Raw genomic sequence first — 230,686 nt, 5'->3', positions numbered from 1 at the left:
TATCTTTGAATTTAAACCTTACGGTAGCCAACTCATGTCTATTATAGCATACCCTTTCGCAAAGATTGGTATTAGCTATTTAAACGTATCTATACTTTTCAGCACCATTAGTTTTTTAGGCTACTGCAATTACTTATATTTTTTTAAGCGTAACAATATCCAGAGCACCTATGCCAATTATATAATGCTATTTGTTTTACTATTGCCCTCGCTTCATTTCTGGACGGCGGGTTTTACTAAAGAGGCTATTATATTTTATGCAATGAGTGTTATATTTCTTGATGTGTTCAAAAATCAAAAGGCGTCGTTAATAAGTTTATTTTTGGTGTGTATAATATTCTTTGTCAGACCCTACTTGTTTGTTATCTTGATAGGGGCTTATTTTATTCATTATTTTTTAAACTATAATACATCCAGTAAACAAAAAGTTAAAACCCTAATATGGGGTTTAATAATTGTTCTAGTAGCCACACCAATTTTGTTGGATTTTTTAAAGCTTAATAATTTGAATCTTCAACAATTTAAAACAAACTTCAATAAATTGGTACAATACAGTCAAAATGCTGGTAATTCATCAATAGATTTACAAGGGTCTAATTATTTTGAGAGATTCTTTTTGGTGTTGTTTAGGCCCATGTTTGTTGATGCTAAAAGTATTTATCAACATTATATTTCTTTTGAAAATTTAATTGTAATGATTGTCTTCATCCGATTTATATATCATGCATTTACAAAGAGTAGGACAATTAACTTTATAAAGAAACATATTTATATATTGGCTACAGTAGTTTTTTGTGTTCTTTTTTATAGTATTTATATGTACAATCTAGGATTAGCATCAAGAATGCGTGTAATGTTTATACCTTATATGTTTATATTTATATTTTTGTTTTATATTCAAAAAACAGAAAAACAGCTTGAATAAAAGAAAACTAGTTAGGATAACTACGGTTCCATTATCTTTAGATAAGCTACTGGAAGATCAATTAAGATTTATGAATAACCATTATGAGGTTACGGCAATATCCTCAGATATTGATTACTTAAAAAAGGTTGGAGAAAAAGAAGGAGTAAATGTTTTCAATGTAGAATTAACTAGAAAAATCACACCTATAAAGGACTTACGAGCTTTATTTAAGCTCATAAGGTATTTAATAAAAACAAAACCTTTTATAGTTCATACTCATACGCCAAAGGCAGGTTTAATAGGTATGTTGGCAGCTAGAATTGCTAATGTTCCCATAAGGTTGCATACTGTAGCAGGGTTACCGTTGTTAGAGACCATGGGTTTTAAGAGAAGGTTATTGGTTTATATTGAAAAGCTTACTTATTCTTGTGCCAAAAGGGTTTATCCAAATTCGTTTGGTTTGAAGAAAATCATAGAAGACCAAATTCTATCTTCAGGGCTCAAATTAAAGGTCATTGGAAATGGCAGTTCTAATGGTATCAATACAGATTATTTTAATATAGATTCAATACAAAACAGGGTTTTAGATGATTTAAGAAAAAGATTAAACATTACACCTAAAGACTTCGTATATATTTTTGTAGGAAGAATAGTGAGGGATAAGGGCATAAATGAAATTCTTGAGTCTTTTAAGGTTTTATATGAGAAATACAGTAATATAAAGTTATTGCTAGTTGGTCCTTTTGAAGACGAACTTGATCCAATTGAAATAGAATCAAGACAAATAATTAAGGATAATAAAAACATTATCACTACTGGTTATAAAAGAGATGTGCGCCCATATTTTGCTATCTCTAATGTATTAGTGTTTCCAAGCTATAGAGAAGGTTTTCCTAATGTTGTTATGCAAGCTGGGGCAATGAGTTTACCTAGTATTGTTTCAGACATTAATGGGTGTAATGAAATTATAACTCATAATGTTAATGGAAGTGTAGTAAAAGTTAAAAATATAGAAGAATTGCTTGCTGAAATGGAATCATATTTTCTAGATAAACAGAAGTATGATAGAATTAAAGCTAATTCAAGGCAAGCCATTGTAGATAAATATAATCGCCCTTATTATCTTAATAGTTTGTTAAAAGAGTATAAAGAAGTACAGAGTGTATAAGTTTTTTTTAAAGAATATAATTGATAGTGTGTCTGCATTCATTATGTTGTGTTTGTTTAGTCCTATTATTTTCCTATTAATAGTTATCTTGTATTTCAATAATTCTGGCTCGGTTTTTTTCTTTCAAAGTAGGCCAGGAAAAAAAGAACGAATTTTTAAGGTAATAAAGTTTAAAACCATGAACGATAAAAAAGATATAAATGGAAATTTATTGCCAGATGCAAAGCGATTAACAAATTTGGGAAGATTAATTAGAAAAACATCATTAGATGAATTGCCTCAACTCATAAATGTACTTAAAGGAGATATGAGTTTGGTTGGGCCAAGGCCTTTACTTCCTGAGTATCTATCCCTTTATAATAACCAACAGAAAAAAAGACACATCGTAAAACCTGGTATCACAGGTTGGGCGCAAGTTAATGGAAGAAATGCGATAAGCTGGACAAAAAAATTTGAATATGATACGTGGTATGTTGAGAATATTTCATTTTTATTGGATGTTAAAATCATTTTACAAACCATTATTAAGGTTTTTAAATCAGAAGGTATTAATACAAATAATCAAGCAACTACAATAAAATTTAACGGAAGTAACTAATGAAATATTTATTTGGTGCAAGTGGTCATGCTAAAGTTGTTTTAGATGTAATCAATTCCAATAATGACACGTTAGGAGGTATTTTTGATGATGATACCAACAAGAATTCTTTTTTGGATATTCCGTACTTGGGACAATACGAGAAGCATAATGAGTTTTCTAATGATTCAAAGTTTTTGGTGTCAATTGGGGATAATAGCTTAAGGAAGCTGGTAGTACAAAGAATTAAGCAAGATTTTTTTAAATCTTGTCACAATTTAAGTATTGTTTCTAAATATAGTGAAATTGGTTTAGGGACTGTTGTAATGGCTAATGCTGTTATTAATGCAGAAGCGAGCATTGGTAATCACTGTATCATAAATACCGCAGCAGTTGTTGAGCATGACTGCTACATAGAAGATTTTGTGCATATTTCGCCAAACGCGACGATTACAGGTAACGTTACAATTGGAGAAGGAAGTATGATAGGTGCTAATACTGTTGTTAAACAAGGAACTAAAATAGGTAAGTGGAGTATAATTGGAGCAGGAGCGGTAATAATTGAAGATGTTCCTGATTTTGCAACGGTAGTAGGAAACCCAGGTAAAATAATTAAATATAATGAACAATAAAATATGGTTATCCTCTCCTCATATGGGAGGAGAAGAACAAAAATATATACATGAGGCATTTAATACTAATTGGGTAGCACCATTAGGCCCCAATGTTAATGGCTTTGAACAAGATTTAGAATCGTATTTAGAACTAAACACAAAAGTCGCTTGTTTATCATCTGGAACAGCAGCCTTACATTTAGCACTAATTATGTCTGGGGTTTCTGCTGGAGATCAGGTGATTTGCCAAAGCATGACCTTTTCGGCTTCTGCCAATCCGATAGTGTACCAAGGAGCAACACCTATTTTTGTAGATAGTGAGCCAGATACTTGGAACATGTCTCCAGAGTTTTTAGAGGAAGCTATAAAAGATAGAATGTCCAAAGGCAAAAAACCAAAGGCTATTATTGTTGTGCATTTGTATGGTATGCCTACTAAAATGGATGAAATCATCGCTGTTGCTCAAAAATATGGAATCACTTTAATAGAAGATGCAGCCGAAGCTTTAGGGTCAGTTTATAATGACCAAAAGTGTGGTACGTTCGGAGATTTTGGAATTTTATCTTTTAATGGCAATAAAATCATTACGACTTCAGGAGGTGGTGCTTTAGTCTGTAAGACTGAAAAAGATAAGGCCAAAACAGTTTTTTTGGCTACTCAGGCAAGGGATGAAGGGCCCCATTATCAGCATAGTGAAATAGGCTATAATTATAGAATGAGCAATGTGCTGGCTGGTATTGGAAGGGGTCAAATGGAGGTATTGGATAAGTATGTAGCATTAAGAAGGCAAAACAATCAGTTTTATAAGGAACTTTTTAAAGACATCAAAGGTATTACAGTATTTAAAGAACCAACCGAAGATTATTTTTCAAACCATTGGTTAACTTGTATATTAGTAAACAAAGAAAAAGCAGGTTTTGATAGAGAGGATTTGAGATTAGAGTTGTTAAAAAATAATATTGAATCTAGACCTTTATGGAAACCAATGCATTTACAGCCCGTTTTTGAAAGTTATCCTTATTATGGAGATAAGGTAAGTGAAAATCTTTTTAAAAAGGGCCTATGTTTACCTTCTGGTTCCAATCTCTCTTCAAAAGATAAAGCATTTATAAGAAAAACGATTTTAGATTTTATAAATCATTAAATTTGTAAAAGTTATTAATTAATTGATTGGGTTTAGATGAATAGATTGAAGGAACTAATAAAACTTGTATTAAAAAACACACTTTTTAAGCTTGGAATTGAGGATGTAGGGTACTTATCTAGGTGGATTGTTTTATGGTGGGATGCTCAAGTTGTTCTTGTCGTTTTATTTCTGACCTCTTTTATTGAATCTAATTTTACTTCTTCTTTTGCTAATAAGGAGTTTTTATATCTACTAATTTTAGTTGAAGTTGTAACTGCCTTATTCTTTGTAATATTCAAGACATATGTTGGAATTATTAGGCATTCCAGCTATGTAGATGCAGCCAAATTGTTTTTTTCTTCTTTATTTTCTGCAATCACGCTTCTAATTATTAATGCTGTTAGCAGTAAGCTTACTGGTAAGGTGTTCTTTTCCCCTGTCTTTTTAATTATTTTTTCTTTAGGTCTTTTTTGTGGTCTTTTGCTTTATAGGTTATTGATAAAACAGATTTATGCTCTTTTTATAATTGAAGAACACCCTAATTTTGAAAAGGTTTTTATTTTAGGAGTTTCTCAAGGTGCGATTTCTCTTGCTGTAGCAATTGAAAATGAATTACCTAAACGTTTTAAAGTTGTTGGCTTCCTTGATTATGATGAATTGAATAGTAAAAAACAGGTTTTAGGAATTCCTATTTTACATATTACTAAAAAGGTACATGTTTTAGTTAGAGCTAATAATGCTACTGGGATTATTGTACTCGAAGATGATTTAAAGAATAATATATATACTAAAAGTATAGAAGAATGTCTTGATTATAATATTAAGATTTATAGAGCTCCTTCGATATCTGAAATTGATTTGAATAGTGGAGTTAATGATACAATTAGAAACATTCAGATTGAAGATCTCTTAGGGCGTAAACCTATTGAAATAAATAATATAAATATTTTAAATATTATAAAAGGAAGAACTATTCTTGTTACTGGAGGAGCTGGTTCGATTGGAGCTGAAATTGTTAACCAATTAGGGCGTTTCAAGCCAAAATGCTTGTTGGTTGTAGAACAAGCCGAATCAGCATTACATAATTTAACATTACAGTTTACAAAGAAATTTGATAATATTGAATTCGTTCCTTTGGTTTCCGATATTAGGAATAAGAAAGCTTTAGAGTTTATTTTTAAAGAATACCATCCTGAGATTATTTATCATTGTGCTGCATATAAACATGTCCCTTTAATGGAAAATAATCCTACCGAGGCCGTAAGCACAAACATACAAGGGTCTAAAAATTTGGCTGATTTATCAGTTAAGTATAATGTTGATAGGTTTATTATGATCTCTACTGATAAAGCAGTTAATCCTAGCAATGTTATGGGTGCTACTAAAAGAGCAGCAGAAATGTATGTTCAATCATTATATAATTCGTTAAAGAGTAAAGAGAATTGTACTAAATTCATAACTACAAGATTTGGCAATGTTTTAGGTTCTAACGGGTCCGTAGTTCCATTATTTAAAGAACAGATAGCTTCTGGAGGCCCTGTAACAATAACGCATCCTGATATTATAAGATATTTTATGACTATTCCTGAGGCTTGTCAATTAGTAATGGAAGCAAGTAGTATGGGCTCTGGTGGAGAGATATTTATTTTTGATATGGGAAAAGCAGTTAAAATATTGGATTTGGCTCACAAAATGATAAGGTTAGCAGGGTTTATTCCTAATAAGACAATGGAAATAAAGTCGATTGGCCTGCGACCTGGGGAAAAGTTATATGAAGAACTGCTCAATGATAAGTCAATAACCTTACCTACATATCACGAAAAAATTATGATTGTTAAAGAGAATAGTGATGATTATAAATTTGTTAATGAAAGTATTAAAAAAATTGTTAGTTCATCTAACAAGAATGAGATTACTGAAATCATAAAAAAGTTAAAAGAACTTGTTCCAGAATATATAAGTCTAAATTCCGAATATGAAATTTTGGATTCCAAAGAACAAGTTTAAAATCATATACTGATATACATAATAAATGAAAATAAAAAATATTTGCTGTATAGGTGCAGGCTACGTAGGTGGCCCTACCATGGCTGTTATAGCGAAGCAATGCCCACAAATCATCATAACAGTTGTCGATATTAATCCAGAGAGAATTAATGCATGGAACGATAAAAATTTAGAAAACCTGCCTGTTTTTGAGCCAAGTCTAGCAGAAATAGTTAATAAAACAAGAGGAGAAAATCTTTTCTTCTCAACGGACATTGAAAGGGCTATAGATGAAGCTGAGATGATTTTTATATCTGTAAATACGCCCACTAAAACTTATGGTAAAGGAAAAGGTATGGCGGCAGATTTAAAATATATTGAATTATGTGCACGCCAAATAGCTAAAGTGGCCAAACAAGATAAAATTATTGTTGAAAAATCTACACTTCCAGTGAGAACCGCTGAGGCATTAAAGAGTATTTTAGATAATACAGGTAATGGGGTAAACTTCCAAATACTATCAAATCCTGAGTTTTTGGCAGAAGGAACCGCTGTTCAAGATTTATTAAATCCAGACCGTGTGTTGATTGGGGGTGATGTAGGGTCTAATGATGGTAATGAAGCAATAGATGCTTTAGTAGATATATATGCCAATTGGGTTCCAAAGGAAAGAATTTTAACTACCAAAGTTTGGTCTTCAGAATTGTCTAAATTAACGGCTAATGCTTTTTTAGCGCAACGAGTATCATCAATAAATTCAATTTCAGAGCTTTGTGAAAAAACAGGAGCAGATGTAAATGAAGTCGCAAAAGCCATTGGTATGGATAGTAGAATAGGCCCTAAATTTTTGAATGCCTCAGTTGGTTTTGGCGGTTCTTGTTTTCAAAAAGATATTTTAAACCTTGTGTATATAGCCAAGAGTTATGGTTTAAATGAAGTAGCTGATTATTGGGAGCAGGTCATTTTAATTAATGAACATCAAAAAAACAGATTTTCTAATAAAATAGTAAGTACACTATACAATACGGTTTCTGGTAAAAAAATAACGTTTTTAGGATGGGCATTTAAGAAAGACACCAATGATACCAGAGAATCGGCGGCAATCAAGGTAGCCAACAATTTGTTAAATGAACAAGCACTTATATCGGTATATGATCCTAAAGTAACAGAAGAGCGTATTTATGCCGATTTAGATTATTTGAATTCACGTTCAGAAGAAGAAAATAGAGCTTTATTGAAAGTTGATAATAATCCTTATGAAGTTTGTGAAAATGCCCATGCTATTGCTGTACTGACCGAATGGGATGAGTTTAAAACATATAATTGGCAACAGATTTACGATGATATGCAAAAACCGGCCTTTATCTTTGATGGTCGTGGTATTCTGGATATGGAGTATTTGAAGACCATAGGTTTTGAATGTTATACAATTGGTAAAGGATAAATGTTATTGAGATCCTGAGGCTTAGGTAGAAGCATTTTTTTTGTTAGAAATTTCTTTTCATGGGATTGCTGTGTTTCCAGATAACTGGGGATCTTTACAATGATAGAAAGTGTGATTCTGAAGAATCTCAAAAAATGACTAAAAAACTGTGTGCTAAAATGAATTAGACATTGGTAACACACATAAATAAGTACAATTTCTGAATTTAATTCCGAAATTGTACTTATTTTTAAACCTGAGTTTCTATTATTATTTAAATACTTAAAACAACCGCAAATCCCTGTTCTCTAAATGTTTGTCATTTCGACACCTGCCGGCCGGTAGGCGGGGAGTGAAGAACGAATGACGAGAAATCTCATAATTATGAGATTCCTCCTCGTACCTCGTTCGGAATGACAGCTTTTTCTTGACATTGCATTTTAACTATTTCAAAATCAGTATTTTTAAAATGGAACTCAGGTTTTAAGGTCATTTATGGTGGTGAAGATTATCAAAAGAGAAGCAATGATTTTGAAGTTATTCCCTTAAATTTGTTAACTGAAAAAATTAATAATTAAAAAGTTAAGATTGAAGCGTGTTTTAATTACTGGTGCTGCTGGATTTTTAGGATCACATTTATGTGATAGGTTTGTTGCAGAAGGTTTTTATGTTATTGGGATGGATAACTTCATAACAGGCGATAAAAAAAATATCAATCATCTACTTGAAAATGCGAATTTTCAGTTTATAGAACATGATGTAACTGATTTTATAGAGGTAGCTAATGATTTAGATTACATTCTTCATTTTGCGTCACCCGCTAGCCCCATAGATTATTTAAAAATCCCTATCCAAACTTTAAAAGTCGGTTCTTTGGGTACTCACAACTTACTAGGATTAGCTATGGCTAAAAAGGCGAGAATTCTAATAGCATCTACTTCTGAGGTTTATGGAGATCCCTTGGTACATCCGCAATCTGAAGATTATTATGGAAATGTAAACGCAATTGGTCCTAGAGGAGTTTACGATGAAGCAAAACGATTTATGGAATCTATTACTATGGCTTATCATAGATTTCATGGTTTAGAAACCAGAATAGTAAGAATTTTCAATACTTATGGCCCAAGGATGCGTCTAAATGATGGTAGGGTAGTTCCGGCATTTATGGGTCAAGCACTTAGAGGTGAAGATTTAACCGTGTTTGGAGACGGTTTGCAAACACGCTCATTTTGCTATGTAGATGATCAAGTTGAGGGAATTTATAGATTACTATTAAGTGACTACTCTTATCCAGTAAACATTGGTAATCCTCATGAAACGACTATTAAGGATTTTGCCAATGAGATTATTGGACTTACAGGGACATCTCAAAAAGTAGTTTTCAAAGATTTACCGGTTGATGATCCTATGCAAAGACAACCTAATATAGAATTAGCAAGTAAGTTATTAAAATGGGAGCCAAAGGTAAATAGAGCTGAAGGAATGAAGAGAACTTTTGAATACTTTAAAGGTTTGACTAAAGAAGAGTTGTATAGAAGTGAACATAAAGACTTTTCTGATTATATAAACAAGTAGTTGTATTATGGGCCATGTTCGAGGTAGGTATTCTTGGTTGTTAAGACCTGCACTAATTATTTATGACATTTTCATTATTAATGTTTTAGCATTTTATATGCTTGATTTTAATGATGGGAGTTTATACTTTTTTTCTTCAGATTTTTTAAATAACAAAAATCTTCTATATTGTATATATTCCGTTTTACTTTGGTTGATTTCGACATTTTTTATAAACTTTTATAAAGTTTATAGGTATACTTCAGTTTTAAAAATTTTCTCTTTATTAGTAAAACAATTTTTAATTTATGGGGTAATAGTTTATGCCTTTCTAGGTGTTTTTAGAAGTATAAACTTGTCAGCTTTTACTACCCTAAATTATTTATTGTATTCTTTTTTAGCCATTGCGTTCTTAAAATTGTCAAGTTATTATGCTTTAAAAGCTGTTCGTGCATATTTAAAAGGGAATCAAAGAAATATTGTTATTGTAGGTGGAGGAGAAAGTGTAAAGGAAATTCTAAAAATTTTTAATCAAAAAAAGGAATTAGGCTACAATATAAAAGGTTTATTTAATGCTGATAAAAGTATTAAAAGCGATGGAACAATAGAGGAAAGTTTTTCTTTTTTAAGAAACAATACTCAAATTGATGAGATATATTGCGCTATAGATCAACTTAGTGAAAAACAAGTGAATGAATTTGTGAAATGTTCAAATATGAATAATTTCAATATTAAGTTTGTACCAAGTAATTTTAAGTTTTTCACAAAAAGATTACATGTAGATTATTATAATTATCTTCCCGTTTTATCTATTCAGGAAGTCTCCTTAAATAATGAATTTAACAAGTTGATTAAAAGGAACTTTGATATTTTATTTTCTTTAATTGTTGTTGTTTTAGTTTTATCATGGCTTTCTATAATTTTATTTATTTTAATAAAAATAGAATCTAAAGGGCCTCTATTCTACAAGCATAGAAGAAATGGAATTAATTATAAAGAATTTAATTGCTATAAATACAGGTCACTATATATCACTGAAGAAGTGAGCGGAACTTATGTTAAACAAAATGATTCTCGGGTCACAAAAATTGGTAGATTTTTACGTAAAACAAGTATTGATGAACTCCCACAGTTTATTAATGTTCTTATAGGAGATATGAGTTTAGTTGGCCCTCGTCCCCATATGTTATCATTTACAGAGGAGTACTCGAAGAAAATAGATAAGTATGATTTTATTTTCAGACATCATGTTAAACCGGGTATAACTGGATTAGCTCAAATCAAAGGATATAGGGGTGAAATTGAAAACGATGTTGATATCATTAACAGAATTAAATATGATATATTCTATATTGAGAATTGGTCGTTGTTATTGGACTTTAAAATCATTTTTCAAACTATAATAAATATTTTTAAAGGAGATAAAAATGCTTATTAATTAAACCATCAAACTGTAAATCAAAATCAAATTTAGTGTCTGCAGTTTTTTTAATCAAATGTTTTAAAGAGCTCAATTCGGTTTTATCAATGCTTGATATAACATGATTCAAGTTTGCATAATCTCCTACTTTAACAACCCACCCCAATTTATTTTCTGTTACAATATTTTCTCCCTCTCCCCCTCCAAAATAAATAATAGGGATTCCTAATTTAGCATATTCAAAGATTTTAGAAGGAACAGAACCATAAATTCTATTTAATAAAGGAATGATGGTAATATCATATGTTGGAATCTCTTTATGTAATTCATTTCTAGATAGTTCACCGTGATAATATATTGGAATCTCTTTATTAATTTTAATAAAATTTTCAATTTGAGCACGTTCAGCCCCATCACCATAAATATGAAATTCAATGTTAGAGACATCCAATTCTTGACATAATTTATGAATACCTTGAGCAACACCCAATAAACCTGCATAGACTAATTTTATTTTATTATTTGAAGAGGATTTTGAGTTAATTTCAGGTGTTATAATCTTAGGATAATTTCTGTATAGAAAAGTATTTTTATTTGGTAGGATGGATTTTATATGATTCAAAATTTCTTCACTTTGTCCTAAAACCAAATCAGCTTTTTCATAATTAAACTTTTCAATTTTCTCGAGTAACCTATAAGCAAAGTTCTTTTTGAAGGCACCTAACTCTAAACCTGCCAAAGGCCAAAGATCGCTTACGTTTAAAATGAGTTTTCTGTTTTTAAATTTTAAAAACAAGGTTGAGGTGAATGCTACTACAAGAGGAGGAGATTGAATAATAACGGTTTTAGGAATTTTATTGGTTATAAAAAACCAAATTAAACTTAAGCTGTACGATAACATTGAAAATAATCTGAGGAACTTATTTTTTGAGTTGCTAGCGTAAACCCACAAACGGTGTATTTGTATATTATTTTCAGTTGATGAAAACCTAAATACATCTTTGTAGTCATCAAATATTTTTCCTTTAGGATAATTGGGTAATGGCGTTATGACCGAAACATTAAAATATCTTTTTTGTAAGCCTTCAGCTAAATGTGATATTCTATTAGATGCTGCACCAGTCTCAGGGGGAAAATAATTTGTTACAATTAAAATATCTTTCATTATAATTTATAAATCTCAATAAGATGATTAATTATACGCTCAGCTGATTTACCATCCCAAAGTTCTGGAATTGTGCCTTTGTTCCATTGTCTAGAAAACAGTTTGGAGAAAGCATTAGAAAGCTTGTTAAAGTCTTTTCCAATTAAAACATTGGTGCCAATATTACAAGTTTCGGGTCGTTCTGTTGTATCTCTCAGCGTAAAACAAGGAATATTCAAAACAGTAGTTTCTTCGGTAATACCACCAGAATCAGTTAAAACAGCTAAAGAATGTTTCACCAAAAAATTAAACTCTAAATATCCTAAAGGATTTGTGTAGTGAAGATTTTTAAAATTTAGGTTTAAGCCATTTAGTAGTTTTTTGGTTCTTGGATGAACCGGAAAAATTATAGGGTAATCTTTGGCTTCCATTTTAATTTGGCTAATCAAAGCTTTTAATTGATTTTCCTCATCTACATTACTGGGCCTATGAAGTGTGAGAACTAAATATTTTTTTTCTTCAAGATTTAATGTGTTCCAAATTTCAGGTTTTTTAAATCGATGCTCATTTTTGAGCAAGGTGTCTATCATGACATTGCCCACAAAAAAAATATTGTTTGTTTGTACACCTTGGTTCGTCAAGTTTTTATTGGCATATTCTGAAGTTGTAAAAAAATAATCGGTTAAACTATCAGTGAGGATTCTATTAATTTCTTCAGGCATATTCATGTCTCCAGACCGTATACCTGCTTCAACATGGGCTACTTTTATACCGGCCTTTTTAGCAACAATAGTACAAGCCATAGTAGAGTTAACATCGCCAACCACCATTACCAAGTCACAAGGGTGTTTTTGAAGTTCTTTTTCAAACCCCACCATTATAGCAGCGGTTTGTTGTGCTTGAGATCCACTTTTAACCTCTAGGTTAATATCTGGAAAGGGAATATTTAACTCTTTAAAAAAAGTGTCACTTAAGTTTTTATCATAGTGTTGTCCTGTATGCACTAACCTATAATTAATATCAAAACCTAAAGATTTTTTATTTTCAATAGCATCAATAATTGGAGCTATTTTCATGAAATTAGGTCTGGCACCAGCAACAAGGGTAATAGTCATTAATTTTAATTTAAGTAGGATGAAAACTGTTTTAATTTACCACTTTTAGATCGAACTAATCGTTCCTGTCTTTCAAAGCTTATATTCAACCCTTTTTCAAGATACTTTTCCATTTCAGAGCTAATATTATTCATTTGACTTTTAGATAAATTTTCTGAGCTAACATATAAAACTTTAAAGGAATCTTTTTTATGCTGTTCAATTATAAATTCTTTCACTTGAGTGTCTTCTTCAATAATACTTTTAGTGACGTAATAAAAAGTTAACCCTGGTGCTTTTTTCCCGCTAGGAAGCAAAGCTATATCATTTGTTCTACCAACTAACTTTTCAAGAAGAGGTTTTTTAACAGTACTCTTTTTTGAAAGTACACCAGTATCTCCAATGTCATAACGAATAAAAGGTTGTGATTTATTATATAGTGATGTAATAACCAATCTACCTTCTTTACCTAAAGGTAATATATTGTTGTTTTTATCAAGTATTTCTACAAAAAGAGTCTCACTGTTAACAATCCACTCTTTTTTGAGGTTTTCAAAAGCAATTAAATCTAATTCAGAGGCACCGTACTCATTGACTACTGGTACTCCAAATTGTTTTTCCATAAGCAACCTATCCTCAAAAAAAAGCATTTCAGAGGTAACCATGCAAACTTTTAATGATGGGCAGATATTTTTAAGAATAATATTTTGTCTTTTCAGAAATTTAGCAAACTGTACAATAGAACTGGTATAGCCATTTATATAATCAAATTCGTTAGACTTAAAAGTTTTTAACCAATTCTTTAGAGCTTTATCACTTAGGTCAAACACATTAAATCGAATTCGGTTCCCTACAAAGTCTTTTGCTTTTTCTTTGAAGTATCCTTTTTTGTCCAATGGAATACCATAGAAACGTGCTTGTTTAGAATTGTTGAAATTAACGTTATGCCAACCAAACCTATCTTGAATGATAGCCCATGTTAAGGCGTGACAGAATTTATCTTTTGAAAAGATAAAAGGGTGACCTGAAGCTCCTGAGGTTTTATCGATGTAAACATTTTTTTTAGTGAAACCATTTGAAAAGAGAGACTCTAAAGGGTGTTGTAAATCTGTTTTGGTCATTACTGGAATACTACTCCAATCCTTAGGATTAGCATCGTTAGCAAAACTATTATAAAAATTATTATGTTTTAAATGATAAGAAACAATTTCCTTTTTCTTCTTTTCTACATAAGCTAAATAGTGGTTTTCATCAATATTTTGAATATCAATTAATAGCTGTTTTGCTCTTTTTAAAGGAAAGCCTTTAAGTTTAAATGAAAAATCAAATAAGTTCACCATAAGACAAATATTTGTAAAGTAACTAAAAAATATTCGTGTATTAGAGGCATTAATTCTATTTTTGCACAACAAAAAATCAACACAATGAACATCTTAGTTTTAGGCTCTGGAGGAAGAGAACATACATTTGCTTGGAAAATAGCTCAAAGTCCATTATGTAAAGCGTTATATGTAGCTCCGGGTAATTCAGGAACTGCTGAAATTGCAACTAATGTGAATATAGGAGTAACCGATTTTGAGGGCATTAAAAACCTAGTCTTAGAGAAGCAAATTGAGTTAGTTGTTGTTGGGCCAGAAGACCCACTAGTTAAAGGTATTCATGATTTTTTCTTGAATGATGAAACTATCAAACATGTTCCTGTAATTGGACCACAGAAAAAAGCAGCTGAATTAGAAGGGAGTAAAGAGTTTGCTAAAGAGTTTATGATTCGTCATAATATACCCACGGCTGCCTATGAAAGTTTTACAAAAGAAACGGTTGAACAAGGTTATGCTTTTTTAGAAACCTTAAAGCCGCCTTATGTTTTAAAGGCAGATGGGTTAGCAGCAGGAAAAGGGGTTGTTATTTTAAATAATTTGGATAAGGCTAAAGCCGAATTAAAAAGCATGCTGGTTGATGCTAAATTTGGAGCAGCAAGTACCAAAGTAGTTATTGAAGAGTTTTTAGATGGTATTGAACTAAGCTGTTTTGTATTAACAGATGGGAGTAACTACAAAATACTTCCAACAGCAAAAGATTATAAACGTATTGGAGAAGGCGACACCGGATTAAATACCGGAGGTATGGGAGCGGTTTCGCCAGTACCATTTGCTACCAACGAGTTTTTAAGTAAAATTGAGGAACGCATTGTAAAACCAACAATAGAAGGTTTTAAAAAAGACAAATTGCCTTATGTAGGATTTGTATTTATTGGACTAATTAAAGTTGGAGATGACCCTAAAGTGATAGAATACAATGTGAGAATGGGAGATCCAGAAACTGAAGTGGTATTTCCAAGACTTAAAAATGATTTAGTTGAAGTGCTTCAAGCAATGGCAAAAGGCACTTTAAATACCATTGATATTGAAATTGATAATCGAGCTGCTACAACTATCATGGTAGTTTCTGGTGGTTACCCTGAAGCTTACGAAAAGGGTAAAGAAATAACAGGAATAGACACTATTAAAGAATCCATTCCATTTCATGCGGGAGCCCAATTAAAAGACGGGAAGGTAGTAACCTCTGGTGGGCGTGTTATCTCTATTACCTCTTATGGTAATACTTACCAAGAGGCCATAAAAAAATCTTACCAAAGTATAGAAAAACTACATTTTGATAAGATGTATTATCGTAAAGATATCGGTTTCGACCTATAAAAAAGAATGCGAAGAAACCGTTTTATCTTCTTCGTTATTGTCATTAAATATTTTTAGTTGCTTCATCCAAAAAATAATAGCAACTAAACATACAATAGTAAAAATCCAAGAAATAGTGTTGGCTAACCACCAGTTGTCTAATTCTAGTGCTCTTAATGCATCAAAAGGTGCAAATAGAACATTAACAAATAAATCTTGTATTGCGTAAAAGAAGTCTTTCATGATTAGTATATTTACGAGGCAAAAATACAAAAACAGTTAATGATTACAAGTATTTTTAGTAAATCTAAGCCAGTAAATTTTATTATTGTTTTTTTTATCATGTTTTTAGCATTTATAATTGCTAGAGTTGAATTGATAAAAGAATCTCTATCGGTACTTTATGTAGCTAAACAACTAGGTTTACTTCTTACCTGTTATTTCACAATACTTCTTTTAAATTTTATAGTAAGTAAGAATAGTTTAACCAAGTTGAACAATTACGAAATTTTACTATTTAGTTTATTCTTGTTGCTAATTCCAAGCACAACAATTAATGCAAATATTCTTTTTGCTAATTTTTTTATGATTTTAGGATTAAGAAGAATTATGAGCCTACGCTCTCAAAGAAATGAAAAAAGAAAACTTTTTGATGCTGCTTTTTGGATAGCCGTAGCATCATTGTTTTTCTTTTGGGCCATTTTGTTTTTTGTGTTGATTCTTTTGGCATTAATGCTTTACACAGATAATAATATAAGACATTGGATAATTCCGTTTATAGGAGTTGTTACAGTTATTGTTATTTCAATAGGAGTTTCGGTAGTTTGTTATGATAGTTTTTTTGAAGTATTGAATATTTCACCAACTTCAAGCTATGATTTTAGTAGATATAATTCCATTATGTATTTGGTTTCCATAACCACTTTGTTATCGTTTGGAGCATGGTCTTCAGTGTTTTATTTACAGAATATCAAAAAGCAGAAAAGGGCCTATAGGGCATCATTTAAAATTATAATTTTGGCTGGGGTGATTTCTTTTATTATTGTATTACAGGCACCAGATAAAAGCGGGAGTGAGTTCTTATTTTTATTTGCACCTTTATCAATAATAATCACTAATTACATTGAAACAATTAAAGAAAAATGGTTTAAAGAAGTATTTTTATCTCTTCTAGCGGTATTGCCTTTAGTATTGTTAGTGTTGCAATTTTTTACCAAAAGCTAAATCTCCAGCATCACCTAACCCTGGAACAATATATCCTTTACTATTTAGTGTTTTATCAATAGCCGCAATCCATAAATGGGCATTGTTATTAAATTGATTTTTAACAAATGCAACGCCATCACTTGAGCCAATAACACTAACTAAATGAATGTCATTGGGTTCTCCAAAAGGTTTAAGAGCTTTATACGTAGCAACCATAGATTGTCCTGTAGCTAACATAGGATCTGCTAAAATGAGCGTTTTACCTTCCAGATTTGGACAAGATAAATATTCAACAATAATTTCAAAACTTTCAGGGTTGTCCTTATGGTGTCTGTAAGCCGAAATAAAGGCATTTTCACTTTTATCAAAATAGTTTAGTAAACCATTATGTAAAGGTACCCCCGCTCGTAAAACAGAACATAAAACAATATCATTTTCTAATGAATTAATGTTACAACTCCCTAAAGGAGTTTCAATAGTAGAGGTTTTGTATTGTAAAGATTTACTCAGCTCATAACCTAGAATTTCACCTATGCGCTCTATGTTTCTTCTAAAACGCATAGCATCTTTTTGAATACCAATATCCCTAATTTCTGAAAGGAATGTATTGAGCACTGAATTTTGTTTAGAAATGTTGTGAACTTGCATAAAAAGTGAGTATTGTTTCACAAGTAAAGTTATTAAATTAAAGTATATTTGCTCTTTAAAATACCATATTATGTTTACTAGTAAAGCCAATAAAATTTTTCAACAAGTTATTGAAGAATATCACAAAATAGACACTGTGGATCAACCGTTTAAAAACCCTTATGGAAAAGACAACTTAATTGAACATTTGTTGTACAGAAAGTGCTGGATTGATACCGTACAATGGCATTACGAAGATATTATTAGAGACCCTCAAATAGACCCGGTAGCAGCTTTAACTTTGAAGCGACAAATTGATGCGTCTAATCAGGATAGAACAGATATGGTTGAGTATATAGACAGTTATTTTTTGGAAAAATTTAAAGATGTTACCGTAAAAGATGATGCTACCATTAATACCGAAAGTCCGGCTTGGGGTATTGATAGATTATCAATCTTAGCATTAAAAGTTTATCACATGAATGAAGAAGCTACCCGTACAGATGCTTCTGATGCCCACAGAGAAGCTTGCCAAAAAAAACTTGGTGTTTTATTGGAGCAACGTGTAGATTTATCAACAGCTATTGACACACTTTTAAGTGATATTGAAAAAGGCGACAAGTATATGAAAGTGTATAAGCAAATGAAAATGTACAATGATGATGAGCTAAATCCTGTATTACGTTCACAGAAATGATAATTTGTCATTCTAAACGAGGTGAAATTCTTAACTTAAAAATATCACTACTACACTCAATATGGCATAATACACTTTATGTCTAAAACAAAAAAACATATTCTAGTAATTCGTCTTTCTGCTATGGGAGATGTGGCTATGACTGTTCCTGTTTTAAGGGCATTTACAGAGCAATATCCTAACGTAAAGATTACTGTTCTAACAAAATCTATTTTTAGTCCTTTTTTTAGAGCATTACCTAATGTTTCGGTTTTTCCTGCTGAGGTTAAAGGAAAACACAAAGGCATTGTTGGTTTATACAAGCTATCTAAGGAATTAAAAAGGTTAAAAGTTGATGCTGTAGTAGATTTACATAATGTTTTGAGGAGTAAAACGTTAAAAATTTTTCTATCAGGAACGCCATTTGTTCAAATTGATAAAGGGCGGAAGGAAAAGAAAGCTCTCGTTTCTGGTAAAATTTTTGAGCCATTAAAAACCACACATCAACGTTATGTTGATGTTTTCGAAAGACTTGGTTATACAATAGTTTTATCAAACCCAAGTTTTCCTGAAAAAGTTAGCCTGAATGATAAAACTCTAAAGCTTTTAGGAGGGAACACAAAAAAATGTATTGGTATAGCACCTTTTGCGGCCCATGAAAGTAAAATGTATCCGTTAGATTTAATGGAACAGGTTATTGAAATATTATCAAAAACACATCGTGTTGTTCTTTTTGGAGGAGGAAAACAAGAGATTGAAATTCTAAACGGTTTTGAAAGTAAATTTGAAAACGTTATAAACGTTGCGGGTAAACTTTCGTTGGACCAAGAATTAGATATAATTTCTAATTTGAATGTGATGCTATCTATGGATTCTGGAAATGGCCATATAGCAGCTATGTTAGGTGTAAAAACTATTACTATTTGGGGGGTAACGCATCCTTATGCTGGTTTTACACCGTTTAATCAACCTGAAGATTATATGCTTTTAGCAGACAAGAGCCAATATCCAGAAATCCCCACCTCTATTTATGGGAACAAATATCCTGAAGGTTATGAGAGAGCTTCAGGAAGCATTCCTCCTAATGCTGTTGTAGAAAAAATAAAATCTATACTTTAATTTTCAATCTTTGCAGAATTATACATCATCATAATCAACTACCAAAACAGATGATGTTGGAATGGCTTGACAGGTAAGTATTAAACCTTCGGCAACTTCATTGTCGGTTAAAATATTGTTTTGTCGCATAGAAGCATTACCTTCTTTAATTCTAGCTAAGCAGCTACTACAAATACCTCCTTGACATGAATAAGGAGCATCTAGGTCTTCATCAAGAGCAGCTTCCAGAACGGTTTGTTTTTGAGACATTTCAAAGGTGGTTTCTTCATCATCTACAATTACGGTAATTTTGGTTTTACCATCTGCTGTAGCAACTTCATCACTTATCTCGTCGGGTTTTGCAGCTTTAAAAAGTTCAAAATAAATGCGATCTTCTGCTATTTCATTGTCTGTAAGTACGTCTTTTACAGCATGAATCATAGCTTCGGGCCCACAAAGGTAATAAGCATCAACCTCAACATCTTTGTGTTTATTTTTCATTACGTAGTTAACGGTGCTTTTCTCTATACGTCCAAAAAGTGCATTGTCTTCATCTTTTTGACTAAATATAAATTGAATAGAAAAGCGGTCTTTAAACTCATGTTGAAGTTCTAAAAGTTCATTTAAGAACATAGTATCATTAGTAGTTTTATTTCCATAAACCAGAATGACTTTGCTGAGAATTTCTTCTTCTAGAGCGCATTTAATAATGCTTAAAATGGGCGTAATCCCACTTCCAGCAGCAAAAAGGGCAATGTTTTTGGTTTTTTTATCATTAGGTTCAAAAATAAATCGTCCTTTAGGGGGAGCAACTTCTAAGGTGTCGCCTACTTGTAACGCTTTGTTGGCATAAGCTGAAAACGTGCCATCCTCTACTTCTTTTACTGCTACTTTTAGCTCATTACTTTTAGGAGAAACACACAGAGAGTAATCACGCCGTACCTCATTTCCATTTATAGTTGTTTTTAGCGTAATATATTGACCTGCTTTAAAGGTAAATTGTTCTTTTAAATTTTCAGGAACATTAAAACTAATACTAACAGCTTTATTAGTTTCTCTTTTTATATTTTTAACGCTAAGTTTATGGAATGAAGACATACAAATGTTTTTGACAAAAATAATGAAGTATGTTTGTTATTTTAATTTTTATTGTAACATTTACACAAAAAGCTTTACAAACGTTTGTGCCATATAAATTATTAACCAAAATCCTATTTAATCATGAAAAATACATTTTTAGTATTTGCTCTAATATTTACACTAGTTCTTCAAGCTCAAGACAGTGAAGAGTTTAAAAATGAAACTATTGAATTCATAAAGCTTACGGGATCTGGAGCTGCGTTTGAAAATGCTATAGACCAACTGGGTATGATGGTTTCTGAAGCCAACAAAGAAGCTTATTTAAAAGAAGCAGAAGCAACATTAGGGGGTATTTATAATAAAATAGCAGAACTTTATATGGAGGAGTTTACCCAAGATGAAATAAAAGAACTAACAGCCTTTTACAATACTGATTTAGGAAAGAAATTAGCTAAAAAACAATTAGGGTTGGCTCAAAAATCTATGATGGCAGGACAAACATGGGGAATGGAAGTACAGGCCATAGCACAAAAATATAAATAGAGATTGCTATGGTAAAGCACTTTATAAGCTTAGAATGGAAATCATTTTTTAGGTCTGCTTCTTTTGGAAAAAGTTTAGCCATAAAAATATTTATGGGCTTTTTTGCATTGTATTTGGCAATGATTTTTGCGGGCTCTGGTTTTTTGCTAATGCTCTATTTAGAAAAGGAACAACCTGAAACCGACCCGTTTTTATTTTTTAATGGTTTAATCTTCTTTTGGTTTTTAGGAGATTTATTAATTAGATTTTTCTTTCAAAAGCTCCCTGTAATGACTGTGAAACCCTTTTTAACACTGCCAGTAAATAGGAGTCAGATTGTTAACTATGTACTTAGAAAGTCAATGGTTTCATTTGTTAATTTCTTACCACTACTTACTATAATACCTTTTGGTATTCTCTTAATAGTTAAAGGTTACACCAACACATCAGTTGTTATTGCGTGGTGGGTTATGTTAATATTGCTTATTCTCATTAATAACTTCTTAAACTTTATTATTGAAAGTCTTTCAGCAGAAAGAGAATTATCATTTTTACCAATAATTCTTTTAACAAGTATTCTTTATGGACTTAATCATTTTGATGTTATTGATTTAGCCAGTTTAATGTCTAAAGCTGTAACAGGAATTTCTGAAAACCCTTATTATTTAATAACTCCTGTTGCTATTTTGGGTGTTTTATACGGATTCAACTTTAACATACTCATTAAGAAACTCTATTTAGATAGCGGTTTAAAAGAAAAAGTAAAAGAGGTTAATGCGGCAAATCTAGAATGGACTAAAAGTTTTGGGGATATTGCACCTTTTCTTCAGTTAGATTTAAAAATGATTTGGAGAAATAAACGTACCAAGTCGTCGGTTTGGATTTTATTAATGGGCTTGTTTTATGGCTTATTTTTTTACCCACAACCTACCTATCAAGATTTACCGTGGTTTTTTATGCTTATAGGGGTTTTTTCAACAGGGATTTTCCTTATTAGTTTTGGCCAATTTATACCGGCTTGGGATAGTGGCTACTATAAACTTTTAATGAGTCAAAATATTAAGTATGAACAATATTTAAAATCTAAATTTACACTAATGGCATTTAGTGTAGTAGTTCTTTTTGTTCTGGGAATTCCTTACGTGTATTTTGGTTGGAAGGTTTTAATAGCACATTTTGTAGCGGCTATTTATAATATTGGAGTGAATACACATGTGATTTTGTATGGTGGCTCATTTAACCGAAAAAAGATAAATTTAGATCAAAAAGCAGCTTTTAACTATCAAGGCACTGGTGCTGTTCAGTGGCTTATAGGTATTCCTTTATTGTTACTTCCAATGGGGCTATTTGCTCTTCTTTATTTTATAACAAATTTTGAAATTGCCTGTGCTATTTTAGCATTATTTGGTGTAATAGGTATTGTATTTCATCAAAAGTTAATGAGATCCATTACATTAAAATACACAAAATCAAAATATAAAATGATTGATGCTTTCAATCAAGAAAATTAATATCAAGAAATCATGATAACTACATCAAATCTTTCAAAAAAATATAAAAATAACGAGGTTTTAAATATTGAATCGTTAAACATCCCGAAAGGACAAAGCTTTGGACTGGTAGGAAACAACGGTGCTGGAAAGACAACATATTTTAGTTTGTTACTCGATTTAATTCAACCAACAACGGGCCATATAGTGAACAATGATATTCAGGTTAATGAGAGCGAAGCGTGGAAACCATTTACGTCTGCATTTATAGATGAAAGTTTTTTAATAGGTTACCTCACTCCAGAAGAATATTTTTACTTTATTGGTGAGTTACGCGGACAGAATAAAGCTGACATAGATACTTTAGTAGCTCAGTTTGAAGACTTTTTTCATGGCGAAATTTTAGGGCAAAAAAAATACTTAAGAGACCTTAGTAAAGGGAATCAAAAAAAAGTGGGTATAGTGGCCGCTTTAATTGGAAATCCTGAGGTAATTATTCTTGATGAGCCTTTTGCTAATCTTGATCCAACAACTCAGATTAGGCTGAAAGGAATTATTAAAGATTTAGCCGAAAAAAAAGGGGTCACCATCTTAATTTCAAGTCATGATTTAATGCATGTTACTGATGTTTGTGACCGCATTGTAGTACTTGAAAAAGGGAGGATAGTTAAAGATTTAGTAACCAGCGAAGCTACTTTAAAAGAATTAGAAGCTCACTTTGCCAGTTAAAAGCTATTTTAATTTATTAGGTTTATAAGAAAAGATGTTTATTTTTACGTTTGTGTATAATAATAACTGGACTTTTCAGTTATTTAAATGACTAAAACCACCAACTTTGAACACATCTTTTAGAAGTATATCTGTCTTTGTTTTTGCTGCTTTTACTATATTAAGTTGTTCTAGGAAAAAGGATAAATTCATTAGTAGAAATTATCATGCTATTACTGCTGAGTTCAATGCGCTTTACAACGGATATAACGCGTTAGAACAAGGAAGAAATAATCTCAATGAAAATTATTTTGATAATTATTGGGATATTCTTCCCATAGAGCGCATGGAAGTAACAGATGAAATCATGCTTCCCGGACAATCTAAAAATGAAGATTTTACTATTGCTGAAGAAAAAGCGGTAAAAGCCATTCAAAAGCACAGTATGACAATTGGTGGTAAGGAAAGAAACCCTCAAATAGATGAAGCTTATCTCCTTTTAGGAAAAGCTAGGTACTTTGACCAACGTTTTATACCAGCATTAGAAGCATTTAATCATATATTGTACAAGTACCCTGCTAGTGATAAAATTAATCAAGCTAAAATTTGGAGAGAAAAAGCTAATATTCGTTTAGAAAACAATGAACAGGCTATTAAAAATTTAAAACGACTGCTTTACCAAGAAACATTGAAAGGTCAGGATTTAGCCGATGCTGCCTCTATATTAGCTCAGGCGTATTTAAATACCAAAGCAACAGATAGTGCTATTACTCAGTTAGAAATTGCTTCAAAGGCTACAAAAAGTGATGAAGAACGCGGTCGTTACAGGTTTATTCAAGGGCAGTTATATAATGAATTAGGTTACAAAGACAGTGCTAATATAGCATTTGATAAAGTGATTGAACTTAATAGAAAAACGCCAAGAATCTATATGATTAGTGCTCATCTCGAAAAAATTAAAAACTTCGATTATGATAAGGGTAATAAGTTAGAAGTTTCTGAATTACTTGCAGAGCTAGAGGAAAACAGAGAGAATAGACCATTCTTAGACAAGATTTATCATCAGGTAGGAGCTTATCATCTTAAAAATCAATCGGATTCTTTAGCGGTTTCTTATTTCAATAAATCTTTAAGAACTAGATCAAAAGACAAGATTCTAAATGCCAAAAACTATGAAATTTTAGGTGATATAAATTTTGATGAATCATTATATAGAGATGCTGGTTTGTATTATGATAGCACCATGACAAGTTTAGAGTTAAATTCTAAACCTTACAGAATTATAAAACGTAAAAGGGATAACTTAGAAGATGTTATTTATTATGAAGACCTTGCTCAGGTTAACGATAGTATTTTAAATCTAGTAAACTTACCAGAAACAAAGAGAGTTGCTTTTTTTGAAGCCTTTATTGAAAAACTAAAACAAAAGGCAGAAGAAGAACAAAAGGCACAAGAAAGACAAGAAGCTATAGACCGAAACAAAGGTATAGTAACAGTTAATAATAAATTTGGAGGCCCACCATCCTCGCAAATTGGTTTACCAGGCCAAGAAGCTTTATTTTATTTTTATAACCCAACAACGGTTGCTTATGGTAAAAATGAATTTGTTAAAATTTGGGGAGATAGACCTTTAGAAGATAATTGGCGTTGGTCTAATAAAAGTAGTACTGGAGGTACTTCTTCTATTTCAACTGCTGATGTTTTGGCTATAGCTACTGAAGAAGAGCTGTACGATCCGCAATTTTATATTTCTAAAATACCTACTGATGAAAAGGTAATTGATAGCATTTCAAAAGAAAGAAACTATGCTTACTACCAGTTGGGGCTTATTTATAAAGAAAAATTTAAAGAACTTAATTTAGCAAAGGATAAGTTTCAGGATTTATTAAAGAGTAATCCAGAAGAACGATTAATACTACCTTCGAAATATAATCTATATAAAATATACGAAGCTTTAGGGGAAAATGATGAGGCTTCTATAGCTAAAAACGATATTATAAAAAATTACTCAAACTCACGATATGCTATCATTTTGAGTAATCCAGAATTGGTTTCGCAATATGATAAGGATAGCCCCGAGAGTTTGTATGAAGCGCTTTATGAAAAGTTTGAAAATCAAGAGTTTACTACAGTTATATCTAAAAGTGAAGAATATATCAATTTTTTTGACGGAGAACCTATTGTACCAAAATTCGAACTTTTAAAAGCCACGGCTGCTGGTAGACTATACGGTTATGATGCATATCAAAAAGCTATAAATTATTTAGCAATTACTTATGCTAATACAGAAGAAGGTCAACAAGCTCAAAACATTGAATTGAATGTGTTACCAAAATTGGTTAATAATGAGTTTGTTGAAGAGAATGGGGAGGTTTCAAGGCATTATAAAGTGATTTTTAGATTTGATAAACCCAAAAAAGAAGATATTACAGAATTTAAAGAAGTACTAGATGAGGTTCTTAAAAATGTTAAATATTATGAGTTGACGTCCTCAGTTGATGTATATAATGAAAATACTATTTTTGTAGTGGTTCATGGTTTAAAAAATGCTCAAGTAGCTAAAACATTTAATCAACTTTTAAACAAAGAAGATAAAAGAAAAATTAAAAAACCCTATTTTGCTATAGCTTCTGAAAATTATCAAATTATCCAAATTCATAAAAACTTGGATGCTTATTTGAGTGTTGATAATAATTAAATTTTAATTTGGACTATGTTTTCTGATAATAAAAAAGATAAAATGGTAGAAAATACATCTAGCCAAAATATTGTTGCAAAAGGTACCAAACTAACAGGTGATCTAAATAGTGAAGGCGATTTCAGAGTTGATGGTATGATTGAAGGTAATGTTAAAACTACAGGTAAAGTAGTAGTTGGTAAGTCAGGACTTATAAAAGGTACATTGCAAGGTACCGATGCTTATTTTGAAGGTAAGTTTTCAGGTAAACTAGCATTATCTGGTACATTGACTTTAAAATCTTCAGCTCATATTGAAGGAGAAGTTGTAGTTGGAAAACTAGCTGTTGAACCGGGAGCAAACTTTAACGTAACCTGTGTTATGAAAGGAACGGTTAAAGAAATGAATAATGGAGGACAAAGAAAACCGGAAACCGAAAAAACAGCTTAAAAACGCCGCCATTTTAACAGGTGTTGCTATTCAAATGGGTGTTACCATATACTTATTTGTGCTTTTGGGTAGGTGGTTAGATACTAAATACAACCACGGCGATAAACTATTCATAATAATCACAACACTATCAGGTGTTGCCATTTCTCTTTATGCTGTAGTTAAACAGCTTAACAGATTAAACAATGACTAATACATTTATTCGTTTTGTAATCAAATCGGTTATACTTTTTGCAATAGCCTTTTTGTTTCACCTAGGGATACTTTATTTGTTAAAACTACCCTTGTTTGAAAATTATGTTACTCTCTCTTATTCCATAAACTTGATACTAGTAATTGTGGTTTTTGGGGTATTATATCTACTCAGAAGAAAATACAAAAGTCAGTTAGGGTTTTTATTTTTGGCTGGAAGTCTTATAAAATTTGCTATATTCTTTATTGTATTTCAGCCACTTTTCAAACAAGACGGAGATATATCTACCCTAGAATTTGCCTCGTTCTTTATACCCTATTTATTAGGTCTCGTTATTGAAACTATTAGTCTTGGTAAATGGTTAAATAAATTAGACGAAACCACTTCGTAACCCCTTGAAACACATCTGTTGAAATTAAAAGCAAAATTATTTTTGTTTTTGAGATAAAAGCATACCTTTGCAGCGATTTTTAAGCCACTATTATCTAAAGTGATATGCGAAAAAAAATAGCTTTTAAGCCCGTTACATTATTACTACTTCTAATTACCTTCATCTCTTTTGCTAAAGAAGATGTAAAACATGAAGAATCGGGGTCTGATTTAAAGACTGAAATTAAAGAATATATTCAACATCATTTATTGGATTCTTATGATTTTAACCTGTTTTCTTACGATAACGGCGAAAAACATTTTGGATTTCCATTACCAGTAATCCTCTGGGATAATGGATTGAAAGTGTTTTCATCATCCAAGTTTCATCATGGAGAGACTGTTGCAGAAGCAGGCGGAAGTTATTACAAGCTACACCACGGAAAAATTTATAAAGTTGATGGTCCTAATGGAGAGATTATTGAAGACGACCATCATCATGCTACAAACCAAAAGCCTTTGGATTTTTCAATAACTAAAAACGTGGTTTTAATTGCTATGGTTTTTGCTATCATGTTCTTTATGTTTAGTAGAATGGCTAAATCCTATAAAAAGAACAACGGTATGCCAAAAGGTACAGGGCGATTCTTAGAGCCCATTGTTCTTTATGTTCGTGATGAGATTGCTATTCCAAACATTGGAGAAAAGAAATATAAGAAATATATGAGTTACTTGTTAACGGTGTTTTTCTTTGTTTGGATTGTAAACCTTTTTGGGTTAACACCCATAGGGATGAATGTAACAAATAACATTGCTGTAACGTTATGCTTAGCGCTTATAACCTATTTAATTACCACATTTTCTGGTAACAAGAATTATTGGAAACACATTTTCTGGATGCCAGGTGTGCCAGTTCCAATGAAAATTATTTTAGCACCTATTGAATTATTAGGAACTATTATTAAACCGTTTGCATTAATGATTCGTTTATACGCAAACATTACTGCTGGTCACGTAGTACTCATGAGCATTATTGGAATGATGTTTATTTTTAATAATTGGTTAGGTAGTTCGTTATCATTTTTATTAGCATTTGTTTTAGGTATTTTAGAGTTGTTAGTAGCAGCTTTACAAGCCTATATTTTTACAGTATTATCGGCACTTTATTTTGGAATGGCAGTAGAAGACCATGATCATCACTAAGTGTTTTAAAAGTTGAACGTTTAATTTTTAAATATATTTATTATGGAAATTCCAGCTATCGTAGGAGCAGGTTTAGTAGTAATTGGAGCAGGTATCGGAATCGGTAAGATTGGTGGTTCTGCAATGGAAGCAATTGCTCGTCAACCAGAAGCTACAGGTAAAATTCAAACAGCAATGCTTATTGCAGCGGCGCTTATTGAAGGTATTGGATTTGCTGCTTTATTTGCAGTATAACAAACAAAGAAACAGCTATAACGGTTGGTTATAGCTGTTCTTTTTAGAATTAAACAGAAATTTTTTTAGAAATATATATTAAGTAATTATGGAAGAATTATTTGGAGGGTTTTCTTTAGGGTTATTTTTTTGGCAAGCAGTACTATTTTTAGCTTTAGTATTCTTACTAAGAAAATTTGCATGGAAGCCAATTTTAGATTCTGTAAACAATAGAGAGGAAGGTATTAAAAATGCTTTGGAGGCTGCAGAAAACGCAAAGAAAGAGATGGAGAACCTTCAAGCAGATAATCAAAAGCTATTAAAAGAAGCTAGAGCAGAACGTGAGGAAATGCTTAAAGAAGCGCGTGATATCAAAAACAAAATGATTGAAGATGCTAAGGGAGAAGCTCAAGATCAAGCTAATAAAATGATTAAGCAAGCGCAAGATGCTATTGAAAGTGAAAAGAAAGCGGCTATGGCAGAACTTAAAAGTCAAGTAGCTGGAATTTCTTTAGATATAGCAGAAAAAGTGGTGCGTCAAGAATTATCTAACAAAGACAAACAATTAAAATTAGTTGAGTCTATGTTAGGTGAAGCTAAATTAAACTAATAGGACTATGTCAGGAACAAGAGCAGCCATACGTTACGCCAAAGCAATTTTAAGTTTAGCTTTAGATCAAAAAGCAGCCGACACTGTTAATAGTGATATGAAGTTAATTGCTGCTACTATTGCAGAAAGTCAAGATTTAAACGAGATGCTTCAAAGTCCTATAATAAGTTCATCAATTAAGAAATCTGTTTTGTTAGAGGTTTTCAAAAAGTCTAATAAAGCAACTTTAAGCTTAATTGAAACTTTAATCAATAACAATAGAGTAGATCTTTTAGGTGATGTTGCTGTTAAATACAATCAATTATTCGATCAATCTAAAGGAATTGAGTTGGCAACTGTTACAACTGCAGTAGCAATAACAGATGCCTTAAAGAAAAAAGTTTTAGCAAAAGCTAAAGAACTTACAGGAAAAGATATAGAAGTAGAAAATATTTTAGATGAAAGCATTATAGGTGGTTTCATTTTACGCATAGGTGATATACAATACAATGCAAGTATTGCTAATCAGCTTAATAAATTGAAAAGAGAATTTACATTAAACTAAGATATTTATATCTAAATAAATAATAAGATGGCAGAAGTAAAACCAGCTGAAATATCAGCAATCTTAAAACAACAACTTTCAGGTTTTGAAGCTAGTGCTTCATTAGATGAAGTAGGAACAGTATTAACAGTAGGTGATGGTATTGTACGTGCTTACGGATTAGCTAATGCACAATATGGTGAGTTAGTAGAATTTGATGGCAGTTTAGAAGGTATTGTACTGAACTTGGAAGAAGATAACGTAGGTATCGTGTTGTTAGGCCCTTCAGTAGGAGTGAGAGAAGGATCTACGGTAAAACGTACCGGTAGAATTGCTTCTATTAATGTAGGAGAAGGGATTGTTGGTCGAGTTGTTGATACATTAGGTAACCCTATTGATGGTAAAGGTCCAATTTCTGGAGATACTTACGAAATGCCTTTAGAGCGTAAAGCACCAGGGGTAATTTTCCGTGAGCCTGTAACAGAACCACTACAAACTGGTATCAAATCTATTGATGCTATGATTCCTGTTGGTAGAGGTCAGCGTGAGTTGGTTATTGGTGACCGTCAAACTGGTAAAACCACAGTTTGTATTGATACCATCTTAAATCAAAAAGAATTTTATGATGCAGGTGAGCCTGTATATTGTATCTATGTTGCTGTAGGTCAAAAAGCATCTACAGTTGCAAATATTGCAAAAGTATTAGAAGAAAGAGGAGCTCTTGCTTATACAACTATTGTAGCAGCAAATGCATCAGACCCTGCACCAATGCAAGTATACGCGCCAATGGCGGGTGCTGCAATTGGTGAGTATTTTAGAGATACGGGTCGTCCAGCTTTAATTATTTATGATGATTTATCTAAACAAGCAGTAGCGTATCGTGAGGTGTCATTATTATTACGTCGTCCACCAGGACGTGAGGCGTATCCTGGAGACGTTTTCTACTTACACTCAAGACTATTAGAGCGTTCTGCAAAAGTGATTAATGATGATTCTATAGCTAAAGACATGAATGACCTTCCAGAATCATTGAAACCAATGGTAAAAGGAGGCGGTTCTTTAACAGCTTTACCAATTATTGAAACACAAGCAGGAGACGTATCAGCATACATCCCAACAAACGTAATTTCTATTACAGACGGACAAATTTTCTTAGAATCAGATTTATTTAACTCTGGTGTGCGTCCTGCAATTAACGTAGGTATTTCTGTATCTCGTGTAGGTGGTAATGCCCAGATTAAATCTATGAAAAAAGTAGCTGGTACATTAAAATTAGATCAAGCACAGTTTCGTGAGTTAGAAGCTTTTGCGAAGTTTGGTTCAGACCTTGATGCAGCTACATTAAATGTAATTGAAAAAGGTAAACGTAATGTTGAAATCTTAAAGCAAGCTCAAAACGATCCATTTACGGTTGAAGATCAAATTGCAATCATTTATGCTGGATCTAAAAACTTATTAAGAGATGTTCCTGTAGAGAAAGTAAAAGAATTTGAAAGAGATTTTATTGAATTCCTAAATGCTAAACATAGAGATATTTTAGATACTTTAAAAGCAGGTAAATTAACTGATGAGGTTACAGATACTTTAACAAGTGTATGTAAAGACTTAGCAGGAAAGTATAGAGCTTAAAAAGTTCAAAATTTAAAATTAATGTCACTCTGAGCGCAGTCGAAGAGTCTTTATAAAAATAAAGAATGGCAAACTTAAAAGAAATACGTAACAGAATATCATCGGTGTCTTCAACTATGCAGATTACCAGTGCCATGAAAATGGTATCGGCTGCAAAGTTAAAGAAAGCACAAGATGCCATTACTGCAATGCGTCCTTATGCAGATAAGTTAACCGAACTTTTACAAAGTTTAAGTGCTACTTTAGATGCAGATTCTGGAAGCAAATTTTCAACTCAAAGAGAGGTTAAAAAAGTACTTATTGTTGCTATTACTTCAAATAGAGGTTTGTGTGGTGCTTTCAACTCTAATATAATTAAAGAAGTTATCAGATTAACAAAAGAGACTTATACTAATCAGGAGGTTTCTTATCTAGCTATTGGTAAAAAGACCAATGATGCTTTTAAGAAAACAGGTAAAATTACTGCAAATCACAGTACTGTTTTTGATGATTTAACCTTTGATAATGTTGCTGAAATTGCGCAATCTATTATGGATAAGTTTGTTGAAGGTGAGTTTGATAAAGTTGAATTGGTTTACAACAGATTTAAAAATGCAGCTACCCAAATAGTAACTACAGAACAGTTTTTACCTATTGTACCAGTTGAAGGAGCATCAAATACTAATGCCGACTATATTTTTGAACCTTCAAAAGTAGAGATTGTTGAGCAATTGATACCTAAGTCTTTAAAAACACAACTATACAAAGCGGTAAGAGACTCGTTTGCTAGTGAACATGGTGCCCGTATGACTGCAATGCACAAAGCAACTGATAATGCAACAGAGTTAAGAGACCAGTTGAAATTAACCTATAACAAAGCACGTCAAGCTGCTATTACCAATGAAATTTTAGAAATTGTTGGTGGTGCCGAAGCATTAAATAACTAAGTGTCTGCTGTCCCGATAGCTATTGGGATTGTTTCAGCATCTTAAAATTAACTTTAGCCTTACTTGAAAAGTAAGGCTTTTTTTTAAAACATCTTATACTTTAAACTGTTTGTTTTACGTTAGCTAAAAACGTATTTTTAGCTGATAAACAATCGTTAGTTGAGCGGGTTAAAAACATTATTCAAACAAACATTTATTTATGGTTTAGCCACAGTGCTACCAAGAATGTTGAGTTTTTTACTAGTGCCTTTATATACCGCTGTTTTACCCTCAGTTGCAGAGTATGGAGAGGTCTCAGTTATTTTTTCCTATTTCGTTTTATTCAATGTTGTTCTAGCCTATGGCATGGAAACGGCCTTTTTCAGATTTTTTAATAAGGAAAATGATAAAAACAGTGTAGTTGGTACGTCGGCTATTTCCTTAGTAATTTCATCTATTGGGTTTTTTATTATCGCTTTACTATGTCAGGAGCAAATAGCTTCTTTCATTAATATTGATGTAAAATACATCAATCTGGTCATATGGATTTTATTGCTAGATGCTTTGGTAATTATACCGTTTGCATGGTTAAGAGCCACCCAGAAACCTGTCAAATATGCTATCATCAAAATTTTGAATGTGGCTATAAATCTTGGGTTGAATTTATTCTTTCTTTTAGCCTTGAAAGATTTAGCTTTTAATAGTTCGTTTTTTGAAAGTATTTACCAACCTAACTTTGAAATTAGTTACATTTTTATAGCCAATTTAGTAGCTAGTGCAGTCACACTATTATTAATGTTACCTTTATATTTGAAAGTTAAATATAGTTTCAATGCTGCTTTATGGAAACGTATGATGAAATATGCATTACCTGTTTTAATTGCAGGCATTGCTTTTTCCATCAATGAAACTTTTGATAGAATTCTATTAGACTATTTGTTACCAGAAGATATAGCAAAAACACAAATAGGCATGTATTCTGCCTGTTACAAATTGGCATTGTTCATGACCTTGTTTGCAACCGCTTATAGATTAGGAATTGAACCATTCTTTTTTAGTCATGCAAATTCAGAGAACCCACAAAAGAACTATGCTAGAATTCTTGAGTTTTTCGTTGCTTTAGGTGCGGTTATTTTTTTAAGTGTGGTTGTATTTGCAGATATTTTGAAACCCATTATCGTAAGAAAAGAAGAGTATTGGGAAGCTATGTGGGTAGTTCCAATCATTCTGTTGGCTAATTTCTGCTTGGGTATTTATCACAATCTATCTGTTTGGTACAAAATAACCGATAGAACTAAATTTGGAGCTTATATTTCCATTGTAGGGGCTATTGTCACGCTTTTTATCAATTTCATGTTTATTGAGGCTCATAAATACAAAGCATCAGCTATTGCAACTTTGATGGCTTATGGCACTATGATGCTTTTATCATATTACTACGGAAGGAAGTATTACCCTATTCCTTATAATCTCAAAAAAATAGGCTTGTATCTTATTTTATCAATTCTTTTCTCAGGACTCTCGTTCTACCAATTTAGAGGAGATTATATTATTGGAATTTCCTTGTTAATTGTATTTTTGGGTGTTATTTCGTTTTCAGAAAGACATCAGCTTAAACAAATATTAAAAAGATAACATGCAGATTAAAATAATTAATAAGTCAAGTCATAATTTACCACATTATGAAACTATAGCTTCGGCAGGTATGGATTTACGAGCCAACATATCAGAAGATATAGTTTTAAAACCATTAGAGCGAAGTATTGTGGGTACAGGTCTATTTATAGAGCTTCCAGTAGGATTAGAAGCGCAAGTACGTCCAAGAAGTGGTTTGGCAGCTAAAAAGGGAATTACGGTACTCAACGCCCCAGGAACTATAGATGCAGATTACAGAGGAGAAATAGGTGTTATTTTAGTAAATCTATCTCATGAAGAGTTTACAATTAGAAGCGGAGAGCGTATTGCACAGTTGGTAATTGCTAATCATGAACGTGCGGAATGGGAAGAGGTGGAAGAATTATCTTCAACTAAGAGAGGAGAAGGTGGATTTGGAAGCACTGGAACAAAATAATTAGAAAAGAAAAATTTGTGAATTTGTTATAAAACGAATAAACAATTAAATATATCAACTTTATAAAATGAAAATAATAGTCCCAATGGCAGGTCGAGGTTCTCGACTACGTCCACACAGCTTAACAGTACCAAAACCATTAATTCCAGTAGCTGGACAACCTATTGTGCACCGTTTAGTAAAAGATATTGCCAAAGTATTAAAACAACCCATTGATGAAGTCGCTTTTGTATTAGGTGACCCTGCCTGGTTTGGAGATGACGTTGTTGAGAGTTTAAAAGCATTAGCCAAAAGCTTAGGAGCTAAAGCATCTATTTATCGTCAAGACCAACCTCTAGGCACAGGTCACGCCATCATGTGTGCAAAGCCATCATTATCAGGGTCTGCCGTAATTGCTTATGCAGACACCTTAATACGAGCGAAATTTGATTTAGATCCAGTTGCAGATAGTGTCATTTGGACCAAACAAGTAAAAAATCCAGAAGCTTATGGCGTAGTTAAGTTAAATACAAATAATGAAATAATAGAGTTGGTTGAAAAGCCTGAGACTTTTGTGAGTGATCAAGCTGTTATAGGTATATATTATTTTAAAGAGGTTTCGGTTTTAAAAGATAAACTTCAAGAGATTCTAGATGAGAACATCACAAATGGAGGAGAATACCAAATAAATGATGGCATTAAGCGTATGATGGCCGATGGGAAAGTGTTTAAAACTGGCACGGTAGACGAATGGATGGATTGTGGAAATAAAGCCATTACTTTGGAAACTAATGGCAAAATGCTTGATTTCCTTCAGGCTGATGGTGAAGAGCAACTGGTGGCTTCCTCAATAATCTTAGAAAATTCTAAAATCATAGAACCTTGTTTTGTTGGAGAAAATGTGGTCCTCAAAAACACAACCATTGGCCCTCATGTGTCTGTCGGGAATGGCACTGTTATTGAGAATTCAACGGTTAAAAACAGCTTAATTCAAACCAATACATCAATTAAAAATGCTAATTTAGATAATGCAATGATTGGTAATAACGTTATTTATAATGGCAATTTTACAAGTATTAGTATTGGAGATTACTCTGTTTTAGAATAAAAAATTTTGTCATTCTAAACTATTACACAGAGCGTATTCGAAGCGTTGTTTCAGAATCATGTAAAGTTTTGAAAGGTATAGATGTCAAATAGAATTATGAAAAAGAAAGTTTACATATACTTTTTTTTAATAGGAATCCTTAGTCTTTCCCAGATAGCCTATGCCCAAGTAGATTTTAATAAAACTCCTGATGATGATTTAGGCAATGTTGAAGACCAATTTCAAGAGCACTTTTATGAAGCGATGAAACAAAAGGGTATTGAAAACTATGATAGAGCAGTAGAATCACTTTTAAAATGTATTGAATTAGACGCATCAGTACCTGTTTTATATTTTGAACTAGGAAAAAGCTATAACAAATTAAAAAACTTTGGAGCAGCAGAGGATGCTCTTAAAAAAGCAATAAGTAAGGATCCTGATAATGAATGGTTTTTAGACGAATTATATGGGTTTTACATTTTGCAAAATGAATATGATAAAGCCTTAAAGGTTGTTAAACAATTAGTAGAGTATCATCCAGACTATAAAGAGGATTTAGCATCGCTTTACATGAGAATGGAAAAGTATAATGATGCTTTAAAGATTTTAGACGATTTAGATGCCGTTCATGGTATTTCTTTCTCTAGAGATATAAAGCGAAATAGGATTTACGAACTTACAGGAAGGAAAAAAGATCAAATTAAAAACCTAGAGCAACGAATTGATGACAACCCAGAAAAGGAATCTAATTATTTAGCTCTTATTTATCGTTACAGCCAAAACAATCAAGAAGAAAAAGCATTTGAAACAGCTAAAGAACTTCTAAAAATTAATCCAAACTCTCAAAAAGTTCATTTAGCACTTTATAAGTTTTATTTAGAAGATGAACCTGAAAAGGCTATAGAGTCTATGAAAATAGTGGTTAAAAGTACCCAAATAAAACCAGAAGCTAAATTAAAAGTGTTGACAGATTTTGTGAATTTTGTTGGAGAAAACCCAGAATATGAGTCAGATTTAATAGAAGCTACTGCTTTAGTAGAAGGAACAAATAACAGTAATACTTTATCAGAGTTGGGACAATATTATTTGGCCAAAGGCAATAAAGCTAAAGCATTAGAAAATTTTGAAGCGGCTTTAAAATTAGAACCTAATAATTTTGGGATATCTAAAAATATCATGCTTCTATATTTAGATTTAAAGAAGTTTAATTTGGCTAATAAAAAGAGTAGTGAAGCGCTTGAAAATTACCCATCACAACCCTTATTATATTTAATTAATGGGGTGTCTTATAACCAATTAAATAAACCTGCTGAAGCTATAGAGGTTTTAGAAATTGGTTTAGATTATATAATTGATGACACTAAAATGGAGTCTGATTTTTATACTCAATTAAGTAAAGCATATACGCTCTTAGGCAATACCACAAAGGCTAAAACGTTTATTGATAAGGCAAAACAATTACAAAACACTAATTAATGACATTTAGAACCCCAATCTATATCATTTTATTTTCGGTCTTACTTTTTAATTGTAAATCTACTAAAACAGTTGCAGTAGGTGAGGCTAACTATAACTTGTCTTCGCGCCAATTAATAAAGGAAAATGCAAGAAAAAGTCCTAATTACAAAACCTTAAAATCAACGCTTAAAATAACCTATGATGATGGTAAGAATACCCAAAGCCATTCTGTAAGTTTTAGAGCAAAAAAGGATGAGGCTTTGTGGATGAGCGCCACATTTTCGGTTGTAAAAGCATTAGTAACACCAGAAAAAGTTAGTTTTTATAATAAACTAGATAACACTTATTTTGAAGGAGATTACACATATTTAAGCAAATTACTGGGTACAGAGCTTGATTTTAATAAAGTTCAAAATTTATTAATAGGAGATGCTATTTTTGATTTAAAGGAAGATAATTATAAGGTTTATGTGGATGAGGGTTCCTATATACTTCAACCTAAAAGGCAACAGGAATTATTCGAAATTTTCTTTTTGTTAGATCCTTTCCTTTTTAAGGTAAAATCTCAGCAGATTTCGCAACCAAAAGAACTAAGGCATTTGCAAATAGATTATTTAAGTCATCAGGAAGTGGACAAACAAATTTTACCAGAAAAAGTAAAAGTAATAGCAGTTGAAGCTAATGAAGAACTTATTATTGGTCTTGAATTTAAAAATGTTTCCTTGAATGAAGATTTAAGATTTCCGTTTAAAATTCCATCAGGTTTTAAAGAGATTAAACTTTAATGATTAAAAGAATCATCTCATATAAAATTATAATCTTAACAGTGTTGTTATGTAACTCACTGGCTTTTTCACAAACTAGTAATAAAAGGAAAGAGTTAGAAACTAGGAGACAAGAGTTACGAAGGGAGATACAAAAAATAAGTCAGTTAAGAGCCGAGGATAGATCTAAAGAGCGTTCTGAACTTTCACAAATAGAAGAATACAATTATAAGATTAGTGTATTAGGTAATTTGATTAAGGTAACTAATCAGCAAGCTAATTATATCAATAGGGAAATTAATTTGAATCAAAATAAAATTTCCAATTTACGAGATGAATTAAAACAGTTAAAAGAAGATTATGCAGCCATGGTGGTTAAGTCTTATAAAAGTAAAAACCAGCATAGTAGAATCATGTTTTTATTGTCTTCAAAAGACTTTAAACAAGCCTACAAACGCTTACAATACATTAAGCAATATTCAAATCATCAAAGACAACAGGGAGAAATCATAAAAGCTAAGACGGTTGAGTTACAAGAATTGAATAATGATTTATTTAAACAGCAGGAAGAAAAAAAGAAACTTATTGCCGAAAATAGAGTAACACAAAAAGCATTAGAATCAGAACGAAGATTACATGAAGATTTAATGAAATCTATAAGAAAGAATCTAACAAAATATACATTACAAATAAGGCAAAAACAAAGTGAAGCAGCGCGAATAGATAGAGAAATTGATAAGATTATTAAGGAAGCTATTGCAAGTTCTAATAAGGCAGCAGGTAAATCTGGAACTTCAACAAGTTTTGCGTTAACACCTGCTGAAAAAGTTTTAGCATCTAATTTTGTAGCAAATAAAGGCAGATTACCTTGGCCTGTAGAACGTGGAAGAGTAAGTAGAAGGTATGGAAGTCAGCCATCTCAAATTGATAGATCTCTAACTATTAACAGTAGCGGTGTTGGTATATCTACTAATAAAGGTGCTAAAGTATTTGCTGTGTTTAATGGAGAAGTGAGCAGTATTATTAAAATTAAAAACGCCAATCCTATGGTAATGATTCGTCACGGAAATTATCTTACCATTTACCAAAACCTTTCTAAGATTTACGTTAAAAAAGGAGATAAAGTAACAACAAGGCAAGTTATTGGCGAGGTTTATACCAATCCTTCAAATGGAGAAACTGTTTTAACCTTTGTAATTTCTAAGGGGTTGAATAAAGAAAACCCAGCAAACTGGATTGACAAAATGTGACAATTAGTGTCAACCTAAACCAATTTCAAGTTTTTACAGTACTTTAAACAATTATAAGGAATAGTTTTTGATAAAAACATTGGTTATAAATTTAAACATTATGAAAAATTTACTGTTTGTTTTGATTTCTTTAATTCTATTTAGTTGCGGAAATAAAACGAACAAAAAAAATCATTCTATAATAGGGATGGAGTTTCAAAAGTTTAAGGAAATAGAAAGATTTTCAAATTATTCTAAAATAAGTGATACAGTTGTTTACGGAAATTATTCTGAACCAAAACATGGAATTCTTCATTTACGAAACAAAAAAATTAATCTGATAATTTTTAAAAGCATAAATTTTGACTCAGAAAATGAAAATAGGATTTTTAGAATTCTGGATACATTAGTGATACCAAAATTGAATAAACATGAAGTTATCACAATAGGATATTGCCAACGAAATGATAATAACAACGAAAATCTTATCGCGATTGTTGAAAAAACCGATAGCTTAAAAATTCGGAATATTAGAAAAGTATGGACCGCAAATACAAATACCAATAAAATTGAAATTGTAAATAACCTAAACAGAATTAACTGTTTTAATGAATGGTTTTCAAAATAATAACTGTTTAGGCAGTGGTAGTAATTCTGTATGATCTATGTCCAATCTCGAAGAATACGTAAATTTAAAAAGCTGATAAGATTCTACGCAAAAATTATGACCAAACCACTTTACAAAGGTCTAAATAAGTACAATTAGGTTGTGTAAGATTCTGCAACTGCTTTAACAATAAGCGGCTTAGTTAGGGGGAATAGTTTACTCAAACAAAGCTTTTAATTCAGTAGCTTCATTTGGTTTTATTTTTCCTGCAAGTAATAAACTTAATTGCTTGCGTCTTAAGGCAGCATCAAACCGTTCTTTTTCAAGACTAGTCTCTGGAATAACTTCGGGGATACTTATGGGACGCCCAGTTTCATCAACTGCTACAAATGTATAAATAGCTTCATTTGCCTTGGTTTTTTCGCCAGATTCGCGGTCTTCAATCCAAACATCTATAAATACTTCCATAGAAGTTTTAAAAGCTCTAGATACTTTAGCTTCTACCGTTACAACACTACCCAAGGGAACAGCTCTTGTAAACGCTACATGATTAACAGAAGCGGTAACCACAATACGCCTGCTATGGCGTCTTGCAGCAATACTTGCGGCTCTATCCATTCTTGCTAAAAGTTCGCCGCCAAATAAATTGTTAAGCGGATTGGTTTCACCGGGTAAAACCATATCAGTGAGTATGGTTTTGGATTGTTCAGGAGTATATGCGTCCATTACTGTTGATTTAACAAAAGCAAAGGTATATGCTTTTAAGGATATAAGAAAGAAAATGACCTATAATGTAAGTGCCTTAGTTTTCTACTTTTACAACTGCAATTTTACCGTTAAATACAGTATTCTTTTCTGATGATAGAGCCGCTTTGGCAGTGCCAAGATCACTAAAAATTTCGTTGTATATAAGGTAGTTTTGACTTTTTTTATCAAAGAAGAAACCAAGATTTTCATGACCAGTTTCAGAAAGATTATTGATAAACTCTTCACTATCTGAAATATTAGAAAAAACACCAATTACAGTGTAAAAACCACTCTTTAAATTATCTACTTCTTTGATTATAGGTGTAATGTTGGGACTTTGATTAAAAAAAGTGTCTTTTGAAATTAATTGCCCTTTACCAGGGTTAGTTAGTAGGCTAGATTGCTCAAATTGGAATGTACTTTCTTGAGGAACTTTTTTAGGAACGTTTTTACCAATAGTTTTATTTGCAACATTTTTAACTTTTAACCAAGCGTCTTTATTGTGAGTCTTTTTAATAGTTCTTAGAGCTTGCAAAGCTTCTAGTCTATCTTCGTAGCTACCATAAACAACTTCGTGTAAACCGTATTTGTTAACACCTAATTTTCTGGCTTTAAATCCTTCAGCTTTAAGTTGCTTTATTTTTTTAACACTATTTTCTTCAACTCTAAATGCTCCAGCTACAATATGATAGTTACCTGTTTGTTTACTAACATTTAAAGTAACTGTAGGTAAAGTACTTAAACTAAAGGTGGCTTGTTGAATTTGATAATCTAGTTTCTGTTCAGCTTCTTCTTGAGCTAATTGATTGTGCGCTTCAATGTTATTAATATAGTAATTAGAAGCTGCAAACCCTCCTAATGTTAATGCTATTAAAGCAACAGCGGCATACCTTAAATAAGGTCTGGCTTTACGTTGTTTTGTAGTAATGGCAATAGGGACAACTTTTTCAATATTTTCAACATCTTGTTTATAAACCTCTCTGTTAACAAGGGGTGATACAAACCGTGATAGCCCAAAAGAATCAGTTAAATAATTAAGATTATAAGTAGGTTCAAATAAAATTTTACTTTCATTATTTAAGCTTATGTCTCCTATATTCTTAAAAGTAAGCGTTTCACCCTGTGTTAAATAAGATTTTAAAATTTTTACACGCTTTGCTATTTTTTTATTTGCAACTTCAAAGGGGATTTTTTCAACATCAGCAATGTAGTGAGCGAGTAAACCATCATTTGTTTGAATTTGTTCATTAAATGATATACTCTTACTAGGAGGATAAAATGTATTAGTTGAATCATTAATTGAAACCGATACACGTTGGGTTAAAAAGGCTCCAAACTCAGGAATAGTAACACATTCGTATCGATATAGTAAATCGCTAATATAGGTTTCAAGTTGCATGAAAACAAAGTTAAAAAAATAAGTTTCTAATGAAAATCTGGGGATAACTATTTATTAACAAACAAGAATAATGTGTCAAGTAATAAAAAAGCATTGCGTTAAATTTATTGGTAATTATTGGTTAAAAATGTGTTTCTTGTAGGGTCTAATTTTTTTTTGAAAAGTAAATAATGACCGAAAAGGACTTGCTATACACATTGGCTTTACAGCATGTATCAAACATTGGTGATATTACAGCTAAAAGACTCATTTCTTTCTGTGGTTCTGCTGAAGCTGTTTTAAAAGAGAAAAAGCAAAATCTTGCTAAGATTGATGGTATTGGACAAGCCATTTTATCAGATATTCACAATGCTGAACATTTAAAGGCAGCAGAACAAGAAATTGTTTTTATAAGAGAAAATAAAATTAAGGTTTCCTATTTTACAGGTGATACCTATCCAGAAAGATTAAAACATTGTATAGATGGTCCAATTCTTTTGTTTCAAACAGGTAATATCAATTTAAAAAATCAAAGAATTATAAGTATTGTAGGAACAAGAAAAATTACTACAAACGGCATTGCGTTTTGTAAAAATTTGATAGAGGAACTCACACCTTATAATCCAGTAATAGTTTCGGGTTTTGCCTATGGAACAGATATCACAGCTCATAAAGAAGCATTGAAAAACAATTTGCAAACTATAGGTTGTTTGGCTCATGGATTGAATCAAATATATCCTAAGGTTCACAAAAAATATATGGTTAATGTTGAAAAGAACGGTGGGTTTTTCTCTGATTTTTGGAGTTCTGATGCTTTTGATAGAAACAATTTTTTAAAAAGAAATAGAATTATTGCTGGTTTAAGTGAAGCCACCATTGTGATTGAGTCTGCTGAAAAAGGAGGTAGTTTGGTAACTGCTGACATTGCCAATTCTTACAATAGAGATGTTTTTGCAGTTCCCGGTAGGGTAACAGATTTGTTAAGTATAGGTTGTAATAATTTAATTAAACACCAAAAAGCCATGATGCTTTCTAACCCATTAGATATACCCTATATTTTAAATTGGGAATTAGAAAATGCAAATAAACCAGCAGTTCAAAAGCAATTGTTTGTTGAGCTAAATACCCAAGAAAAACAGATATATAATTATTTACTAGAAAACAACAAACAGCAATTAGATACTATTGCCATTACCTGTAATATACCCATTTTTAAAGTTTCTAGTATTCTTTTAAATATGGAGCTAAAAGGAGTTATCAGACCACTTCCTGGTAAATTGTTTGAGCTTGTTTAATACCCAATTTTTCTTCTAACCCTGTCTAAAACATTATTAGCAACTAATTTTGCTTTTTCTGCACCTACTAAAAGTGCTTTATCAAGTTCAGCCAGATTGTCCATGTAGTAATTATATTTTTCGCGTTCTACCGCAAACCTTTCTGTAATTAACTCAAACAAAGCTTGTTTTGCATGCCCATAACCATAACCACCTTTTTCGTAATTGGCTTTCATGGTTTCTTTTTGTTCATCTGTAGCTAGTAAACTGTAAATAGCAAAACAGTTGCAAGTTTTCCAGTCTTTTGGATCATCAAGTGGAGTACTGTCTGTTTTAATAGACATGATTTGTTTACGCAGCTTTTTATCTGGCAAAAATATGTTGATTATGTTTCCTTTGCTTTTGCTCATCTTCTCACCATCGGTACCGGGAATAAGCATGGTTTCTTTTTGAATCTCGGCTGTAGGCAACACAAAGGTTTCGCCAACCTTTGAGTGAAAACGAGAAGCCACATCACGAGTCATTTCAATATGCTGCTCTTGATCTTTTCCAACGGGAATAATTTCAGCATCATACATTAAAATGTCTGCAGCCATAAGCATTGGATACGTAAATAAACCAGAATTAACATCCTCTAATCTATCCGCTTTATCTTTGAAACTATGTGCAAGAGTTAATCTTTGATAAGGAAAGAAGCAATTTAAATACCAAGTCAATTCGGTAACTTGTGGCACATCACTTTGCCTGTAAAATACACTTTTTTCAATATCTAAACCAAATGCCAACCAAGTAGCAGCTGTAGAATAGGTGTTTTCTCTTAATGTATCAGCATCTTTAATCTGAGTTAAGGAGTGTAAGTTAGCAATAAACAAATAAGAATCGTTCTCAGGTTTTTTAGCCATTTTTATTGCTGGAATGATAGCGCCTAAAATGTTTCCTAAGTGGGGGGTGCCTGTACTTTGTATACCCGTTAGTATTCTTGCCATAATATAATTTTATGAAGCGACAAAGGTAATTTTTTTAATAGAATTGCTCAATACAATTGTGTATTTTTGGTATTAATGAAGTTATTTAAATATCCTTTTTGGGTTTTATATCGCATTTGGTTTTATGTTCTTGTAACTATCCCTATTGTTTTACTATTCCCAGTACTTTTATTATCTATCTCTAAAGAATCATGGTATCCTTTCTTTTTTAAATTAGCTAGGTTATGGGCTAAATTCATTTTAAGTGGCATGGGATTTAGATGTGTTTTTCAAAAAGAACAAGAACCAGAACAGAGTAAAAGTTACATGTTTATTGCTAATCATACATCAATGATTGATATTATGCTCATGTTGGTATCTGTAAAAAATCCATTTGTTTTTGTAGGAAAGAAAGAATTGGCTAAGATTCCGTTATTTGGCTTTTTTTATAAGCGCACTTGTATTTTAGTTGATAGAAGTTCTGCTAAAAGTAGGCAAGCCGTTTTTATAAGAGCTCAAAAAAGATTACAATCAGGATTGAGTATTTGTATTTTTCCTGAAGGTGGCGTTCCTGAACCGCAAATAGATTTAGACGAGTTTAAAGATGGCGCTTTCAGGTTAGCTATTAAGCATCAAATACCTATTGTACCAATTACGTTTGCCGATAATAAAAAACGATTTTCTTATACTTTTTTTAGCGGAGGACCTGGAAAAATACGTGTTAAAATTCATAAGTTTCTTTTAACTGAAGGCTTAACAATTGAAGATACTAAAACTTTGAATGAGAGGGCTAGGAACATTATTTTTAAACAGTTAAAAACATTTAATAAATAAAAAACTGCTCTGGGGAAGAGCAGTTTTTTTGATAATGGTTTCCGAGCTTAATGAAAACCATTATCCAGATCTAACCAAAAACCTAGAATTTAATAGCAAATCCGGTATAAACTCCAATTATAATTGGGGTAAAATTTCCGGAAGTATTGTTAAATGTATTGATTTGATATTTGAACATAGGTTCTAAATTCAAATCTATTTTTTCTGAAAATTTATAACTGAATCCAAAACCAAAATTAGCACTGTAACTAATTTTATTTAGGTTATTGGCTTCTCCTAAAAAAGTTCTGGAGCCATTTTCGGCTTCAGAAAATATTTTATTATTATTTAAAAAGAAAGAACTAAAACCACCAATAACATTAACTCCCAGTTTGTTGTTTAATAAGGCGTATTGAATTTCTAAAGGAACTTCAATGAAACCAAATGATTGGTTAATGGAACTATTAGTTAAATCAAAAGATTCTGGAATAGAACTTTTATTTAAATTTTCACCACTAACAATAGATATATTTTCTGATGACGCAAAGTCGTTAGATTTATTTTTCGGGGTAATATTTTGTAAAGAATTATTAATAGAACTACTTAAACCAGTGGTTTGAAAAATTACCACATTATTGGTATTGTATCCTAAATTAACTTTATTAATACCAGAACGAATCTTAATTTTATCGTTAAACGCATAACTAGCTGAAATGCCATAGCTCATATTAAATTCACCGCTTTTAGGATTACCATTAAACTGCTGGTCTATAGAGGACCCTTCTCCTAATGTGTTAAAATAAACAGGCGCTGCATTAGGAACTACTGCCCATCGGTTTCTTTTCTCGGTGTCTTCTAAAATGTCATTTTTTTCTTCTAAAGCTTCTTCAATAGTTAAGTTTTCTTTGTTATTGTTTTCGGCTATAGCTTGATGGTTGTCTTTCTTACTTAACTCTCTTTTATTATGGGCAACCAAATTTTTACCATCAACTGAATTGATGTGAGTTGTTTTATTTTGGATAATTTTTTCCTCGCTATTTACGTCATTATTAGTTTTGTTCTCTTCTAATTTAGTTGAAACAACCGAATTATTAAAGTTGCCGTCAAGCTTGTTAGAACTGTCAGTTTCTGTTTTATTATTGGCGGCTATATTATTATTTTGCTTTTTATTGACATTCAGATTTTTATCTATTTGACTTTCATTTAAATTTTTTGAAGTTGAAGTTTTAGCAATGGTTGTTTCGCTTTGTGGAATAATATTATTTAATGGTGATTCAGATACTTTAGTTTTCTCTTCGGGGATTATTAAGTCATCTTCGTTTGAATTTGAAATAACCTTATTAACGTTACTCTTATAGATATCTAAGTTTTTATTATTTGAACTGTTAGTATCAATATCTTCGTTAACTATTTCAGTAGGATTATTGTTGTTAGAATCTTTTTTAAAGACAATGCCAAGGGTAAGCAATAGTATGAGTAATGCTGCCACGCCTGCATATCGCCACCAGATAGGAATAACACGCCTTTTCTTTTTCTTAATTAGATTAGCTTCAATACGTTCCCACACTGTATCGCTAGGAGTTGCTTCAAAATCTTTAAAGCCTTCTTGGAATAACCTATCTATATGTTTTTTATCACTCATTTATAATGATTGTAAACTTTGGGACAATTTATAATCTTCAATGTTCTGCTTCAAAATCTGTCTTGCCCTTGCTAAGTTAGATTTTGAGGTTCCTACATTGATATTTAGCATATCTGCTATATCTTTATGTGAAAAACCATCTAGTACATAAAGGTTAAAAACCAATCGGTACCTATCTGGCAACTCTTGAATGATTTGTAAAAGAAAATCTAGAGAGAAACCATCTTCATGAATCTCAATTTCTTCATCTTCAATAGTATTTTCATTTACAATATCAAATACTTTTTCGTTTCTATAACGTTGCAAAACCGTGTTAATGGTAATGCGTTTTAACCAACCCTCAAAAGAACCTTTATGTTTAAATTGTTCAATTTTGTTGAAAATTGTAAGAAATGAATCTTGTAAATTATCTTCTGCTTCAGCATAGTTGCGCGAATACTTCAAGCAAATAGAGAATAGCTTATTTGAAAAAAGCCTATATAATTCTCCTTGTGCTTTGGTATCATTAACCTTACAATTTTCTATGAGTTGGTTTAAACTCAAACTTAAACATGTATTAATTAATTTCTTACTTTTTACTCAACTACAGGTACCTCTATAGTTAAGAATAGGCTTTCACCATTGCTGTCTTCACCCTGCCAAAATTTAAAAATATAAGAACCATTACTGGTTACTATAAAATTAAAGGTGGCTTCAACCAGTTCGTCTGTTAGGTTTTCACAGTCATTTCTATCAAACACATAGTTGATAGGAGCCACAGTACGCTCATTAAGTTCTTTTAAATAATAAAATTCGTTAAAAGCGTAACAAGTTGAGGGTCTAAAATAAGAAATAGTAATAGGATAAACTTCTCCTAAGACAAATTCTGAGGGTATATCTACACTCTCAACTGGTAAAATTTCAAAACTATAGTTTATACCATCATCGTCAACACTACAAGAAGCAAAAAGCGTTAGTGTTAAACATAGCATAATAACTCTTTTCATAGCAAACTTTTTAGGGTTAAATACATGTTTATAACCTTTAGATGTTATAACTATTGAAAGGTTGCGTGTAAAAACAAAAAATCCCGATAATTTCGGGACTTTATTTAATTATTATGAGGTTACAATTTCTCTAACCTTGGCTTCGAGTTCATCCATGAGTTCTGGGTTATCTTTTATAAGAGCTTTTACAGCATCCCTTCCCTGCCCCAGCTTGGTATCTTGGTAGCTAAACCACGAACCACTTTTTTTGATGATTTCATTATCAACGGCAATATCCAAAATTTCACCTACTTTTGAAACGCCTTCACCATACATAATATCAAACTCTGCTGTTTTAAAAGGTGGTGCCACTTTATTTTTAACCACTTTAACCCTTGTTTTATTACCAGACACTTCGCCATTGGTGTCTTTAATTTGAGTAGAACGTCTAATGTCTAATCTAACGGAAGCATAGAACTTTAAAGCATTTCCACCAGTTGTGGTCTCTGGGTTACCAAACATAACACCAATTTTTTCACGTAATTGATTAATAAATATAACAGTGCAATGGGTTTTACTAATAGAAGCTGTTAATTTTCTTAAAGCCTGTGACATTAAACGCGCATGAAGTCCCATTTTAGAATCACCCATTTCTCCTTCAATCTCACTCTTAGGAGTTAAAGCAGCTACGGAATCTATAACAACAATATCGATAGCGCCAGAGCGAATTAAATTATCGGCAATTTCTAAAGCTTGTTCTCCATTATCGGGCTGTGAGATAATGAGATTATCTATATCAACACCTAATTTTTCGGCATAAAATCTATCAAATGCGTGTTCAGCATCTATAAAAGCAGCAATACCACCAGATTTTTGGGCTTCGGCTATTGCGTGTAAGGTCAACGTAGTCTTACCCGACGATTCTGGACCGTAAATTTCTATAACCCTTCCTCTAGGATATCCACCAACACCTAAGGCAATATCTAAGCCTAAGGACCCCGATGAAATAGCATCAATATCTTCAACAGCGGCATCACTCATTTTCATTACCGTACCCTTTCCGTAGGCTTTATCTAGTTTGTCTAATGTAAGTTTTAGCGCTTTTAATTTTGCCTCTTGTTCTTTACTCATTTATCTTTTTTTCTGAAGTTATACATGCTAAAATAATACATCTTTTTTCACAATACAATTTTATCACGCAACCTTTTTCCACAATTTGCATCTAATATTAAAGTGGGAAAAACTTTGCTATGAAATATGCCTACTTGGTAAAACTAAAACTAACTCAATTCTGACTGAAAAGCACTTTATGTCCCTAAAGTGCTTTTTTATTGTGTAAATAGTTGGTTCTGTGTAAAAAATGTACTTTTGCAACCTGAAATATTTCTTAACCTTATAAATTAGTATAGCATGCAACTGTACAATAAATTAAGTGCTAAAGAAAGAGCAGCATTAATTGAGCAAGCGGGAAAAGACCGCTTAACGCTTTCTTTCTATCAATACGCCAAGATTAGTAATCCACAAGAATTTCGTGACCAACTTTTTGTAGTTTGGGATAGATTAGATGTTTTGGGTAGAATTTATGTTGCCTCCGAAGGTATTAATGGACAATTATCGCTACCAGCAGATAGATTCAATGAATTTAAAGAACATCTAGATACTATTAACTTCTTAAAAGATATTAGACTGAATATCGCAATTGAGCAGGACAACATGTCTTTTTTAAAATTGAAGGTGAAGGTTCGTAATAAAATTGTAGCCGATGGTTTAAATGACAACACCTTTGATGTTACTAACAAAGGTATTCATGTAGGTGCAGAGAAATTTAATGAGTTAATCGAGAATAAAAAAACCGTTCTTGTTGATATGCGTAATCACTACGAAAGTGAGATTGGACATTTTAAAAATGCTATAACTCCCGATGTTGATACATTTAGAGAATCTTTAGATATCATTGAAGAGGATTTAAAGGCGCACAAAGAAGATAAAAACTTGGTAATGTATTGCACTGGTGGAATTCGATGCGAAAAAGCCAGCGCCTATTTTAAGCATAAAGGCTTTAAAAATGTATTCCAGTTAGAAGGAGGTATTATTGAGTACACACGCCAGATAAAGGAACAAGGGTTGGAAAATAAATTCATTGGTAAAAACTTTGTATTTGATGAGCGACGCGCTGAAAAAATAAGTGATGAGGTTATTGCACAATGTCACCAATGCGGAAAACCGGCCGATGTGCATACAAACTGTGCCAATGATGCTTGTCACTTGTTATTCATTCAATGTGACGATTGTAAAAATGAAATGGATAATTGTTGTTCAACCACTTGTCAGGAAATAAATGCTTTGCCATACGAAGCGCAGAAAGCGTTGCGAAAAGGGCAAGGTAATAGCAATGATATTTTTAAGAAAGGGCGTGCAGACCATTTGCCATTTAAAAAAGACCTAAGAAACATTTACGAAACCCTTAAGGTTGATAAAAAATAGCGTTATGCAAAAGATTGAATTAATGGCGCCTGCTGGAAATTTTGAATCACTTCAAGCGGCTTTAGATAACGGTGCAGATTCCGTTTACTTTGGAGTTGAGCAATTAAACATGCGAGCGAGGGCCTCTATTAACTTTACAATTGATGATTTGGAAGAGATTTCAAAAAGATGCAAGGCTAAAAATGTTCGCACATATCTTACGCTCAATACTATTATATATGACCATGATTTATCTATTGTAAAAACATTGATTAAAAGAGCAAAGGAAGCTGATATTACGGCAGTAATAGCCATGGATCAAGCTGTAATTGGTATGGCTCGTGAGCAGCAAATGGAAGTGCATATTTCTACTCAAATTAATATTACCAACATTGAAACGGTAAGGTTTTATGCTATGTTTGCAGATACAATGGTATTGAGTAGAGAGTTAAGTTTACGCCAAGTAAAAAAGATAACCGAGCAAATAGAAAAGGAAGAAATAAAAGGACCATCAGGACGATTGGTAGAAATTGAAATTTTTGGTCATGGGGCTCTTTGTATGGCGGTTTCAGGCAAGTGTTATATGAGTTTGCATTCTTATAATTCATCGGCAAATAGAGGTGCCTGTAAGCAAAATTGCAGAAAGAAATATACGGTTATTGACCAAGAGTCTGGTTTTGAGATGGAATTGGATAATGAGTATATCATGTCACCAAAAGACTTATGTACTATTGATTTTCTTGATCAGGTTGCAGATGCAGGCATTAAAGTTTTGAAAATTGAAGGTCGCGGTAGAGCTCCAGAATATGTAGCTAAAGTAATTGGATGCTATAGAGAAGCCATTGATGCTGTTGAGGCTGGTACGTATAGCAAAGAAGAAGTCATTGCTTGGATGCAAACTTTAGAGACTGTTTACAATCGAGGTTTTTGGAGTGGTTATTATTTGGGGCAAAAACTGGGGGAATGGAGTAAAGGTTCAGGGTCTCATGCTACACAGAAGAAAGTATATATTGGTAAGGGGATGCATTATTTTCCTAAACCAGAAATTGGAGAGTTTAAAATAGAAGCCTTCGACCTTAAAATAGGCGATACTATTTTAATTACGGGTCCAACAACCGGCGTTAAAGAATTGAATGTTGCGGAAATGCTTGTTAATGATAAAAAGCAGTCTTCCGCTTCAAAAGGAGACTCTGTTACTATTCCGTTAGGTTTTAGAATCAGACCATCAGACAAGCTTTATAAAATTGTTGAAAACAAAGTAGAAGCTTAATGGTAGTAGTAACCTTGCAACGTGAAAAGTGCATTGGCTGTAACTATTGTGTAGAACTAGCACCAAATCAGTTTCAAATGTCTAAAAAAGATGGGAAAAGTGTATTGCTGCAGTCCAAAGAAAAAAAAGGTTTTCACACAATAAAATCTCCAAATGACTTTATTTATGATGAATGTGATAAAGCTGCTAAGGCATGTCCTGTAAAAATTATTAGTGTAAAAAATGTTTAGTTTACTATTTTAACTTCCCTAACTTTTAAGTAAGTATAATAATCTTATCTTTACAAATCGAATTTAATATAAACCGTCATTCGTAATAATTTAATTATTAGCGAACTCAATATATAGATCTATGGCTTGTGCAAGCTGTTCAACAAAAGACGGCCAACCAAAAGGCTGTAAAAATAATGGTACGTGCGGAACGGATAGTTGTAACAAACTTACCGTTTTTGATTGGTTATCAAATATGTCACTTCCTAATGGCGAAAAGCCTTTTAACTGGGTTGAAGTTCGTTTTAAAAACGGCAGAAAAGACTACTATTACAATTCAGATAATTTAACACTCAGTATTGGAGATATTGTAGCTACGCAAGCTAAAACAGGTCATGATATAGGTATGATTACCCTCACTGGCGAATTAGTGCGTATTCAAATGAAGCGTAAGAGTATTGCAGACAATATTGAAGAAGGGCTTAAAATTTACAGAAAAGCCACTCAAAAAGATATTGATATTTGGCAAGAAGCACGAGATAGAGAAGATCCAATGAAGGTTAAAGCACGCCAATTTGCTATAGATTTAAAGTTGCAAATGAAAATTTCTGATATTGAGTTTCAAGGTGATGCCAGTAAAGCAACGTTTTATTATACTGCTGAAGAGCGTGTAGATTTTAGAGAGCTTATTAAGGTATTTGCCCGAGAGTTTAGAACGCGTATTGAAATGAAGCAAGTTGGTTTCCGTCAAGAAGCCTCCAGATTGGGTGGTATAGGTTCATGTGGTAGAGAATTATGTTGTTCTACATGGTTAACAGATTTTAGATCGGTTAGTACTTCTGCGGCTCGTTATCAGCAATTATCATTAAACCCTCAGAAATTGGCAGGTCAGTGTGGTAAACTTAAGTGTTGTTTGAATTATGAGTTAGATACCTATCTTGATGCGCTTAAAGATTTTCCAAAAGCCGATGTAAAACTTCAAACTGAAAAAGGAGTGGCGGTATGCCAAAAAACTGATATTTTCAAAAGGCATTTGTGGTTTGCTTATGAGGGAGAATGGACTAATTGGCATAAATTAACAACAGATCAGGTTAAAGAAATTATTGATCTAAATAAGAAAAACGAAAAAGTTACAAGTCTTGAAGAATATGCCTCAGACCTTATTGAGGATACTAAAGCAGATTTTGAAAACGTTGTAGGTCAAGATAGTTTAACTCGCTTTGATAATCCAAAACCTAAAAAGCGTCGTAAAAATAATAGAAACCGAAAGAATAATAGAAATAGAAACCAAAGAAAACCTCAAAACAGTAAAAATGCAACAAAATAATAGTTGGCTATTTTTTTTAATACTTTTTTTTGTTGTGGTTTCTTGTGATTCAAACCGGGTGTTTGATACCTATAAATCTATTCCTAATACATGGCATAAAGATTCTATTGTAAGTTTTAAAGTTACGCCACCAGATTCAATAAACGCCTATAATCTATTTATTAATTTAAGAAACACAAGTGCTTACAAATACAATAATTTACATGTAATAGTTGAAATGGTTTTTCCGCATGGAAAAACTATTAAAGACACATTAGAATATAGAATGGCAGACCCTAACGGAAAGCTATTAGGAACAGGATATACTGATGTAAAAGAAAATAAACTTTGGTATAAAGAGCTTGTTATTTTTCAAGAAAAAGGTGAATATACGGTAAATATTCAACAAGCTATGAGAGAAAACGGAAAGGTTAATGGTGTGGTGGAACTTGAGGGTATAACTGATGTTGGTTTTAGAATAGAAAAACCAGAAATCTCCAAATAAAAATGTCAATAGTCACACTTAGCGTAGTCAAAGTATCTTTAATAGTAAAAAAGGAATGGCAAAAACAAAAGCAAAAAATAAAAAAACCGCTACCCCAAATTTTTCAAAATACATTCGTTGGTTTTGGATTTTATTTTCTGTGGGTGTTTTATCTGTAGTATTTATTTTTCTAATGGCATCTTGGGGTGTTTTCGGCAAGCTTCCAGACCATACCCAATTGGAAAACTTAAAAACGCACTTGGCAGCCGAAATTATTTCTTCGGATAGAAAAACCATTGGTAAATTTTATTTAAATGATAATAGAACCCCAGTAAGTTATAATCAACTTCCAAAACATTTGGTGGAAGCTTTGATTGCTACAGAAGACGCTCGTTATCATGAGCATTCTGGAATTGACGCTAGAGGGACTTTAAGAGCTATTGTTAAATTAGGACGAGGAGGTGGAGCCAGTACTATTTCACAACAATTGGCAAAACAATTATTCACAAAACAAGTATCAGACAGTAAGTTTGAGCGAGGCTTTCAAAAAGTAAAAGAATGGATTATCGCTACGCGCTTGGAACGCCAATATACTAAAGAGGAAATCATTGCCCAATATTTTAATATTTATGATTTTTTAAACAATGCCGATGGTATCAGAAGTGCATCAAGTATATATTTTGATAAAGAGCCAGAAGAGTTAGACTTGAAGGAATCGGCTATGTTGGTGGGAATGTTTAAGAACTCTTCTCTTTTTAATCCGAGAAGGCGCCCAGAAATGGTACGAGATAGACGGAATGTGGTTTTGGCTCAAATGGCAAAATATGGTTATATAGACGAAAAATTAAAAGATTCACTTCAAAAAACAGAACTCGATTTAAAATACACACCTCAGTCACATCGTGATGGATTAGCGACGTATTTTAGAGGCTATTTAGATGGCTTTATGAAAGATTGGATTAAAGAGAATCCAAAACCAGACGGCTCAAAATGGAACTTGTATAATGATGGTTTAAAAATTTATACAACTATAGATTCTCGCATGCAACAATATGCTGAAGACGCTGTTCAGCAGCATATGCCAAGGTTACAAGCAGAGTTTTTCCATCAAAACACACCAAAACGTAATCCTACAGCGCCATTTTTAGAATTAACACGTGGGGCTATTGATACTTTGATGCGAAAATCAATGAAGCAATCTGAACGCTGGAGACACATGAAATATGATTTAAAAAAATCAGACGAAGAGATAAAAGCCTCGTTTCAAAAACCTGTTGAAATGAAAGTTTTTGAGTGGAAAGATGGCGTTGCAAGTGAGATAGATACCATTATGAAACCATGGGATTCTATGAGATATTACAAATCTTTTTTAAGAACAGGAATGATGTCCATGGATCCGCACACAGGTCATGTAAAGGCATGGGTTGGAGGGATTAATTACAGACATTTCCAGTATGACATGGTTAAGCAAGGAAAAAGACAAATAGGGTCTACATTTAAGCCGTTTGTTTATACAGCAGCCATAGATCAATTACATTACTCGCCATGTCAGGTATTTCCAGATACCCCATTTTGTATTGAGGCCAATAAATATGGGAATCCTGAAGAATGGTGTCCAAGAAACTCAGGAGGAGAAAATGACTATGGAGGAACTAGAACACTACAAAACGCTCTAGCTAACTCAGTTAATACCATTACAGCACGCCTAATTGATAAAGTAGGACCGCAACCGGTGGTAGATTTAGCTAATAAGTTAGGTGTGGAGTCTAATATACTTCCAGTACCTTCTATTGCTTTAGGAACACCAGATTTAAGTGTTTATGAAATGGTAGGTGCTTATGCTACCTTCGCTAATAAAGGAGTATATACAAAGCCTGTAATGGTAACCACTATTGAAGATAAAAACGGAACCGTACTGTATCAATTCAAACCAGAAACTCGTGATGTTTTAAGTGAAGAAACTGCTTATGTAACTGTAAAACTTTTAGAAGGAGTAACTGAAGGTGGGTCTGGTACTAGATTAAGACATTCTGGTGCTACTAGTCCAGAGTATAAAGAAATAATTACTGGTTATCCTTACAAGTTTGATAATCCTATTGCAGGAAAAACTGGAACTACTCAAAACCAAAGTGATGGTTGGTTTATGGGTATGGTACCTAATCTAGTGACGGGTGTTTGGGTTGGTGCCGAAGATAGAGCTGCACATTTTGCAAGCATAACCTATGGACAAGGGGCTTCTATGGCTTTGCCTATTTGGGGGTTATATATGAAGAGTTGTTATAATGATGAAACCCTTAACATATCAAAGGAAGAATTTGAAGAGCCTGAAGAATTATCAATTATAGTTGATTGCTCTAAAATAGTTAAAGATGATATTGTTAATGATAACTTAGACAACACCATTCCTGAAGAATTAGAATTTTAGATTCTAAAGATTTCTGGCAAACTCAACATAAAACGCTATAGATTCAGGATTGCGCATGGCATCAATATTAATAGATTTTTCAATGGGCATTTTAAGTAATATCTTTTTTACCGGAGCCTCCATTTTTTTTCCACTAATGGTATAAGGAATGTCTGTAACTTCAATGATTTCATCTGGTACATGACGTGGAGAATAATCACTTCTCAGTTGATAATTTATAGCTTGTTTAATATTATCTGTTAATGGGATTCCTGCTTTTAACTTTACAAATAGAGGCATGTAGTGTTTACCTCCTTCTAATTCTAGATTTATAATTAAAGAATCTTCAACATCATTGATTTTGTTTACAGCACTGTAAATTTCACTCGTGCCAATTCTAATGCCGTGTCTGTTCAATGTAGCATCAGAGCGTCCAAAAATTATCAAACCTTTGGTTTTGGAGTTAATCTTAATAAAATCGCCGTGGCGCCACTTACCAGGATAGTCTTCAAAATAACTTGCCAGATATCGGGTATTGTTCTTGTCATTCCAAAAGTAAATAGGCATAGAGGGCATAGGTTTATCAATAACCATTTCACCTAAATCATCTTCAATAGGGTTGCCTAAATCATCTAAGGCATACAGAGAAACTCCCAAAGCTCTACACTGAATTTCACCAGAGTGTAGAGCATACAATGGCATACCACCTACAAATGCTGTACAAACATCTGTTCCTCCTGCCATGGAACATAACCAAACATCGGTTTTTATGTTTTTATATACATAATCAAAAGCTTCAGTAGGTAAAGGAGCTCCTGTAGAGCTTATAGATTTTATAGATTGCAGGCTATGTGCTTTTTTAATATCAAGTTGCTTTTTCATATTGGCAACCAAATAAGGGGCACTAGTTCCAAAATGATCAATGGTTAAATTGTCTGAAAACCTCCAAAGTGAATCAAATTTTGGATAGGTTGGGCTTCCATCATAAAGCACTATGGAAGCTCCCATAAGTAAAGCAGATTGTAAAAAATTCCACATCATCCAACCAGTGGTAGTGAACCAAAAATAACGTTCACCTTCACGGACATTGTTATGAAATGCCATATACTTGTAATGTTCAAGTAAAATACCACCATGTGAGTGTACAATAGCTTTTGGTAACCCTGTGGTTCCAGATGAGTATAGTACCCAAATTGGATGATTAAAGTCTACAGGTTGAAACTGCAATTCATATCCATTAATACTATAAATAGTATTAATATCTAAATATTCATTAGGTAAATTGTCTAGGGCTTTTTTGTTTAAATAGGGTAGAACAATTACTTTTTTTAAAGTAGGCAAAGACGAAACAATGTCTATAACTGTTTCAGTTTTATCAAAAGGTTTTCCGTTATAGGTGTAACCATCAACAGCAAATAAAACTTTAGGTTCTATTTGAGCAAAGCGATTTACAACACTTTCAGTACCAAAATCTGGGGAGGTACTAGACCAAATAGCACCAAGAGCATTAGTTGCCAAAAAAGCAATAGTTGCTTCAGGAACATTGGGTAAATAGGCTACAACTCTATCTCCTTTAGTGACTCCTAGAGATTTTAAATAGCTTACCATGGAAGCTACTTTTCTTTCCAATTCATCCCAAGTAATTTCTATGTTTATTCCAGATTCATTACTGAAAAATATAGCTATTTTATTTGGTTTAGATTGCCTAAAAATGTGTTCGGAATAATTTAGAGAAGCACCTTCAAACCATTTACAATGAGGCATATTGTATGATGACAACACTTGGGTGTAAGGCGAATGAGATTTTATCTGAAAGTACTTCCAGACACTTTCCCAAAAATCTTCAATATTTTCAACAGACCATTGCCATACATCATGATAATTTTCAAATGACAAATTGTATTGCTCTTTCAGCCAGTTGCAATATTTGTTTAGTAGGCTGTTTTGTTTAAAATTATTAGAACCTTCCCAAAGCTTTTTCATGAATTAAACCGTCTAAGTTCTTTCAAAGATAAAAATTTAACTGCAGTTTTAACTTTTTAGGAAAAGGGTACTTCAAGTAAAATTTATAGTAATATCGACAAAAATGTTAAAATAAAATGCATTTCATCGAAATTATATGTTTTTAATCTGATTAATTGAAAAATAATTTGATATTAGCAGTCCCCAAATTTACCAAATTACATTTATAGATTATTCCAAATCTACCATGAACTTAACCTACAGAAATATGGAACCAAATCTACCTGAACTACCTACGTTCGAACCAAACCTACCTGAGGAACTTCCATTAAATGAATGGAAGTTTAAAGAAACCCTTCAGGATAATTTACGTTTTTTTAAAAGTTTAATATATCTAACAAAACGTGTATTCATGCTATAACCCTTTAGGGATAGCATGAATTAACTTTTTAGTGTAATCTTTCTTTGGGGAGTTATAGATTACATCAGCATCATCAAGTTCTTCAACCTTACCTTGATTCATAACCAAAAGTTGGTCAGACATATATTTTACCACTGCTAAATCATGTGAAATGAAAATATAGGTAAATCCAAACGTTTCTTTAAGTTTATTAAGCAAGTTTAAAACCTGTGCTTGAACTGATATATCCAATGCTGAAACTGATTCATCGCAAACAATGAGTTTAGGCTGTAATGCTATAGTTCTAGCAATGCCAATACGTTGCCTTTGTCCTCCTGAAAATTCATGCGGATATCGGTTAAAATAATCTTCAGATAATCCAACACTTCTTAATATTTCAAGCGCTTTTACTTTTCGTTCTTTATCAGAATTAAAAAGCTTATGAATTCTCATAGGTTCCATAATAGCTTCTCCAACAGGAATTCTTGGATTTAATGATGAATACGGATCTTGAAAAATGATTTGAATGTCTTTCCGAAGTTTTTTCAACTCGTATTTAGAAAGTTTGGTTATGTCAACACCTTTGTACATAATTTGTCCTGCTGTTGCTTTATCTAATTGAAGAATAGCATTCCCAAGAGTAGATTTACCACAACCCGATTCGCCAACTAAACCTAGTGTTTCGCCTTCATACAATTTAAAACTGATGTTATTGACTGCCTTAAAGACGGTTGGTTTTTTTAACCAACCAGATTTTGAAAAGTATGTCTTTTCAACATTTATAACTTCCAATAAGGGTGGTTTATTATAAAGCTTTTTATGTTGAAGTTTGCGTTGTTCTTCTGTTACTATTTCTCCCGAAATGGAATCATCTAAATAATCTTGAATGGTAGGCAAGACTTTTAATCTAGTATCTAACGAAGGACGGGAATTAATGAGTGCTTTGGTATAATTGTGCTTAGGGTTATTAAAAGTGCTGTAAACATCACCTTCTTCAACAATATTACCTTGGTACATAACTAGAACCCTATCAGCAATTTCAGATATCAACGCTAAATCATGCGTAATGAATATAACACTCATTTTAGTTTCCTTTTGGAGTGTTTTTAGCAATTTGATAATCTCTTTTTGCACAGTTACATCTAAAGCGGTTGTGGGCTCATCTGCTATTAAAATATCTGGCTTACAAGCAATTGCCATAGCTATAATAACACGTTGCTTTTGTCCGCCAGAAATTTCATGAGGATAAGATTTAAACACCCTGTTTGGATCAGGTAATTTTACTTTTTCAAACAGGGAAATGACTTCCGATTTAGTTTCAGATTTAGATAAGTTGGTATGTTGAAATAAAATTTCTTGAACCTGTTTACCACAGGAAATTGAGGGGTTCAAGGAACTCATGGGTTCTTGAAATATCATGGCTGTTTTATTACCTCTGATTGTTTGAAATGCTTTTGAAGAAAGCCTTGTTAAATCTGTATTATTAAACATAATACTTCCAGAGGTGATTTTAGAAACACCTTTTGGGAGCAGGCCTAAAATGGATAATGATGATACCGATTTACCAGAACCAGACTCACCAACAATCCCTAAAATTTCATTTTTAAAGAGGTTATAGGAAATGTTATGAATTACTTCATTGTTACCAAATGAAATGGAAAGGTTTTTAACTGATAAAATAGGTTTTGGATTCATTAAATATGGATAATTTCATCGTCATCTAAAATGTCTTCACCTTGAAATCTTAAAAAGATTTGAGCCACAGCAATCGTATCCTTTTCACAGTACTGTATGATTCTATCAATATTATTTTCTCCATAATACACACTATACACCTCACTACCATCTATATCATCTTTTGGAGATGGAATACCTAAAACATTGGTTAATAATTTTAAAGATGTATAGGTTTTATAATCGCCAAACTTCCATAATTCTAGAGTATCCAAATGAGGGACTTCCCATGGTTTTTTCCCAAAAAGGTTAAGCTTGTATGGTAATTCAATATTATTAATAATCATTCGGCGTGCAATGTAAGGAAAGTCGAATTCTTTTCCATTGTGGGCACAAAGTAAGTGTTTGGTTTGACTAAAATGTGTAATTAAAAGATTTTTAAATTCTTTTAAAATAGTAATCTCATCACCATAAAAAGAAGTCACTCTAAATTTTCTTGTATCACCATGAAAGTTAAAATACCCTACAGAAATACAGATGATTTTTCCAAATTCTGCCCAAATACCAGCACGATCATAAAATTCTTCTGCAGTAAAGTCGTCCTTACGTTGATATTGTGATTTGTTTTCCCAAAGGATTTGTTTTTCCTTGTCTAAATCTGAGAAATATTGCTGTTCTGGGACCGTTTCAATATCTAGGAATAGTATGTTTTCTAGGTTTACTTTTGAAATCATTCTCTAAGCATTTTATAAGCTTCATCAATATATGTAATTATATCTTCGGTAAAAGGGTTCGGTTTTTTCCTTGAAGCATCGCTAGATTTTTCATGCCCTAAACGTATAATAATTAAGTTGTCGTTAGGTTCAACAATGACGTATTGTCCCAAATGCCCCCGCATCATAAAAAAGTTCTTATCATTTTTTTTGTATAGCCACCATCCGTAACCATACTCTGGACTTTCAGGAAAACGAGGTGTAATAGACTTTACAACAAATGCAGAATCTAAAAGTTGCTTACCATTCCATTTTCCATAATCTTTGTATAATTTTCCGAAACGAGCAAAATCTCTAGCACTGCTAGAAATACAGCAAAACGCCTTTGCTAATCTATTTTTATCATCATCTAGTTGCCATAAAGCATCATTGGTTGCTCCCATAGGTTTCCAAAAGCTTTCGGATAAATAATTTGCCAGGGGTTTTTGGGTTGCTTTTTGAATTATCATACCTAAAAGTTGTGTGCTGCCACTAAGGTATTCAAACTCAACACCTGGAGTTTTTATCACCTTTTGATTTAAAATGGTCTCAGCTAAATCATCATCATAATTAGCTCTAGCTGTTACGGAAAACGGACTTGTATAATGTTCTATCCAATCTAAACCTGAAGCCATAGATGCTAAATCACCTACTGTTGTTTTGGCATAATCATATTGCGGATAAAAATCGCTTATGGGTTGGTTTAAATTTTCAATGTAGCCATCCATTATAGCTTTACCCAATAAAGTGGTTGTAATACTTTTAGCCATAGAAAATGAATTTGTTTTCGAGTTTTCATCAAAGCCATCGTAATATTTCTCAAACCAAACACTATCATTTTTAATAATTAAATAGGCAATAGTACCCCAATCTTGGTTAACTTTAGAAAGCTTCTCGGTTTCTTGTACTTTATTATAACTTGTATGATTTGGCCAAGGTTCGGGCGTATCTCCTTTTTCTATAACATCATTTTCAAAATAGGAATAATCATCAATAAAGGCAGTATTATGTCCTGTAAAATAAACAATGCGAGCACCTCTTAAGATGTAGCCATAATCAAAAATATAGAGTAAAACAACTATTAGCCCAATGGTAATTAATAACCATTTAAAGAATTTTTTTAAAAACTTCATTTATGAATTTTATTATTAAATATAGGAATAAATTCATTGAATAATGAATTAAAATAAAGATTGCTGTTTAAATGGGCTTTCATGATTTAGTAACCATTGCTTACGGTGTAAGCCTCCAGCATATCCTGTTAAACGACTATCAGACCCAATAACGCGGTGACATGGTACAATTATCCATAATGGATTTTTACCATTGGCATTAGCAACAGCTCTTATGGCCTTTGCATTTCCCAATTGTTTTGATAATTCTAAATACGATATCGTTTTTCCGTAAGGAATTTGTTCCAATTGTTTCCAAACTTTATTTTGAAAATCCGTTCCTTGTGGGTTGAGTTTTAAACTGAATTGCTTACGTGACCCTTCAAAATATTCTTTAAGCTGTATCACACAATCTTCCAAAATTTCAGGAATGATATCTGTAGTTTTTTCTTCTGTGTTTAAAATAGTGACGGAATTAACACCATCATCATCACCCGTAATTTTGGTAAAACCTAAAGGCGTATTGATGATACATTCTTCCATTAGTCTTCATCTTTAAGAAGTCCTAATTTTTTGGCTCGGGCTTCCCAGTTTTTTCTGGCTTGTACTTGTAGGTCAGATACATTATCACTTTCATCCATAATTTCCAGACCAAGTAGTGTTTCAATCACATCTTCCATAGTAACTAAGCCACTAACCGAACCGTATTCATCAACCACTAAAGCCATGTGGTTTTTGCTTTCAACCAGCTTTTCAAATAATGTTGGGATGGGTAAATTTCTATGAACTACAATAATATTTCGTTTTAAATCTGAAAGGGTTTTAGAACCGTTGTCCAAAGCCATTTCTTTAAAAATTTCATCCTTTAAAACTAGCCCTGTAATATTATCTGTATTGCCGGTATATATGGGGATTCTGGAAAAACGTAAATTTAAGTTTCTTTTAAAAAAATCTTCAACGGTAGTAGTAGCATTTTCAATTTGCATGATAGTTCTTGGGGTCATAACATCTTTAGCAGATACCTCCTTAAACGTTAGTAGATTTTTTATAATAATACTTTCGTTTTCTTGAAAAACCCCTTCTTCATGAGCCATATCGGTCATAGCCATAAAACCTTCTCTACTCAGAATACTACCGTGACCTTTACCTCCAATGAGTTTTGTGGTTAATTGCAGTAACCAAAGCATACCTGTCCATTTTAACGGGAAAATAAGCACATTTAAGGCTTTTGCTGTAAAGTTTGAGAGTCCTTTCCAATAGGTAGCACCTATCGTTTTTGGAATTATTTCAGAGGCAATTAATATTAAAATGGTCATGATGGTAGACACTACGCCCACCATGACATCCTCAGTATATCTTATTCCAAGGATGGTTTTCGTTTCAGAACCATACATTTCTGCATAGGCTACTTTTGCTTGTACACCAACTAATATAGCACCAACTGTATGGGCGATTGTATTTAAAGTGAGAATTGCAATTAAAGGGCGGTCTACATCCTTTTTAAGTGCTTCGAGTTCTAAGGCATAGGCTTTACCTTCCTTCTTTTTAAGATTAATAAAAGTTGGGGTTACACTCAATAAAACAGCTTCTAGAATGGAGCATAAAAAGGAGAAGAAAATTGAAATAACACCGTAGAATATCAGTAAGGCCATTTAAATGGGTTTTATAGAGGCTAATTTACAAAAGTTAATTAATACTAAATATTTCTAAAAGCAGTAGATTTTAGTTATTTTTAAAGAAAGAAAATGCATGAAAATGAAGAAATTTGCTATGCGTTACTGGGTTAAAGTAATCTTTATTTTAACTTTTTTTAATGGGTATTCTCAAAACACGAATTCTCAGAAGAGCATTAACAGAAATGCTTTTTCCGAAAAGATATACCTTCAGCTTAGCAATACTATTTTCGCTACCGGAGAAACCATTTGGTTCAAAGCCATTGTGACCAATACCTTAAATGTTCCATCGAAATTAAGTGGTATTTTGCATGTAGAGCTTATCGATTACGATGAGAACATTGTAACCACAAAAAAGCTCAAGTTAGAAAATGGTCTGGCCTATAGTTTTTTCGAGTTAAGTGATAAGCTTTCTCCAGGACGTTATTTGGTAAGGGCCTATACGACGTGGAATAGTAATTTTGGGTCGGATTTTGTTTTTAAACAGTATATCGATGTATTCAAGTTAAATTTTAAAAGAAAGCAAGACGTTGTATCAGATTTAGTGTTAACTGAGATAGGAGCAAATGAGCTAAAAATAACTGCAAAAATACACCCTGAAACCCTAAAACGAGATTACAAAAAGGACTTAAGAATATATCTTGCTTCAGAAGCATTACAGGATTCCATAGAGGTTAAACCTGTTAATGGACAATATGCAATTGAGTACGTTGTTCCTAAAGACCTATTTAAGATAGAACTTAAGGTAAAGCTAGAGGATACCAAATTAAAAAACCGAAAACGTAAGGTAGAAAGCACCTATTCTAAAACTATTGTACTTAATAACGACTTTATAGACCTGCAATTTTTCCCAGAGGGCGGAAAGATGGTAGATGGTTTTACAAATAAAGTGGCCTATAAATCTATTAATGGTGAAGGTTTAGGAGCCGAAGTTAGCGGTTACATTGTTGATGAAATCGATAGTATAGTTACATCCTTTTCAACCAACAAAATAGGTATGGGTTTTGTGTTCTTTATGCCCGATAAAAATAAGACCTATTATGGAAAGATAATGGGGGCTGATAAACTAGCTTATAAATACCCTTTGCCAAAAGTGATGGAAACCGGATATCTCTTGAGAGTAGGAGAAACGAGTGAATTTATGGGCTTGAGCATAAAGAGCAATATAGAAACCAAAGACAGTCTTTATGTTGAAGTTAAAAGCCGCGGGGTATTAATCCAAAAGCATCCTTTTATTTTAGAGCATGGAAAACATGAAGCCCTAGTAAAGAAAACCGAACTCCCCAATGGTATTGTTGGCATAACACTTTTTAATAGTGATAACCTCCCTGTTTGCGAACGTTTGTTTTTTAATTTTGATGAAAGTAGTTTACTCAATATAACAGCAAGCACAGATAAAGAGGCTTACACCAAGCGTGATAAAACGGTTTTAAACCTTAATATTACAAATAAGGATGGTAAATCCGTCCCAGCAAACTTCTCTACTCTGGTAATGGATAAGGACAAATTAGCTGCAAACCGAAATTATCAACCCGACATATTATCTTATTTTTTGTTACATTCAGAATTAAAGGGTTTTATAGAAACCCCAAGCATATATTTTGATAAAAAGAATATTTACAGAAAACGTGATTTAGATGCGCTTATGCTCACACAGGGTTGGCGAAATTATGTGTTTAATAACAACGATACCAATTTTAGTTTCGATATAAAGCCAGAGGTGGCTATGCAAATCTCAGGAAATATACGCTCTGTTTTCAACAAGAATAAAGCGCCTAAAAAACGCGTAGATTTAACCATGCTCACTTCAGGTAAACCGCCAGGGATATATACGCAAACCGTAGACAGTATTGGGAATTTTGTATTTAACTTAAGAGACCATTATACAGACGAGCTCGAAATATTAATACAATCGGCAAATAAAAAAGGAAAGGCCAAAGATTTTGATATTAACATAGATAAACCTTTACCAGCTCCAAAGATTTTTTTCGAAAGGGCAGAAGCAGTGGCATTACCAGATACGGTTATTTCTGAAATTTTAAAGTTAAAAACAGAGGAAAAAAGAGCGGCGGGAGGTTTTAACCTCTCTGATGATACTGTAGAGCTCGATGCCGTGCAACTCACGGGGTACAACGTTACCCCAGAACGCGAGAAGCTTTTTAAACTGCACGGAGCACCCGATACGGTTATTGAGAATGAAGAACTGATTCAAGAGGAAGAACAATGGATGTCTGGGCTTTATGACCTACTCCGGGTAAAATTTCCTGATGATATTTATTTCGAAAATGTACGTTATCCTTCCGAAGCTTTTGGAGTTAAACAAGATCCTTCTTTTACTCCAGTAGATACTATTGTTCCATCTCTTGAAGTTCCTAAAATTGCAGAAACTAATGTTGCTTTTGTATTTATTGATGGGGAAATAGTAGAAGGAATAGACTACCCATTGTTGCCGTTCCTCTCCGTAGAAAACATTAAAAGTGTTGAAATATTAAGAAAACCAAGTGGAGCTGTTTTACACTATTTTCAAGAGGCTTTCCCAAGAAATGATCTTTTTGATAGACCCGCTATACCTTTAGTTGGGATTATAAGTATTTATACTTATGGAGGTGTTGGCATGTCTGCTCTGTCATCACCAAAAGGGATATACAAAGGAAAAATTTTGGGTTTCTCAACCAAACGGGAGTTTTATGTGCCTAAATATGATGTTTTAAAACCAGAAGATTGGGATATACCAGATTTGCGGCCGGTGATTCATTGGGAGCCTTCAATGACGTCCAATAAGAAAGGCGAGGCGCAACTGGAGTTTTATAATGACGACAGCACAGGCGATAAACTTATTCTCATTGAAGCCATTACCCAAAATGGGAAATTGGGCTATTTTGAAACTTCCTATACTGTAGAAAAACGATTGGAAAATAATTAAGAGATCAATTTCACAACGTCCTTAGCAAAGTAAGATGCTATAATATCGGCACCAGCACGCTTAAACGCCGTAGTAGTTTCTAGCATAATCTGGTCATGGTCTAGCCAACCTTTTTCGGCTGCAGCTTTTATCATGGCATATTCCCCAGATACTTGGTACACGGCTACAGGAACATACACTTCATTTTTAATTTCTCTAACAATATCTAAATAAGAAATCCCTGGTTTTACCATCACAATGTCGGCGCCTTCATCAATATCCATTTCGGTTTCTCTAATAGCTTCAAACCTGTTGGCGTAATCCATTTGATAGGTTTTTTTATCTTTTGGAATATCTTGGATATCCACAGGGGCAGAATCTAAGGCATCTCTAAAAGGCCCATAAAATGCCGAAGCATATTTTGCCGAATAACTCATAATCCCTGTATTGGTAAATCCTTCGTCTTCCAAAGCCTCGCGAATGGTTAAAATACGGCCATCCATCATATCACTTGGGGCTACAAAATCAGCTCCAGCTTGCGCATGAGATATACTTATTTCTGCCAAAACTTCGGCAGTTTCATCGTTTATAATTTGTCCGTTTTCAATAATACCATCATGTCCGTAAACTGAATATGGATCTAATGCCACATCTGTCATTACTAACATATCCGGACACACATTTTTAACAGTTTTGATGGCACGTTGCATGAGTCCGTTGGGGTTTAGGGCTTCTTTTCCTGCATTGTCTTTTAAGTTGTCTGGTACTTTTACAAAAAGTAACACCGATTTTAAACCTAGTTTCCAAAGTTCTTTTACTTCACCCTCCAACAAATCTAAACTATAACGAAAGTAATTTGGCATCGATGGAATTTCATCTTTAATGCCTTTACCTTCCACTACAAAAAGAGGTACTAAAAAATCGTTTGGTGTTATAATGGTTTCACGAACTAATGAGCGAATGGCTTCGTTGGTTCTTAGTCTTCGGTTTCTTCTAAGAGGGAACATATTACTTTTTTTAAAATCCAAATTTACGATTAAAATCGTCTGCTAATTTCATTATTTTTTTCGAAGCCTTAAAACGATATCCAATATAAAACTCCAAATAAGGGATAGTATCATCCTGCCTTGTATATCGGTCAACATTGTGTTCTAATATTAACAAGCTATAATTAATGCCGCCAAAAAAAGTTTCAGAATTATAACCTATAACAGCTCTGCCAGAAAACTCATAAAGCGCTGAGGTTAGACTACCATCGCCAATAATCGAACTATGATTTATGCCTATTCCAGCAGAGGCTCCAACCGAGAATAGAAAGTTCTTATGGATGCTTAAATTATAGTAGTAAGATGGACCGATAGCAACATCATAAGAACGGGTGTCTTCATTAAAACCATTGTCATTTAGGGTATATTTAGTGTAGTAGTAATAAAGTCTGGGAATAAAACTTCCTGCGCTTTTGGTTTGCCACTCATTTTGAAAACCAATGGCTCTGAAAGAAAATTTTTTGTTAAGTATATATGAAGTTGAACCTCCAATTTTAAACGTTTTAATTCCTGATATGCGTACTCTTTCGTTATTAAGAATAAGATCAAACCCTTTTTGGTTATACAAATCTATAGTTTGCATCCATTGACTTTGAAACATTCTGAGGTTTAGGTTAAAGAGTTTTGAGTTTGCGTTGTCTCTATTTGACTTTAGAAATTTTGGTGAAAAACCATAATCAATCTCTACGCTCCTAAAAAGTATAGATGCACCAAAATAATCCCTGACATTTGGTTTTAACTGGTATTTTAGGCCTAAGTCAGAATCATTAATGTAAAAGCTATTTGAAGTGTTAATGATAGATAATCGCGTACTTATTTTATCTTGAAACTGCGTTATATATTGATTTTTAACAATACTATCATTTTGTGAAAAAGATAGTGAAGCACAGAATAATATTACATTTAATATGTAAGCCTTTATATCCAATCCACAGGATTTTTTAGAACTTCAATCAATTTTTCTTCTTCACTACCAGGTTCTGGCTGATGGTCATAAACCCATTGTACATGTGGTGGTAAACTCATTAAAATACTTTCAATACGTCCGTTGGTTTTCAATCCAAACAAGGTACCTTTATCGTGCACTAAATTAAACTCTACATAGCGGCCACGACGGATTTCTTGCCAGTTGCGTTGTGCATCTGTATATGGTAAATTTTTTCGTTTTTCAACAATAGGTACATAAGCATCAAGAAAACTATCCCCAACTTGGGTGACAAAGTTATACCAATTTTCCATGGTCATGTTATCTGAGGTTTTGCAATAATCAAAAAACAAACCGCCAATACCTCGTCCTTCATTTCTATGAGTGTTGTAAAAGTACTCGTCGCAACGTTTTTTATATGTTGGATAAAACTCAAGATTGTGTTTATCGCAAGCTGTTTTACAAGTTTTATGGAAGTGTTTTGCGTCTTCTTCAAATAAGTAATATGGTGTTAAGTCTTGTCCACCACCAAACCAGCTATCAATAATCTCTCTTTTTTCACCTGTGCTTAGCGGAGTTGAAGGGTACATTTCAAAATAGCGCCAATTGGCATGTACGGTTGGTACCATGGGGCTTTTAGGATGGATTACTAAACTAAGCCCACAAGCAAAAAAATTGACATCACCTACTTTAAAATACGCTTGCATGCTTTTTGGTAATTTACCATGTACCCCCGAAATATTTACGCCACCTTTTTCAAAAACATCACCATTTTGTATAACTCGGGTTCTTCCACCACCACCCTCGGGGCGTTTCCAAATATCTTCTTGAAATTTGGCTTTACCATCTATTTCTTCCAATTTAGAAGTAATGGTGTCTTGTAAATCTTGTATGTATTGATAGAATTTGTCTTTCATTAGGATTCTTTTGGGTTGAGTAATTCAACTGTTTTTACTGATGCCGCTGTAACCGATAGGGGTAAAACCAATACAACACCTACAACCGGAATGAATAATAGTAGTAAAAAAATAATACCATTGCCAATGCTAATGCCTTTATGCCTTCTAACAAATTGTATACTTTCTTTATAAGTAAAATGGCGTTCAAGCGTGTAATCCATGTTACCAAAACCAGCATAATAGGCCTGCATTAAAAAGAGCAAAATAGTAGAGAATATGTTAACTATTGGGATGAATTTTAAAATCAAAATAGGAATTGTTAAAACTAGTTCCATAATCAGGTTTCTAACATTAATCCTAATACCTCTCCACAATTGTTGCGCAAATGTTGTGTCTCTATGAGAATGTAAAGGGTTTCCAGTTAAGTGCGCTTCAATTTTTTCGGATACGGGACTCATAAATGGTGCCGACAATGCCATTATGACGTGTTTATAAAGAATAAGACCAATAACAATAATTATTAGTCCAGAAATAATTCTGTAAGTTATTTTCAACCAGTTAGCACCTCCCCAACTTGGTAAAATACTAGCAATCCAATTGCTAATATTATCTGAAAGATTATATGCTGAAAAGAAAATGACAAGAGCAGTAACAAAGCTTATAAACATAGGAATTGCAAAATATTTCCATAGTTTTAGTTTTGATATTAAACCAAAGGCTCCAAAATATGCTTTAATTCCTGAAATGATACTCTTCATCATATTTTAAACTGCAATATCTTCCTTTATAGCTTCAGCCGCTTTTTCGTTTTTGGTTCTTGACCAAATAGCCAACCCAAACGTTAAAACACCTAGTCGGCCAATAAACATAAGTATGATAATTACTAGTTTGCCAAAACTATTAATATCACCTGTAATACCTGTACTTATACCAACAGTACCAAGTGCCGAAGCTACTTCAAAAAGAATATTTTCAAATTTTAAATGGTTAGTAATAGTAATTAAAAATGTGCCTATCAAGATAATTATAGTATAAAAAATAAAGGCTGAAGTGGCAATATATAATCGTTCATAGGGAATAATTCTACCCAAAAACGTAATGTTTTTACTGCCTTTAAGTTGACTTTTTAAAATGGCAAAAACAGCAGTTAATGTTGTGATTTTTATACCCCCAGCAGTACCTGAAGGTGACGCTCCAATATACATTAAAAAGATACAAATAAGCATCATGGCTTGGGTAAAAATGCCAAAGTCTACGGTATTAAAACCAACGGTTGTCATGGCTGTCATGGTTTGAAAAAAAGAGGCTAAAAAACGTGAACTGCCCGACAATTGAGATATACTAGGTTCAAAAAAATAGAAAAATAAAGTTCCTGATGTTAGTAAGATTAAAAACCCCCAGAGTACAATTTTAGTTGTAAAACTAAGTTTGTGCGACTTCTGTTTTATCCATAAACCAAAATCTGTTATTACAATAAACCCCATAGACCCACAAATAGCTAACATGGATATGATAAAGTTTATAAAATGGTCATCTGCATAATCCATGAAGCTATTGTTAAACAAACTAAATCCTGCAGTACAAAAGGTGCTTATACTATGAAAAATTGAAGACCAAATAGCTTCAACAATAGGCATACCTTTACCCTTAAAGGCAATAAAGAAAAGTACAGCACCTATAAGTTCCATAATTAATGTGAATAGAATTACAGATTTAATAAAATCATTAATTCTTATGGTTTTTGGTAATGTAAATTCTGTAGATAGTATTTTTTTGTGCCAAAAGGTCATTTTACGTGTAGTAGACAGCAACATGAAGGTTGTAAAGGTTAAATATCCAATACCTCCTAGTTGGATAAGTATCATGATTATAAACTGCCCAAAGACATTGTAGGTATCAAATATTGAAATAGTAACTAAACCTGTTGTAGAAACAGCCGAAGTGGCTATAAATAAATGGTCTAATAGAGAGGCGCTTTCCTTTTGAAATATGGGTAAACACAATAATATGAAACCCAACAAAATATATGTAGAAAAGCCATAGAATAAATTTTGTTGCGGGCTCCATCCTTTTTTGATAAGGGTGTATTTTTTTGCCAATTGTTTAAATTTATTGGGCATGACTTAAAGTTTTGATATCTTAATTGATAAAGATATACTTTTGTGCTTTACAATTATGAAGCCTTATATTCTTTTACAGCATCAATAAATGCTTTAGCATGGTCTAAAGGTATGTTTGGCAAAATGCCATGACCTAGGTTTACAATGTATTTATCTTTGCCAAAATCGTTAATCATTTGAGTTACCATTTTTTTGATGTCTGCAGGAGGGGATAATAATCTTGATGGGTCAAAATTTCCTTGTAAGGTAATGTTTCCACCAGTTAAATAACGGGCGTTTCGTGGAGAACACGTCCAATCTACACCTAAAGCCGAGGCGTTACTTTTGGCCATCTCGCCAAGCGCAAACCAACAACCTTTTCCAAAGGCAATTACTGGGACATCATCTTTAAGAGCTTCAATAATCTGATTGATATATTGCCATGAAAATTCTTGGTAATCTGAAGGAGATAACATGCCTCCCCAAGAATCGAATACCTGTACGGCGTTAACACCAGCTTTTACTTTTTCTTTAAGATAAGCAATAGTGGTATCGGTTATTTTTTGAAGCATTTGATGAGCTGCTAACGGATTTGTAAAACAGAATTCCTTTGCTTTGTCAAACGTTTTGCTGCCTTGACCTTGTACACAATAACAAAGAATCGTCCATGGTGAACCTGCAAAACCGATTAAAGGAATATCATCATTTAACAATTCTTTAGTTGCTTTTATGGCTTGATATACATAATCTAATTCAATAGTTACATCTGGAACAATAACATTATCAACATCTTTTTGAGAACGCACAGGGTTTGGTAAATAAGGTCCGAAATTTGGTTTCATCTGTACCTCAATATTCATAGCTTGAGGAATTACTAAAATATCGCTAAACAAAATAGCGGCATCCATTCCATATCTACGGATGGGTTGCACAGTTATTTCACTTGCTAATTCGGGAGTTTGGCAACGTGTAAAAAAGTCGTATTTCTCACGAATAGCCATAAATTCTGGTAAATAACGGCCTGCTTGACGCATCATCCATACTGGTGGACGGTCTACGGTTTCACCTTTTAATGCTCTTAAAAATAAATCGTTCTTTATCATAGTTAGCGTTTAGCTTTTGGCTTTTAGCTATTAGCTAAAAAGCGTTAACTGTTTTTAATTTTATTTATTAAACTATTTATCATTTTTGCTTTTTTTTGGACTAAAGTAAAAATGGATACTAGTTCTTTTTCTTCTATAAATTTTAATTCTAGCTCAATTACTAGTTGGGTTTCTACTTCGAATAAAGAGCCAATTGCTATCTCAAGAAAGCGTTTAAACGCTACTTCACTATATCTGCTTTACCAGTTGAATCCCGTTCTTCCATATGTCTAGTTTTCTGAAATCTCTCATTACGATTTGCCGTTAGCTGTTAGCGATTCTTTTGTTATAACTGTTGAGCCAATAGCTAAAAGCTAGGAGCCAAAGGTATTTAAATATAATGTTCATTCACTAATTCAATAACACTTTCAACCGTTGGTACTTTAGCAATTTTTACTTTTTTAAAGTGTTTTCTTGCTTCTTTTGCAGTTGTTTCGCCTATACAAAAAGCAATAACATCTTTATCATTCTTTTGCTTGTAACTTTGAACGGTTGATGGACTATAAAACATCACACTATCTACAGTATCATCGAGTTCTACCGCATCAAATTTAGTTTGATAGGCTTCTACTTCATGCACTCTTATATGATTTTCTTCCAAAACAGTAGGTAAATCATCTAATCTTAAATTACTACAGAAGTAGGTAACTTCAGTCCCATCAATAAATTCAACAAGATATTTAGCTAATGCTTTAGCATTTTTTTCAGAATGTTTAACCTTCCCAATTTTGTTTTCAACTAGGCGCTTGGTGCGTCTTCCTACGCAATAAATATTTTTAAAGCGTAATTCTTCAGATGAAAAATTAGTTAATAATGCATCAACAGCATTTTTACTGGTAATGATTACGTTTTGAATTTCTTCTTTTACAATATGATTGTGAATTCTATTGGGGTTTGTTTTTATGAAATCTGAACTCTCTGCTTTTACATTTTCATTAAACAACAAACGTTGGTCTTCTGTTAAGGATTTGGTGGAATATACATTGGTTTTTTTGCCTTCACTTTTAATATAGTCCATTAGGCGTTTACCACCTCGTTCAATGATATAGTTAGAAGCATATTCAGCAATACCTTGATGTCTTCCTAATTTTTGAACACTTTTTACCTCAATTTTTTTAGAACCATCTTTACTTAAAAGTACCCCTTTAAAAGTAACTTCATCATCTTTAATTCTAGCTAAAGCACCAATAGGTGCTGTGCAACCACCTTCTAGTTTATTTAAAAACTCACGCTCTATAGTGGTACAGATTTTGGTTTCTTCGTGGTTTAATTGGGTACAAGCCTCTATGGCAAAATCATTATCTTGATGTGCAGCAATCATAATTGCACCCTGAGCAGGTGCAGGTATCATCCAATCTAAATTAATGGATTCATCGGGTCTAATGCCAATTCTACCAATACCCGCAGCAGCAAAAATAGCACCGTTCCAATTATTATCTTTTAATTTTTGAAGACGGGAATTAACATTACCACGTAAATCTACAATGGTGTGGGTTGGGTAGCGGTTGAGCCATTGAGCACGTCTGCGTAAACTTCCAGTAGCCACAATGGCTTCCTTGGCACTTAAAAACTCTTCATTATTTTTAAAAACAAGAGTGTCGTTAACATTACCACGTTTTAGAACAGCTACTTGTTTTATGCTTTTTGGCAAGATAGTAGGGACATCTTTAAGGGAGTGTACGGCAATGTCTATATTGTGATTTAATAAAGCAATATCAAGGGTTTTTGTGAAAATACCAGTAATTCCTAACTCATAAAGCGGTTTGTCTAGAACAATATCGCCAGTAGATTTCACAGGAACTAGTTCTGTTTTATACCCTAAATTTTCAAGAAGTTTTTGTACGGTTTTAGCCTGCCATAGAGCTAATTCACTATCGCGCGTGCCAATTTTTATAATTTTAGACATTGATTTTTGAAGGTTCTTCTAGTTGAAACACTTTTTTTATGAGCTCCAAACTATCGTCTGTTGAAATATTGTCATCCTTCAAATGATGAGCGAAGTGGTTTGTGATTTTTTGGATGATATTGTTACTAATAAGTTCAGCTTGCTCTTCATTAAAGTCTGATAATTTTTTACGTTGCGTATCTAACTCTGCAGTTGCAAAATTAGCAAGTTTGTGCTTTAAAGCTTTAATAGTAGGGGCAAACTTTCTGGTTTCTAACCAAGCGTTGAAGTCATCATTTACTTCTTTAATGATTTCTTCGGCTTGAGGTATATACGCTTTGCGTTTCTCTAAAGTCTCATCGGTCATTTGAGACAAGTAGTCTAAATGCACTAGGGTTACGTTTGATAATTCCACAACGTTTTCATCTACATTTTTAGGTATAGATAAATCAAGAATTAACAAAGGCTTTTTAGACTGAATAAGGTGCTTATCAACAGTAGGACGGTGTGCTCCTGTAGCTACGATTAAAATATCTGTATTGGAAATTTCTTCCTGAAGATTGGCATAGTCTTTAACTATTAAATTGAATTTGCCAGCAATCTTTTCAGCCTTGTTTTTTGTTCTGTTAATAAGAGTTATGAGCTCATTTTTGGTATGCTTCACCAAATTTTCACAGGTGTTTCTACCAATTTTACCAGTTCCGAAGAGTAAAATATTTTTATTAGAAACATTCTGGATGTTTTTCAATATGTATTGAACTGATGCAAAAGACACTGATGTAGCTCCCGAGGACAATTCAGTTTCAGTTTTAATACGTTTACTTGCTTGTATGACAGCATTTATCAAACGTTCTAGAAACGGATTAAGTAAATTATGATTTTTAGATAGGTTAGTGCTCGATTTTAATTGACTAATAATTTCAAAATCACCTAAAATCTGGCTATCTAGTCCAGAACCAACTCTAAACATGTGATTTATGGCTTCTTTGTTTTTATACACGTAAGCCACTTTTTGAAACTCATCAACAGTTCCTTCGGTATTATCACAAAGTAATTTTATTAGTTGAAACGGATGTTCTGAAAAACCGTAAATCTCTGTGCGGTTACATGTAGAAGTTACTACAAGACTTTCAATATGATTGTCCTTGGCTTGTTGCAATAAATCAATTCTAGCATCATCACTTAAACTAAAATGACCACGTATTTTAGCATCGGCCTTTTTGTAACTTAAACCAATTGCATAAAAGTTCTTGTTCCTAGAAATGTTATACCTGTGCATATTTAACTAGACTATACGAAGCAAAAATAGAATCATAGTTTTAAAAAAAGTAACGCTCAAAGAACTTTTAGTATCGCTTTAAGTTTTTTAGAGTTTTTTTGTAAAAAAACATGACAAATGTCATATTTTTACAGTGAAATCAGTAGTTTTCAAAGCTTTAATATAGAATGATTCTAAATAATATAAAAAAATGGACAACAAAATGGGTGTAAAAAGTGTCGCAGAAAGTTCCTTTAATGAAACAAATGTAGATGAAGGTGTTTTTGTTTTAACGTTTAAAAATGAGAAAAATGTAGTTCAAAGTGTTACAAAAGAGATAGATAGCTCTTTTATTCAATTTCATTTTTGTGTTAAGGGTATTGCTAAGTTTGTTTTCAATCAAGGACACTATGTTTTAGATATCCACGAAGAAAATTCTTTGTTACTATATAATCCGCAACGGGAATTACCTATTAATTTGCAGGTAGAGCCTAATTCATGGATGGTATCTATTTTGATTTCAATTAAAAAATTTCATGGCTTATTCTCTACAGAAGCAGATCACATTTTGTTCTTAAATGAAGAAAACAAAGATAAGAAATACTATAAGGATGGAGTGATTTCACCCTCAATGGCTATTGTGCTTAATCAATTAATAAATTATAATTTAAGTAGTTCTATAAAGCATATCTACTTCAAAGGGAAAGCTTATGAATTATTGAGTTTGTATTTTAATAGAAGTGAAGATGCCGATGTTGAACAATGCCCCTTTTTGGTTGACGAAGCTAATGTTATTAAGATTAGAAATGCTAAGGATATTATTGTGTCTAGGATGGCAGAACCTCCTAGTTTACAGGAATTAGCTGATGAAATTGGACTAAATTTAAAGAAACTTAAAGAAGGCTTCAAGCAAATTTATGGCGATTCTGTATTTAGTTTCTTGTTTGATTATAAAATGGAAGTTGCAAGAAAGTTATTGGAAGCTGGAGAGGATAACGTTAATGAAGTTGGGCATAAGGTTGGTTATAGTACCTCAAGTCATTTTATAGCTGCTTTTAAGAAGAAATATGGTACTACGCCCAAAAAGTATATTATGTCTTTAAATTAATTTATATTCTGTTTTGTAAGTGTGTTTTCTTTAATTTAGGTATTTTTTGGTATATTTATTTCTTTATAGCATAAATCTATAACCCAAAACTACTTAAAAATGAAATTTTTATCACCTGAAATTGAAGCTTTATATAAGCTTTATTATGGAAACACAAATGAAAAATCTTTAATTAGACAAAGTTCTTCTTGTGGTATTTTTCAAGACTGTAATTATTCTGAGAAAAAACCTTTTCCTTTTTATCAGAAAACACAAAAGAAATCATAGTTTAAATCTATAATTCTAGCTTTTAGTTAAGAATTTGTGTTGTATTTTTACAACATGAAAAAAGGTGTTTTACTTGTAAATTTGGGTTCTCCAGACAGCCCTAACCCTAAAGATGTTAAAAAATATCTAGGGGAGTTTTTAATGGACGAAAGAGTTATTGATATTCCATACACTGCCAGAGCACTCTTGGTAAGAGGTATTATTTTAAAAACGCGTCCAAAAGCTTCAGCGGCAGCCTATAAGAAAATTTGGTGGCAAGAAGGATCTCCACTCATTGTTATCTCAAAAAGACTTCAGGATAAAATTAAAAATCAGGTTGATATCCCTGTAGCTTTAGCAATGCGATACGGTAGTATGACCATTGAAAAGGGTTTGAAAGAGCTGGTTGAGCAAGGCGTAAAAGAGGTGCTTTTATTTCCTCTGTACCCACAGTTTGCCATGGCTACAACCGAAACTATTTTGGTTAAAGCCGAGGATATAAGGAAAATGCATTTCCCCAATTTGAAAATAGAGTCTGTACCTGCATTTTATAATAAATCAGATTATATTGAAGTGCTTTCAAAATCAATTCAAAGATATTTAAAAGGGAAGCCATATGAACATTTACTATTCTCTTACCATGGTGTTCCTGAACGACACATAAGAAAAAGTGATATTTCAAAATCGCATTGTAAAATAAATGGAAGCTGTTGTGTAACCCCAAGTAAAGCTCATGAATTTTGCTATAGACATCAGTGTCTAGAAGTTACTAGATTGGTGGCTGAGAAGCTTCAGTTAAAGGAAGGTAGTTACTCAACATCTTTTCAATCTCGTTTAGGATTCGATCCGTGGTTACAACCTTACACAGATAGAACTATTGAACGTTTGGGTAAAGAGGGTATAAGAAATATGGCCATTGTAACACCTGCTTTTGTGAGTGATTGTCTTGAGACTTTGGAGGAAATAGCTATGGAAGGTCAAGAGATTTTTCATGAAATGGGCGGAAATGAGTTTACAACCATTCCTTGTTTAAATGATGATGATGATTTTGTAAATTTATTGTCTAAATGGATATCAGACTGGAATAAAAACTAAAGTATATGGATTATTATTTCTACCTTAAAGCGTTTCATCTCATTTTTGTAATTACCTGGTTTGCAGGTTTGTTTTATATTCCAAGGCTTTTTGTATATCAAATTGAGGCTCTTGAAAAACCATCACCAGACAGAGATATTTTAGGTAAGCAACTTAAAATTATGGCAAAACGCTTATGGTATATTATTACATGGCCATCAGCCATTTTATGTACTGTTTTTGCTATTATATTATTAATAATAAATCCAGCTTTATTACAACAATCATGGATGCACGTAAAGTTGTTTTTTATAGTGTTATTATTTGTGTATCACATTTTAACTCATAAATACTATAAACAGTTACAGACAGATACTTGTAAAAAATCGTCTAGCTTTATGCGTATATGGAATGAGGGAGCCACTTTTATCTTGTTTGCAGTTATCTTTTTAGTAGTTTTAAAGAGTAGTATTAATTGGATTTGGGGCATTATTGGAATGCTCATTTTAGCAGTTCTAATTATACTAGGATTTAAACTGTACAAACAATTTAGGGAGAAAAATCCTGACGCATAATAAAACGCTAAATTCTAATCTCTTTATTTTAAATTGATAAAAATCTTTTTGGTTTTTAATTTTTTTTAAATTGTAATTTAACGCAATGTCTTTTGGTGTGATAATTGCTATATTTAAACATTAAATAACCAAATGAACTTAAAAAAGCTCTCCTTACGTACCCGTATTTTTTTGGCCATGATACTGTTGGTTTTAATGGCATCGGTACTAATTTCTGCGGTAGCTATTTACCAGTATAAAGAGCAAAGTCATGATTACCATAAAGCACGTTTAGAGCGTAAAGAACAAAATATTCAAACAGACCTAAAGCAGTTTCTTAATGGTCGTTATAATACTTGGGAAGTTAAAACAGAAAATCTTCCTTATATTTTTAAAGATGAAATTTATAATATTGCCAATATCCATAAACTTCAAATTAATCTCTATGATATGGATGGAGGGCTTTTAATTTCATCAAAGGCGAACTTACAAGGAGATATAGAAGAAAAATGTATAGATGCCGAAATTTTAAATGCCATTTTCAATACCGTTGAATTTAATAGCACCTTAGAAATTTCAAGACACAGATATGTTCATGATCTTAATGAAAATGGGGAGTCTTTTCAATCTTCATATACATTTCTATTAGATAAAAATTCCAAGCCATTAGCAATATTAAACCTTCCGTATTTAGAGAAAAGTGATTTTCTTGAGATGGAACTTATGGAGTTTTTAAAGCGTATTGGGTTTGCTTTTATATTAATACTCTTAGCAGCAATAGCTATTGCCTTTTTACTATCTAAATTTATAACAAAATCATTGCAAAATATCAGCGATAAAATTATTTCTACAAGATTAGAAAAGCGCAATAAAAAAATTGAAATTGGCGATACTAGTGATGAAATATCCATTCTAGTAAACTCTTATAATAGTATGATTGATGAGCTTGAAGAAAGTGCAGTGCAATTGGCAAGAAGTGAGCGTGAACAAGCTTGGAGAGAAATGGCTAAACAGGTGGCCCACGAAATTAAAAATCCGCTAACCCCTATGCGATTGACGGTACAGAATTTTCAAAGAAAGTTTGACCCCACAGATCCTAATATCAATGCAAAATTAGATGAATATAGTAAAACCTTAATTCAGCAAATAGATACTATGAGTTCCATAGCATCGGCCTTTTCAAATTTTGCTAAAATGCCGGCGCAACAAAATGAGACCCTGAATGTAGTTGAAATCATAAAATTGGCCCTGGATATTTTTAATGAGGATTACATTATTTTTACTTCAGATTACAAAGAAATTATCGCTAAATTTGATAGGACTCAACTTATTAGAGTAGTGACTAACTTGGTAAAAAATGGTATTCAAGCAATACCCAAAAATCAAACACCAAGAATAGCCATTCATGTTACTACTAAAGATGATAATGTTTTGTTAACGGTAGCAGATAATGGCTCTGGTGTTTCAGAAGAAAACAAAAACAAAGTGTTTGAGCCCAAATTCACCACAAAAACCAGTGGTATGGGCCTTGGGTTAGCTATGGTAAAAAACATTGTAGAAACCTATAAAGGTACCATAACGTTTGAGTCTATAAAAGATAAAGGCACTACGTTCAAGGTGATATTTCCAAAAGAGTAAAATGCCTGCTGAAGCAGGAATTTCATAATCCATAACCATTAATTATGAATTTCAAAAACATACTAACCGAATACGATAATAGCATTACAACCATTACTATCAATCGTCCTAAAAAACTCAATGCTTTAAATCAAGAAACCATTAATGAGTTACATCATGCTTTTAAGGAAGCTGATTTAGATCAAGATACAAAGGTTATTATAGTAACTGGTAGTGGTGAAAAGGCCTTTGTTGCTGGTGCTGATATAAGTGAATTTGCAGATTATACGGTTGAAGAAGGTGAGTATTTAGCAGCTAACGGACAAAAAATACTTTTCAATTTTGTGGAGAATTTATCAACGCCTGTAATTGCCGCAGTTAATGGTTTTGCTTTAGGTGGCGGATTGGAACTGGCTATGGCTTGCCATTTTAGAGTAGCTAGTGAAAATGCCAAAATGGGCTTACCTGAAGTGTCTTTGGGAGTCATTCCTGGTTATGGTGGTACGCAACGTTTAACCCAATTGATAGGTAAAGGGCGTGCTATGGAAATGATTATGACTGCAGGCATGATTGATGCTAATAAAGCTTTGAATTATGGGTTGGTAAATCACGTTACATCTCAGGAGGAATTGCTATCTCTTTGTGGAAAAATAGCTAATAAGATTACCCAAAATTCATCAGTTGCAATTGCAACTGCCATAAAAGCCGTTAATGCTTGTTTTCAGGAGGGGAAAGATGGTTTTGAAGTGGAGATTAAAGGGTTTGGTAAAAGTTTTGGAACCGAAGATTTTGCTGAGGGTACCACAGCCTTTTTGGAAAAACGTAAGGCTAATTTTCCGGGGCGGTGATTAATATTTTCAGGGCTCTTAAGGCTTATGAAGTAAAAAATCTTGTTTATTTATCAAAAGTAATTTAAAAACAGTTCTTTTTTAGAGGTTAAATTTACTTATCACATAAATCTTTATACATGAATCAAAAGTATTTATAGTATCGTATTTAATATTCTCTATAGAGTTTAATAGGCCTTCGGTAAATCCTTTACGGGAATAGTTCTTATAATTGCTATAATGAGCAGTGAATCTTTGATCAAGCCATAGCAACAAATTTTGCTTAAAACTATTGGGTTTACAGAATCCACAGATTATAGTCGTTTCTGAAATACTAATTATCTTTTTTAATAGTTCTGTTGACGCTTCCCAATCTAACACATGAAATAATAAACTGGCAATGGAATAGTTTTTTTCAAGCCCAATTAAAGGTTCTTTAACTATGTCTGAAATTCTAAATTCAAGATTTTGAAATTTGGCTATATGAGCTCGTTTTGAGGCATATGAGATTAAGTTCTCTGATTTATCTATACCTATTCCACAAGTAATCTTATTGGAAAGCTTAAAAAGTAGATCTCCACTTCCACATCCAAAATCAACTACTGTTGTATTTGGCTTAACCAAATCTACTATCTGACTACGCAACGGGGTTAAGTATTTATCTGCAGTACTTGCCTTAATGACTCCTTTCATTTAATACTAAATAATTTTAATAGTTGTTTTAAGCAGTTAACGAAGTTCTGTATTTTATTACTGAAATTCAAATTGTTAATAACCCAATTTTTATTTAACATTATTAGGTTCAAATAATGGTTAATTTTAACAAGTCTGGTACTCCCAATAACTTTTAAAATTTAGTATTATGAACCCCAAGTCTGTTATAAAAGGACGTGGCGCACAGCTTAACGTCCCTAATCGTTTCTTTGAATTAAGTCATGAAATGCGTGATGATTTTCTTGAATATTGCCAAAAAGAAGGCGAACAAGCTGATAAAAATAAAACACGCTATCTGGAGGTATTTCCTAAAACCATAGTAAATAAAGTAACTAGTCCAGATATAGGGATGTCATACTCCATGAATGCATATCAAGGTTGTGAGCATGGTTGTGTGTATTGCTATGCCAGAAACACACATGAATATTGGGGTTACAGTGCTGGTTTAGATTTTGAAAGACGAATTTTAGTAAAAAAAGAGGCGCCAAAATTACTAGAGGCTTTCATACAAAAGAAGCACTGGAAAGCGCATCCTATAGTAATGTCTGGCAATACCGATTGCTATCAACCTGCCGAACAAATTTATAAAATAACCAGACAGTGTTTGGAAGTGTTTTTAAAACACAAACATCCTGTAGGTATCATCACCAAAAATTCACAGATCTTACGTGATCTTGACCTAATAAAGGAACTGGCTAAGAATAATTTGATAGCTGTTAATCTATCTGTAACATCACTTTCAGAAAAAACAAGACGTGTTTTAGAACCAAGAACAACCACCATAAAAAAGCGTTTGGAAACTGTTAAAACCCTTACAAATAATGGTGTTCCAGTAAATGTTATGATAGCACCAATTATTCCATCAATAAATAGTCATGAAATTTTACCATTAGCAAAAGCGGCTTCAGAGCATGGTGCTAACGCCATAGCACACACTTTAGTTAGACTCAATGGAGCTATTGGTGGTATTTTTACAGATTGGATTAAGAAGACGTTGCCTGATAGTGCTGATAAAGTGTTGCATCAAATTGAAAATTGCCACGGAGGTACTTTAAATGATAGTAGATTTGGAACTAGAATGCGAGGTGAAGGCAAAATAGCAGAACAGATTACAAACCTAATGCTCTTAGCAAAACGGAAATACTTTAAAGAAAAGCGCATGCCCAAACTTAATTGTGATTTACATGAGCAACACAAAACCAGGCAGCTAAAGTTTTTTTAAAAAGAAAGCGGGCTTAAATAGGCCCGCTTTTAGAAACTTAACAAAATAAGAACTACTTGAGTAAACTATTTATTAATGTATTTTATAAATTCTCTATCGTTAGAAGCAAAAACTAATTTGTATTCCCCTTCATAAAGCTTAAAAGCTCTTTCTATGTTTTGAATACCTTCAATAGTTTCTGTGTATAACAATTCTGAAACACCATTATAAAGACCGTATATTTTAACAGATAACGGTTCTTTGTTTGGTGCTAATTTAGTGATATACACTAAATCATACTCCTCTCTAACATACGGTTTAAATACTGTAGTCTCCTTTTCTTTTTTAAAGGTTACTGCACTAGATTTTACAGAAAAGGGAATAGAATTAATTTCCATATCCTTATCTATTTCAAAGAAATACTCTCCATCAGGTAGGTCGGTTAAATCAAAACCTTTATTATATGTACCAGTCTGTTCAATAATTTCTTTATATAGAGTAGTACCGTAACCATCTTTAATAGAAAGTAAGTCTCCTTCTTTTGCATTAGTAATTGTTAATGCTGTTGCTCTCAGATCTCTTCCATAATTAACTAAAGACATCTCGTTTGCGTAACCTATAACCGTAGCCATCATTGCTACCATTAAGATTCCTTTTTTAGTGTTTGAAAATACGTTTTTCATGATTTGGTTTTTAACGTTTTACACTGCAAATGTATAGTAGATAAATAGTGTGTAAAACATTGAAATTGATGAATTTATGTCCTATATTATCTGTTAAATGTATAATAAGTTTGTGTTAAGTTAAAATAGTATATTGTAGGGTTAATAATACATACTTTTAAGAAAAGGATTCTTTCATGATGTTGTTAGTTTTATTTTGATAGCAGTTATAGAATTAAAAATTCTATTATGAAATTGTATTGCTTGACTTGAGAAAGTTAAATTACTTTTATTACAATACAGCTAAAGTAAAAGGAGTTTATAAGAGAGGAGAGGTTGCCAAAAAAGAAAACAAAGAAGTTATGTGTAAATTTTTGATAAAAAAAAAGTGGGCTACCACAGCCCACTTCTACCAACTAAACTAAATAAGACATTAAAACTAATTATTAATGAATTTTGTAAAATATTTATTATTAGAATTTAATACTAATTTATAATTTCCCGCTTTTAGCTTATAAACTTTCTCAATAACACAAGTATTTGTAACGGTTTCAGTATATAACAATTCACCACTATTTTTGCCAAATAGGCTTATTGTAAAAGGTTCGTAGTTAGAATCAATTTTAGTAATGTATAACATATCTTTTTTAACAACTACTATGGGTTTGTTGTATAGAGTTTCTGATTCTTTATTGAACGTTACCTTATTATGAGATACCGAAAAAGGAATGGTTTTAATTTCAACATCTTTTTCTAGTTCAAAAAAGTAAATACCATCTGGTAGTGCTCTTAAGTCAAACCCTTTTGAGTAAACTCCTGATTTTTTAATTAACTCCTTATATAAAGTAAGACCGTTAGCATCTTTTATTGTAAGTGAGTTACCTTCTTTTACGTTTTTAAACGTTAAGGAAGTTCTTTTAGCATCTTTTACAATTAATTCACCGTCATTAGCAAAACCCATAACCGTAGCCATCATTGCTACCATTAAGATTCCTTTTTTAGTGTTTGAAAATACGTTTTTCATGATTTGGTTTTTAACGTTTTACACTGCAAATGTATAGTAGATAAATAGCGTGTAAAACATTGAAATTGATTAATTTATGTCCTATATTATCTGTTAAATGTATAATAAGTTTGTGTTAAGTTAAAATAGTATATTGTAGGGTTAATAATATATATTTCAAAGAAAAACACTATGAGGATACGTGTCTTATTCCTTTGGGTAAAAACCATTGTTATCAACGATAAATCAAAAAATATTTAAGCAGAAGATCTTAGCAAAGTTTTTTGTTATTAAACGAAGTAAGTTTTTAATTGTTGAATAAAGTTCATGCAAAAAAAAGTGGGCCACCACAGCCCACTCTACCAACTAAACTAAATAAGACATTAAACTAATTATTAATGTATTTATGAAATCTTTTTATTCTTAAATTGAAGTAAGACCTTTGATTTTCTTTGCTTCAATTATTGTTTCATAACTTAACTAAAACTTTATGGTACAAATATATGTTACATATTAGGGTCAAAAAACATCAATTTTAGCTAATTTATATGCTATATTAACAGTTAAGGATTTGTTAAATAGCTTTAAAGTTAATTTAACACACGTTTATGGTAATTATATGTATAATGTACGCATAATATATTGTAATTTTGCACACAAAAGATTACCCAATATGATAACTAAGAAACCTACATTTAAAAAGTTGTCACCAACTTTTGGTAATTCTATTTTGGTGAAACAACACAACGATAAGCAAGATAGGAGTGAAATGTTCTGGCATTTTCACCCAGAAATAGAACTTATATACGTAAACAGAGGACAGGGAAAAACACACATTGGCAATCACTTGTCCTACTTTAATAATAGCCAACTTATCCTAATAGGGTCAAATTTACCACATAATGGTTTTACAGATAGATTAACAGCTGCTGGTATTGAAACCACTATTCAATTTAAACCAGAATTTTTAGGTGAAGATTTTCTTAATAATGTGCCAGAAGCAATTGCGATAGCGTCTTTATTTGAAAAAGCCAAAAATGGTATTAAGTTTGGAAGAGAGGCTAAGGATGCGGTAGGAAAAAAAATTGAAGATTTAGAAAACCATACAGGCTTTGAAAGGGTTTTGAAACTTTTGGAAATATTGCAATACTTAGCTACTACAGAAGATTATACCATTTTAAATGCCGATGGCTTTGTATTTGAAGCAGAACCTCAAGATACTGATAAGATTAAGACCATTTATAAATATGTAAATGTCAATTTTAAAGAGCATATAGCCTTAGAAGATATTGCTAACAAGGTGAGTATGACAGTACCTGCTTTTTGTAGATATTTTAAGAAAACTACTGGAAAAACGTTTACCCAAGTGGTTAATGAGATTAGAATTGTACATGCTACTAAGCTACTTAATGAAAGTCAGTTGAGTATTGCTGATATCTGTTTTGAATGTGGATTCAACAATTTTTCACATTTTAATAAACAGTTTAATGAAGTTATAGGTAAAAGTGCCTCTAATTACCGCAAGGAAATTAAGCAAATAATTGGTTAACTTAACCTTAAGTTTATAAATTTCAAGCTCTAAAATAATCAATATCTTTTAGGGCTTTTCGTCTTACATCGTAATATCTTATATTTTTCTTAAAAAACTAATTATATTACGGTAAAGGGGTTTTATTAGTTTATTTTTAAAATAAATTTTTCAATTATAAAGGTAGATGAATAAGATATTAGTATTTATACTACTCCTTCTGTTTGGATATAATCAAGTTTTTTCACAGGATATTATCACTATTGATGCTTTTGTATTAGATAAATCTACAAATCAGCCGATACCATATGTAAATATTGGTTTTGTTGATAAAAGTATTGGTACAGCAAGTAATGAAAAAGGCAGTTTTAAATTGCAATATGAAGAAGATTACATTAGAAATTTTGATGTATTACAATTTTCTTCATTAGGATATAAAACCTTAAAAATAAAGGCTCCAGATTTATTTTCAAAATTATCAAACACCAACAAAATATACTTACAACCCGACATTCAAAGTTTAGATGAATTAATAATTACTGCACCTGAAACCGAGAAAAAGCAAGTAGGTGGTTTAGATTTTGATGGTTATACAATAGGTTATTGGAAAGAAGAGGTTGCACTTGGAGGTGAAATTGCAACAAGACTTAAAATAAATAAAAAGGACTCTAAATTATTAGATTTAAAGTTAAGGATTTTAGAAAATATTTCCGACAGCATTAAATTAAGAGTAAATATTTATGATTCCAACAAAAAGCTTCCCAATAAAAACTTGCTAAGTACTAATATTTTTCATGTTGTAACCAAGAAAATAGGTATTGATACCATTAACTTAAAACCATATAATATCAAAGTAGATAATGATATTATAGTTAGTATTGAACTAGTTGAGGTATTTGGTGATAAAGTAGGGTTTGTTGTGGCTGGTATTGGCTCAGGAACTACCTTCACTCGTTACATAAGTCAAGATAAGTGGGAGGAAATAAAAGATGCCACAATGTCTTTTCAGGTATTAACATCTTTTCCAAAAAAGTACAACAAAATAGAAAAAAGAACGAAGCCTAATACCATAACCATTCTTTGGGACAATTCTGAATCTATGTTTTTAAATAGAAATATTAATAAAGAATTTGAATTTTTAAAAACCTATTTAAATACAATTAAGAATGTTAAAGTAAGGGTAGTAAAGTTTAATATGGAAATAACAAGCGATAAAACATTTGAAGTCAAAAAAGGAGAGAGTGAGTTACTGCTTAATCACTTAAAAAACACAACTTACGAAGCAGGAACTAGTTTTACCGATGTATTTTCAAAAAATTCGTTTAATTCTGACATTGTAATGCTTTTTGGTGATGGGTATTCAACTTTATCAGATTTCGAGTATAACTTCAGAAATCCCATATTTTGTATTAGCTCAAATTATAAAACAAACCATAAAGTTTTACAAGAGATTTCTCAAAGCTCAGATGCAAGTTATGTTAATCTGAATAAAACCTCAATTTCTTCTGCTTTGAGATACATGGAGTTTGATATTTTAGATAAAACAGTATATGATGAAGCAAGTGTTTTGGATAACAGAAATACTATTTACGGAGTAGTACAAAGCAAATCAGGGCCTCTTGAAGGTGTTTCAGTAAGTATTAAAAATACATATGATGAGGTTTTTACCGATGAAGAAGGTAAATATGAAATAAAAGCAGATTATGGTGATATTTTATTGGTTAATTATTTTGGAGTAAAACAAAAGGCAATAACAGTATCAAATAAAAAGAATATCGATATTGATTTAGAGTTAAATATAGAGTTTCTTGAAGAGATTAGTGTAAGTGGTATAAATGAAAAATCTAACGATAATGATAATATTGCTAGGCTTGGTAACAGAAAATTAGGTTATGCATCTAATTACATAAGTGAAAATGATATCCGTCCCTCAGATATTTATTTTGTTGATGTTTTACGCAGAACACCTGGAGTAAATGTATCTGGAACTCCCATTAATGCTAATATTTGGATAAGAGATAAAAGGACTCCACCAGCTGTTTTTGTTGATGGATTATATAGTTTGAATTACTTGAATTTATCTCCACAAAACATAAAGTCAATTACTGTTTTAAGATCGCTAGCTGGAATTAATAGGTTTGGGTCTGATGCTGCTGGAGGTGCTATTTTAGTTACTACCAAAACTTCAGAATTTAGTTCTGAAGAGCAATTAAAAAATTGGGCGTTATTAACAGGTAACGATTATGACCAAACAAAATTCTATCCTGAAACCAATTCAAAAGTTTCTAATTTTGTAAATGAATTATATGCGGCATCATCATTTAATGAAGCATTGCAAATTTATGAAGCACAAAAAACCAGATTTGAACAGTTGCCAATTTTCTTTTATTTTGATGCTTCAGAATATTTTGAAAGATGGGATTCTACAAAAGCCTACAATATTCTTACTAGTATTGCAGATATTGCCTATAATAATGTTAAAGCATTGAAAACGTTAGCATATAAGTTAGAAGCATTAAACAAATATGAAGAAGCTAGGTTTATATATAAAAGAATATTGGAGTTAAACCCTAAACAAGCGCAATCATACAGAGATATGGCTTTGGCTTATCAAAATACAGGAAATTATAATAAAGCTATGTTATTGTATAAACAAATGCTTTTAGGCACAATTCCTGAAGTTGATTTTTCAGGATTGAGAAGTGTTATAGAAAATGAACTTAGACATTTAGTGATGTTACATAAAGCAGAAGTTGATTATAATGATTTGTCTCCTGATTTGTTAAGTTTAAACTTTAAAAAAGATATGCGTTTTGTTTTTGAATGGAATAATCCGTTGGCAGAGTTTGAATTACAATTTGTAAATCCTGATAATAAATATTTTACTTGGGAACTTTCGGAATTTTCAAAAAAAGAACGAATATTAGATGGCATACAAAAAGGGTATCAAACAGAAGAGTTTTTTATTGATGATGCTGAACCTGGAAAATGGCTTATTAATATTAAAAATTTAAAAGGAGAAGAAACTCAAAATCCAACCTATTTAAAGTATACGGTTTATAAAAACTTTGCAAAACCCAATGAAACTAAATCTGTTAGGGTCATCAAATTATTTGAACTGCAAAGCAAAGCCACACTAGATGAATTTGTTTATAATTAGTTATTAACTTTCACCCTCCCACTCACTATAGAATTTTTTTAGGTATAGCTGCATAAAGTTGTGTCTATTTTCAGCAATTCTTTTTCCAGTTTTTGTATTCATTCTATCTTTTAGCAATAGAAGTTTTTCGTAAAAATGATTAATAGTGGGTGCTGTTGAAGCTTTATATGCTTCTTTGCTCATATTAAGCTTAGGCTTAATTTCAGGATTGTAAAGCGCCCTATTTTTAAAACCGCCGTAATTAAAACATCTTGCAATACCAATAGCTCCAATGGCATCTAACCTATCTGCGTCTTGAATAACATCCAATTCATGCGACTTAAAGTCTTGTTTTTCATTACCGCCTTTAAACGAGACGTTTTCAATAATTTTTAAAACATGCTCAATCACAACCGAATCTACATTCAATTTAAAAAGAAATTCTCTAGCTATTCTTGGACCAACGGTTTCATCGCCATCATGAAATTTACTATCTGCAATATCGTGCAATAACGCCCCTAGCGAGACAACAAATAAATCAACAGGTTCGTTTTTTGCAATTAATAAAGCGTTGTTGTAGACTCTTAGCGTATGGAACCAGTCATGACCACCTTCTGCTTCAGAAAGAGTTGTTTTTACAAACGCTTTAGTTTTCTCAATAATATCTTTCACCGGATTTAAGGTTGAATGAACAATTTAATAGTATTCTCAACAATATTTATTAGTTCTGTTTTGTCTTTGTAATCAGCAATTTTTAGTGGTTTATGTACTTTAAATTTAATGTGTGTGCCCAAACCCATTGGAAATTTACCATACCTTAACATTTTCCAGGAATCATTAACCGTAATGGGTACTACCAAAGCAGAGGGGACTTTTTTCAATAATATCTCTAAACCTTTTGTTTGAAACGGTTTTGGCTCTCCATTTTTACTTCTGGTACCTTCAGGGAAAATAACAGCAGCACGATTATTAGCTTCAATATATTCACCAAATTTCATAATAGCAGGTAAGGACTGTCTTGGGTTTTTCCTATCAATTAAAACCGAACCACCATGGCGTAAGTTGTATGATACACTCGGGATGCCCTTGCCAAGTTCAATTTTACTGATAAATTTTGTGTGATGTTTACGCATGTACCACATAATGGGCGATATATCATACATACTTTGGTGATTGGCTACTATTATTAAGGGCTGGTTAGTGCTAATAGTGTGCGGGTTATCAAAAGTAAAACGTGTTCCTAAAACATGAGTACATTTTAATAAGAAAAACTGAAGGATATCTACACATTTTTTATGCGCTTGGTACCCAAAAACATTGAAGCATAGCCACTGTAACAGATGGAAAATTACAAGGGTTATTAAAAAAAGCAAATAATAAATTACGGTTAAGGGATACGATAAAATTTTCACCATGCCCAAAAGTACATGAAATTTTCCCATTTAAAAATGGATAAAACTGAAATGAAAAAATTTATTTTTTTGTACCAGAGAAGCATATATGCTAAATAATTAGTACACAGCTACACACTTATTACTTTCACAAATTACTTCCAAAGGTTCTTGAGTAATAGCGCAATCTGAAGCAATACCATATTGCGCGTTAAAAATGCTCTCTAATTGATTGTATTGCTGTACCTGTGTTTCTAGTTCAACCGTATCAATCGAGGTTGAATATACCAAATAGGTCCATGGCCCACCACAAGGTTTGCTTCCAAATGCAATATACTTACAATCAGAGTCATCATTACAAACTGATGTGGCAGCAAGTGCTTCAATTTCTGTTTTTAAAGAAATAAGCCTTTCAATATCCTTATCGTAGTTTGATACATCACCATCATCTGGTAAACAAGCTATAAATAAAAGGCACAAAATAAGAGTTAATGCCAGTAATTTTTGAGTAGGTTTCATGTCAATTGTTTTTTTCAAGATGAGAAGTGTAAAATAAGGTTGCGTAAAGACATAAAAAAACCACGAATAAATCGTGGTTATATTGGTATTGAATTTTTTAGTTACAGGTTTTAACAGTACTCATTATAAGCATCAACTAAATTTTCAGCAATAAGCTCTGCTGGACGACCTTCAATATGATGACGTTCTAGCATATGCACTAACTCTCCATTTTTAAATAAAGCCATACTTGGTGAACTAGGAGGAAACGGAATCATATATTCCCGTGCTTTTGCTACAGCTTCTTTATCAACCCCAGCAAAAACCGTTACTACGTTATCTGGTCTTTTTTCGTTTTGTAAACTCATTTTGGCTCCGGGGCGTGCATTGGCAGCAGCACAACCACATACAGAGTTCACTACTACAAGAGTAGTGCCTTCTTTTGCTAAAGCAGTATCTACCGCTTCGGGAGTTTGTAATTCTTCAAAACCAACGCTTGTTAAATCTTCACGCATTGGCTTTACTAATTCTGCTGGATACATATTTTTAAATTTTAATAATTAACAATTTTTAGAGATACAAAGATATTAATTGTGTAACAAAATGGTAATGTAATCAACTAACTAATATTATATTTGGTCATAATTAAAATCTATTACTTACATGAATTTTTCAAAATGGATTGGTGGTGCATTAGGGTGGTCTTTTGGAGGTCCTATTGGCGCTATCATTGGGGTTGCCTTAGGGAGTATAATTGATGCCATGTCTAACGGTAATGGTGATAAGTTCTTGGGTGAAGGCAAACGAACAAGAAGAACCACTTATAGTAGAACACAACAACCACAGACACAATCTGGTGATTTTGAGGTAAGCTTATTGGTATTGGCATCCATAGTTATAAAAGCCGATGGAAAACAAGATCAACGTGAGCTAGATTATGTGAGGCAACAGTTTGCCAATATGTATGGGAAAGAGCGTGCTAATCATGCGTTTCAGTTATTTAAAGGTATTAGTAAGCAAAAAGTTTCAAAACGTCAAGTGTGTTTACAGATTAAACAAATGATGGATCACCCATCACGATTACAACTCATTCACTTTTTATTTGGAATTGCTAAAGCAGATGGGGTTGTTACGCAAGACGAAGAGCGAGAAATACAGATTATGGCTGGATATTTAGGTATTAATGCACGTGACTATGAGAGCATTAAAGCTATGTTCTACAATAACATAGACAATGCTTATACCGTTTTAGAGATTGAAAAAACGGCTTCTGTTGATGAAATTAAGAGTGCTTATCGTAAAATGGCAAAAAAATACCATCCAGATAGGGTGATTCACTTAGGGGAAGAACATCAAAAAGGTGCTGAAGAAAAGTTTAGGCAGGTACAAGAGGCTTATGAGCATTTGCAAAAGGAGTTGAAGTTTAATTAGATATTTTGCAATACTCTAGCGTTTCTCTATGTTATAGAATAACGGCAGAAATAAAAAAGCCAACTACTTAGAAGAAAATAGTTGGCCGTTAATTTTTAAAATGATGAATTTCCTAGTTTGAAAACACTTCTTTACTTGTGTAGATTCTAGTGTCATCTCCTTTATCAAAAATCATCACTATTTTGTTGTCATCATTTAAATAAACAGATGCTAATTCCCATCCAGAAACTTTAGTAGCATCTAACAAGCACTTGCGTACATCAGGATTATTTAAGTTTAAATCAGAATTCTTAATAGTATCGGCATTTGCACCGATAGAAAAAGATAGCATAACAACTACTAATAATACATGTAATTTTTTCATCATAGAAATGGTTTTAAATTATTAACAAATCTATGATATAGCCTACAAATCCTTGAAAATAATAGTTGATCGTTCTTTTTTAACGATTAACTCAACAGTTTTGCCAAATATCAAGGCTCTATTGTCTTTCTCATGGCCAGCAGGCATGTTAAATGCTATAGGAAAATTGTAGTCTGAAAGGGCATCTAAAACAAGCTGTTCTATAGAACTTCCCCATTTGGTTGTGTTAGATTTTAGTTTGCTCATATTGCCCACAATAACCCCTTTACAGTTATCAAAATAACCAGCACGTTTTAAACTTTGCAACATGCGATCAATATGGTATTTATATTCGCCAATTTCTTCAATGAATAAGATTTTTCCAGAAGTATCAATACTGGTTTTAGAACCTAACATAGTTTGCAAGATAGTTAAGTTGCCTCCAACTATGGGAGCTAATACACTTCCTTCTTTATTGTAAACCGAACCATCAAGAGTAAAATTTAGTGGTGTTCCAAAAAGAGCAGCCTTAAAAGATTCTATGGTTTTTTTTATAGTATTAGGAGCGTCCTGTAAGCTTGTACACATCATAGCATGAATGCTTTCAAACCCTAAATTATGTGTGTGATTATGAAAGGCAGTAATATCAGAATAGCCTATAATCCATTTGGGGTTTTGTACAAAACTAGACCAATCTAGTTTATCTAAAATTCTAACACTACCGTATCCACCACGGGCGCACCAAATGGCCTTTATTTTTGGATTATTCAAAGCTTTTTGAAAATCCTCATATCGTTCATCATCTGTTCCCGAAAAATGATTATTTTGATTAAAAACATGTTTACCTACAACCACATTTAGTCCCCACCCTTCTAACAGTTTTTGAGACTGATTAATTATATGTGTTTTATTCTTCAAAATTCCAGCGGGTGCTACAATAGCCACCGTATCACCGGGTTTTAAAAATGGAGGTTGCTTCATACTTTTTTCAAGTTTTATTAATGCTGTATTTTGTGCTATTACTAAGTTTTTACCAAGTAGAATTGAAGTACAAAACAAACATAAAATGAGTAGGTTTCTCGACATATTGTAAATGTACATTTTTTTTCTAAATAGCCTTCAAATTGTGTACTTTTGCGCCTTAGATGAAGACATCTTCTTAAATTATGAACAAACCAAAACGATATACAGTTACCACGGCATTGCCTTACACTAACGGACCTATTCATATTGGGCATTTGGCGGGGGTTTATGTGCCTGCAGATATTTATGTGCGTTATTTGCGTTTAACGGGTAATGATGTTGCCTTTATTGGAGGTAGCGATGAACATGGTGTGCCTATTACTATTAAAGCGAAAAATGAAGGTGTTTCACCTCAAGATATTGTTGATAAGTACCACGCCATCATAAAAAAATCATTTGAGGAATTTGGAATTACCTATGATAACTATTCCCGCACTTCGGCACCCATTCATCATAAAACAGCTTCAGAATTTTTCAAAACTTTGTATGATAAAGGAGAGTTTATAGAAGAAACTACAGAGCAGTTATACGATGAAGAAGCTAAACAGTTTTTAGCAGATAGGTTTGTAATAGGTACATGCCCAAAGTGTGGCAACGAGGAAAGTTACGGTGACCAGTGTGAAAACTGTGGGACCAGCCATAATGCAACCGATTTAATTAATCCTAAATCGGCAATTACTGGAAATACGCCTACTCTAAAACAAACAAAACACTGGTTTTTACCATTAGATAAACATGAAGATTTTTTAAAAGAGTGGATTTTAGAAGGTCATAAAAAAGATTGGAAACCTAATGTATACGGACAAGTAAAATCATGGATAGACGACGGACTACGTCCACGTGCAGTAACCCGAGATTTAGATTGGGGAATTCCTGTGCCTGTTGAAGGAGGTGAAGGCAAGGTACTTTATGTATGGTTTGACGCCCCTATAGGATACATTTCTTCAACTATTGAATGGGCAGAACGTGAAGGAAAAGATTGGGAACCTTATTGGAAAAGTGAAGACACCAAACTGGTGCATTTTATAGGAAAAGATAATATTGTATTCCATTGTATTATTTTTCCATCTATGTTAAAGGCAGAGGGCAGTTATATACTACCAGAAAATGTGCCAGCAAACGAATTTTTAAATTTAGAAGGCAATAAACTGTCAACGTCTAAAAATTGGGCAGTTTGGTTACCAGAGTACTTAAAAGATTTTCCAGGGCAACAAGATGTATTACGTTATGCCTTAAATGCCAATGCTCCTGAAACTAAGGATAACGATTTTACTTGGAAAGATTTTCAAGCTAGAAATAACAATGAGTTGGTAGCTATTTTTGGTAATTTTATTAATCGTGTGGTAGTATTAACTAATAAATATTACCAAGGTGTAGTGCCAACACCAAGTGAGTTTACAAAAATAGATGAGGAAACGTTGGCTGCTGTTAAAGCTTATCCAAATGTTATTGCAAGTTCTATTGAGCGCTACCGATTTAGAGAAGCAGGACAGGAGTTAATGAATTTAGCTCGTTTAGGTAACAAATATCTAGCAGATGAAGAGCCTTGGAAAGTAATTAAAGAAGACGCTGCACGCACCAAAACCATCATGTATGTGGCATTGCAAATAGCCTCTGCTTTAGCTACTTTATGTGAACCGTTTTTACCATTCACTTCAGAAAAATTAAAAAGTATCCTGAATGTCAGTTCGAGTGATGCCACACAGGAGCATCGTATCGAGAATATATGGAATGATATCTCAACAAAGGAAGTATTACTTCCAGCAGGTCACCAAATAGGTAAAGCCGAACTATTGTTTTCTAAAATTGAAGATGCCACTATACAAGCCCAATTAGATAAATTAGAAGCTAGTAGAAAAGCCAATGAAGCAGCAAATAAAAGCGTTGAGCCACAAAAAGAAACTATCACATTTGAGGATTTTACTAAGCTGGATATTCGCGTTGGAACTATTTTGGAAGCCGAAAAAATGCCAAAAACTAAAAAACTTTTAAAATTAAAGGTCGATACTGGTATAGATACCAGAACTATTGTTTCTGGTATTGCCGAAAGTTTTTCTGCTGAAGAAATTATCGGTAAACGTGTTACTGTTTTGGTAAATTTAGCTCCAAGGGCGTTACGTGGCGTAGAAAGCCAAGGGATGATTTTAATGACTGAAACGCCTGATGGAAAACTGGTGTTTGTGAACCCAGATGATGCTTCTGTTAATAATGGATTGAAGATAAGTTAATATTTAGGAATGAAAAACTTATATTTATCAGTAATACTTCTATTCTTAGTAATTCAAACTTCTTTTTCTCAAGCAGAATGGTTAACTGTTAATTTTACTGATTTCCAAAATTTTAAAAAACCCATTGAAGTAATTAACTTGGTCGATGAAGAAAATGGCAATGTTGCTATTTTCTTTAAATATTCAAATACAATAAGAGCTTACCTGTATGACAAGGATAAAAAACTGATTAATAAATTATTAGTAGACAAATTGCCCAGATTTTCTGTTAATTATTTGGGGTGTAGCAATTTTAATAGCGTTTACACATTGTTTTTCAAAAATATTGGGAGCACAAAATTTAGTTCATTAACTATCGATTTTAAAAACTCAACTTTTAATTCTACTAAAGATATTGGTTTATTTTTTAAAAAAGAAACTTATGTTGAGTCCTTCGAAGATAATAATAGAGTATATATATTAACTTCAATAGATAAAACCTCTAAATTAAATTTATATGAGTTGTTTTATGATAATCGATTTGAGTTAAAGTTAATTGATTTATCAGATGAAGTATTTGAGAAACCAAATGGTTTTAGGACTAATTTAAACTTCTTGATACGTGGGTTAAACCAAGAATCAATGACTACCTCAATTAAAGTAGGTGAGCCTAGTTCATTGGAACTGGCATCTGCAAAAAACAAGCTTTATTATAACAATAATGTAATTACGTTTACATCTAACTATTTTGACCATTGCACTTATATAATTGATATTAATGTAGATGATGGAAGTTATGAATATTCAAAATTTGATAATGTAAATTATAAGAAGGAAGACCTTTGGAATAAAGCTAATTCTTTTATTTATGGAGATTACTTCTTTAACATGTATATTTCAAAGGAAGGGTTGACTTATGATATTTACGACAGAAGCACTAAAGAATTAATTAAAAGACTGAATTTTAGTAGAAAGGATTCTATAAGGTTTAAGAATACACCAATAATATTAGAAGGGGGCGATTTTAAAAATTATCGAGAGCTCGACAAAACAACTCAATTTATAAGAAAAGTAACTAATTCAAAAATCAGCACCTATGTATATAAAATGGGAGGAAATTATGTGATTAGCATAGGAAGTAGTGAGCCAAAGCAACAAGCTCAAATGGGTTATTATTATCCAGGAGGCTTAGTTGGAGGTTTAATGGCAATAGCAGCACATCAATTACTTACCTCTTCATATCATTCTTATATTACTACTAAGTCTACTAGAATAGAATGTTTGTTTGATGAAAGTTTTAATCATGTTTCAGGAAATATTCCTTTAAATGGCTTTGATCGGATTAAAGAATATGTTGATAAGATGAATTTAGAAACGGCCCCATTACAAACTATTTTTAAAACTGGTAATGATTATATTTTTGGGTACTATAATAAAGACCTTAACAGCTACATCTATACCAATATTTAAATATATTTAAAAAGTTAAAACTATTTCATTTCAAAGTATGTTGTGTAATGTCTAGCATTTATTTCGACTTATGAAAAATGCAAAAAACATTCACAGAGTTTTCAACCAACGCTGTTCTTAAAATTGGTAATGAGGAATTACTAGATTCCTTTAGAACTTCAAAACAACCAGAGTTATACACTTTCATTCGTACAAAAAGTTCTAAAGCCGAAATCATTGTAGATAGTATCCCTTACACTATAGAGCCCCATAGCATTTTGGCTTTAACGGTGGTACAATACTTTCAATTTATTACGGGTACAGATTTAGTAGTCTATCAATTCAATAGAGAGTTTTATTGCATAAAAGATCATGACCATGAGGTGAGTTGCGCAGGGTTATTATTCTTTGGAAATGTTCATATACCTATTATTGAATTAGATAACAAGGAGCAACGAAAATTAGATATTTTGAATGAAGTGTTTTTGGATGAATTAGAAACAAAAGATACTATTCAAGCAGAAATGTTACGTATGCTTATGGCACGTTTTATCATCATAAGCACCCGTTTGTTAAAAGCTAAAGAAGGTTTTGTAGAATCTTCAAAAAACACAAAGATAGACTTGTTACGTGATTTCAACCTCTTGGTAGAAGCACACTTTAAAACTGAGCACAGTGTCTCATTTTACGCTGAAAAACTCTTTAAATCTCCTAAAACCTTATCTAATACGTTTGCTAAACTAAATACGAGTCCGCTTCAAATTATACACGAACGGGTAATATTAGAAGCAAAGCGATTACTAATATACACAGATAAAACCGCCAAGGAAATTGCCTATGAAATAGGTTTTGAAGATGCTTCTCATTTAAGTCGTTTATTTAAAAAATATACCGAACTTTCACCTTCAGATTTTAAAAAACAGCTGAAACAATCTGTTTAGGGAAATATTGACAACATATAGGGCATTCTCTTCATTTTATTGCTCTTGCCTTTACTTCATCTTTGCACTGTATAATTAAAACAATAAAGAGATGAATTTAAAACACATATCTATTTTCAATTTAATTGAAATATTCAGAGGAAAAAGAAAAGAAGGATTAAATACTATTTCTCCAAAAACGCATTGTGAGCAGAAGCATATTCACGATTTCTATTGTGATGCAGAAATGCCACATGTTAACTAAATAATATTGTTATAAAATAATAAGGGAAAAATTGACAATCAAAAAGGAAATGGTTACATGGTTTAGGGTTAATAACAACCACATCTTTGTACCATCAATTAACAATAATTAATAAAATTAAAATTATGAGCACATTTAATGTACCAACAAGAGAAGAAGTAACTGAAAATAACCAAGCTATTTTTGATAATTTGAATAAAGCTTTAGGTTTTGTACCTAACCTATATGCTACTTACGCACATAGTGATACAGCTTTAGAAAACTATCTAAATTTTTCAAATGCTAAAACATCTTTATCAGCTAAAGAGAGAGAAGTGGTAAACTTAGCAGTTAGTGAAGTAAATAATTGTCTTTATTGTTTATCGGCGCACACAGCTATTGGAAAAATGAACGGATTTACAGATGAACAAATTTTAGAATTACGAGCCGGAGAAGCTTCTTTTAACAACAAGCTGGATGCATTGGCAAGATTAGCCAAAAACGTTACTGAAAATAGAGGAAGAACAGATGTAGATGTATTAGAAAACTTTTTCAGTGCTGGATATTCTAAAGGAAATTTAATTGATGTGATTTCTTTAGTAGGGGATAAAACCATTTCAAACTATATTCATAGTACGACACAAATACCCGTAGATTTTCCTGAAGCCCAACCATTGGAAGCCGCAACAGTATAATTTTAATAAAAACAAATAATCAATAACCAGAGCAAAAGCTCATATAATAATTTAAAAAATGAAAAAAGTAGTAGTAATTTTAGTTATGGTATTAAGTTTCTCTTTAAACGGTAATGCTCAAGACAACATGATGAAAGATAAGGCCGTTAAAACGATTGCTTTAGAACAAACCCCAGGTGAATTTACCCAAAAGGGGTTAACAGTAAGCGAAGGATCTTACATCTTTGAAATTAGCAATGCCAATTCTGGTACAGATGTGGGTTTTGTACTTGTGCCAAAAGGCAAAGATGCCAGCAAACCAGAAAACCATATTCAAACCGCTTATGTTACAGCTGTAGTTAAAGAAGGTAAGGTAGAGTCATCAAAAACTACCACTTTAACCAAAGGAGAATACGTGTATTTTTGTCCTTTAAACAAAACACCACAGTACACACTTACTGTAGAGTAAGGAGTAATAAAGTCAATTAGTTTGAAAAAGGTTATTCTAATAAAGAATAACCTTTTTTACATTGTGGACTTACAAGAGCCAGTAGAATTTTTTAACTTTACAAAAAACCGAGAGTTATGTTATCAAAAACTATAGAAAAGGCCTTAAATAATCAAATTAGAATAGAAGCAGAATCTTCTCAAATTTATTTAGCTATGGCATGCTGGGCAGAAGTTAAGGGATTAGAAGGAATAGCCAATTTTATGTATGCTCAATCTGATGAAGAACGAGATCACATGCTAAAGCTTGTAAAGTTTGTAAATGAACGTGGTGGACATGCACAAATTTCGGCTTTAAAAGCTCCTGGTGTTACATTTGAGTCTTTTAAAGAAATGTTCGAATTACTTTTTAAGCATGAGGTTTTTGTGTCTAATAGTATTAACGAACTGGTACATATTACGCTTCAGGAAAAAGACTATGCAACCCACAACTTTTTACAATGGTATGTGTCTGAGCAAATAGAAGAAGAAGCTATGGCAAGAACTATTTTAGATAAAATTAATCTCATTGGTGATGATAAAGGTGGTTTGTATTTGTTTGATAGAGATATTGAAAATTTAACTGTAAGTTCTGCTGCTGCCAATGGATTAAATAATGATGCTTAAATTTTAACAATTATTCTTATTTAGATTAATTAAAAATAAATTATATTTGTCAAGAATTTGTAACTAAGTTTTCAAGTTTTGGGCAAAAAGAAACAAAAAAAGGCAATTAAAAAACTTAAGAAATTGGGAATTGAACTTCCTGATAAAGTAAAAAGTAGTTGTTGTAAAAAATTCAAAAAGGGCGAAAATAAGCGTTGTAAAAAATGCCCATGCTATGATCTTCTTAAAAAAGTAGCTTAGTTTTAACACCCTTAAAGTGATTGCTTTTCTATTTCATTTTAAGCTAGAAAATAAAGATACATATAGGTAAGTCTTAAATTCCTAATCACTATTACATTACCTTATGCGTTTTAATATAATCTGGGTCTATATTTATGCCTAAGCCAGAACCAATAGGGACACTAATTACCCCGTTTACACTTTTAAACGGCTCTGATTTACTCTCAACAGGTATTATGCTACCATTAGCATCTTTGGTTGCAAACATTTTAAATTCATGGAATTCTGCAGCATTTTGGCAAGCAGAAACCATATGTAACATGTATAAATAACCAAGACCTCCATTAGACATATGAGGTGCTATGGTTTGCCCCATAACATGTGCCATTCGGGAAACTTGTTTGGTTCTAATCATACCTCCAAAATAGAAAATATCTGGTTGAACAACTTGAAAGACGTCATTGGCTATTAACCAACGAAAGGTATGTAAACGAGATTCCTGCTCACCTCCAGCCATAGGAATAGTTAAAGCTTCCTGAACTTGTTTTTGCTCCTCATACCATTCGTAAGGTAAAGGTTCTTCATAAAAATAGTAATTATAATCTTCTAATAATTTTCCTAATTTAAGGGCTCCATTAACTGAATATGTGCCATTGCCATCAATCATTAAATTCATGTCCTCTCCAAACTTTTCACGAGCCAGTTTTACCAGTTTTTCTGTTCTTCCAGGGGCATTGTCTTTATCGTTGCCAACATTATGCCCATAACCCGCACGTATTTTTATAGCTTTAGCTTTGGTTTCTTCCCAATCTTTATACATCAATTCAAGAGACTCTTCAGGTTCTTTGTTTCGGAGTTCATTAATTCTGGTACCCAAATAGATTGATACTTCTTTATTGTGAATATCTCCAATAAGTTGCCCCACAGATTTATTAGCTATATTTCCCAACATATCTAGAATAGCAAATTCTAGAGTAGCCATTTGCACATTTAGAGCAATACCATGTAATCTGTAATTAGTTACGGCGGCATTATAAATCAACGTGTCCAAATCTCTAGCATCTTTGCCTATAAAGTGTCTCTTGATAGCATTAAACAAGGGGTATCCAATTTTAGAATAAAAAGGATGACCAACGGAAATACCTATAGCACCGTCTTTAGAACGAGTTCTGCATATAAAATTATCTCTATCTCGAAGCAATTCAATAGTTTCAATTATTACAGGGGTTGAAAATAAGTTTCTTTTTAAAACAGGTTTACTTAAAGCTTGGTCAATTGCTGAATAATCAGTTGTAATGGTTATTTGTTTTTCTCTAGTATCAGATTTACAAGATGTTACAGGGAATAGGGTGGCTGCTGCACCAGATAATACAGTGTTTTTTAAAAACTTTCGGCGATTAATTTGCATTTACTTTGGTTTTCCAACAAGATACTAAGTATTGCTTATTTTAAAAAATATGATTTTGGGTGCGAATCTTTTATTAGAATTGAACTTTTATAATGTGAATATATCAAAAGGAAATCGGCAAATATAGCTCCTAAACTAGGTATAGGATTACATTGCCGATTTTTTACAACAAGTTATTTAATCTAGTTTGAAACCAATTTGTTTTTGAAGTTTCAGCTTTCGCAGATTCTTGGGTTTCTTTAACTCGATTTTTATTGTTCTGAATTTTCCTTTTTTTGTTTACACGTTTAATGACTTCATCAACATAATAAATAAAGTCATTGTTTAATGCAACCATTTTGGAATTTTCAAGTGCTTCCTCGGCTTTTTCAAATTCATTTAGTGCTTCAAATAAATAACCTTGGTTTAATAGAATAGCAGCTTTATCTATTCCTTTAATAGTTAAAGCAAAATCTATTAATTTTTGGGCTTCAGTATAATCGCCATTATTCACTAAAAGTCTTGAGTAATCTGGATATATATCAGTCATATCCATATTGCTTGCAATAGCCTTTTCGTAAAATGCTTTAGCAGTTCTGTAATCACCCAATTGCTCACTTTGTAGTTTAGCCATTAAGCATAAAGCTATTACATTTTCAGAATCATACGCCAGAGCATAATTTAATGCTTCGGCAGTTTTTTCTAATTCGTATGGGTAGGCTTCAATAGCTCTAAATAAATATAAGTTATGTAAATTAGTTTTCATTGTTATAAATATTTTCTTAGATGATATGTACAATCAGTATTGCATAATCATCCTAATCATTAATCTTTTACATGTGATTCTAGACCACATAATTGTGTGATTTTAATTGAATCGGAAATAATTTCTCTAGGAATAAAAAATCCGAAACAGTTGTCTTGCTTCGGATTCTTTTCTGAAAAATATACCTACTTAAAGTAGGTAGGCAGAAAACACCGAAGCTTCATGAATGACTTTAGGTCACTATACCTATCCAAAATGAATGTACTATGTTTTAACATGGCTTCTTTTTTATCCTGAACTTGGCTCAGGAATATATTATTTGTTACACAGATTGATGTTGAAGTGTTCTCTAAAACACACAACAAAATAATTATTATTTCTTGTTGCAGGCTCTTTACAATAACTGCGATGCAAAGATTAAATCTTTTTCTTTACAAACAAAATTTTATTCAATTTAATTTGTTGATAATCAAATAGTTAAAATAAAATCTAGATAAAGGAATTCCTGTCCGCTTTTCAGCAGATAATTGGGGTTTTTGCAAAAGTTTGTCTCTCAGTTGCTTACACTCCAAAGTCTTATATTTTAGATTTTTAAATTTTTATTCATTTAATTCTAAATTTTTTCAAAAAAAAAGCGTCCAACATTTGTTGGACGCTTTAAATATGATAGTTTGAACTATATCTATCTGTTCATATTCTTTATAGCATCAACAAAAGTGTCTAAATCAACCCCTTGGTTTACAAGAGAGATTGCTTTATCAATAATATATTTTACGTTTACTGCATGAAAGCCAAGTCCAACACCAATTTTCTTTAAAAGGAGCATTTCTGGTTCCCCAGTAATAGTATCTACATGAATCATACGTACTAAGTCATATAAACGCTCTAATCTATCATCATAAGCCACAGGCGGATTTATTGGATGTGAATTATAATCTTTTAAAATAGCTTTGTAATCCCCTTCATTAATATTCAACCTTTGTGCTAATCTATCTAAAAAAGCTTTTTCCTCCTCTGTAATCACGCCATCGGCCATAGCCACTCTTACAATAGCAGCAAAATGATCTTCGTTACGCTTTTTAAACCCACTATCAAATAAATCTGAAATTGACATAAATAATCTTGTTTATAGCTGCAAACGTACATATTATTTTTAAGAATTTAAACCCAAATTTGAATTTTTTGGACACTGTCAATTAGGGTTGGGCTTTCCTATATATTTTTTATATGCCTGTTATTGTGAATCACGTTTAGACCTTATGTGGCAATCTCTTATTCATTGAAGATTACTTTGTCGAGCCTTCTTGTAATGACCCCTATAATTTCAAAGATTTTATAAAAAAGACTACTTATACCTCTAACACAAAAATGATAGTTCTCTTAATAAAACCATATGCTTTTTTTCATTTTCAAATAAAAAAATTCATGTATTTTTGCATTCGTTAAAATGAAGTTGATTTAGTGAGTACTTCAAATCTCTCGCAGTCTTATATACAGGCTTTGCAAACGCAAAATCTGATGTCTGCTATTACCCAAACACAAGGAAAAATACATTTAAAAGGATTAGTAGGTTCTGCTTTTTCCTATGTGATTTCAAGCGTTTTTAAAGCATCAGAAAAGCCATTTTTGTTAATATTTAATGACAAAGAAGAAGCGGCACACTATCTAAACGATTTAGAACAACTTATCAATGATAAAGATGTTTTGTTCTATCCTGGGAGCTACCGAAGGCCTTATCAAATTGAAGAAACTGATAATGCCAATGTGCTGCTAAGAGCAGAAGTTTTAAATAGAATAAATTCCCGTAAAAAACCTGCCATAATTGTTACTTATCCTGATGCCCTTTTTGAAAAAGTGGTTACTAGAAAGGAGTTGGAACGTAACACTTTAAAAGTGGCTGTTGGTGATAATCTATCCATAGATTTTGTAAATGAAGTTCTGTTTGAGTACCAATTTAAACGTGTAGATTTTGTTACAGAACCTGGAGAGTTTTCGGTTAGAGGTGGTATTGTTGATGTGTTTTCATTTTCACATGATGAGCCTTACCGTATTGAGTTTTTTGGTGATGAGGTAGATAGCATAAGAACTTTTGATGTAGAGTTACAACTTTCAGTTGACCAGATTAAGAAAATAAATATCATACCCAATGTTGCCAATAAGTTTTTAGAGGAAAGTAGACAGAGTTTCTTAAAATACATTGCTCAAAAAACAGTTGTCTGCTTAAAAAATGCCGATTTATGTTTTTCTAGAATTGATGACTTTTTCACTAAGGCCGAAGAGGCTTTTAAAGAGCTATCTTCAGAATTAAAGCATAGTAAGCCTGAAGAATTATTTGTTAATTCTACATTACTTAAAAAGCAATTATTAGACTTTGCTCTTATTGAATTTGGGACACAGAGTGTATTTAAAAATGACGGCACCGAAATTATTGAATATAATACCACGCCTCAACCATCCTTCAATAAGCAATTCAACTTATTAATTGAAGATTTAAACGCCAATTACGATAAAGGTTATACTAATTTCATTACTTGTATTAGCCAACAACAAGCGCAACGTTTTCATGATATTTTTGATGATGCAAAATTAGATGTTAAAGATTATGAGACTGTAATTTTATCGTTGCATCAAGGTTTTATAGACCATGATAATAAAATAGTTTGCTATACAGATCATCAAATATTTGAACGTTACCACAAATTCCACATCAAAAACGGCTATGCTAAAAAGCAAGCCATTACCTTAAAAGAGCTTACCAATTTAGATGTTGGTGATTATGTTACACATATAGATCATGGTATCGGTCGATTTGGAGGACTTCAAAAAATTAACGTTGAAGGTAAACAACAAGAAGCTATAAAACTTATTTATGGGGAGCGTGATATTTTATACCTAAGCATCCACTCACTTCATAAAATCACTAAGTTTAACGGTAAGGATGGTAAGCCACCTAAAATCTATAAATTGGGTAGCTCTGCATGGAAGAACCTTAAGCAAAAAACAAAAGCACGTGTTAAGGATATTGCATTTAATTTAATTAAACTTTACGCAAAGCGAAAGACAAAAAAGGGGTATCAGTATACCCCAGATAGTTATATGCAACATGAGTTGGAAGCCTCTTTTATTTATGAAGACACCCCAGACCAAAGTACTGCTACAGCTGATATAAAAGCCGATATGGAAAGTGAGCGCCCTATGGACAGATTAGTTTGTGGTGATGTTGGTTTTGGGAAAACCGAAGTAGCTATTCGTGCTGCCTTTAAAGCAGTTGATAATGGTAAGCAAGTGGCCATTTTAGTACCAACAACCATTTTGGCTTACCAACACTCAAGAACGTTTAAAAAACGCCTAGAAGATTTCCCTGTAGTTGTAGATTATTTAAACCGATTTAGAACTGCCAAGGAAAAACGTGAAACTTTAGAAGCTTTACAACAAGGAAAAGTAGATATAATCATTGGAACCCACCAATTGGTAAATAAAAATGTAAAGTTTAAAGACTTAGGGCTACTAATTGTTGATGAGGAACAAAAATTTGGTGTGGCTGTAAAAGAAAAGCTAAAAACCATTAAAGAGAATGTAGATGTACTTACGTTAACAGCAACCCCCATTCCCAGAACATTACAATTTAGCTTAATGGCAGCTAGAGATTTATCAGTAATTACAACACCTCCTCCCAATCGTTACCCAATAGAAAGTCATGTAATTCGGTTTAATGAAGAGACGATTCGCGATGCGGTTAGCTATGAAATTGAACGTGGCGGGCAAATATTCTTTATACATAACCGCATTGAAAACATCAAAGAAGTAGCCGGCATGGTACAACGATTGGTGCCAGATGCTAAAGTTGCTATTGGTCATGGGCAAATGGAAGGCAAAAAATTAGAACAACTCATGCTGTCTTTTATCAATGGTGAATTTGATGTTTTGGTTAGTACTACCATTGTTGAAAGCGGATTGGATGTACCCAATGCCAATACCATTTTTATTAATAATGCTAATAATTTTGGGTTGAGTGATTTGCATCAAATGCGTGGGCGCGTTGGTAGAAGTAATAAAAAGGCTTTCTGCTACTTTATAACACCTGAGTATTCTGCTATGACAGAAGATGCCAGAAAACGTATTTCGGCGTTGGAACAATTTACAGAATTAGGAAGCGGATTTAATATAGCTATGAAGGATTTAGAAATTCGAGGTGCTGGTGATTTATTGGGAGGAGAACAAAGCGGATTTATAAACGAAATTGGATTTGATACCTATCAAAAAATATTGAATGAAGCTATTGAAGAGCTTAAAGATAACGAGTTTAAGGATCTATATAATGAACCTGATGAGAATAAAGTTTACGTTAAAGATGTTACCATAGACACCGATTTTGAGTTACTATTCCCAGACAATTACGTGAATAACATTAGCGAAAGATTACACCTTTACACCAAGTTAAACGAGTTAAAAGACGAAGAAGAATTAGGTCAATTTGAAAAAGAATTAGTTGACAGGTTTGGGGAGTTGCCAGAACAAGTGACGGATTTGTTAAATAGTGTCCAAATAAAATGGATTGCCTCCAAAATTGGTTTTGAGAAAATAGTTATGAAACAAGGAAAACTCATTGGGTATTTTATAAGTGACCAACAAAGTAGTTTTTATCACAGTCCCTTTTTTACAAAAGTATTGGGTTATGTACAGACTAATCCTGATTTGTGTAAAATGAAAGAAAAACAAACCCGTCAAGGCTTACGATTATTGCTTACTTTTGGAAATGTAAAATCGGTTGAAAAAGCTTTAGCATTATTAAAACCTATTGTGGCTTGATTATTGTCTTAATGGAATAAATGAAACTAGTTTTAAAACACATCTTATTTTTTATATTTATCCCAACATTGCTTTGGGCACAACATACTATTAAAGGCACATTTACCCCTGCCGAAGATTATAATGTAGTACTTCTTTACAAAGTATCACCTACCGTTTCAGAATATATTTCAAATGCTAAAATTGATGAAGAAGGTTCTTTTGAAATTATATTAGATTCTACGGCTACAAAAGGTATGTACAGACTGGTTTATGCCATTCCGCAAGAAGATTATAATTTTGATATCATTTACAATGGTGCAGAGGATATTAATCTATCCTTTAATAGTGAAACGGGTGTAAAATTTCATTCCTCTATTGAGAATTCATTATTGGCATCTTACACCAATAGTATGTCTATGGTAACACATAGTATTGGCAAGTTTTTTAGTGAGAATAGTACTGATACACTGGCTTTGAAAAAAATTTTTGAAACCCAGAAAAATACACAACAAAATTATGAGGAAGCGGCAAAAGACCTTATGGTTTTAGAGTTTATTAAGGCCAATAAACCTTTTATTCCTAAAAGTTTTGTAGATGTAAAAACCTATGTAAATAGTTTAAAGGCGCATTATTTTGATACGATAGATTTCACGAACAAAACATTGCAGAGTTCAAATTTTTTAGAAGAGAAAATGTTGAATTATGTATTTGGAATGACCATAGATTCTGATGATGAAATAGTTAATTACAAAAGCAATATTGATGTTGTATGTAAAGCAATGGAGCCTGCTTCAAAGCAAGTAAAACGTATTTTATTAGTGAGCTTATGGCAACAAATGGCCGACTTAAATTTTGAAAGTGTAGCCAATTATATTTCAGAGAAATACTTAATGGATTTGGCAGTAGCTTTAAATGATCAAGAATTACTAAATGTATTAATAAAATACCAAAATGTTTCAATAGGGAAAATAGCTCCTGATTTTTCTTTTAAGCTAGAAGAAGGAGGTAAGACAATAAGTAAGAAATTAAGTGATTTAAAGGGTTTTGATAAATATATAATTGTATTTTGGAATACAACCTGTTCTCATTGTTTAGAAGAAATACCAGAGTTACATGCATTAACCAAAACTCAAAATAATTTAAAGGTTATTGCTATTGCTTTAGAAGAAGAACCCAATGATTGGAAAGAACTCATAAAAAACTATCCAGGTTTTATTCATGTGTATGGTTTGGGGAAATGGAACAATCCCATTGGTAATGATTATGGTGTTACTGCAACACCTACCTACTTTATACTAAATAAGGATAAAAAAATCATTATAAAACCAGTAGATTTTGAAGCATTAAAAGTAATTTTTGATGAAAAATAATAGGGTTTTTTTACAATCAACTTGTCGTGTCTTAAATTATAAAAACTATGATATGCTGAAATTTAGCATGACAAATTGAATCAAAAATGATAAAAGGCATCCTCTAAATGCTCAATGTTATATTGATTACCTTCTTTAACAATAGCAATGATATCAAAGCGTATTTCAACGTCTAAATCATTTACAGTAACATATTCGTCAACAGCTTTTACTAGATTTTTTATTTGTTTTGGCTTCACAAAATCCTGCGGGTCTCCAAAATCAACAGTAGATCTTGTTTTTACTTCAATGATGGCTAATGTATCGTCTTTTTGTGCAATGATATCAACTTCGGCTTTTTCAAAACGATAGTTGCGTTCTATAATATCGTAGTTGTTTTTCAGAAGAAAATCTACCGCAAGTTGTTCGCCTTTTTTACCGAGATCGTTGTGTTGTGCCATAATAATTACCCTCTAAACAAAAAGAAATCGTCTTTCATGTGTTCTATCTTGCTATCTTGATTTGTAATGATATAATCAATGGCTTGAGAGGTGAAATCTTCACCTTTTTCTGTTAGTGAGACAATATTTTTATCCAATTGAATCATATTGTTTTTATGAGCCAAATCTAAAACTGTTTTAGAACGAACTTTCTGCCAATTGATATGTTCATTAAGATGGTTTACATGTCGCTCACGTTCTTCGGTATGATTTTTTAAGTGAAGGAGAAACGTAAGTAAAGACACTTCGGTGCGTTGTTGTCTTTCAAGATATAATACAGCAATGACCCCTTTGTTTGGAGCAAAGAGATATACCGCCAAAAACAAAAAACCTAGCATGGTTGTAATAGACCCTGCAATAGAGGCATCTAACCAATGCGCCACCCAATATCCAGAAATAGCACTAAAAACGCCAAAACAAATGGCATAAATAAGCATACGCTTTAATTCGTTGGTTAATAGGTAAGATGTGGCTGCTGGAGCAATCATTAAAGCCACAACCAAAATAGCACCAACAGCATCAAAAGCACCAACGGTTGTTACCGAAGACACTGTCATTAAGCCGTAATGAATAGCAACTGGCGAAAAGCCCAATGAAGCGGCTAAACCAGTATCAAACGTGCTTACCTTTAATTCTTTAAAAAAGGCAAATAAAAGTCCGATAGTTATAAGTAAAATTGTACCTATAATCCATAGTGATTTTGGGCCTACATCAACTCCAGAAATTATTAATCTATCAAAAGGAGCAAAAGCAAGTTCTCCCAACAAAACGGCATCAACATCTAAATGTACATCATTGGCATTTTTGGCTATCATAATCACACCAATACTAAATAGTGCTGGAAATACTAAACCAATAGCGGTGTCTTCTTTAACTAAACCGGTTTTTTGGATATATTCTACTAAAATCACGGTGATAATTCCTGTAACTGCTGCTAATAAAATAAGTAATGGTGAGTTGAGGTCCTGCGTAATAAAAAAGCCAATGACAATTCCTGGGAGAATAGAATGGCTAATGGCATCACTAATCATCGCCATTTTTCTAAGCACTAAAAATGTCCCTGGAATAGCACAAGCAATGGCAACTAAACTCGCAATTAATTGTATTTCTAGTTGTGCGCTACTCATTGTTATCTGTTTGTTGGTTGTAAAGGTTGGAGGCTATTTTAAAACCTTCTTCTGTAAAACTCCACATACTCCCATTTAGAGTTACATAGTTTTTGCTTACTAATTTTTGAAGTGTACTTTTTGTATAACCTTGAAAATTATTTAGAATTTTTATAGCATGCGGATGTGAAATATTTTCATGGCTTTTAACAATATTATACATAAATGCTAAGGTTTTATGCAATTGTAAATCGCGACGATTTTTTATAAAGCGGATTTGTTTAAAGAGAAGCCCACGTGTTGGTGAAAATATAAAAGATACTAAAACAAAAATACTGGCAACTATTACAATAACAGGTCCAGTAGATAAATTATTCTGGCTTGCACTTACCGCAGTTCCAAAAACACCTGAAAACGCTCCGAAAATTGCAGCCAAAAACACCATAACACTTAAACTATTGGTCCATTGTCTTGCTGCGGCAGCGGGTGCTAATAACATGGAACTCATTAAAACAACACCAACCGTTTGTAGCCCTAGTACAATAGCCAGAACAATAAAAGAGGTAATTAAAATATCGATAATTTTAGTGTTAAATCCTAGTGTCTTAGTATAGTCTGCATCAAATAATAAAATTTTGAATTCTTTCCAAAACAGTAGCAATACCAGTAAACAAATTCCTGTTACGATAGCCATCATCCAAACATCGCTTTCTAATAATGTTGCTGCTTGTCCGAATAAATATTTATCTAATCCAGCTTGATTTGCATTGGGTTGTTTTTGAATAAAAGTGAGTAGCAACATACCAAAACCAAAGAAAAGTGATAGAATTAAACCCAAAGCAGTATCTGACTTTAAATGGGTTTTACTAATAATACCTCGAATCCAGAACGTTCCTAAAAGACCACTTACTAATGCGCCTAATAATAATGTATTGCTGTCTTTTGCACCCGTGAGTAAAAAGGCTATAGCAATACCTGGTAAAGCGGCGTGTGAAATAGCATCACCTAATAAACTTTGTTTCCGTAGTACGGCGAAACTTCCTAACATACCAGTTACGGCACCTAAAATCGCAGTACCAAGTGTTATGGTTCTTAGGGTGTAGTCTGTAAAGACGAGTTTTATGTATTCTATGATATCCATTGTTATTCTTGGATACTTACTTTATAATTAATTCCATAAGTTTTAGTAAGGTTATCATCATTAAAGATGTCTTTAACTGGGCCTGTAGCAATCTTCTTCACGTTTAAAAACGTTACCCAATCAAAATATTCGGGAACAGTTTGTAAATCATGGTGCACCACAATGACTGTTTTTCCTGCCTTTCGTAATGCTTTTAAAATATTAATTATGGCAATTTCGGTTGAAGCATCAACACCTTGAAAGGGCTCGTCCATAAAATAAATAGACGCATTTTGTACTAAAGCACGAGCTAAAAATATACGCTGTTGTTGACCTCCAGACAACTGACTTATTTGCCGATTTTTAAAAGGTAACATCCCTACTTTTTCCAAAGCTTCTAAGGCTTCTTTTTTCTCTTTTTGACCTGGACGTTTTATCCAGCCTAAACTGCCATAAGTGCCCATCATCACAACATCTAAAGCGGTTGTTGGAAAATCCCAATCCACACTTCCTTTTTGTGGCACGTATGCCACAAGTTGGCGTTGTTTTTCGTAAGGTTCGTCATAGATGCTAACACTACCTGCAATGGGTTTTAGAATGCCTAAAATTGATTTAATAAGTGTGGACTTACCAGCTCCGTTTGGTCCAACAATGGCCATAAGCACCCCTTCTGGGATTTCTAAATCGATATCCCATAATACAGGCTTGTAGTTGTAGGCTACTGTGAGGTCATCTACTTTTACGGCAATCTTATTTTCCATTTTTAATTTGTTTATATGTTCATTTTTTCTTGATAAAAACGAACCAAAAAATCAAGTTCAAGCCGAGGAATTTTTTCAGTCCGCTTTGGCGGACCGAAAACCGATTTTAAAAACTCCGCGTCGAACTATAGTTCTCCTGTTCTCGGAGCTTTTCTTTATCTATTCTGCGCCTTGACGTTCAATTCTGAGAATTGATTTGGGCGTCGACTTTCTGCTAATTTTATTTTTTTTACTAAATATTTTTCCACCTTTCTAAACTCTAAAGTTTGAGTAAAATTTCTCCCCCTTTTGGGGAGTTTAGGAGGGGTTTCTGTTTATTTTAGCGCCTCCACAATCGTATTCACATTATACTCAAACATACCAATATAAGTACCTTCAACGGTGCCTGCGTCTCCCAATGCATCAGAATATAAAGTGCCACCAATAGTAACGTCGTGATCTTTTGATTTAACAGAAGCTTGCAGTGCTTCAATAGTACGTTTTGGAACCGAGCTTTCCACAAAAATTGCCTTTACTTTATTCTCAATAATAAAAGTAGACAACTTTTGAACATCTTTTACGCCTGCTTCTGTAGCCGTTGAAAGGCCTTGTAAACCAACTACTTCAAAATTAAATGATTTTCCAAAATAGTTAAAGGCATCATGCGCTGTAACTAAGATACGTTGCTCTTCAGATAGCGTTGCTATGGTACTTTCTACTTTAGTTTTTAATACATCTAATTTATCAATATATGCGTTGCCGTTTGCTTCAAAATCAGTTTTATTTTCAGGGATTTCTTCTGATAATATTTTTATCACAAATTGGGTAGCTTGTTTCCAATAGTCAATATCAAACCAAATGTGAGGATCGTAATTGGATGCAAAATATTCTGAACCTATTAATGTGTTTTTATCAATGGCATCGGAAACGGCAATGGTTTTCTTGTTTTTCATCTTCTCGAACACTTCAACCAATTTGCCTTCTAAATGCAATCCGTTATAAAAAATAATATCGGCATTAGCCAGTTTAGTAACATCACCTTCACTGGCTTTATAAAGATGTGGATCTACTCCACTACCCATTAAGCCTTGTAAGTTGATGTTTTCACCTCCTATGTTTTTAACCAAATCAGTTATCATCGTTGTGGTGGTTACTACATTAAGTTTTGAGGTGTCTTTTTTTTCGTTTTTACAGCTAAATAAAACTGTAAATATTATTATAGAAAATATTGTTCTCTTCATTTTAATTCTTTTTAGTTGGTATTCTAAAACTAACACCTCCACTTAATAAAATATCTTGCCCTTTTGTAATACTGGTACCAACAGTGGCATCTAGCTGAACGCTATCCGAAATTAAATAGGTGAGTCCAGCATCCCAAAAGTGATTAGCACTATTATTTTCAGGTAAATCTCCATAAAGTTCTGCATACGCACCTAGTTTCTCTGTAATTCCTATGCCATATGCAATGGTATATATGTAAGCAGCTTCCGAAGAGTCATCACCCCATTGAGCTCCAATATTATATGATAAACTGGTTGTTTCGCTTAATGTATGAGCAAATGAAAACCTAAAATCTACCCCAGTAGTTTCTGTTTTATAGTCAGTACCAGCTGTAAAGGGTAAAAATAAGTGACCAATAAGACCGATTTCTGGAAAACATCCTTTTTCATTTGCAATATTAACTTTGGCTCCAAAAAGTAATGGGCTAAAACCACTCATTATGTTATCTAATTTCATATTACTAATTGTTGTAGTACTTTCGTTAAAATCCCAACCTAATCTTAATTCTAGATTGTCTATTAATCCAATTCTAATTAAAGTAGTATTTAAAGTGAAGTTTTCAAATTTTGAATTATCTTCTTTAAAGCTTTCATAAAAAGCACCAGTTTCTACTTGGATATATCCAACCGGAACAGTATTTGGAGACTCTGTTGCATCTGGTCTATCTGTTATTAAAGTTCCAATGCCATTTTCGGTTTCTTGAGAAAAAAGGTTATATGATAAAAGTAAAAACCCTACGGCTAAAAGTGTTTTATTTGTTTTCATTGACATATATAATTGAGGTAAAATCTTGGTTTAGTAAAATAGTATTGTTGTTTATTAAAATTTGAGTCATTTTATTATTTGTAAATTGTTTAGATACTACAAGGGTGTTACCATATTTCAATCCGTTTAGGGCGCAAAAATCGAAGAACTCTTTATCGTCGCTCATTAATCTGGATATGGTATATGATTTACCTTCATTTGCATTAGACAGCGAAATGGATGTGTCTGAAGTGGTGATTTCACCATCGGCATTCGGGATGGGGTCACCATGAGGGTCGAATTTTGGGTTGCCTAAGTATTCACTTATTTTTTCTGCGAGTAAATCGGAAGTTTGGTGCTCTAAAAGTTCGGCCTCCCTATGAATGTCGTGCAGAGACATATCAAAGAGTTTAAATAACAAAGCTTCCCATAGGCGATGTTTTCTGATTACAGAAAGCGCCATTTTAGTACCGTTATCTGTTAACTTTAATGGTTTGTATTTTTGATATTTTAATAAATCTTTAGCTGCCAAATTTTTGGCCATATCGGTGGCTGCGGCGTTAGATATGCCTAATTCTTTGGCAATGTTTCCTGGTTTGGTATCGTTGTTATCACGTTTTCCATTTTTGTAAATGGCCTTTACAAAATTTTCTATAGCTACAGACATTCGATTTGCTTTAAAAATATTTTAAGTTAACTTAAAAAAGTTTTCAAATGTAGTTAAAAAAAATAAATGTTCACTTTTTAGAGATTAAAAAGTGAACATTTATCAAGAGGAATTTTAATGTGTCTTAAGAATCAAAACAAACTAAGGCTTAAACTTAACTTGATTTAAAATAAATTTAGGAAATTCTGTAATTGGTGTAATAGTCATGTCTTTGTAATAACACTCTGCAGCTTCAGATTGAATTTGAATTTGTCCTTCTGTTAAAGGTTTGTTGGTTTCTGGATTAATGGCGTTTTCTACCACCATAACAATTTCGCCATTTACTACATGTACAGCATCGTTACCAACAACATATAATTCTAAACGATTCCAATTGCCATGGGGACTTTGAGGTTCTAAATAGGCGTGTATGTAACCGTTGCCTTCAAAGTAAGTGTCGAAATTTGGGTTATACTGTTTTTTTTCAATTTTACTGTTCCCTCTAATTTGTACTATTGGTCCGCCTAATTTTGGTTGTATAGCATTAGCAGGTAAAGAAATGAAATCACCTAAATCTGTTTCCTGAACTTGAAATTCTAAGCAGGTTTTCCAGGTGTTCCAAAATCTACCATAATCACCATAACTATGGTATAAAATACCTGTATCTTTTCTTCTTTGAAGTCTAGGTTCCCATTTTTTATGGCCCCATCTAAACATGGTGCTAAAGTGATAGTTGCTAAAATTATCTTTTGTTACTATAGCACCATAAATCTCTCCGGTAATGTTAAGAATGGTTTCACCGTTTATATTGGTTGTAGTGAACACATTTTTTATATCATTATTTAGTCCTAAAGGTGTTCCTTTGGTAACGTCATCAGACTTCGGAGTTCCCTCTGGAAGTCCTAAAACAGTAGTATGTGGCACTCCCAAAAATCTATTAAAATGAGTTAAGTTGGCGTCTAATAAGTTAATTGTTTGATTGTTTTGAGCGTTTATGCTAATGGTTAAAAACAAAAAAATTAAACCAGAAATAATTGAGTGTTTCATTAAGGTGTATTTAGTATTGTGGTAAGGGTACTAAAATAATAAAAATGAATGTGAGAAGATTTAATTTACAAAAATATTAATGGCAACCACAATCATCATGATTGCAATCCTTTTTTGATTTAGTAGTTTTAGAAAAGAATTTTTTAAATAAAAACACAACAGCAAGTAGGATAGCTGATAAAACCAGTATGTTTTGAATAATGAGGTTCATATTTTAGGGGTTCACTAAAAACACTATCATTTCAAAAATTGAAATGCTATTAAAGCAACAATATATGCAAATACTGTCATTAATATTAGTTGAAGCGTTGGCCATTTCCAACTGTTGGTTTCTTTTTTAACTATGGCAAGTGTACTCATACATTGCATGGCAAAAGCATAAAATAATAAGAGGGAGATACCTGATGCAAAGGTAAAAAGAGGCCCTCCTAAAATAGGGTTTACTTCAGCCGCCATTCGGTTTTTAATAGTTGCCTCGTCATCATTTCCTACACTATAAATGGTAGCTAATGTACCCACAAATACTTCTCGAGCCGCAAAGCTACTTATAATGGCAATACCAATTTTCCAGTCATAACCCAATGGTCTTATGACCGGTTCAATGGCTCTTCCTGTAATACCAATAAAGGAATGTTCCAGTTTATAAGATGCTATTTTGTTTTGTAAATCAGTTTCACTTAAATTATTAGTTGCAAATTCTGTTCTAATAATATCATCGGCATTATTAAAGTTTTCACCAGGACCATAGGAAGCTAAAAACCATAATATGATTGAAATAGCCAAAATGATTTTACCGGCTCCAAAAACGAAAGATTTAGTTTTTTCAACTACGGTTAAAGCAACGTTTTTTAATAAGGGCAATTTGTAGTTGGGCATTTCAATTACAAAAAACGTTCTACTTTTAATTTTCAAGACTTTGTTTAAAACATAAGCCGAAAACACTGCTGTTACAAAACCAATAATGTAGAGCAACATTAGTGTTAATGCCTGGTAACTTAACCCTAAAAAGCGCCCTTTAGGGATTACTAACGAAATAATAATTAAGTAAACGGGTAATCTTGCAGAACATGTTGTAAAGGGGGTGACCAAAATGGTTATTAAGCGTTCTTTCCAGTTTTCAATATTACGCGTAGCCATAACAGCAGGAATAGCACAAGCAGTACCAGAAATTAATGGTACGATACTTTTTCCGCTTAAACCAAAACGGCGCATCACCCTATCCATTAAAAACACTACACGACTCATATATCCACTTTCTTCCAATACGGCAATGAATAAGAAGAGAAACGCAATTTGGGGAATAAAAATTACAATACCCCCTAGTCCTGGAATAATGCCTTCAGCAATTAAATTGGTGAATGCTCCTTTAGGTAAGTTGTTTTTAGTCCACTCACTTAAGGAAGCAAAAATACCATCAATAAAGTCCATTGGAACTTCAGACCAATCATAAATAGCTTGAAATATCAATAGTAATATTGATCCAAAAATAAGATATCCCCAAACCTTGTGAGTAATTATCCGATCCAATTTAATACGTAAATCTTTAGCTTGAGACAGATCTATAGTCTGACCTTTCTTTAGAACATTATTTATAAACTGATATCGTTTAATAGTTTCCTTTTGCTGTAATCTTTTTAAATCTGTTTTGCTTTTAGTTTTAAAATGATTAACAGCATCAATTTCTTTTCTATCTGTTTTTCCAAAGTTAACGTCTTGGGTAATTACCAACCATAATTTATACAGTAATTGGTTTGGGAATGCCTTTTTTAAACTGTCAAAGTAATTTTGGTCTATGGTTGTGGTATCTAAACAAGGTTGTGTAGAAATCTCTTTATAATTTGAAATAAGTTCCTTCAAATTGTCGATACCTTCTTTTTTACGCGTACTTGTTAAGGCTATTTTAGTTTTTAAATATGTTTCTAAATATGCAATATTTAATGAAATACCTTTTCTAGACATCCTATCGGCCATATTAATTACCAGAATGGTTGGTATTTCCAAATCTTTTATTTGAGTAAAAAGGAGTAGGTTCCTTTTTAAGTTTTCAACGTCTGTAACTACAACGGCTATATCTGGAAAATCTTTGTCGTTCTTATTTAGAAGTAGTTCAATAACAACATTCTCATCAAGAGAAGAAGCGTTTAAGCTGTAGGTGCCAGGTAAATCAATGATGTGAGCTTTTAGACCACGAGGTAATTTACAAATACCTTCTTTTTTTTCAACAGTGATTCCAGGGTAGTTTCCTACTTTTTGGTTTAAACCTGTAAGTGCATTGAAAACCGAAGTTTTACCTGTGTTAGGGTTGCCTATTAGAGCTACATTAATTTGTTTACTCATGGGCTACTTTTTCAATTAAAATATGAATAGCAGTTTCCTTTCTTATGGCTAAATGCGATCCATTTATGTTTAAATACATGGGATCTGCAAAAGGAGCCACTTGAACAAGCTCTACAGAATTACCTGGAAGGCATCCCATTTCAAGAAGTTTTAACGGTATGAGGTTAGACGAAACGTCTTTAATAATAGCGTGTTCCCCTTTTTTTAAATGTGCTAAAGTATCTTGCAAGCTTATTTAGATTGATTTTAAAGAAGCAAAAATAGTGTAAAAGTTTATAAGTAAAAAGTTTCAAGTTTAAAGTTTTGGGTTTAATAATAAATAGGTCTCTAATTGTATTAAACTTATTGATGTTTATTGATTGTACTCTTCTTTTAAAATGGCTATATCGTTGAGTAAGCGTTCTATGTCTTCTAGGTTGGTTCCATCATAATATCCGCGTATTTGGAGTTTTTTATCAATAAGCATAAAGTTTTCGGTGTGTATCATATCAAAAGGACCGCCATCTCCATTATCTTTAACAGCCAAATAACTTTTTCTTGCCAATTGATAAATCTGCTTTTTATCTCCAGTTACTAAGTTCCATTTAGTGTCATTAACGCCTTTTTTTAAAGCGTACTTTTTTAGTTGTGCTACCGTATCAATTTCTGGAGTAACAGAATGTGATAAGAGCATTACCTCATCGTCATTTAAAATTTCCTTTTGAATAACCACCATATTCTTGGTCATGATAGGGCAAATAGTAGGGCATGTTGTAAAAAAGAAATCGGCTACATAAATTTTGTTTTCATAGTCTTTTTGGGTAATTGTTTTGCCGTTTTGATTGGTTAGAGAGAAATTGGCTATTTTATGATATTTTTTCTTGTACTGAAGCGTGCTATCTACCAACTCTGTACTAACCATAGAAGGTTGATACACCGGAAGTGGCTGATACACATTTAAAGTGTTGTATATAATACCAACAATGATTATGGAAATAACACCAAAAACAATAGCAAATAACTTGTAATCTTTAAAAAATGAGAGCATAAAGAATTGAGCGAAAATTTTAACAAAAATACAATGAAATTTGAATATCTGCAGCTAGTTATACCCTTAAATTAGTGTTAAATAGCCGCACAAAGTATAAATGTCTTTTTATACTTGTTTTAAAAGTTTACTTTTGTGCGATTATCAAAAATTTTGATTGAAGATTTATGGAGTTTGTTATAAAAATATCTCAGTTTTTATTGAGTCTTTCACTACTCATTGTGCTACATGAACTAGGACACTTTGTTCCCGCTAAAGCCTTTAAAACAAGGGTAGAAAAGTTTTATTTGTTTTTTGATGTTAAGTTTTCACTATTTAAAAAGAAGATAGGCGAAACTGTTTACGGTATTGGTTGGCTGCCATTAGGGGGTTATGTGAAAATTTCGGGAATGATTGATGAGAGTATGGATACCGAGCAAATGGCTAAAGAACCACAACCTTGGGAGTTTCGATCTAAACCCGCGTGGCAACGTTTAATAATTATGCTTGGTGGGGTTACCGTTAATTTTGTGTTGGCATATATCATTTATGTTATGACTTCCTTTGTGTATGGTGATACCGATTTTTCTAGTGAAAGTTTAAAAGATGGTTACTGGATTGATAACCCCTTGTTAAATGAATTAGGCTTTGAAACGGGAGACAAAATCATAGCTATTGATGATGTAACCATTAATAGCCATTCTGATGTTGTAAAAAAGATTATTAGTGGAGAAAAATACACCGTTGAAAAAAATGGTGTTACAGAAACCATTGAAATGCCTGTAGACTTTTTAGGCCAACTATCTTCAAAAAAAATTAAGGGTAGTTTGTTTAAACTAAGAATACCATTTATGGTAAATAATGTTGTTGACACGTTACATAACGCTAGTGTTGATCTTGAAAAAGGAGATGTTTTGCTGACCGTTAACGGTGATGAGGTTAGGTATTTTGATCAATTATCTTCTACATTAGAGGGGTATAAGAATCAAACCGTTTCAACTGTATTTCTTAGAGGCACAGAAGAGATTACCAGAGATTTAAAGGTAGATTCTGAAGGTAAATTTGGAATAGCACCTGCTAGCCACCCAGAGCGCTTTGACGAACTTGGGTATTTTGAAATAACACGCAAAGAATACACATTTTTAGAAAGTTTTGGTGGTGGTTTAAATAAGTTTACCGAACAAATAGCGAGTTATTGGGAGCAGTTAGGGAAAATATTTTCTCCTGAAACTGGTGCTTATAAAGGTGTAGGTGGTTTTAAGGCTATTTTTGATATTTTTCCAGACCAATGGATTTGGCAAGATTTCTGGAATTTAACAGCCTTTTTATCAATTATGTTGGCTATATTGAATTTATTACCAATACCTGCTTTAGACGGAGGACATGTTATGTTTTTACTTTATGAGATGGTATCTGGAAGAAAACCCGGAGACAAGTTCATGGAGTACGCACAAATGGTAGGTTTCTTTATTCTAATTGCCTTGGTTTTATTTGCTAATGGAAACGATATTTATAAAGCTATTTTCAATTAATTTTTTTTTAAAAATTACATTGCAATAATTAAAAATATGTATATATTTGCGCTCGCAAAAGCGAAAGATAACCTTCCTCAGTAGCTCAGTTGGTTAGAGCATCTGACTGTTAATCAGAGGGTCGTTGGTTCGAGCCCAACCTGAGGAGCCAAATTAGACAAGCCATCATTATTGATGGCTTTTTTTGTGCCTAAACTTTTTTAAATACTAGAACAGCATCATATGCATTTTATCGCTGATATCATGTATTTTGACTAAAAGTTAACTAAACAGGTAGTGTATATTCCTTTTTAGCTGTTTTATAATAAAGTACCTCAAATTTACTTTATAAATATTTTCTCCATGAACAAATGCCCCTTTTAACACCTATTTATATGTTATAAGAGCCACTGTAAAAAGTGGCTTTTTTCTTATAAGAAAAAATACACAGAATAGATATAAATGTTAAAATAAACTAATATTCTGGTTATTAGTCGTTAATTTATTGGTAAATCAAATGTGATGTTTACTTTTCGGGTACCATAACATAAGTAGGTTAAGTTCATGGTAGATTTGGGGCAAAGAAAGGTGAATTACTAAGTTCACCTTTTTTTATGGAATTACTCCAACAAGGTTCCTAATTCCTACGAGAAAATCTTTTTAAACAAAAGATATTCTAGATAACAATGTATTTCAATGGAAATAAAATTTAATTTCCGCATCAGTATAGGAAACCCAATCATTGAAGTAGCCTTTAGAATTTCTTTATTAGATACATATACCTGAAGTTTGGCTTATTAGAATTTCAGTATATTTACAATACTAACTAATACCATAAATCATGAATATTAAAAAAACAGTTATTAATCTTTTAGTATCACTTATTCTTTCTCCAATTGTTATTTACATTGTGCTCACATTAGCTAGATTGGCAGGGTCAAACTATGAAATGACTCATGGGGAAACGTGGATAATTTGGGTTCTTATGGCAATTTTAATTCAATTGTCAATTGACAAGAAGAGTTCTTAGTTATTCTTAAAAGAAACACTAAAGTCCAATAGAAATGTTGGGCTTTTTTTATACAGAATAGATAATTAGCATTGCTCTAAGAGTCATTTAATCAGACAAATAGTATGTTCAAACAAAAGTAAAAGAGCTTAATTTGAAATGGAATGTTTTTTAAAAAGAAAAGACTATTAACATAAATCAATAGCCTTTATCTTTAATTCTCCCTAAGAACTAATTAATAGCACCGCTAAATTACAAAGATGTTTAATTTGGTCATAATGCTTAATGTTATTAAATAGTTATTGTCTCAGTTAATAAAAATATTGATATTTATAGGCTTTAATATATAACTTAAGATATAATAAACACTTTTATAGATTCACGTCTTGAGGTATCAAGTATATACAGACAAAGTTTTATAATGATTTAAGCAAAATCTATTTGTTAATTTTTGCCTTTACCGCTTCTATAGTTTTTTTAGAATTACCTATAAAAATTGCATTGTCAATAACAACAACTGGTCGGCTCAAAAAGGTGTAATGCTCCAATATATAATGTTTAAAATCGCGCTCCTCTAAAGCTTGATCCTTCAAACCCATTTCTTTGTAAAGCTTAGAGCGTTTACTGAAAAGAGATTCATAACTATCAGATAGGGCACGCATCTCCTCCAACTGTTTTACAGTTATAGGTTCTGTCTTTATATCTTGAAGAATAAATTCTGTAGAAAGGTTAAGCTCTTTTAATATTCTTAAACATGTGTTACATGTTTTTAAGTAATAAACTTTTTTCATTTTTTATATCTATTTACCACAAAAATAAACGCTATTATAGCATTAAAAACTATATTTACCTCAAAAATAAATATTATGCCTTTTCCTTTAGAAATTTTACAAAAAACCAGAAAATCATTCAAAAATTTTTTAGAAGACACTTCCTTAGATAACCTAAATAAAATCCCTGAAGGCCATAAAAATAATATTATTTGGAATATTGGACACATCCTTGTTACAGAACAACTCTTGGCTTATAAATTGTCTGGACTACCAACCATGGTTAGTGACAGTTTAATTGAAAAATATAGAAAAGGTTCAATACCAGAAGGATATGTAACTCAGAATGAAGTTGATGAAATAAAAGGTTTATTGGAAGTTACTATTGAGAAAACTGCTGAAGATTATAAAAAAGGGCGTTTTAAAAACTTTAATGAGTATACCGTTTCAACCACTGGGAATACATTAACCAATATAGATGAATCATTACAGTTCATTTTATTCCATGAAGGTATGCACTTAGGAATTGTAATGTCTCTCCTGAAAGCGGTGTAAAGGAAGGTTTAGTCTAGATAATAGATATAACCAACATTTAACCATATCAACCAATCATTAAATTTATTGTAGCTTAGTTTATGGTTAAATCCGTCTACCCAATCGTTAAAATAAAGCTGCCACCGTAAATCAATTAATAAATCAGAAAGTACTCCAATTTTATATCTGGCACCAACACTGGCTACCATAGACCAATCAGAAAATGGGTTTACATCAACTGGATATTCTCTTTGTTCACCAGCAGGTAAAGTGGGTAAAAACCTTGGATCTTCATACCAGTAGGAGTATATGTTTGCTGCATTAAAAATATCTTGGTCACCATAATCTGTCCACCCTTGAGGAGAGGAAGAGGTATAATGAATGCCTAAACTAACATATGGCGCCAGTAAGTAACTAAAAGCCTGAAATGATCTAATACTCCTTGGAAAGTACTCCAATTGAGTCCCTATGTCAAAATTCTCAGCCACACCGTGGTGGGTTCTTAGCTTATCAGCATTTGCTGAAGTATATTTAGGTTTTACCCATTCTCCATGATGATCTAATCTGGTGTAGTTCCATGAAATTTCATTTCTTAACTTAAAGTGATCATTAAAATATGTATCGGTTGAATAACAGTTGCAATCGGCGCGATAGGCAAAGTTTATATAATGCACAATACCAATTCCTATACCTGAGTTACCAAGGTTAGTTTCTTCATCAAAACGACTGCCAAAGTCTGATCTAAATTCTACAGGACCTGCAATCACACCAATTTCATGAGAAAAACCTAATTGAGAGTACATTGCTTGATATGTAATCAACAAGCAAAACAAAAAAACTAACTGTTTCAAGTTAAGCATCATACGGCTTTGCTTTTGGGAGCATTAATTAACAAATATATAAAAACTGAATCAACAAACAAATAATGGTTTAATAGATTAAAAAATGTGAAATAATTTAATATTGAAGAATATAAAAAAAATAAACATCTTTTTTAAAGATAATGTATATTTGCTCTGGTAAATTGAATATTTTTTAATATTAGCGAAAATTTTATGTATGAAAAGTATTATAAATGAATTTTTAGATCTGGTAAAACAACGTAATGTTAACGAACCAGAATTTTTACAAGCAGTAGAAGAAGTTGCTGAAACTGTTTTACCTTATATTGTTAAAAATGATATTTACTATGGTAAAAACATTCTGCTAAGAATGGTTGAACCAGAACGTGTAGTAACTTTTAGAGTTTGTTGGGTTGATGACACAGGAGAAATTCAGGTAAATAGAGGGTATAGGATTCAAATGAATTCTGCTATCGGACCCTATAAAGGAGGTCTCAGGTTTCATCCCTCGGTAAATATGAGTATTCTCAAGTTTTTGGCGTTTGAACAAGTTTTTAAAAATAGCCTTACAACTTTGCCAATGGGAGGAGGAAAGGGTGGAAGTGATTTTGACCCCAAAGGGAAAAGTGATAATGAAATTATGCGTTTCTGCCATGCTTTTATGAGTGAATTATTTAGGCATATAGGTCATAATACAGATGTCCCTGCGGGTGACATTGGTGTTGGCGCCAGAGAAATTGGTTATCTATTTGGTATGTATAAAAAGATAAGTAACGGGTTCACAGGGGTTTTAACTGGTAAAGGTTTGTCTTGGGGAGGTTCTAAAATTAGACCTGAAGCCACAGGATATGGCACCGTTTACTTTGCCGAAAACATGCTAAATACTAAAAATGACTCTATAAAAGGTAAAAACGTAGTCATTTCTGGTTCTGGTAATGTAGCTCAATACGCTGCCGAAAAAGTTATTCAAATGGGAGGTAAAGTTTTAACACTCTCAGATTCTTCAGGATATATATATGATTCTGATGGTATCAATACTGAAAAATTGAAGTTTGTTATGCACTTAAAAAATGAAAAAAGAGGCAGAATAAAAGAGTACTTAAATGAATATCCCAATGCTAAATATACTAAAGGAGAAACACCATGGAAAGTACCGTGTGATGTAGCTCTTCCTTGTGCCACTCAAAACGAATTAAAAGTTGACGACGCTAAATCATTGCTAAATAATGGCTGTATTTGCGTGAGCGAAGGAGCTAATATGCCATCTACTAATGATGCTATAAAGGCATTTCTTAATGCAAAAATATTATTTGCTCCTGGAAAAGCATCTAACGCTGGAGGTGTTGCAACTTCAGGCTTAGAAATGACTCAGAATTCATTAAGATTTAACTGGACCAGAGAAGAGGTTGATAAAAAATTAAAAGAAATTATGGGTAATATTCATGATTCTTGTATTGAATATGGCCAAGAAGAAGACGGTTATATTAATTATGTGAAAGGTGCAAATATTGCAGGTTTTGTAAAAGTAGCTGATGCTATGTTAGCTCAAGGTGTTGTTTAATACAAAAGAACTTAATATTTTGAAAGCTTCTCTTTTTTTAGAGAAGCTTTTTCATTTGTATATTATTTTAAAGTAAAACTCGTTAGTTATAAATATATTTGATTTTTCTTAAACCGCTATGAGTAAAAACTATATAGTTTTATTAATTAGTTGCTTTTCATTTCTGTCTTTTAGTCAAGATTACTCTGCTTTATGGAAGGGTTATTTCTCATATAATAGTATTAGGGAAGTTATTAAAGGAGGTGATAAAATTTATGCCGCTTCAGATAATGCAATTTTTAGTTTGGATCTCCTAACAAATGAAATTGAAGAGATCAATACTGTAAATGGGTTGTCTGGTGAAACAATTTCAACCATATATTATAGTGAAGATTATAAGTTATTGGTTATAGGGTATGAAATCGGCTTGATTGAAATAGTGTTTGATAATGGAAATGAGGTTTTGTCTGTTGTAGATATCATTGAAAAGGCCACAATTCCTGTAACAGATAAAAGAATTAATCATTTTAATCCATATCAAAATTTAATTTATATATCAACAAATTATGGGATTTCGGTTTTTGATTTAGAAAGATTGGAGTTTGGAGATACATACTTTATTGGTAATAACGGCATTCAAATTCAAGTAAACCAAACGACTGTTTTTGGTGACTTTATTTATGCGGCTTGCTCTGATGGAAATGGAATTAAAAAAGCTCAAGTATCAAATCCTAATTTAATTGATTTTCAAAACTGGCAAACGCTATTTTCGGGAAATTATTTATTTATTGAGACCCATGAAACTAGACTTTACACTGTAAATGATGGAAACAGGATTTATGATATAACTAATGATATATTAAATGAGCAGTTTGTTTATACAGACAGACCTCTTGATGTTAAATCTGATAATGAAAACTTAGTTGTCACAACAGAAAATCATGTTTTTGTTTACAATATGAGTTTTAGCTTAATATCTCAAATACCCATTAGCGTTGATTTTGATACTGAGTACACTTCAGCCACTATATATTCTGATAGTGTTTATATAGGAACCCAAGATTTTGGAATATTAAAAACAACTATTTTAAATCCTATTTTATTTGAAGAAATTCATCCAGATGGTCCACTGATGAATATCCCATTTTCTATTCAAGCAGAATCAACGGGATTATGGGTAACTTTTGGAGAGTACAATTCACAGCTAAATCCATATCCATTAAATAGTAGGGGAATAAGCCACTTAAAAGAAGAAGTTTGGGTTAATACAAAATATAAAGACTTAGGGTTTGAGGCTAGGTGCTTAAATACAATTTCTATTAACCCGTTTAATAATAATCAAGTTTTTATAAGTTCATTTTTTGATGGGGTGTTAGAAGTTAATGATGATATTCCTGAAAATTTATTTAATGAGTCAAATAGTACTTTAGAAGATTTAGTGATTCCAAATAACCCAAACTACATTGGGGATATAAGAGTAGCTGCTTCTGCATTTGATCAAAATGGTGTTTTATGGATGATGAATTCAAGAGTTGATGATCCTTTAAATTCTTATAATCCTATTGCAAATCAATGGAATTCATACAGTTTTTCTGATGTTATTATAGATGGCTTTGGTGATGATTCTGGATTTGTTGATATAGCAATAGGTAGTGACAATGTTAAATGGGTAACAAGCCAGTTTCATGGAGTTATTGGATTTAATGAAAATGGTAATCCAAAAATTAAGAATATTGTAGGAGAAGAAAAAAATTTCCCATCTAGAGATGTAAGGTCAATTGCCTTAGATAAACGTAATCAATTATGGATTGGAACATTAAAAGGGCTGAGAGTATTATACAACACTTCAAGTTTTTTTACTGATGACAATGTTCAAGTTGAAGAAATTATTATTGAAGAAGATGGGATTGCCAAAGAGCTTTTATTTGAGCAATTTGTAACAGATATAGAGGTGGATGGCTCTAACAACAAATGGATTGGAACGGCAGATTCTGGCTTGTTCTATTTTTCTTCTGATGGTCAAAACACCATCTTTCATTTTACAAAAAGCAACTCACCTTTACCATCAAATACTATAAACGATGTTTCTTTAGATAATAGTAATGGTATTGTTTATATAGCTACCAGTAGAGGTTTAGTATCTTTTCGTTCTGGTGGTTCTAGCCCATTTGAAGATTTAACTTCTGCATATGCATACCCCAACCCTGTGAGACCCGGCTTTAATATTGTTGATGAAAAAGTAAAGATTAAAGACATTTCAGAAAATATCAATATTAAAATAACCGATATTGAAGGTAATTTAGTAGCCGAAGCCCAATCTAGAGTAAATCAAAGATACAGTGGTTATAACTTAGAAATTGATGGCGGAACCGCTTACTGGAATGGTAAAAATCTAGCTAATAATATAGTGGCCTCTGGGGTATACTTAGTTATGCTTTCAGATTTAGACACTTTTGAAACTAAGGTTATAAAACTAATGGTTGTTAGATAATGCTTATAACCACAAATGCCATTGTGCTTTCTAAACTAAAGTATAAAGACTATGACCTTATTGTAAAATGTTATACAGAACAACTTGGGGTTGTTAGCTTTTTATTAAAAGGGGTTTTAAAAAGTAAAAAAGGTAATACCAAAGCGGCTTATTTTCAATTGCTATCACAATTACAATTGGTAATTCAGTATAAAAACAACAGGTCTTTACAAATTATAAAAGAAACCAAACTCAACCACGTTTATATCAGTTTACACTCTAATGTTTTAAAAAGCTCAATTGTAATGTTTTTAGCCGAAGTTCTGTTTGGTGCTTTACAAGAAGAAGAACAAAACAAAACGTTGTTTAGTTATATAGAAAACACCTTACTTTGGTTAGATGCTCAAACCAATTTTGCAAATTTTCATTTGTTGTTTTTACTTAACCTAACTAAATATTTAGGCTTTTACCCTGATACAACCAATACAGAAGCTTACTTTTTTAATCTTAGTGAAGGACAATTTGAAATAAAAAAAACTAATAATCACAGCATTTCTGGTGAAAATTTAACACTTCTAAAACAATTGTTAGGCATAACATTTGATGACTTATCTTCAGTGCAAATAAGTTCAAAACAAAGACAATCTTTTTTAAATATGATTTTGCTATATTTTGAATTACATTTGGGCAACTTTAAACAACCAAAATCACTCACTATATTTAATCAGGTTTTTAGCTAAAAACATGAAGCTTTTATTCACATTTTCGTTTTTTCTACTCGCTTTTTTAAATATTCAGGCTCAAAACATTAAGGTTTTAAATAGTGCAACTCAAGAGCCCATTATTAATGTGGCTATTTATAACATAGACAAATCTAAAAGTATTGTTACCAATTTTAGGGGTGAAGCAGATATTAGCGAATTCAACAATACAGAAGTGATTTACTTCAAACATTTATCGCACATACTCAAGAAACTTACAAAACAAGAATTGGCGGCCACCAGAACAGTTTACTTAGAATCTAACACACAAGGACTTAATGAAATTGTGATTTCTGCCTCCAAATTCCAACAGCATAAAAAAGATGTTCCTCAAAAAATAATTAGCATACGGTCACAAAATGTTCAATTTACGAACCCACAAACCAGTGCCGATTTATTAGCCAACACAGGACAAGTTTATGTGCAAAAAAGTCAGTTAGGAGGCGGAAGCCCCATGATTAGAGGTTTTTCTACTAACCGCTTATTAATAAGTGTTGATGGTGTTAGAATGAACAATGCCATTTTTAGAGGTGGAAATTTACACAATGTCATTTCTATTGATCCTTTTGCCATTCAAAATACCGAAGTAACTTTGGGGGCTGGTTCTGTTATTTACGGAAGTGATGCCATTGGAGGCGTAATGAGTTTCTACACCCAAAAGCCTAGGCTATCCCATACAGATTCTTTACTCATAAAATCGAATGTCATTCTAAGGTATGCCTCTGCCAATAATGAAAAAACCGGTCACTTTAATTTAAATTTAGGTTATAAGAAATGGGGGTTTTTTACCAGTGCCAGTTATTCAGATTTTGCCGATTTGAAAATGGGAAAACATGGGCCAAACGAATATTTAAGACCAGAATTTGTAATAACAACCCCAACTGGTGATGAGATTATTCAAAATAATAACCCTTTAATTCAGAGATATACTGGCTATAATCAACTAAATTTAATGCAAAAAGCGCGTTACAAACCTTTTGAAAATTTAACTTTTGATTTAGGATTGTACTATACCTCTACATCAGATATTCCAAGATATGATAGGCTCATTAGATATAATGATGATACGCTACGATCTGCAGAATGGAACTATGGCCCTCAACAGTGGTTTTTATCTAATTTTCAGATTACCAAATTAAGTAGTCGTTCTAATTTGTACGACAAAATTAATACCACCCTAGCGTACCAAAACTTTAAGGAAAGCAGAAAAGACCGAAACTTCCAGTCTGATACTCGAAATATAAGAGCAGAGTCTGTAGATGCCTATTCATTCAATTTAGATTTAGAAAAGCGACTCAGCCCTAAAACGCAGTTTTATTATGGTCTGGAGTATGTATTTAACAAAGTAATGTCTGAAGGCAAAGAAGAGAATATCTTTAATAACACCATTTCTCGCACGGTCTCTCGATATCCAAATGGCGCCAATTGGCAATCGGCAGCTATATACAGCAGTATCAAGTACAAACCCAATCCTAAGTTTGTACTTCAATCTGGGCTCAGATTTAATCATATTGTTTCAAAAGCCAATTTTGAAGAAAATAATGTCTTTTTAAATTTACCGTTTAGTAGCTCTAAAAATAAAGCGGGTGCACTCACTGGAACTGCGGGTATTAGTTGGTCTCCTAACGAAGTTATACAATGGCGGTTAAATGCGTCATCGGCCTTTAGAGCTCCCAATATTGATGATATTGGTAAAGTTTTTGATTCTGAACCTGGCGCTGTTGTGGTACCCAATGAAACCCTAAAACCAGAATATGCCTATGGTGGTGAACTAGGGTTAAAACTAGACTTTGATAGCAAGTTGGTTTTAGATATAAGCTCATACTACACTTATCTGAACAATGCTCTGGTAAGAAGGTATTATACCTTAAATGGCCAAAGTAACATTATGTATGATGGAGAACTAAGTATGGTACAGGCCATTCAAAACGCTTCAAAAGCATGGATTTATGGTTTTGAAGTTGGGTTAAAAATGCCTATTACCAATAGCTTAGAGTTAACCTCACAATACAGTATTATTGGTGGTACTGAAGAGGTGGGAGCTATTGAAGTACCCATAAGACATGTAGCACCTAGTTTTGGCAACACACATTTAGTTTGGAATCATAAAGACTTAAAGCTTGACTTTTTTCTAAACTATAATGATGACTTAGCTTTTAATGAGTTAGCCCCTTCTGAAATTCAAAAAGCGTATTTATATGCTTTAGATGCCAATGGAAACCCGTATAGCCCATCATGGTACACTTGTAATTTAAGAACACAATATGTATTAAATGCTAGTACCACCATTACAGCTACGCTAGAAAATATTAGCAACCAGCGGTATAGAACCTATTCCTCTGGAATAACGGCACCAGGAAGAAATTTTATTGTATCGTTATTGTATAGTTTATAGAAGCTATTTTTTAATAAATTTTTTTGTAACAATAGTTCCGTCAGTAAATTCAACTTTGGCTATATAAATAGCTTTTTTAAGTTTTGATAATTCAAAAGCTTTAGAATCAAAGGGTCCATTCAATTTGTATAATGGAGTGTTTAAAAAATCAAATATCTCAATAGATTTAATGCCTAAATTACTTCTAGAAGCAAAAGTTATATTGCCATTCTCTAATTCGAAAATTTTAACTGAAGCTTGAGCACTGTTTAAACTATTTTTCGTTTTAAAAACAATTTCAAAACGATTGTTAAATTCTCCTGTTTCTGAAGTAAACGAGTAATCTGAAGAAGATAACTCATGATATTTATTTAATAACTTATCTTTTAAATAAATGGCATTTTCTGTTAAAAATGTCCCTTGAAGTTTAGCTAGTGACAAAGTGTATACAGTGGCAACTTCAATATTGGTTTTAAAGCCTATTCTAAGCTTCTCTTTTTTATCTAAACTATTAGGGCTTTTTCCTTGAATAGCAAATTTTTTGTCAGTTCCGTCGATTAATGAATATAAAGAAGCGCCTTTTTTACTTGATAATAAGCGAGGAGCATCAAAACTTAAACCGTCATTGCCACTAGTAGCCCCATCAACATAGCCCACTAAAATTTGATTATAAACACCATTATTTGAGGTTAAATCTATCCACAGTTTGTTGGCTCCAATATTGTTTTGAGTTTTAAAATTCGAATTTTTAAAAAATTGAGAATTACTTGTGCCATTTGCAATTCGCATTGCATTGGTGTATGTAACATTTCCATTGGATAAACTAGAAACGAAAAAACCTTGAGCAGAGGGAATATATTGTGTGGGAATGATACCGCTTGCTCCTGCAGCACCCCCAGTGCCAACCGTATACGTAGCATAATCATTTTGACTAAAATTTTCAACCTGGTTTCCTGGGTTACTACTGCTAGGAGGTGAAGCTTGTGACCAAAAATATGCTACCCCATCAATAACAGAGGAGTTTGCTGCTTGAAAAGCTGCAAAATCTATAGCACCTGGATAGGGGTTTCCAAGAAAATTCCAACTTCCCAAGGTGTTAGCCACATTATAATGTATGGAAGTAGATATATTGCCAGTATTAAAAGCACCTTCAAAAAGGGCACTATCACTACTTGGATATAATCCTAATGTGCTTGAAGTGGCAGCATAGCCAACACCTGGAATCATAGTATGGCCACTTGGTACCACTTCCCAATCATCGCCATTATCATCAACATTATCACCATTAGAATCTAAATAATTTGCAGCATTATAAATAAAGCGCCTATTTGAGCTAGTATTAGGGAAGGCATCACCTATTGTTTCATCGGTAACAGGAGAACTCCAAAAAGTATAGTAATACCATGCCTGTTTTGTTGCAGTAAGTTTAAACAATGAAGCAGTTCCACTACCATTTAAGTTAAAAGCTCCAGAAGGGTCATTTTGTATAAAGTTGCCCTGAGTTTGTACAGAAATAGTCCCATTAACATCAACATCATTTTCAACTTCAACAAAAGTTGCGTCACTCACAATTAACGTAGATCCAGAATTAATTGTTAAAGAACAAGCGGTAAAGCTGCCGTTAGTAGATGTGTCATAATCACCATCTAAAATAGTTGCCTTGTTTATATTTGGAAAGCCATTATCCCATGTAGACCCATCCCAAGTTGTTGTAGTAGAACAAAGGGGAGTAATTGTCCCATGAATTACAACGCCTTTATTTGTTGGAGAATGTTCTTCAATATCCAAAGTCCCAGTTCCATTAACGGCATTATAACCATATAATCTAAAAGTTATTGTTGAATTGATGTTTGTGAACGAAGATAAGTCTATTGTGATGTTTTTAACAGTTGTATTTACAGCATTATCTATATATATACTATTAAATCCTGAGCCATAATCTATCTGAATGTCAATTGATGTCGGACCATTGTTACTTCTATCATAAGCTATATCCATAGAGGATAAATTGATTTCATAACCTAAGTTTGGAGAAATAGTCCATTCTAAATAATCAGTATTATCAAAGACTGTAGACCAATTTATTGAGTTAAATGTACTCGCTCCAGTTTTTATATCAATTCCAGATCCTCTACAAATCCCACTGGCTGTTAAATTAATATCATTAGCAACAACACCACTGCATCCCGTGTTATTAAGAGAACTAAAAGAAGCAATCTCTTGCGAATAAATGAAACAAGTTAGGGCACAAGTTAAGACACTAAGAAATAATTTTCTCATTTAGTTAAGTTTATTTTTAGATTTGGTAAAATAAAAATTCAGATTTGCTATTAATCAATTCTTTATTACCTTAATCTTATGGTTAAAAAACAGACATACACTTTAGATGAAGCTAAACGAAAGCTTGAAAACTACTGTGCATATCAAGAACGTTGTCATAAAGAAGTTAGACAAAAACTGCAGGAAATGAATATGATTCCCGAAGCCATAGATGTTATAATGGTACATCTAATAAAGCATAACTTTCTAAATGAAGAACGTTTTGCCAAAGCATTCGTAAGGGGTAAGTTCAATATAAAAAAATGGGGAAAATATCGATTAACTTTAGAATTAAAGAAAAAAGATATATCCAAAACTAATATAAATCAGGCAATTAATGAAATTGATGATGAAAATTATTACAAAACTTTTAATGATTTAGCTAAAAAGCAAGTTTTAAGCCTAACAGACAAAAATAAACTTAAAAAAAGGAAGAAGTTGGCAGATTATTTATTGTATAGAGGGTGGGAATCTCAATTGGTGTATGAAAAAGTTAATGAACTTATACCGTAATTCCATTTTTTTTATGTGTTCTACTTATAGCTTGTTCATTTTTCCAATCAATCCATTTTTGACCTTTTATGCGTCGCATGGCATTATCAAAATGACGCATAATTAATACATTGTAAACAGCCTTACTAAAATTTTTAGGGTTTCTAGCTATGGCACGTAAACTCATAGAAAACCCAGGTGTTATATATCGCATATAGTGCCAATAGCCTTCAGGCATATATAATATTTCTCCATGGTTCAATTCCGTAATATAGCCTTTAGCTTTTTTTAACGCAGGCCATTTTTTAAAATCCGGATTTTTAAAATCAATATCTTCTCTAGTGATTAAGGAATGTGGAATTTTATACAGATAATCATTTTGTGTTTGGTCAAACAAAATGCATTGTTTTTTGCCTTCAAAATGAAAATGAAAAATGTTTGCTAAATCAATATCGTAATGCATAAAAGTATGCGAATTTTCACCGCCAAAAAATAGCATGGGAATGCCTTTCAAGAGTCGTAACCCAAAATCCGGAAACTTAAAATCTTGTTGCAATTGTGGCATCTCCTTTAAAATATTCCATAAAAAAATACGGTATTTGGTAGGTTCACGCTTTAGCAAATCAATGTAATCTGCCATTTTCATTTTTGCGTGTGGTTCATTAAAACCGTCTTTATAATCCACAGGCCGATCGTCGTAAAGCGGTACTATTATATCGCCAGCAATCTGTTTAATATAGTCTAAATTCCACTTTTTACAAGCAGGCCAATCTTCAATAAAACGTTCAATAACCACAGGTTTTTGTGGTTTAAAATAATGCTTGATAAAATCCTGTTTGGTTATAGTATTAACCCTAGGAATGTCTTGTAGGTTTAGTTTCAAGTCGATGAAATTAGATTGCCAAAGTTAAGAAAACGTTAAGACATTTAAAATAGTATAATTTGGGCTATCACGTCTGTAACGTAATAGGTCTTTTTGCAACACTTTGTGATTTGCTCTAACCTCTTTTATAAAAGCAATTTTACTTTAAGGCTTTTGCTTTAGCAGCTTCGTTACGTTCAATTTTGTGATCTGGTCGTGTCCATTTAGGCTTTTCTCCCAAGCTTTCAAACTGAGAATCTTTGGCTTCCACTGTTTGTGGTTGTACTTTTTTAGTGAATGGTTTTTGGGGTTCTAAACCTAAAACAGCAAACATTTCCATATCCTCATTTACATCAGGATTTGGCGTTGTTAATAGTTTATCTCCTGCAAAAATGGAGTTAGCACCTGCAAAGAAACACATGGCTTGACCCTCGCGAGTCATTTGCGTTCTACCCGCACTTAAACGTACCTGAGTTTCAGGCATGATAATTCTGGTTGTGGCTACCATTCTTACCATTTCCCAAATAGAAATTGGTTTTTGGTCTTCTAAAGGTGTGCCCTCAACTGCCACTAAGGCATTAATTGGAGTAGATTCTGGTTGTGGATTTAACGTTGAAAGCGCCACAAGCATGCCGGCTCTGTCTTCTAGAGTTTCACCCATGCCAATAATACCGCCACTACAAACCGTTACATTAGTTTTTCTAACATTGTCTATGGTATCCAATCTATCTTGATAACCCCTTGTAGATATAACTTCTTTATAATACTCCTCAGATGAATCTAAATTATGATTGTAAGCATATAAACCAGCTTCTGCTAAACGCTTTGCTTGATTTTCGGTAAGCATGCCAAGTGTACAACATACTTCCATATCTAGTTTGTTGATAGTGCGTACCATTTCTAAAACCTGATCAAACTCTTCACCATCTTTTACATTACGCCATGCAGCTCCCATACAAACACGAGAACTTCCACCTTCTTTAGCCCGTAAAGCCTGAGCTTTTACTTGCTGTACACTCATTAAGTCATTGCCTTCTATATTAGTATGATAGCGGGCGGCTTGCGGACAATAGCCACAATCTTCACTACACCCTCCTGTTTTAACAGATAATAGCGTACTTACCTGAACCACATTAGGGTCATGATGCTTTCTATGAACAGTAGCCGCTTCATAAAGTAACTCCATGAAAGGCTTATTGTATATGTCTAGAATTTCTTGCTTAGTCCAATTGTGTCTTGTTTCGCTCATAAACAGGTGGGTTAATCAAAATCAAAAATACTAATTTTAAAGTATCTGGGTTACTTTTTACTCAATAATATACTAACGGCATTACCACCAAAACCTACCGCATTTACTAAAACGTTATTAATAGCTTTTGGTTGTTTTTGAGTTTCTAGATATGGAACATCTATAAACTTTTGATATTGTAGCATTAAAATAGCCAACTCAAGACTTAAAGTACCCGAAGCACCAAACGTATGGCCAATTTTCCATTTATTTGATGTTAGTGCTGGCAAATCATTTTTAAAAATCGCTTTGATAGCTTTGTATTCTGAAAGGTCGCCTTTTATGGTTCCAGGAGCATGCATCACAATAACATCGACATCTTTTGGGTGCAAATCTCCTAAGGCCATTTTCATGGAGCGTTGAAAACATTGGGCGTCACTAGAAATGGAAATGTTATGTTCTAGAATTTCGGTGGCATAACCTATACCTTTAACCGTAGCCAAAGCGTTATCTTTTTCACCTTCTTCTATACAAACCATAGCAGCACCTTCACCCAAAACCATAGTATTTTGTTTTTTCGAAAAGTCTAATGCTTTACAAGGATAATCATCGTTTTGTTTTGAATAAATCTTTAAAGCTTTCATTTGGGCAATGGTAAACGGTGTTAAAGGTGCCTCACTCCCTCCAACCAAAAACTTATTGCACATACCGGAATTAATCCAAGCAATACCATTTAACATGGCATGTAGCGCTGTAGAACAAGTGATGGAGTGACTTATTTCTGGTCCTTTGGTTTGCAAATCGTGAGCTACCCAAGAGGCAATATTTCCTAAGGTTGTTGTAGGGGAACTTAAAGTTTCAGCCTTTTTGTTTTCTAAAAAGCCTTTGTAATATTCTTCAAAAAGTGATGTGGCTCCTCTAGAAGATCCAATATTAATTCCAAAATTATCTGAAGCTTTCCAATCCGCTTGTTTTACCACTTCTCTAGAAGCATAAATAGCATATAACACAGTATCGTCTAAAGATTTATATTTGTTGTCCGATTTTCTTAACTTTTCGATATCAGCTTTTATTTCTTCCGAAATGGCAGCAACCCAAACACTTTTTTCTTGAAACAGTTTTTCAGAAGTAAAAGATTTGTCTTTAAGGTAGTTATCCCAAACTTCATCTTGATTATTTCCCAAAGATGAAATAGAAGCTACCGCTGTAATTGAAATTGTTTTGTGCAAGGGTTTTTATTTTGCGTAAATTTATACTATTTCCAGAGCTTGTTCAATGGTTTTGTATATTTTATCTAATTGCTTTTGGGTAATGGTATAGGGTGCTTGTATATAAATAGTATTTCCTAACGGGCGGAGAAACACACCATTATCCATAAAAAAGTTCAATAGCTTATCACGAAGGTTACCATAACGTTCCATTTTAATATTCAAATCCAATGCGAAAATAATACCCTTCTGTCTAATAGACTTAACTTTTGGATGACCTTCAATCCGTTCTCCAAAGTTTTTATGTGATTTTATAATGACTTTAATACAATTCTGAATCTCATCTGATTGCAGCAGTTCAATACTTGCCAAAGCCGCAGTACATGCTATGGGGTTGGCGGAATAGGTGTGGGCATGAAATAAGCCTTTACCAATATCATTACTGTAAAAGGCATTGTAGATTTTCTGAGAACATGACGTTATTGCCATTGGTAACAAACCTCCAGTTAATGCCTTACTCAAACAAATAATATCTGGTTGTGGCTCAATATAATCTGAAGCAAAATAACGTCCTGTTTTTCCAAAGCCTGTCATTACTTCATCGGCAATGGTTATAATATTATTTTCTTTACAATAGGATAGAATTTCAGTCAAACCTTTGGGGTCATACATTTTCATAGCGGCTGCACCTTGCACTAACGGTTCGTAAACAAAGCCTGCTACTTTATTGTTTTTAATGATGTTTTTAAGCGTGTTTAAAACCTCTATATTGTTTTCTCCATTAGGGGTTGGAATACGCTCTACGGTTATAAAAAATTCTTCAAAAGGACCGTTATAAACAGATAAACCAGAGACGCTCATGGCACCAAAGGTGTCTCCGTGAAAACCATCTTCAAAAGCAATTAAAACATTACGTTTATCATTCTTATTAGAATGGTATTGTAATGCCATTTTAATGCCTATCTCAACAGAGGTTGAGCCATTATCACTAAAGAACACCTTCTCCTGATTTTTAGGAAGCATTTTAATAAGTTCTTCCGATAATTTTATAGCAGGCTCATGAGTAAAACCACTAAAAACAACTTGATCTAGTTGCTTCATTTGGGTCGCTACTTTATTTGTAATATAATCATTACAATGACCGTACATACAGGTATACCATGAGGCAATGCCATCTATATATTCATTGCCATCTTCATCATAAAGTACGCAATCTTTCGCTTTGGTTATGGCAATAGCATCTGGATGCAGTTTATGTTGGGTTAAAGGATGCCAAATATGTTTTTTATCGCGTTGTTTTAGGCTCATAATGCTTTCAGGTTATCCCTAAAAATGTCTGCATATTCCTTTACCACATTTTGGTCAAAATAGGGTTCTTCATTAATTCTACCAATAACAGTTACATCAGTCATATTTCTAATAATGCTTTCTGTTGATGGGTGCTCATTTCCACTAAACAGAACAGCTACTTTAAATCCTTTGTTTTTTAATGTGTTTATGGTTAGTAGGCTATGGTTAATACTTCCTAGATAGTGACGAGACACCACAATAACTTTATCATTAGGATGTATTAAATCTAAAATAGTTTCGGTATCATTTATAGGTACTAATAAACCACCTGCGCCTTCAATTACCAAATAATTGGTGGTTTTAGGTCTTTTAATTTTAGAAACACTAACCGAAACCCCATCAATTTCTGCTGCAGCGTGAGGACTCATCGGTGTATTTAGAGCAAAAGCATTTGAGTGAAATTTAGATTTTGGATTTGACACCAGCCGCTTCACTTTCATGGTATCGCTATTATCAAGTTCTCCTGCTTGAATAGGTTTCCAGTAATCAGCTTTCAATGACTCTGTAATTATTGCTGAAGCTACTGTTTTACCAACTTCGGTTGATATTCCTGTGATGAAGTATGTATTCATTTTAAATCAAATTCTGTTTTACAATCATCACATTTATATTTATGCTTTGTGTAAAAAGGAAGCATGGTAACAAATAGATTGAGAATAAGCGCAAAAATAAAAGCAAAAAAAGATTTACTATCTTTTACTGTAGAATAAAGTTGTGTTTTGTTACTATTACAATTTGGGCAACTTATACTATTTCCGTAGTCATCAACAGAATATTTTTTTATGGATTCTAAAATTTGTTCTGCTTCTTTAGCTTGTGAGGATAGCACTTTAAGTTTTACACCACCAATGGCATTACTAACCAAAGGATCTGTATCAATGGTAATATTATCTGCTAAAAATACTTGAATGCCTTCTGCCTCTAACCTTCCTTTTATAATTTGGGCCTCTGCAGAGTATTGATATTTTGCTACGGTTTTAAATGTGTCTATCATGAGCTTACAAAAGTAGCAAGTAAGGCTAGAACTTCCACAATTTCTTTTTCAGAATTGTAGCTATGCAAACAAAACCGTAATCTTTCCTGTCCCTCAGGAACTGTTGGAGATAAAATAGGTTTTACATCATAACCTTTGCCTTGAAGTTTTTTTGAAATATATTTTACATTTTCGTTTCCAGAAATAATGCAACAATGAATAGCTGAATGACTTTCAATAAATACATCTTGTAGCTTGTTATTCAAGATGCCATTTTTAAAATAGACAATATTTTGAAACAATTTACGTCTTTGGTCTGTAACTGTAATCTCTGAATAAGCAGATTGAATGGTAGACAAAGTGTGTGGTGCTAAACCTGTGGTATAAATAAAACTTCTGCTAAAATTAATTAAATACTGTTTTAACTGTTCACTTCCTAAAATAGCAGCTCCGTGGCATCCAAGGGCTTTTCCAAACGTTACCAAACGCGCAAAAACTTCAGTTTCTAGTTTTAAATGCTGAACGAGCCCTTCACCTTTGTTTCCAAAAACACCAATGGCATGTGCTTCATCAACCACCAAATAAGCGTTTTGTTTTTTACATAACTCCGATAATTTCACCAAATTAGGGGAATCGCCATCCATTGAAAACACAGATTCTGTTACTATATAAATATGCGAGTGAGATTTTGAAACAAGTTCAGAATGACGCCGTATTAATTGCTCTAATTCTTCTAAATTGTTATGCTTAAACTTGTAGGCTTTTGCATGGCTTAAGGCAATCCCATCTCTAATTGAGGCATGACTTAGCTCATCATATAGAATAATATCATCTTTTTGAGGCACAGCAGAAAAGAAACCTACATTAGCATTGTAGCCTGAATTAAAAATTAGGGCCGATTCACTATCATGAAAATTGGCTAAAATATTTTCAACAACAGGATATAAGTTATGGTTTCCAGATAATAACCGCGACCCCGTTGCTCCATTTTGCTTGATGTTATGTCCGGTTAAGTAATTATGTGCACTATCAAAAATGGACTCATTTTTTGCAAACCCTAAATAATCGTTAGACGAAAAATCAACTAGATTACTTTCGTTTTTAAGTGTTCGTAAAGCATTATGTGCTTTTCGATTATCTATTTTTTTTTGAAGCTTTTTAGGAAACATAAATCAAAAGTACAAAGACCTTTCGGTTTTAAAAACTAGAGTGCTTTAAAATAATTAATTATTCATTTTAAACAAAAATTATTGTTTTTCAATAATTTTTAATATGTTTGTTATTGATAAACAATAATTAATAGTCGTGAAAACAATAACTATCCTTAAAAAAATAATTACAGCTTACTATTACCTCGCCATATTTGGATTTCTATTTTTAACGATTGGATTCCCTATTATATTTAGCATAAAAAAGAACAAAGTTAGTTTGGAAGAACCTATAGAATTGAATTTTATGGATATGAATATTGATGTTTCAAATATGGGTCTAGGAGCATTTATAGCAATAATTGTTATTGGCGCAATCATATTATTTCCGTTTTTAAAAGGGATTTATTTATTTAAAAAATCGTTGCACGATTTATCCAACGGAAATTATTTTTCAGATTTAGTTGTGACTAATTTCAAGAAAATTGGGGTATGTTTTTTAATATTTGGGTTTGGCCAGTGGATATTTAAAATAGCTGTACAATTAATATTTGTTAATGATCTTAAGCTAGGGATAGATAACACACTTTTTTTATCCTCAATTTTAGGATTATTCTTTCTTTTTTTAAGTGAGGCCTTCGCAAAAGCAAAGGAAACAAAACAAGAAAACGATTTAACCATATAATTATGAGAAAAATTAAAATCCTAAATTATTTAGTAATTGGTTTATTACTAATTAACGTATTTTGGTTTATAAGATATTCTATCTTTTCATTTAATCTACTAAATGATGAAGAATTAAAGCAGACTTTTAAAACAAGCTTATTCAAACATTACAAGTTTTTTATCGACTTATTTTTTAAATTTTTAGTTTTAGTGGGTATTTTCTTTGTTCAAAGAGCATTAAACAATATCATAAAAAAAGGAGCTTTTAATAACAAATTACATTTACTGCTAAAAAGAGGTGGGTTATTCTTTATCATTTCGGGTTTTTTTGGCTTTGTAATAAATTTCATCATTCCTTTATTTATACTATTTAAAAGAAACCCTCTAAATATGTTTATCGGAAACGATTTTCTTATTTTAATAATTGGAGTAAGCCTTTACTATGCCTCGGACATAATTCATGATGGAACTTTACTTAAACAAGAAAACGATTTAACCATTTAGTTATGCCAATAATTGTAAACTTAGACGTAATGCTCGCAAAGCGAAAAATGAAGAGCAAGGAATTGGCAGAAATTATAGGAATTACCACAGCAAATCTTTCCATCTTAAAATCGGGCAAAGCCAAAGCAGTACGGTTTTCTACTTTAGAAGCTATCTGTAAAGCGCTCGATTGTCAACCAGCAGATATTTTAGAGTTCATTGAAGAATAAAATTGTACTTTTGAATCGTATCAATATGAATTATTTTTCCAAGTTATGAAGTCCATTGTTTATGCTTTAGTATTCCTATTTTCTTTTGTCAGTTTCTCTCAAGACAATCACATCGTTAAAACCGAAGACGGTCGTCGTGTACTACTCAAAGCAGATTTTACTTGGGAATATATTGATTTGGTAAAACCTCAAGCAACTAATCAAGCTGAAATTCAAAAAACGGAATCATCAAAAGAAACAGCCTGCAACCTACCTGTAGATTTTGAAGAACCTAAACTGAACCAAAAGATTCAGAAACAGCTCAAAAAAGGGCGTGCTACTATGGGTCATGTAAAAAAGAAAGTAGCTAAAGATTTTAAATGTGTTGTAGAGGATGTTGTTCTGTTGTCTGTTAAAGAAACTAAAGCAAGTGGTATCTATGATTTTTGTGTTAATGGGACCAAAGTTAGCTACAAGCGTTCAGGGCATAATGTTGCCAAAAAATTGAGGCTTTTTTAAGTTTTAGTTTGAATGACCTTTTCATTACCAAAGTCTAGTACAAGTGAAAGAAGTAAAGAATTAAAATGCTTATTTAAGCTCTATAAATATATTGATTAGTCAGTTAAAGGGCAATGACAAATTTCATATAAACCATTGATTCTGAGAGGTATAAAAATTGAAATTTCAAAAAAATCACAGCTTATAAAGCCGACTTAAACTGCTCTAGGAAACGCACATCATTTTCACTTAACAAACGAATATCCCCAATTTGATGTAATAACATGGCTATACGGTCTATACCCATACCAAATGCAAAACCAGAGTATTCTCTAGAATCAATCCCACAATTTTCTAAAACGTTAGGATCTACCATACCACATCCCATAATTTCTAACCAACCGGTTCCTTTGGTAATCCGGTAATCGGTTTTAGTTTTTAAGCCCCAATACACATCAACCTCAGCACTTGGTTCTGTAAATGGGAAATAAGACGGACGTAAACGAATCTCAGACTTCCCAAACATTTCAGTGGTGAAATATTGCAACGTTTGCTTTAAATCTGCAAAACTTACGTCTTTGTCAATGTATAATCCTTCCACCTGATGGAAAAAACAGTGTGAACGTGCCGATATAGCTTCATTTCTATATACTCTACCTGGAGAAATCGTTCTAATAGGTGGTTTATTATTTTCCATATAACGCACCTGAACTGAACTGGTATGTGTTCTTAAAAGTATATCAGGATTGGTTTGAATAAAAAACGTATCCTGCATGTCACGAGCTGGGTGATATTCTGGTAAGTTTAAAGCCGTAAAGTTATGCCAATCATCTTCAATTTCAGGACCTTCACTTACATTGAAACCAATTCGTGAAAAGATATCTATAATTTGATTTTTAACTATAGAAATAGGATGACGCGCTCCAATTTGAATAGGTTCACCAGGACGTGATAAATCACCGAAAACACCTTTAATCTCTTCCTTACTTTCAAGTTCTTCCCTTAGAGCTTTTACTTTTTCTTCGGCTGTTTTCTTCAGCTGGTTTATAGTTTGACCAAACTCGCGCTTTTGCTCATTTGCCACATTCTTAAACTCGGCGAAGTAGTCGTTTAACAATCCTTTTTTACCTAAGTATTTTATGCGGAATGCTTCTACCTCTTCTTTTGTTTGGGCTGAAAATGCTTCTGCTTCTGTAATGAGTTCCTTTAACTTATCAATCATGATATGAATTCAAAATAGACGGCAAATTTAATAAAAGTTAATCTATAAACTCTGTTTCTAAGAAATAGTTTACTATAGCCTCCTTCATGAGTACACTTTGTTCTCCCGCTTTTAAATGAGGTAATCTTTCCAACATCCTATAATGTGGCCAGCCATCAGGGTCTACAAAATCGAGTTCGTAATACCCATATGGACTTAGAAGTTTGCATATGGCAATATGCATAAGGTCTAGCTTTTGATCTTTTTTAAAGGTTCTGTTAAGCTGCCCTAATTCTTGAACACCTATTAGGTAAATTATGGCATCGAGGTCTAAAGTATCGCCATCGGCAAACTGATTGGAAAGTTTTTTAACCACCATTTCCCATCGTTCTTTTAACTGCTCGTCTCTAGACATACTAATTTTTAAGTTGCAAAGTTAATAAACTAGGTACTCTTATTTATATTTGTTTAAACAGAAAAATTATGGGTGTAATAGACATTGTTTTAGGGGCTTTGATTTTGTATGGATTTATTAGAGGTTTGAAAAAAGGCCTCTTTGTTGAAATTGCCTCTTTAGTAGCTCTGGTAGCAGGTGTTTATGGCGCCATTCACTTTAGTAATTTTGCAGCCGATTTTTTGGTTGAAAAAATTGATTGGGAACAAAAATATATTAATATTATGGCCTTCGCCATAACATTTGTAGTTATTGTATTTGTTATAGCCTTAGCTGGAAAAGCCCTAACTAAAATAGCAGATTTTATTTTTTTAGGGTTCTTTAATAAAATCTTGGGGGGTATTTTCGGAGCTTTAAAAATTGCTGTAATACTGAGTGTGGTTTTAATTGTTTTTGATAAGTTTAATAAATCCATTCCTTTTGCTGATGAAGATGATTTAGAGAATTCTGTTTTATACGCGCATGTAAAGGCTATTGTACCTATTTTCCTTCCCTATATTTTAGAATTTGAAAATAATGAGGCTACTGAGACCGATAATGATAAAATGAATAATGAGATATAAAAAAAAGCCGCTAACTAGCGGCTAATAAATACAAAATAAGTTTGGTTTAATCATAAAATTCGACAGCTCCTGTATTAATATTATACATGGCTCCAATGATTCTTATTTCACCATTTTTTTCCATTTCATCAAGAATAGGGCTTTCTTTATGAATTCTCTCAATAGTTAACTCTACGTTCTTTTTAGAAACGGTGTCTACAAAATCTAAATTTTTAGAGTTTCTTAAACTTTCATCTTTTGGTTCTGTTACAGCATTTACTGCTGGGGTTATTTTCTGAATAAGTTTAGTTAAATTACCCATTTCAGCATGATCACAAGCGCCTTTTACCGCCCCGCAACTGGTATGCCCTAAAACCACAATTAACTTTGTACCTGCCAACTTACAAGCAAATTCCATGCTTCCTAAAATATCTTCATTAACAAAGTTCCCTGCAATTCTTACACTAAATATATCTCCCAATCCCTGATCAAAAACTAATTCTGCTGAAACTCTAGAATCTATACAACTTAAAATTGTTGCAAATGGGAATTGCCCTTCTTTGGTGTCATTAACTTGTTCTAATAAATTTCTATTTGCTTTTAAGTTTTTTACAAATCTATCATTTCCTTCTTTTAAGAACTGTAATGACTTTTCTGGAGTCATAGTTGATTGAGTTTCTTGCGTGTGTGCTTTCATAATATTTTTATATTATTTAATTCAGTTAATATCTATCTTTTATATTCTCTTTTATCCATTTCATGCACTCATTAAAAGTGTCAAAAATATGTTCTTCTGGCACAAAATCTGGAATTATATCTATTCTTTCCATCATATAACGTGGCTGGGGTAGTAAATCAACAAATAAAAAATCTACACCTCGCTTTCTTAAATCCAACAATATATCTTCTAAAGTATATAAACCAGACTGGTCCATATACTGCATACGATCAAAACGAATGACAACGGTTTTAGCTGTATTGGGTATTTGAGCAGCTAACTGTTGGAATTCACTTGTTGAACCAAAGAACAAAGGCCCTTTAATATGTTTAATGAATACTTCCTCTTTTAAGTTTTCAGGGAAGCCCACCTCATCTGCCCAAGCTTCTTCTTTTAGCGGTTTTACATCAGAACGTTCTGCCGTTAGGTCTCCTATTTTTTTCATAAACATAAGAGAAGCAATGACCAAACCTATACCTACAGCATAAACTAAATTCCAAAAAGTAGACAGAACTAAAACGGTTAGCATAATTACTACTTCCATACTAAATTTAATGGGACCAATGCTAACATCTTTTGGTAAATTAGGGATGGCTTTTAGACCTTTATAATCCATAACACCAACACCAACAGTAACCAAAATACCCGCAAGAACTGCGGCTGGAATCTTTGAAGCTATTGGGCCTAAACCCAATAAAATGATGAATAACAATAAACCAGCTATCATACCAGATAGTTTAGTTTTTCCGCCCGAAGTAATATTTACAACTGTACGAATGGTTGCCCCAGCTCCTGGAATACCTCCAAAAACTGCTGCTATACTATTACCTATGCCTTGCCCAACCAATTCCTTATTAGGCTTATGCTTGGTCTTTGTCATGTTATCTGCAACTACACTAGTTAACAAAGAATCTATAGCGCCTAATAATGACAAAGTTAGTGCGGTAAAAATATAGGGCGTGAGACTACTTAACTTAAATTGGCTAAATATTTCAATATTTGGAATAGGTAAACCACTAGGAATTTCTTCAATTGGTCTATAATTTAAACCAAAACCAATAGCTATTCCAGACATAACGATTAACGCTACCAAAGTGCTAGGAATCACCTTAGTTATTCTTTTAAAACCATATATGATAATTATAGTGCCTATTGCTAATGCCAACTCCAACCATTTGATATTTAGTAAAGCTCTTGGTAACACTTTAATGGTGCCTAAAACCCCTGAAGCTTCTTTAACTGCAAGCGTTTTACTTTCTCTTAAGATATCTTCTTCTGTGATTTTTTCTGCCCGTTTAATAGTTTCTTTGAAATTTTCTAATACCAAAATACCTTCACCAGCTTCCTCTTTTAGAATGTTTTCCAATATAATCTCCTCAGATTGCGGTTTAAATTGATTCACAAAGTCTAAATCTTCTTTGGGATAATAACCCAATGATGGTAAAATTTGAGTAATGAGTATAATAACACCTATGGCGGTCATAAAACCAGAGACCACAGGATAAGGAATGTATCTTATGTATTTACCAAGGCCTAAAATACCAAGGCCTATTTGCATAAGTCCTGCTAACAAAAAAACAGTGAGTATTACCGGTAATGCCTTATTTACATCACCATCATTGGCAGCAATAATACTGCCAATTATTACCATACTAACAGCGGTCATGGGAGCCGTTGGTCCAGAAATTTGCGTATTTGTTCCTCCAAAAAGGGCTGCAAAAAAGCTAATAAAAATAGCTCCGTAAAGTCCTGCACTTGGCCCTAAACCAGAAGATACCCCAAAGGCCAATGCCAAAGGTAAAGCCACTATACCTGCCGTAATACCACCAAAAGCATCTCCTTTAATGTTAGAGAACAAATCTTTCATTATGATTGATTATTTAGTTGAGTTTAAAAGTGCACTAAAAAGGTAATGCTTTTAAAATTTTCTTACAAACCTAAAAATTCACAAAGGTTATTAAATTAAATTGGTCTCTTGCTCCTTGTTCAAAAAACTGGTTCATATAACCCGCTTCTACCCTTATGTTTTGAGACACATCATACCCTAAACCAGCATATACTCTATTCCTATCAAAAACTGAACTTTTGGTATTTAAAAATATTTCATTATAGGCGGAAAGATAAAGTTTACTGTTGTCTTTTTCTTTGTTTTTAAAAGGTATTTTAAAAGCTAAAAAGTAACGGAATCTCATTTTAAAATCACTTTCAATAAATCGTTGTTCAAATCTATATCTATGGGTCAATCCAACGTTACCTATTTTTTGTTTTGATATAAACTGCTCAAAAATTCTATGTTCATTAATTGATACTTTTTCATCTGAATCTCCTAAATAATTCTCAGAAAGTATATATCCATATCCCAACAACGCATCACTCTTACCTTGATTAAAAGTATAACCTAAACCTGTTCTTAGAAGAAGTTGTTCTAAATCTCCAATAGCATTGTAGTTTCGGTATTGAGCTTCGTTGTGTATATTCCACTTTTGGTCTAGTTTTTTATTGCCGATATAAATTAACCAATTGCCAAAATCACTATCCTGAGCATTAGTAAATAGTGGTAGTAAAAGGTATATTCCTAATGCTACCATATTTACTCTAACTAACTTTTTCTTCATTAACTTCTTTTATAATTTTTAAAAATGAATAGATACTCGGACGTCATTGAATACAATTAGCAAATGACAAAATCAATTTAATTGTTGAGCTATTTTCCTGCAAATATTATGGAAGTATTCATTTTGTTTAACAAGCTATTTAAATCTAAATATCCTGATTTTTTTGAAGTTATTGCATGCCTATTAACACACAAAAGATCAATGTTACTTTTAGCCATGTATTTGGACAGATTACTTAAAGCATTGTCATTTGGTTCAAAAACATACTCTACAAACTTATTATATTCAGAACTATTATTAGAGTCAGATTCACTAGCTTTTGAAATTTTAAAGGCCTTTATGGGTTTTTGGGATATTGTCATTAACTTTTTTACCAAATCTTCAAGAGGTTGTTCTAGGTTATTTAACACACCTAACGACATGTCTTCATCATATCTTAACACATGTTTGTTAGAGGCTATAAGCACTATTCCGTTATGTTTTTTAAGGATAAAACTAGTAAGTTTATCACCAACTAACTTTAATGAATTAAGTTCCTTTTTACCTAAAACTATTATATCGGGATTGGTATTATTTATATGTTCTTCTACTACTTGTTTCACATTACCATACGTTAAGGAATAATTTATGTTCAAATCTTTATCAACAGATTTTATAACATTTTCAATGTGACTTCTACTTTTTATATAATCTCTGTTGATGTTTCGCATTGAAGAAAGCTGATTCTCGTTTTTAACAACGTCAACAGGTTTTTTTACATATAACAAATCAATATGACCTCCAACCATTTTAGCTAAATTAGCAGTAGTTTTTATAATGGCGTCAGAACTTTTATTTAAATCTAAAAGCGCCAGTATTTTATCTGCTTTATTTTTCATGCCTTTTTAACTTAAACTTAAATTGGATTTTGGTCTGGTTCTAAAGAACTCCATAAAACTTTCTGGGTTTTCTACCACGCCTCTTTTAGATACTAATTTTATATCTATATGTCGTTCTTTTGCTTTTACTGCAAAGTCATCTAAAATCTCAATAACATCATTATCTAGGTATCTTGTTTTCATCAGGTCAAGTTCTAAATAGGTGTCTCTTGGTAAGCTATCAAGTTCTTTTAAAATAGCTCCTTTGTTGAAAAAGGTTACTTCTTCAGCAAGAGACATCTTTATTTTGTGTTTTCCGTTACTCTTGTCTTCAATGTGAAGGAAGTGTGAATTTTGATAGCTTTTTAACAATATAACTATTATACCAACTCCAAGCCCTAGACCAATACCATAAAGAAGGTCTATAAATACAATTCCAAAAACTGTGACTGTAAAAGGAACAGACTGCTTCCAACCTAGGTTATACATTTGTTTAAACAGCTTTGGTTTAGCCAATTTGTAACCTACCACTAGTAGAATAGCGGCTAACACAGATAAAGGAATCATATTTAACAACTTTGGTATAACAATGACCGATATTAAAAGGAAAAATCCATGAATTATGGCAGACATCTTAGAAACACCTCCCGATTGTATATTGGCAGAACTTCTAACAATTACCTGAGTAATTGGTAAACCTCCAATTAATCCAGATAGGATGTTACCGGTACCTTGAGCTAATAACTCTCTATTTGTAGGTGTCACGTTTTTATGAGGGTCTAATTTATCTGTTGCTTCTACACAAAGTAAAGTTTCTAAACTTGCAACCAAGGCAATTGTAAAAGCTACTATCCAAACCTCTGGTTGTGTAATCACACTAAAGTTTGGAAAACTAAACTGTGCAAAAAACGAACTTGTGTCTTCAGGTATTGGAACCGTTACCAAATGAGATTGAGCTATAGCTAAGGCATCATTTGATTTTGTTAATGTGTAAAAAATAATACCCACAACCACTGCTACCAATGGTCCTTGAATTAATTGAAATATTTTTGCCTTTTTGGTGAGCACTTTTTCCCATAATATTAAAATACCTAAACCAATTATTCCTATTAATGCAGAACCAGGCGTTATGTATTTAAGCGTTTTAAAAATATCTGAGAATGTATTTTCTCCATCTACTTGAAAAAAGGCAAAATCACCTTCGGGATTGGCATCATAACCAAAAAAATGGGGGATTTGTTTCAGTATAATAATAATACCAATACCTGTTAACATACCTTTAATAACGGAAGAAGGAAAGTAATAACCAATAACTCCTGCTCTTAAAACGCCAAAAAGTAATTGAATAATCCCTCCAAGAACGACAGCTACCAAAAAGTTTTGGTAACCTCCAAGCGTTCCTATTGCTGTTAATACAATAGCTGCTAATCCTGCAGCAGGTCCACTAACACCAATTTTAGAGCCACTCAAAGATCCTACTACAATGCCTCCAATAATTCCTGCTATTAATCCAGAAAAAAGCGGAGCACCACTTGCTAATGCAATACCCAAACATAAAGGTAATGCAACGAAAAAAACGACAATACTTGCCGGTAAATCATTTTTAATTGTTTTAAACATATTATAAATAACTTTTACCTACAACAACACGGTTACAGGTGATTAAAATTTTTTGAATTAAGACTAAACAACAAGTCTCTTAAAAGCCAGATTTATAATATGATTACTTCGGGAGGAGGAGATATAATGTTTAGATGAGGTTTAGAATATGAATTAAAAATATATTCTAATTCACTTTCGGGTTTGAAGCTAGAAAAAACAGTTTCGGGACAAGGGCTTTCAAATAAAAGTTTTTCAGCATCTTTACTCTTTTCACTACCCTTTTCTTCTTCTTCAGAGTAAGTATAAAAAATTGAGATGTCTACAGAATCATCTACCAACGTAATGATTGTTGGCATTGTTAAAAAGGCCAAAAATATTATTGATAGTAAAATTGAAATGTTTTGTCTAGACACCTGTTTAGAGCTTTGGTAAATAACAAATATATACTTTTTATTGTATATTTTGCTCTAAAACTCATTTATCAACTTAATGTCTTCAGAAGCTACCCATCCTGTTTTACCATCAGATAGTTCAATTTTCTTCCAATTGTTATAGCTGTTAACCACCTGGACTTTGGTGCCTTCGTGTAGTCTAAACACCTCTTCACTTCTCACATTTGGGTCACTTTTAACTTTTGCCTCCTGAGAAAAGATGATAGCTGGATTATCTTTTTTGTCTAAATTATACTTATGGAATGCAAATGCTAAAGTTACGCACACCAAAAATAGTGATGCCAAACTACTTATAAATGTAAGACGTTTTATTAGTGTTGAAAATGCAAAATAGTAAACCAAAAAGAGCAGCACAAAACAAAATACTAATACTACCGATACCTTTGCCCAACTATCAAAACTAAAGCTATTTGTAATACTTTTTACTAATTTTGAAAATCCAGTGTCAGGAACAACATCAATGGCATCAATAGTCATGTTTCTTGCAAAGGCAATGTTGTTATTTATATCCTTATCATTAGGATTTAATTGTAATGCCTTTTCATAAAAGTAAATACTTGGTGCTATGTTATTTAATTTATAATGAGCATTCCCTAAATTAAAATATAGGTCTGCCGAATGGTTTTCACTTTCTAAAATAGCCATATATTTATCAATAGCTTCAGCATATTTACCTTCGTTATATAGTGTGTTTCCCTCTTCAAATAACGATTGGCTTTGAGCTATCACCATGGAACTAAACAAAAACGATATTATATAAAAAATAGCTTTCATTTTAACGCGCTTGTTTATCAATTAAAGAAATGGTTCTTGCGGCTTTTTCATAATCATCTTGCATTGTTACATTGTCTATTGGGGTATATCTTGCCAACTCACAACTTTCAATAATATTTATGAAATCACCTATCACAGCTTTCTCAACTTGCTTATCTTTTAAAAGTTGTGTAATACGGTCTTTACTAAACTCACTAGTTTCAATATGTAACTTTGCTTTTAAGTAGTTGTGTAATGCTTTTTCAAGTGCTATATAAAATAACTCCTTCTGTCCAAGTGATTTTTTTGCACCCTTCAAATATTTTCTAGCTAATCTATCTGCCTTTCTTATTTTGTTACCATAAATATCAGCATCTCTACTAGCCTTTCTTTTTCTAATCACAATAGCCAACGGGATTGCCAAAAATGGCAGTAAAAGCATTGTCCAGAAGGCATTCGTTTTAAAGAAATATGACGTGGTTATGCTACTAAAACTAGTTTGTGTTTTAATGAACGAAAACTGATCTCTATTAAGCACTACCACTTGTTTATTGTTATTAACTGAAGTAGTATTAGAGTCTGAATTACTTGATAATGGACCGTTGAGCACATTAATCACAATTTCGTTTGATGAAAGTCTTTTGTAAGATTCTGTTTTTAAATCGAAATAAGAGAATGAAACACTTGGTATTGGATATTTGCCCTTGTACTGAGGTACAACAGTATAACTATCTGATATACTGCCTTTCATTCCAGATAAATTGGTACTAACACGTTCACTATGTTCAGGCTCATATACTTCTAATGAGCTTGGTAAAGATACTTTTGGAAGTTTAAATAATTTTAAGTTTCCTTTTCCTGTAACTGAGACTTTTACCTGTAAAGACTCTGTGGCATCCAGTTCTGTTTTTGAGCTACTAACATTTAAACTAAAATCTCCAACAGCTCCAGTAAAATCTTGTGGTTTTCCTATTTCTGGTAAGGGTTTTACATTGATAACTTGATTACCAGCAGAAATAGTTCTGCTCACCCGGGTCATAAGTCGGCTACCAAAAATATCACGTCTGTTGGTGGGTACTCTTAAAGAAACGTCTAAAGTTAAAGGCTCAAGATTTAATTTGCCTGTTTTTTGAGGATATAGTACTGCCTTTTTATAAATGACATATCTGTAATCCTCACCTTTGTAAGTTGTATTTACAGCTTTCTCATTATGAACATCTAAATTCTGGCTCCAAAAATCATTGTATCTTGGGCTATCTAATTCGTTCCAATTGTCAACGGCTATTTTAGGTGACACATATAGTTTGTAGACAACTGTGATAGCTTCGTTTAAATAAGGATTAGTTTTTGAAACTTCAGCTACCAAGTGTATATTCTCTGCGGCAACATAATTAGGGTCGTTTGGATCTTTTGGTACTTCAACAGCTGCAGTTACTTCTACTTTAACTGGTGTGGTTTTATAGATTTCGCCATCAATAGTAATAGAGGCTTGCGAGATAGTAAATGTTCCCCGCTGTTTAGGCGCTAAAAAATAGCTATAGGTTTTTTTATAAGTTCTAACACCGTTAACCCAAGAGTTACTAACAGATTGGTTTGGCCCACCAACAACAGTGAAGTTTGAAAAGCTTGGAGGATTGAAATTATCCCCGTCTTTATTCATTTCAAAATCAACACGCAAACGCTCATTAACTCCAAGTTTTTGTTTACTAACCTTTGCCTCAAATTTTACTTGAGCCACAGCAATACTTGAAATAAATAACAGTACTAATATTGATATGTTTTTAACTAACTTCATGCTTCCTACTTCAGTCTTATAACCTTATTACCAGTCTTTATCTGTTTTTATTTTTATTCCTTTTTGCTTTTCAGCATTCATTTTTTCTTGAACTTTTTGCTCCTGATTATTCATAGCCTCTAGTAAGTTCTTTATTTGTTGCGGAGACATTTTTCCTTGTTGTGGTTTAGGAGGTTGCTTCTTTTGATCATCTTTTTCATCGCTTTGTTTTCCCTTGTCGTCTTTTTCATCCTTAGGATTGCCTTGGTCATCTTTTTTATCATCTCCTTCTTTTTCCTTTTGCTCGCCGTTATCTTTTTCTTGTTCTTTATTATCGCCGTCTTCGTTCTTATCTTTATCCTTTTGGTCTTTATTATCCTCTTGGTTTTCTTGGTCTTCTTTGTTTTGCTCGTTGTTCTTATCGTCTTCGTTTTGATCTTTATTCTCCTTTTCGTCTTTGGCACATTCTTTTGCTAATGCTAAGTTATAACGGGTTTCATCATCAGTAGGATCGTTTCTAAGCGCACTTTTAAAAGCTTCAACAGCCTCTCTACATTTTTTGTTTTGCATTAAAATATTGCCAATGTTATGAAATGCTTTATGCTTTTCTTTTTTTGATGCACTTTTGTTGGCAGCTTGCTGATGACGGTACAATGCTTCTTCGTAATTACCTTTATTATAATAGGCATTCCCTAAATTATAGTGACCTTCAACAGAGTTTGGATTTTCAGAAAGGGCCTTTCTGTAGGAGGCTTCACCTTCAATGAAATCATCTTCTTCCACCAAATTATTACCTTGGTAAACATAATTATTAGCTTTTTTTAAAGCTAATAGCTGCTCTTTATCTTCTTTTTCTTGAGCAAAAGATATAGATACAAATAAGGTCGATATTATAATTACTAAACGTTTCATTTGTGTATTCTACTTTCTAATATATAAAACCTTGTATGTTTAATTCGTTAAATAATTTATAAATTCTCATTAAACAGGTTGAGCTTTTTTAACCATGCTGTTTTGCGTTCTAACAGGAACACATCTAGTAACAAAAAGAAAATCCCAAATCCTAAAAACCATTGAAATTGGTCTTTAAAATCGGCAAATTGTTTGGCTTCAAACTCGGTTTTATCCATGTTGCTTAAAATTTCCTTAATGTCTTCAACCACATTCTTGGTTATTTTTCCATTAATGTAGGCTCCATTTGCTTCTTTAGCAATTTCTTGAAGCATTTCCTCATTCAAACGCGTAATAACTGTTTCACCCTCATTATCCTTTTTGTAGTTGAGAACTACCCCGTTTCGTTTTATAGGAATGGGGCCTCCTTTCACATCACCAACCCCTATTGTAAAAATTCTAATACCTTCTTCACTGGCTTGTTCTGCAACTGCTGCAGCTTCCTCGCTGTGGTCCTCACCATCTGATATAATAATGAGCACTCTATTGGTTTGTTCTTCATTATCAAAATAGGTAGTTGCCAGTTTTATAGCCTCGCTAATAGCAGTTCCTTGAGATGACAACATATCGGTATTCATGCCTTGCAAAAACATTTTAGCCGAAGCATAATCTGTTGTAATTGGCAATTGTGGAAATGCCCTTCCTGCGTAAGCTATTATACCAACACGATCACTGGCCAGATTATTAATTATTTGTGTGACCAATTGTTTTGCTTTTTCCAATCGGTTTGGTGCAACATCCTCTGCCAACATACTTTTTGAAACATCAACTGCAAAAACAATATCAACCCCTTCACGCTTTACGGTTTCCAACTTAGTACCTATTTTAGGATTTACCATGGCAAGTACTAAACAAACAAAAGCTAAGCTTAAAACAACCGTTTTTAATATTGATTTGAAAAGCGATTTGTTAGGACTCAATTTTTTTAGCAATGCTTTGTCTGCAAAGTTGCGTTGTGCTTTGTGTTTCCATATTTGAAGCACCAAAAAGAACAGTATGATCACCGGAATAATCAGTAATGCCCAAAACCATATTTTTTCTTCTAATTGATACATTCTTGTTGTTTATTTGTTTCTTGTATTAAACAAAGCTTCTGAAAACGGAGAATCTCATCAGTAATTCTAACAATAATAACATTCCTGCCAGCAATACCAATGGCCTGTATTTTTCTTCGTAATTGTAAAATTTAAACTCTTCTACTTCTGTTTTTTCTAGTTTATTAATCTCTTGATAAATTTCTTCTAACTTCTTATTATCTGTAGCTCTAAAATATTTGCCACCAGTGGCTTGAGCTATTTCCTTTAGTAATTCTTCATCAATATTAACTTGGATACGGCTATATTGAAAACTTCCATTAGGCAATTGTCTTATGGGAGAAAGTGCCATACCGTTAGTTCCTAAACCAATGGTATAAGTTTTAATCCCATATTCCTCTGCTAATCCACTTGCTGTTATTGGGTCTATAAAACCGGCATTATTTTCACCATCAGTTAGTAAAATAATGACTTTGCTTTTTGCTTTACTATCTTTTAATCTATTAACTGCCGTTGCCAACCCCATTCCAATAGCGGTTCCTCCTTCAATTATATTGTTGTACTGAATTTCTTTTAGCGACCTTAAAACAATGGCCTTGTCACTTGTTATGGGTGTTTTGGTATAACTTTCTCCAGCATATTCCACTAAACCAATACGGTCATTTGGCCTTCCTTTTATAAATTCTTCAGCAACATCTTTTAAGGCTTCTAGCCTGTTAGGTAATAAATCTTTTGCTAACATACTAGCTGAAACATCTATAGCCATGACAATATCAATGCCTCTAGTGGTTTTGGTTTTTGTAGATACATCAACCGCTTGAGGTCTTGCTAAAGCCGTAATCAATAGGGTTAATGCCAGAAGCCTTAAAACAAATAAAAAGTGCCTTAGTTTTGGCAACCAAGAGTTGGTTATTTTAAAACCCTTTAAACTTGATATTCTTAACTCTGCCGTTTGTTTTTTATGCTTAATAATATACCAAAGTATAGCTAGCGGTAAAACCAAAAGCAACCAAAACCATTGTTTATTTAAAAATTCTATGCCTTCTAACATTAGCTTTGTTCTTTTTTAAGTTCAATAGAATTTAAAATACGTTCTATTATTTGGTCTGCATAATCATCATTATCTGGGTAGGTTATAACTATTTGCTGTAATACATTTTCGGCCGTAAAATGAAGCAAAACATATTCTGCTTTTTGTTGCTTTTTAGTAATAGGGTCTACTACAGTAAGTTTTCCATGAGTTTTCAAACCTTCTGCTCCATTAGGGGTCATAAATTCATCACGAAGTACCGTAATATTTTGAGCCCCTTGAGCTTCCATCCCTTTTATACTTCCTTCTGAAATGGCTTCTAAGTTAATTTTATTTTCACCGCTATTTGGAAACTTGGTTGTGTTTACCATAACACTAAAGGCATCCAGTAGGGTTCCATACATAAAGGTGGTCATTTCGGTTTTATCTTTAACTTCATCTGAAACAGGAAGTTCAAAACGCTTTAAAACTTTAGGGGTTGAAATGTTTATTGGTGGAAAGCCATATTCACTTGTTACCCATTCGTTTTCCAATAATTCTTTACTATCATGACCAATTAGGGTGTCTTTTACATAATCGAAACCATATTTGACAGAGAAACCTGCTATTGTTGCCATTAAAAGGAAAACACTTATTGCAACTGTAATTATTACTTTTTTGCGTTGTTTTTTTCGTTCTAATTCTTTTCTGTATGTTTCATCTAGTAGTTTTTCTTCTTCAGTTGGTTCAGGTAATACTTCTTTAACATGATCAATTTCTGAATCAATTGTCTTTCTGTCTAGTTCTGCCAAAGCAATATCGGGAGCTGATTTTGCAAACTTCACTAAATCTGCTCGCTTTAAAATACTTTCAATATTCTTAATGGTTTCGTTACTTAAATTTATTTGATTACCTTCTTTTAGTAATTTAAGTCTAGAAATCAATTCATCGGTTGTACTTTCTAAGGAATGATCATAAACTTTTTCGTCTAGATATTTTCTAATGATTAGAGTTAACTCAGAATAATAGGTCTTTAGTTCTTCATGTTCTAAATAATGGCTTTCATCCAATTTCTGTAAAGCCAATTTAGCCCTATCATAAGGTGGCAAGAGTGCTATTTGCTCTGCTTCTGTTAATGGTTTTTTACGCCAAATAAACCACCATAAAACAGTTCCTATAACAGCTAAAATCAAAAGTGAAATCAAAACATATTTCCACCAATTCCCCCCCTTTTTTTTAACCTCAATAATTGGTTTTATATCATATAAACCTTGTTTTGTAGTATCTACTAAAATGTTGTTAACTTCAACTTTTAGTGAATCTGTTAAAAACGTTTTGTCTGCAATTACTATTTTTTGAGGCGGGATGGTATAAGTTCCAGAATCAAATTGTGTTAAACCATATTTTTTGATGAGGTTATACTTATCCTTATTTTTTAAAGTGTCAATATCATAAGATTCTATCATTTCTAGCGGTGCAAAAGTTTGTCCTTCTGGAAAAACCACTAAATTGGTTGTATCTGTTTCAACTAGAATTTTGTAAGTAATTTGCTCGCCAATTTTAATGGAAGTAGAATCGATTGAAGAAGAGACTTGAGCTAACAAGATGTTAGAAAAAAGGAACAAGGCAAAAGTTAGAGTACCCAACAATGCTTTATTCTTTTTTTTAATGTTATTAAACTTTTTGCTTATCACTTTTAACTTTAATTATCCTCTTCTTTTAAAATATCCTAATAGCTTTTTAACATAGCTTTCATCAACTCTACAATCTATAGTTCCAGCACCTGATTTGGTGAAACTCTCTTTATAGTAATTTACTTTATCACTGTAGAATTTACTGTAATTAAGCCTTACTTTTTTTGATGCAGTATTCACTAACATCAACTCACCAGTTTCTTCATCTAACATTTGAACCATGCCTAAGTTTGGGATTTCCTCCTCCCGTTTGTCATAAATTCTAATTCCAGTAACATCATGTTTTCCAGAAACAATTTTCATGGTGTGATTATAAGCATCCGCAATAAAATCAGACATTACAAAGACAATGGCTTTTTTCTTCATAACATTGCTTAAGAACTTCAATGCTTCTGCAATGTTAGTTTGTTTGCTTTCTGGTTCAAATTCTATGAGTTCACGAATGATTCTCAACACATGAGATCGTCCTTTTTTAGGTGGAATGTAAAGTTCTACTTTGTCAGAAAATAAAATCAATCCAATTTTATCATTATTTAGAGTTGCTGAAAATGCTAAGGTTGCCGCAATTTCAGTAATCACGTCTTTTTTAAATTGTTGCGATGTTCCAAAGAATTCAGAACCAGAGACATCAACCATAAGCATCATGGTCAATTCACGCTCTTCTTCAAAAACTTTTACAAAAGGTTCATTGTAACGCGCAGTCACATTCCAATCAATGTTTCTGACATCATCACCAAACTGATACTGACGTACTTCACTAAAAGTCATACCTCTCCCTTTGAAGGTAGAATGATATTCGCCCCCAAAAATATGATCAGACAACCTATGTGTCTTAATCTCAATTTTCCGTACTTTTTTTAGTAATTCTTTAGTATCCATTTTTCAATTGTCTATTGAATATTTATTATTGATTATTGAGTTCTAATAATCAATTGGCAATTATCAATTGGGCAATTTTTAAGGTACTTCTATTTCGTTTACTATTTTATTGATGATATCTACTGAAGTAACATTTTCGGCTTCAGCTTCATAGGTAATACCAATTCTATGTCGTAATACATCATAAACCACAGCTCTAACATCTTCTGGGATTACGTATCCACGACGCTTGATAAAGGCGTAACATTTAGCAGCAACAGCCAAATTGATACTTCCACGAGGTGATGCTCCAAAAGAAATCAATGGTTTTAAATCGGCTAGTTTGTATTTTTCAGGATATCTTGTGGCAAAAATGATATCCAAAATGTATTTTTCAATTTTCTCATCCATATAAACTTCTCTCACAACTTTTTGAGCAGTGAGAATTTGTTGGATGGAAACCACTGGATTTACTTTTTCAAATCCTCCTTTCAAGTTAGCTCTAATAATAAGTTGCTCTTCGTCAATTTTAGGATAGTCAATAACTGTTTTTAACATGAAACGGTCTACCTGAGCTTCTGGCAACGGATAGGTGCCTTCTTGTTCTACCGGGTTTTGAGTAGCCATTACCAAGAAAGGTTTATCCAAAATAAAAGTTTCATCACCAATAGTCACTTGTTTTTCCTGCATTGCCTCTAATAAGGCTGATTGCACTTTTGCAGGCGCTCTGTTAATCTCATCTGCCAACACAAAGTTTGCAAAAATTGGTCCTTTTTTTATTGAGAAATCGTTCTCTTTTATATTGTAAATGAGGGTACCAACAACATCGGCTGGTAATAAATCTGGTGTGAACTGTATTCTACTAAAACTCCCGTCTACGGCTTGAGAAAGCGTGTTAATTGCTAATGTTTTTGCAAGCCCGGGAACACCCTCTAATAATATATGTCCTTGCCCTAGTAAGCCAATAAGCAAACGTTCAACCATACCTTTTTGGCCAACAATTACTTTATTCATTTCCAGCATCAGTAAATCAACAAAAGCACTTTCTTTTTCAATCTTCTCGTTAATGGTCTTAATATCAATTGTACCTGTTTCTTCCATCATTTTTTATTTTTTAAAAGCCCGAATATAGTAAGCTTGATTGAGTGTTGCAAATTGTTAAATTTTTTAGTGAATTGTTGTTAACAATTGGTTAAAATATTAAGTAAAATTTTGATTGTCCGTTTAGTGTTATAACATATTATTTTCGTCATGCCGATCTTGTTTCGGCATTTCATACTGTTTATAAATCAACTCTTTATGATGTAATCCTGAAATAAATTCAGGATGACGTGCAATTTTATGAATGATTATGAATATTCAATAGAAAATAAACCTTTTACAGAATAAAAAAAGCAACGTTAAAAACGTTGCTTTAAAAATATGCATTTGTTATCTAATTATTCTAACTCTAAAGTAGCATCTACAACTTCATTTTCGTCTGGGTCAAGGGTGATATTAAACTCTTGAGTCACATAACCTGTAGCAGAAATGGTTACTTTATAGTTACCAGGTTGAATATTATCGATAAGATAAGCACCGCCTTCACCTGTTTCTACATTTGTAGATTCAGCATCATTAATGGTAACGGTAGCTTTAACACCTTCTGCTAATCCAGATACCGTACCACTAATAGTTCCTGGTTTTAATGGTAGAACAATAGGTTCTGCTATTGTAGTTATTTCTCCGTTTACTACTACAATGTCAGTAGCGCTGGCACCATTATAATCACCTTCTACATCTAAAGGCATTACCATAACTTCATACGTTCCAGCAGGAACACCCCAAAGAGCAAAGGCTCCACTTTCATTAGTGTAGGCAGAAACTTCATAATCACCATCAGGGTCATTTACTATTACTTTAGTCATAGCAGGAACATTGTTAGGAGAAACGGTTCCTTCAATAATACCAGAAGTAGCCTCCGCACTAGCATAAATTACTGGTTTTAAAATAATATTATCTGAGTTTCCCGCATGTACAATAGATTTTTCAACATCAAAATCTAAAATAAAATCATAGGTAAACCCTCGTTCTATAGGTGTGTCTATTTTTACCTTTAAACCTGACTGTTGTGCGCTAGGGGTTTTTAAATCATACTCTTTATTATCCTCTCCTTCTTCTCCAGTGAGAACGATGGTATTACCATCACCTAAGACCAATCTAATCTGACTTAATGTCCCAGTAGGAATAGTGTGCTTCTCAACTAAAACTTTACTGAAACCACCAGTAAAATCTAATAAATTAACAATACCACTTTCAGAATTTAACGACATCCATTCACTTTCATCATCAGTATCTTCTTCTCCTTCGGCATCCATCCTAATCATGACATCAACTATTTCTACATTAACTGCTTCATAATCACCAGGAGCATCCACTAACCTTACGGAAATAGTTGGAGCACTTTTATTAATTTCTGAAGATTCTGAATCGTTACATGAAAATAAAAATGAAACAAATAATACAGGGATAATTAATTTTAGCTTTTTTAAAATATTCATAATCATCTTTTTTTTAGTTTTTAATTATTTTTAAGACTAATCTCTCTTTATTTTACGATTAAATACTCTTTACGGATTTCTGCAGACTTAAAAAAGTTCTAATATTAACTTCTAAATCCTAACTTTATTGCTCTAAAATCATTCACTTTAATAAGAAGACAATAATACAAAATAATGTGAATTTTAAGTATTTTTATACGTGAATGACACAAAAACTCGAACAAGATTATACCGTATTCGGTGAACGGCGATAAATCAGGATAAAAAATGACAAATAAAGTAGCTTTGATAACAGGTGCAACAAGTGGTATAGGGTACGCCACGGCTTTTGAATTTGCTAAACACGGTATTCACTTAATACTTTGTGGACGACGATTGGAGCGCTTGGAAACCATTCAAAAGGATTTAAGCCAACTTACCGATGTTCACATTATAAACTTTGATGTTAGAGACAAAGAAGCAACCTTTAAAGGTATAGAATCCCTGCCCGAAAAATTTAATAAGATTGATATTTTAATTAATAATGCGGGTAACGCCCATGGATTAGACCCTATAAACGAGGGTAGTATTGATGATTGGGATGCCATGATGGATATTAATGTAAAAGGTCTACTTTATGTTAGTAAGGCCGTTATTCCGGGAATGACAAAACGTAAATCAGGACACATCATTAACATTGGTTCTTCGGCTGGAAAAGAGGTGTATCCCAAAGGAAATGTGTATTGTGGAAGCAAACATGCCGTTTTAGCCATAACAGAAGGTATGCGTATTGATTTAAACCCTTACGGAATTAAAGTAGGCGCTATAAATCCAGGTTTAGTAGAAACTGAATTTTCTAAAGTGCGATTTAAAGGAGATAAAATTGCGGACTCTGTTTATAGAGGCTTCAAAGCATTGCAAGCTGAAGATGTAGCTGAGGTAATTTACTTTGCAGTATCAAGACCACCGCATGTTAATATTGCCGATGTTTTAATGTTTTGTACCGCGCAAGCTAATAGTACTATTGTGAAAAAGGAAAATAATTAAGATTCTCCAACAAGGTAATCATGATAAACAAACGCCTACTTATAAAACACCTCTTGTCTCATAATGATGAGAATAGTTTTTATGATAAAAAGCGTAAAATTGATATAAGCTATAAAGAAGGAAAGGCTAAATTTTTAAAGCACATTTGTGCGCTTTCAAATAGCAACCCTAAGAACAACTCCTATATTGTTATTGGTGTTGAAGATGAAGATAACAACATTATTGGTGTTGACTTTTTTGATGATAGTAAAATTCAAAACCTAATTAACGCATACTTAACCAATCCGCCTATTGTACAGTATGAGAATATACCTTTCCCTCATTTACCTGATGATAGAGTGGTGGGGTTGGTTACTATTCGTCCAACAGGGAAATTAACATCACTTAGAAAAAATATTTGGAAATATTATGGGGGCTCAGTGTTTTTTAGGGATGGTAGCATGAGCATGCCTAAAGTATTTGATATTGAAATTAAAGATGTAAACTCTAAAATTGTTGCTGCCATAGAAAACAATGCTCAAAACAACATTGAGCATACACTTAATGGGGTTTTTGATTTTATGAACAAGCGCAAAGACTTCAACGCTCAATACAAAGTGTTTAAAGAGTATTTTGTGCTTTGTTGGTCCGGACAAAAAAAGCAGGTAAAAGATGAAGTATTTTATTCTAGGGTTGATATTGAATTGATAAATGAACAAGTAAGACTGTTCTTTTCAGCGCTAGATGAAGTTTCTATAGTTTATGACAACGACCGATTTAAAATTGTAGAATATGTAAACCTTGGACTTCAGAACACCAGTAAGTATTATAAATTAGAGGAAACCATTATTAAGTTTGAAGATAACGCCCACTATAATATTGATACCAAATTATTATTTGAACCGCCGCAATTTGACAAAAAAGTACTCTACCATATTTACAATACAAATAACACCATATTATATAAGCTAAAAAAAGGTATCACACTCACAAAGCATGAAGAATTAGATTTGAGAAACCTTTCTGCAACTTACTTAATCTGTTATCTTAATTTATTTCATGAGGCCATTGATAAACTTAAGGAAGCAAAACCTTATTTGAAGGCACATAGCAATGAAATCTACCAGCTCCATAAGGAATCTATGCGCATATTAAGAAAAGTTAAGTATAGTTAATAAAATAATTAACCTTAAGTTAACAAATGTTAATTTATTTTTCTTACATTTGTATTGCTATTAATCTTTTATGATATAACCTTGTTTCTTCCGATATGTTCGGTTCTGAGACAAGGTTTATTTTTGTTATATAAAGTTTAATTGTTTAAAAGACTTGTTTAAAATCTTTTTATCGTTTACTTCTAGCCATTTTTTTAGAACTGTTGCATAGATGGTTCTAAAATCAATTTCGAACTTTAAATCGCCATTACTATCTAAGCTATCTAAACTAGCTAACTTGTTGTAAATACCAGGTTTTTTTAACTGGTTTCCAATAATGAATAAATTATTTGCTGTTCCGTGATCTGTACCAGAACTAGCGTTCTGTTTTACACGACGCCCAAACTCAGAAAACGTTAATATTAAAGTGTCATCAAATGTACCGCCAGCTTTTAAATCCTGAACAAAGGTTTCAATACCTTTAGCATACTGATTCAACAAACGTTTTTGAGTTGGTCCTTGATTTACATGGGTATCAAAACCATTTAAAGAGGCATAGTAAACTTTGGTGTTTAAGTGAGAGTTAATAAATTGCGCCGTGGTTTTTAATTGTTTACCAAACTTATTATTTGGATATTCTTTTTGAGAGGAGACCGTTTTACTGGTTTCATAAATATATTTAGCAGAGGTATGTGCTTCAATCATAGACTTATATAAATAGCCTAAATTGTGTTCGCTTAAATGTGTGTCATTTTGATGCTGTTGTAAGTTTTTAAAATAAGGGTCTCTAGATAAATTAAACAACGTTTGTGCATCTTGGGTAGCAATGCCGTTTTTAGTTTCACCTTTCATGGCCAAAGACAAACTTTCGTCAATTTGAATAGCAGAGTAAGGTGTTTCTCCATAGTAATCTATATACCTTCCAATCCACCCACTTTGAGAATATTCATTGGAATCTGCCGCTGTTTGCCAAATGTCCATAGACCTGAAATGTGATCTGTTTGGGTTTGGATACCCTACGTTATTAATTATGGTTAAGTATCCTTGGTCGTAAAGTCTGTTTAAGGGCGCTAAGCTTGGATGCAAACCAAGGTCATCGGTTAATTTTAAAACATCACTTTTCGCTATACTTAATGAGGCTCGCTCCTTGTAATATATATCGTTTTGGAATGGCACAACCGTGTTCAATCCATCGTTTCCTCCAGATAATTGTATTATTACCAAACGTTTATAGCCTAAACTACTGCTAGCAACATTCTCGAAAGCTTTTACAAAGCTTGGAACAAAAAATAGGCTACTTGCCAAACTTGACTGTTTTAAAAATTTTCTCCTATCCATGATTAACACATTTGATATTCTGGTAAAGACATGAGTTGTATGCAGTACTCTTGTTTAGAAACTTTTTCTAAAGTATTTAGATACCCTCTAGCAACCTGAGACATATTGCAGGCTAAAATATGACTATCTAATTCATTCATATTTACATTTCTAAATTGTTGGTTAAAATAATTCCAATTACTTTCTACATTAAAACGTCTGCCATAATTTCTTTTAAAGAATTGTTTCTTTTCTTCAATTTGGTCATCTGTTTCTTCTGTTCTTGAGTTAGATATATAGGAGCTATTTAGTAATAGAGATGGTAATTTTAATCGAAGGGTAATGGTATTACTATCTATCCAGTTTTGGCCCCCTTTCCAACCTGCAACGTTTGGAGGATCTAACAAAATTTGTCCCAGTAAACGTTGTAAATTCAAAAGCTGCCTTTTGTTTTTAAACGCTACAGGTACTATGGTTTTTATACCAACTAAAAATTCAATGGGCGACTTGATTTTTGTACCGATATTCTCTTCATTATAAAACCAATTGGATGAACACACAAAATGCATTAGCTGTTCAATATTGTAATTTTTGTAAAACACCTCAATCATTGCCTGCACATGACTATTATTTAGTGTATCATTTACAAAATATCGGTATATCTTTTCACAAATAAATTCTGCACATCGTTTTTGTTCTAAAATGATATCAATGATATCATCTCCATTAAAATTCCCTGTTTTTCCAAAAAACGTTTTTTGTCCTTGATGGTGAACCCGTCTTCTAAACACAAAGTCTCCTTGCATGTTGTGACTATAACCAGTAAATGCCTTGGCACTTTCTTTAATATCCTGTTCAGTGTAATGGCCTACACCAAGAGTAAAAAGTTCCATTAATTCTCTGGCAAAATTTTCGTTAGGTTTTTCCTTTTTGTTCTGCTTGGTATTTAAGTATTTAGTCATAGCGGCTTGTTTAGAAACAGCCACAACAAAGTCTCTAAAATTCCCTAAAGCATGTTTTCGCAGAGTATTGTGAAAGTTTTGGGTATACAAAAAATTATTGTCTTCACAAACAAAGTGATTCGCCCAAAACAAAGTCATTTTTTCTCTAACCAATTCTTTAGGATTGGTTAGTCTCTCTATCCATGCATGATTCAACTTTTGGGTAGAAAGTCTACTCAATTTTTGGATTTTTTGAATATTGGGTTTTGCAGATATATAGGAATCACCCATTAAACGTTTCAACTCAGAAGTGTCAAGTTCAAGAAGTGTTGTGTTTTTTGAAGCTTTAAAAAGCGTATTTACAACCTCTTTTCTCTTTAGCTTTGATAGTTTTTCGAGGTTATCAGGTAGTATTCCAAATCCCATACGTCTGTATAAATGTTGAATATGCTTATGTTTCATAACGCATAGGTTTTTTTGAAAGACAATAACACTTTATAAATCCTTAGACTTCAATACCTCGAAAAGGTTTAACAGAAAAAGACACTTATAGATATTGATTGTTTTTACAAATCAAATTTAATGCCTTGTGCTAAAGGTAACTCTGTGGTATAATTAATAGTATTAGTTTGTCTACGCATATAAATTTTCCAAGCATCAGATCCAGATTCTCGTCCGCCTCCTGTATCTTTTTCACCACCAAAAGCACCACCTATTTCCGCTCCTGAAGTCCCGATGTTGACATTAGCAATACCACAATCGCTTCCTGCATGAGATAAAAATCGTTCTGCTTCTCGTAAGTTATTAGTCATAATGGCTGAACTTAACCCTTGCGCTACATTATTTTGAATATCAATGGCATTTTCTACATCGCCTGAATATTTTAGCAAGTACAAAATTGGAGCAAAGGTTTCGTGTTGCACAATATTAAAATATGGCTCTGCTTCAGCAATGGCTGGTTTTACGTAGCAACCACTTTTGTAACCTTCACCTGAAAGGATTTCTCCCTCAACAATAAGATTGCCACCTTCTTTAACTACTTCCTCTAAAGCTTTTTTGTAAACATCAACGGCTTTCGCATCAATCAATGGACCAACGTGATTGGTTTCATCTAATGGGTTTCCAACTTTTAATTGTTTGTAAGCATCTACTATAGCCTGTTTTACTTTATTATAAACACTTTCATGAATGATTAGTCTTCTAGTACTAGTGCAACGTTGACCCGCAGTACCAACGGCCCCAAAAACAGCACCTAATACGGTCATTTTTAAATCGGCATCAGGGGTTATGATGATCGCGTTATTACCTCCTAATTCTAAAAGCGAACGCCCCAATCTAGCTGCTACTTCTTGCGCCACTATTTTTCCCATTCTGGTGGATCCAGTAGCAGATACCAGCGGAATTCTTGAGTCCTTTGTCATAAACTCACCAACTTTATAATTGCCATTTATTAAACATGAAATACCTTCAGGCAACCCATTTTCTTTAATTACTTCTGCTATTATATTTTGGCAGGCAATACCGCACAAGGGTGTTTTTTCACTGGGTTTCCAAACACAAACATCACCACAAACCCAAGCTAAAGCAGTATTCCAAGACCACACAGCTACAGGAAAATTAAACGCAGAGATAATACCAACCACACCTAAAGGATGATACTGTTCATACATACGATGTCCTGGACGTTCAGAGTGCATCGTTAATCCATGTAGCTGGCGTGATAGTCCTACTGCAAAGTCACAGATATCAATCATTTCTTGAACTTCACCAAGTCCTTCTTGATAGCTTTTCCCCATTTCATAAGACACCAATTTACCCAATGCTTCTTTTTTCTCTCTAAGTTTATCTCCAAACTGTCTTACAACCTCACCTCGCTGAGGTGCCGGAATCATTCGCCATTTTTTAAAAGCGGTAGTGGCTGTATTCATAACAGTTTCATAATCAGTTTTTGAGGTTGCTTTTACTCTTGCTATTAATTGACCATCCACAGGCGAAAAACTTTCTATTGGCTCACCATTTGAAAAGCAATTTATTCCAGTTGAGGTCCCATTATTTATGTTTCCAATACCCAATACATTCAAAACGGTCTCAATATTATAACCCGTAGAAACTGTACTCATAATCTTAAAATTTTTAATCTTTACAAGATACTTATAATGTTTGTTTTCTTCTAGGTTATCAAATCAATTTTTAAGAACAATTTAACAGAAGCTTAAAGTCTGTAGCGTCATTGAAATGCGTAACTTTATTAACAAGAAACATCGTACGTTCCTTGTACATCATGCTCATTCAAATACGTCACATTATGTCTTTAAAAAATATTTTCTTCTTCGTTTGCACCCTTTTATTAATTATATCTTGCAAAAAAAAATCTATAGAACCAGATAATATTTTTAAATACAGAGACTATGTGAGCTATACTACTTCAGGAATAACTTCGGTGGCAAAACCAATTCAAATTAGTTTAGCCAAGGCTATTGAAGGTTGGAAAATGAATCAAGACATTGATGTCAAAATCATAACTATCAAGCCACACGTTGAAGGAAAATTACAGGTTGGTAATAACCATACTTTGATTTTTACACCCAATGAACACTTAGAGCCAGCAACAGAATACACGGTAACCGTAAAACTGTCTGAAATTTATAAAGATGTTCCTTCAAATTACAAAGCGTATACCTTTCAGTTTAAAACAATCACACCAAATTTCAATGTTGTAACTAACAATCTTCAATCTTACAGTAAAAATTGGCAGTATGTTGAGGGGATTATAAAATCTGCAGACCTTATTTCTTTAGAACAGGCTAAAAAATTGATAACTGCCCAACAAAATGATAAAAAACTCAATATTGTTTTTAATGAAGGGAGTGAGCACAGTAATGCTTTTGAATTTAAAATTGATAGTATTCATCGATTTATTGAGAATAGTAACATGGAAGTATCATGGCATGGGAAACCCATAAGTGCCGATAATAAAGGCAAGAATACCATAATAATTCCGGGCAAAAATAATTTCACCATTATAAAAACTGAAGTCGTTCAATATCCTGAACAACATCTATCCATTAATTTTTCAGACCCCTTAAATAAGCAACAAAACTTTGATGGTTTAGTGAGTCTGCAAAAAGTCAAATCTCTCAAATATATAGTAGATGGTAACATTTTAAAGGTTTACCCCGATAGCAAATTGGTTGGTAATATTCAGGTAGATATTTTTCAAGGTATCAAAAATACCGATGGATTTAAGCTTAAACAGCCATTATCTCAAACCATTGCTTTTGAAGCTTTAAAACCCCAAGTACGTCTAATAAACAGTGGTTCTATTTTGCCAAATTCTCAAGAATTGAAATTTAATTTTGAAGCTGTTAATTTGAGCGCTGTTGATGTGAGAATCATTAAAATTTTTGAGGACAATGTGCTTCAGTTTTTACAAGACAATAATTTAAACAGTAATGACCAGTACAGTATTAAAAAGGTAGGACGTAGAATAGCAAAACAAACCATTCAGTTACAAACAGCTGCTGAAAATTCTGGAAAATGGAAAGCCTATAGCATTGATTTATCGAAGTATTTCACTGCAGATGTAGGCTCAATTTATCGTGTTGAAGTAAGTTATAACAGGAATTATTCTCTTTACAACTGTGAAACAGATTCCAATACATCTAATTTTGAAGAGAATGAGAATGATGATTATTACGAGGCTGATGTTTATGAAGAAACTCCTGATAACTTATCTGAAAAAGAGCAAGAATTGCGAGAGGAACAATATTGGGACAATTTATTATACCGCTACAAAGACTATGCTTATAACTGGCGTGAAGAAAAAAACCCATGCCATGATGCGTATTATAATGCCCGCAAAATAGTTGCTCAAAACCTCATCGCCTCAAATTTAGGAGTCATTGCAAAACGTGGTGCTAATAATTCATACCACTTTGCTGTTACAAACATTTTAACAACTGAACCAGAACCAAATGCCAGTATTAAGCTTTACAATTTCCAGCAACAAGAAATGGAAAGTGCTACTACTGATGAGAATGGACTTACTATAATAGATGCAGAAAAGTATGCAAATTTTGCCTTAGTGTCTAAGGGTAAACATAGTACCTATATTAAACTTGGTGACGGCAATTCCTTATCATTAAGCAAATTTGATATTTCAGGAAACAGATTGCAACGTGGACTTAAAGGTTACCTTTATGGTGAGCGGGGTGTATGGCGTCCTGGAGACACCTTGCATTTAACGTTTATGCTAAATGATAAAGCAAACAAACTACCAAAAGAGCACCCTGTAAAAATGGAAATAACAAACCCTAACGGAAAGTTGGTTTATAAACATGTTACTAGAGATCATGTCAATAGATTTTACAAATTCACGGTTCCTACATCTACAGAAGACAAAACGGGAAATTATAATGCCACCGTTTCAGTTGGGGGTGCTTCGTTTAATAAAACTTTAAAAATTGAAACGGTTAAACCCAATCGTTTAAAAATTAAGATTGATTTTGATGATGACATACTAACTGCTGCCAAACCACTAACTGGAAATTTAAATGTTAAATGGTTGCACGGTGCTCCAGGAAAACATTTAAAGGCCGAAGTAAAAGCAAAATTTAGCACCTCTAATAAAGGATTTGAGAATTATAGAGATTATGAGTTTATAGACCCAACAAGAACATTTCATTCTGAAGAATTTAATGTTTTCGAAGGTGTTGTAAATGGTGATGGTTTTGCAAAAATTAATTCGAAACTAAACATTAAAAAGAATGCTCCAGGATTATTAAACGCACAGTTTTTAGTTAGAGCATTCGAGAATGGTGGAGATTTCTCTATTGATGCCTTTACCAAAACCTATGCACCTTATGAATCATTTGTAGGGATGCGTTCACCCAAGGAAAATACCTATGGTTCCTATTTTACAGATGAAAATCAATCTTTTGATATTGTGGTGTTAGACCCCAACGGGAATCCCATACAGCGAAACAATCTTGAAGTGAAAATTTATAAAATAGAATGGCGTTGGTGGTGGAATTCTAGCTATGATAATTTGTCTAGTTATGTATCCAGTAGCTACCACAGACCTTATACAACCTCTAAAATAAATACAGATGCCAACGGTAAGGCAAGTTTCAATATAAAAGTTCCAGACCATGACAGAGGGCGTTATTTAATAAGAGTTGAAGACCCTATTAGCCAACACGCCACAGGACGTACAGCTTATTTTTATAAAAACTGGTGGCAAAACGCAAGTTCTGGTGATAAAGATGCTGCTAAAATGCTCATCTTTTCAAGTGATAAGGAAACATATAACGTAGGAGAGACTGCTAAAATAACATTTCAATCTGGTAACGAAGGGCGCGCATTGGTAAGTATTGAAAATGGTACCGAGGTTTTAGAACACCAGTGGGTTAAAACACAAAAAGGAGAAACGATAGTTGAAATTCCGGTAACAGAAGAAATGGCTCCCAATGTATTTGTAAACATTTCTCTATTGCAGCCACATGCTATGACGGCAAACGATTTACCCATCAGGCTATATGGTATTATCCCCATAATGGTTGAAAACCCAGAAACCAAATTGCAACCAGAAATAATAATGCCTAACGTTTTAAGACCAGAACAGGAATTCAATATTACGGTTTCAGAAAAAAACAAAAAAGCAATGACCTATACCATTGCTGTGGTTGACGAAGGGTTATTAGACTTAACCCGATTTAAAACCCCAAATGCGTGGAATAGTTTCTATGCTCGTGAAGCTTTAGGGGTGAAAACATGGGATATCTTTGATGACGTTATCGGGGCTTATTCAGGCAGTATAGACCAAGTATTTGCCATTGGTGGTGATGGAAGTGCTACTGCTGGTAAAAAGAAAAAAGCAAACAGGTTTAAACCAGTTATAAAATATTTAGGTCCATTTACCTTAAATAGCAATGAACAAAAAACCCACACCATTAAAATGCCCAATTATATTGGTGCTGTTAGAACAATGGTGGTGGCTGGTAACCCAAACAAGGAAGCCTACGGGAGTAATGATAAGTTGGTGCAAGTTAAAAAACCCTTGATGGTGTTAGCTACGCTTCCGCGGAAGTTAAGCCCCGGTGAGCAAGTTACTTTACCCGTATCTGTTTTTGCTATGGAACCTAAAGTGAAAAACGTCAACATAAGCTTAAAATTAAGCAATGGTATACGTATTATTGGTGAAACATCAAAACAATTAACCTTTGCAAAACCCGATGAGCAAATGGTTTATTTTAACCTTGATATTAGTAATTCCAAAGGTATAAGTACCATTGAAGTTATAGCCTCTGGTAATGGCGAAAAATCGACTTATAAAGTGGAATTGGATGTCGTGAATCCGAATCCTATAACATCAAAAGCAATTGACAAAACCTTAATTGCTAACAGTACTGAAAGCATAACTTTTGAAACTTTTGGAGTTACTGGAACCAATGCGGCCTCCGTAGAGTTTTCAACCTTACCACCTATGGATTTTACTCGCAGACTTCAGTATTTAATTCAATACCCTCATGGATGTGTTGAGCAAACCACATCTGGTGTATTTCCACAGTTATTCTTAACCGATATTTTCGATTTAACTGCTGATAAAAAACAAGACATTCAGGATAATATTAAAAATGGAATTAAGAGACTTGGCCATTTCCAAAGACCAGATGGTGGTTTAAGTTATTGGATTGGAGAAACCAGTGCCAACGATTGGGGTACTAGTTATGCAGGTCATTTTATGATAGAAGCCGAAAAGAAAGGCTATGTATTACCGTTAACATTTAAAAGCAGCTGGATTAAATACCAGAGACAGACTGCTAGAGATTGGAGACCAAGTTACACACGCTATAATTCAGATTTAGCTCAGGCTTACAGATTATACACTTTAGCTTTGGCGGGTCATCCAGATTTAGCTAGTATGAACAGGTTACGTGAATATTCAGAATTATCCAATGAAGCTAAATGGCGATTGGCAGCAGCTTATGCTTTAGCAGGTCAAAAGGAGGCCTCAGAAAGTATTTCAAAGTTGGCCAATATCCATTTTGAACCTAATAAATATAATTATTACACCTATGGTTCGATTGATAGAAATAGAGCGATGGCTTTAGAAACAATGGTGCTCACCAAAAATAAAAAAACTAGAGAACTAGCAGAATCTATTGCCAAAGATTTATCTAGTGACCGTTGGATGAGTACACAAACCACTGCTTACAGCTTATTGGCGATGGCAAAAATGGTAAATGCTAATGGCGGAAAAGCTATGAAACTAAGCTACACCATTAATGGGAAAACCAGTACCATTGACACCAAAAATGCCATTGCGCAACGCAAATTAAACGTAGTTGATGGCAGTAATAGTTTATCGTTCAAAAATACCAACAGCAATACCGTTTACGTTCGGGTTTTAAACTCTGGAAAATTGCCATTAGGACAAGAAATAGTAGAACAACGCGGGTTGAGTATTAGCTATTCTTATAAAGATTTACAAGGCAACCGCGTAAATGTTGCCGAACTGCAACAAGGGCAAGATTTTATTGCTACGGTTAAAGTAAGCAACTTAAAAAGCACTGAAGTAAAAGATGTTGCTCTAACACAAATATTCCCTTCGGGTTGGGAAATAGTCAATACCCGATTTACCGATTTTGGAAACACAACCTCTAGTCAAGCGCGCTATACAGACATAAGAGATGACCGTGTGAATTTCTATTTTGACTTAAGCAAAACAGGAAACACCAATAGCTCCAAATCATTTTCGGTAATGCTAAATGCTTCCTATTTAGGACGCTATTACTTACCAGGAATTCAAGCGGAGGCTATGTATGATAATAACTTTTTAGTAAGAACTAAAGGGCAATGGATTAATGTAATTAAATAATGACAATGCACTTTTGATTATAAAAAAACATTTGTTATTCAGAAGGAGAAACGACTGAAGAATCTTCTAAAAAGGTTTAATAGATTCTTCGCTGCGCTCTGAATGACACCTGAAATGTTATACTTCCAAGGGCATTTAAAAAACATAAAAAAATGACAAAATATATGTATTTACTGGTAATGTTGATAGGATTCAATATTGCCAACACACAAGAAATTAGATATGTAAACGCCAACAACGGCCTGTTTTTAAGAGATAAACCAAGTCAAGATTCTAAACGCCTTGATAAGTTGGTTTACGGTACAGAACTAGAAATTACAGAACGCACCCATTTAAAACTGGATGTACAAGATAATAACAAAATTATTTCTGGTCAGTGGGTAAAGGTATCGTGTACAGATGATATTCATAATAACCGTAAAGGTTATGTTTTTAGTGGTTTTCTAACTGAGGAAAAAATTAAGAAACGATTTAGGGTTGGTTTTGAAGAATTTACTTTAGAGTTTGAAAACCTCAATGCTGAAATGATTGACAATCCTCAAACAACAACGTATGCATCAAATAAAGTAGATGCCATTGTTGAATTGGGAGAAACTGTTGAAAATAAAACATTACGAATTAGGCATCATTCAAAATTTAAAAAGATTGAAGTGTTTCAGCGTCATGAAAACAGTATTACCATCATGAATGAAGGCCCCCATTGTGATCTTACAGAATGGAAACATTATTATTCGGCTTGGGAACCGTTAAAAACCAAAACTAATAGCAATGTGTTTAAAACCATTACCTACAATCCAAAAGCTTGGAATACATTTATTGAAGTAGATATAGATGAATACAAGCAGGCTGTAAAAGTGCATTGTGGAGAAGAATGGTATAAGCTTATAAAAGACAGCAAAAGCATAAATAATGCATCATCGGGAGTATCAATAAATAAAATTTACTTTAAAGTTATTTTTACTACTATGAATGATGAAAAAATAGAAAAAGTCATCGCATTTGATATTCCAATGGGCTGCTAGTTTGCATATTTCTTTAAATGAACAAAGTAATAGGTTATATAAAAAAACGAAAAGTTAGGTTTTCAATCTTAGCTATATTATTAGTAGCCTATTACTTTTGTTTACCAAAACAACTATTTAAAAAAACCACTGTTAGTGTAAATCCATTTATAAACAAGTGTTTTTAATATTTAAAAAATGATGTTGAGAGATAGTTATTTAGATTTTAACTTAATAACATAAGTTCTTTTTACCGAGTTAAAACCATAAACTGCTCTATAATATACGGTTTCATTTATAACTATGTCACCTCTATCATCTCCTTTTTTTATTATTTTTTCATTAGTTTGAACGTATTGACCTATAGCGCCATCAATCCAAACTTTATGCTTAATAACCTTATTACCATCTAATACAATAATAATTTCTTTATAAGTTTTAGGTAATAAGTTGGTGTCAATATCACTATTTGGTAAGCTGTCTTTTTCAATAATTTGCGGTTGTCTATCAAATTTAGTGGATTCTACTATCTCTTTTTCTTCAACAACTGCATAGGGTTTAGGATTAGTGGTGATTTTTGTGATTTTTGTTATAGGTTTTTTGGGTTCTTTTTTTTGTGCTTTAATTATGTCTCCTACACTTATTTTAAAGTAATCTGTAATTAAATGGCAAGATGTATTCAAAACATTAATGGCATCCTCAGCTACCAATACTCTATAATAAGTTGTTTTTTTTAAGTTTTTAATTGAGATATTATTTCTGTCTTTTCCTTCTATATTATACCAATCTTTACCATTTAAACTTTTTTGCCATTGATAATGGTGTGATGAGAATACAGTAAAGTCGGGCAATGCTGTAAGTGTTGTGGAATAAGGATAATTATTTTCTGATACTGTGGTTTGTTGTCTGTTTTTCAACTCATCTTCTATCACAATACTATCACCACATGTTTTAAAAACAATATCATCTATTGCCAAATCATTTCCACATCCTCCAACGCCATTGTTTCGCATCTTTAAAATGACTGATTCTTGACCCGGATTTGTCTTAAAAACTAAACCATATTGTTGCCAATTTGGATCATAAGAACCATGTATGTCACCCGTATTTCCTTTCTTTAAAAGTAATGTTTCTGTACTGTCCCAAATTTCAAAAGTAATATTTATGGGGTTGGCACTTTCGTTTCCAGAAGGGCCACAAACTCTATTTTGCGCTGGAAACAAATTAATTAACCATGAAGAAAATTCGTAAGTTGTGTTTTCACATAAACCAGAAATTGGTATCGTGAAAAATTCCCCAGAGTTATAGCTTGCATTTACTATTAAACATCTACCATTGTTATCATTTGGAGTATGGTCTTTAGTAATAAACCAGCCATACCAATTCGTATTACTGGATACTTTATAAGAACCGTCAATTGGAGACCCTTGAGTAAAACGATAAGTTGTACTTCCTTTGTTAAGTGAGCTGTCACCTTTACCAGTTCCAAAATCTTCTTTAAATATTGGAGAACCCGAGTTGCCTTTACAAAAACCTAATTGAGCCTGTAACTGAGAAACACCCATGAAGCCTAAAAGTATAATGTAATGAATGAATGATTTTATCATGTGAATTTTAAGATGATAAATCGAATGTAAATAATCTTCTAATCTTTTTACAGTAAAAAATAATAAACTTATCTTAAAATGCATCCAAACGCCTATTTTAGTGGGTACATATCTTAGATGAACAAAATAATTGGCTACATAAAAAAAAGAAAACTTAGGTTCTCCATCTTAGCTATACTCTTAGTAGCTTATTACTTTTGTTTACCAAAACAACTATTTAAAAGTCCCACTTCAACAGTTATAACAAGTTCTACCAACGAGCTTATTGGAGCAAAAATTGCCGCAGATGGCCAATGGCGATTTCCGCATAATGACAGTATTCCCAAAAAATTCAAAACGTGTATACTTCAGTTTGAAGACGAATATTTTTATAAACATCCTGGATTTAATCCTATCTCCATTTTTAAAGCTTTAAAAGACAACCTTACTTCTGGAACTGTAAAACGTGGCGGAAGTACACTTACACAACAAGTCATTCGGTTATCAAGACAAGGGAAACCCAGAACCTACTTAGAAAAGCTTAAAGAACTTATTCTTGCTACAAGATTGGAGTTAAGAGATTCTAAAGAGAATATACTTGCTTACTACTCTAGTAACGCGCCTTTTGGGGGTAATGTAGTGGGGTTAGATGCCGCTTCATGGCGTTATTTTAATAGAAGTGCTTACAATTTATCATGGGCAGAAAGCGCTACCCTAGCGGTTTTACCCAATGCTCCAAGCTTAATTTATCCTGGAAAAAATGAAAATAAATTACTGAACAAACGCAACAGATTACTTAAAAAGCTGCTAGAAAAAAATATTATAGATTCGCTTACCTACAATCTATCTATTGCTGAAGGAATACCGCAAAAACCCTATCCGCTACCTCAAATAGCATCACATTTATTACAAAAACTATCAAAATCATATGAAGGAGAATTTATAAAAACAACGATTGACGCTTCTCTGCAAACACATGTAAATAAGATTGTTAAGCATCATCATGCCGTTTTAAGTCAAAACCAAATTCACAATGCCGCAGTTTTAGTATTAGATGTAAAAACCAGACAAGTTTTAGCTTATGTTGGTAACACCCCAACCAGCAAAAAACATCAAAAACATGTAGATATTATTGATAAACCACGAAGTACTGGTAGTATTTTAAAACCTTTTTTATACGCAGCTATGTTGGATACTGGCGATATGTTACCCCATACTTTGGTAGCCGATGTTCCCTCTCAATTTGGGAGTTACAATCCCGAGAATTTCAATAAAACCTATGATGGTGCTATTCCTGCCAGTAAAGCGTTATCCCGCTCCTTAAATGTGCCTTCTGTTAGAATGTTACAAGAATTTGGCTTAGACAGGTTTTATCATTATTTAAAAGCATTACAGCTAAAAGACCTAAAATACAATGCTAATCATTATGGGCTATCCTTAATTCTGGGTGGTGCCGAAAGCAATTTATGGGACTTATGTAAAAGTTATGCAGCACTTGCTTCAACTATAAATCATTTTTCAGAAACATCTAGCGAATATTATTCCAATGAATTTTGCGAACCTACTTTAATGGCTTCAGAAATTGTGGATTTTGGCAACATTCAATCTGAGAAAACCTTATTTGATGCAGCATCTATTTATCTCACTTTTGAAAGTTTGAAAAAAGTAAACCGACCTGAAGGCAATGAAAACTGGGAGTTTTTTGATAGCTCTAAACAAATAGCTTGGAAAACAGGTACTAGTTTTGGGTTTAGAGATGCTTGGGCCATAGGTACTACCAAAGACTACGTAGTTGGGGTTTGGGTTGGTAATGCCGATGGCGAGGGTAGGCCTGGATTAGTAGGCGTTCAAACCGCTGCTCCCATACTTTTTGAAGTATTTGATTTGCTACCCCAAAGCTGTTGGTTTAACAAGCCTTTTGATGAAATGCAAAAAATTAATATTTGTAAACAAAGTGGGCACAGAGCATCACCAAACTGCCATGACACAGAGCCTGTTTTTGTACAACAGAGTGGATTAAAAACAAAACCTTGTCCGTACCATGTTTTAATTCATGTAGATAAAAATGAAAGCTATCAAGTCAATGCTTCCTGTGAGAAATTGAGTAACATCAAACACAAATCGTGGTTTGTATTGCCGCCACTTATGGCCTATTACTATAAAACCAAGAATCCGTTTTACAAACCGTTACCAAAATTTAGAAATGACTGTTTAGGAGAACAGGTTATCTCTATGGAATTTATCTACCCCAAAGAAAATAATAGCATTTTTTTACCTAAGGATTTTGATGGGATTAGTAATGACATGATATTGAAAATAGCCCATTCAAAACCCGAAAGTACCTTATTCTGGTATATAAATGAAACTTATATTGGTAATACCAAAGACATTCATGAAATAGCCATTTTACCCAAACAAGGAAAACATACCCTTACCGTTGTGGATGAATTTGGTAATGAAGCAAAACGGTATTTTGAGATCACTAAGTAAAATTTCTATCTAAGGGGAAAACCTTTTGCTGCCCACCAAGGACGTACTTCAATTTCTAACCATCCAGCTTTTACAGCGGGGTCAGCTTTTGCTAAACTATCGGCCATTTTAAGTGTAGGTACATTGTAAATGGTAATACCTCTAATATCACCATCATCACCAAAAGGTCCCGAAATATCGGCGTATCCCAACTCATACATTTTAGTTAAATGGGCTAAATGTTCCTTTTGAATAAGGGCAGCCTCCTCTTCATTTTGAGTTCTAATGGGGCCTCGTTTTAAAAAAGCCATAAAGTATTGCTGCATTAAAATGGTGTCTTGAGTCTTTTCATCTACATAATCAAATGTTTTAAAACCTTTTGCTGTGAGTTCTTCTTTTAATTGCGTAATCGTTTTTTCAGCAGGTACCTCATCAAATTCTAGGTTTGTTGAATCTGTAACCACTTCAGAAACCACATCTTCAACGTTGGGTAAGGTTGTTGTTTCTTTTTTGCAAGATATCATAGTGGCTAACACTATAAATGTAAGTACTATTGTTTTCATCCTATGCTTATTTATCCCAATTGCAATATGGGTTTTTGCTAATTTGCGAGTTGTAATATTTAATATCTCCCGTAACTTCTTCTCCCAACCAATCTGGTTTTTCAAAGGTTTCGTTTTCAGATTGTAATTCAACCTCAGCAACTATTAATCCTATATTATCTCCTAAAAACTCGTCTACCTCAAAAATATGGTTTTTTACAGGCACTTCATAACGAATTTTAGCAATAACCCCCAATTCACAGAGATTTAATAAGCTTTTAGCATCTTTATCAGATATTGGGGTTTCCCATTCAAAACGTTTTAAACCATCGTCGGTTGATGGCCCTTTTACCGTTAAAAACCCCTCATCTCCTTTAAGTCTTACTCTAACAGTGCGTTGTTTATGCGTATTTAAAAACCCTTGGGTTATTCGGGTTTTATTACTAGCCTCTTTTTTATAACCATTTGATATTACCAAAAATTTGCGTTCTATTTCAATCATAACAATGACCGCGAAAGCGGGTGTCTCTTTTAGAATTCTCAATATTAGAGAAATGTTTTTGTTTTAACTTTTTTTGAGATTCCTGCCTACGCAGGAATTCATAAATTTACATCATGTCTGTTGATTTACCAATACGAAAAATTATTCATGTAGATATGGATGCCTTTTATGCATCGGTAGAGCAAATGGACAACCCCCAATTAAAAGGTAAACCCATTGCTGTTGGTGGTGGCGGTAAGCGTGGTGTGGTAAGTGCTGCCAGTTATGAGGCCAGAAAATTTGGTGTAAAAAGTGCCATGGCAGGAACCTTAGCTGCTAAGTTATGTCCGGAAATTATTTTTGTGCGCCCCAATTTTGAACGTTATTCTGAAATCTCTAAAAAAATCCGAGCTATTTTTTATGATTATACGCACTTGGTAGAACCACTTTCTTTAGATGAAGCATATTTAGACGTTACCCAAAATAAAAAAGGCAATCCCAGTGCCACATTAATTGCTAAAGACATTAGAGAACGTATTTTTAATGAGGTAGGACTCACCGCTTCGGCAGGTATATCTATCAATAAGTTTATTGCCAAAGTGGCTAGTGATTATAACAAACCTAACGGACAAAAAACGGTTAACCCCGAAGAAGTACTTACGTTTTTAGAGCAACTAGATATAAGAAAGTTTTATGGTGTTGGGAAAGTTACCGCCGAAAAAATGTACCAGAAAGGTATTTTTACGGGAGCCGATTTAAAACAAAAATCGTTGGAGTATTTAGAAACGCATTTTGGTAAATCTGGAGGGTATTATTACCATGTTGTTAGAGGTATTCATAACAGCGAGGTAAAACCATACCGCACTAGAAAAAGTTTAGCCGCCGAACGTACCTTTAGTGAAAACCTAAGTAGCGAAGTATTTATGCTTGAAAAACTGGAGCACATTGCACAAGAAGTTTCCAAAAGATTAAATAAAAGCCAAGTGGCTGGCAAAACAGTAACTTTAAAAATTAAATACAGTGACTTTACGCTGCAAACCCGCAGTAAAACCTTGCCTTATTTTATTAATGACAAAGATGTTATTTTAGACACTGCTAAAGATTTATTATATCAAGAAACCTTGAGTAACTCGGTACGCTTATTAGGGATTTCGTTATCCAATTTAAATAATGAAACTAAAAAAACTCCCGCGGCACCTAAGCCTAATAAAACAGTAAGTGTACAGTTAAAGTTTGAGTTTTAATATCTTTATTTTGCACGAAAAATAGTGTTTTTTGAATATCGAATCCATAAAAAAACAGAAACAAATCAATAATAATTAAATCATAATCACAGATTTAATTATTACTTAGTAAATTACTTCAAGTTTTTGTAAATTTTAATTTCAATGTAATCTGAAAAAATATGAAGAAAATAGTCCTTTTAACCCTAATACTATCTTGCCTATCCATGGGAGAGAAAATTGAAAAAGAACTTCCTATTCAGGGAATAGCCCATGTGGCGTTTCAGGTATCAAGTCTAGAGCAATCGAGTGCCTTCTATACGGCTTTCTATGGATTTGAATTCGCTTTTGCGGCGTATGAGGATCAGGAGGCTTGGTATTTAAAAATCAACGACGACCAGTTCGTGAAGTTGGTCTCAAAGCCGGAGGGAACGGATGACAATCGGTTAGTAGAAGTCGCGTTTCAGGTTTCAGATATTGAAACTACTGTCGCGATACTCCAAGAAAGAGGGCTCGACCCGACACCCGTGGAAAAAAGGCCGGATGGTACCTTAGCTAGCGGTCTCGTAGGGCCGAACGGACATAACCTGATTTTTGTTGAATATACTTCCAATTCCAAGCAAGTGTTGGCACGAGGCAAGCATCTTGGAGCGAGACGGGTTTCCGATCGTTTGCTCCATGTGGGCATCACAATTACGGACGAAGAAGCGGCCAACCAATTATATCGAGATGCTTTAGGCTTTCAAGAAATTTGGCGTGGATCGCGTGAGGATGGTGGTCCGGATGCTTGGGTAAATATGCAGGTACCTGGAGATAGAGGCGACTATGTCGAATATATTCTTATAAACGATATGAAACTAAGTAGAAGGCAAATGGGCACAATGCACCATATGTGCCTTTTGACTGATGATATTAGAAAAGCGCATCGCGATATGTTATTTAACGCCTTGCCCGACCTCGAACGCTACGAGCCCTTGATTGCCCGTAACAATCGCTGGGTATGTAATGTGCACGACCTAGATGGTACGCGTTGTGAAATAATGGAATCAAAACCAGCAGTAAAAAAATGATAAATACAATAATACCATCCCGTCTCTCCCTGTTAGGAATCCTATTTTTAGTAGTGAGTCCATTTGTTCTTCCGCAAGCGGGTTTTGAACAAAACAAGTCAACTGATGCTTCAGCTAGAAAAGAGAGTCCTCGTTTCTTCGGCGCAAGACGCGGCGCCTTGACAAGAGTAAAGAAAAGCATTAGCCAAGGTGATGCCTCGCTTATGCCAGCCTACAAGGCCCTCTTGAAAGCTGCAGATGAAGCTCTAGCGACAGAACCTCCGACGGTAACTGATAAAAAACGACATCCTGTTACTGGGAACCTCAATGACTACTACACACAAGCCCCTTACCTTTGGCCAGATCCTTCGAAGTCAGACGGTCTGCCCTACCTACCAAAGGACGGCGTTATCAATCCGGAATCCAGAAACCCCGATTTTGTGGACTATTCTCGCGGTAAAGAAATCGGCTACTTGGTAGAAACACTCGCCCTCGCATATTACCTTACTGGTGAAGAGTCTTACGCTGCCCATGCAGCTCGGTGTCTGCGGGTTTGGTATATAGACCCTGCGACACGGATGAACCCACACCTACAATATGCTCAGGCTGTGCCAGGTAGAAACCAAGGCCGGTATATTGGAATGATTGAAACAGGTGGCGTGGTTCAAGCGGTTGACGCGGCGGGATTATTAGATGGATCAACGCATTGGAACGAAGGTGATCGAGCGGCACTGGAAATATGGATAGCGGACTTTCTGGATTGGTTTATGAATAGCGACTATGGTCGTGAAGAAGTCCAAATGCGACAAAATCATGGCACGATGTTCGACGTAAGAGTGGTGCGATTAGCGCTCGCTTTGGATAAGAAAGACCTAGCTCGTAAAAAACTGGAGTCGGTAAAAGAAAACCGAATCGCCCTTCAAATAGAACCAAACGGCGCTCAACCGATGGAGCTGCGCCGCACCAAGTCGTTTGACTACTCTGAAATGAATTTGACAGGACTCACTGAACTTGCAACTCTTGGTGAGTGGGTTGGGGTGGATTTGTGGACTTATGAAACAGCAGATGGCCGTAGCATTCGAAAAGCGTTAGAATTCCTTCGACCTTATATTGAAAAAGTGCCAGAAGGATGGCCTCCTCGGGTTTGGCACTACAAGCAGATTGTTCCCTTTTTGCCGGAGATTCTCGCTCCTGCATTTCGTATGGCGAGCGTGGGGTATCAGGATGAGGAATACGAAGCTGTTGTTGGGCTGTTCTCTGGTTTCAAAGCATCAAGCTTTCAGTTAACGCATCCGAAAGGCTCTTTTTGACAAATTTGAGTTACTCATTAAATTTTAAGCCTATCCTTATTCGAAAATTTTGATGCTAACGACGATTTTTGGAATTGATGGGTTTATTACGCAAAAAATTAAAAAACCACTAACATTAGATAACATCAATTAGGCGTATTCGACAACGTTCCAATCCTTCCAATAACTATCAGGAAGGAATAACTTAAAATAGTTCTAAACCTGAAAAGAGTAATTTTTAACCCATGGTTGTCGGTAATAATAGGCAAGTGACAGACAATACTGAACCGTTATAAAAACCATGTAAAGTCACTAGCATTACTCGTAGTCTAGACTACAAAATAACCTTCTTTTTAATTATTGAAATTGTTACTATGGTAAATAACTACATTGTCAAGACGTATGCGAACCGCTAACAGTTTTAGAAACTACAGCTTTTAATTTCGGTAACACGTAGTGTGTTTACCATTCCCTTTTCTTGTATGGGCATTGCTGCTAAACTTACCAGCATATCACCCGCTTCTAAATAACCCATTTGGCAAGCAATTTTGTTTACGTCTTCAATGGTTTCATCAGTACTTACAAACCTATCATAATAAAAAGCGCGTACACCCCAAAGCAAGCTTAGACGTGTTAAAATGCGTTTGTTTGACGTAAATACTAAAATATGACAAGACGGTCTCCAAGCCGAAATTTGGAACGCTGTATAGCCACTATTGGTTAAGGTTGAAATGGCTTTGGCATCAATTTCGTTAGCCATATTAGCCGCGTGATAACATATAGATTTTGTGATATAACGATTGGTACGAATATGTGGTGGTAACTGAGGCACTTTAATTAATGGTGAATTCTCAACACTTTGTAAAATACTTGCCATTTGTTGAATAACCTGCACCGGATAACTTCCTACAGAGGTCTCACCAGAAAGCATTACCGCATCGGCACCATCCATAACTGAGTTAGCAACGTCATTCACCTCAGCCCTGGTTGGTGTTAAGCTAGAAATCATGGTTTCCATCATTTGGGTGGCAATTATTACCGGAATTCTAGCCTTTTTAGCTCGTAATACCAATTGCTTTTGTATTAATGGTACATCGGCCGCTGGAATTTCTACACCAAGGTCACCACGTGCTACCATGATACCATCACAATGGGTTACAATTTTATCGATATTTTCAATGGCCTCTGGCTTTTCAATTTTGGCAACTATTGGAATTTTGTGGTCACTATGTTCTTTTATTAAATCACGTAGTTGCATTAAATCTTCAGAATGACGCACAAAAGACAAGGCAATCCAGTCTACATCTTGTTTAATGGCAAAAATAGCATCACTAATATCTTTCTCAGTTAATGCTGGTTGCGATATATTGGTATTTGGCAGGTTAACCCCTTTTTTAGATTTAAGTGGCCCGCCTTGAATAACTTTGGCTTTTACCTCAGACTTCTGGTCTGTTGAAACCACTTCAAAAATTAATTTACCGTCGTCTAAAAGGATACGTTCTCCTGGTTTAGCATCTTGCGGAAACCTATCATAGGTCATGTAAACACGTTCTTTGGTGCCTTCAAAACGCTCACCGGTAGCAAAGATGATTTCATCATCTGGGTTTACCACCACTTCTTCCTTCATAACGCCCACACGAAGTTTAGGACCTTGTAAATCGGCTAAAATGGCTGCCGTAAATCCATATTCTTCATTAAGCTCACGAATCATATTGATACGCTCGGAAACATCCTCATAATCGGCATGAGAGAAATTTATTCTAAAAACATTAGCGCCTGCTTCAAGCATTTTCTTTAATACTTCCTTGCTGCTGGTTGCAGGTCCTAACGTAGCTACTATTTTGGTTTTTTTTGTTAATGACATTAGATAAAAATTAAATGGTCTTTAGATTTCAATTGAGTAGATTCAATATTATAGGCTGTGGCCACTTGCGGTATTTTTAATATCCTGTTTAAAATATACTTTTCTTTACTGAAATTGAACTCGTTATCTATCTTTAAAAAATAATTAACGGTTTTATATTCTGGTATTAAATAATTGATTTTGGTTGTTTTTTCCTGTATGTTAAACAACGAATCTGTTATACCTTCTCTATAATGTTCCGTTTTACAGACATTAGATACTAAACTCCAAATGGTTTGTTGTTTACAATCTTCCCATTCATATACAGCATAGGTTAATGTGCCATTTTGAAAGTCTAAATCTGATGCTTTTCTTCTAAGGGTAATACCTAAAAATTTATTTAATAGATACGCTAACCTATAGTCTTCAAGGGTGCAATGAATTGCAATTAAAGTAAATAGGTCTTCATCAATAGCATCTAAAACAAGCTTATGAACTGCCATACCCTAAATTAAGGCGTAAATATAGCATTTAAAATATTGAATTGTAACAGGTTTAACTATTCTTAAATGTTAAGTAAACTAAAACGTTATAGTAAACTACATTTTAGATAGTAATTTTTATATCATTTTAGACATCTTACTCTGAAAAGCAAAAAAGGCACGCTTTGATGCTTTTTCTTCGGCCTTTTTCTTTGAAGTTGCTCTGGCCTTGGCTACCACTTTATCATTGATTGATAGTTTAACCGAAAAATGCCTAACATCATCATTTCCAGTATCTTCATAAACGTTGTAGCCAAAAGTTTTCTTTTCTTTTTGGCACCACTCTATGAGTAAACTTTTATAACTTATAACTTTACCTTCTAACTTTTCGATATCTACATAAGGAATGATAACACGCTTGAAGATGAATTTTTCGCAGTATTTATAACCCTTGTCTAAAAAGATGGCACCTACTAGGGCTTCAAACAAATTTCCGTGAATATTGTCTCCAAACTGACCTGCTGGAATTTTACTTTTAACTAAACTAATAAGTTTTAGTTCTTTTCCCAATTCATTTAAATGCTCTCTACTTACTACTTTAGAACGCATTTTTGTGAGGTATCCTTCATCACCACTAGGAACTTCTTGGTATAGATGAGAGGCAATTACGGCACTTAACATAGCATCACCCAAAAACTCTAAGCGCTCATAGTTTATGGCATTGCCTTCATCGTCTTTTAAGTTCATAGAACGATGTGTGAATGCTGTTTTAAAGAATTCAATGTGCTTAGGCTTGAATCCTACAATTTTAGTTACTTCCATAAAAAAATTCCCGTTGCCTTTAAAACGGGAATTTAGTATGTTACGAATGTTTTTCATCTGATAATAAATATTCTATTTTAATGTCAGATGTAATAAACCATGGTTCATATAATATGTAAAAATTAATTTATCGTTATGGTTTATTTCATTCGGGATTCTGTCTATCTATATTTTCTTGAATAATACACAAGCGTTGTGACCGCCAAATCCAAATGTATTACTCATTGCTACTTTTACGTCGCGCTTTTGAGCCTTGTTTAAAGTTAAATTTAATTCTGGATCAATATTTTCATCAACCGTAGTATGATTAATTGTAGGAGGCACTATACCATGCTCAATAGATAAAATACTAGCAATGGCTTCAATAGCTCCCGCTGCACCTAACAGATGCCCTGTCATTGATTTTGTAGAATTAATATTTATGTTTTTTGCATGACTGCCAAATACCTTAGAAATGGCTTTAAGTTCTGCCACATCTCCTAATGGTGTAGATGTCCCATGAGTATTAATATGGTCCACATCTTCTGGATTAAGTCCTGCATTTTCTAAACAATTTTTCATTACCTCAACTACACCTAGTCCTTCGGGGTGAGGAGCCGTCATATGGTAAGCATCTGAAGATAAACCACCTCCAGCTACTTCAGCATAAATTTTAGCACCTCTAGCTTTAGCATGCTCATATTCTTCTAAAATTAAAGCACCGGCTCCTTCGCCCAAAACAAAACCATCTCTGGCTCCGTCAAATGGTCTTGAAGCTGATTCTGGGCTTTCATTTCTGGTAGATAACGCATGCATGGCGTTAAAACCACCCATACCAGCTATGGTTACTGCTGCTTCACTTCCTCCTGTAACAACCACATCTGTATATCCCAAACGAATAGAGTTTAAGGCATCAAATATAGCGTTGGCAGAAGATGCACACGCTGAAACCGTTGTGTAATTTGGACCCATAAAGCCATGTTTTATGGAAATGTTTGCTGGCGCAATGTCAGCAATCATTTTTGGAATAAAGAAAGGGTTGAATCTTGGTGTACCGTCACCACCAGCAAAGTTTAAAACTTCTTGCTGGAAAGTTTCTAAACCACCAATACCTGCACCCCAAATAACACCAACACGCAACTTGTCAACCTGGTCTAGATTAAGTTTGGCATCTGCAATAGCTTCATCTGCAGCTACCATAGCATATTGTGCAAACTTATCCATTCTGCGGGCTTCCCTTCTATCTATATATTGTGTAGCGTCAAAGTTTTTAACCTCACATGCAAATGTGGTTTTAAACTTTTCGGTGTCAAAATATGTTATAGGCGCAGCACCGCTTTTACCACTAACTAGACCATCCCAATATTCATCTTTGGTATTGCCTATAGGTGTTAAAGCCCCTAAACCTGTGACTACAACTCGCTTTATTTCCATAAAGTAATGTGCTTATTTAGCAGCTTCTATGTAAGAAATAGCTTGACCTACTGTTGCAATGTTTTCAGCTTGATCATCTGGTATTTGAATATCAAATTCTTTTTCAAATTCCATAATTAGTTCTACAGTATCTAATGAGTCTGCTCCTAAATCGTTAGTGAAGCTAGCTTCAGCTACAACTTCGTTTTCATCAACTCCTAATTTGTCTACGATAATCGCTTTTACTCTTGATGCAATGTCTGACATAATCTTTTAATTTTAAGTTTTAATTCAGTTGGCAAAAATAAAAAACTTTATTTTAAAACACCTATTTACAATAAAAATGTGTTTGTAATTTACTAAAATAACTTTTAAGTATTTTAATTTTACCTACTAATTGTTAATAATTATTCTTTTTTTTGTTCTAACAATCTCAACATTATAGCCTGTTATATGAAATGAGCTTGATGAATTTTAAAAGCATGCTTTGTTTTTGATAGCGAATTACATCTGACAATAATTTAAAATACACATCAACAGATGAAACGCGTAGTAATTTTTGCAACCGGAAGCGGATCTAATGCTGAAAATTTAATAAGGTTTTTTCAAAACAGTGATAATGTATCTGTTATTCAAGTGCTTACTAACAATCCTCATGCCAAAGTTTTAGACCGTGCCAAAAGGCTTAAAGTAAGTGCTTTATCTTTTAATAGAATTGCATTTACCCAAACAGATCATGTGCTAAATAATTTAAAGATCTTAAAACCAGACCTTATTATACTGGCTGGTTTTTTATGGAAATTTCCTGAGAAAATTTTAGATGAATTTCCCAATAAAGTGATTAATGTGCACCCTGCGTTACTACCTAAATTTGGAGGAAAAGGCATGTACGGTATGCATGTGCATAATGCTGTTGTTGAAAATAAAGAAATAGAAACAGGTATTACTATTCATTATGTAAATGAAAATTATGATGAAGGTGCTACTATTTTTCAAGCCAAATGCGATGTGTTACCTTCAGATACTGCCGAGAATGTTGCATCCAAAATTCATGAATTGGAAATGGAGCATTTCCCAAAGGTGGTTGAGCAATTGTTAAAAGATTAACTGTCATGCTAAGCGTAGTCCAAGCATCTAAAATTAGATTTACCCTTCACGAGGATGACAAAAATGGCATCTAAAAAAAAGAAATATTATACCGTTTGGAAAGGTCATAAAACAGGAGTTTTTGAATCTTGGGATGACTGCAAAGCTCAAATAAAAGATTTCAAAGGCGCCATCTACAAAAGTTTTACTTCTTTTGAAGCAGCAAAAAAAGCTTTAAAAAGCAATTACAAAGACCATGTTGGGAAGTCTGCTCAATTTAAAAGTGAGCTCTCTGAAGACCAACTAAAAAAGATAGGACAGCCTAATTACAACTCCATTTCTGTTGACGCAGCCGTTAGTGGCAACCCTGGTAAAATGGAATATCGTGGCGTTGATACCAAAACCAAAAAGCAATTATTTATTCAAGGCCCTTTTGAAGAAGGTACTAATAATATAGGTGAGTTTTTAGCTATTGTACATGGGTTGGCTTTTTTAAAAAAACATGAAAGCAACCGTAACATTTATACTGATTCTAAAACGGCCATTAGCTGGGTTAAAAAGAAAACATGTAATACAAAACTAAAACGCACAGATAAAAACAAAACTCTTTTTGAACTTGTGGATAGAGCAGAAAATTGGTTAAAGAATAACACTTACAATACGGTTATTGTTAAATGGGAAACCAAAGCTTGGGGTGAAATTCCTGCAGATTTTGGGAGAAAATAAATTACTTTTTTTCATTGTACATACAACAAAAATAATATTGATATAGTATTTAAAAGGCTTATATTTGCACAAAATTGTCAGTCCTTTTATGGGTAAATTAGTTATAGTTGGCACCATGGCGTTTGATGCTATTGAAACGCCTTTCGGGAAAACCGATAAAATACTTGGTGGTGCTGCAACTTTTATAGGTTTAGCCGCCTCTCATTTTAAAATTGATACCGCTGCAGTATCTGTTGTTGGAGGAGATTTTCCGCAGGAATATTTAAACCTTTTATCTAAAAGAAATATTAACCTTGATGGTGTAGAAATAGTAAAAGAAGGTAAAACATTTTTCTGGAGTGGGCGTTACCACAACGACATGAATTCTAGAGATACTTTGGTAACCGAACTCAATACCTTGGCAGACTTTAATCCGATTGTTCCAAAAGATTATCGTGACGCTAGTGTGGTTATGTTAGGAAATCTTCACCCAATCGTCCAATCAAGTGTGTTAGATCAAATGACTAAGAAACCAGATTTGGTTATTTTAGACACCATGAATTTTTGGATGGATACCGCTTTAAATGATTTACATAATGTTATTAAGCGTGTAGATGTTATTACCATAAATGATGAAGAAGCAAGACAACTTACTGGAGAATATTCTTTGGTGATTGCCGCTAGGAAAATTCAAGAAATGGGACCTCAATATGTGGTAATAAAAAAAGGAGAGCACGGTGCTTTGTTGTTCAATGACGACAATGTTTTTTATGCGCCAGCATTACCACTAGAGGAAGTGTTTGATCCCACAGGCGCTGGCGATACGTTTGCAGGTGGATTTGCTGGTTATATAGCTAGAACCAATGACACCTCATTTGAAAACATGAAAAACGCTATTATTTATGGTTCAACCCTCGCTTCGTTCTGTGTTGAAAAATTTGGAACAGAGCGCATGGTGAATTTATCAGGTGATGAAGTACATAAACGATTACTAGAGTTTAAGCAATTAACTCAGTTTGAAATAGAATTAGGATAAACCAGCGCGCTCAAAATAGAGCGCGTTTTTAATTGAAAATATTATTCCAAAAACAATATCTTTTTGGAATCAACAATATATCATTTCTGAGCTAGTCTACAATTGGTGTAGAGAGTCAGAAGTCTAAACAAAACTCTGGAAGCAATTCTAGAATAATTATTTTTATTATTTCCGTAGGTCTAACTAAAGAATGTTAGAGGCGAAAAAAAGTTAACTATGAGTGATATCTTAAAACACGAATGTGGTATAGCGGTCATTAGATTATTAAAACCGCTAGAGTATTACAAAGAAAAATACGGCAGTGCATTTTATGGCGTAAATAAAATGTATCTCATGATGGAGAAACAGCACAACCGTGGTCAAGATGGTGCTGGTTTTGCAAGTATAAAGTTAGATACAAAACCAGGTCAAAGATACATTAGCCGAATTCGCTCTATTGCTCAACAACCCATACAAGATATTTTTGCTCAGATAAATGACCGCATTAACAACGAATTTAAAGCACACCCAGAATATCTTGAGGATGTAGCTTTACAAAAAAAGAACATTCCTTACATAGGGGAATTATTGCTAGGTCATGTGCGTTATGGAACTTTTGGTAAGAACAGTGTAGAAAGTGTTCATCCTTTTTTAAGACAAAACAATTGGATGCACCGTAACCTTATTATGGCTGGAAACTTTAACATGACTAATGTTAAAGAGCTTTTCCATAATTTAATTGAGTTGGGGCAGCACCCTAAAGAATACACAGATACCATTACGGTCATGGAAAAAATTGGTCATTTTCTTGATGATGCCGTTAGCAAAATATATAAAGACCTAAAACGAGAAGGTTTTAATAAGCGTGAGGCCTCTCCCTTAATTGCAGAAAGGCTTAAAGTTTCCAAAATTTTAAAACGAGCTGCCAAAAATTGGGATGGTGGTTATGCTATGGCTGGTCTTATTGGTCATGGAGATTCTTTTGTTTTAAGAGATCCCGCTGGTATTCGTCCTGCATACTACTATAAAGATGATGAGGTGGTGGTTATTGCCTCAGAACGCCCCGTAATTCAAACAGTATTTAACGTTCCTTTTGAGAAGGTGAAGGAACTTGATCCGGGCCATGCTATCATTACAAAAAAATCTGGTGATGTACGTATAAAGAAAATCTTAGAACCTTTAGAACGTAAAGCATGTTCTTTTGAACGTATTTATTTTTCTAGAGGAAGTGATGCCGAAATTTATCAAGAACGAAAAATGTTAGGCAGATTATTAATGCCTAAAGTTATGGAAGCTATTGAAAATGATACCAGAAATACGGTTTTTTCATACATTCCTAACACCGCTGAAACCTCTTTTTACGGCATGGTTGAAACAGCTGAAAACGAACTCAATAAGTCTAAAACTAAAACTATTTTAACTGGCAAGCGTAATATTTCTGCAGAAAAAGTAACCGAGATATTATCAGAAAGGATTAGAGTTGAGAAAATAGCCATAAAAGATGTAAAGCTTAGAACTTTTATTACAGAAGACAGTAGTAGGGATGACTTGGTGGCACATGTTTATGATATTACTTATGGTGTGGTAAAGCCAAACGACAATTTGGTGATTATAGATGATAGTATTGTAAGAGGAACCACACTTAAAAAGAGTATTTTAAAAATGTTGGATAGATTAGGGCCTAAGAAAATTATTGTGGTGTCATCTGCTCCTCAAATTCGTTATCCAGATTGTTATGGAATTGACATGGCAAATCTTGAAAGTTTGGTAGCCTTTCAGGCTGCTTTAGCACTTCATAAGGATAATGACACTTACAGCACTATTGAGGAGGTGTATAACAAGTGTAAAGATCAAGAAGACCTAGACGATAAAGAGGTAAAGAATTTTGTAAAAGAGATTTACGATCCCTTTACTGATGAGCAAATTTCTAATAAAATTGCTGAATTGTTAAGTGATGATGTTATAAAGGCCGAAGTGATAATAATTTTTCAACCTGTTGAAAACTTACATAAAGCATGTCCTAAGAATTTAGGAGATTGGTATTTTACAGGAAATTATCCAACGGTTGGTGGCAATAGAGTGGTTAATAAAGCATTCATTAATTTTTACGAAGGTAACAAAGAACGGGCCTATTAATTGATGATTTCGCAATGACTTACGGTTAATCTGTAAATATTGCATTTCATCCGATATTTACGCCATTCATCTAATAAATAGTCCTGTTACCTAAAATACATATAAATTGGTCTCACCATAACATAAGTAGGTTAAGTTCATGGTAGATTTGGGGCAAAAAAAGGTGAACGCTTGTTCGCCTTTTTTTATGCGTTTAAATTGACAACATATATTTTTCTAAAAAAAGCTTCTAGTTTATTTTATGCTTAAGAATTCATTTAAGCTAAAAAATGAGTAGTTGAACTAAATTTTTCTTTTCAAACATTTATTCTTCAATACATTTATGCTACCATAACATAAGTAGGTTAAGTTCATGGTAGATTTGGGGCAAAAAGGTGAACATTCTCGTTCACCTTTTTTTTGTCAATTTTAAAGCTTCTGCTCTTATAACTGGTTGTCAAACTGGTAGTGTTGAAATTTCGTTTAAGCTAATATATGAGTAATTGGACTAAAATATTTTTTTTGATTTCAAGTCTTCGATATTTTTGGAAGACCATAACATAAGTAGGTTAAGTTTATGGTAGATTTGGGGCAAAAAGGTGAACATTCTCGTTCACCTTTTTCATTTTACAAAGGCGTGTTTGTATTAAGTGTTGAATCAATTTACTATGTAACACAGAAATCCCTAATATAAGGGATATAATAAAAAATCGCCTAGAAATTTTCTAGGCGATTTTTTATTTTTTGGAATACTTAGTTGCAAAATTACTTTGCTTCTGCGTAACGTCTTTCAACCTCATTCCAGTTAATCACTTTAAAGAAAGCACTAATATAATCTGGACGTCTGTTTTGATAGTTTAGGTAATAAGCGTGTTCCCATACATCTAGTCCTAAAATTGGTGTGCCGCCACAACTAACTCCAGGCATTAAAGGGTTGTCTTGATTTGGTGTAGAGCAAATTTCTACTTTACCACCTTTATGTACACACAACCAAGCCCAACCAGACCCAAAACGCGTTGCTGCAGCTTTACTAAACGCTTCTATAAACGCATCTTTAGAGCCATAAGCAGCTTCAATAGCATCTTTTAGCTCTCCAGATAAATATCCTCTGTCTTCTGGGTTCATAACGGTCCAAAATAAAGAGTGGTTATAAAATCCTCCGCCATTATTTCTAACAGCACCATTATTCATATCTAAATTAGAAAGGATATCTTCAATGGATTGTCCTTCTAGATCTGTTCCCGCAATGGCGTTATTTAAGTTGTTTGTGTAGCCTGCATGATGCTTAGTATGGTGTATCTCCATGGTACGTGCGTCAATATGTGGTTCTAGAGCATCATAAGCATACCCCAATTCTGGTAATTCAAAAGCCATAATTTCTTGTTTTAATATTATTAAATAATTTCATCACAAATTTACGTATAATAGGCCTCAATTAAAAATAATAAATTGTTATGAAACCATTGATAGTTTTTATCTTGTAACAAATTATCATTTATGCTTAAAAACAATGCTTTCACCATTTATAATGCCTCTGCTGGAAGTGGAAAAACATTTACAATAGTAAAAGAGTATTTAAAGATTTTATTAAAATCTGAAAACCCTTTAAAATTTAAGCATATTCTTGCTATTACTTTCACTAATAAGGCGGTTGCCGAAATGAAAGCACGCATCATTGAAACGCTAAAACAATTTTCTGATAAAAACATCTTAACACATCCAAATAGTATGTTTAAGGTTTTATGCAATGAGTTAGAAATGGCTCCAAACATAGTTCATAACAAGTCTAAAAACATTCTGGAAACCATAATATATAACTATGCTGCCTTTGATATTTCTACTATTGACGGCTTTACCCATAAAATAATACGAACCTTTGCGCATGATTTAAAGTTATCTATGAATTTTGAAGTGGATTTGGATGAAGAAGCTCTATTGAATGAAGCCGTAGATAGTCTTATAGCTAAAGCTGGAACCCATGATACTATCACGAATGTCTTGGTTGATTTTGCTATTGAAAAAGCCGATGACGATAAAAGTTGGGACATAGCTTTAGATTTTAATAAGATTGCAAAACTGCTGGTAAATGAAAACAACATCCCTTACATTCAAACTTTAGCGCACAAAACACTCAACGACTTTAAAGTGCTAAAAGCGCAATTAAAAAAAGACATTCTTACTACTGAAAATACTATTATAAAACACGCTAAAAGTGTATTAAATCTAATTGATGAATCTGGATTGGAACACAAAGATTTTAGTAGAAGCACACTGCCAAATCACTTTAAAAAAGTATCTCAACTTAACTTAAACGGGCTTTACAACAACAAACTTGAAGAAAATATTAGAGAAAGAAACGGTATTTATACTACAAAATTAAATCCTGTCTTAGCCGATACCATTGACGCTATATTACCCCAGATAGAAGTTGCTTACAACACCGTAAAATCTCTGGTTTATCATCATAGTTTTTTAAAAAATTTCTACAAAAACATTACACCACTTTCTGTATTAAGTGCTATTAACAATGAGTTGTCTATTATTAAACAAGAACAGAATAAAATGCTTATTTCAGAATTTAACACCATTATAAGCAATGAAATAAAAGACCAACCAACACCATTTATTTATGAACGCATTGGTGAAAAGTTTAGGCATTATTTTATTGATGAATTTCAAGACACTTCTGAAAAGCAATGGGGAAATTTAATTCCGCTCATAAACAATTCTTTGTCTTCTGAAAATGGCAGTGCCATGATAGTAGGAGACGCTAAACAGGCTATTTATCGTTGGCGTGGTGGAAAAGCCGAACAGTTTATAGGTTTGTTCAATACTGATAATCCGTTTAATGCAGAAAAAAACATTGAAAACCTTCCTACTAACTATAGGAGTTTTAAAGAAATTGTAAACTTTAATAATAACTTTTTTAAGTATTTAGCAGCCCAAGTGTTTAGTAATAAGACGTATGAAGAACTTTATGAAAAGGGGGGGCAAAATTCATTTTTAGAAGATTCAGGTTATGTGGAAGTATCGTTTTTAGATTTTGAAAAAAATGATGATATAGACGAACAGTATTGTAATGCCGTATTAAATAAAATAAACACCTGCATAAAAACGGGTTTTCATTTAAAAGACCTTTGTGTTTTGGTAAGAAAGAAAAAAGAAGGGGTAGCTGTAGCCAATTATTTAAGTGAACATAAAATACCTATTATTTCCTCTGAAACGCTACTTATTAGCAGTTCTCAAGAAGTTAATTTTATAGCTGATGTTTTAAAACTTCTAATTCAACCTAAAAACAATAAAGTCAAGGTTTCCGCTTTAAACTTTTTAACCACCTTGTTTAAGGTTAAGGACAAACATGATTTTTTTGTGGAGCATTTAAATTTGTCTGTATCCCAACTTTTTAAAAGCTTTCAGGCATTCAATATATCTATAAGTGAAAATATTATACAACTTCCGCTATATGATTTAGTTGAAACCATTGTAAGAAGTTTTAATTTGGTTAAAACATCAAATGCGTATATTCAGTTCTTCTTAGATTTTGTTCTGGAGTTTTCACAAAAAAAAGGATCTGATATTTCGGCTTTCATAAAATATTTTGAAAAGAAAAAAGACACGCTAAGTATTGTAAGCCCTAAAGGTCAAAATGCTGTTCAAATCATGACTATTCATAAATCAAAGGGATTAGAATTTCCTGTAGTTATTTTCCCTTATGCAGATTTAGATATTTACAAAGAACAGGATCCAAGAGTATGGTACAAATTAAATGAAGAACAATATCATGGTTTCTCACATACTTTGCTAAATTATAATAAGGACTTTGAGTATTTTGGTGAAGTTGGTCAATATATTTTTCAGGAACATCAATCTGAATTGGAACTAGACAATATTAATTTACTTTATGTTGTACTTACCAGAGCTATTGAGCAAATGTTTATTATTTCAAAAATTGATATATCCTCTAAAGGAGAAGTAAATAGCAAAAAGTATTCAGGATTATTTATTAATTACCTAAAGCATATTGGCAAATGGCAGGCATCTAAAAACTTATACCGTTTTGGTAATTCAGAAAAAACAACAAAAGAAAGCACCTCAGAAGACCAAACACTCATCAACAATCAGTTTATATCAACTCCAAAAGAAAATCACAATATAAAAGTTGTATCAAAATCTGCTTTTCTGTGGGATACCAACCAACAAAAAGCTATTGAAAAAGGCAATCTTGTTCACAATATTATGGCGCTCATAAAAAATAAAGACGATATAGATTTTGTTATGAATAAGTTTTTGGATGAATCTTTAATAAACCAGAGGCAGGTAAATAATTTAAAAGACACAGTTTTACAAATTGTAAACCATCCTCTTTTAAAAGAATATTATAACTCAAATCAAACCATATATAATGAGCGTGATATTATAACTAAAGATGGTGGTATATATAGACCTGATAGGGTGAACGTTAATTCTAATAATGAAGTTGTTATCATTGATTACAAAACCGGTAAAGAAAACAAAAAACATATTCAACAATTAGAAGTATACCAGAACGTATTAGAAAATATGAAATACACCGTGAAAAAGAAATTGCTTGTTTACACGAATGATACCCTGACGGTGAAACTTTTTTAAAATTATTTTTACTGTGACTTAATTAGGTTAAACGTGTCTATAAATATACAATATTAACAGGTATATTATCTAAAATGGTTATGAACTATCGGTAAACCGCACATTTGTACGATTTTTTTATATATTTGTTTTTGTTAATAACATTTAACATCTTACTTTTGTTTACAATTAACACTTTAAAAATTAAACTTTTTTGAATATGAAAAATCTTAGCAGATTATTGTTAGCATTTGTATTTGTACTTGGTTACAATTACGCTGATGCACAAGACAAAAACAACCCTTGGCAAATTACTATAGGAGCTAATGCCGTTGATGCTTATCCCTCAGGAGACGGAGGTCTTTTTAGCGAAACTATCTTTGATGAATTTGCAAACGTTACAGATCACTACAACATTTTACCTTCATTATCTACTATCTCGGTATTTAAATACCTTGGAGACGGATTCTCGTTTGGTGCTGCAGGGTCATTAAATAAAATTGATAAATGGGGTGACATTAGTCAGAACCCAGATACTACTAACGAAGTAGACGATTTATCATACTACGGAATTGATGGTACTATTAAATATAACTTCCTACAAGGAACAACTATAGACCCTTACTTAGGTGTTGGTGGTGGTTACACTTGGATTGATGAAATTGGTGCTGGTACTTTAAATGGTACTGCTGGTTTAAACATTTGGTTCAGTGAAAATATTGGTTTCACTCTACAAACTTCTTACAAACATGCCTTTGAAGATTACTTACAAACACACTTCCAGCATTCTGCAGGTCTTTCAATTAGATTTGGAGGAACAGATACAGATGGTGATGGTATTTATGACAAAGACGACGCTTGTCCAGATGTTGCTGGTTTAGAAGCTTTCAACGGTTGTCCTGATACAGATGGTGATGGTATTGAAGATAGTAAGGATGATTGTCCTAATGAAGCTGGTTTAGCTGAGTTAAATGGTTGTCCTGATACTGACGGAGATGGTATTGCTGATAAAGACGACAAATGTCCTACAGTAGCTGGATTAAAAGCTTTAGCTGGTTGTCCAGATGCTGATGGTGATGGCGTTACTGATGGTGATGATAAATGTCCTAACACTGCTGGTCCAGCTGCTAATAATGGATGTCCTTGGCCAGATACTGATGGTGACGGTGTGTTAGACAAAGATGATAAATGTCCAGACGTTAAAGGAACTGTTGCTAACAACGGATGTCCTGAAGTTACTGAAGAAGTACAAAAAACTTTAAATGAGTACGCTAAAACAATTTTATTTGATCTTGGTAAATCTACTATCAAATCTCAATCTGAAGAGGTGTTAAAAGATATTATTGGTATCCTTAATGAGTACCCAACTGCTAAATTTACAGTTGAAGGACACACTGATAGTACTGGTAGTGAAAAATTAAACCAAGGACTTTCTGAAAAAAGAGCGCTTTCAGTTAAAGAATATTTAGTAAATAACGGAGTAGATGAGTTCAGATTATCTGCACTTGGATATGGAGAGTCTAAGCCAATTGATACTAATAAGACTAGAGCTGGTAGAGCAAATAACAGACGTGTTGAAATTAACTTAGCTAAATAATAAGTATAAAGTTAATTCTTTAAAATAACTTTGAAAAAACGCTTCGGTAAATCCGAAGCGTTTTTTATTTTTATGCTATGACAACTTTCATTTTTGATGTTTTAAAAGATTTACAAAACAGTAATACCAACTTTTCTAACATTACTTTTATACTGCCCAGTAAACGTGCTGGCTTGTTTTTAAAGCATCAATTATCTCAGCTCACCAAACAAACAATTTTTGCGCCATCTATAATTAGTATAGAAACTTTTGTAGAGGAACTTTCAGAACTTAGAAAAATTGGAAATACAGAACTTCTTTTTGAATTTTATAATACCTATAATCAAATAACAAAAGAAAGCGAAAAAGACACCTTTGACGTTTTTTCAAAATGGGCACAAATTCTACTTCAAGATTTTAATGAAATAGACCGCTACCTTATTCCGCAGAACAATATTTTTAACTATTTAAGTGCCATTAAAGAGATTGAATATAATCATTGGTCATTAGAGGAAGACCAATCAGATTTAATAAAAAAATACCTGGCATTTTGGAATAAGCTAGGTAGTTATTATTCTCATTTTACTGAATCTCTTTTAAGAAAAAAAAGAGGTTACCAAGGGTTAATTTATAGAGAAGCTGTAGAGAATTTAGAGTCATATATTCAAAACAATACTGGAAAAAAACATATTTTCTTAGGCTTTAACGCACTAAATACTGCCGAAGAAACTATTTTTCAAGAATTACTTCAAAACGATTTGGCCAAAATATACTGGGATATAGACCATGTCTTTTTTAATAACCCTAAGCATGATGCAGCCTTATTTACTAGACAGCACAGAGCAAATTGGCTATACTTTAAAAAACACCCCTTTAATTGGATTACCAATAACTATTCTAAAGAGAAAAACATTTCTGTATTTGGTATTCCAAAAAACATTGGACAAGCTAAATACATTGGTTCACTTTTAAATATATTAAAAGACAAAAACCCTGCATTAAAAAATACTGCCGTTGTTTTAGGTGATGAAAATTTATTAATTCCTACACTTAACTCATTGCCTAACGATATTGAAGCATTGAATATTACTATGGGATTTCCATTAAAATCCATCCCGTTAGCCTCTCTTTTTGAGTTGTTGTTTCATGTTCACAAAACATATTCAAAATCTTTCTACCACAGAGATGTTGTCAATATAGTATCGCATCAGTTTATAAGTGTTCTTTTTAATGATAATGCTTCAAAAATCATAGAAACTATTGATGATAATAACCTTGTTTATTTAACAGTTGAACGCTTAAAGGGCATTGCTCCAAACGCTTCAGAAATTATAGATTTACTGTTTTCTAATTGGGACTGTGTTGATAAAGTTCTAGAGAACTGCTTACAATTAATTCTTTATATAAAAGCTTATTTAGATAGCAACAAGGCTTCCAATCTCCTGTCTCTAGAATACTTATTTCGTTTTAATGAATTATTTAATGAACTAGTACGATTAAATTCTGAGTATAATCATATTAAAGATAACGCTTCTTTGTATGGTATTTACAAAGAATTATTGACTTCAGAGACATTAGATTTTCAAGGAGAACCCTTACAAGGCTTACAGGTTATGGGAATGTTAGAGTCTCGTGTTTTAGATTTTGAAACGGTTATTATTTCGGGTGTTAATGAAGGTATTCTTCCGGCAGGAAAAAGTAATAACTCCTTTATTCCTTTTGATGTTAAGGTAGAGAATAAGCTTCCCACGTACAAAGAAAAAGATGCCGTTTATACTTACCATTTTTATCGTCTTTTACAACGAGCCAAAAATATTTATATACTCTATAATACCGAAGCAGATGTTTTAACCGGTGGCGAAAAAAGCCGTTTTATCACACAGTTAGAGTTAGACCAAACGCATCAAATAAAGCACACCATTATTACACCATATGTGCCAGTTGTAAATTCTCATTTAAATATTGTAGAAAAAAACAATGACCTCATTCAAATACTAAAAACTGTTGCAGAGAAAGGCTTTTCTCCATCATCATTAACCAATTATATAAGAAACCCTATTGATTTCTATTATCAAAAAGTTTTAAAAATAAGAGAGTTTGATGAGGTTGAAGAAACCGTAGCAGCTAATACTCTAGGAACCGTAGTACACAATACTCTTGAAGATTTTTACAAACCATTTAAGGGGTCTATTTTAAGTATAGACAGTATTCAAAATTTAAAAGGTAAAATTCCTGAAACAGTTATGCATCATTTTACAAATGTTTACAAAGAAGGAGATGTTAAAACTGGTAAAAACCTCATTATTTTTGAAATTGCAAAACGTTATGTGTCCAATTTTTTAGATTTAGAAATTCAAGATTTAAAAGCAGGTAACCAGATTAAAATAATTGCCATTGAATCTAACAATATGGCACAAATAGATATTGCAGAACTTGATTTTCCTGTAAAACTCACGGGAACGGTAGACAGGGTTGATGAACGAAATGGTGTAACAAGAATTATTGATTATAAAACAGGAAAGGTGGAACAGACCGATGTGGAAGTAGTTAATTGGAAAGAAATTACTTCAGATTATAAAAAGTATAGTAAAAGTTTTCAGGTGCTTTCTTATGCTTATATGATGCAGCTTTTAGGAAGTATTAAACTTCCTGTTGAAGCTGGTATTATCTCGTTTAAAAACTTAAATGGTGGATTCTTGAAATTTGCAAAAAAAGACAAAACAGGCTCTCACGCTAAAAAAGACACCTTAATTACTCAAGAAACATTAGATAATTTTAGCACCGAATTAAAACAACTCATCATTGAGATTTGTAATAAAGAAATTCCGTTCACAGAAAAAGAAGTATAATGCCAAAAAAAGATGTTTTTGTTATTGATGGGAAACACAACAAGCCCATTTTAATTGATATAACTTACTTAGAAAAATCAACAAACAATCCAATACTAATATTTTGCCATGGTTATAAAGGATTCAAAGATTGGGGGGCTTGGAATCTTATGGCAGAGGCTTTTGCTAAAGCAGGGTTTTGTTTTATAAAGTTTAATTTTTCTCATAATGGAGGCACCATTAAACAACCCATTGACTTTCCAGATTTAGATGCGTTTGGAAATAATAATTATACGAAAGAATTAGACGATTTGCAATCTGTTATAGATTGGTGTTTTGAAAACGAGACTATAAAAACATTAGGCAACTTAAATAACCTTACATTGTTGGGACACAGCCGTGGAGGAGGAATTGTTTCTATTACAGCCTATGAAGATTTTAGAGTTAAGCAATTAATTAGTTTAGCTGGTGTATCTAATTTTTTAAACAGAACTGTTACAAAAGTTGATATTGAAGATTGGAAAAATTCTGGAGTTAAGTATGTTTTAAACGGCCGGACCAAACAGCAAATGCCTCATTTTTATCAGTTTTATGAAGACACCATAAAAAACAAAGACCGCTTACAAATTGAAAAAGCTGTTTCAAATTTAAAGATTCCCCATCTCATCATTCATGGCGATAAAGACACTAGTGTTTTAATTGCTGAAGCCGAAAACCTTCATCATTGGAACCCTAAAAGTAAGTTTGAGATTATTGAAGGAGCTGATCATGTCTTTAATGCACGCCACCCTTGGAATGAAAACCAACTCACTAAAGAACTAAAAGAGGTGATAGGTGTAGTGATTGAATTTTTAGATAAATAAAAAAACTCCAAGTAAATAAATTACTTGGAGTTTTTATTTAGAAATTTATGTGTAGAGTGAAAATTATATCTTCATTTGTCTATCAATCTGCTGGTCTAAAGAAATAAAAGTTTCGGTTCTTGAGACTCCAGAGATGGTCTGAATTTCATCATTAAGTAAGTGCATTAAGTGCGCATTGTTTTTGCAAATAATCTTGATTAAAACATTCCAGTTTCCGGTAGTATAGTGGCATTCTAAAACTTCAGGTACTTTTTTTAGTTGCTTAATTGCTTCAGGGTTGTGAATAGCTTTATCTAAGTAAACTCCAATAAAAGCAACCGTTGTATAACCTAAAACGCGAGGGTTGATAACAAATTTAGATCCAGTAATCAAACCGGATTTCTCAAGTTTGCGTAAACGTTGGTGAATGGCTGCACCAGAAATTCCTACATTACGGGCTATTTCAAGAATAGGTGTTCTAGCATCTACCATTAATGCACGTAGAATTTTTTTGTCTATGCCGTCAATTGTTAGGGCTTTGTCTTTATTTTTCATTTAGTGTAGTTTCTGTTTAGAATGCAAATGTAGTCATTTGGTTTCAAATTAAAACTAAAAATCCATGAATGATTGTTCAGGTAAATAAAAATATATCAGATTAGTTAACTAGCTTTGTCTTTAAATTTGTTGTAATGAATAAACCAATTTTAGTAACTGCCGCTATTCTAGGTCTTTTGGCCATTATTTTGGGGGCTTTTGGAGCACATACATTAAAGGAATTAATCTCTATTGAGTCTCTTAAAACTTTTGATACTGGTGTTCGTTATCAATTATATCATGCCCTTTTGTTATTGTTTGTTGGAGAGAGTTCTCTAATCAGACCAAAAGTTAAAAAAGTTATATTCTATTTGGTGGCTTTTGGTGTTGTTTTATTTTCTGGATCTATTTATGGTCTAGCAACTAATGTGTTGTGGTCTTTTAATTTTGAAGCCATTGGTTTTTTTACCCCAATTGGAGGATTACTCTTTATATTAGCCTGGGGTCTTTTGATTGTTAATTTTTTAATAATTAACAGAAAACACAATTAAAAATTAATTTACAATAAAAATATTGTCATATTTTTGATAAATAAATAAATTTCAAAATCATATGCCAATTAAAAATACAGGTTCTAATACTGTTTCTTTAGAGAGTTATGGTATAAAAAATGCCAAAATAAAATATCAATTATCTCCAAAACAATTACATGATATTTCTATTGAAAAAGGACTTGGTGTAGAGGTTTCTTCAGGTGCTTTAGCAGTTAATACTGGTGAATTTACAGGGCGCTCTCCCAAAGATAGATTTATTGTTAAGGATAATATTACCAAAGACCTTGTATGGTGGGGCGATGTTAATATACCTTTTGAAACTGATAAATTTGATAAACTTTACAATAAGGTTGTATATTATCTATCTAACAAGGAAGTGTTTGTTAGAGATTGTTATGCTTGTGCCGATCCTAATTACAGATTAAATCTTAGGGTTATAAATGAATATCCCTGGAGCAACCAGTTTGCTTACAATATGTTTTTAAGACCTACAAAAGAGGAAATAAAACGATTTAAACCCGAATGGACCGTGATTAATGCTCCTGGTTTTATAGCAAACCCTGATGAAGATGGAACGCGTCAACATAATTTTGCCATATTAAACTTTACAAAGAAGATTGCTTTAGTTGGGGGTACGGGTTATACAGGGGAAATAAAAAAAGGAATTTTCTCAGCCCTTAATTTTATACTTCCGGTATTTAAAGATACGTTGCCAATGCACTGTAGTGCTAATGTAGGGAAAGAGGGAGATACTGCTATCTTTTTTGGACTTTCAGGAACTGGAAAAACAACATTATCAACTGATGCCAACAGAAGTTTAATTGGCGATGATGAACACGGTTGGACGAATGATAACAACATATTTAATTTTGAGGGAGGTTGTTATGCTAAAGTTGTTAATCTTACAAGAAATAAGGAACCCGAAATTTATGATGCCATAAAGAAAGGAGCTATTCTTGAAAATGTAGTTTTAAAGGATCATGCTGAGGTAGATTTTGCAGATACTTCAATCACACAAAATACCAGAGTAAGTTACCCCATTCATTTTATAGAAAACATTCAAGTGCCGTCAGTAGGATTTAATCCTAAGAACATATTCTTTTTAACAGCAGATGCTTTTGGTGTTATCCCACCTATTTCTAAATTAACACCTAGTCAGGCAGCTTATCATTTTATTTCGGGTTACACAGCCAAAGTTGCTGGAACAGAAGCTGGAGTTGTTGAGCCACAACCATCATTTTCAGCATGTTTTGGTGCTCCTTTTATGCCTTTACACCCCGCAAAATATGCTGAAATGTTAAGTAAGAAAATGATAGAAGCCAAAGTTAACGTATGGTTGGTTAATACTGGATGGACAGGTGGTCCATACGGTATTGGAAAGCGTATTGAATTAAAGTATACCAGAGCAATGATTAATGCTGTTTTAAATGGAGATTTAGGACTTTATAACTATGATGACTATCACATACACTCGGTGTTTGGAGTTGCGCAACCTAGAATCTGTCCAGGAGTACCAACCAGTGTTTTAAGTCCTAGACAAACCTGGAACGATGATGGAGCATATTATACCATGGCGTTTAAATTAACAAACGCTTTCCGCAAAAATTTTAAAAAATTTGAAGCTCATTGTAATGAGGAAATAAGGCGAGGAGGTCCTCAACGGTATGCTTTTTAAACAAATTATTTGCCTTTTCATTTCACAAATTTTAATTAGTTATCGTACTCTTAGGCTTAAAAATAAATGCGCTAGGAAATTCTTTTTTAATACGCTTTAAAGCTCTATCAGCTTCTAAACGAGTTCTAAAATTGCCAGCCCAAATTTTAAAATTAGGTGACTCATATTCTATTCTGGATTTCCAATCGCTAAAAAATTCGTGAAATTCTTTTTGTGCAGCATAAGCCCCAGATCGATTACCATTGTATATTTGAATCTTGTACCTATCAGAGCTGTTCTCGGTTTTATTTAACTGTTTTTTTACGTTTAGTAAATTATCAATTTTATAATCCTGATTTATGTTTACCTGACCTTGTTGGGCAAAACAAGAAACAGAAATCATAAAAAATAAAATGATAAAGGCTTTGGATTTTGAACTTAAATGCAGCATTTTTTAGTATTTCTACAAATTTATACGATATAAACTAAATTATGGTTGTTTTTATTATTTAGAATCTCTCTAAATTAATAATTAACAACTCTCTAACACTTCCAAAATCGACTTTTAATATTACTTTTGCCTGAGATTTTAAAAGTATGACTTTTGTCATGTTTTCATGAAAAAATCATACCAAAGATTAGAAGTTAATTTAACCAATAATATGAAACAGGTGATTCACCGTAAATTAAGTGAAAACATTCTTCGTTTTGGCTTAGTTATTTTATTAGCGTTTACAACCTCGCTTTCCGCTCAAGAAGGAGATCCAGCAAAAGGAAAATCATTATTTAATGCCAATTGTGCCGCTTGTCATAAACTAGATAAGAAAATGACAGGTCCTGCTTTACGCAATGTTGAGCAGCGTTTGGCTGATGAAGAAGGTTTAGATAGAGAATGGATTTATGCTTGGATTAGAAATAGCTCCGCGCTTATCAAGTCTGGAGATGCTTATGCTAACAAGATTTATGCTGAATATAATAACGCTGCTATGACGGCTTTTCCTCAGTTAAGTGATGAGGATTTAAATAATATTTTAGCGTATACAGCTGCAGAGCCTCCAAAAGCGCCTGATACGCCAGTTCCAGCTCCTGGGGCTGAAAGTACTACTGGTTCTGGAGGTATTTCGAATGAACTTATTCTTGGTGCATTAGCTATTTTATTTATTCTATTAGCTGCGGGCCTATATTTGGTAAATAAAACATTGCGCAGATTTGCCGAGGTTCAAAATATAGACTTACCTGAGGTATCAAAGAGAAAACCTCTATGGAAAGCTTTTGTTGAGAATCAATTTTTAATGCTGGTTACGGCTATCTTCTTCTTACTGGCAAGTGCTTATTTTATGTATGGGTATTTAATGCAGATAGATGTAAACCAAGGGTATCAACCTGTGCAGCCAATTCACTTCTCACATAAGATTCATGCGGGAGATAACGGAATTGATTGTAAATACTGTCACTCTTCTGCTAGAGTAAGTAAACATTCAGGGATTCCATCGTTAAATATTTGTATGAACTGCCATAAATCTATTTATGAATATAACGGAGAGACTTCACCAGAGTATTCAAAAGAGTTCTATGATGGGGAAATAAAGAAATTGTATGAAGCTGTTGGATGGGATGATGCAGCACAACAATATACAGGTGAAACTAAACCAGTAAAATGGGTTAGGATTCACAACTTACCAGACTTCGTTTACTTTAACCATTCTCAACATGTTACAGTTGGCGGTCAAGAATGTCAAACCTGTCACGGACCTGTAGAGGAAATGGAGATCTTATATCAACATTCAACATTAACTATGGGATGGTGTATTAACTGTCATAGAGAGACTAATGTGAAGGTTGAGGATAACGAATACTATGAGAAAATTCATGAAGAATTATCTAAAAAGTATAACGTTGACAAGTTAACAGTAGCCGAAATGGGTGGACTGGAATGTGGTAAGTGTCATTATTAATTTAGTAAGAAGTAATTCAATTATATCATATGTCATCAAACAAGAAATACTGGAAAAGTGTTGAAGAACTAAAAGATGGTTCTATTGTTGAGACGCTAAAACAAAACGAGTTTGTTCAAGAAATTCCAGTAGATGAATTTTTAGGAGATAAAGAAGCTTTAGAAGGAAGTTCTACTACTCGTCGCGATTTCTTAAAATATGTAGGTTTTAGTACGGCAGCAGCGTCATTGGCTGCCTGTGAAGGTCCTGTAAAAAAATCAATTCCTTACGTAGTGCAACCAGAGGAAATAATTCCAGGTGTTGCTAACTACTATGCTACTACTGTAGCTGATGGATTTGATTTTGCAAGTGTTTTAGTAAAAACTCGTGAAGGTCGTCCAATTAAAATTGAAAATAATGCCTTAGCCACTACTCATGGAAGTGCCAACGCTAGAGTGAATGCTTCGGTTTTAGGATTGTATGATAGTTTAAGAGTTCAAGGCCCTAAGAAAGGTGGAGAAAATTCTTCTTGGGATGAATTAGATGCTGAAGTAACTTCAGAATTAGCCAAAGCTGCTAGTGCAGGCAAAGATATTGTGTTATTAACACAAACCTTTGCTAGCCCATCAACAAGTAAGTTGATTTCTGAGTTCAAAGAAAAATATGGTAATGTTCGTCATGTTGTTTATGATGCTGTTTCAGAATCTGCTGCACTAGATGCTTACCAAGCAAAATATGGAGAGCGTGGTCTTGCAGATTACGATTTCTCTAAAGCCATGACCATTGTGTCTGTTGGAGCCGATTTCTTGGGAGATTGGCAAGGAGGTGGATTTGATTCTGGCTACGCTAAAAATAGAATCCCTGATCATGGGAAAATGTCTCGTCATATTCAGTTTGAATCTAATATGTCATTGACAGGGGCAAACGCCGATAAACGAGTACCAATGATACCTAGTCAGCAAAAATTAGCTTTGGCTAAATTGCATAGCTTACTTGTTGGTGGTGGTTTTTCAGAAAGTTTACCAGAGCATATAGAAGATGCGGTACAAAAAGCAGCATCTCAACTTAAAAAGGCAGGAAGTAATGGTGTAGTTGTTACAGGAATACAAGATATCAATGCACAAACCGTTGTTTTAGAAATAAATGAAGCTTTGGCTAGTAAAGCATTTGATCCTAAAACACCTGTTAAAACTAGACAAGGTAGTAACCAGAATGTAGCTGCCTTAGTATCTGATTTAAAAGCGGGTAAAATAGGTGTGTTACTTATGGCTGGTGTTAATCCAGTATATACATTAGCAAATGCTTCAGATTTTGTTGAAGGATTAAAAAATACATTCTCTGTAGCTTTTTCAATGAAAGCAGACGAGACTTCAACTTTAGCTAATTACATAGCTGCTGCGCCTCACTATTTAGAGTCTTGGGGAGATACTGAAATCAAGAAAGGGCATTATGCTTTAACGCAACCAACTATTCGACCATTATTCAATACAAGACAATTTCAAGAGTCTTTATTAAAATGGACCGAAAACGATTCTACATATTCAGATTACATAAAGGAAACTTGGGGAACCAGTATTTTAGGAGGTAGTTCGTTCAACCAAGCATTACACGATGGTGTATTTGTTGGTGAAATTGCTACTGAAACAGAAGATACAGCGGAAGCTGGAGATGAAGCAGAGACACCATCTAGCAATCCTGCTAGTGCCTTAGTAAAATCGACTAATGCAAATGATGGTTTAGAACTTACACTTTATACAAAAACTGGAATGGGTGACGGCCAACAAGCCAATAACCCATGGTTACAAGAGTTTCCAGATCCAATAACAAGAACCTCTTGGGATAACTACTTAACGGTTTCTAAAGCTGATGCTGAAGTATTAGGTTTAGTAAATGAACACGAGGCTACTGGAGCGTTAAACGGAAGTTATGCCAATGTAACTGTTAACGGAACCACTGTTACAGTGCCAGTAATCATTCAGCCAGGTCAAGCTAAAGGGTCTGTAGGTTTATCATTTGGTTATGGTAGAACTGCAGGATTAAAAGAAGAAATGCAAACAGGTGTAAATGCCTATGCTTTATATAATAACTTTAACAATGTACAAAATGTAACAGTTGAGGCTGCTTCAGGAATGCATGAATTTGCATGTGTTCAGTTGCACAATACCTTAATGGGACGTGGAGATATTCTTAAAGAAACTATCTTAGAAGTATTTAATACTAAAGATAAAAAGTACTGGAATGCTATTCCAACAGTATCTTTAAATCATGAACCAGTTCCAGTAGATTCACCTGAGGTTGATTTATGGGATGAGTTTGATCGATCTATTGGGCATCACTTCAATTTATCTATTGATTTAAATGCTTGTACAGGATGTGGTGCTTGTGTGATAGCATGTCATGCAGAAAACAATGTGCCAGTAGTTGGTAAAGAAGAAGTACGTAGATCTCGAGATATGCACTGGTTGCGTATCGATAGATATTACTCATCAGAAGAATCTTTTGAAGGTGATAACAACAAGAAAGATGAAATTTCTGGTTTAGGAAGTTCATTAAGTGAGTTTAATGAAATGGAATCTGCGGCAGATAACCCTCAGGTAGCATTTCAACCAGTAATGTGTCAGCACTGTAACCATGCACCTTGTGAAACAGTATGCCCTGTAGCAGCAACATCGCATGGTCGTCAAGGACAGAATCATATGGCTTATAACCGTTGTGTTGGTACCAGATACTGTGCTAACAACTGTCCTTATAAAGTACGTCGCTTTAACTGGTTCCTATACACTGGAAATGATGAGTTTGATTATCATATGAATGATGATTTAGGGCGTATGGTACTGAATCCAGATGTAGTGGTTCGTTCTCGTGGAGTAATGGAAAAATGTTCTATGTGTATTCAAATGACACAAAAAACTATCTTAGATGCTAAACGTGATGGACGTCCTATTAAAGATGGAGAATTACAAACAGCTTGTTCTGCAGCTTGTAGTAGTGGAGCTATGACCTTTGGAGATATCAATGATAAGGAAAGTAAAGTTGCAAAACTTAAGAAAGATAACCGTATGTATCACTTGTTAGAGCATGTTGGAACAAAACCAAATGTGATGTATCAAACTAAAGTGAGAAATACAACAGAAGCATAAATCTAATTAAAGAATCAATTATATAATTATGGCGTCTCATTACGAAGCACCTATTAGAAGACCTTTAGTTACAGGCGATAAATCATACCACGATGTAACTGTGGATGTAGCAAAACCTGTAGAAGGAAAAGCAAATAAACAGTGGTGGATTGTTTTTGGAATTGCACTGACAGCTTTTCTATGGGGAATTGGATGTATTATTTATACAATATCTACAGGTATTGGAACTTGGGGTTTAAATAAAACCGTAGGTTGGGCTTGGGATATTACTAACTTTGTTTGGTGGGTAGGTATTGGTCACGCAGGAACTCTTATTTCTGCAGTACTTTTATTATTTCGTCAAAAATGGAGAATGGCTATTAACCGATCTGCGGAAGCAATGACCATTTTCTCGGTAGTTCAAGCAGGTTTGTTCCCAATTATTCACATGGGGCGTCCATGGCTTGGGTATTGGGTATTACCAATTCCAAACCAATTTGGATCGCTTTGGGTAAATTTTAACTCACCGTTACTTTGGGACGTATTTGCAATTTCAACTTATTTATCGGTGTCATTAGTATTCTGGTGGACTGGTTTATTACCCGATTTTGCCATGTTACGTGATAGAGCTATTAAACCATTTCAAAAGAAAATATATTCATTACTAAGTTTTGGATGGTCTGGTCGTGCAAAAGATTGGCAGCGTTTTGAAGAAGTATCTTTAGTTCTTGCTGGTTTAGCAACACCTTTAGTGCTTTCTGTACATACTATTGTATCGTTTGACTTTGCTACTTCTGTAATTCCTGGTTGGCATACTACCATCTTCCCACCTTATTTCGTTGCTGGTGCAGTATTCTCAGGATTTGCTATGGTTAATACACTGCTTATTATTATGCGTAAGGTATGTAACCTTGAAGATTATATCACTGTACAGCATATTGAGTTGATGAACATTATCATTATGATTACAGGTTCTATTGTTGGTGTAGCTTATATAACAGAGTTATTTATTGCATGGTATTCTGGAGTAGAATATGAGCAATATGCATTCTTAAACAGAGCAACAGGGCCTTACTGGTGGGCTTATTGGGCTATGATGACCTGTAATGTATTCTCACCTCAATTCATGTGGTTCAAGAAATTAAGAACTAGTATTATGTTCTCATTTGTAATCTCAATTGTTGTAAATATAGGAATGTGGTTTGAGCGCTTTGTTATTATCGTAACATCGTTACACAGAGATTATTTACCATCATCATGGACAATGTTCTCTCCAACGTTTGTAGATATAGGGATATTTATAGGAACCATCGGATTCTTCTTCGTATTGTTCTTACTATATTCAAGAACATTCCCTGTAATTGCTCAGGCTGAGGTAAAAACAATTTTAAAATCTTCTGGAGAAAAATATAAGAACTTGCGTGAAGCAGGAAAAAGTTTAGTGGGTACTGGTGTTGATGCTAGAACTTCAGGAGGTAACAATAAAGAAACAAAAAACTAAAAGTAGCATATGGAAGCTTCAAAAGTAATTCACGCTATTTATACCGATGATGATGTACTAATGTCTGCTGTTAAAAAGGTTAAGGCAGAGAAACATCATATAGAAGAAATATACACACCGTTTCCTGTTCATGGGCTAGATAAGGCTATGGGCTTAGCTCCAACGCGTATTGCTATTACGGCTTTTATGTACGGTTTGGTTGGTTTAACGGTAGCTATAGTCATGATGAATTTTATCATGATAAAAGACTGGCCGCAAAACATTGGTGGTAAACCAAGTTTTAGTTATTTAGAAAACATGCCAGCATTTGTACCAATTATGTTTGAGTTAACAGTGTTTTTTGCTGCGCACTTAATGGTAATTACGTTTTATTTACGTAGTAGAATGTGGCCATTTAAAAAGGCTGAAAACCCAGATCCGAGAACTACTGATGACCATTTTTTAATGGAGGTAGCAGTTCATGGAAATGAAAGTGAATTAGAAGAATTACTTAAAGAAACTGGGGCTGTAGAAATTAATTTAGTAGATAAAGAAGCGCATTAATATAGTAATATGAAAGGCTTAATTAAAATATTAGTAATAGCAATCGTTTTTGTAGCAGTATCATGTAAAAAAGATACAGCTCCTAATTACCAATTCATGCCTAATATGTATGAATCTGAAGGGTATGAAACTTATGGTGAAGCTGCTTTCCGTAACGGGCTTGAAGCTCAATTACCTGCTGAGGGTAGTGTGCCTAGAGGTCATATACCTTTTGATATTGAAAACACAACAGAAGGTTATGATTTAGCAAAAGCTACTCTAACGAGTCCTTTAGATTCTACCCAAGTAGATTTAGTTACAGGAAAAGAGTTATATGAAATTTACTGTGGTATTTGTCACGGAACTAAAGGAGACGGAAAGGGTAATTTAGTGAAACGCGAAAAAATATTAGGTATTCCAAGTTATGACGATGCTGGTAGAGCTATAACAGCAGGAAGTATTTATCACACTATTTACTATGGTAAGAACAGTATGGGATCTTATGCTAACCAATTGAATGAGAATGAGCGTTGGCAAGTGGTTTCATACGTGTTAAAGTTAAAAGCAGATTTAGAAAAGTAAGAAGATAAGATTATATAGATATGTATACATTTTCAAAAAAATTAAAGACATTTTCTATCATTCTAATGGTGTTAGGACTATTAGGTGTAGGTTATGGTTTTATGACATCTCATAAATCTTTTGAAGAAGTTGAACACTTATTAGAGTCCGAAGCACATCATGGAGGTGGACATGGAGAAGCTACGCACGTTACACATGCCGAAGCATCTCATGATGCACATGCTTCAGATACTCATGGAGAAACTGCTCATGCAGGAGATGAACATACAAAACATATTGAGCATGTACAGCACCAAATAGCTAACAGACCTTGGGCGGCATTGTATGTTGCTGCATTCTTCTTTATGATGATTGCACTTGGTGTTTTAGCTTTTTATGCTATTCAGGTAGCATCACAAGCAGGGTGGTCTCCAGTGCTCTTTAGAGTAATGGAAGGCATTACTTCTTATTTGTTACCAGGTGCTATAGTAGTGGTTTTAATTGCCATAGCTTCTGGAACTATTGGGCATTACAACTTGTTTATTTGGATGGATCCTGAGGTTGTAGAACATGATAAACTAATCCAAGGTAAATCGGCTTGGTTAAATCTAACGGGCTTTATTATTAGAGCCACCATATTTATAGCTGGTTGGAGTTTATACCGCCATTTTTCTCGCAAGTTTTCAATTGCTCAAGACACTGCAGATGATAATAAAAACTTTAAAAAATCATTTCGTATTGCTGCTGGGTTCTTAGTATTCTTTATTTACACAGAATCTATGATGTCTTGGGATTGGATCATGAGTGTAGACCCTCACTGGTTTTCAACATTATTTGGTTGGTACGTATTTGCAAGTATGTTTGTAAGTGGAATTACGGTAATTGCATTAATATCACTATATCTAAAATCTAGAGGCTACTTAGATTTTGTGAATGAAAACCATTTACATGATGTTGCAAAATACATGTTTGCATTTAGTATTTTTTGGACATACTTATGGTTCTCACAATTCATGCTTATTTGGTATTCAAACATACCAGAAGAGGTAACATATTTTATAGCAAGATTTAATGATTACAAATTACCATTCTTGGGTATGGTAGCTTTAAACTTTGTATTTCCAATATTAATGTTAATGAACGCCGATTACAAACGTATTCCTTGGTTTGTTGTAATGACAGGTCTGGTTATTTTATTCGGTCATTATATTGATATATTTAACATGATTATGCCAGCTACGGTTGGAGATAGATGGTTTATCGGGATTCCAGAAATTAGCTCAATATTATTATTCGCTGGGTTATTTATTTTTGTTGTATTTACTGCTTTAACAAAAGCACCATTACTTGTAAAAAGATACCCTTTTAGAAAAGAAAGCGAAGATTTTCATTATTAATTAAAGAATTAAATAAAGACGAACAATACCAATGACTGCTTTATTAACAATTATAGTTTTAGTATTTATTTTAATCGCCATTTGGCAAATGGTTAAAATATTCGATTTGGCACAAGCTAAGAGTGGAGGTGATGAGATTCCCGGAGTAGCCACAGACAAGGATAATTCCTTAAACGGATATTTGATGATGGGCTTTTTAGCGTTCATTTATGTAATTACCATTGTAAGTTGCGTAAAATGGGGCGATTTACCTTTATTGTCAAATTCGGCTTCAGAGCACGGGCCAACTATTGACAACCTGATGATTATATCATTAGTAATCATCTTTTTTGTGCAAACCGTTACTCAATTCTTGTTACATTATTTCGCATTTAAATATAAAGGTGAAAAAGGAAAGCAAGCGTTATTCTTTGCAGATAATAATAAATTAGAAGCTATCTGGACTATTATTCCTGTAATTGTGTTAGCTGGGTTAATTATTTACGGATTAAACACTTGGATTAATATCATGGGTGTTGATGAAAGTGATGATCCTATTGTTATAGAATTATATGCACAACAGTTTAACTGGAAAGCAAGATATGCTGGAGCCGATAACACATTAGGTAAAGCCAATGTTCGTTTAATTGATATTGACCGTGCTAATATTTTAGGATTAGATGAAGCTGATCCTAATGCGCAAGATGATATTATTACTACAGAATTACATTTACCAAAAGGTAGACCTGTGTTGTTTAAAATGCGTTCACAAGATGTGTTACACTCAGCATACATGCCGCATTTTAGAGCACAAATGAACTGTGTGCCTGGAATGATTACTCAGTTTGGTTTTACACCTACTAAAACAACAGCAGAAATGCGTGCAACACAACAAATGAAAGACAAGGTTGCTAATATTAATGAAATTAGAGTTGAAAATAGTAAAGAGTTAATAGCAAAAGGCGAGGAAGCTTTAGAGCGCTATGAATTTGATTATGTTCTTATATGTAACAAGATATGTGGAAAATCACATTATAATATGCAAATGAAAATTGTAGTAGAAGAGGAAGAAGAATTCAATGCATGGTTAAAAGAACAGAAAGAATTTAAAAACTCTCTAATTAACTAATTTAAAAAAAGAAAAAACGATATAAGATTATGTCAGCACACGCAGATACTCACGCACACGACGACCACGGACATCATCATAAAGAAACGTTTGTTACTAAATATATATTTAGTCAGGATCATAAAATGATTGCTAAACAGTACTTGGTAACAGGTACAATTATGGGGGTTATTGGTGTAATTATGTCATTGTTGTTCCGTATGCAAATTGCATGGCCAGAGCAACCAAACGTAATATTTGAAGCACTTTTAGGGAAATGGGCTCCAGAAGGTGTTATGGATGCCGATATATATTTAGCATTAGTAACCATTCATGGTACCATCATGGTATTTTTTGTTCTTACTGCCGGATTAAGTGGTACGTTTAGTAACTTACTTATTCCTCTTCAGATTGGGGCTCGTGATATGGCTTCAGGCTTCTTAAATATGGTGTCATACTGGTTATTCTTTTTATCTAGTGTGGTGATGGTGATTTCATTATTCGTATCTGCAGGACCAGCAGCAGCTGGTTGGACTATTTACCCGCCATTATCAGCATTACCTATGGCGCAAGGTGGTTCTGGAACTGGTATGACTTTATGGTTAGTATCTATGGCAATCTTTATTGCATCATCATTACTTGGGTCATTAAATTACATAGTAACGGTATTAAACCTTAGAACTAAAGGGATGTCTATGACTAGATTACCTTTAACTATTTGGGCATTTTTCATTACTGCTGTTATAGGTGTTATTTCGTTTCCAGTACTTCTATCTGCAGCTTTACTGTTAATAATGGATAGAAGTTTTGGTACATCCTTCTTCTTGTCAGATATATTTATTCAAGGCGAAGTGCTACACTATCAAGGTGGTTCTCCGGTTTTATTTGAGCACTTATTCTGGTTCCTAGGACACCCTGAGGTATATATTGTTATATTGCCTGCAATGGGATTAGTTTCTGAGATTATGGCAACAAACTCACGTAAACCAATTTTTGGTTACAGAGCTATGATTGCTTCTATTCTAGCAATTGCTTTCCTTTCAACAATTGTTTGGGGACATCACATGTTCGTATCAGGAATGAATCCATTCCTAGGGTCTGTATTTACTTTTACAACGTTGTTAATTGCAATTCCATCTGCAGTAAAAGCATTTAACTGGATTACAACTATATGGAAGGGTAATCTACAGATGAATCCAGCTATGTTATTCTCAATTGGTTTTGTATCTACGTTTATAACTGGTGGTTTAACAGGTATTATTCTTGGAGATAGTGCTCTAGATATTAATGTTCATGATACTTATTTTGTGGTTGCACACTTCCACTTGGTAATGGGTATCTCTGCATTATACGGTATGTTTGCAGGTATTTATCACTGGTATCCTAGAATGTATGGAAGAATGCTCAATAAAAATTTAGGATATATTCATTTTTGGGTAACAGCAGTTTGTGCTTATGGAGTGTTCTTTCCAATGCATTTTATTGGTATGGCAGGATTGCCACGTCGATATTATACAAATAGTAACTTCCCATTATTTGATGATGTTTCAAACGTGAATGTTATTATTACCATATTTGCTTTAATTGGAGGAGCAGTACAAATAGTGTATTTATACAACTTCTTTGTGAGTATCTACTATGGTAAGAAAACAGTTCAAAACCCATGGCGCTCAACTACTTTAGAATGGACAGCACCAATTAAGCATATCCATGGAAACTGGGAAGGAGAGATACCTCACGTGTACCGTTGGTCTTATGATTATAGTAAACCAGGACATGATGAAGACTTTGTTCCTCAGAATGTTCCCTTAAAAGAAGGTGAAGAAGAACTTCAGCATTAGAAAATAAATTCTTGATAAATAAACGATAAAACCCATCTATTATAGGCGGGTTTTATCGTTTAAATGTAATTTTTTTCGATAAAACAAAAAATAATCAAAAAAATATCGTTGAAATACAAAAAAATCAGTTAAATTGCGTTGTGTAATTAAATTGTAAGATTAATTCTATTTAAAAGAAAGAATAATTTTCAATCAATAATAGAAACATGTAATCTTTGATTTTAATATTTCAGCAATGACAACCAAACCCTCATTTAAGAAAGTTCTTAGAAAAACTTTCTTTATTTTAACATTCTTGTGGACATCATACTCCAGCTTTGCCCAATGTCCTACAATTACCGATCCCAGCCCTACTATTTGTAATGCCTCTGGTTATACTTTTGCTAATTTAACCTCAGACTATGCAACTGATAATGGTAGTGGTATTGTATGGTACAGTGCTTCTACAGGAGGAAGTACTTTTAATCCAAACGAATTAGTTGAAGAAGGAATTTATTACGCAGATGATAATTCTGGGACCTGTGGTTCTAGAGCCCCAATAAGTGTAAGCTTTCAGTTAAGTCCTTCTAATCAAAATTTAGATCAAATTTATTGCAGTAATGAAAATGCAACTATTCAAACGTATATTGATGATGTGTTGCAGGCCAGTATCCCGCCGGCAGGCTCTGTTAGTATTTACTATGATTTTAATTTGACAAACTTGGCAAATACTACTGATGCTCTTATTGGTGGAGCAGCTAATTACTATATTGTTTTTATAGATAATGGAGGTTGTGAAAGCCAAATTAAAATAGGGCAAGTAGGTGTGTTTACCTCACCTCAGGACCCTACTCCCCTAAGTAATCAGCAATTTTGTTCTACAGGAAATCCTATGGTGGGTAATTTAGATCCAGGAACAACGTCAACAAATATTAACTGGTACGAAAATTTAGATGCTTTAGGAGACCCAATACCTCCAGCGTTATCATCTTTAACAGCATTGGTCAACGGGAATACGTATTATGTACAAGTAGATGATATATTTTGTGTTAGTAATCCTGTAGCTGTTACAGTAGCAATAGATACCCCTGTTGATCCTGGCACACCAGGAACTTTGGAGTATTGTAATGATAATTTACCAGCAAGTGATTTTAACTTATTTGATGAGTTAGGAGGAACACCAGATACAACAGGAACATGGTCAGGACCAATAGCAACTTCAAACGGACATTTAGGAACTGTTAATCTCTCTACTTTAACAGGTGGAAATTATACGTTTACATATACAGTACCAAGTAATGGAATGTGTCCTGATGGTATATCATCAGTTTCTATAACCGTATATGAAACTCTAACATCAGGCATACCATCAGGGTTAAACCCAGCAACTTTTTGTGAATCTCAATTACCAATAGGTTTTGATCTATTTACACTACTATCAGGTTTTGACCCTAATGGACAGTGGGCACAAGGAACTTTAAGCACAGATCCAGTGGTTACAAGCTCTATAGATTTAAGTGGTTTTACTCCGGGAACTTATAATTTTACTTATAGTCAAAATTTAGCGCCTAGCCCTTGTTTAGAAGAATCTACAACGGTTCAAGTAACGGTACTTCAAGATCCAAATGCTGGAAATGCAGTAAATCAAACATTCTGTGAAAACGATTTAGCATCTAATTCTCCTTTTAATTTATTTGATGCCTTAGATGGGTCACAAGATCATAATAGTGGTACATGGACTGACGCATCCAATGTAACAATTTCAAATTCAATTGATATAACAGGATTTACCGTTGCAGGGAGCCCATATACTTTTAATTACACCATTGATAATGGTTCTTGTTTTGATACAGAACCAATTACAATAACCATTGAACCTGCTCCAGAATCTGGGATTCTAGTATCTTCTTTTCCTGATTATTGTGAAGGAGAAGCGCCTTCAAGTTATAATTTATTCGATTTATTGGAGGGAGAGGATCAAACAGGAACATGGTATGTAGGAACAGATAATACAGGAACTACTATTTCAAATTCAGTAGATTTATCAGGGTATACTCCAGGAATATATGATTTTACTTTTGATGTAGACGCTATAGGAAGTTGTGACGATGTATTAGTTAGCGTTTCTGTTACTATTAATCCGTTACCAAATACTGGAAATCCAACACCCGCTACATTTTGTGAAAATGATTTAGCACCTAATTCGCCATTGAGTTTATTAGGGCAATTATCAGGTCAAGACGCTGGAGGAAATTGGTCAGATGATGATACTACGGGTGCTTTAAATGGAACTGATGTAGATCTTACTTTATTATCAGTCGGTTCTTATAATTTCACTTATTCTATAACAGACCTTAATGGATGTTCAAACAGTTCAACCGTTGTAGTAACGGTTGATGATGCCCCAGAATCGGGAACGCCTAATGGATCATTAGAACTTTGCGCAGCAGAATTAACAGCTGGTCAAACGGTTAACTTATTTGATTTATTAGAAGATGAAGACCAAACAGGGACGTGGAATGATGATGATACAACAGGAGCTTTGTCTGGAAACACCCTTACTGTAGATGGTCTTGCAGATGGAACTTACAATTTTACCTATGATGTTACATCTATAGGTACTTGTGATGATGTTTTAGTAACTGTAACGGTTGTTATAAACGACCCGCCACCGCCAACAGCATCACCTAGTCAATCATTTTGTGATACTGGAACTATAGGGGATATTACAGTTACTGGAACCAATATACAATGGTATGATCAAGCCACTGGGGGCACACCTCTTAGTAATACAGTTGATTTAACCGATGGAGGAACTTATTATGCATCTCAAACCGACCCGATTACAGGTTGTGAATCTTCGATTAGAACTTTGGTAACAGCTTCTGTAAACCAAACACCTGTAGCTGGAAATCCAGTAACACCAATAACTGAATGTAATAACAATGCTAATATTGATTTATTTACAACTTTAGATGGAACTCAAGATACTGGAGGAGTATGGCAAGATATTGATGGAACAGGAGCAGTTTCAGGTAGTACGCTAGATGGTACAATGCTTGCAGCAGGCACTTATAATTTCACATATTTTATAGCGGCTAATTCACCTTGTTTAGATGCCAGTGTTAACGTTGTTTTAACTATAGAAGAATCTTTTAACCCAGGAACTTCAGCGTCAATTAATTTATGTAGTGATAGTGGTACAACCGATTTATTTCCTCTTTTAGGGGGAGCAGATATAGGAGGCTCATGGTCTCCAATCTTAACAAGTGGAACCGGAGTCTTTGACCCAGCATTAGATGCTGCAGGGGTTTACACATATTCTTTAGATAATACTTGCGGTACTGTAAGTAGTACGGTAACAGTAACAATTACACAAATAGCAAATGCAGGAACAGATAATTCTGTAACAATATGTATTGCAGATGGACCAACCGATTTATTTAGTTATTTAGGAGGTGCAGACACAGGAGGAACTTGGTCCCCCACATTAGCAAGTGGGACAGGGGAATTTGATCCATTAGTTGATGTAGATGGAGATTACACCTATACAATTCTACCAACGACTCCTTGTGACGTAGGTGCCAGCGCAATAATAACAGTAGCAGTAGGTGATAGTGTTGCGCCAACAGTTATAAATCCAAATCCATCGTATTGTAAAGTTGATAATCCAACAATCGGTGATTTAGATTCAAACTTATCTGCAACAGGAACCATTATGTGGTATGCAGATGCTACTTTAACAATAGTTTTACAGCCAACAGATCCCTTAATTGATGGTGAAGATTATTTCGCAACGCAAACAGGCACTAGTGGATGTCCGTCATCAACATCTGTACAAGTTGATGTAACTGTTAGCGATACACCAACACCAACTTTGGAAGATACTAATATGGAGTATTGTATCAATGATGAACCCACAATAATGAATCTTACAAATAATATAGCAGAGTACAGTTCTAATGCTAATAATGTTAATTGGTATGATTCTGAAACAGGAGGTTCTGCGCTCAGCAGTGCTATAGAACTTTCAAACGCTACAACCTATTATGCCGTATTAATAGACCCTATTACAGGATGTGAAAGTAGTACACGTTTACCAGTTACTCCAGATTTAACAGGTTGTGATGTTGCACGACTGCCTGACGGATTCTCACCAAATGGCGATGGTATTAATGATACCTATGATTATGATAACCTAGACATTCTGTATCCAAATTTTGAAATGGAAATCTATAATAGGTATGGAAATATTGTTTATAAGGGAAATGCAAGTACACCCAGATTTAATGGAAAATCTAATCAATCCAGTACAATGGGAAGTGGCAATTTGCCCGTAGGAGTTTATTATTATATTTTCAATTTTAATGATGGTGTAAATAAGCCTAAACAAGGCAGATTATACTTAAATAGATAATGATTAACAAAGCAAAATTTATAAAATGAAACATTTAAATAAATATTATAAGATAGTTGCTTTGTTAGGTTTGACATTTATGTCTCTTCAAAGCTTTGGACAACAAGACCCTCAATTTACACAATATATGTATAACATGAGTGTAATAAACCCTGCTTATGCTACAGCAGATGAAGCTATTTTAAATTTAGGAGGGTTATATAGAACACAATGGGTTGGTATTGAAGGTGCGCCAAAAACAGGAACCTTTTTTGCTCATACACCTATTAATGATAAAATTGAAATAGGTATATCACTTACCAATGATAATATTGGCGATGTTGTTCAGGAAAATAACATGTATGCAGATTTTGCCTACGTGTTACCAGTTGGTTTAGAAGGAAAACTGTCCTTAGGATTAAAAGCAGGATTGACATTTTTTGATGTGAACTTTAATGACTTCGTCTTACAGTCAGGTGCTTCTTCTACAGATATTGCCTTTAATGAGAATATTAGTAAGACTTTCCCTAATTTAGGAATAGGAGCTTTTTACTTTACTGATAATTATTATTTAGGGTTATCAGCTCCCAATATGCTTACTACAAAGCATATTGAAACTGAAAACGGTATAACCGCATCCGGTGTTGAAGCTATCCACTTCTTTTTAACAGGAGGTTATGTATTTGATTTGAATCCAAACTTAAAGTTTAAACCTGCCTTTATGGCTAAATCTGTTAAGGGAGCACCAGTTGCTTTAGATATAACAGCTAATGTTTTAATCAATGAAAAACTGGAAGCTGGATTAGGATACCGGTTGGATGATGCCGTTAGTGGTTTAGTTAGTTTTAGAGTGAAACCAGATTTAAGAATAGGTTATGCTTACGATTTTACAACGACTAACCTTGGCGATTTTAATTCTGGATCTCATGAAATTTTCATTTTGTTTGATGTGGATTTATTCGGACTTAAAGGTGGTTATGATCGTTCTCCTAGATTCTTTTAAAATAATAACAGAAAAGATGAAAAAACACATATATATACTTGCAGGTCTTTTATTGGTTAGCGGAATCACTTTCGCTCAAAATAGCAATTTAAAAAAGGCTCATAAACTTTTTGAGATGAAAGCTTACGCCGATGCTGTTGAAATTTATGAAACCAATGACCGTTCAAAAGAGGTGCTTCAAAATTTGGCAGATAGTTATTACTTTAACTTCAATATGGAAAAAGCCATAAATACGTACAAAGAGTTATTAGCTAAATATGGAGATTCTATTAGCAAAGATTTAAGGTTTAGGTATGCTCAAGCCTTAAAAGGTGCAAAAAAATATAAAGAAGCAGATATTCAACTAAGTAAATATTATGGTGAAGTAGTAGATACCGATACTTTTGTTGAATTGAATAAGAAAACAACACCTCATATTTTCAATCTTAAAATACTAGATGATACCAATTCAACCAGTGATTTCGGCTTGTCTTTTTATGATGATGATAAAGTAGTATTTGCTTCAACCAGGAACAATGAAAATCCAACCTACAGTTGGAATAATCTGCCTTATTTAGACTTGTATAGTGCTACACTATCTGAAGATGGTAAACTAGAAAATATCACTTCTTTTTCAGGAGAAGTAAATACAAAATCTCATGAAAGTAATGCTACCTTTAGTATAGATGGTAAAACTATGTATTTTAATAGAACTAATGGTTCAAGGGTAAAAGTGGATGGAGAGAGAATTGCTCATATTAAAATATTTAAGGCAGAATTAATTGATGGAAAATGGACTAATGTTAAAGCATTACCATTTAACTCTAATTCGTATAGCACTGAACACCCTAGTTTAAGTAAAGATGGTAAAACACTTTATTTTGCAAGTGATATGCCCGGAACCTTAGGTAGTTTTGATATTTATAAAGTGGCTATCAATGATGATGGAACCTATGGTGAGCCAGAAAACTTAGGAGATAAAATAAATACAAAACACCGGGAACAATTTCCTTATATCAGTGATTTGAATGCGTTGTATTTTGCATCAGATGGTCATTTGGGTTATGGCGGATTGGATGTATTTAGAAGTAATTCTATTAACGGAAGTTTTGATAAACCAGTAAATTTAGGAAGTTCTATAAATAGTAGTTTTGATGACTTTGCCTATGTTATTAATGAAAAGAGTGATCAAGGTTATATGTCGTCTAACAGAACAGGTCATGATCAGTTATATAGTTTTTCAAGAGAAGAGAATATCTTAACCAAGTATTTGGTTGAAGGTCTAGTTCAAGATAAAAATACCAAGGAGTTATTGTCTGGGTCATTAGTGACTTTATTTGATGATAACGGAAATGTACTTCAAGATTCTATTGTAGGAAGCAAAGCAGATTATCTTTTTAAAATAGAGCCAAATAAAAAGTATAAGATAAGAGGTACAAGAAAAGCATACATTCCACAAGATGTTGAGTTCTCTACAGATAGTCAAGGTAAGATTAGCCATAATATTTATTTGTCATTAGAATCATTTGCTGATGCCGAAGAACGCGTTAAAGAGGACGGAGATGGTGATGTTAAGATTCAGTTAGACAAAATATATTTCGATTATGATAAATCTAATATTCGAAAGGATGCAGCCATTACTCTGAATGTGTTGGTAGACTTAATGAAGAAATATTCATCGATGGAAGTAGAAGTATCAGCACATACAGATGCCAGAGGTTCAAGTCAATACAATTTAGATTTGTCTAAACGGAGGGCAGCTTCAACACTAGAATATTTAGTGAGTCAAGGTATAGAAAGAAACCGATTAAAGAGTATTGGCTATGGAGAAATGCAACCACTAAACAAATGTATTGAAGAAGGTATATGTGAAGATGAGGAGTATGATATCAACAGACGGTGTGAGTTTACCATTTTAAATTAACCAAACCATAAATTTAGTTCAACCAAATTTATTTGATTATGCCTTTCTTAAACAGAAAGGCTTTTTACATATGTTTTTATCATTCGTTAATTTCCAAGTAAGTCATTTGTTTTACTTATTTTTATCATATTAAATTTATAAGGAAATGATGTATTATATAGCTGCAATAGCTATGTTTGTGTTAGTTGGTTACATTATTCACAAATTAGCTTATAAAAGGTTTGAAAAATTAAATGGAAGAAAACCAAAAAGAAGAGAACTTTATAGTATTTATCACTGGGAGAGTGTTCTTGGGTTGAGTGCTGTAGTCATTCTTATACTTGTTTATATTCTAAAAATCTCGAATGTTTTACCCTTATAAATGTTTTAAAAGTCCGAATTTTCAATCGGGTGAAGTCACACTATAAAAATGAACGAAAACTTAAACCCATCCAACGAAAATTATTCTTCAGAAGAACTAGATGTAGAAAAAAAGCTAAGACCATTAGCTTTTGATGATTTTACGGGTCAGGATCAGGTTTTAGAAAATCTTCAGGTTTTTGTGCAGGCAGCTAACCTACGTAGCGAAGCCCTAGATCACACATTATTTCATGGTCCACCGGGGTTAGGTAAAACGACTTTGGCGCATATTTTGGCCAATGAGTTAGATGTAGGTATAAAAGTAACTTCTGGACCAGTATTGGATAAACCTGGAGATTTGGCTGGATTGCTTACTAACCTTGAAGACAGAGATGTGCTGTTTATTGATGAAATTCATCGATTAAGCCCCATTGTAGAGGAGTATTTGTATTCAGCCATGGAGGATTATAAAATTGATATCATGATTGAATCTGGGCCTAATGCTCGTACTGTTCAGATTAATTTAAATCCGTTTACCTTAGTTGGAGCTACTACCCGTTCAGGACTATTAACGTCTCCAATGCGTGCTCGTTTTGGAATTCAAAGTAGGTTAGAATATTATAAAACGGATTTGCTCACTACAATAATACAACGTAGTGCTGCTATTTTAGATGTTCCTATTTCCATGGAATCAGCCATTGAAATTGCGGGTAGAAGTAGAGGAACACCGCGTATTGCTAATGCCTTGTTACGTCGTGTTCGAGATTTTGCACAGATAAAAGGAAACGGTAGTATCGATATTAAAATAGCAAAATTTGCATTGGAAGCACTAAATGTTGATGCCCATGGTTTAGATGAAATGGATAACAAAATTCTGTCTACCATTATTGATAAATTCAAAGGTGGCCCTGTAGGAATAACCACTATTGCAACAGCAGTCAGTGAAAGCTCTGAAACAATTGAAGAGGTTTATGAACCTTTTTTAATTCAACAAGGATTCATTATGCGTACCCCTCGCGGACGTGAAGTAACGGAGTTAGCTTATAAGCATTTAGGAAGAATAAAAGGAAATATTCAAGGAGGGTTGTTTTGATACATAGTGTCATACTGAATTTATTTCAGCATCTTAATGATGGGAGCAAAATCTAAATATACAAAACTCATCAAGACCGAAGCAAAACGCCTCGGTTTTTTGTCTTGTGGCATTAGTAAAGCAGAATTTTTAGAAGAAGAAGCGCCGCGTTTAGAAAAATGGTTAAACCAAAACATGCATGGGGAAATGCAGTATATGGAAAACCACTTTGATAAGCGTTTAGACCCCACTAAACTGGTAGAGGATTCAAAAAGTGTAGTGTCGTTGCTTTTGAATTATTTTCCAAGCCAAGAGCAAACAGCCAACAGCTATAAGCTTTCTAAGTATGCCTATGGTACAGATTATCATTTTGTAATAAAAGACAAATTAACAGCACTGCTGCACTTTATTCAAGATGAAATTGGAGAAGTTCACGGACGCGCTTTTGTAGATTCTGCCCCAGTTTTAGATAAAGCATGGGCGGCAAAATCAGGTTTGGGTTGGATTGGAAAACACAGCAATTTATTAACTCAACAAGTAGGCTCCTTTTATTTTATAGCCGAATTAATTATAGATTTAGAATTAGAATACGATACACCTGTAACCGGCCATTGTGGTACCTGTACCGCTTGTATTGATGCTTGCCCCACAGAAGCTATTACAGAACCTTATGTAGTAGATGGGAGCAAATGTATTTCCTACTTCACAATAGAATTAAAAGAAAATATTCCATCAGAATTTAAAGGCAAGTTTGATGATTGGATTTTTGGGTGTGATGTATGTCAAGATGTTTGCCCATGGAATCGGTTTTCAAAACCACACAATGAGCCTTTGTTCAATCCACATCCAGAATTATTATCAATGTCAAAACAAGATTGGGAAGAAATTACAGAAGAAACATTTCGTAAAGTTTTTAAAAATTCGGCAGTAAAGCGAACTAAATTCAATGGTTTAAAAAGAAATATCAATTTTTTGAAAGATTAAGAAATAGTATTTTTAGTAGATGCTCTAACAATTAAATCGGTTTTTAATACAACGGTTTTAGGTTCAAATGTTTTTCCTTTTTTAAGTGCTTTTATTTCCTTTAAAAGTTGTTTAAATGCCATTTTTCCCATTTCAACCCCAGGTTGGTTAATAGTTGTCAGGCTAGGAGATATTACTGAAGACATAAACCAATTACTAAACCCAACTATACTGATGTCGTCAGGAATTTTCACACCCATTTCTTGAAAAGCAGTCATAGCGCCTATGGCTACCAAATCGGTATTTATAAAAATACCATCTACGTCATCGTGGTCTGTCAATAATTGTTCTGCATTTTTTTTACCCTCTTCAAAACTCATGTCGCCACATTCACAAATATATACCAAGGATGGGTCGTAAGGTATGTTATTGTCTAGCAATGCTTTTTTGTAACCTAAAAATCTATCAATAGAGTTTTGTGGCAACAGTGCGCCTCTAAAATGAGCAATGCGCTTACAACCAATATCTATTAAATGCTGGGTGGCGGTATAAGCAGCTTTTCTATCATCAATAATAATTTTTGAGCATTTAACTATTTTGGCAATTTTATCAAACATCACTAAAGGTTTTCCTTGAGCAATGATTTCATTTAAGTGATCGTATTTTGCTGTTCCATTGGCTAATGAGATGATAATACCGTCAACCCGTTGGCTTAACAATAATTCAACTTGTTTTTTTTCTAATTCATATGACTCATCAGATTGAAGAGTAATAACTAAATACCCTTTTTTTTCAGCTTGCGAAATAATACCTTTAATAACGTTTGAAAAGAAATGGTGAACAATTACAGGTATAATTAAACCAATGGTTTTAGATTCTCTTTTTCTTAGGTTAACTGCAAAAGCATTAGGTTTATAATTAAGGGTTTTAGCAAGTTCTTTTACTTGCAGTTTTGTTTTTTTGCTAACATCTGGGTAATCCTTTAATGCTTTTGAAACAGTTGTTACAGAAATATTTAGTTGTTCTGCAATATCTTTTAGTGTAGCAATTTTCATTAAAAAGGTAGTTTTGAAAAAACTAAAATATATAAAAAAACTCAAATCGAAAACGTTTTCGTTACTTTCGAAAACGTTTTCGATTAAGAATTACATAAATTGTGTTTCATATAAATATAGATTTGGCAAAAATTAACTCAATAATTTATTGAATAACTAAAAAAGACAAAAATGAATGCAATTAAAAAAAGTACGTTTTTATTAGTATTGATGTTGTTATCAACAAGTGCATTAATGGCACAATCAATATCAGGAAACGTTAAAGACGAAGCAGGTATACCCTTACCAGGTGTTAATGTTATTTTAGAGGGCACAACTAAAGGTGCTGTTACAGATTTTGATGGAAACTATAGTATTGATAATGTAGAAAATGGAGATTATAGATTATCTGCCACGTTTTTAGGCTACGCAAAGTTTTCGCAAAGCATTGTAGTTCAAGGGAATGATGTGACAGTGGACATCATTATGAAAGAAGATGCGCAATCTCTAGATCAAATAGTTGTAACGGGTGTTGTGAATCCAAAATCTAAAATTGAATCCAGTGTCTCTGTTTCTACAATGGATGTAGAGCTTATAGAACAAGCAGCTCCAAGAAGTGCGGGAGAGCTGTTTAGAAACATACCAGGTATACGTGCAGAATCATCTGGAGGTGAAGGTAATGCCAATTTTAATGTTCGTGGTGTACCAATTTCTTCTGGTGGTTCAAGGTACTTTCAAATTCAGGAAGACGGGTTGCCGCTGAACTTATTTGGAGATACATCTTTTGGTAATGCCGACAACTTTTTAAGAATAGATTCTAATATAGGACGAGTTGAAGCCATTAGAGGAGGTTCAGCATCTACGCAAACATCTAATGGTCCAGCGGGTATCATTAACATGATTAGTAAGACTGGTGCTAAAGAGGGCGGTTCTTTAGGAACTACGTTTGGTTTAGATTACCAAACAAGCAGGTTAGATTTTGAATATGGAGCGCCATTAGAAAATGGATTGTCTTATCACTTTGGTGGTTTTATTAGAACAGGTGAAGGCCCAAGAGAAATTGGATATCAAGGTAATAAAGGTGGGCAGTTTAAAGCAAACCTTACCAAAAGATTTGATGCGGGTTATGTGCGTGTATACACAAAACTATTAAACGATAGATCTGTAATGTATCTACCAATGCCAATGTTATTGGAAGGCAGTAATGATGACCCAACGTTTTCTAACTTGCCAGGTTTTGATATTACTAGCGACTCACAACACTCAGCATATTTACAGCAGAGTGCTGGTACAAACCCTTTTGATGGCGGTGGAAGACATGTAAACGATGTGAGAAACGGTAATAACCCAGTATCTCAATCGTTAGGCGCAGAGTTTTCTTTTGATTTAGGAGACGACTGGAAAATAGCTGGTAAAGCACGTTATTCTAATAATAGTGGCGAATGGGTGTCTCCATTTACAGCTGCCGTAGGAACAATTTCTGAAATAGAAACAACAGCAAGAGATGCTTCAAACGCTACAGGTGCTTTGGTGTATGCTGATGGTGATAGAGAAGCTTTTAATCCTTCTAACGGGTTAGCGCAAATTATACACATGTTTGATGTTACTGTTGATGATTTAAGTAACTTTTTTAGTGATGTAAAAATTTCTAAAAAGCTAAGTGATAATGTTGGTCTAACTGCTGGTTTATTTACCGCAACACAAAATACAAAAATAGGATGGCAATGGAGTTCATTTATTTCTGAAGTTAAAGGCGGAGGAGAAGCAAGATTAGCAGATTTTGATGGTTTTTCTAGAAACGGGCAGTATTCTTATGGTACACCAGTATGGGGTAACTGCTGTCAACGTAGATATAACACGGTACACAATGTAAATTCACCTTATGTTGGTGTAGATGCAGCAATTACTGAAAAGTTAAATTTTGATGGAAGTATTCGTTTTGAAAATGTTAATGTAAATGGTACAATTGTAAACGGTCCATCAAGTCAAGATGCTTATGATTATGATGGTAATGGAACAATTGAAGGTATAGAGCAAGTGGTGCCAGTTATTGCTGGAAATGCAGGACAAATAGTAAATGACGATTATAACTTTGTATCGTATTCTGCTGGTTTGAATTATAAATTAAACGAAGGTTCAGCAGTATTTGCAAGATATAGTTCTGGTGCTTCTGGAAGAGCTGCAGATAGAAATAACTATGGTACTGATGGTAAAGCAGATGTACAGTATGATGAGGTGTCTCAATTAGAAGTTGGTTTCAAGAAAAGATTAAATAATGGTGTGCTTAACCTTACTGGGTTTATGAGTAATACAGATGAAGGGTTAAGTAATGAATTAAACAGATCAGTAGGAAACCCGTTTAAGGCTTTAGGTTTGGAGGCTGAAACAGCACTTGCCTTTGGAGAGAATATTAACTTTAATGGTTCTTTTACTTGGACAAAAGCAGAAATTGATGGAGGCGACAATAAAGGGAATACCCCAAGAAGACAGGCCGATTTAGTATATAATCTATCACCATCATACAACTTTGGTGAAAACAGTCAGCATGGAATTGCTTTAAGTGTTTTAGGAACATCAAAATCTTATGCTCAAGATGATAATGATTTAGTAATGCCAGCTTATGCTTACTTTAATTTAATTGGAAGAGTTGGTTTAACAAAAGGACTTTCATTAGTATTAAGTGTAAACAACCTTTTTGATACTGTTGGTATAACAGAAGTAGAAGGAAATGGAGATGGAACTTTTGGTTCAAATCGTTTAGTAAGAGCAAGATCAATCAGTGGTCGTTCTTCAACATTATCGTTACAGTACAAATTTTAAGATTAAGTTTAGTTTGAGTTGAGTTTGTTAATAAAAGAGTTGGGGTTTAATTTTAAGTTCCAACTCTTTTCATCTTTAACAAAAAGTATATAAATATGAAATTTTTTGTATTATCATTTGTATTTGCTTTAATTGGTCAAGGTGCATACAGTCAAACTAAACCAGTAGATTCGGTTGCAATTAAGAGTTTAAAAACTAATAAATTA

At 33.1% G+C, this 230,686-nt stretch carries 200 protein-coding genes and 1 tRNA gene (1 of these 201 only partly in view); 108 read left to right on the top strand and 93 right to left on the bottom strand.

Annotated elements, in window-relative coordinates; translation table 11 throughout:
* Nucleotides 1-917 precede the first annotated feature (917 nt).
* The 8 genes from E1J38_RS04160 (at nucleotide 918) to E1J38_RS04125 (ending at nucleotide 10,793) form a co-directional block, all read left to right on the top strand.
* Nucleotides 918-2,075 carry a glycosyltransferase family 4 protein gene (locus E1J38_RS04160; protein ID WP_133355700.1) on the top strand — a complete coding sequence of 386 codons (1,158 nt, stop codon included), beginning with the start codon at nucleotides 918-920 and terminating at the stop codon, nucleotides 2,073-2,075.
* Entirely contained in the window at nucleotides 2,068-2,673 is a 606-nt protein-coding gene (locus tag E1J38_RS04155) for a sugar transferase (protein ID WP_133355701.1), read from the top strand. The genes E1J38_RS04160 and E1J38_RS04155 overlap by 8 nt, the downstream gene beginning before the upstream one ends.
* Complete coding sequence (locus tag E1J38_RS04150; protein WP_133355702.1) at nucleotides 2,673-3,284, top strand: acetyltransferase; 612 nt, start codon at nucleotides 2,673-2,675, stop codon at nucleotides 3,282-3,284. Before E1J38_RS04155 ends, E1J38_RS04150 begins: the two co-directional genes overlap by 1 nt.
* Nucleotides 3,274-4,410, top strand: a complete 1,137-nt coding sequence (locus E1J38_RS04145) for a DegT/DnrJ/EryC1/StrS family aminotransferase (protein ID WP_133355703.1) — start codon at nucleotides 3,274-3,276, stop codon at nucleotides 4,408-4,410. The genes E1J38_RS04150 and E1J38_RS04145 overlap by 11 nt, the downstream gene beginning before the upstream one ends.
* 36 nt (nucleotides 4,411-4,446) lie before the next feature.
* On the top strand, nucleotides 4,447-6,399 hold the full coding sequence (locus E1J38_RS04140; RefSeq protein ID WP_133355704.1) for a polysaccharide biosynthesis protein: 1,953 nt from the start codon (nucleotides 4,447-4,449) through the stop codon (nucleotides 6,397-6,399).
* 25 nt (nucleotides 6,400-6,424) lie between these two features.
* Complete coding sequence (locus E1J38_RS04135; protein ID WP_133355705.1) at nucleotides 6,425-7,822, top strand: UDP-glucose 6-dehydrogenase; 1,398 nt, start codon at nucleotides 6,425-6,427, stop codon at nucleotides 7,820-7,822.
* 567 nt (nucleotides 7,823-8,389) lie between these two features.
* The gene (locus E1J38_RS04130) at nucleotides 8,390-9,376 is read left to right on the top strand and encodes a UDP-glucuronic acid decarboxylase family protein (RefSeq protein ID WP_133355706.1); all 987 of its coding nucleotides are present in this window, start codon (nucleotides 8,390-8,392) and stop codon (nucleotides 9,374-9,376) included.
* 7 nt (nucleotides 9,377-9,383) lie between these two features.
* Nucleotides 9,384-10,793 (top strand): exopolysaccharide biosynthesis polyprenyl glycosylphosphotransferase, encoded by a 1,410-nt coding sequence (locus E1J38_RS04125; protein WP_133355707.1) that lies wholly within the window; start codon nucleotides 9,384-9,386, stop codon nucleotides 10,791-10,793.
* Here E1J38_RS04125 and E1J38_RS04120 read toward each other — a convergent pair.
* Genes E1J38_RS04120 through E1J38_RS04110 form a run of 3 tightly spaced genes read right to left on the bottom strand, consistent with a single transcriptional unit; the run spans nucleotide 10,768 to nucleotide 14,353 of the window.
* Entirely contained in the window at nucleotides 10,768-11,940 is a 1,173-nt protein-coding gene (locus E1J38_RS04120; RefSeq protein ID WP_133355708.1) for a glycosyltransferase family 4 protein, read from the bottom strand. The two genes, E1J38_RS04125 and E1J38_RS04120, sit on opposite strands and share 26 nt — an antisense overlap.
* Nucleotides 11,940-13,034, bottom strand: a complete 1,095-nt coding sequence (gene wecB, locus E1J38_RS04115) for a non-hydrolyzing UDP-N-acetylglucosamine 2-epimerase (protein WP_133355709.1) — start codon at nucleotides 13,032-13,034, stop codon at nucleotides 11,940-11,942. The genes E1J38_RS04120 and wecB overlap by 1 nt, the downstream gene beginning before the upstream one ends.
* Before the next feature lie 5 nt (nucleotides 13,035-13,039).
* Nucleotides 13,040-14,353 (bottom strand): phenylacetate--CoA ligase family protein, encoded by a 1,314-nt coding sequence (locus E1J38_RS04110; RefSeq protein WP_186525812.1) that lies wholly within the window; start codon nucleotides 14,351-14,353, stop codon nucleotides 13,040-13,042.
* A gap of 84 nt (nucleotides 14,354-14,437) precedes the next feature.
* On the opposite strand from E1J38_RS04110, the gene purD reads away from it, so the two are divergent.
* Nucleotides 14,438-15,709 carry a phosphoribosylamine--glycine ligase gene (gene purD, locus E1J38_RS04105; protein ID WP_133355710.1) on the top strand — a complete coding sequence of 424 codons (1,272 nt, stop codon included), beginning with the start codon at nucleotides 14,438-14,440 and terminating at the stop codon, nucleotides 15,707-15,709.
* Here purD and E1J38_RS04100 read toward each other — a convergent pair.
* On the bottom strand, nucleotides 15,704-15,931 hold the full coding sequence (locus tag E1J38_RS04100; RefSeq protein ID WP_133355711.1) for a DUF6341 family protein: 228 nt from the start codon (nucleotides 15,929-15,931) through the stop codon (nucleotides 15,704-15,706). The genes purD and E1J38_RS04100 overlap by 6 nt on opposite strands.
* Before the next feature lie 39 nt (nucleotides 15,932-15,970).
* Between E1J38_RS04100 and E1J38_RS04095 the strand changes: the two genes are divergently transcribed.
* Nucleotides 15,971-16,912: a DUF6427 family protein gene (locus tag E1J38_RS04095; RefSeq protein ID WP_133355712.1), complete on the top strand. Its 942-nt coding sequence runs from the start codon at nucleotides 15,971-15,973 to the stop codon at nucleotides 16,910-16,912.
* Here E1J38_RS04095 and upp read toward each other — a convergent pair.
* Nucleotides 16,883-17,542 (bottom strand): uracil phosphoribosyltransferase, encoded by a 660-nt coding sequence (gene upp / locus E1J38_RS04090; RefSeq protein ID WP_133355713.1) that lies wholly within the window; start codon nucleotides 17,540-17,542, stop codon nucleotides 16,883-16,885. The genes E1J38_RS04095 and upp overlap by 30 nt on opposite strands.
* Before the next feature lie 70 nt (nucleotides 17,543-17,612).
* Here upp and E1J38_RS04085 point away from each other — a divergent pair, with 70 nt between their 5' ends.
* Together E1J38_RS04085 and E1J38_RS04080 are read left to right on the top strand one after the other, a co-directional pair.
* Entirely contained in the window at nucleotides 17,613-18,218 is a 606-nt protein-coding gene (locus E1J38_RS04085; RefSeq protein ID WP_133355714.1) for a DUF4254 domain-containing protein, read from the top strand.
* A 78-nt stretch (nucleotides 18,219-18,296) separates the two neighbouring features.
* On the top strand, nucleotides 18,297-19,316 hold the full coding sequence (locus tag E1J38_RS04080) for a glycosyltransferase family 9 protein (RefSeq protein ID WP_255449780.1): 1,020 nt from the start codon (nucleotides 18,297-18,299) through the stop codon (nucleotides 19,314-19,316).
* 18 nt (nucleotides 19,317-19,334) lie between these two features.
* On the opposite strand, the gene E1J38_RS04075 is transcribed toward E1J38_RS04080, so the two are convergent.
* Nucleotides 19,335-20,393 (bottom strand): ferredoxin--NADP reductase, encoded by a 1,059-nt coding sequence (locus tag E1J38_RS04075; protein WP_133355715.1) that lies wholly within the window; start codon nucleotides 20,391-20,393, stop codon nucleotides 19,335-19,337.
* Nucleotides 20,394-20,516: 123 nt separating this feature from the next.
* On the opposite strand from E1J38_RS04075, the gene E1J38_RS04070 reads away from it, so the two are divergent.
* The 20 genes from E1J38_RS04070 to E1J38_RS03975 all read left to right on the top strand — a co-directional run bounded on the left by E1J38_RS04070 (nucleotide 20,517) and on the right by E1J38_RS03975 (nucleotide 39,083).
* Nucleotides 20,517-20,918, top strand: a complete 402-nt coding sequence (locus tag E1J38_RS04070) for a DUF2059 domain-containing protein (RefSeq protein WP_133355716.1) — start codon at nucleotides 20,517-20,519, stop codon at nucleotides 20,916-20,918.
* An 8-nt stretch (nucleotides 20,919-20,926) separates the two neighbouring features.
* On the top strand, nucleotides 20,927-22,408 hold the full coding sequence (locus tag E1J38_RS04065) for a DUF5687 family protein (protein ID WP_133355717.1): 1,482 nt from the start codon (nucleotides 20,927-20,929) through the stop codon (nucleotides 22,406-22,408).
* Between the two features lie 12 nt (nucleotides 22,409-22,420).
* Nucleotides 22,421-23,116, top strand: coding sequence for an ABC transporter ATP-binding protein (locus E1J38_RS04060; RefSeq protein ID WP_133355718.1), 696 nt, complete (start codon nucleotides 22,421-22,423; stop codon nucleotides 23,114-23,116).
* Nucleotides 23,117-23,222: 106 nt separating this feature from the next.
* Nucleotides 23,223-25,793 (top strand): type IX secretion system periplasmic lipoprotein PorW/SprE, encoded by a 2,571-nt coding sequence (porW, locus tag E1J38_RS04055; RefSeq protein WP_133355719.1) that lies wholly within the window; start codon nucleotides 23,223-23,225, stop codon nucleotides 25,791-25,793.
* Between the two features lie 15 nt (nucleotides 25,794-25,808).
* Entirely contained in the window at nucleotides 25,809-26,222 is a 414-nt protein-coding gene (locus E1J38_RS04050; protein ID WP_133355720.1) for a bactofilin family protein, read from the top strand.
* Complete coding sequence (locus tag E1J38_RS04045) at nucleotides 26,182-26,415, top strand: AtpZ/AtpI family protein (protein WP_133355721.1); 234 nt, start codon at nucleotides 26,182-26,184, stop codon at nucleotides 26,413-26,415. The genes E1J38_RS04050 and E1J38_RS04045 overlap by 41 nt, the downstream gene beginning before the upstream one ends.
* Nucleotides 26,408-26,806 carry a hypothetical protein gene (locus E1J38_RS04040; protein ID WP_133355722.1) on the top strand — a complete coding sequence of 133 codons (399 nt, stop codon included), beginning with the start codon at nucleotides 26,408-26,410 and terminating at the stop codon, nucleotides 26,804-26,806. The genes E1J38_RS04045 and E1J38_RS04040 overlap by 8 nt, the downstream gene beginning before the upstream one ends.
* Nucleotides 26,807-26,910: 104 nt before the next feature.
* Nucleotides 26,911-27,987 (top strand): F0F1 ATP synthase subunit A, encoded by a 1,077-nt coding sequence (gene atpB / locus E1J38_RS04035; protein WP_133355723.1) that lies wholly within the window; start codon nucleotides 26,911-26,913, stop codon nucleotides 27,985-27,987.
* Between the two features lie 42 nt (nucleotides 27,988-28,029).
* Nucleotides 28,030-28,221, top strand: a complete 192-nt coding sequence (gene atpE, locus E1J38_RS04030; RefSeq protein ID WP_076698954.1) for an ATP synthase F0 subunit C — start codon at nucleotides 28,030-28,032, stop codon at nucleotides 28,219-28,221.
* An 88-nt stretch (nucleotides 28,222-28,309) separates the two neighbouring features.
* On the top strand, nucleotides 28,310-28,810 hold the full coding sequence (locus tag E1J38_RS04025) for a F0F1 ATP synthase subunit B (protein ID WP_133355724.1): 501 nt from the start codon (nucleotides 28,310-28,312) through the stop codon (nucleotides 28,808-28,810).
* Nucleotides 28,811-28,817: 7 nt separating this feature from the next.
* Nucleotides 28,818-29,354 carry an ATP synthase F1 subunit delta gene (gene atpH / locus E1J38_RS04020; protein ID WP_133355725.1) on the top strand — a complete coding sequence of 179 codons (537 nt, stop codon included), beginning with the start codon at nucleotides 28,818-28,820 and terminating at the stop codon, nucleotides 29,352-29,354.
* 27 nt (nucleotides 29,355-29,381) lie between these two features.
* A complete protein-coding gene (atpA, locus tag E1J38_RS04015; protein WP_133355726.1) occupies nucleotides 29,382-30,962 on the top strand; it encodes a F0F1 ATP synthase subunit alpha in 1,581 nt (526 codons plus the stop codon).
* A gap of 65 nt (nucleotides 30,963-31,027) precedes the next feature.
* On the top strand, nucleotides 31,028-31,888 hold the full coding sequence (atpG, locus tag E1J38_RS04010) for an ATP synthase F1 subunit gamma (RefSeq protein ID WP_133355727.1): 861 nt from the start codon (nucleotides 31,028-31,030) through the stop codon (nucleotides 31,886-31,888).
* Between the two features lie 159 nt (nucleotides 31,889-32,047).
* Nucleotides 32,048-33,502 (top strand): oligosaccharide flippase family protein, encoded by a 1,455-nt coding sequence (locus E1J38_RS04005; RefSeq protein ID WP_133355728.1) that lies wholly within the window; start codon nucleotides 32,048-32,050, stop codon nucleotides 33,500-33,502.
* Between the two features lies 1 nt (nucleotide 33,503).
* Nucleotides 33,504-33,938, top strand: a complete 435-nt coding sequence (dut, locus tag E1J38_RS04000; protein ID WP_133355729.1) for a dUTP diphosphatase — start codon at nucleotides 33,504-33,506, stop codon at nucleotides 33,936-33,938.
* A 67-nt stretch (nucleotides 33,939-34,005) separates the two neighbouring features.
* Nucleotides 34,006-35,025 carry a sugar phosphate nucleotidyltransferase gene (locus E1J38_RS03995; RefSeq protein ID WP_133355730.1) on the top strand — a complete coding sequence of 340 codons (1,020 nt, stop codon included), beginning with the start codon at nucleotides 34,006-34,008 and terminating at the stop codon, nucleotides 35,023-35,025.
* A 96-nt stretch (nucleotides 35,026-35,121) separates the two neighbouring features.
* A complete protein-coding gene (locus tag E1J38_RS03990; RefSeq protein ID WP_133355731.1) occupies nucleotides 35,122-36,480 on the top strand; it encodes a tetratricopeptide repeat protein in 1,359 nt (452 codons plus the stop codon).
* A complete protein-coding gene (gene lolB1 / locus E1J38_RS03985) occupies nucleotides 36,480-37,247 on the top strand; it encodes a lipoprotein insertase outer membrane protein LolB1 (protein ID WP_133355732.1) in 768 nt (255 codons plus the stop codon). The genes E1J38_RS03990 and lolB1 overlap by 1 nt, the downstream gene beginning before the upstream one ends.
* Nucleotides 37,247-38,476: a murein hydrolase activator EnvC family protein gene (locus E1J38_RS03980; RefSeq protein WP_133355733.1), complete on the top strand. Its 1,230-nt coding sequence runs from the start codon at nucleotides 37,247-37,249 to the stop codon at nucleotides 38,474-38,476. Before lolB1 ends, E1J38_RS03980 begins: the two co-directional genes overlap by 1 nt.
* 100 nt (nucleotides 38,477-38,576) lie before the next feature.
* On the top strand, nucleotides 38,577-39,083 hold the full coding sequence (locus tag E1J38_RS03975; protein ID WP_133355734.1) for a hypothetical protein: 507 nt from the start codon (nucleotides 38,577-38,579) through the stop codon (nucleotides 39,081-39,083).
* 195 nt (nucleotides 39,084-39,278) lie between these two features.
* On the opposite strand, the gene E1J38_RS03970 is transcribed toward E1J38_RS03975, so the two are convergent.
* Nucleotides 39,279-39,788 carry an acyl-CoA thioesterase gene (locus E1J38_RS03970; protein ID WP_133355735.1) on the bottom strand — a complete coding sequence of 170 codons (510 nt, stop codon included), beginning with the start codon at nucleotides 39,786-39,788 and terminating at the stop codon, nucleotides 39,279-39,281.
* Between the two features lie 76 nt (nucleotides 39,789-39,864).
* On the bottom strand, nucleotides 39,865-41,208 hold the full coding sequence (locus E1J38_RS03965; RefSeq protein ID WP_133355736.1) for an HU domain-containing protein: 1,344 nt from the start codon (nucleotides 41,206-41,208) through the stop codon (nucleotides 39,865-39,867).
* A gap of 170 nt (nucleotides 41,209-41,378) precedes the next feature.
* On the opposite strand from E1J38_RS03965, the gene dprA reads away from it, so the two are divergent.
* A complete protein-coding gene (dprA, locus tag E1J38_RS03960) occupies nucleotides 41,379-42,482 on the top strand; it encodes a DNA-processing protein DprA (protein ID WP_133355737.1) in 1,104 nt (367 codons plus the stop codon).
* Here the strand turns inward: dprA and trpS are convergent.
* On the bottom strand, nucleotides 42,479-43,447 hold the full coding sequence (gene trpS, locus E1J38_RS03955; RefSeq protein ID WP_133355738.1) for a tryptophan--tRNA ligase: 969 nt from the start codon (nucleotides 43,445-43,447) through the stop codon (nucleotides 42,479-42,481). The genes dprA and trpS overlap by 4 nt on opposite strands.
* Before the next feature lie 75 nt (nucleotides 43,448-43,522).
* On the opposite strand from trpS, the gene E1J38_RS03950 reads away from it, so the two are divergent.
* Nucleotides 43,523-44,260, top strand: coding sequence for a lysophospholipid acyltransferase family protein (locus tag E1J38_RS03950; protein WP_133355739.1), 738 nt, complete (start codon nucleotides 43,523-43,525; stop codon nucleotides 44,258-44,260).
* A gap of 82 nt (nucleotides 44,261-44,342) precedes the next feature.
* Here E1J38_RS03950 and E1J38_RS03945 read toward each other — a convergent pair whose 3' ends face one another.
* The 4 genes from E1J38_RS03945 to recA all read right to left on the bottom strand — a co-directional run bounded on the left by E1J38_RS03945 (nucleotide 44,343) and on the right by recA (nucleotide 47,977).
* Nucleotides 44,343-45,881, bottom strand: a complete 1,539-nt coding sequence (locus E1J38_RS03945; protein WP_133355740.1) for a hypothetical protein — start codon at nucleotides 45,879-45,881, stop codon at nucleotides 44,343-44,345.
* Nucleotides 45,882-46,424 carry an RNA polymerase sigma factor gene (locus E1J38_RS03940; RefSeq protein WP_133355741.1) on the bottom strand — a complete coding sequence of 181 codons (543 nt, stop codon included), beginning with the start codon at nucleotides 46,422-46,424 and terminating at the stop codon, nucleotides 45,882-45,884. It lies immediately after the preceding gene.
* Nucleotides 46,425-46,456: 32 nt separating this feature from the next.
* Nucleotides 46,457-46,867, bottom strand: coding sequence for a hypothetical protein (locus tag E1J38_RS03935; RefSeq protein WP_133355742.1), 411 nt, complete (start codon nucleotides 46,865-46,867; stop codon nucleotides 46,457-46,459).
* Nucleotides 46,868-46,978: 111 nt separating this feature from the next.
* Complete coding sequence (gene recA, locus E1J38_RS03930; protein WP_133355743.1) at nucleotides 46,979-47,977, bottom strand: recombinase RecA; 999 nt, start codon at nucleotides 47,975-47,977, stop codon at nucleotides 46,979-46,981.
* A 279-nt stretch (nucleotides 47,978-48,256) separates the two neighbouring features.
* On the opposite strand from recA, the gene trhO reads away from it, so the two are divergent.
* The 6 genes from trhO (at nucleotide 48,257) to E1J38_RS03900 (ending at nucleotide 55,003) form a co-directional block, all read left to right on the top strand.
* Entirely contained in the window at nucleotides 48,257-49,330 is a 1,074-nt protein-coding gene (gene trhO / locus E1J38_RS03925; protein WP_133355744.1) for an oxygen-dependent tRNA uridine(34) hydroxylase TrhO, read from the top strand.
* Between the two features lie 4 nt (nucleotides 49,331-49,334).
* Nucleotides 49,335-50,579, top strand: a complete 1,245-nt coding sequence (locus E1J38_RS03920) for a peptidase U32 family protein (RefSeq protein ID WP_133355745.1) — start codon at nucleotides 49,335-49,337, stop codon at nucleotides 50,577-50,579.
* Nucleotides 50,579-50,809: a ferredoxin gene (locus E1J38_RS03915; protein WP_133355746.1), complete on the top strand. Its 231-nt coding sequence runs from the start codon at nucleotides 50,579-50,581 to the stop codon at nucleotides 50,807-50,809. The genes E1J38_RS03920 and E1J38_RS03915 overlap by 1 nt, the downstream gene beginning before the upstream one ends.
* A 121-nt stretch (nucleotides 50,810-50,930) precedes the next feature.
* Nucleotides 50,931-52,115, top strand: a complete 1,185-nt coding sequence (locus E1J38_RS03910) for a PSP1 domain-containing protein (RefSeq protein WP_133355747.1) — start codon at nucleotides 50,931-50,933, stop codon at nucleotides 52,113-52,115.
* Nucleotides 52,102-52,599 carry a gliding motility lipoprotein GldH gene (locus E1J38_RS03905; protein ID WP_133355748.1) on the top strand — a complete coding sequence of 166 codons (498 nt, stop codon included), beginning with the start codon at nucleotides 52,102-52,104 and terminating at the stop codon, nucleotides 52,597-52,599. Before E1J38_RS03910 ends, E1J38_RS03905 begins: the two co-directional genes overlap by 14 nt.
* Nucleotides 52,600-52,654: 55 nt before the next feature.
* Nucleotides 52,655-55,003, top strand: a complete 2,349-nt coding sequence (locus tag E1J38_RS03900; RefSeq protein WP_133355749.1) for a penicillin-binding protein 1A — start codon at nucleotides 52,655-52,657, stop codon at nucleotides 55,001-55,003.
* A gap of 3 nt (nucleotides 55,004-55,006) precedes the next feature.
* Here the strand turns inward: E1J38_RS03900 and E1J38_RS03895 are convergent, their stop codons facing one another.
* A complete protein-coding gene (locus tag E1J38_RS03895) occupies nucleotides 55,007-56,965 on the bottom strand; it encodes an acetoacetate--CoA ligase (protein ID WP_133355750.1) in 1,959 nt (652 codons plus the stop codon).
* Between the two features lie 247 nt (nucleotides 56,966-57,212).
* On the opposite strand from E1J38_RS03895, the gene E1J38_RS15070 reads away from it, so the two are divergent.
* Entirely contained in the window at nucleotides 57,213-57,365 is a 153-nt protein-coding gene (locus tag E1J38_RS15070) for a hypothetical protein (RefSeq protein WP_186525811.1), read from the top strand.
* On the opposite strand, the gene E1J38_RS03890 is transcribed toward E1J38_RS15070, so the two are convergent.
* The 5 genes from E1J38_RS03890 to E1J38_RS03870 are packed head-to-tail and all read right to left on the bottom strand — an operon-like array spanning nucleotide 57,360 to nucleotide 62,534.
* The gene (locus tag E1J38_RS03890) at nucleotides 57,360-59,039 is read right to left on the bottom strand and encodes an ABC transporter ATP-binding protein (protein ID WP_133355751.1); all 1,680 of its coding nucleotides are present in this window, start codon (nucleotides 59,037-59,039) and stop codon (nucleotides 57,360-57,362) included. The genes E1J38_RS15070 and E1J38_RS03890 overlap by 6 nt on opposite strands.
* Nucleotides 59,039-59,752 carry a 3'-5' exonuclease gene (locus tag E1J38_RS03885; protein ID WP_133355752.1) on the bottom strand — a complete coding sequence of 238 codons (714 nt, stop codon included), beginning with the start codon at nucleotides 59,750-59,752 and terminating at the stop codon, nucleotides 59,039-59,041. Before E1J38_RS03885 ends, E1J38_RS03890 begins: the two co-directional genes overlap by 1 nt.
* Nucleotides 59,749-60,903 carry a serine hydrolase domain-containing protein gene (locus E1J38_RS03880; protein WP_133355753.1) on the bottom strand — a complete coding sequence of 385 codons (1,155 nt, stop codon included), beginning with the start codon at nucleotides 60,901-60,903 and terminating at the stop codon, nucleotides 59,749-59,751. The genes E1J38_RS03885 and E1J38_RS03880 overlap by 4 nt, the downstream gene beginning before the upstream one ends.
* A gap of 48 nt (nucleotides 60,904-60,951) precedes the next feature.
* Nucleotides 60,952-61,425 carry a methylated-DNA--[protein]-cysteine S-methyltransferase gene (locus E1J38_RS03875; protein ID WP_133355754.1) on the bottom strand — a complete coding sequence of 158 codons (474 nt, stop codon included), beginning with the start codon at nucleotides 61,423-61,425 and terminating at the stop codon, nucleotides 60,952-60,954.
* Nucleotides 61,425-62,534, bottom strand: coding sequence for a CNNM domain-containing protein (locus E1J38_RS03870; protein WP_133355755.1), 1,110 nt, complete (start codon nucleotides 62,532-62,534; stop codon nucleotides 61,425-61,427). Before E1J38_RS03870 ends, E1J38_RS03875 begins: the two co-directional genes overlap by 1 nt.
* 103 nt (nucleotides 62,535-62,637) lie before the next feature.
* Between E1J38_RS03870 and E1J38_RS03865 the strand changes: the two genes are divergently transcribed.
* The gene (locus E1J38_RS03865) at nucleotides 62,638-65,478 is read left to right on the top strand and encodes a hypothetical protein (protein WP_133355756.1); all 2,841 of its coding nucleotides are present in this window, start codon (nucleotides 62,638-62,640) and stop codon (nucleotides 65,476-65,478) included.
* Here E1J38_RS03865 and hemB read toward each other — a convergent pair.
* The 9 genes from hemB to hemA all read right to left on the bottom strand — a co-directional run bounded on the left by hemB (nucleotide 65,475) and on the right by hemA (nucleotide 74,732).
* The gene (hemB, locus tag E1J38_RS03860) at nucleotides 65,475-66,464 is read right to left on the bottom strand and encodes a porphobilinogen synthase (protein ID WP_133355757.1); all 990 of its coding nucleotides are present in this window, start codon (nucleotides 66,462-66,464) and stop codon (nucleotides 65,475-65,477) included. The genes E1J38_RS03865 and hemB overlap by 4 nt on opposite strands.
* 10 nt (nucleotides 66,465-66,474) lie before the next feature.
* Nucleotides 66,475-67,431, bottom strand: coding sequence for a DUF4421 family protein (locus E1J38_RS03855; RefSeq protein ID WP_133355758.1), 957 nt, complete (start codon nucleotides 67,429-67,431; stop codon nucleotides 66,475-66,477).
* Nucleotides 67,422-68,345 (bottom strand): oxygen-dependent coproporphyrinogen oxidase, encoded by a 924-nt coding sequence (gene hemF, locus E1J38_RS03850; RefSeq protein WP_133355759.1) that lies wholly within the window; start codon nucleotides 68,343-68,345, stop codon nucleotides 67,422-67,424. The genes E1J38_RS03855 and hemF overlap by 10 nt, the downstream gene beginning before the upstream one ends.
* Complete coding sequence (locus tag E1J38_RS03845) at nucleotides 68,345-69,088, bottom strand: EI24 domain-containing protein (RefSeq protein ID WP_133355760.1); 744 nt, start codon at nucleotides 69,086-69,088, stop codon at nucleotides 68,345-68,347. Before E1J38_RS03845 ends, hemF begins: the two co-directional genes overlap by 1 nt.
* 3 nt (nucleotides 69,089-69,091) lie before the next feature.
* Nucleotides 69,092-70,447: a TrkH family potassium uptake protein gene (locus E1J38_RS03840; RefSeq protein ID WP_133355761.1), complete on the bottom strand. Its 1,356-nt coding sequence runs from the start codon at nucleotides 70,445-70,447 to the stop codon at nucleotides 69,092-69,094.
* A 53-nt stretch (nucleotides 70,448-70,500) separates the two neighbouring features.
* Nucleotides 70,501-71,529, bottom strand: a complete 1,029-nt coding sequence (gene hemE / locus E1J38_RS03835; protein WP_133355762.1) for a uroporphyrinogen decarboxylase — start codon at nucleotides 71,527-71,529, stop codon at nucleotides 70,501-70,503.
* A gap of 44 nt (nucleotides 71,530-71,573) precedes the next feature.
* Complete coding sequence (locus E1J38_RS15195) at nucleotides 71,574-71,723, bottom strand: four helix bundle protein (RefSeq protein WP_255449785.1); 150 nt, start codon at nucleotides 71,721-71,723, stop codon at nucleotides 71,574-71,576.
* A 176-nt stretch (nucleotides 71,724-71,899) separates the two neighbouring features.
* Nucleotides 71,900-73,474 (bottom strand): hydroxymethylbilane synthase, encoded by a 1,575-nt coding sequence (hemC, locus tag E1J38_RS03825; protein ID WP_133355763.1) that lies wholly within the window; start codon nucleotides 73,472-73,474, stop codon nucleotides 71,900-71,902.
* A complete protein-coding gene (hemA, locus tag E1J38_RS03820) occupies nucleotides 73,467-74,732 on the bottom strand; it encodes a glutamyl-tRNA reductase (protein ID WP_133355764.1) in 1,266 nt (421 codons plus the stop codon). Before hemA ends, hemC begins: the two co-directional genes overlap by 8 nt.
* 190 nt (nucleotides 74,733-74,922) lie before the next feature.
* Between hemA and E1J38_RS03815 the strand changes: the two genes are divergently transcribed.
* The 6 genes from E1J38_RS03815 to E1J38_RS03795 all read left to right on the top strand — a co-directional run bounded on the left by E1J38_RS03815 (nucleotide 74,923) and on the right by E1J38_RS03795 (nucleotide 80,158).
* Entirely contained in the window at nucleotides 74,923-75,819 is an 897-nt protein-coding gene (locus tag E1J38_RS03815) for a helix-turn-helix transcriptional regulator (protein WP_133355765.1), read from the top strand.
* Between the two features lie 99 nt (nucleotides 75,820-75,918).
* On the top strand, nucleotides 75,919-76,086 hold the full coding sequence (locus E1J38_RS15065; RefSeq protein ID WP_186525810.1) for a hypothetical protein: 168 nt from the start codon (nucleotides 75,919-75,921) through the stop codon (nucleotides 76,084-76,086).
* Nucleotides 76,087-76,140: 54 nt separating this feature from the next.
* Complete coding sequence (hemH, locus tag E1J38_RS03810) at nucleotides 76,141-77,160, top strand: ferrochelatase (RefSeq protein WP_133355766.1); 1,020 nt, start codon at nucleotides 76,141-76,143, stop codon at nucleotides 77,158-77,160.
* 5 nt (nucleotides 77,161-77,165) lie between these two features.
* Nucleotides 77,166-77,714, top strand: coding sequence for a CopD family protein (locus tag E1J38_RS03805; RefSeq protein WP_133355767.1), 549 nt, complete (start codon nucleotides 77,166-77,168; stop codon nucleotides 77,712-77,714).
* Between the two features lie 132 nt (nucleotides 77,715-77,846).
* Entirely contained in the window at nucleotides 77,847-79,331 is a 1,485-nt protein-coding gene (locus E1J38_RS03800) for a sensor histidine kinase (RefSeq protein ID WP_133355768.1), read from the top strand.
* 44 nt (nucleotides 79,332-79,375) lie between these two features.
* Complete coding sequence (locus tag E1J38_RS03795; protein WP_133355769.1) at nucleotides 79,376-80,158, top strand: enoyl-CoA hydratase/isomerase family protein; 783 nt, start codon at nucleotides 79,376-79,378, stop codon at nucleotides 80,156-80,158.
* Between the two features lie 81 nt (nucleotides 80,159-80,239).
* Here E1J38_RS03795 and E1J38_RS03790 read toward each other — a convergent pair whose 3' ends face one another.
* Nucleotides 80,240-80,830, bottom strand: coding sequence for a class I SAM-dependent methyltransferase (locus tag E1J38_RS03790; protein ID WP_133355770.1), 591 nt, complete (start codon nucleotides 80,828-80,830; stop codon nucleotides 80,240-80,242).
* A 169-nt stretch (nucleotides 80,831-80,999) separates the two neighbouring features.
* On the opposite strand from E1J38_RS03790, the gene E1J38_RS03785 reads away from it, so the two are divergent.
* Entirely contained in the window at nucleotides 81,000-82,073 is a 1,074-nt protein-coding gene (locus tag E1J38_RS03785; RefSeq protein WP_133355771.1) for a PA0069 family radical SAM protein, read from the top strand.
* 65 nt (nucleotides 82,074-82,138) lie between these two features.
* Here E1J38_RS03785 and E1J38_RS03780 read toward each other — a convergent pair whose 3' ends face one another.
* On the bottom strand, nucleotides 82,139-82,735 hold the full coding sequence (locus E1J38_RS03780) for a hypothetical protein (RefSeq protein WP_133355772.1): 597 nt from the start codon (nucleotides 82,733-82,735) through the stop codon (nucleotides 82,139-82,141).
* Nucleotides 82,736-83,153: 418 nt separating this feature from the next.
* Nucleotides 83,154-83,738, bottom strand: coding sequence for a hypothetical protein (locus tag E1J38_RS03775; RefSeq protein WP_133355773.1), 585 nt, complete (start codon nucleotides 83,736-83,738; stop codon nucleotides 83,154-83,156).
* A 652-nt stretch (nucleotides 83,739-84,390) separates the two neighbouring features.
* On the opposite strand from E1J38_RS03775, the gene E1J38_RS03770 reads away from it, so the two are divergent.
* Entirely contained in the window at nucleotides 84,391-85,266 is an 876-nt protein-coding gene (locus tag E1J38_RS03770) for an AraC family transcriptional regulator (RefSeq protein ID WP_133355774.1), read from the top strand.
* A gap of 166 nt (nucleotides 85,267-85,432) precedes the next feature.
* Entirely contained in the window at nucleotides 85,433-88,405 is a 2,973-nt protein-coding gene (locus tag E1J38_RS03765; protein WP_133355775.1) for a carboxypeptidase-like regulatory domain-containing protein, read from the top strand.
* A gap of 3 nt (nucleotides 88,406-88,408) precedes the next feature.
* Here the strand turns inward: E1J38_RS03765 and E1J38_RS03760 are convergent, their stop codons facing one another.
* The 4 genes from E1J38_RS03760 to E1J38_RS03745 form a co-directional block, all read right to left on the bottom strand.
* Nucleotides 88,409-89,056 carry an HD domain-containing protein gene (locus tag E1J38_RS03760; RefSeq protein WP_133355776.1) on the bottom strand — a complete coding sequence of 216 codons (648 nt, stop codon included), beginning with the start codon at nucleotides 89,054-89,056 and terminating at the stop codon, nucleotides 88,409-88,411.
* Between the two features lie 5 nt (nucleotides 89,057-89,061).
* Nucleotides 89,062-89,799 (bottom strand): lysophospholipid acyltransferase family protein, encoded by a 738-nt coding sequence (locus E1J38_RS03755; protein WP_133355995.1) that lies wholly within the window; start codon nucleotides 89,797-89,799, stop codon nucleotides 89,062-89,064.
* A 96-nt stretch (nucleotides 89,800-89,895) separates the two neighbouring features.
* Nucleotides 89,896-90,294 carry a hypothetical protein gene (locus tag E1J38_RS03750; protein WP_145774276.1) on the bottom strand — a complete coding sequence of 133 codons (399 nt, stop codon included), beginning with the start codon at nucleotides 90,292-90,294 and terminating at the stop codon, nucleotides 89,896-89,898.
* A gap of 110 nt (nucleotides 90,295-90,404) precedes the next feature.
* A complete protein-coding gene (locus tag E1J38_RS03745) occupies nucleotides 90,405-90,815 on the bottom strand; it encodes a BrxA/BrxB family bacilliredoxin (RefSeq protein ID WP_133355778.1) in 411 nt (136 codons plus the stop codon).
* A gap of 121 nt (nucleotides 90,816-90,936) precedes the next feature.
* On the opposite strand from E1J38_RS03745, the gene E1J38_RS03740 reads away from it, so the two are divergent.
* Nucleotides 90,937-91,704, top strand: a complete 768-nt coding sequence (locus tag E1J38_RS03740) for a TerB family tellurite resistance protein (RefSeq protein ID WP_133355779.1) — start codon at nucleotides 90,937-90,939, stop codon at nucleotides 91,702-91,704.
* Between the two features lie 112 nt (nucleotides 91,705-91,816).
* Here E1J38_RS03740 and E1J38_RS03735 read toward each other — a convergent pair whose 3' ends face one another.
* Together E1J38_RS03735 and E1J38_RS03730 are read right to left on the bottom strand one after the other, a co-directional pair.
* Nucleotides 91,817-92,071: a hypothetical protein gene (locus E1J38_RS03735; RefSeq protein ID WP_133355780.1), complete on the bottom strand. Its 255-nt coding sequence runs from the start codon at nucleotides 92,069-92,071 to the stop codon at nucleotides 91,817-91,819.
* 39 nt (nucleotides 92,072-92,110) lie between these two features.
* Nucleotides 92,111-93,028, bottom strand: coding sequence for a S66 peptidase family protein (locus E1J38_RS03730; protein ID WP_255449779.1), 918 nt, complete (start codon nucleotides 93,026-93,028; stop codon nucleotides 92,111-92,113).
* 185 nt (nucleotides 93,029-93,213) lie between these two features.
* On the opposite strand from E1J38_RS03730, the gene metG reads away from it, so the two are divergent.
* From metG to E1J38_RS03700, 7 genes are all read left to right on the top strand, one after another.
* Nucleotides 93,214-95,298: a methionine--tRNA ligase gene (gene metG / locus E1J38_RS03725; protein ID WP_133355782.1), complete on the top strand. Its 2,085-nt coding sequence runs from the start codon at nucleotides 93,214-93,216 to the stop codon at nucleotides 95,296-95,298.
* Nucleotides 95,299-95,307: 9 nt separating this feature from the next.
* Nucleotides 95,308-96,747, top strand: a complete 1,440-nt coding sequence (locus E1J38_RS03720; protein WP_133355783.1) for a hypothetical protein — start codon at nucleotides 95,308-95,310, stop codon at nucleotides 96,745-96,747.
* Nucleotides 96,748-96,824: 77 nt separating this feature from the next.
* Complete coding sequence (locus tag E1J38_RS03715) at nucleotides 96,825-97,667, top strand: AraC family transcriptional regulator (protein ID WP_133355784.1); 843 nt, start codon at nucleotides 96,825-96,827, stop codon at nucleotides 97,665-97,667.
* Nucleotides 97,668-97,758: 91 nt separating this feature from the next.
* Nucleotides 97,759-97,911 (top strand): hypothetical protein, encoded by a 153-nt coding sequence (locus tag E1J38_RS15060; RefSeq protein WP_186525809.1) that lies wholly within the window; start codon nucleotides 97,759-97,761, stop codon nucleotides 97,909-97,911.
* A 125-nt stretch (nucleotides 97,912-98,036) separates the two neighbouring features.
* Nucleotides 98,037-98,585, top strand: coding sequence for a carboxymuconolactone decarboxylase family protein (locus E1J38_RS03710; protein WP_133355785.1), 549 nt, complete (start codon nucleotides 98,037-98,039; stop codon nucleotides 98,583-98,585).
* 58 nt (nucleotides 98,586-98,643) lie between these two features.
* A complete protein-coding gene (locus E1J38_RS03705) occupies nucleotides 98,644-99,033 on the top strand; it encodes a hypothetical protein (protein ID WP_133355786.1) in 390 nt (129 codons plus the stop codon).
* A gap of 116 nt (nucleotides 99,034-99,149) precedes the next feature.
* Nucleotides 99,150-99,677: a ferritin gene (locus E1J38_RS03700; RefSeq protein WP_133355787.1), complete on the top strand. Its 528-nt coding sequence runs from the start codon at nucleotides 99,150-99,152 to the stop codon at nucleotides 99,675-99,677.
* 331 nt (nucleotides 99,678-100,008) lie between these two features.
* Here the strand turns inward: E1J38_RS03700 and E1J38_RS03695 are convergent, their stop codons facing one another.
* The 3 genes from E1J38_RS03695 to E1J38_RS03685 all read right to left on the bottom strand — a co-directional run bounded on the left by E1J38_RS03695 (nucleotide 100,009) and on the right by E1J38_RS03685 (nucleotide 103,163).
* The gene (locus E1J38_RS03695) at nucleotides 100,009-101,304 is read right to left on the bottom strand and encodes a mandelate racemase/muconate lactonizing enzyme family protein (RefSeq protein WP_133355788.1); all 1,296 of its coding nucleotides are present in this window, start codon (nucleotides 101,302-101,304) and stop codon (nucleotides 100,009-100,011) included.
* A gap of 163 nt (nucleotides 101,305-101,467) precedes the next feature.
* On the bottom strand, nucleotides 101,468-102,049 hold the full coding sequence (locus E1J38_RS03690) for a tetratricopeptide repeat protein (protein ID WP_133355789.1): 582 nt from the start codon (nucleotides 102,047-102,049) through the stop codon (nucleotides 101,468-101,470).
* Nucleotides 102,050-102,731: 682 nt separating this feature from the next.
* Nucleotides 102,732-103,163: a TerB family tellurite resistance protein gene (locus tag E1J38_RS03685; protein ID WP_133355790.1), complete on the bottom strand. Its 432-nt coding sequence runs from the start codon at nucleotides 103,161-103,163 to the stop codon at nucleotides 102,732-102,734.
* A 404-nt stretch (nucleotides 103,164-103,567) separates the two neighbouring features.
* Between E1J38_RS03685 and mfd the strand changes: the two genes are divergently transcribed.
* A complete protein-coding gene (gene mfd, locus E1J38_RS03680; protein WP_439653975.1) occupies nucleotides 103,568-106,858 on the top strand; it encodes a transcription-repair coupling factor in 3,291 nt (1,096 codons plus the stop codon).
* Between the two features lie 20 nt (nucleotides 106,859-106,878).
* Complete coding sequence (locus E1J38_RS03675) at nucleotides 106,879-108,210, top strand: TlpA family protein disulfide reductase (protein WP_133355792.1); 1,332 nt, start codon at nucleotides 106,879-106,881, stop codon at nucleotides 108,208-108,210.
* 80 nt (nucleotides 108,211-108,290) lie between these two features.
* Here the strand turns inward: E1J38_RS03675 and E1J38_RS03670 are convergent, their stop codons facing one another.
* From E1J38_RS03670 to E1J38_RS03615, 11 genes are all read right to left on the bottom strand, one after another.
* Nucleotides 108,291-108,650 carry a YraN family protein gene (locus tag E1J38_RS03670; RefSeq protein WP_133355793.1) on the bottom strand — a complete coding sequence of 120 codons (360 nt, stop codon included), beginning with the start codon at nucleotides 108,648-108,650 and terminating at the stop codon, nucleotides 108,291-108,293.
* A gap of 5 nt (nucleotides 108,651-108,655) precedes the next feature.
* A complete protein-coding gene (locus E1J38_RS03665) occupies nucleotides 108,656-109,816 on the bottom strand; it encodes a metal ABC transporter permease (RefSeq protein WP_133355794.1) in 1,161 nt (386 codons plus the stop codon).
* Nucleotides 109,809-110,936 (bottom strand): metal ABC transporter permease, encoded by a 1,128-nt coding sequence (locus E1J38_RS03660; protein WP_133355795.1) that lies wholly within the window; start codon nucleotides 110,934-110,936, stop codon nucleotides 109,809-109,811. The genes E1J38_RS03665 and E1J38_RS03660 overlap by 8 nt, the downstream gene beginning before the upstream one ends.
* Nucleotides 110,937-110,938: 2 nt before the next feature.
* Nucleotides 110,939-111,676: a metal ABC transporter ATP-binding protein gene (locus tag E1J38_RS03655; protein WP_133355796.1), complete on the bottom strand. Its 738-nt coding sequence runs from the start codon at nucleotides 111,674-111,676 to the stop codon at nucleotides 110,939-110,941.
* Nucleotides 111,677-111,990: 314 nt separating this feature from the next.
* Nucleotides 111,991-112,896, bottom strand: coding sequence for a metal ABC transporter solute-binding protein, Zn/Mn family (locus E1J38_RS03650; RefSeq protein WP_133355797.1), 906 nt, complete (start codon nucleotides 112,894-112,896; stop codon nucleotides 111,991-111,993).
* 1 nt (nucleotide 112,897) lies between these two features.
* Nucleotides 112,898-113,701, bottom strand: coding sequence for a transporter (locus E1J38_RS03645; RefSeq protein WP_133355798.1), 804 nt, complete (start codon nucleotides 113,699-113,701; stop codon nucleotides 112,898-112,900).
* Nucleotides 113,688-114,347 carry a metal-dependent transcriptional regulator gene (locus E1J38_RS03640; RefSeq protein ID WP_133355799.1) on the bottom strand — a complete coding sequence of 220 codons (660 nt, stop codon included), beginning with the start codon at nucleotides 114,345-114,347 and terminating at the stop codon, nucleotides 113,688-113,690. The genes E1J38_RS03645 and E1J38_RS03640 overlap by 14 nt, the downstream gene beginning before the upstream one ends.
* 141 nt (nucleotides 114,348-114,488) lie before the next feature.
* Nucleotides 114,489-115,373: a 3-keto-disaccharide hydrolase gene (locus E1J38_RS03635; RefSeq protein ID WP_133355800.1), complete on the bottom strand. Its 885-nt coding sequence runs from the start codon at nucleotides 115,371-115,373 to the stop codon at nucleotides 114,489-114,491.
* Nucleotides 115,374-115,610: 237 nt separating this feature from the next.
* Nucleotides 115,611-117,710 (bottom strand): ferrous iron transport protein B, encoded by a 2,100-nt coding sequence (feoB, locus tag E1J38_RS03625; RefSeq protein WP_133355802.1) that lies wholly within the window; start codon nucleotides 117,708-117,710, stop codon nucleotides 115,611-115,613.
* The gene (locus E1J38_RS03620) at nucleotides 117,703-117,939 is read right to left on the bottom strand and encodes a FeoA family protein (RefSeq protein WP_133355803.1); all 237 of its coding nucleotides are present in this window, start codon (nucleotides 117,937-117,939) and stop codon (nucleotides 117,703-117,705) included. The genes feoB and E1J38_RS03620 overlap by 8 nt, the downstream gene beginning before the upstream one ends.
* A gap of 123 nt (nucleotides 117,940-118,062) precedes the next feature.
* Entirely contained in the window at nucleotides 118,063-118,737 is a 675-nt protein-coding gene (locus E1J38_RS03615) for an SCO family protein (RefSeq protein WP_133355804.1), read from the bottom strand.
* Nucleotides 118,738-118,904: 167 nt separating this feature from the next.
* On the opposite strand from E1J38_RS03615, the gene rseP reads away from it, so the two are divergent.
* Entirely contained in the window at nucleotides 118,905-120,248 is a 1,344-nt protein-coding gene (rseP, locus tag E1J38_RS03610; RefSeq protein ID WP_133355805.1) for an RIP metalloprotease RseP, read from the top strand.
* A 74-nt stretch (nucleotides 120,249-120,322) separates the two neighbouring features.
* A tRNA-Asn gene (locus E1J38_RS03605) sits at nucleotides 120,323-120,399 on the top strand.
* A 1,274-nt stretch (nucleotides 120,400-121,673) separates the two neighbouring features.
* Here the strand turns inward: E1J38_RS03605 and E1J38_RS03595 are convergent.
* Nucleotides 121,674-122,027 (bottom strand): arsenate reductase family protein, encoded by a 354-nt coding sequence (locus tag E1J38_RS03595; RefSeq protein WP_133355807.1) that lies wholly within the window; start codon nucleotides 122,025-122,027, stop codon nucleotides 121,674-121,676.
* Nucleotides 122,028-122,102: 75 nt separating this feature from the next.
* Here E1J38_RS03595 and E1J38_RS03590 point away from each other — a divergent pair, with 75 nt between their 5' ends.
* Nucleotides 122,103-122,561 carry a DinB family protein gene (locus tag E1J38_RS03590; RefSeq protein ID WP_133355808.1) on the top strand — a complete coding sequence of 153 codons (459 nt, stop codon included), beginning with the start codon at nucleotides 122,103-122,105 and terminating at the stop codon, nucleotides 122,559-122,561.
* A gap of 8 nt (nucleotides 122,562-122,569) precedes the next feature.
* Here E1J38_RS03590 and E1J38_RS03585 read toward each other — a convergent pair whose 3' ends face one another.
* Nucleotides 122,570-123,403, bottom strand: a complete 834-nt coding sequence (locus E1J38_RS03585; protein ID WP_133355809.1) for a THC0290_0291 family protein — start codon at nucleotides 123,401-123,403, stop codon at nucleotides 122,570-122,572.
* Between the two features lie 196 nt (nucleotides 123,404-123,599).
* Between E1J38_RS03585 and gdhA the strand changes: the two genes are divergently transcribed.
* From gdhA to E1J38_RS03565, 4 genes are all read left to right on the top strand, one after another.
* A complete protein-coding gene (gene gdhA, locus E1J38_RS03580) occupies nucleotides 123,600-124,943 on the top strand; it encodes an NADP-specific glutamate dehydrogenase (RefSeq protein WP_133355810.1) in 1,344 nt (447 codons plus the stop codon).
* Nucleotides 124,944-125,061: 118 nt separating this feature from the next.
* Nucleotides 125,062-127,413: a type IX secretion system anionic LPS delivery protein PorZ gene (porZ, locus tag E1J38_RS03575; RefSeq protein WP_133355811.1), complete on the top strand. Its 2,352-nt coding sequence runs from the start codon at nucleotides 125,062-125,064 to the stop codon at nucleotides 127,411-127,413.
* A complete protein-coding gene (gene recO, locus E1J38_RS03570; RefSeq protein ID WP_133355812.1) occupies nucleotides 127,413-128,132 on the top strand; it encodes a DNA repair protein RecO in 720 nt (239 codons plus the stop codon). Before porZ ends, recO begins: the two co-directional genes overlap by 1 nt.
* Nucleotides 128,133-128,136: 4 nt before the next feature.
* Complete coding sequence (locus E1J38_RS03565) at nucleotides 128,137-130,548, top strand: TonB-dependent receptor plug domain-containing protein (protein ID WP_133355813.1); 2,412 nt, start codon at nucleotides 128,137-128,139, stop codon at nucleotides 130,546-130,548.
* Between the two features lie 3 nt (nucleotides 130,549-130,551).
* Here E1J38_RS03565 and E1J38_RS03560 read toward each other — a convergent pair whose 3' ends face one another.
* Nucleotides 130,552-132,807, bottom strand: a complete 2,256-nt coding sequence (locus E1J38_RS03560; protein ID WP_133355814.1) for a T9SS type A sorting domain-containing protein — start codon at nucleotides 132,805-132,807, stop codon at nucleotides 130,552-130,554.
* A gap of 78 nt (nucleotides 132,808-132,885) precedes the next feature.
* On the opposite strand from E1J38_RS03560, the gene E1J38_RS03555 reads away from it, so the two are divergent.
* A complete protein-coding gene (locus E1J38_RS03555) occupies nucleotides 132,886-133,359 on the top strand; it encodes a regulatory protein RecX (protein WP_133355815.1) in 474 nt (157 codons plus the stop codon).
* Here the strand turns inward: E1J38_RS03555 and E1J38_RS03550 are convergent.
* The 7 genes from E1J38_RS03550 to E1J38_RS03520 form a co-directional block, all read right to left on the bottom strand.
* On the bottom strand, nucleotides 133,349-134,221 hold the full coding sequence (locus E1J38_RS03550; RefSeq protein ID WP_133355816.1) for a cupin-like domain-containing protein: 873 nt from the start codon (nucleotides 134,219-134,221) through the stop codon (nucleotides 133,349-133,351). The genes E1J38_RS03555 and E1J38_RS03550 overlap by 11 nt on opposite strands.
* A gap of 139 nt (nucleotides 134,222-134,360) precedes the next feature.
* Nucleotides 134,361-135,449: a biotin synthase BioB gene (gene bioB / locus E1J38_RS03545; protein WP_133355817.1), complete on the bottom strand. Its 1,089-nt coding sequence runs from the start codon at nucleotides 135,447-135,449 to the stop codon at nucleotides 134,361-134,363.
* A 50-nt stretch (nucleotides 135,450-135,499) separates the two neighbouring features.
* Nucleotides 135,500-136,657 carry a beta-ketoacyl synthase N-terminal-like domain-containing protein gene (locus E1J38_RS03540; RefSeq protein ID WP_133355818.1) on the bottom strand — a complete coding sequence of 386 codons (1,158 nt, stop codon included), beginning with the start codon at nucleotides 136,655-136,657 and terminating at the stop codon, nucleotides 135,500-135,502.
* Between the two features lie 21 nt (nucleotides 136,658-136,678).
* The gene (gene bioA, locus E1J38_RS03535; protein WP_133355819.1) at nucleotides 136,679-137,944 is read right to left on the bottom strand and encodes an adenosylmethionine--8-amino-7-oxononanoate transaminase; all 1,266 of its coding nucleotides are present in this window, start codon (nucleotides 137,942-137,944) and stop codon (nucleotides 136,679-136,681) included.
* On the bottom strand, nucleotides 137,941-138,558 hold the full coding sequence (gene bioD, locus E1J38_RS03530; RefSeq protein ID WP_133355820.1) for a dethiobiotin synthase: 618 nt from the start codon (nucleotides 138,556-138,558) through the stop codon (nucleotides 137,941-137,943). The genes bioA and bioD overlap by 4 nt, the downstream gene beginning before the upstream one ends.
* Nucleotides 138,555-138,980 (bottom strand): putative signal transducing protein, encoded by a 426-nt coding sequence (locus tag E1J38_RS03525; RefSeq protein WP_133355821.1) that lies wholly within the window; start codon nucleotides 138,978-138,980, stop codon nucleotides 138,555-138,557. The genes bioD and E1J38_RS03525 overlap by 4 nt, the downstream gene beginning before the upstream one ends.
* Nucleotides 138,977-140,128 (bottom strand): aminotransferase class I/II-fold pyridoxal phosphate-dependent enzyme, encoded by a 1,152-nt coding sequence (locus E1J38_RS03520; RefSeq protein WP_133355822.1) that lies wholly within the window; start codon nucleotides 140,126-140,128, stop codon nucleotides 138,977-138,979. The genes E1J38_RS03525 and E1J38_RS03520 overlap by 4 nt, the downstream gene beginning before the upstream one ends.
* Nucleotides 140,129-140,264: 136 nt before the next feature.
* Here E1J38_RS03520 and E1J38_RS03515 point away from each other — a divergent pair, with 136 nt between their 5' ends.
* From E1J38_RS03515 to E1J38_RS03500, 4 genes are read left to right on the top strand one after another with little or no spacing between them, the layout of a single operon-like run.
* Nucleotides 140,265-140,792, top strand: a complete 528-nt coding sequence (locus tag E1J38_RS03515; protein WP_133355823.1) for a DUF2975 domain-containing protein — start codon at nucleotides 140,265-140,267, stop codon at nucleotides 140,790-140,792.
* Nucleotides 140,793-140,794: 2 nt separating this feature from the next.
* Nucleotides 140,795-141,277, top strand: coding sequence for a DUF2975 domain-containing protein (locus E1J38_RS03510; RefSeq protein ID WP_133355824.1), 483 nt, complete (start codon nucleotides 140,795-140,797; stop codon nucleotides 141,275-141,277).
* Nucleotides 141,278-141,279: 2 nt separating this feature from the next.
* The gene (locus E1J38_RS03505; protein WP_133355825.1) at nucleotides 141,280-141,486 is read left to right on the top strand and encodes a helix-turn-helix domain-containing protein; all 207 of its coding nucleotides are present in this window, start codon (nucleotides 141,280-141,282) and stop codon (nucleotides 141,484-141,486) included.
* A 45-nt stretch (nucleotides 141,487-141,531) separates the two neighbouring features.
* Complete coding sequence (locus E1J38_RS03500; RefSeq protein ID WP_133355826.1) at nucleotides 141,532-141,984, top strand: DUF3157 family protein; 453 nt, start codon at nucleotides 141,532-141,534, stop codon at nucleotides 141,982-141,984.
* Between the two features lie 181 nt (nucleotides 141,985-142,165).
* Here the strand turns inward: E1J38_RS03500 and pheS are convergent, their stop codons facing one another.
* Together pheS and E1J38_RS03490 are read right to left on the bottom strand one after the other, a co-directional pair.
* A complete protein-coding gene (gene pheS / locus E1J38_RS03495) occupies nucleotides 142,166-143,185 on the bottom strand; it encodes a phenylalanine--tRNA ligase subunit alpha (protein WP_133355827.1) in 1,020 nt (339 codons plus the stop codon).
* A gap of 37 nt (nucleotides 143,186-143,222) precedes the next feature.
* Complete coding sequence (locus E1J38_RS03490) at nucleotides 143,223-143,579, bottom strand: hypothetical protein (RefSeq protein ID WP_133355828.1); 357 nt, start codon at nucleotides 143,577-143,579, stop codon at nucleotides 143,223-143,225.
* Nucleotides 143,580-143,647: 68 nt separating this feature from the next.
* On the opposite strand from E1J38_RS03490, the gene E1J38_RS03485 reads away from it, so the two are divergent.
* Complete coding sequence (locus tag E1J38_RS03485; protein WP_133355829.1) at nucleotides 143,648-144,181, top strand: CvpA family protein; 534 nt, start codon at nucleotides 143,648-143,650, stop codon at nucleotides 144,179-144,181.
* A 46-nt stretch (nucleotides 144,182-144,227) separates the two neighbouring features.
* Here the strand turns inward: E1J38_RS03485 and E1J38_RS03480 are convergent, their stop codons facing one another.
* The 15 genes from E1J38_RS03480 to E1J38_RS03410 form a co-directional block, all read right to left on the bottom strand.
* A complete protein-coding gene (locus tag E1J38_RS03480) occupies nucleotides 144,228-144,857 on the bottom strand; it encodes a carbonic anhydrase family protein (protein WP_133355830.1) in 630 nt (209 codons plus the stop codon).
* 25 nt (nucleotides 144,858-144,882) lie between these two features.
* The gene (locus E1J38_RS03475) at nucleotides 144,883-146,745 is read right to left on the bottom strand and encodes a SulP family inorganic anion transporter (RefSeq protein WP_133355831.1); all 1,863 of its coding nucleotides are present in this window, start codon (nucleotides 146,743-146,745) and stop codon (nucleotides 144,883-144,885) included.
* A gap of 70 nt (nucleotides 146,746-146,815) precedes the next feature.
* On the bottom strand, nucleotides 146,816-147,493 hold the full coding sequence (locus E1J38_RS03470; protein ID WP_439653974.1) for a DUF2490 domain-containing protein: 678 nt from the start codon (nucleotides 147,491-147,493) through the stop codon (nucleotides 146,816-146,818).
* Nucleotides 147,494-147,582: 89 nt separating this feature from the next.
* Nucleotides 147,583-148,371, bottom strand: coding sequence for a universal stress protein (locus E1J38_RS03465; RefSeq protein ID WP_133355832.1), 789 nt, complete (start codon nucleotides 148,369-148,371; stop codon nucleotides 147,583-147,585).
* Between the two features lie 6 nt (nucleotides 148,372-148,377).
* Nucleotides 148,378-149,970: a SulP family inorganic anion transporter gene (locus tag E1J38_RS03460; protein ID WP_133355833.1), complete on the bottom strand. Its 1,593-nt coding sequence runs from the start codon at nucleotides 149,968-149,970 to the stop codon at nucleotides 148,378-148,380.
* Between the two features lie 92 nt (nucleotides 149,971-150,062).
* Nucleotides 150,063-150,308 (bottom strand): hypothetical protein, encoded by a 246-nt coding sequence (locus E1J38_RS03455; RefSeq protein ID WP_133355834.1) that lies wholly within the window; start codon nucleotides 150,306-150,308, stop codon nucleotides 150,063-150,065.
* 111 nt (nucleotides 150,309-150,419) lie between these two features.
* Complete coding sequence (locus E1J38_RS03450; RefSeq protein WP_133355835.1) at nucleotides 150,420-151,178, bottom strand: tetratricopeptide repeat protein; 759 nt, start codon at nucleotides 151,176-151,178, stop codon at nucleotides 150,420-150,422.
* Between the two features lies 1 nt (nucleotide 151,179).
* Nucleotides 151,180-152,952 (bottom strand): BatD family protein, encoded by a 1,773-nt coding sequence (locus tag E1J38_RS03445; RefSeq protein ID WP_133355836.1) that lies wholly within the window; start codon nucleotides 152,950-152,952, stop codon nucleotides 151,180-151,182.
* 27 nt (nucleotides 152,953-152,979) lie between these two features.
* On the bottom strand, nucleotides 152,980-153,843 hold the full coding sequence (locus E1J38_RS03440) for a tetratricopeptide repeat protein (protein ID WP_133355837.1): 864 nt from the start codon (nucleotides 153,841-153,843) through the stop codon (nucleotides 152,980-152,982).
* A 56-nt stretch (nucleotides 153,844-153,899) separates the two neighbouring features.
* Nucleotides 153,900-154,937: a vWA domain-containing protein gene (locus E1J38_RS03435; protein WP_133355838.1), complete on the bottom strand. Its 1,038-nt coding sequence runs from the start codon at nucleotides 154,935-154,937 to the stop codon at nucleotides 153,900-153,902.
* Between the two features lie 25 nt (nucleotides 154,938-154,962).
* On the bottom strand, nucleotides 154,963-155,967 hold the full coding sequence (locus E1J38_RS03430; RefSeq protein WP_133355839.1) for a vWA domain-containing protein: 1,005 nt from the start codon (nucleotides 155,965-155,967) through the stop codon (nucleotides 154,963-154,965).
* Entirely contained in the window at nucleotides 155,967-157,574 is a 1,608-nt protein-coding gene (locus E1J38_RS03425) for a BatD family protein (protein ID WP_439653976.1), read from the bottom strand. Before E1J38_RS03425 ends, E1J38_RS03430 begins: the two co-directional genes overlap by 1 nt.
* Nucleotides 157,575-157,631: 57 nt before the next feature.
* Nucleotides 157,632-158,498: a DUF58 domain-containing protein gene (locus tag E1J38_RS03420; protein ID WP_133355841.1), complete on the bottom strand. Its 867-nt coding sequence runs from the start codon at nucleotides 158,496-158,498 to the stop codon at nucleotides 157,632-157,634.
* Nucleotides 158,499-158,576: 78 nt separating this feature from the next.
* Complete coding sequence (locus tag E1J38_RS03415; RefSeq protein ID WP_133355997.1) at nucleotides 158,577-159,578, bottom strand: AAA family ATPase; 1,002 nt, start codon at nucleotides 159,576-159,578, stop codon at nucleotides 158,577-158,579.
* Between the two features lie 338 nt (nucleotides 159,579-159,916).
* A complete protein-coding gene (locus tag E1J38_RS03410; RefSeq protein WP_133355842.1) occupies nucleotides 159,917-161,017 on the bottom strand; it encodes a DUF4382 domain-containing protein in 1,101 nt (366 codons plus the stop codon).
* 267 nt (nucleotides 161,018-161,284) lie between these two features.
* Between E1J38_RS03410 and E1J38_RS03405 the strand changes: the two genes are divergently transcribed.
* Nucleotides 161,285-162,043: an SDR family NAD(P)-dependent oxidoreductase gene (locus tag E1J38_RS03405; protein WP_133355843.1), complete on the top strand. Its 759-nt coding sequence runs from the start codon at nucleotides 161,285-161,287 to the stop codon at nucleotides 162,041-162,043.
* 20 nt (nucleotides 162,044-162,063) lie between these two features.
* The gene (locus tag E1J38_RS03400; RefSeq protein ID WP_133355844.1) at nucleotides 162,064-163,197 is read left to right on the top strand and encodes an ATP-binding protein; all 1,134 of its coding nucleotides are present in this window, start codon (nucleotides 162,064-162,066) and stop codon (nucleotides 163,195-163,197) included.
* 126 nt (nucleotides 163,198-163,323) lie between these two features.
* On the opposite strand, the gene E1J38_RS03395 is transcribed toward E1J38_RS03400, so the two are convergent.
* From E1J38_RS03395 to amaB, 3 genes are all read right to left on the bottom strand, one after another.
* Nucleotides 163,324-164,514: a DUF1501 domain-containing protein gene (locus tag E1J38_RS03395; protein ID WP_133355845.1), complete on the bottom strand. Its 1,191-nt coding sequence runs from the start codon at nucleotides 164,512-164,514 to the stop codon at nucleotides 163,324-163,326.
* Between the two features lie 2 nt (nucleotides 164,515-164,516).
* Complete coding sequence (locus tag E1J38_RS03390; protein WP_133355846.1) at nucleotides 164,517-165,896, bottom strand: DUF1800 domain-containing protein; 1,380 nt, start codon at nucleotides 165,894-165,896, stop codon at nucleotides 164,517-164,519.
* A 104-nt stretch (nucleotides 165,897-166,000) separates the two neighbouring features.
* Entirely contained in the window at nucleotides 166,001-167,554 is a 1,554-nt protein-coding gene (gene amaB, locus E1J38_RS03385; protein ID WP_133355847.1) for an L-piperidine-6-carboxylate dehydrogenase, read from the bottom strand.
* 185 nt (nucleotides 167,555-167,739) lie between these two features.
* Between amaB and E1J38_RS03380 the strand changes: the two genes are divergently transcribed.
* Together E1J38_RS03380 and E1J38_RS03375 are read left to right on the top strand one after the other, a co-directional pair.
* Nucleotides 167,740-173,313: an alpha-2-macroglobulin family protein gene (locus E1J38_RS03380; RefSeq protein WP_133355848.1), complete on the top strand. Its 5,574-nt coding sequence runs from the start codon at nucleotides 167,740-167,742 to the stop codon at nucleotides 173,311-173,313.
* Nucleotides 173,314-173,465: 152 nt separating this feature from the next.
* Nucleotides 173,466-174,335, top strand: coding sequence for an SH3 domain-containing protein (locus E1J38_RS03375; protein WP_133355849.1), 870 nt, complete (start codon nucleotides 173,466-173,468; stop codon nucleotides 174,333-174,335).
* Between the two features lie 194 nt (nucleotides 174,336-174,529).
* Here the strand turns inward: E1J38_RS03375 and E1J38_RS03370 are convergent, their stop codons facing one another.
* Nucleotides 174,530-175,921: a DUF8696 domain-containing protein gene (locus tag E1J38_RS03370; RefSeq protein ID WP_133355850.1), complete on the bottom strand. Its 1,392-nt coding sequence runs from the start codon at nucleotides 175,919-175,921 to the stop codon at nucleotides 174,530-174,532.
* Nucleotides 175,922-176,038: 117 nt separating this feature from the next.
* Here E1J38_RS03370 and pbpC point away from each other — a divergent pair, with 117 nt between their 5' ends.
* Nucleotides 176,039-178,390, top strand: a complete 2,352-nt coding sequence (pbpC, locus tag E1J38_RS03365; protein WP_133355851.1) for a penicillin-binding protein 1C — start codon at nucleotides 176,039-176,041, stop codon at nucleotides 178,388-178,390.
* A 5-nt stretch (nucleotides 178,391-178,395) separates the two neighbouring features.
* Here pbpC and E1J38_RS03360 read toward each other — a convergent pair whose 3' ends face one another.
* Entirely contained in the window at nucleotides 178,396-178,932 is a 537-nt protein-coding gene (locus E1J38_RS03360) for a YciI family protein (RefSeq protein WP_255449776.1), read from the bottom strand.
* Nucleotides 178,933-178,939: 7 nt separating this feature from the next.
* Nucleotides 178,940-179,413 carry a CYTH domain-containing protein gene (locus tag E1J38_RS03355; RefSeq protein WP_133355999.1) on the bottom strand — a complete coding sequence of 158 codons (474 nt, stop codon included), beginning with the start codon at nucleotides 179,411-179,413 and terminating at the stop codon, nucleotides 178,940-178,942.
* A 113-nt stretch (nucleotides 179,414-179,526) separates the two neighbouring features.
* Between E1J38_RS03355 and dinB the strand changes: the two genes are divergently transcribed.
* The 3 genes from dinB (at nucleotide 179,527) to E1J38_RS03340 (ending at nucleotide 182,974) form a co-directional block, all read left to right on the top strand.
* Nucleotides 179,527-180,636 (top strand): DNA polymerase IV, encoded by a 1,110-nt coding sequence (gene dinB, locus E1J38_RS03350; RefSeq protein ID WP_133355852.1) that lies wholly within the window; start codon nucleotides 179,527-179,529, stop codon nucleotides 180,634-180,636.
* Nucleotides 180,637-180,842: 206 nt separating this feature from the next.
* Nucleotides 180,843-181,685 (top strand): VOC family protein, encoded by an 843-nt coding sequence (locus E1J38_RS03345; RefSeq protein ID WP_186525808.1) that lies wholly within the window; start codon nucleotides 180,843-180,845, stop codon nucleotides 181,683-181,685.
* Entirely contained in the window at nucleotides 181,682-182,974 is a 1,293-nt protein-coding gene (locus tag E1J38_RS03340; protein ID WP_133355854.1) for an alginate lyase family protein, read from the top strand. The genes E1J38_RS03345 and E1J38_RS03340 overlap by 4 nt, the downstream gene beginning before the upstream one ends.
* A 400-nt stretch (nucleotides 182,975-183,374) precedes the next feature.
* On the opposite strand, the gene pyk is transcribed toward E1J38_RS03340, so the two are convergent.
* From pyk to E1J38_RS03315, 5 genes are all read right to left on the bottom strand, one after another.
* Nucleotides 183,375-184,817 (bottom strand): pyruvate kinase, encoded by a 1,443-nt coding sequence (gene pyk / locus E1J38_RS03335; RefSeq protein WP_133355855.1) that lies wholly within the window; start codon nucleotides 184,815-184,817, stop codon nucleotides 183,375-183,377.
* Nucleotides 184,817-185,299, bottom strand: coding sequence for an IPExxxVDY family protein (locus E1J38_RS03330; protein ID WP_133355856.1), 483 nt, complete (start codon nucleotides 185,297-185,299; stop codon nucleotides 184,817-184,819). Before E1J38_RS03330 ends, pyk begins: the two co-directional genes overlap by 1 nt.
* 117 nt (nucleotides 185,300-185,416) lie before the next feature.
* The gene (gene rnc, locus E1J38_RS03325; protein ID WP_133355857.1) at nucleotides 185,417-186,157 is read right to left on the bottom strand and encodes a ribonuclease III; all 741 of its coding nucleotides are present in this window, start codon (nucleotides 186,155-186,157) and stop codon (nucleotides 185,417-185,419) included.
* 108 nt (nucleotides 186,158-186,265) lie between these two features.
* Nucleotides 186,266-187,513: a beta-ketoacyl-ACP synthase II gene (fabF, locus tag E1J38_RS03320; protein WP_133355858.1), complete on the bottom strand. Its 1,248-nt coding sequence runs from the start codon at nucleotides 187,511-187,513 to the stop codon at nucleotides 186,266-186,268.
* A gap of 12 nt (nucleotides 187,514-187,525) precedes the next feature.
* Nucleotides 187,526-187,759 (bottom strand): acyl carrier protein, encoded by a 234-nt coding sequence (locus E1J38_RS03315; protein WP_076698750.1) that lies wholly within the window; start codon nucleotides 187,757-187,759, stop codon nucleotides 187,526-187,528.
* A gap of 273 nt (nucleotides 187,760-188,032) precedes the next feature.
* Between E1J38_RS03315 and purN the strand changes: the two genes are divergently transcribed.
* The 4 genes from purN to E1J38_RS03295 all read left to right on the top strand — a co-directional run bounded on the left by purN (nucleotide 188,033) and on the right by E1J38_RS03295 (nucleotide 192,434).
* Nucleotides 188,033-188,599 (top strand): phosphoribosylglycinamide formyltransferase, encoded by a 567-nt coding sequence (gene purN / locus E1J38_RS03310; protein ID WP_133355859.1) that lies wholly within the window; start codon nucleotides 188,033-188,035, stop codon nucleotides 188,597-188,599.
* Nucleotides 188,600-188,662: 63 nt separating this feature from the next.
* Entirely contained in the window at nucleotides 188,663-189,304 is a 642-nt protein-coding gene (locus E1J38_RS03305) for a ribonuclease H1 domain-containing protein (protein ID WP_133355860.1), read from the top strand.
* 88 nt (nucleotides 189,305-189,392) lie between these two features.
* Nucleotides 189,393-190,319, top strand: a complete 927-nt coding sequence (locus E1J38_RS03300; protein ID WP_133355861.1) for a PfkB family carbohydrate kinase — start codon at nucleotides 189,393-189,395, stop codon at nucleotides 190,317-190,319.
* Between the two features lie 216 nt (nucleotides 190,320-190,535).
* Nucleotides 190,536-192,434, top strand: a complete 1,899-nt coding sequence (locus E1J38_RS03295) for an amidophosphoribosyltransferase (RefSeq protein ID WP_133355862.1) — start codon at nucleotides 190,536-190,538, stop codon at nucleotides 192,432-192,434.
* A 744-nt stretch (nucleotides 192,435-193,178) separates the two neighbouring features.
* Here E1J38_RS03295 and E1J38_RS03290 read toward each other — a convergent pair.
* On the bottom strand, nucleotides 193,179-193,787 hold the full coding sequence (locus E1J38_RS03290; RefSeq protein WP_133355863.1) for a superoxide dismutase: 609 nt from the start codon (nucleotides 193,785-193,787) through the stop codon (nucleotides 193,179-193,181).
* 123 nt (nucleotides 193,788-193,910) lie between these two features.
* Between E1J38_RS03290 and E1J38_RS03285 the strand changes: the two genes are divergently transcribed.
* The 4 genes from E1J38_RS03285 (at nucleotide 193,911) to E1J38_RS03270 (ending at nucleotide 202,288) form a co-directional block, all read left to right on the top strand.
* Complete coding sequence (locus E1J38_RS03285) at nucleotides 193,911-197,042, top strand: UvrD-helicase domain-containing protein (RefSeq protein ID WP_133355864.1); 3,132 nt, start codon at nucleotides 193,911-193,913, stop codon at nucleotides 197,040-197,042.
* A 199-nt stretch (nucleotides 197,043-197,241) separates the two neighbouring features.
* Nucleotides 197,242-198,618, top strand: a complete 1,377-nt coding sequence (locus E1J38_RS03280) for an OmpA family protein (RefSeq protein WP_133355865.1) — start codon at nucleotides 197,242-197,244, stop codon at nucleotides 198,616-198,618.
* A gap of 77 nt (nucleotides 198,619-198,695) precedes the next feature.
* A complete protein-coding gene (locus E1J38_RS03275) occupies nucleotides 198,696-201,446 on the top strand; it encodes a PD-(D/E)XK nuclease family protein (protein ID WP_133355866.1) in 2,751 nt (916 codons plus the stop codon).
* The gene (locus E1J38_RS03270; protein WP_133355867.1) at nucleotides 201,446-202,288 is read left to right on the top strand and encodes an alpha/beta hydrolase family protein; all 843 of its coding nucleotides are present in this window, start codon (nucleotides 201,446-201,448) and stop codon (nucleotides 202,286-202,288) included. The genes E1J38_RS03275 and E1J38_RS03270 overlap by 1 nt, the downstream gene beginning before the upstream one ends.
* 63 nt (nucleotides 202,289-202,351) lie before the next feature.
* Here E1J38_RS03270 and E1J38_RS03265 read toward each other — a convergent pair whose 3' ends face one another.
* On the bottom strand, nucleotides 202,352-202,822 hold the full coding sequence (locus tag E1J38_RS03265; protein ID WP_133355868.1) for an Lrp/AsnC family transcriptional regulator: 471 nt from the start codon (nucleotides 202,820-202,822) through the stop codon (nucleotides 202,352-202,354).
* Nucleotides 202,823-202,956: 134 nt separating this feature from the next.
* Here E1J38_RS03265 and E1J38_RS03260 point away from each other — a divergent pair, with 134 nt between their 5' ends.
* Together E1J38_RS03260 and pckA are read left to right on the top strand one after the other, a co-directional pair.
* A complete protein-coding gene (locus E1J38_RS03260) occupies nucleotides 202,957-203,352 on the top strand; it encodes a DUF423 domain-containing protein (RefSeq protein WP_133355869.1) in 396 nt (131 codons plus the stop codon).
* Nucleotides 203,353-203,413: 61 nt separating this feature from the next.
* Complete coding sequence (gene pckA / locus E1J38_RS03255) at nucleotides 203,414-205,030, top strand: phosphoenolpyruvate carboxykinase (ATP) (protein ID WP_133355870.1); 1,617 nt, start codon at nucleotides 203,414-203,416, stop codon at nucleotides 205,028-205,030.
* A gap of 31 nt (nucleotides 205,031-205,061) precedes the next feature.
* Here pckA and E1J38_RS03250 read toward each other — a convergent pair whose 3' ends face one another.
* Complete coding sequence (locus E1J38_RS03250) at nucleotides 205,062-205,460, bottom strand: SPOR domain-containing protein (RefSeq protein WP_133355871.1); 399 nt, start codon at nucleotides 205,458-205,460, stop codon at nucleotides 205,062-205,064.
* 211 nt (nucleotides 205,461-205,671) lie between these two features.
* Here E1J38_RS03250 and E1J38_RS03245 point away from each other — a divergent pair, with 211 nt between their 5' ends.
* From E1J38_RS03245 to queG, 14 genes are all read left to right on the top strand, one after another.
* Nucleotides 205,672-206,964 carry a cytochrome c3 family protein gene (locus E1J38_RS03245; RefSeq protein ID WP_133356000.1) on the top strand — a complete coding sequence of 431 codons (1,293 nt, stop codon included), beginning with the start codon at nucleotides 205,672-205,674 and terminating at the stop codon, nucleotides 206,962-206,964.
* A 29-nt stretch (nucleotides 206,965-206,993) separates the two neighbouring features.
* Nucleotides 206,994-210,083 (top strand): TAT-variant-translocated molybdopterin oxidoreductase, encoded by a 3,090-nt coding sequence (locus E1J38_RS03240; RefSeq protein WP_133355872.1) that lies wholly within the window; start codon nucleotides 206,994-206,996, stop codon nucleotides 210,081-210,083.
* Between the two features lie 28 nt (nucleotides 210,084-210,111).
* Entirely contained in the window at nucleotides 210,112-211,563 is a 1,452-nt protein-coding gene (nrfD, locus tag E1J38_RS03235; RefSeq protein ID WP_133355873.1) for an NrfD/PsrC family molybdoenzyme membrane anchor subunit, read from the top strand.
* A gap of 9 nt (nucleotides 211,564-211,572) precedes the next feature.
* Nucleotides 211,573-212,106 (top strand): DUF3341 domain-containing protein, encoded by a 534-nt coding sequence (locus E1J38_RS03230; protein WP_133355874.1) that lies wholly within the window; start codon nucleotides 211,573-211,575, stop codon nucleotides 212,104-212,106.
* A 9-nt stretch (nucleotides 212,107-212,115) separates the two neighbouring features.
* Nucleotides 212,116-212,667 (top strand): c-type cytochrome, encoded by a 552-nt coding sequence (locus E1J38_RS03225; RefSeq protein ID WP_186525807.1) that lies wholly within the window; start codon nucleotides 212,116-212,118, stop codon nucleotides 212,665-212,667.
* Nucleotides 212,668-212,687: 20 nt separating this feature from the next.
* Nucleotides 212,688-214,043, top strand: a complete 1,356-nt coding sequence (locus E1J38_RS03220) for a quinol:cytochrome C oxidoreductase (RefSeq protein ID WP_133355875.1) — start codon at nucleotides 212,688-212,690, stop codon at nucleotides 214,041-214,043.
* Between the two features lie 31 nt (nucleotides 214,044-214,074).
* Nucleotides 214,075-215,151 carry a cytochrome c oxidase subunit II gene (locus E1J38_RS03215; protein ID WP_133355876.1) on the top strand — a complete coding sequence of 359 codons (1,077 nt, stop codon included), beginning with the start codon at nucleotides 214,075-214,077 and terminating at the stop codon, nucleotides 215,149-215,151.
* Between the two features lie 29 nt (nucleotides 215,152-215,180).
* Nucleotides 215,181-216,971: a cytochrome c oxidase subunit I gene (locus tag E1J38_RS03210; RefSeq protein WP_133355877.1), complete on the top strand. Its 1,791-nt coding sequence runs from the start codon at nucleotides 215,181-215,183 to the stop codon at nucleotides 216,969-216,971.
* A 235-nt stretch (nucleotides 216,972-217,206) separates the two neighbouring features.
* Nucleotides 217,207-221,367 carry a gliding motility-associated C-terminal domain-containing protein gene (locus tag E1J38_RS03205; RefSeq protein ID WP_133355878.1) on the top strand — a complete coding sequence of 1,387 codons (4,161 nt, stop codon included), beginning with the start codon at nucleotides 217,207-217,209 and terminating at the stop codon, nucleotides 221,365-221,367.
* A 25-nt stretch (nucleotides 221,368-221,392) separates the two neighbouring features.
* Complete coding sequence (locus E1J38_RS03200) at nucleotides 221,393-222,349, top strand: PorP/SprF family type IX secretion system membrane protein (protein ID WP_133355879.1); 957 nt, start codon at nucleotides 221,393-221,395, stop codon at nucleotides 222,347-222,349.
* A 16-nt stretch (nucleotides 222,350-222,365) separates the two neighbouring features.
* Entirely contained in the window at nucleotides 222,366-224,252 is a 1,887-nt protein-coding gene (locus E1J38_RS03195) for an OmpA family protein (RefSeq protein ID WP_133355880.1), read from the top strand.
* Nucleotides 224,253-224,397: 145 nt separating this feature from the next.
* Entirely contained in the window at nucleotides 224,398-224,613 is a 216-nt protein-coding gene (locus tag E1J38_RS03190; RefSeq protein WP_133355881.1) for a hypothetical protein, read from the top strand.
* Nucleotides 224,614-224,661: 48 nt separating this feature from the next.
* The gene (gene ruvB / locus E1J38_RS03185; protein WP_133355882.1) at nucleotides 224,662-225,684 is read left to right on the top strand and encodes a Holliday junction branch migration DNA helicase RuvB; all 1,023 of its coding nucleotides are present in this window, start codon (nucleotides 224,662-224,664) and stop codon (nucleotides 225,682-225,684) included.
* A 39-nt stretch (nucleotides 225,685-225,723) separates the two neighbouring features.
* On the top strand, nucleotides 225,724-226,647 hold the full coding sequence (queG, locus tag E1J38_RS03180; RefSeq protein WP_186525816.1) for a tRNA epoxyqueuosine(34) reductase QueG: 924 nt from the start codon (nucleotides 225,724-225,726) through the stop codon (nucleotides 226,645-226,647).
* Here queG and E1J38_RS03175 read toward each other — a convergent pair.
* Nucleotides 226,644-227,681 (bottom strand): LacI family DNA-binding transcriptional regulator, encoded by a 1,038-nt coding sequence (locus E1J38_RS03175; RefSeq protein ID WP_133355884.1) that lies wholly within the window; start codon nucleotides 227,679-227,681, stop codon nucleotides 226,644-226,646. The two genes, queG and E1J38_RS03175, sit on opposite strands and share 4 nt — an antisense overlap.
* A 171-nt stretch (nucleotides 227,682-227,852) precedes the next feature.
* On the opposite strand from E1J38_RS03175, the gene E1J38_RS03170 reads away from it, so the two are divergent.
* A complete protein-coding gene (locus tag E1J38_RS03170) occupies nucleotides 227,853-230,480 on the top strand; it encodes a TonB-dependent receptor (protein WP_133355885.1) in 2,628 nt (875 codons plus the stop codon).
* 95 nt (nucleotides 230,481-230,575) lie between these two features.
* On the top strand, nucleotides 230,576-230,686 hold the 5' portion of the coding sequence (locus E1J38_RS03165; protein WP_133355886.1) for a glutaredoxin family protein. The gene runs 258 nt beyond the window's last position; 111 of the gene's 369 nt are visible here — the first part of the coding sequence; its start codon is at nucleotides 230,576-230,578; its stop codon lies off the right edge, out of view.

The organism is Seonamhaeicola sediminis, from assembly GCF_004358095.2.
In the GTDB taxonomy this organism is placed as follows: domain Bacteria; phylum Bacteroidota; class Bacteroidia; order Flavobacteriales; family Flavobacteriaceae; genus Seonamhaeicola; species Seonamhaeicola sediminis.
Note: the sequence above shows the minus strand (reverse complement) of the source record. Positions and strands in the feature narration are given on the sequence as shown.

What these genes read in the sequence shown, in the direction of transcription:
- E1J38_RS04080 (WP_255449780.1), top strand. Translation starts at nt 18,297, where the DNA reads ATGTCTAAAACAAAAAAACATATTCTAGTAATTCGTCTTTCTGCTATG.
- E1J38_RS04100 (WP_133355711.1), bottom strand. Translation starts at nt 15,931, where the DNA reads ATGAAAGACTTCTTTTACGCAATACAAGATTTATTTGTTAATGTTCTA.
- E1J38_RS03450 (WP_133355835.1), bottom strand. Translation starts at nt 151,178, where the DNA reads ATGAAAGCTATTTTTTATATAATATCGTTTTTGTTTAGTTCCATGGTG.
- E1J38_RS03370 (WP_133355850.1), bottom strand. Translation starts at nt 175,921, where the DNA reads ATGATAAAATCATTCATTCATTACATTATACTTTTAGGCTTCATGGGT.
- E1J38_RS03615 (WP_133355804.1), bottom strand. Translation starts at nt 118,737, where the DNA reads ATGCTCTCATTTTTTAAAGATTACAAGTTATTTGCTATTGTTTTTGGT.
- E1J38_RS03650 (WP_133355797.1), bottom strand. Translation starts at nt 112,896, where the DNA reads ATGAAGAGAACAATATTTTCTATAATAATATTTACAGTTTTATTTAGC.
- lolB1 (WP_133355732.1), top strand. Translation starts at nt 36,480, where the DNA reads ATGACATTTAGAACCCCAATCTATATCATTTTATTTTCGGTCTTACTT.
- E1J38_RS03480 (WP_133355830.1), bottom strand. Translation starts at nt 144,857, where the DNA reads ATGAAAGCACACACGCAAGAAACTCAATCAACTATGACTCCAGAAAAG.
- E1J38_RS03555 (WP_133355815.1), top strand. Translation starts at nt 132,886, where the DNA reads ATGGTTAAAAAACAGACATACACTTTAGATGAAGCTAAACGAAAGCTT.
- E1J38_RS03200 (WP_133355879.1), top strand. Translation starts at nt 221,393, where the DNA reads ATGAAACATTTAAATAAATATTATAAGATAGTTGCTTTGTTAGGTTTG.
- gdhA (WP_133355810.1), top strand. Translation starts at nt 123,600, where the DNA reads ATGAAAAGTATTATAAATGAATTTTTAGATCTGGTAAAACAACGTAAT.
- E1J38_RS03360 (WP_255449776.1), bottom strand. Translation starts at nt 178,932, where the DNA reads ATGAAAACAATAGTACTTACATTTATAGTGTTAGCCACTATGATATCT.
- hemA (WP_133355764.1), bottom strand. Translation starts at nt 74,732, where the DNA reads ATGCACAGGTATAACATTTCTAGGAACAAGAACTTTTATGCAATTGGT.
- E1J38_RS03215 (WP_133355876.1), top strand. Translation starts at nt 214,075, where the DNA reads ATGACTGCTTTATTAACAATTATAGTTTTAGTATTTATTTTAATCGCC.
- dinB (WP_133355852.1), top strand. Translation starts at nt 179,527, where the DNA reads ATGTCTGTTGATTTACCAATACGAAAAATTATTCATGTAGATATGGAT.
- fabF (WP_133355858.1), bottom strand. Translation starts at nt 187,513, where the DNA reads ATGGAAATAAAGCGAGTTGTAGTCACAGGTTTAGGGGCTTTAACACCT.
- hemH (WP_133355766.1), top strand. Translation starts at nt 76,141, where the DNA reads ATGAAAAAAGGTGTTTTACTTGTAAATTTGGGTTCTCCAGACAGCCCT.
- E1J38_RS04040 (WP_133355722.1), top strand. Translation starts at nt 26,408, where the DNA reads ATGACTAATACATTTATTCGTTTTGTAATCAAATCGGTTATACTTTTT.
- E1J38_RS03670 (WP_133355793.1), bottom strand. Translation starts at nt 108,650, where the DNA reads ATGGCACAACACAACGATCTCGGTAAAAAAGGCGAACAACTTGCGGTA.
- E1J38_RS03785 (WP_133355771.1), top strand. Translation starts at nt 81,000, where the DNA reads ATGAACCCCAAGTCTGTTATAAAAGGACGTGGCGCACAGCTTAACGTC.
- E1J38_RS03290 (WP_133355863.1), bottom strand. Translation starts at nt 193,787, where the DNA reads ATGGCTTTTGAATTACCAGAATTGGGGTATGCTTATGATGCTCTAGAA.
- E1J38_RS03175 (WP_133355884.1), bottom strand. Translation starts at nt 227,681, where the DNA reads ATGAAAATTGCTACACTAAAAGATATTGCAGAACAACTAAATATTTCT.
- E1J38_RS03315 (WP_076698750.1), bottom strand. Translation starts at nt 187,759, where the DNA reads ATGTCAGACATTGCATCAAGAGTAAAAGCGATTATCGTAGACAAATTA.
- pyk (WP_133355855.1), bottom strand. Translation starts at nt 184,817, where the DNA reads ATGTCATTAACAAAAAAAACCAAAATAGTAGCTACGTTAGGACCTGCA.
- E1J38_RS03190 (WP_133355881.1), top strand. Translation starts at nt 224,398, where the DNA reads ATGATGTATTATATAGCTGCAATAGCTATGTTTGTGTTAGTTGGTTAC.
- E1J38_RS03715 (WP_133355784.1), top strand. Translation starts at nt 96,825, where the DNA reads ATGCAAAAAACATTCACAGAGTTTTCAACCAACGCTGTTCTTAAAATT.
- E1J38_RS04135 (WP_133355705.1), top strand. Translation starts at nt 6,425, where the DNA reads ATGAAAATAAAAAATATTTGCTGTATAGGTGCAGGCTACGTAGGTGGC.
- E1J38_RS03950 (WP_133355739.1), top strand. Translation starts at nt 43,523, where the DNA reads ATGAAGTTATTTAAATATCCTTTTTGGGTTTTATATCGCATTTGGTTT.
- E1J38_RS03300 (WP_133355861.1), top strand. Translation starts at nt 189,393, where the DNA reads ATGGGTAAATTAGTTATAGTTGGCACCATGGCGTTTGATGCTATTGAA.
- E1J38_RS04085 (WP_133355714.1), top strand. Translation starts at nt 17,613, where the DNA reads ATGTTTACTAGTAAAGCCAATAAAATTTTTCAACAAGTTATTGAAGAA.
- E1J38_RS04070 (WP_133355716.1), top strand. Translation starts at nt 20,517, where the DNA reads ATGAAAAATACATTTTTAGTATTTGCTCTAATATTTACACTAGTTCTT.
- E1J38_RS03875 (WP_133355754.1), bottom strand. Translation starts at nt 61,425, where the DNA reads ATGGAAGAATGTATCATCAATACGCCTTTAGGTTTTACCAAAATTACG.
- E1J38_RS03915 (WP_133355746.1), top strand. Translation starts at nt 50,579, where the DNA reads ATGGTAGTAGTAACCTTGCAACGTGAAAAGTGCATTGGCTGTAACTAT.
- E1J38_RS03435 (WP_133355838.1), bottom strand. Translation starts at nt 154,937, where the DNA reads ATGTATCAATTAGAAGAAAAAATATGGTTTTGGGCATTACTGATTATT.
- trpS (WP_133355738.1), bottom strand. Translation starts at nt 43,447, where the DNA reads ATGGCAAGAATACTAACGGGTATACAAAGTACAGGCACCCCCCACTTA.
- E1J38_RS03645 (WP_133355798.1), bottom strand. Translation starts at nt 113,701, where the DNA reads ATGAAAACAAATAAAACACTTTTAGCCGTAGGGTTTTTACTTTTATCA.
- E1J38_RS03170 (WP_133355885.1), top strand. Translation starts at nt 227,853, where the DNA reads ATGAATGCAATTAAAAAAAGTACGTTTTTATTAGTATTGATGTTGTTA.
- E1J38_RS03410 (WP_133355842.1), bottom strand. Translation starts at nt 161,017, where the DNA reads ATGAATATTTTAAAAAAGCTAAAATTAATTATCCCTGTATTATTTGTT.
- E1J38_RS03745 (WP_133355778.1), bottom strand. Translation starts at nt 90,815, where the DNA reads ATGTATCCAGCAGAATTAGTAAAGCCAATGCGTGAAGATTTAACAAGC.
- atpE (WP_076698954.1), top strand. Translation starts at nt 28,030, where the DNA reads ATGGAAATTCCAGCTATCGTAGGAGCAGGTTTAGTAGTAATTGGAGCA.
- E1J38_RS03460 (WP_133355833.1), bottom strand. Translation starts at nt 149,970, where the DNA reads ATGTTTAAAACAATTAAAAATGATTTACCGGCAAGTATTGTCGTTTTT.
- E1J38_RS04050 (WP_133355720.1), top strand. Translation starts at nt 25,809, where the DNA reads ATGTTTTCTGATAATAAAAAAGATAAAATGGTAGAAAATACATCTAGC.
- hemB (WP_133355757.1), bottom strand. Translation starts at nt 66,464, where the DNA reads ATGTTCCCTCTTAGAAGAAACCGAAGACTAAGAACCAACGAAGCCATT.
- hemC (WP_133355763.1), bottom strand. Translation starts at nt 73,474, where the DNA reads ATGTCTAAAATTATAAAAATTGGCACGCGCGATAGTGAATTAGCTCTA.
- E1J38_RS03585 (WP_133355809.1), bottom strand. Translation starts at nt 123,403, where the DNA reads ATGATGCTTAACTTGAAACAGTTAGTTTTTTTGTTTTGCTTGTTGATT.
- E1J38_RS03225 (WP_186525807.1), top strand. Translation starts at nt 212,116, where the DNA reads ATGAAAGGCTTAATTAAAATATTAGTAATAGCAATCGTTTTTGTAGCA.
- dut (WP_133355729.1), top strand. Translation starts at nt 33,504, where the DNA reads ATGCAGATTAAAATAATTAATAAGTCAAGTCATAATTTACCACATTAT.
- E1J38_RS03440 (WP_133355837.1), bottom strand. Translation starts at nt 153,843, where the DNA reads ATGAAACGTTTAGTAATTATAATATCGACCTTATTTGTATCTATATCT.
- E1J38_RS03755 (WP_133355995.1), bottom strand. Translation starts at nt 89,799, where the DNA reads ATGGTGAAAATTTTATCGTATCCCTTAACCGTAATTTATTATTTGCTT.
- E1J38_RS03765 (WP_133355775.1), top strand. Translation starts at nt 85,433, where the DNA reads ATGAATAAGATATTAGTATTTATACTACTCCTTCTGTTTGGATATAAT.
- E1J38_RS03380 (WP_133355848.1), top strand. Translation starts at nt 167,740, where the DNA reads ATGTCTTTAAAAAATATTTTCTTCTTCGTTTGCACCCTTTTATTAATT.
- E1J38_RS03285 (WP_133355864.1), top strand. Translation starts at nt 193,911, where the DNA reads ATGCTTAAAAACAATGCTTTCACCATTTATAATGCCTCTGCTGGAAGT.
- E1J38_RS03895 (WP_133355750.1), bottom strand. Translation starts at nt 56,965, where the DNA reads ATGAAAAAGCTTTGGGAAGGTTCTAATAATTTTAAACAAAACAGCCTA.
- nrfD (WP_133355873.1), top strand. Translation starts at nt 210,112, where the DNA reads ATGGCGTCTCATTACGAAGCACCTATTAGAAGACCTTTAGTTACAGGC.
- mfd (WP_439653975.1), top strand. Translation starts at nt 103,568, where the DNA reads ATGTCTGCTATTACCCAAACACAAGGAAAAATACATTTAAAAGGATTA.
- E1J38_RS03400 (WP_133355844.1), top strand. Translation starts at nt 162,064, where the DNA reads ATGATAAACAAACGCCTACTTATAAAACACCTCTTGTCTCATAATGAT.
- E1J38_RS03990 (WP_133355731.1), top strand. Translation starts at nt 35,122, where the DNA reads ATGAAAAAGAAAGTTTACATATACTTTTTTTTAATAGGAATCCTTAGT.
- E1J38_RS03965 (WP_133355736.1), bottom strand. Translation starts at nt 41,208, where the DNA reads ATGCAACTTGAAACCTATATTAGCGATTTACTATATCGATACGAATGT.
- E1J38_RS04125 (WP_133355707.1), top strand. Translation starts at nt 9,384, where the DNA reads ATGGGCCATGTTCGAGGTAGGTATTCTTGGTTGTTAAGACCTGCACTA.
- E1J38_RS04095 (WP_133355712.1), top strand. Translation starts at nt 15,971, where the DNA reads ATGATTACAAGTATTTTTAGTAAATCTAAGCCAGTAAATTTTATTATT.
- E1J38_RS03780 (WP_133355772.1), bottom strand. Translation starts at nt 82,735, where the DNA reads ATGAAAAACGTATTTTCAAACACTAAAAAAGGAATCTTAATGGTAGCA.
- E1J38_RS03445 (WP_133355836.1), bottom strand. Translation starts at nt 152,952, where the DNA reads ATGAAGTTAGTTAAAAACATATCAATATTAGTACTGTTATTTATTTCA.
- E1J38_RS03390 (WP_133355846.1), bottom strand. Translation starts at nt 165,896, where the DNA reads ATGAAACATAAGCATATTCAACATTTATACAGACGTATGGGATTTGGA.
- E1J38_RS03775 (WP_133355773.1), bottom strand. Translation starts at nt 83,738, where the DNA reads ATGAAAAACGTATTTTCAAACACTAAAAAAGGAATCTTAATGGTAGCA.
- E1J38_RS03750 (WP_145774276.1), bottom strand. Translation starts at nt 90,294, where the DNA reads ATGAAACCTACTCAAAAATTACTGGCATTAACTCTTATTTTGTGCCTT.
- E1J38_RS03840 (WP_133355761.1), bottom strand. Translation starts at nt 70,447, where the DNA reads ATGCCCAATAAATTTAAACAATTGGCAAAAAAATACACCCTTATCAAA.
- E1J38_RS03705 (WP_133355786.1), top strand. Translation starts at nt 98,644, where the DNA reads ATGAAAAAAGTAGTAGTAATTTTAGTTATGGTATTAAGTTTCTCTTTA.
- E1J38_RS03430 (WP_133355839.1), bottom strand. Translation starts at nt 155,967, where the DNA reads ATGTTAGAAGGCATAGAATTTTTAAATAAACAATGGTTTTGGTTGCTT.
- E1J38_RS03505 (WP_133355825.1), top strand. Translation starts at nt 141,280, where the DNA reads ATGCCAATAATTGTAAACTTAGACGTAATGCTCGCAAAGCGAAAAATG.
- E1J38_RS03655 (WP_133355796.1), bottom strand. Translation starts at nt 111,676, where the DNA reads ATGGAAAATAAGATTGCCGTAAAAGTAGATGACCTCACAGTAGCCTAC.
- ruvB (WP_133355882.1), top strand. Translation starts at nt 224,662, where the DNA reads ATGAACGAAAACTTAAACCCATCCAACGAAAATTATTCTTCAGAAGAA.
- E1J38_RS15070 (WP_186525811.1), top strand. Translation starts at nt 57,213, where the DNA reads ATGGAACCAAATCTACCTGAACTACCTACGTTCGAACCAAACCTACCT.
- E1J38_RS03710 (WP_133355785.1), top strand. Translation starts at nt 98,037, where the DNA reads ATGAGCACATTTAATGTACCAACAAGAGAAGAAGTAACTGAAAATAAC.
- recA (WP_133355743.1), bottom strand. Translation starts at nt 47,977, where the DNA reads ATGAGTAAAGAACAAGAGGCAAAATTAAAAGCGCTAAAACTTACATTA.
- E1J38_RS04060 (WP_133355718.1), top strand. Translation starts at nt 22,421, where the DNA reads ATGATAACTACATCAAATCTTTCAAAAAAATATAAAAATAACGAGGTT.
- E1J38_RS03970 (WP_133355735.1), bottom strand. Translation starts at nt 39,788, where the DNA reads ATGGACGCATATACTCCTGAACAATCCAAAACCATACTCACTGATATG.
- E1J38_RS03240 (WP_133355872.1), top strand. Translation starts at nt 206,994, where the DNA reads ATGTCATCAAACAAGAAATACTGGAAAAGTGTTGAAGAACTAAAAGAT.
- E1J38_RS03590 (WP_133355808.1), top strand. Translation starts at nt 122,103, where the DNA reads ATGCCTTTTCCTTTAGAAATTTTACAAAAAACCAGAAAATCATTCAAA.
- E1J38_RS03845 (WP_133355760.1), bottom strand. Translation starts at nt 69,088, where the DNA reads ATGATGAAGAGTATCATTTCAGGAATTAAAGCATATTTTGGAGCCTTT.
- E1J38_RS03815 (WP_133355765.1), top strand. Translation starts at nt 74,923, where the DNA reads ATGGACAACAAAATGGGTGTAAAAAGTGTCGCAGAAAGTTCCTTTAAT.
- E1J38_RS03485 (WP_133355829.1), top strand. Translation starts at nt 143,648, where the DNA reads ATGGGTGTAATAGACATTGTTTTAGGGGCTTTGATTTTGTATGGATTT.
- E1J38_RS04025 (WP_133355724.1), top strand. Translation starts at nt 28,310, where the DNA reads ATGGAAGAATTATTTGGAGGGTTTTCTTTAGGGTTATTTTTTTGGCAA.
- E1J38_RS03415 (WP_133355997.1), bottom strand. Translation starts at nt 159,578, where the DNA reads ATGGAAGAAACAGGTACAATTGATATTAAGACCATTAACGAGAAGATT.
- E1J38_RS03245 (WP_133356000.1), top strand. Translation starts at nt 205,672, where the DNA reads ATGAAACAGGTGATTCACCGTAAATTAAGTGAAAACATTCTTCGTTTT.
- E1J38_RS03685 (WP_133355790.1), bottom strand. Translation starts at nt 103,163, where the DNA reads ATGTCAATTTCAGATTTATTTGATAGTGGGTTTAAAAAGCGTAACGAA.
- E1J38_RS03345 (WP_186525808.1), top strand. Translation starts at nt 180,843, where the DNA reads ATGGGAGAGAAAATTGAAAAAGAACTTCCTATTCAGGGAATAGCCCAT.
- E1J38_RS03770 (WP_133355774.1), top strand. Translation starts at nt 84,391, where the DNA reads ATGATAACTAAGAAACCTACATTTAAAAAGTTGTCACCAACTTTTGGT.
- E1J38_RS03885 (WP_133355752.1), bottom strand. Translation starts at nt 59,752, where the DNA reads ATGATTTCAAAAGTAAACCTAGAAAACATACTATTCCTAGATATTGAA.
- E1J38_RS03420 (WP_133355841.1), bottom strand. Translation starts at nt 158,498, where the DNA reads ATGGATACTAAAGAATTACTAAAAAAAGTACGGAAAATTGAGATTAAG.
- atpH (WP_133355725.1), top strand. Translation starts at nt 28,818, where the DNA reads ATGTCAGGAACAAGAGCAGCCATACGTTACGCCAAAGCAATTTTAAGT.
- E1J38_RS15060 (WP_186525809.1), top strand. Translation starts at nt 97,759, where the DNA reads ATGAATTTAAAACACATATCTATTTTCAATTTAATTGAAATATTCAGA.
- E1J38_RS03210 (WP_133355877.1), top strand. Translation starts at nt 215,181, where the DNA reads ATGTCAGCACACGCAGATACTCACGCACACGACGACCACGGACATCAT.
- E1J38_RS03905 (WP_133355748.1), top strand. Translation starts at nt 52,102, where the DNA reads ATGCAACAAAATAATAGTTGGCTATTTTTTTTAATACTTTTTTTTGTT.
- E1J38_RS15065 (WP_186525810.1), top strand. Translation starts at nt 75,919, where the DNA reads ATGAAATTTTTATCACCTGAAATTGAAGCTTTATATAAGCTTTATTAT.
- E1J38_RS03560 (WP_133355814.1), bottom strand. Translation starts at nt 132,807, where the DNA reads ATGAGAAAATTATTTCTTAGTGTCTTAACTTGTGCCCTAACTTGTTTC.
- E1J38_RS03330 (WP_133355856.1), bottom strand. Translation starts at nt 185,299, where the DNA reads ATGGCAGTTCATAAGCTTGTTTTAGATGCTATTGATGAAGACCTATTT.
- E1J38_RS03695 (WP_133355788.1), bottom strand. Translation starts at nt 101,304, where the DNA reads ATGCAAATTAATCGCCGAAAGTTTTTAAAAAACACTGTATTATCTGGT.
- E1J38_RS03720 (WP_133355783.1), top strand. Translation starts at nt 95,308, where the DNA reads ATGAAAAACTTATATTTATCAGTAATACTTCTATTCTTAGTAATTCAA.
- E1J38_RS03730 (WP_255449779.1), bottom strand. Translation starts at nt 93,028, where the DNA reads ATGAAGCAACCTCCATTTTTAAAACCCGGTGATACGGTGGCTATTGTA.
- E1J38_RS03520 (WP_133355822.1), bottom strand. Translation starts at nt 140,128, where the DNA reads ATGTTTCCTAAAAAGCTTCAAAAAAAAATAGATAATCGAAAAGCACAT.
- pckA (WP_133355870.1), top strand. Translation starts at nt 203,414, where the DNA reads ATGCCAATTAAAAATACAGGTTCTAATACTGTTTCTTTAGAGAGTTAT.
- bioD (WP_133355820.1), bottom strand. Translation starts at nt 138,558, where the DNA reads ATGAATACATACTTCATCACAGGAATATCAACCGAAGTTGGTAAAACA.
- E1J38_RS03660 (WP_133355795.1), bottom strand. Translation starts at nt 110,936, where the DNA reads ATGGATATCATAGAATACATAAAACTCGTCTTTACAGACTACACCCTA.
- E1J38_RS03265 (WP_133355868.1), bottom strand. Translation starts at nt 202,822, where the DNA reads ATGAAAAATAAAGACAAAGCCCTAACAATTGACGGCATAGACAAAAAA.
- E1J38_RS03890 (WP_133355751.1), bottom strand. Translation starts at nt 59,039, where the DNA reads ATGAATCCAAAACCTATTTTATCAGTTAAAAACCTTTCCATTTCATTT.
- E1J38_RS03995 (WP_133355730.1), top strand. Translation starts at nt 34,006, where the DNA reads ATGAAAATAATAGTCCCAATGGCAGGTCGAGGTTCTCGACTACGTCCA.
- E1J38_RS03920 (WP_133355745.1), top strand. Translation starts at nt 49,335, where the DNA reads ATGCAAAAGATTGAATTAATGGCGCCTGCTGGAAATTTTGAATCACTT.
- E1J38_RS03910 (WP_133355747.1), top strand. Translation starts at nt 50,931, where the DNA reads ATGGCTTGTGCAAGCTGTTCAACAAAAGACGGCCAACCAAAAGGCTGT.
- E1J38_RS04110 (WP_186525812.1), bottom strand. Translation starts at nt 14,353, where the DNA reads ATGGTGAACTTATTTGATTTTTCATTTAAACTTAAAGGCTTTCCTTTA.
- E1J38_RS03525 (WP_133355821.1), bottom strand. Translation starts at nt 138,980, where the DNA reads ATGATAGACACATTTAAAACCGTAGCAAAATATCAATACTCTGCAGAG.
- E1J38_RS03665 (WP_133355794.1), bottom strand. Translation starts at nt 109,816, where the DNA reads ATGAGTAGCGCACAACTAGAAATACAATTAATTGCGAGTTTAGTTGCC.
- E1J38_RS03270 (WP_133355867.1), top strand. Translation starts at nt 201,446, where the DNA reads ATGCCAAAAAAAGATGTTTTTGTTATTGATGGGAAACACAACAAGCCC.
- pheS (WP_133355827.1), bottom strand. Translation starts at nt 143,185, where the DNA reads ATGATTGATAAGTTAAAGGAACTCATTACAGAAGCAGAAGCATTTTCA.
- E1J38_RS03275 (WP_133355866.1), top strand. Translation starts at nt 198,696, where the DNA reads ATGACAACTTTCATTTTTGATGTTTTAAAAGATTTACAAAACAGTAAT.
- E1J38_RS03690 (WP_133355789.1), bottom strand. Translation starts at nt 102,049, where the DNA reads ATGAAAACTAATTTACATAACTTATATTTATTTAGAGCTATTGAAGCC.
- E1J38_RS03355 (WP_133355999.1), bottom strand. Translation starts at nt 179,413, where the DNA reads ATGATTGAAATAGAACGCAAATTTTTGGTAATATCAAATGGTTATAAA.
- E1J38_RS03305 (WP_133355860.1), top strand. Translation starts at nt 188,663, where the DNA reads ATGGCATCTAAAAAAAAGAAATATTATACCGTTTGGAAAGGTCATAAA.
- E1J38_RS03500 (WP_133355826.1), top strand. Translation starts at nt 141,532, where the DNA reads ATGAAGTCCATTGTTTATGCTTTAGTATTCCTATTTTCTTTTGTCAGT.
- E1J38_RS04140 (WP_133355704.1), top strand. Translation starts at nt 4,447, where the DNA reads ATGAATAGATTGAAGGAACTAATAAAACTTGTATTAAAAAACACACTT.
- E1J38_RS03340 (WP_133355854.1), top strand. Translation starts at nt 181,682, where the DNA reads ATGATAAATACAATAATACCATCCCGTCTCTCCCTGTTAGGAATCCTA.
- porZ (WP_133355811.1), top strand. Translation starts at nt 125,062, where the DNA reads ATGAGTAAAAACTATATAGTTTTATTAATTAGTTGCTTTTCATTTCTG.
- amaB (WP_133355847.1), bottom strand. Translation starts at nt 167,554, where the DNA reads ATGAGTACAGTTTCTACGGGTTATAATATTGAGACCGTTTTGAATGTA.
- E1J38_RS03880 (WP_133355753.1), bottom strand. Translation starts at nt 60,903, where the DNA reads ATGAAGTTTTTAAAAAAATTCTTTAAATGGTTATTAATTACCATTGGG.
- E1J38_RS03790 (WP_133355770.1), bottom strand. Translation starts at nt 80,830, where the DNA reads ATGAAAGGAGTCATTAAGGCAAGTACTGCAGATAAATACTTAACCCCG.
- metG (WP_133355782.1), top strand. Translation starts at nt 93,214, where the DNA reads ATGAACAAACCAAAACGATATACAGTTACCACGGCATTGCCTTACACT.
- E1J38_RS03405 (WP_133355843.1), top strand. Translation starts at nt 161,285, where the DNA reads ATGACAAATAAAGTAGCTTTGATAACAGGTGCAACAAGTGGTATAGGG.
- E1J38_RS03510 (WP_133355824.1), top strand. Translation starts at nt 140,795, where the DNA reads ATGAGAAAAATTAAAATCCTAAATTATTTAGTAATTGGTTTATTACTA.
- E1J38_RS03640 (WP_133355799.1), bottom strand. Translation starts at nt 114,347, where the DNA reads ATGTCTGTAGCTATAGAAAATTTTGTAAAGGCCATTTACAAAAATGGA.
- E1J38_RS03475 (WP_133355831.1), bottom strand. Translation starts at nt 146,745, where the DNA reads ATGAAAGATTTGTTCTCTAACATTAAAGGAGATGCTTTTGGTGGTATT.
- E1J38_RS03870 (WP_133355755.1), bottom strand. Translation starts at nt 62,534, where the DNA reads ATGGCCTTACTGATATTCTACGGTGTTATTTCAATTTTCTTCTCCTTT.
- E1J38_RS03800 (WP_133355768.1), top strand. Translation starts at nt 77,847, where the DNA reads ATGAACTTAAAAAAGCTCTCCTTACGTACCCGTATTTTTTTGGCCATG.
- atpB (WP_133355723.1), top strand. Translation starts at nt 26,911, where the DNA reads ATGCGAAAAAAAATAGCTTTTAAGCCCGTTACATTATTACTACTTCTA.
- E1J38_RS03280 (WP_133355865.1), top strand. Translation starts at nt 197,242, where the DNA reads ATGAAAAATCTTAGCAGATTATTGTTAGCATTTGTATTTGTACTTGGT.
- trhO (WP_133355744.1), top strand. Translation starts at nt 48,257, where the DNA reads ATGCAACTGTACAATAAATTAAGTGCTAAAGAAAGAGCAGCATTAATT.
- E1J38_RS04120 (WP_133355708.1), bottom strand. Translation starts at nt 11,940, where the DNA reads ATGAAAGATATTTTAATTGTAACAAATTATTTTCCCCCTGAGACTGGT.
- recO (WP_133355812.1), top strand. Translation starts at nt 127,413, where the DNA reads ATGCTTATAACCACAAATGCCATTGTGCTTTCTAAACTAAAGTATAAA.
- E1J38_RS03945 (WP_133355740.1), bottom strand. Translation starts at nt 45,881, where the DNA reads ATGAGTGATAAAAAACATATAGATAGGTTATTCCAAGAAGGCTTTAAA.
- queG (WP_186525816.1), top strand. Translation starts at nt 225,724, where the DNA reads ATGGGAGCAAAATCTAAATATACAAAACTCATCAAGACCGAAGCAAAA.
- E1J38_RS03795 (WP_133355769.1), top strand. Translation starts at nt 79,376, where the DNA reads ATGAATTTCAAAAACATACTAACCGAATACGATAATAGCATTACAACC.
- E1J38_RS04145 (WP_133355703.1), top strand. Translation starts at nt 3,274, where the DNA reads ATGAACAATAAAATATGGTTATCCTCTCCTCATATGGGAGGAGAAGAA.
- E1J38_RS03455 (WP_133355834.1), bottom strand. Translation starts at nt 150,308, where the DNA reads ATGCCAACAATCATTACGTTGGTAGATGATTCTGTAGACATCTCAATT.
- E1J38_RS03490 (WP_133355828.1), bottom strand. Translation starts at nt 143,579, where the DNA reads ATGTCTAGAGACGAGCAGTTAAAAGAACGATGGGAAATGGTGGTTAAA.
- rseP (WP_133355805.1), top strand. Translation starts at nt 118,905, where the DNA reads ATGGAGTTTGTTATAAAAATATCTCAGTTTTTATTGAGTCTTTCACTA.
- E1J38_RS03980 (WP_133355733.1), top strand. Translation starts at nt 37,247, where the DNA reads ATGATTAAAAGAATCATCTCATATAAAATTATAATCTTAACAGTGTTG.
- E1J38_RS03260 (WP_133355869.1), top strand. Translation starts at nt 202,957, where the DNA reads ATGAATAAACCAATTTTAGTAACTGCCGCTATTCTAGGTCTTTTGGCC.
- E1J38_RS03230 (WP_133355874.1), top strand. Translation starts at nt 211,573, where the DNA reads ATGGAAGCTTCAAAAGTAATTCACGCTATTTATACCGATGATGATGTA.
- feoB (WP_133355802.1), bottom strand. Translation starts at nt 117,710, where the DNA reads ATGAGTAAACAAATTAATGTAGCTCTAATAGGCAACCCTAACACAGGT.
- atpG (WP_133355727.1), top strand. Translation starts at nt 31,028, where the DNA reads ATGGCAAACTTAAAAGAAATACGTAACAGAATATCATCGGTGTCTTCA.
- E1J38_RS04150 (WP_133355702.1), top strand. Translation starts at nt 2,673, where the DNA reads ATGAAATATTTATTTGGTGCAAGTGGTCATGCTAAAGTTGTTTTAGAT.
- E1J38_RS03195 (WP_133355880.1), top strand. Translation starts at nt 222,366, where the DNA reads ATGAAAAAACACATATATATACTTGCAGGTCTTTTATTGGTTAGCGGA.
- hemF (WP_133355759.1), bottom strand. Translation starts at nt 68,345, where the DNA reads ATGAAAGACAAATTCTATCAATACATACAAGATTTACAAGACACCATT.
- E1J38_RS03375 (WP_133355849.1), top strand. Translation starts at nt 173,466, where the DNA reads ATGACAAAATATATGTATTTACTGGTAATGTTGATAGGATTCAATATT.
- bioB (WP_133355817.1), bottom strand. Translation starts at nt 135,449, where the DNA reads ATGAGCGAAACAAGACACAATTGGACTAAGCAAGAAATTCTAGACATA.
- hemE (WP_133355762.1), bottom strand. Translation starts at nt 71,529, where the DNA reads ATGATAAAGAACGATTTATTTTTAAGAGCATTAAAAGGTGAAACCGTA.
- upp (WP_133355713.1), bottom strand. Translation starts at nt 17,542, where the DNA reads ATGCAAGTTCACAACATTTCTAAACAAAATTCAGTGCTCAATACATTC.
- purD (WP_133355710.1), top strand. Translation starts at nt 14,438, where the DNA reads ATGAACATCTTAGTTTTAGGCTCTGGAGGAAGAGAACATACATTTGCT.
- pbpC (WP_133355851.1), top strand. Translation starts at nt 176,039, where the DNA reads ATGAACAAAATAATTGGCTACATAAAAAAAAGAAAACTTAGGTTCTCC.
- E1J38_RS03740 (WP_133355779.1), top strand. Translation starts at nt 90,937, where the DNA reads ATGAATTTTTCAAAATGGATTGGTGGTGCATTAGGGTGGTCTTTTGGA.
- bioA (WP_133355819.1), bottom strand. Translation starts at nt 137,944, where the DNA reads ATGAGCCTAAAACAACGCGATAAAAAACATATTTGGCATCCTTTAACC.
- E1J38_RS03470 (WP_439653974.1), bottom strand. Translation starts at nt 147,493, where the DNA reads ATGAAGAAAAAGTTAGTTAGAGTAAATATGGTAGCATTAGGAATATAC.
- E1J38_RS03205 (WP_133355878.1), top strand. Translation starts at nt 217,207, where the DNA reads ATGACAACCAAACCCTCATTTAAGAAAGTTCTTAGAAAAACTTTCTTT.
- E1J38_RS03295 (WP_133355862.1), top strand. Translation starts at nt 190,536, where the DNA reads ATGAGTGATATCTTAAAACACGAATGTGGTATAGCGGTCATTAGATTA.
- E1J38_RS03250 (WP_133355871.1), bottom strand. Translation starts at nt 205,460, where the DNA reads ATGCTGCATTTAAGTTCAAAATCCAAAGCCTTTATCATTTTATTTTTT.
- E1J38_RS03865 (WP_133355756.1), top strand. Translation starts at nt 62,638, where the DNA reads ATGAAGAAATTTGCTATGCGTTACTGGGTTAAAGTAATCTTTATTTTA.
- rnc (WP_133355857.1), bottom strand. Translation starts at nt 186,157, where the DNA reads ATGAAAAACATTCGTAACATACTAAATTCCCGTTTTAAAGGCAACGGG.
- E1J38_RS03675 (WP_133355792.1), top strand. Translation starts at nt 106,879, where the DNA reads ATGAAACTAGTTTTAAAACACATCTTATTTTTTATATTTATCCCAACA.
- E1J38_RS03595 (WP_133355807.1), bottom strand. Translation starts at nt 122,027, where the DNA reads ATGAAAAAAGTTTATTACTTAAAAACATGTAACACATGTTTAAGAATA.
- E1J38_RS03635 (WP_133355800.1), bottom strand. Translation starts at nt 115,373, where the DNA reads ATGAAACACTCAATTATTTCTGGTTTAATTTTTTTGTTTTTAACCATT.
- E1J38_RS04065 (WP_133355717.1), top strand. Translation starts at nt 20,927, where the DNA reads ATGGTAAAGCACTTTATAAGCTTAGAATGGAAATCATTTTTTAGGTCT.
- dprA (WP_133355737.1), top strand. Translation starts at nt 41,379, where the DNA reads ATGACCGAAAAGGACTTGCTATACACATTGGCTTTACAGCATGTATCA.
- purN (WP_133355859.1), top strand. Translation starts at nt 188,033, where the DNA reads ATGAAACGCGTAGTAATTTTTGCAACCGGAAGCGGATCTAATGCTGAA.
- E1J38_RS03465 (WP_133355832.1), bottom strand. Translation starts at nt 148,371, where the DNA reads ATGAAAAATAAAGCAGATAAAATACTGGCGCTTTTAGATTTAAATAAA.
- E1J38_RS03220 (WP_133355875.1), top strand. Translation starts at nt 212,688, where the DNA reads ATGTATACATTTTCAAAAAAATTAAAGACATTTTCTATCATTCTAATG.
- atpA (WP_133355726.1), top strand. Translation starts at nt 29,382, where the DNA reads ATGGCAGAAGTAAAACCAGCTGAAATATCAGCAATCTTAAAACAACAA.
- E1J38_RS03565 (WP_133355813.1), top strand. Translation starts at nt 128,137, where the DNA reads ATGAAGCTTTTATTCACATTTTCGTTTTTTCTACTCGCTTTTTTAAAT.
- E1J38_RS03900 (WP_133355749.1), top strand. Translation starts at nt 52,655, where the DNA reads ATGGCAAAAACAAAAGCAAAAAATAAAAAAACCGCTACCCCAAATTTT.
- E1J38_RS03935 (WP_133355742.1), bottom strand. Translation starts at nt 46,867, where the DNA reads ATGAAAAGAGTTATTATGCTATGTTTAACACTAACGCTTTTTGCTTCT.
- E1J38_RS03395 (WP_133355845.1), bottom strand. Translation starts at nt 164,514, where the DNA reads ATGGATAGGAGAAAATTTTTAAAACAGTCAAGTTTGGCAAGTAGCCTA.
- E1J38_RS03735 (WP_133355780.1), bottom strand. Translation starts at nt 92,071, where the DNA reads ATGATGAAAAAATTACATGTATTATTAGTAGTTGTTATGCTATCTTTT.
- E1J38_RS04045 (WP_133355721.1), top strand. Translation starts at nt 26,182, where the DNA reads ATGGAGGACAAAGAAAACCGGAAACCGAAAAAACAGCTTAAAAACGCC.
- E1J38_RS03975 (WP_133355734.1), top strand. Translation starts at nt 38,577, where the DNA reads ATGAAAAATTTACTGTTTGTTTTGATTTCTTTAATTCTATTTAGTTGC.
- wecB (WP_133355709.1), bottom strand. Translation starts at nt 13,034, where the DNA reads ATGACTATTACCCTTGTTGCTGGTGCCAGACCTAATTTCATGAAAATA.
- E1J38_RS03700 (WP_133355787.1), top strand. Translation starts at nt 99,150, where the DNA reads ATGTTATCAAAAACTATAGAAAAGGCCTTAAATAATCAAATTAGAATA.
- E1J38_RS03805 (WP_133355767.1), top strand. Translation starts at nt 77,166, where the DNA reads ATGGATTATTATTTCTACCTTAAAGCGTTTCATCTCATTTTTGTAATT.
- E1J38_RS04075 (WP_133355715.1), bottom strand. Translation starts at nt 20,393, where the DNA reads ATGTCTTCATTCCATAAACTTAGCGTTAAAAATATAAAAAGAGAAACT.